The 230,686-nt window shown below is 42.6% G+C and carries 218 protein-coding genes, 1 tRNA gene, 1 other RNA gene, 2 pseudogenes and 1 riboswitch (2 of these 223 running past the window's edge); of the genes and pseudogenes, 103 read left to right on the plus strand and 119 right to left on the minus strand.

Going from position 1 to position 230,686, the window contains the following annotated elements; all coding sequences use genetic code 11:
* Together rapA and rluA are read left to right on the plus strand one after the other, a co-directional pair.
* Positions 1-476, plus strand: the 3' end of a protein-coding gene (gene rapA / locus AB6N04_RS12005) for an RNA polymerase-associated protein RapA (protein WP_369308536.1). The gene continues 2,431 nt to the left of window position 1, outside the view; 476 of the gene's 2,907 nt are visible here — the last part of the coding sequence; its start codon lies off the left edge, out of view; its stop codon occupies positions 474-476.
* Between the two features lie 232 nt (positions 477-708).
* Positions 709-1,359, plus strand: a complete 651-nt coding sequence (gene rluA, locus AB6N04_RS12010) for a bifunctional tRNA pseudouridine(32) synthase/23S rRNA pseudouridine(746) synthase RluA (RefSeq protein WP_369308537.1) — start codon at positions 709-711, stop codon at positions 1,357-1,359.
* A gap of 91 nt (positions 1,360-1,450) precedes the next feature.
* Here rluA and djlA read toward each other — a convergent pair whose 3' ends face one another.
* Positions 1,451-2,266 carry a co-chaperone DjlA gene (gene djlA / locus AB6N04_RS12015; protein ID WP_369308538.1) on the minus strand — a complete coding sequence of 272 codons (816 nt, stop codon included), beginning with the start codon at positions 2,264-2,266 and terminating at the stop codon, positions 1,451-1,453.
* 181 nt (positions 2,267-2,447) lie between these two features.
* On the opposite strand from djlA, the gene lptD reads away from it, so the two are divergent.
* The 6 genes from lptD (at position 2,448) to apaH (ending at position 9,328) form a co-directional block, all read left to right on the plus strand.
* Positions 2,448-4,814 (plus strand): LPS assembly protein LptD, encoded by a 2,367-nt coding sequence (gene lptD, locus AB6N04_RS12020; RefSeq protein WP_369312095.1) that lies wholly within the window; start codon positions 2,448-2,450, stop codon positions 4,812-4,814.
* Positions 4,815-4,998: 184 nt separating this feature from the next.
* On the plus strand, positions 4,999-6,318 hold the full coding sequence (surA, locus tag AB6N04_RS12025; protein ID WP_369308539.1) for a peptidylprolyl isomerase SurA: 1,320 nt from the start codon (positions 4,999-5,001) through the stop codon (positions 6,316-6,318).
* Positions 6,302-7,294 carry a 4-hydroxythreonine-4-phosphate dehydrogenase PdxA gene (gene pdxA, locus AB6N04_RS12030; RefSeq protein ID WP_369308540.1) on the plus strand — a complete coding sequence of 331 codons (993 nt, stop codon included), beginning with the start codon at positions 6,302-6,304 and terminating at the stop codon, positions 7,292-7,294. The genes surA and pdxA overlap by 17 nt, the downstream gene beginning before the upstream one ends.
* Positions 7,291-8,100 (plus strand): 16S rRNA (adenine(1518)-N(6)/adenine(1519)-N(6))-dimethyltransferase RsmA, encoded by an 810-nt coding sequence (rsmA, locus tag AB6N04_RS12035; RefSeq protein ID WP_369308541.1) that lies wholly within the window; start codon positions 7,291-7,293, stop codon positions 8,098-8,100. The genes pdxA and rsmA overlap by 4 nt, the downstream gene beginning before the upstream one ends.
* A gap of 17 nt (positions 8,101-8,117) precedes the next feature.
* Positions 8,118-8,495, plus strand: coding sequence for a Co2+/Mg2+ efflux protein ApaG (gene apaG / locus AB6N04_RS12040; protein ID WP_369308542.1), 378 nt, complete (start codon positions 8,118-8,120; stop codon positions 8,493-8,495).
* Between the two features lie 2 nt (positions 8,496-8,497).
* Positions 8,498-9,328, plus strand: a complete 831-nt coding sequence (apaH, locus tag AB6N04_RS12045) for a bis(5'-nucleosyl)-tetraphosphatase (symmetrical) ApaH (protein WP_369308543.1) — start codon at positions 8,498-8,500, stop codon at positions 9,326-9,328.
* A 61-nt stretch (positions 9,329-9,389) separates the two neighbouring features.
* Here the strand turns inward: apaH and folA are convergent, their stop codons facing one another.
* Positions 9,390-9,887: a type 3 dihydrofolate reductase gene (folA, locus tag AB6N04_RS12050; RefSeq protein ID WP_369308544.1), complete on the minus strand. Its 498-nt coding sequence runs from the start codon at positions 9,885-9,887 to the stop codon at positions 9,390-9,392.
* 249 nt (positions 9,888-10,136) lie between these two features.
* Between folA and AB6N04_RS12055 the strand changes: the two genes are divergently transcribed.
* Positions 10,137-10,751 carry a LysE family translocator gene (locus AB6N04_RS12055; RefSeq protein ID WP_369308545.1) on the plus strand — a complete coding sequence of 205 codons (615 nt, stop codon included), beginning with the start codon at positions 10,137-10,139 and terminating at the stop codon, positions 10,749-10,751.
* Between the two features lie 207 nt (positions 10,752-10,958).
* Here AB6N04_RS12055 and AB6N04_RS12060 read toward each other — a convergent pair whose 3' ends face one another.
* The 8 genes from AB6N04_RS12060 to nudF all read right to left on the minus strand — a co-directional run bounded on the left by AB6N04_RS12060 (position 10,959) and on the right by nudF (position 20,982).
* A complete protein-coding gene (locus tag AB6N04_RS12060) occupies positions 10,959-11,402 on the minus strand; it encodes a GNAT family N-acetyltransferase (RefSeq protein ID WP_369308546.1) in 444 nt (147 codons plus the stop codon).
* A gap of 125 nt (positions 11,403-11,527) precedes the next feature.
* Positions 11,528-12,934, minus strand: coding sequence for a cell division protein FtsP (gene ftsP / locus AB6N04_RS12065; protein WP_369308547.1), 1,407 nt, complete (start codon positions 12,932-12,934; stop codon positions 11,528-11,530).
* Between the two features lie 341 nt (positions 12,935-13,275).
* Positions 13,276-14,016, minus strand: a complete 741-nt coding sequence (locus tag AB6N04_RS12070) for a 1-acylglycerol-3-phosphate O-acyltransferase (protein ID WP_369308548.1) — start codon at positions 14,014-14,016, stop codon at positions 13,276-13,278.
* 98 nt (positions 14,017-14,114) lie between these two features.
* Positions 14,115-16,376, minus strand: coding sequence for a DNA topoisomerase IV subunit A (gene parC / locus AB6N04_RS12075; protein WP_369308549.1), 2,262 nt, complete (start codon positions 16,374-16,376; stop codon positions 14,115-14,117).
* A gap of 34 nt (positions 16,377-16,410) precedes the next feature.
* Positions 16,411-18,306 (minus strand): DNA topoisomerase IV subunit B, encoded by a 1,896-nt coding sequence (gene parE / locus AB6N04_RS12080; RefSeq protein WP_369308551.1) that lies wholly within the window; start codon positions 18,304-18,306, stop codon positions 16,411-16,413.
* Between the two features lie 87 nt (positions 18,307-18,393).
* A complete protein-coding gene (yqiA, locus tag AB6N04_RS12085) occupies positions 18,394-18,975 on the minus strand; it encodes an esterase YqiA (RefSeq protein WP_369308552.1) in 582 nt (193 codons plus the stop codon).
* A 6-nt stretch (positions 18,976-18,981) separates the two neighbouring features.
* A complete protein-coding gene (gene cpdA / locus AB6N04_RS12090; protein ID WP_369308553.1) occupies positions 18,982-19,821 on the minus strand; it encodes a 3',5'-cyclic-AMP phosphodiesterase in 840 nt (279 codons plus the stop codon).
* A gap of 522 nt (positions 19,822-20,343) precedes the next feature.
* Complete coding sequence (gene nudF / locus AB6N04_RS12095; RefSeq protein ID WP_369308554.1) at positions 20,344-20,982, minus strand: ADP-ribose diphosphatase; 639 nt, start codon at positions 20,980-20,982, stop codon at positions 20,344-20,346.
* Between the two features lie 309 nt (positions 20,983-21,291).
* On the opposite strand from nudF, the gene tolC reads away from it, so the two are divergent.
* From tolC to AB6N04_RS12110, 3 genes are all read left to right on the plus strand, one after another.
* Entirely contained in the window at positions 21,292-22,683 is a 1,392-nt protein-coding gene (tolC, locus tag AB6N04_RS12100) for an outer membrane channel protein TolC (RefSeq protein ID WP_369308555.1), read from the plus strand.
* A gap of 399 nt (positions 22,684-23,082) precedes the next feature.
* Positions 23,083-23,787, plus strand: a complete 705-nt coding sequence (locus AB6N04_RS12105) for a DUF1190 family protein (RefSeq protein ID WP_369308556.1) — start codon at positions 23,083-23,085, stop codon at positions 23,785-23,787.
* A 6-nt stretch (positions 23,788-23,793) separates the two neighbouring features.
* Positions 23,794-24,957, plus strand: coding sequence for a glutathionylspermidine synthase family protein (locus AB6N04_RS12110; RefSeq protein ID WP_369308557.1), 1,164 nt, complete (start codon positions 23,794-23,796; stop codon positions 24,955-24,957).
* 363 nt (positions 24,958-25,320) lie between these two features.
* Here the strand turns inward: AB6N04_RS12110 and ygiD are convergent, their stop codons facing one another.
* Both ygiD and ribB read right to left on the minus strand, forming a co-directional pair.
* Positions 25,321-26,151: a 4,5-DOPA dioxygenase extradiol gene (gene ygiD / locus AB6N04_RS12115; RefSeq protein ID WP_369308558.1), complete on the minus strand. Its 831-nt coding sequence runs from the start codon at positions 26,149-26,151 to the stop codon at positions 25,321-25,323.
* Between the two features lie 246 nt (positions 26,152-26,397).
* The gene (gene ribB, locus AB6N04_RS12120) at positions 26,398-27,051 is read right to left on the minus strand and encodes a 3,4-dihydroxy-2-butanone-4-phosphate synthase (protein ID WP_369308559.1); all 654 of its coding nucleotides are present in this window, start codon (positions 27,049-27,051) and stop codon (positions 26,398-26,400) included.
* A gap of 159 nt (positions 27,052-27,210) precedes the next feature.
* Positions 27,211-27,361, minus strand: a riboswitch (FMN riboswitch).
* Between the two features lie 632 nt (positions 27,362-27,993).
* On the opposite strand from ribB, the gene AB6N04_RS12125 reads away from it, so the two are divergent.
* The gene (locus tag AB6N04_RS12125; protein ID WP_369308560.1) at positions 27,994-28,260 is read left to right on the plus strand and encodes an accessory factor UbiK family protein; all 267 of its coding nucleotides are present in this window, start codon (positions 27,994-27,996) and stop codon (positions 28,258-28,260) included.
* Positions 28,261-28,334: 74 nt separating this feature from the next.
* Here AB6N04_RS12125 and AB6N04_RS12130 read toward each other — a convergent pair whose 3' ends face one another.
* The 4 genes from AB6N04_RS12130 to AB6N04_RS12145 form a co-directional block, all read right to left on the minus strand.
* The gene (locus tag AB6N04_RS12130; RefSeq protein ID WP_369308561.1) at positions 28,335-28,544 is read right to left on the minus strand and encodes a toxin-antitoxin system HicB family antitoxin; all 210 of its coding nucleotides are present in this window, start codon (positions 28,542-28,544) and stop codon (positions 28,335-28,337) included.
* Positions 28,545-28,888: 344 nt separating this feature from the next.
* Positions 28,889-30,316, minus strand: coding sequence for a bifunctional D-glycero-beta-D-manno-heptose-7-phosphate kinase/D-glycero-beta-D-manno-heptose 1-phosphate adenylyltransferase HldE (hldE, locus tag AB6N04_RS12135; RefSeq protein ID WP_369308562.1), 1,428 nt, complete (start codon positions 30,314-30,316; stop codon positions 28,889-28,891).
* A 90-nt stretch (positions 30,317-30,406) separates the two neighbouring features.
* Positions 30,407-33,253 (minus strand): bifunctional [glutamate--ammonia ligase]-adenylyl-L-tyrosine phosphorylase/[glutamate--ammonia-ligase] adenylyltransferase, encoded by a 2,847-nt coding sequence (gene glnE / locus AB6N04_RS12140; RefSeq protein WP_369308563.1) that lies wholly within the window; start codon positions 33,251-33,253, stop codon positions 30,407-30,409.
* A 272-nt stretch (positions 33,254-33,525) separates the two neighbouring features.
* Positions 33,526-34,488, minus strand: coding sequence for an inorganic triphosphatase (locus AB6N04_RS12145; protein WP_369308564.1), 963 nt, complete (start codon positions 34,486-34,488; stop codon positions 33,526-33,528).
* A gap of 280 nt (positions 34,489-34,768) precedes the next feature.
* Between AB6N04_RS12145 and AB6N04_RS12150 the strand changes: the two genes are divergently transcribed.
* Positions 34,769-35,383: a TIGR04211 family SH3 domain-containing protein gene (locus AB6N04_RS12150; RefSeq protein ID WP_369308565.1), complete on the plus strand. Its 615-nt coding sequence runs from the start codon at positions 34,769-34,771 to the stop codon at positions 35,381-35,383.
* 15 nt (positions 35,384-35,398) lie between these two features.
* Entirely contained in the window at positions 35,399-36,643 is a 1,245-nt protein-coding gene (locus AB6N04_RS12155; protein ID WP_369308566.1) for a multifunctional CCA addition/repair protein, read from the plus strand.
* A 40-nt stretch (positions 36,644-36,683) separates the two neighbouring features.
* On the opposite strand, the gene folB is transcribed toward AB6N04_RS12155, so the two are convergent.
* Positions 36,684-37,043, minus strand: a complete 360-nt coding sequence (gene folB, locus AB6N04_RS12160; RefSeq protein WP_369312097.1) for a bifunctional dihydroneopterin aldolase/7,8-dihydroneopterin epimerase — start codon at positions 37,041-37,043, stop codon at positions 36,684-36,686.
* A gap of 107 nt (positions 37,044-37,150) precedes the next feature.
* Here folB and plsY point away from each other — a divergent pair, with 107 nt between their 5' ends.
* Both plsY and AB6N04_RS12170 read left to right on the plus strand, forming a co-directional pair.
* Positions 37,151-37,807, plus strand: a complete 657-nt coding sequence (gene plsY, locus AB6N04_RS12165) for a glycerol-3-phosphate 1-O-acyltransferase PlsY (RefSeq protein ID WP_369308567.1) — start codon at positions 37,151-37,153, stop codon at positions 37,805-37,807.
* Between the two features lie 407 nt (positions 37,808-38,214).
* Positions 38,215-39,747: a methyl-accepting chemotaxis protein gene (locus AB6N04_RS12170; RefSeq protein ID WP_369308568.1), complete on the plus strand. Its 1,533-nt coding sequence runs from the start codon at positions 38,215-38,217 to the stop codon at positions 39,745-39,747.
* Between the two features lie 225 nt (positions 39,748-39,972).
* Here the strand turns inward: AB6N04_RS12170 and tsaD are convergent, their stop codons facing one another.
* Positions 39,973-40,992, minus strand: a complete 1,020-nt coding sequence (tsaD, locus tag AB6N04_RS12175) for a tRNA (adenosine(37)-N6)-threonylcarbamoyltransferase complex transferase subunit TsaD (RefSeq protein WP_369308569.1) — start codon at positions 40,990-40,992, stop codon at positions 39,973-39,975.
* Between the two features lie 454 nt (positions 40,993-41,446).
* Here tsaD and rpsU point away from each other — a divergent pair, with 454 nt between their 5' ends.
* From rpsU to rpoD, 3 genes are all read left to right on the plus strand, one after another.
* Entirely contained in the window at positions 41,447-41,662 is a 216-nt protein-coding gene (rpsU, locus tag AB6N04_RS12180) for a 30S ribosomal protein S21 (protein ID WP_001144069.1), read from the plus strand.
* A 170-nt stretch (positions 41,663-41,832) separates the two neighbouring features.
* On the plus strand, positions 41,833-43,578 hold the full coding sequence (gene dnaG / locus AB6N04_RS12185; RefSeq protein ID WP_369308573.1) for a DNA primase: 1,746 nt from the start codon (positions 41,833-41,835) through the stop codon (positions 43,576-43,578).
* 105 nt (positions 43,579-43,683) lie between these two features.
* A complete protein-coding gene (gene rpoD, locus AB6N04_RS12190) occupies positions 43,684-45,621 on the plus strand; it encodes an RNA polymerase sigma factor RpoD (protein WP_369312099.1) in 1,938 nt (645 codons plus the stop codon).
* A gap of 58 nt (positions 45,622-45,679) precedes the next feature.
* On the opposite strand, the gene AB6N04_RS12195 is transcribed toward rpoD, so the two are convergent.
* The 3 genes from AB6N04_RS12195 to AB6N04_RS12205 all read right to left on the minus strand — a co-directional run bounded on the left by AB6N04_RS12195 (position 45,680) and on the right by AB6N04_RS12205 (position 49,032).
* On the minus strand, positions 45,680-47,140 hold the full coding sequence (locus tag AB6N04_RS12195) for an MFS transporter (RefSeq protein WP_369308574.1): 1,461 nt from the start codon (positions 47,138-47,140) through the stop codon (positions 45,680-45,682).
* A 161-nt stretch (positions 47,141-47,301) separates the two neighbouring features.
* Positions 47,302-47,700, minus strand: coding sequence for a hypothetical protein (locus AB6N04_RS12200; protein ID WP_369308575.1), 399 nt, complete (start codon positions 47,698-47,700; stop codon positions 47,302-47,304).
* On the minus strand, positions 47,701-49,032 hold the full coding sequence (locus AB6N04_RS12205) for an MFS transporter (RefSeq protein WP_369308576.1): 1,332 nt from the start codon (positions 49,030-49,032) through the stop codon (positions 47,701-47,703).
* A 99-nt stretch (positions 49,033-49,131) separates the two neighbouring features.
* On the opposite strand from AB6N04_RS12205, the gene AB6N04_RS12210 reads away from it, so the two are divergent.
* Positions 49,132-50,025: a LysR family transcriptional regulator gene (locus AB6N04_RS12210; protein WP_369308577.1), complete on the plus strand. Its 894-nt coding sequence runs from the start codon at positions 49,132-49,134 to the stop codon at positions 50,023-50,025.
* A gap of 87 nt (positions 50,026-50,112) precedes the next feature.
* Here the strand turns inward: AB6N04_RS12210 and AB6N04_RS12215 are convergent, their stop codons facing one another.
* The 9 genes from AB6N04_RS12215 to AB6N04_RS12255 form a co-directional block, all read right to left on the minus strand.
* A complete protein-coding gene (locus AB6N04_RS12215; protein WP_369308578.1) occupies positions 50,113-50,412 on the minus strand; it encodes an HdeA/HdeB family chaperone in 300 nt (99 codons plus the stop codon).
* A 492-nt stretch (positions 50,413-50,904) separates the two neighbouring features.
* Positions 50,905-52,005, minus strand: a complete 1,101-nt coding sequence (locus AB6N04_RS12220; protein WP_369308579.1) for an ABC transporter substrate-binding protein — start codon at positions 52,003-52,005, stop codon at positions 50,905-50,907.
* A gap of 87 nt (positions 52,006-52,092) precedes the next feature.
* Positions 52,093-54,294, minus strand: coding sequence for a TonB-dependent siderophore receptor (locus tag AB6N04_RS12225; RefSeq protein ID WP_369308580.1), 2,202 nt, complete (start codon positions 54,292-54,294; stop codon positions 52,093-52,095).
* A gap of 840 nt (positions 54,295-55,134) precedes the next feature.
* On the minus strand, positions 55,135-55,764 hold the full coding sequence (locus AB6N04_RS12230; protein WP_369308581.1) for an ATP-binding cassette domain-containing protein: 630 nt from the start codon (positions 55,762-55,764) through the stop codon (positions 55,135-55,137).
* The gene (locus AB6N04_RS12235) at positions 55,761-56,537 is read right to left on the minus strand and encodes an ATP-binding cassette domain-containing protein (RefSeq protein ID WP_369308583.1); all 777 of its coding nucleotides are present in this window, start codon (positions 56,535-56,537) and stop codon (positions 55,761-55,763) included. The genes AB6N04_RS12230 and AB6N04_RS12235 overlap by 4 nt, the downstream gene beginning before the upstream one ends.
* On the minus strand, positions 56,531-57,343 hold the full coding sequence (locus AB6N04_RS12240) for an ABC transporter permease (protein ID WP_369308584.1): 813 nt from the start codon (positions 57,341-57,343) through the stop codon (positions 56,531-56,533). The genes AB6N04_RS12235 and AB6N04_RS12240 overlap by 7 nt, the downstream gene beginning before the upstream one ends.
* On the minus strand, positions 57,340-58,308 hold the full coding sequence (locus AB6N04_RS12245) for an ABC transporter permease (protein WP_369312101.1): 969 nt from the start codon (positions 58,306-58,308) through the stop codon (positions 57,340-57,342). The genes AB6N04_RS12240 and AB6N04_RS12245 overlap by 4 nt, the downstream gene beginning before the upstream one ends.
* Entirely contained in the window at positions 58,308-59,885 is a 1,578-nt protein-coding gene (locus AB6N04_RS12250) for an ABC transporter substrate-binding protein (protein WP_369308586.1), read from the minus strand. Before AB6N04_RS12250 ends, AB6N04_RS12245 begins: the two co-directional genes overlap by 1 nt.
* A gap of 248 nt (positions 59,886-60,133) precedes the next feature.
* Positions 60,134-61,027 carry a helix-turn-helix transcriptional regulator gene (locus AB6N04_RS12255; RefSeq protein ID WP_369308587.1) on the minus strand — a complete coding sequence of 298 codons (894 nt, stop codon included), beginning with the start codon at positions 61,025-61,027 and terminating at the stop codon, positions 60,134-60,136.
* Positions 61,028-61,466: 439 nt separating this feature from the next.
* Here AB6N04_RS12255 and AB6N04_RS12260 point away from each other — a divergent pair, with 439 nt between their 5' ends.
* Genes AB6N04_RS12260 through ureG form a run of 7 tightly spaced genes read left to right on the plus strand, consistent with a single transcriptional unit; the run spans position 61,467 to position 66,478 of the window.
* Positions 61,467-62,303 (plus strand): urease accessory protein UreD, encoded by an 837-nt coding sequence (locus tag AB6N04_RS12260; RefSeq protein ID WP_369308588.1) that lies wholly within the window; start codon positions 61,467-61,469, stop codon positions 62,301-62,303.
* Between the two features lie 22 nt (positions 62,304-62,325).
* Positions 62,326-62,628, plus strand: coding sequence for an urease subunit gamma (gene ureA / locus AB6N04_RS12265; protein WP_369308589.1), 303 nt, complete (start codon positions 62,326-62,328; stop codon positions 62,626-62,628).
* Between the two features lie 8 nt (positions 62,629-62,636).
* Positions 62,637-62,960, plus strand: coding sequence for an urease subunit beta (locus tag AB6N04_RS12270; RefSeq protein WP_219244484.1), 324 nt, complete (start codon positions 62,637-62,639; stop codon positions 62,958-62,960).
* 2 nt (positions 62,961-62,962) lie between these two features.
* Complete coding sequence (gene ureC / locus AB6N04_RS12275) at positions 62,963-64,666, plus strand: urease subunit alpha (RefSeq protein WP_369308590.1); 1,704 nt, start codon at positions 62,963-62,965, stop codon at positions 64,664-64,666.
* A gap of 19 nt (positions 64,667-64,685) precedes the next feature.
* Entirely contained in the window at positions 64,686-65,162 is a 477-nt protein-coding gene (gene ureE, locus AB6N04_RS12280) for an urease accessory protein UreE (RefSeq protein ID WP_369308591.1), read from the plus strand.
* Between the two features lie 21 nt (positions 65,163-65,183).
* The gene (locus AB6N04_RS12285) at positions 65,184-65,849 is read left to right on the plus strand and encodes an urease accessory protein UreF (RefSeq protein WP_369308592.1); all 666 of its coding nucleotides are present in this window, start codon (positions 65,184-65,186) and stop codon (positions 65,847-65,849) included.
* Positions 65,850-65,860: 11 nt separating this feature from the next.
* Positions 65,861-66,478 carry an urease accessory protein UreG gene (gene ureG, locus AB6N04_RS12290; RefSeq protein WP_125890373.1) on the plus strand — a complete coding sequence of 206 codons (618 nt, stop codon included), beginning with the start codon at positions 65,861-65,863 and terminating at the stop codon, positions 66,476-66,478.
* A 95-nt stretch (positions 66,479-66,573) separates the two neighbouring features.
* Here the strand turns inward: ureG and AB6N04_RS12295 are convergent, their stop codons facing one another.
* From AB6N04_RS12295 to hypF, 20 genes are all read right to left on the minus strand, one after another.
* Positions 66,574-67,704, minus strand: coding sequence for a hypothetical protein (locus tag AB6N04_RS12295; protein ID WP_369308594.1), 1,131 nt, complete (start codon positions 67,702-67,704; stop codon positions 66,574-66,576).
* Positions 67,701-67,964, minus strand: coding sequence for a PAAR domain-containing protein (locus AB6N04_RS12300; protein WP_369308595.1), 264 nt, complete (start codon positions 67,962-67,964; stop codon positions 67,701-67,703). The genes AB6N04_RS12295 and AB6N04_RS12300 overlap by 4 nt, the downstream gene beginning before the upstream one ends.
* Before the next feature lie 12 nt (positions 67,965-67,976).
* Entirely contained in the window at positions 67,977-68,981 is a 1,005-nt protein-coding gene (locus tag AB6N04_RS12305; protein ID WP_369308596.1) for a DUF6396 domain-containing protein, read from the minus strand.
* Between the two features lie 5 nt (positions 68,982-68,986).
* The gene (locus AB6N04_RS12310) at positions 68,987-69,988 is read right to left on the minus strand and encodes a DUF6396 domain-containing protein (protein WP_369308597.1); all 1,002 of its coding nucleotides are present in this window, start codon (positions 69,986-69,988) and stop codon (positions 68,987-68,989) included.
* Positions 69,989-69,993: 5 nt separating this feature from the next.
* On the minus strand, positions 69,994-70,959 hold the full coding sequence (locus AB6N04_RS12315; protein WP_369308598.1) for a DUF6396 domain-containing protein: 966 nt from the start codon (positions 70,957-70,959) through the stop codon (positions 69,994-69,996).
* A gap of 3 nt (positions 70,960-70,962) precedes the next feature.
* Positions 70,963-72,588 carry a phospholipase D-like domain-containing protein gene (locus AB6N04_RS12320; RefSeq protein ID WP_369308599.1) on the minus strand — a complete coding sequence of 542 codons (1,626 nt, stop codon included), beginning with the start codon at positions 72,586-72,588 and terminating at the stop codon, positions 70,963-70,965.
* The gene (locus AB6N04_RS12325; protein ID WP_369308600.1) at positions 72,569-72,874 is read right to left on the minus strand and encodes a hypothetical protein; all 306 of its coding nucleotides are present in this window, start codon (positions 72,872-72,874) and stop codon (positions 72,569-72,571) included. Before AB6N04_RS12325 ends, AB6N04_RS12320 begins: the two co-directional genes overlap by 20 nt.
* Position 72,875: 1 nt before the next feature.
* Positions 72,876-75,572 (minus strand): DUF2345 domain-containing protein, encoded by a 2,697-nt coding sequence (locus tag AB6N04_RS12330; RefSeq protein ID WP_369308601.1) that lies wholly within the window; start codon positions 75,570-75,572, stop codon positions 72,876-72,878.
* Positions 75,573-75,990: 418 nt separating this feature from the next.
* On the minus strand, positions 75,991-77,016 hold the full coding sequence (gene hypE / locus AB6N04_RS12335) for a hydrogenase expression/formation protein HypE (protein WP_369308602.1): 1,026 nt from the start codon (positions 77,014-77,016) through the stop codon (positions 75,991-75,993).
* Positions 77,017-78,129 (minus strand): hydrogenase formation protein HypD, encoded by a 1,113-nt coding sequence (gene hypD / locus AB6N04_RS12340; RefSeq protein WP_369312103.1) that lies wholly within the window; start codon positions 78,127-78,129, stop codon positions 77,017-77,019. It lies immediately after the preceding gene.
* Positions 78,113-78,409: a hydrogenase maturation factor HybG gene (hybG, locus tag AB6N04_RS12345; RefSeq protein WP_369308603.1), complete on the minus strand. Its 297-nt coding sequence runs from the start codon at positions 78,407-78,409 to the stop codon at positions 78,113-78,115. The genes hypD and hybG overlap by 17 nt, the downstream gene beginning before the upstream one ends.
* Positions 78,400-79,482, minus strand: a complete 1,083-nt coding sequence (gene hypB / locus AB6N04_RS12350; RefSeq protein ID WP_369308604.1) for a hydrogenase nickel incorporation protein HypB — start codon at positions 79,480-79,482, stop codon at positions 78,400-78,402. Before hypB ends, hybG begins: the two co-directional genes overlap by 10 nt.
* A gap of 89 nt (positions 79,483-79,571) precedes the next feature.
* Positions 79,572-79,913, minus strand: coding sequence for a hydrogenase maturation nickel metallochaperone HypA (hypA, locus tag AB6N04_RS12355; RefSeq protein ID WP_369308605.1), 342 nt, complete (start codon positions 79,911-79,913; stop codon positions 79,572-79,574).
* Positions 79,913-80,398, minus strand: coding sequence for a hydrogenase-2 assembly chaperone (gene hybE, locus AB6N04_RS12360; protein ID WP_369308606.1), 486 nt, complete (start codon positions 80,396-80,398; stop codon positions 79,913-79,915). The genes hypA and hybE overlap by 1 nt, the downstream gene beginning before the upstream one ends.
* Positions 80,391-80,885: a HyaD/HybD family hydrogenase maturation endopeptidase gene (locus AB6N04_RS12365; protein WP_369308608.1), complete on the minus strand. Its 495-nt coding sequence runs from the start codon at positions 80,883-80,885 to the stop codon at positions 80,391-80,393. Before AB6N04_RS12365 ends, hybE begins: the two co-directional genes overlap by 8 nt.
* Positions 80,885-82,588 (minus strand): hydrogenase 2 large subunit, encoded by a 1,704-nt coding sequence (gene hybC / locus AB6N04_RS12370; protein ID WP_369308609.1) that lies wholly within the window; start codon positions 82,586-82,588, stop codon positions 80,885-80,887. The genes AB6N04_RS12365 and hybC overlap by 1 nt, the downstream gene beginning before the upstream one ends.
* On the minus strand, positions 82,585-83,772 hold the full coding sequence (gene hybB, locus AB6N04_RS12375; RefSeq protein WP_369308610.1) for a Ni/Fe-hydrogenase cytochrome b subunit: 1,188 nt from the start codon (positions 83,770-83,772) through the stop codon (positions 82,585-82,587). The genes hybC and hybB overlap by 4 nt, the downstream gene beginning before the upstream one ends.
* Complete coding sequence (hybA, locus tag AB6N04_RS12380) at positions 83,756-84,742, minus strand: hydrogenase 2 operon protein HybA (RefSeq protein ID WP_369308611.1); 987 nt, start codon at positions 84,740-84,742, stop codon at positions 83,756-83,758. Before hybA ends, hybB begins: the two co-directional genes overlap by 17 nt.
* A 2-nt stretch (positions 84,743-84,744) precedes the next feature.
* Entirely contained in the window at positions 84,745-85,863 is a 1,119-nt protein-coding gene (hybO, locus tag AB6N04_RS12385; protein ID WP_369308612.1) for a hydrogenase 2 small subunit, read from the minus strand.
* 600 nt (positions 85,864-86,463) lie between these two features.
* Complete coding sequence (hypF, locus tag AB6N04_RS12390; RefSeq protein WP_369308614.1) at positions 86,464-88,740, minus strand: carbamoyltransferase HypF; 2,277 nt, start codon at positions 88,738-88,740, stop codon at positions 86,464-86,466.
* Between the two features lie 453 nt (positions 88,741-89,193).
* On the opposite strand from hypF, the gene AB6N04_RS12395 reads away from it, so the two are divergent.
* Positions 89,194-90,123 (plus strand): MBL fold metallo-hydrolase, encoded by a 930-nt coding sequence (locus tag AB6N04_RS12395; protein ID WP_369308615.1) that lies wholly within the window; start codon positions 89,194-89,196, stop codon positions 90,121-90,123.
* Between the two features lie 69 nt (positions 90,124-90,192).
* Here the strand turns inward: AB6N04_RS12395 and AB6N04_RS12400 are convergent.
* A pseudogene (locus tag AB6N04_RS12400) lies at positions 90,193-90,363 on the minus strand (transposase); the annotation flags it as partial.
* On the opposite strand from AB6N04_RS12400, the gene AB6N04_RS12405 reads away from it, so the two are divergent.
* The 3 genes and pseudogenes from AB6N04_RS12405 to AB6N04_RS12415 form a co-directional block, all read left to right on the plus strand.
* Positions 90,338-90,562 carry an inovirus-type Gp2 protein gene (locus AB6N04_RS12405; RefSeq protein WP_369308617.1) on the plus strand — a complete coding sequence of 75 codons (225 nt, stop codon included), beginning with the start codon at positions 90,338-90,340 and terminating at the stop codon, positions 90,560-90,562. The pseudogene AB6N04_RS12400 and the gene AB6N04_RS12405 overlap by 26 nt on opposite strands.
* On the plus strand, positions 90,474-90,731 hold the full coding sequence (locus AB6N04_RS12410) for an inovirus-type Gp2 protein (RefSeq protein ID WP_369308618.1): 258 nt from the start codon (positions 90,474-90,476) through the stop codon (positions 90,729-90,731). The genes AB6N04_RS12405 and AB6N04_RS12410 overlap by 89 nt, the downstream gene beginning before the upstream one ends.
* A 152-nt stretch (positions 90,732-90,883) precedes the next feature.
* Positions 90,884-90,994: pseudogene (locus tag AB6N04_RS12415) on the plus strand (inovirus Gp2 family protein); the annotation flags it as partial.
* A gap of 163 nt (positions 90,995-91,157) precedes the next feature.
* On the opposite strand, the gene AB6N04_RS12420 reads toward AB6N04_RS12415, so the two are convergent.
* Both AB6N04_RS12420 and AB6N04_RS12425 read right to left on the minus strand, forming a co-directional pair.
* Entirely contained in the window at positions 91,158-91,580 is a 423-nt protein-coding gene (locus tag AB6N04_RS12420; protein WP_369308619.1) for a hypothetical protein, read from the minus strand.
* A 145-nt stretch (positions 91,581-91,725) separates the two neighbouring features.
* Entirely contained in the window at positions 91,726-92,412 is a 687-nt protein-coding gene (locus AB6N04_RS12425) for a tetratricopeptide repeat protein (RefSeq protein WP_369308620.1), read from the minus strand.
* A gap of 101 nt (positions 92,413-92,513) precedes the next feature.
* Between AB6N04_RS12425 and AB6N04_RS12430 the strand changes: the two genes are divergently transcribed.
* Positions 92,514-92,981: an Hcp family type VI secretion system effector gene (locus AB6N04_RS12430; RefSeq protein ID WP_264635613.1), complete on the plus strand. Its 468-nt coding sequence runs from the start codon at positions 92,514-92,516 to the stop codon at positions 92,979-92,981.
* Here AB6N04_RS12430 and AB6N04_RS12435 read toward each other — a convergent pair.
* A complete protein-coding gene (locus AB6N04_RS12435) occupies positions 92,978-93,790 on the minus strand; it encodes a hypothetical protein (RefSeq protein ID WP_369308621.1) in 813 nt (270 codons plus the stop codon). The genes AB6N04_RS12430 and AB6N04_RS12435 overlap by 4 nt on opposite strands.
* Before the next feature lie 161 nt (positions 93,791-93,951).
* Between AB6N04_RS12435 and AB6N04_RS12440 the strand changes: the two genes are divergently transcribed.
* Entirely contained in the window at positions 93,952-94,347 is a 396-nt protein-coding gene (locus AB6N04_RS12440) for a hypothetical protein (RefSeq protein ID WP_369308623.1), read from the plus strand.
* A 109-nt stretch (positions 94,348-94,456) separates the two neighbouring features.
* Here the strand turns inward: AB6N04_RS12440 and AB6N04_RS12445 are convergent.
* Positions 94,457-94,533, minus strand: a tRNA-Ile gene (locus tag AB6N04_RS12445).
* Positions 94,534-94,890: 357 nt separating this feature from the next.
* Between AB6N04_RS12445 and AB6N04_RS12450 the strand changes: the two genes are divergently transcribed.
* Complete coding sequence (locus AB6N04_RS12450; protein ID WP_369308624.1) at positions 94,891-95,964, plus strand: dihydrodipicolinate reductase; 1,074 nt, start codon at positions 94,891-94,893, stop codon at positions 95,962-95,964.
* Positions 95,965-96,171: 207 nt separating this feature from the next.
* On the opposite strand, the gene AB6N04_RS12455 is transcribed toward AB6N04_RS12450, so the two are convergent.
* Positions 96,172-96,768, minus strand: a complete 597-nt coding sequence (locus AB6N04_RS12455; protein WP_369312104.1) for a GNAT family N-acetyltransferase — start codon at positions 96,766-96,768, stop codon at positions 96,172-96,174.
* 224 nt (positions 96,769-96,992) lie between these two features.
* Between AB6N04_RS12455 and AB6N04_RS12460 the strand changes: the two genes are divergently transcribed.
* The 3 genes from AB6N04_RS12460 to AB6N04_RS12470 all read left to right on the plus strand — a co-directional run bounded on the left by AB6N04_RS12460 (position 96,993) and on the right by AB6N04_RS12470 (position 100,638).
* Positions 96,993-99,014: an FAD-dependent oxidoreductase gene (locus tag AB6N04_RS12460; RefSeq protein ID WP_369308625.1), complete on the plus strand. Its 2,022-nt coding sequence runs from the start codon at positions 96,993-96,995 to the stop codon at positions 99,012-99,014.
* Between the two features lie 156 nt (positions 99,015-99,170).
* Positions 99,171-100,088 carry a GTP cyclohydrolase FolE2 gene (folE2, locus tag AB6N04_RS12465; RefSeq protein ID WP_369308626.1) on the plus strand — a complete coding sequence of 306 codons (918 nt, stop codon included), beginning with the start codon at positions 99,171-99,173 and terminating at the stop codon, positions 100,086-100,088.
* Positions 100,078-100,638: a carbonate dehydratase gene (locus AB6N04_RS12470; protein ID WP_369308627.1), complete on the plus strand. Its 561-nt coding sequence runs from the start codon at positions 100,078-100,080 to the stop codon at positions 100,636-100,638. Before folE2 ends, AB6N04_RS12470 begins: the two co-directional genes overlap by 11 nt.
* Positions 100,639-100,866: 228 nt before the next feature.
* On the opposite strand, the gene sstT is transcribed toward AB6N04_RS12470, so the two are convergent.
* The gene (gene sstT, locus AB6N04_RS12475) at positions 100,867-102,120 is read right to left on the minus strand and encodes a serine/threonine transporter SstT (RefSeq protein ID WP_369308629.1); all 1,254 of its coding nucleotides are present in this window, start codon (positions 102,118-102,120) and stop codon (positions 100,867-100,869) included.
* Between the two features lie 263 nt (positions 102,121-102,383).
* Positions 102,384-103,346 carry a TerC family protein gene (locus AB6N04_RS12480; protein WP_369308630.1) on the minus strand — a complete coding sequence of 321 codons (963 nt, stop codon included), beginning with the start codon at positions 103,344-103,346 and terminating at the stop codon, positions 102,384-102,386.
* A 615-nt stretch (positions 103,347-103,961) separates the two neighbouring features.
* Between AB6N04_RS12480 and AB6N04_RS12485 the strand changes: the two genes are divergently transcribed.
* The 5 genes from AB6N04_RS12485 (at position 103,962) to AB6N04_RS12505 (ending at position 106,530) form a co-directional block, all read left to right on the plus strand.
* Entirely contained in the window at positions 103,962-104,630 is a 669-nt protein-coding gene (locus AB6N04_RS12485; RefSeq protein WP_369308632.1) for a DedA family protein, read from the plus strand.
* A 238-nt stretch (positions 104,631-104,868) separates the two neighbouring features.
* Complete coding sequence (locus AB6N04_RS12490; RefSeq protein ID WP_369308634.1) at positions 104,869-105,174, plus strand: YqjD family protein; 306 nt, start codon at positions 104,869-104,871, stop codon at positions 105,172-105,174.
* A 6-nt stretch (positions 105,175-105,180) separates the two neighbouring features.
* The gene (locus AB6N04_RS12495) at positions 105,181-105,588 is read left to right on the plus strand and encodes a phage holin family protein (protein ID WP_369308636.1); all 408 of its coding nucleotides are present in this window, start codon (positions 105,181-105,183) and stop codon (positions 105,586-105,588) included.
* Entirely contained in the window at positions 105,572-105,874 is a 303-nt protein-coding gene (locus AB6N04_RS12500) for a YqjK-like family protein (RefSeq protein WP_369308638.1), read from the plus strand. The genes AB6N04_RS12495 and AB6N04_RS12500 overlap by 17 nt, the downstream gene beginning before the upstream one ends.
* 260 nt (positions 105,875-106,134) lie before the next feature.
* Complete coding sequence (locus AB6N04_RS12505; RefSeq protein WP_369308639.1) at positions 106,135-106,530, plus strand: DoxX family protein; 396 nt, start codon at positions 106,135-106,137, stop codon at positions 106,528-106,530.
* 307 nt (positions 106,531-106,837) lie between these two features.
* On the opposite strand, the gene AB6N04_RS12510 is transcribed toward AB6N04_RS12505, so the two are convergent.
* On the minus strand, positions 106,838-107,731 hold the full coding sequence (locus tag AB6N04_RS12510; protein WP_369308641.1) for a LysR family transcriptional regulator: 894 nt from the start codon (positions 107,729-107,731) through the stop codon (positions 106,838-106,840).
* A gap of 121 nt (positions 107,732-107,852) precedes the next feature.
* On the opposite strand from AB6N04_RS12510, the gene AB6N04_RS12515 reads away from it, so the two are divergent.
* The 10 genes from AB6N04_RS12515 (at position 107,853) to AB6N04_RS12560 (ending at position 117,122) form a co-directional block, all read left to right on the plus strand.
* Entirely contained in the window at positions 107,853-108,560 is a 708-nt protein-coding gene (locus AB6N04_RS12515; protein WP_369308643.1) for a pirin family protein, read from the plus strand.
* 445 nt (positions 108,561-109,005) lie between these two features.
* Positions 109,006-110,976 carry a transcription antiterminator gene (locus AB6N04_RS12520; RefSeq protein ID WP_369308644.1) on the plus strand — a complete coding sequence of 657 codons (1,971 nt, stop codon included), beginning with the start codon at positions 109,006-109,008 and terminating at the stop codon, positions 110,974-110,976.
* 483 nt (positions 110,977-111,459) lie between these two features.
* Positions 111,460-111,798 (plus strand): transcriptional antiterminator, encoded by a 339-nt coding sequence (locus AB6N04_RS12525; protein WP_369308645.1) that lies wholly within the window; start codon positions 111,460-111,462, stop codon positions 111,796-111,798.
* 32 nt (positions 111,799-111,830) lie between these two features.
* Entirely contained in the window at positions 111,831-112,196 is a 366-nt protein-coding gene (locus tag AB6N04_RS12530; protein WP_369308646.1) for an SFCGS family glycine-rich protein, read from the plus strand.
* Positions 112,196-112,492 carry a DUF4312 family protein gene (locus AB6N04_RS12535; RefSeq protein WP_047756106.1) on the plus strand — a complete coding sequence of 99 codons (297 nt, stop codon included), beginning with the start codon at positions 112,196-112,198 and terminating at the stop codon, positions 112,490-112,492. The genes AB6N04_RS12530 and AB6N04_RS12535 overlap by 1 nt, the downstream gene beginning before the upstream one ends.
* Positions 112,493-112,518: 26 nt before the next feature.
* Positions 112,519-113,310: a DUF4311 domain-containing protein gene (locus AB6N04_RS12540; protein WP_369308647.1), complete on the plus strand. Its 792-nt coding sequence runs from the start codon at positions 112,519-112,521 to the stop codon at positions 113,308-113,310.
* A gap of 2 nt (positions 113,311-113,312) precedes the next feature.
* Positions 113,313-113,963, plus strand: coding sequence for a DUF4310 family protein (locus tag AB6N04_RS12545; protein ID WP_369308648.1), 651 nt, complete (start codon positions 113,313-113,315; stop codon positions 113,961-113,963).
* A 181-nt stretch (positions 113,964-114,144) separates the two neighbouring features.
* Positions 114,145-115,284: an amidohydrolase/deacetylase family metallohydrolase gene (locus AB6N04_RS12550; protein ID WP_369308649.1), complete on the plus strand. Its 1,140-nt coding sequence runs from the start codon at positions 114,145-114,147 to the stop codon at positions 115,282-115,284.
* Entirely contained in the window at positions 115,268-116,380 is a 1,113-nt protein-coding gene (locus AB6N04_RS12555; protein WP_369308650.1) for a DgaE family pyridoxal phosphate-dependent ammonia lyase, read from the plus strand. Before AB6N04_RS12550 ends, AB6N04_RS12555 begins: the two co-directional genes overlap by 17 nt.
* A 1-nt stretch (position 116,381) precedes the next feature.
* Positions 116,382-117,122: a KDGP aldolase family protein gene (locus AB6N04_RS12560; protein ID WP_369308651.1), complete on the plus strand. Its 741-nt coding sequence runs from the start codon at positions 116,382-116,384 to the stop codon at positions 117,120-117,122.
* 125 nt (positions 117,123-117,247) lie between these two features.
* Here AB6N04_RS12560 and AB6N04_RS12565 read toward each other — a convergent pair whose 3' ends face one another.
* The 3 genes from AB6N04_RS12565 to rsmI all read right to left on the minus strand — a co-directional run bounded on the left by AB6N04_RS12565 (position 117,248) and on the right by rsmI (position 120,174).
* The gene (locus AB6N04_RS12565; RefSeq protein ID WP_369308652.1) at positions 117,248-118,324 is read right to left on the minus strand and encodes a 4Fe-4S binding protein; all 1,077 of its coding nucleotides are present in this window, start codon (positions 118,322-118,324) and stop codon (positions 117,248-117,250) included.
* Between the two features lie 509 nt (positions 118,325-118,833).
* An RNA gene (rnpB, locus tag AB6N04_RS12570) (RNase P RNA component class A) lies at positions 118,834-119,207 on the minus strand.
* Between the two features lie 94 nt (positions 119,208-119,301).
* Positions 119,302-120,174, minus strand: a complete 873-nt coding sequence (gene rsmI, locus AB6N04_RS12575) for a 16S rRNA (cytidine(1402)-2'-O)-methyltransferase (protein WP_369308653.1) — start codon at positions 120,172-120,174, stop codon at positions 119,302-119,304.
* Positions 120,175-120,235: 61 nt separating this feature from the next.
* Between rsmI and AB6N04_RS12580 the strand changes: the two genes are divergently transcribed.
* The 4 genes from AB6N04_RS12580 (at position 120,236) to dolP (ending at position 124,120) form a co-directional block, all read left to right on the plus strand.
* Positions 120,236-121,912, plus strand: a complete 1,677-nt coding sequence (locus AB6N04_RS12580; RefSeq protein ID WP_369308654.1) for a penicillin-binding protein activator — start codon at positions 120,236-120,238, stop codon at positions 121,910-121,912.
* A gap of 50 nt (positions 121,913-121,962) precedes the next feature.
* Positions 121,963-122,337 carry a YraN family protein gene (locus AB6N04_RS12585; RefSeq protein ID WP_369308655.1) on the plus strand — a complete coding sequence of 125 codons (375 nt, stop codon included), beginning with the start codon at positions 121,963-121,965 and terminating at the stop codon, positions 122,335-122,337.
* Positions 122,338-122,944: 607 nt separating this feature from the next.
* A complete protein-coding gene (gene diaA, locus AB6N04_RS12590; RefSeq protein ID WP_004925390.1) occupies positions 122,945-123,535 on the plus strand; it encodes a DnaA initiator-associating protein DiaA in 591 nt (196 codons plus the stop codon).
* 9 nt (positions 123,536-123,544) lie between these two features.
* Positions 123,545-124,120, plus strand: coding sequence for a division/outer membrane stress-associated lipid-binding lipoprotein (gene dolP / locus AB6N04_RS12595; protein WP_369308656.1), 576 nt, complete (start codon positions 123,545-123,547; stop codon positions 124,118-124,120).
* 63 nt (positions 124,121-124,183) lie between these two features.
* Here dolP and mtgA read toward each other — a convergent pair whose 3' ends face one another.
* The 3 genes from mtgA to arcB form a co-directional block, all read right to left on the minus strand.
* Entirely contained in the window at positions 124,184-124,906 is a 723-nt protein-coding gene (gene mtgA, locus AB6N04_RS12600; protein WP_369308657.1) for a monofunctional biosynthetic peptidoglycan transglycosylase, read from the minus strand.
* 8 nt (positions 124,907-124,914) lie between these two features.
* On the minus strand, positions 124,915-125,565 hold the full coding sequence (elbB, locus tag AB6N04_RS12605) for an isoprenoid biosynthesis glyoxalase ElbB (protein WP_369308658.1): 651 nt from the start codon (positions 125,563-125,565) through the stop codon (positions 124,915-124,917).
* A gap of 232 nt (positions 125,566-125,797) precedes the next feature.
* Complete coding sequence (arcB, locus tag AB6N04_RS12610; RefSeq protein WP_369308659.1) at positions 125,798-128,143, minus strand: aerobic respiration two-component sensor histidine kinase ArcB; 2,346 nt, start codon at positions 128,141-128,143, stop codon at positions 125,798-125,800.
* Between the two features lie 362 nt (positions 128,144-128,505).
* Here arcB and AB6N04_RS12615 point away from each other — a divergent pair, with 362 nt between their 5' ends.
* A complete protein-coding gene (locus AB6N04_RS12615; RefSeq protein ID WP_369308660.1) occupies positions 128,506-129,912 on the plus strand; it encodes an FAD-dependent oxidoreductase in 1,407 nt (468 codons plus the stop codon).
* Positions 129,913-130,142: 230 nt separating this feature from the next.
* Here AB6N04_RS12615 and sspB read toward each other — a convergent pair whose 3' ends face one another.
* The 5 genes from sspB to zapE form a co-directional block, all read right to left on the minus strand.
* Positions 130,143-130,637, minus strand: a complete 495-nt coding sequence (sspB, locus tag AB6N04_RS12620) for a ClpXP protease specificity-enhancing factor (RefSeq protein ID WP_369312105.1) — start codon at positions 130,635-130,637, stop codon at positions 130,143-130,145.
* A 7-nt stretch (positions 130,638-130,644) separates the two neighbouring features.
* The gene (gene sspA / locus AB6N04_RS12625) at positions 130,645-131,286 is read right to left on the minus strand and encodes a stringent starvation protein SspA (protein WP_206083565.1); all 642 of its coding nucleotides are present in this window, start codon (positions 131,284-131,286) and stop codon (positions 130,645-130,647) included.
* A 524-nt stretch (positions 131,287-131,810) separates the two neighbouring features.
* Complete coding sequence (gene rpsI, locus AB6N04_RS12630) at positions 131,811-132,203, minus strand: 30S ribosomal protein S9 (RefSeq protein ID WP_004258235.1); 393 nt, start codon at positions 132,201-132,203, stop codon at positions 131,811-131,813.
* A 14-nt stretch (positions 132,204-132,217) separates the two neighbouring features.
* A complete protein-coding gene (gene rplM, locus AB6N04_RS12635; RefSeq protein ID WP_006814213.1) occupies positions 132,218-132,646 on the minus strand; it encodes a 50S ribosomal protein L13 in 429 nt (142 codons plus the stop codon).
* A 305-nt stretch (positions 132,647-132,951) separates the two neighbouring features.
* Positions 132,952-134,076: a cell division protein ZapE gene (zapE, locus tag AB6N04_RS12640; protein WP_369308661.1), complete on the minus strand. Its 1,125-nt coding sequence runs from the start codon at positions 134,074-134,076 to the stop codon at positions 132,952-132,954.
* A 331-nt stretch (positions 134,077-134,407) separates the two neighbouring features.
* Between zapE and zapG the strand changes: the two genes are divergently transcribed.
* The 3 genes from zapG to degS all read left to right on the plus strand — a co-directional run bounded on the left by zapG (position 134,408) and on the right by degS (position 137,756).
* The gene (gene zapG, locus AB6N04_RS12645) at positions 134,408-134,812 is read left to right on the plus strand and encodes a Z-ring associated protein ZapG (RefSeq protein WP_286227892.1); all 405 of its coding nucleotides are present in this window, start codon (positions 134,408-134,410) and stop codon (positions 134,810-134,812) included.
* Between the two features lie 370 nt (positions 134,813-135,182).
* The gene (locus AB6N04_RS12650) at positions 135,183-136,577 is read left to right on the plus strand and encodes a Do family serine endopeptidase (protein ID WP_369308662.1); all 1,395 of its coding nucleotides are present in this window, start codon (positions 135,183-135,185) and stop codon (positions 136,575-136,577) included.
* Between the two features lie 114 nt (positions 136,578-136,691).
* Entirely contained in the window at positions 136,692-137,756 is a 1,065-nt protein-coding gene (gene degS, locus AB6N04_RS12655) for an outer membrane-stress sensor serine endopeptidase DegS (protein ID WP_369308663.1), read from the plus strand.
* A 112-nt stretch (positions 137,757-137,868) separates the two neighbouring features.
* Here the strand turns inward: degS and murA are convergent, their stop codons facing one another.
* The 7 genes from murA to mlaF all read right to left on the minus strand — a co-directional run bounded on the left by murA (position 137,869) and on the right by mlaF (position 142,702).
* The gene (gene murA / locus AB6N04_RS12660) at positions 137,869-139,131 is read right to left on the minus strand and encodes a UDP-N-acetylglucosamine 1-carboxyvinyltransferase (RefSeq protein ID WP_369308664.1); all 1,263 of its coding nucleotides are present in this window, start codon (positions 139,129-139,131) and stop codon (positions 137,869-137,871) included.
* A gap of 52 nt (positions 139,132-139,183) precedes the next feature.
* On the minus strand, positions 139,184-139,438 hold the full coding sequence (gene ibaG, locus AB6N04_RS12665; protein ID WP_369308665.1) for a BolA family iron metabolism protein IbaG: 255 nt from the start codon (positions 139,436-139,438) through the stop codon (positions 139,184-139,186).
* 212 nt (positions 139,439-139,650) lie between these two features.
* Positions 139,651-139,941, minus strand: a complete 291-nt coding sequence (gene mlaB, locus AB6N04_RS12670; RefSeq protein ID WP_369308666.1) for a lipid asymmetry maintenance protein MlaB — start codon at positions 139,939-139,941, stop codon at positions 139,651-139,653.
* A 1-nt stretch (position 139,942) separates the two neighbouring features.
* Positions 139,943-140,572 carry a phospholipid-binding protein MlaC gene (gene mlaC, locus AB6N04_RS12675; RefSeq protein WP_369308667.1) on the minus strand — a complete coding sequence of 210 codons (630 nt, stop codon included), beginning with the start codon at positions 140,570-140,572 and terminating at the stop codon, positions 139,943-139,945.
* 36 nt (positions 140,573-140,608) lie between these two features.
* The gene (gene mlaD / locus AB6N04_RS12680; RefSeq protein WP_369308668.1) at positions 140,609-141,106 is read right to left on the minus strand and encodes an outer membrane lipid asymmetry maintenance protein MlaD; all 498 of its coding nucleotides are present in this window, start codon (positions 141,104-141,106) and stop codon (positions 140,609-140,611) included.
* Between the two features lie 3 nt (positions 141,107-141,109).
* A complete protein-coding gene (gene mlaE, locus AB6N04_RS12685) occupies positions 141,110-141,892 on the minus strand; it encodes a lipid asymmetry maintenance ABC transporter permease subunit MlaE (RefSeq protein ID WP_369308669.1) in 783 nt (260 codons plus the stop codon).
* Positions 141,893-141,898: 6 nt separating this feature from the next.
* Positions 141,899-142,702, minus strand: a complete 804-nt coding sequence (gene mlaF / locus AB6N04_RS12690; RefSeq protein WP_369308670.1) for a phospholipid ABC transporter ATP-binding protein MlaF — start codon at positions 142,700-142,702, stop codon at positions 141,899-141,901.
* A 480-nt stretch (positions 142,703-143,182) separates the two neighbouring features.
* On the opposite strand from mlaF, the gene kdsD reads away from it, so the two are divergent.
* The 11 genes from kdsD (at position 143,183) to rnk (ending at position 150,845) form a co-directional block, all read left to right on the plus strand.
* Positions 143,183-144,151 carry an arabinose-5-phosphate isomerase KdsD gene (kdsD, locus tag AB6N04_RS12695; protein WP_369308671.1) on the plus strand — a complete coding sequence of 323 codons (969 nt, stop codon included), beginning with the start codon at positions 143,183-143,185 and terminating at the stop codon, positions 144,149-144,151.
* Positions 144,152-144,165: 14 nt separating this feature from the next.
* Positions 144,166-144,726 carry a 3-deoxy-manno-octulosonate-8-phosphatase KdsC gene (gene kdsC / locus AB6N04_RS12700; protein ID WP_369308672.1) on the plus strand — a complete coding sequence of 187 codons (561 nt, stop codon included), beginning with the start codon at positions 144,166-144,168 and terminating at the stop codon, positions 144,724-144,726.
* Between the two features lie 16 nt (positions 144,727-144,742).
* The gene (gene lptC / locus AB6N04_RS12705; RefSeq protein WP_369308673.1) at positions 144,743-145,336 is read left to right on the plus strand and encodes an LPS export ABC transporter periplasmic protein LptC; all 594 of its coding nucleotides are present in this window, start codon (positions 144,743-144,745) and stop codon (positions 145,334-145,336) included.
* On the plus strand, positions 145,320-145,883 hold the full coding sequence (lptA, locus tag AB6N04_RS12710) for a lipopolysaccharide ABC transporter substrate-binding protein LptA (protein ID WP_225818524.1): 564 nt from the start codon (positions 145,320-145,322) through the stop codon (positions 145,881-145,883). Before lptC ends, lptA begins: the two co-directional genes overlap by 17 nt.
* A 5-nt stretch (positions 145,884-145,888) precedes the next feature.
* Positions 145,889-146,614 (plus strand): LPS export ABC transporter ATP-binding protein, encoded by a 726-nt coding sequence (gene lptB, locus AB6N04_RS12715; protein WP_369308674.1) that lies wholly within the window; start codon positions 145,889-145,891, stop codon positions 146,612-146,614.
* Between the two features lie 43 nt (positions 146,615-146,657).
* Positions 146,658-148,100: an RNA polymerase factor sigma-54 gene (gene rpoN / locus AB6N04_RS12720; protein WP_369308675.1), complete on the plus strand. Its 1,443-nt coding sequence runs from the start codon at positions 146,658-146,660 to the stop codon at positions 148,098-148,100.
* 22 nt (positions 148,101-148,122) lie between these two features.
* Positions 148,123-148,410, plus strand: a complete 288-nt coding sequence (hpf, locus tag AB6N04_RS12725) for a ribosome hibernation promoting factor (protein WP_369308676.1) — start codon at positions 148,123-148,125, stop codon at positions 148,408-148,410.
* Positions 148,411-148,503: 93 nt separating this feature from the next.
* On the plus strand, positions 148,504-148,971 hold the full coding sequence (gene ptsN, locus AB6N04_RS12730; protein ID WP_369308677.1) for a PTS IIA-like nitrogen regulatory protein PtsN: 468 nt from the start codon (positions 148,504-148,506) through the stop codon (positions 148,969-148,971).
* A gap of 118 nt (positions 148,972-149,089) precedes the next feature.
* Complete coding sequence (gene rapZ / locus AB6N04_RS12735; protein ID WP_206083546.1) at positions 149,090-149,941, plus strand: RNase adapter RapZ; 852 nt, start codon at positions 149,090-149,092, stop codon at positions 149,939-149,941.
* A gap of 7 nt (positions 149,942-149,948) precedes the next feature.
* Positions 149,949-150,239: a PTS phosphocarrier protein NPr gene (gene npr, locus AB6N04_RS12740; protein ID WP_369308678.1), complete on the plus strand. Its 291-nt coding sequence runs from the start codon at positions 149,949-149,951 to the stop codon at positions 150,237-150,239.
* Between the two features lie 195 nt (positions 150,240-150,434).
* Positions 150,435-150,845 (plus strand): nucleoside diphosphate kinase regulator, encoded by a 411-nt coding sequence (gene rnk, locus AB6N04_RS12745; protein ID WP_369308679.1) that lies wholly within the window; start codon positions 150,435-150,437, stop codon positions 150,843-150,845.
* 288 nt (positions 150,846-151,133) lie between these two features.
* Here the strand turns inward: rnk and AB6N04_RS12750 are convergent, their stop codons facing one another.
* Together AB6N04_RS12750 and pmbA are read right to left on the minus strand one after the other, a co-directional pair.
* The gene (locus AB6N04_RS12750) at positions 151,134-151,598 is read right to left on the minus strand and encodes a helix-turn-helix domain-containing protein (protein ID WP_369308680.1); all 465 of its coding nucleotides are present in this window, start codon (positions 151,596-151,598) and stop codon (positions 151,134-151,136) included.
* 472 nt (positions 151,599-152,070) lie between these two features.
* On the minus strand, positions 152,071-153,411 hold the full coding sequence (gene pmbA, locus AB6N04_RS12755; RefSeq protein WP_369308681.1) for a metalloprotease PmbA: 1,341 nt from the start codon (positions 153,409-153,411) through the stop codon (positions 152,071-152,073).
* A 179-nt stretch (positions 153,412-153,590) separates the two neighbouring features.
* On the opposite strand from pmbA, the gene yjgA reads away from it, so the two are divergent.
* From yjgA to AB6N04_RS12775, 4 genes are all read left to right on the plus strand, one after another.
* Positions 153,591-154,136 carry a ribosome biogenesis factor YjgA gene (gene yjgA / locus AB6N04_RS12760; protein ID WP_369308682.1) on the plus strand — a complete coding sequence of 182 codons (546 nt, stop codon included), beginning with the start codon at positions 153,591-153,593 and terminating at the stop codon, positions 154,134-154,136.
* Between the two features lie 154 nt (positions 154,137-154,290).
* Entirely contained in the window at positions 154,291-154,545 is a 255-nt protein-coding gene (locus AB6N04_RS12765) for a hypothetical protein (protein WP_369308683.1), read from the plus strand.
* Positions 154,520-154,840 (plus strand): low molecular weight protein tyrosine phosphatase family protein, encoded by a 321-nt coding sequence (locus AB6N04_RS12770; RefSeq protein ID WP_369308684.1) that lies wholly within the window; start codon positions 154,520-154,522, stop codon positions 154,838-154,840. The genes AB6N04_RS12765 and AB6N04_RS12770 overlap by 26 nt, the downstream gene beginning before the upstream one ends.
* Positions 154,841-154,938: 98 nt before the next feature.
* Positions 154,939-156,525 carry a hypothetical protein gene (locus AB6N04_RS12775; protein WP_369308685.1) on the plus strand — a complete coding sequence of 529 codons (1,587 nt, stop codon included), beginning with the start codon at positions 154,939-154,941 and terminating at the stop codon, positions 156,523-156,525.
* A 41-nt stretch (positions 156,526-156,566) separates the two neighbouring features.
* On the opposite strand, the gene AB6N04_RS12780 is transcribed toward AB6N04_RS12775, so the two are convergent.
* The 11 genes from AB6N04_RS12780 to AB6N04_RS12830 form a co-directional block, all read right to left on the minus strand.
* The gene (locus AB6N04_RS12780; RefSeq protein ID WP_369308686.1) at positions 156,567-157,157 is read right to left on the minus strand and encodes an RBBP9/YdeN family alpha/beta hydrolase; all 591 of its coding nucleotides are present in this window, start codon (positions 157,155-157,157) and stop codon (positions 156,567-156,569) included.
* 78 nt (positions 157,158-157,235) lie between these two features.
* Positions 157,236-157,523 carry a barstar family protein gene (locus AB6N04_RS12785; protein WP_369312106.1) on the minus strand — a complete coding sequence of 96 codons (288 nt, stop codon included), beginning with the start codon at positions 157,521-157,523 and terminating at the stop codon, positions 157,236-157,238.
* 13 nt (positions 157,524-157,536) lie between these two features.
* On the minus strand, positions 157,537-158,025 hold the full coding sequence (locus AB6N04_RS12790; protein ID WP_369308687.1) for a ribonuclease domain-containing protein: 489 nt from the start codon (positions 158,023-158,025) through the stop codon (positions 157,537-157,539).
* An 86-nt stretch (positions 158,026-158,111) separates the two neighbouring features.
* Entirely contained in the window at positions 158,112-159,557 is a 1,446-nt protein-coding gene (gene tldD, locus AB6N04_RS12795) for a metalloprotease TldD (RefSeq protein WP_369308688.1), read from the minus strand.
* Positions 159,558-159,562: 5 nt separating this feature from the next.
* Positions 159,563-160,417, minus strand: coding sequence for a deaminated glutathione amidase (gene nit1 / locus AB6N04_RS12800; protein WP_369308689.1), 855 nt, complete (start codon positions 160,415-160,417; stop codon positions 159,563-159,565).
* Positions 160,417-164,199, minus strand: a complete 3,783-nt coding sequence (gene yhdP, locus AB6N04_RS12805) for an AsmA2 domain-containing protein YhdP (RefSeq protein ID WP_369308690.1) — start codon at positions 164,197-164,199, stop codon at positions 160,417-160,419. Before yhdP ends, nit1 begins: the two co-directional genes overlap by 1 nt.
* A 24-nt stretch (positions 164,200-164,223) precedes the next feature.
* Positions 164,224-165,693: a ribonuclease G gene (rng, locus tag AB6N04_RS12810; protein WP_369308691.1), complete on the minus strand. Its 1,470-nt coding sequence runs from the start codon at positions 165,691-165,693 to the stop codon at positions 164,224-164,226.
* Positions 165,690-166,277, minus strand: coding sequence for a nucleoside triphosphate pyrophosphatase (locus AB6N04_RS12815; RefSeq protein ID WP_369308692.1), 588 nt, complete (start codon positions 166,275-166,277; stop codon positions 165,690-165,692). Before AB6N04_RS12815 ends, rng begins: the two co-directional genes overlap by 4 nt.
* Positions 166,278-166,313: 36 nt before the next feature.
* Positions 166,314-166,802, minus strand: a complete 489-nt coding sequence (mreD, locus tag AB6N04_RS12820) for a rod shape-determining protein MreD (protein WP_369308693.1) — start codon at positions 166,800-166,802, stop codon at positions 166,314-166,316.
* A 45-nt stretch (positions 166,803-166,847) separates the two neighbouring features.
* Positions 166,848-167,810 carry a rod shape-determining protein MreC gene (mreC, locus tag AB6N04_RS12825; RefSeq protein WP_369308694.1) on the minus strand — a complete coding sequence of 321 codons (963 nt, stop codon included), beginning with the start codon at positions 167,808-167,810 and terminating at the stop codon, positions 166,848-166,850.
* 83 nt (positions 167,811-167,893) lie between these two features.
* On the minus strand, positions 167,894-168,937 hold the full coding sequence (locus tag AB6N04_RS12830; RefSeq protein ID WP_047756254.1) for a rod shape-determining protein: 1,044 nt from the start codon (positions 168,935-168,937) through the stop codon (positions 167,894-167,896).
* Between the two features lie 607 nt (positions 168,938-169,544).
* Between AB6N04_RS12830 and AB6N04_RS12835 the strand changes: the two genes are divergently transcribed.
* The 9 genes from AB6N04_RS12835 (at position 169,545) to fis (ending at position 177,445) form a co-directional block, all read left to right on the plus strand.
* On the plus strand, positions 169,545-170,528 hold the full coding sequence (locus AB6N04_RS12835) for an oxidoreductase (RefSeq protein WP_369308695.1): 984 nt from the start codon (positions 169,545-169,547) through the stop codon (positions 170,526-170,528).
* 231 nt (positions 170,529-170,759) lie between these two features.
* The gene (gene aroQ, locus AB6N04_RS12840; RefSeq protein WP_369308696.1) at positions 170,760-171,224 is read left to right on the plus strand and encodes a type II 3-dehydroquinate dehydratase; all 465 of its coding nucleotides are present in this window, start codon (positions 170,760-170,762) and stop codon (positions 171,222-171,224) included.
* An 18-nt stretch (positions 171,225-171,242) separates the two neighbouring features.
* Positions 171,243-171,713 (plus strand): acetyl-CoA carboxylase biotin carboxyl carrier protein, encoded by a 471-nt coding sequence (accB, locus tag AB6N04_RS12845; RefSeq protein WP_369308697.1) that lies wholly within the window; start codon positions 171,243-171,245, stop codon positions 171,711-171,713.
* A gap of 12 nt (positions 171,714-171,725) precedes the next feature.
* On the plus strand, positions 171,726-173,072 hold the full coding sequence (gene accC / locus AB6N04_RS12850; RefSeq protein ID WP_369308698.1) for an acetyl-CoA carboxylase biotin carboxylase subunit: 1,347 nt from the start codon (positions 171,726-171,728) through the stop codon (positions 173,070-173,072).
* A 174-nt stretch (positions 173,073-173,246) separates the two neighbouring features.
* The gene (locus AB6N04_RS12855; protein ID WP_369308699.1) at positions 173,247-173,489 is read left to right on the plus strand and encodes a YhdT family protein; all 243 of its coding nucleotides are present in this window, start codon (positions 173,247-173,249) and stop codon (positions 173,487-173,489) included.
* Positions 173,479-174,918 (plus strand): sodium/pantothenate symporter, encoded by a 1,440-nt coding sequence (panF, locus tag AB6N04_RS12860; protein ID WP_369308700.1) that lies wholly within the window; start codon positions 173,479-173,481, stop codon positions 174,916-174,918. Before AB6N04_RS12855 ends, panF begins: the two co-directional genes overlap by 11 nt.
* 38 nt (positions 174,919-174,956) lie before the next feature.
* Complete coding sequence (gene prmA / locus AB6N04_RS12865; RefSeq protein ID WP_369308701.1) at positions 174,957-175,841, plus strand: 50S ribosomal protein L11 methyltransferase; 885 nt, start codon at positions 174,957-174,959, stop codon at positions 175,839-175,841.
* A 316-nt stretch (positions 175,842-176,157) separates the two neighbouring features.
* On the plus strand, positions 176,158-177,141 hold the full coding sequence (gene dusB / locus AB6N04_RS12870; RefSeq protein ID WP_369308702.1) for a tRNA dihydrouridine synthase DusB: 984 nt from the start codon (positions 176,158-176,160) through the stop codon (positions 177,139-177,141).
* Positions 177,142-177,148: 7 nt separating this feature from the next.
* A complete protein-coding gene (gene fis / locus AB6N04_RS12875; protein ID WP_004258438.1) occupies positions 177,149-177,445 on the plus strand; it encodes a DNA-binding transcriptional regulator Fis in 297 nt (98 codons plus the stop codon).
* 81 nt (positions 177,446-177,526) lie between these two features.
* On the opposite strand, the gene AB6N04_RS12880 is transcribed toward fis, so the two are convergent.
* The gene (locus AB6N04_RS12880; RefSeq protein ID WP_369308703.1) at positions 177,527-179,083 is read right to left on the minus strand and encodes a methyl-accepting chemotaxis protein; all 1,557 of its coding nucleotides are present in this window, start codon (positions 179,081-179,083) and stop codon (positions 177,527-177,529) included.
* Positions 179,084-179,423: 340 nt separating this feature from the next.
* On the opposite strand from AB6N04_RS12880, the gene AB6N04_RS12885 reads away from it, so the two are divergent.
* Positions 179,424-179,732, plus strand: coding sequence for a hypothetical protein (locus AB6N04_RS12885; protein ID WP_369308704.1), 309 nt, complete (start codon positions 179,424-179,426; stop codon positions 179,730-179,732).
* Positions 179,733-179,884: 152 nt separating this feature from the next.
* On the opposite strand, the gene AB6N04_RS12890 is transcribed toward AB6N04_RS12885, so the two are convergent.
* The 5 genes from AB6N04_RS12890 to AB6N04_RS12910 all read right to left on the minus strand — a co-directional run bounded on the left by AB6N04_RS12890 (position 179,885) and on the right by AB6N04_RS12910 (position 186,519).
* A complete protein-coding gene (locus tag AB6N04_RS12890; protein ID WP_369308705.1) occupies positions 179,885-181,132 on the minus strand; it encodes an aromatic amino acid transporter in 1,248 nt (415 codons plus the stop codon).
* A 67-nt stretch (positions 181,133-181,199) separates the two neighbouring features.
* Positions 181,200-182,603 (minus strand): tryptophanase, encoded by a 1,404-nt coding sequence (locus tag AB6N04_RS12895; RefSeq protein ID WP_369308706.1) that lies wholly within the window; start codon positions 182,601-182,603, stop codon positions 181,200-181,202.
* Positions 182,604-183,106: 503 nt separating this feature from the next.
* On the minus strand, positions 183,107-183,763 hold the full coding sequence (locus AB6N04_RS12900) for a DUF799 domain-containing protein (protein ID WP_369308707.1): 657 nt from the start codon (positions 183,761-183,763) through the stop codon (positions 183,107-183,109).
* A 375-nt stretch (positions 183,764-184,138) separates the two neighbouring features.
* Positions 184,139-185,269 carry a hypothetical protein gene (locus tag AB6N04_RS12905; RefSeq protein WP_369308708.1) on the minus strand — a complete coding sequence of 377 codons (1,131 nt, stop codon included), beginning with the start codon at positions 185,267-185,269 and terminating at the stop codon, positions 184,139-184,141.
* Positions 185,266-186,519, minus strand: coding sequence for a hypothetical protein (locus AB6N04_RS12910; protein ID WP_369308709.1), 1,254 nt, complete (start codon positions 186,517-186,519; stop codon positions 185,266-185,268). The genes AB6N04_RS12905 and AB6N04_RS12910 overlap by 4 nt, the downstream gene beginning before the upstream one ends.
* Positions 186,520-186,796: 277 nt before the next feature.
* On the opposite strand from AB6N04_RS12910, the gene AB6N04_RS12915 reads away from it, so the two are divergent.
* The gene (locus tag AB6N04_RS12915; protein WP_369308710.1) at positions 186,797-187,510 is read left to right on the plus strand and encodes a UTRA domain-containing protein; all 714 of its coding nucleotides are present in this window, start codon (positions 186,797-186,799) and stop codon (positions 187,508-187,510) included.
* A 94-nt stretch (positions 187,511-187,604) separates the two neighbouring features.
* Here AB6N04_RS12915 and AB6N04_RS12920 read toward each other — a convergent pair whose 3' ends face one another.
* The 12 genes from AB6N04_RS12920 to AB6N04_RS12975 all read right to left on the minus strand — a co-directional run bounded on the left by AB6N04_RS12920 (position 187,605) and on the right by AB6N04_RS12975 (position 203,241).
* A complete protein-coding gene (locus AB6N04_RS12920; RefSeq protein WP_369308711.1) occupies positions 187,605-189,287 on the minus strand; it encodes a 4Fe-4S dicluster domain-containing protein in 1,683 nt (560 codons plus the stop codon).
* 9 nt (positions 189,288-189,296) lie between these two features.
* A complete protein-coding gene (locus tag AB6N04_RS12925; protein WP_369308712.1) occupies positions 189,297-190,247 on the minus strand; it encodes an electron transfer flavoprotein subunit alpha/FixB family protein in 951 nt (316 codons plus the stop codon).
* 15 nt (positions 190,248-190,262) lie between these two features.
* The gene (locus tag AB6N04_RS12930; RefSeq protein WP_369308713.1) at positions 190,263-191,018 is read right to left on the minus strand and encodes an electron transfer flavoprotein subunit beta/FixA family protein; all 756 of its coding nucleotides are present in this window, start codon (positions 191,016-191,018) and stop codon (positions 190,263-190,265) included.
* Positions 191,019-191,169: 151 nt separating this feature from the next.
* A complete protein-coding gene (locus tag AB6N04_RS12935) occupies positions 191,170-192,609 on the minus strand; it encodes a cytosine permease (protein WP_369308714.1) in 1,440 nt (479 codons plus the stop codon).
* Positions 192,610-192,892: 283 nt separating this feature from the next.
* A complete protein-coding gene (locus tag AB6N04_RS12940) occupies positions 192,893-194,032 on the minus strand; it encodes an acyl-CoA dehydrogenase family protein (protein ID WP_369308715.1) in 1,140 nt (379 codons plus the stop codon).
* A complete protein-coding gene (locus AB6N04_RS12945; protein WP_369308716.1) occupies positions 194,029-195,213 on the minus strand; it encodes a CaiB/BaiF CoA transferase family protein in 1,185 nt (394 codons plus the stop codon). The genes AB6N04_RS12940 and AB6N04_RS12945 overlap by 4 nt, the downstream gene beginning before the upstream one ends.
* Positions 195,214-195,264: 51 nt before the next feature.
* Positions 195,265-196,932, minus strand: a complete 1,668-nt coding sequence (gene hutU, locus AB6N04_RS12950) for a urocanate hydratase (RefSeq protein WP_369308717.1) — start codon at positions 196,930-196,932, stop codon at positions 195,265-195,267.
* A gap of 1,424 nt (positions 196,933-198,356) precedes the next feature.
* Positions 198,357-199,058, minus strand: coding sequence for a high-affinity branched-chain amino acid ABC transporter ATP-binding protein LivF (livF, locus tag AB6N04_RS12955; protein ID WP_369308718.1), 702 nt, complete (start codon positions 199,056-199,058; stop codon positions 198,357-198,359).
* Positions 199,058-199,837 (minus strand): high-affinity branched-chain amino acid ABC transporter ATP-binding protein LivG, encoded by a 780-nt coding sequence (gene livG, locus AB6N04_RS12960; RefSeq protein ID WP_369308719.1) that lies wholly within the window; start codon positions 199,835-199,837, stop codon positions 199,058-199,060. The genes livF and livG overlap by 1 nt, the downstream gene beginning before the upstream one ends.
* Positions 199,834-201,105, minus strand: coding sequence for a high-affinity branched-chain amino acid ABC transporter permease LivM (locus AB6N04_RS12965; protein ID WP_369308720.1), 1,272 nt, complete (start codon positions 201,103-201,105; stop codon positions 199,834-199,836). The genes livG and AB6N04_RS12965 overlap by 4 nt, the downstream gene beginning before the upstream one ends.
* On the minus strand, positions 201,102-202,028 hold the full coding sequence (livH, locus tag AB6N04_RS12970; protein WP_369308721.1) for a high-affinity branched-chain amino acid ABC transporter permease LivH: 927 nt from the start codon (positions 202,026-202,028) through the stop codon (positions 201,102-201,104). The genes AB6N04_RS12965 and livH overlap by 4 nt, the downstream gene beginning before the upstream one ends.
* 103 nt (positions 202,029-202,131) lie before the next feature.
* Positions 202,132-203,241: a branched-chain amino acid ABC transporter substrate-binding protein gene (locus AB6N04_RS12975; protein WP_369308722.1), complete on the minus strand. Its 1,110-nt coding sequence runs from the start codon at positions 203,239-203,241 to the stop codon at positions 202,132-202,134.
* Between the two features lie 379 nt (positions 203,242-203,620).
* Between AB6N04_RS12975 and panM the strand changes: the two genes are divergently transcribed.
* Complete coding sequence (gene panM / locus AB6N04_RS12980; protein ID WP_369308723.1) at positions 203,621-204,046, plus strand: aspartate 1-decarboxylase autocleavage activator PanM; 426 nt, start codon at positions 203,621-203,623, stop codon at positions 204,044-204,046.
* On the plus strand, positions 204,033-204,422 hold the full coding sequence (locus tag AB6N04_RS12985; RefSeq protein WP_369308724.1) for a VOC family protein: 390 nt from the start codon (positions 204,033-204,035) through the stop codon (positions 204,420-204,422). The genes panM and AB6N04_RS12985 overlap by 14 nt, the downstream gene beginning before the upstream one ends.
* A gap of 107 nt (positions 204,423-204,529) precedes the next feature.
* Here the strand turns inward: AB6N04_RS12985 and rpoH are convergent, their stop codons facing one another.
* The 4 genes from rpoH to ftsY form a co-directional block, all read right to left on the minus strand.
* Positions 204,530-205,405 carry an RNA polymerase sigma factor RpoH gene (gene rpoH, locus AB6N04_RS12990; protein ID WP_369308725.1) on the minus strand — a complete coding sequence of 292 codons (876 nt, stop codon included), beginning with the start codon at positions 205,403-205,405 and terminating at the stop codon, positions 204,530-204,532.
* A 271-nt stretch (positions 205,406-205,676) separates the two neighbouring features.
* Entirely contained in the window at positions 205,677-206,654 is a 978-nt protein-coding gene (ftsX, locus tag AB6N04_RS12995; protein WP_369308726.1) for a permease-like cell division protein FtsX, read from the minus strand.
* A complete protein-coding gene (gene ftsE, locus AB6N04_RS13000) occupies positions 206,647-207,312 on the minus strand; it encodes a cell division ATP-binding protein FtsE (protein WP_206083498.1) in 666 nt (221 codons plus the stop codon). The genes ftsX and ftsE overlap by 8 nt, the downstream gene beginning before the upstream one ends.
* Positions 207,313-207,318: 6 nt before the next feature.
* Entirely contained in the window at positions 207,319-209,097 is a 1,779-nt protein-coding gene (gene ftsY / locus AB6N04_RS13005; RefSeq protein ID WP_369308727.1) for a signal recognition particle-docking protein FtsY, read from the minus strand.
* A 275-nt stretch (positions 209,098-209,372) separates the two neighbouring features.
* Between ftsY and rsmD the strand changes: the two genes are divergently transcribed.
* Positions 209,373-209,954, plus strand: a complete 582-nt coding sequence (gene rsmD, locus AB6N04_RS13010) for a 16S rRNA (guanine(966)-N(2))-methyltransferase (protein ID WP_369308728.1) — start codon at positions 209,373-209,375, stop codon at positions 209,952-209,954.
* Between the two features lie 8 nt (positions 209,955-209,962).
* The gene (locus AB6N04_RS13015) at positions 209,963-210,250 is read left to right on the plus strand and encodes a DUF1145 family protein (protein ID WP_369308729.1); all 288 of its coding nucleotides are present in this window, start codon (positions 209,963-209,965) and stop codon (positions 210,248-210,250) included.
* A 10-nt stretch (positions 210,251-210,260) separates the two neighbouring features.
* On the opposite strand, the gene AB6N04_RS13020 is transcribed toward AB6N04_RS13015, so the two are convergent.
* Complete coding sequence (locus AB6N04_RS13020; RefSeq protein ID WP_369308730.1) at positions 210,261-210,611, minus strand: DUF2500 family protein; 351 nt, start codon at positions 210,609-210,611, stop codon at positions 210,261-210,263.
* A 122-nt stretch (positions 210,612-210,733) separates the two neighbouring features.
* On the opposite strand from AB6N04_RS13020, the gene AB6N04_RS13025 reads away from it, so the two are divergent.
* The 4 genes from AB6N04_RS13025 (at position 210,734) to AB6N04_RS13040 (ending at position 215,293) form a co-directional block, all read left to right on the plus strand.
* Positions 210,734-211,363, plus strand: coding sequence for a lysoplasmalogenase (locus AB6N04_RS13025; protein WP_369308731.1), 630 nt, complete (start codon positions 210,734-210,736; stop codon positions 211,361-211,363).
* Between the two features lie 160 nt (positions 211,364-211,523).
* Positions 211,524-213,896, plus strand: coding sequence for a zinc/cadmium/mercury/lead-transporting ATPase (locus tag AB6N04_RS13030; protein WP_369308732.1), 2,373 nt, complete (start codon positions 211,524-211,526; stop codon positions 213,894-213,896).
* Between the two features lie 185 nt (positions 213,897-214,081).
* Positions 214,082-215,008: an Rpn family recombination-promoting nuclease/putative transposase gene (locus AB6N04_RS13035; RefSeq protein WP_369308733.1), complete on the plus strand. Its 927-nt coding sequence runs from the start codon at positions 214,082-214,084 to the stop codon at positions 215,006-215,008.
* A 102-nt stretch (positions 215,009-215,110) separates the two neighbouring features.
* Positions 215,111-215,293, plus strand: a complete 183-nt coding sequence (locus AB6N04_RS13040; RefSeq protein WP_369308734.1) for a hypothetical protein — start codon at positions 215,111-215,113, stop codon at positions 215,291-215,293.
* A 129-nt stretch (positions 215,294-215,422) separates the two neighbouring features.
* Here the strand turns inward: AB6N04_RS13040 and tusA are convergent, their stop codons facing one another.
* Positions 215,423-215,677: a sulfurtransferase TusA gene (tusA, locus tag AB6N04_RS13045; protein ID WP_369308735.1), complete on the minus strand. Its 255-nt coding sequence runs from the start codon at positions 215,675-215,677 to the stop codon at positions 215,423-215,425.
* 166 nt (positions 215,678-215,843) lie between these two features.
* On the opposite strand from tusA, the gene AB6N04_RS13050 reads away from it, so the two are divergent.
* Positions 215,844-216,512, plus strand: coding sequence for a 7-cyano-7-deazaguanine/7-aminomethyl-7-deazaguanine transporter (locus AB6N04_RS13050; RefSeq protein WP_369308736.1), 669 nt, complete (start codon positions 215,844-215,846; stop codon positions 216,510-216,512).
* Between the two features lie 293 nt (positions 216,513-216,805).
* Here AB6N04_RS13050 and glpC read toward each other — a convergent pair whose 3' ends face one another.
* From glpC to glpA, 3 genes are read right to left on the minus strand one after another with little or no spacing between them, the layout of a single operon-like run.
* Complete coding sequence (glpC, locus tag AB6N04_RS13055) at positions 216,806-217,999, minus strand: anaerobic glycerol-3-phosphate dehydrogenase subunit GlpC (protein WP_369308737.1); 1,194 nt, start codon at positions 217,997-217,999, stop codon at positions 216,806-216,808.
* Entirely contained in the window at positions 217,996-219,291 is a 1,296-nt protein-coding gene (gene glpB / locus AB6N04_RS13060; RefSeq protein WP_369308738.1) for a glycerol-3-phosphate dehydrogenase subunit GlpB, read from the minus strand. Before glpB ends, glpC begins: the two co-directional genes overlap by 4 nt.
* Positions 219,281-220,936, minus strand: coding sequence for an anaerobic glycerol-3-phosphate dehydrogenase subunit A (glpA, locus tag AB6N04_RS13065; protein WP_369308739.1), 1,656 nt, complete (start codon positions 220,934-220,936; stop codon positions 219,281-219,283). Before glpA ends, glpB begins: the two co-directional genes overlap by 11 nt.
* A gap of 436 nt (positions 220,937-221,372) precedes the next feature.
* Here glpA and glpT point away from each other — a divergent pair, with 436 nt between their 5' ends.
* Both glpT and glpQ read left to right on the plus strand, forming a co-directional pair.
* Positions 221,373-222,722, plus strand: a complete 1,350-nt coding sequence (glpT, locus tag AB6N04_RS13070; protein ID WP_369308740.1) for a glycerol-3-phosphate transporter — start codon at positions 221,373-221,375, stop codon at positions 222,720-222,722.
* Between the two features lie 92 nt (positions 222,723-222,814).
* Positions 222,815-223,882 (plus strand): glycerophosphodiester phosphodiesterase, encoded by a 1,068-nt coding sequence (gene glpQ / locus AB6N04_RS13075; RefSeq protein ID WP_369308741.1) that lies wholly within the window; start codon positions 222,815-222,817, stop codon positions 223,880-223,882.
* A gap of 71 nt (positions 223,883-223,953) precedes the next feature.
* Here glpQ and epmA read toward each other — a convergent pair whose 3' ends face one another.
* Positions 223,954-224,931: an elongation factor P--(R)-beta-lysine ligase gene (epmA, locus tag AB6N04_RS13080; RefSeq protein WP_369308742.1), complete on the minus strand. Its 978-nt coding sequence runs from the start codon at positions 224,929-224,931 to the stop codon at positions 223,954-223,956.
* A gap of 1,110 nt (positions 224,932-226,041) precedes the next feature.
* Here epmA and frdA point away from each other — a divergent pair.
* From frdA to AB6N04_RS13105, 5 genes are all read left to right on the plus strand, one after another.
* Complete coding sequence (gene frdA, locus AB6N04_RS13085) at positions 226,042-227,838, plus strand: fumarate reductase (quinol) flavoprotein subunit (RefSeq protein WP_369308743.1); 1,797 nt, start codon at positions 226,042-226,044, stop codon at positions 227,836-227,838.
* Positions 227,831-228,565, plus strand: coding sequence for a succinate dehydrogenase/fumarate reductase iron-sulfur subunit (locus tag AB6N04_RS13090; protein WP_369308744.1), 735 nt, complete (start codon positions 227,831-227,833; stop codon positions 228,563-228,565). The genes frdA and AB6N04_RS13090 overlap by 8 nt, the downstream gene beginning before the upstream one ends.
* A gap of 14 nt (positions 228,566-228,579) precedes the next feature.
* Positions 228,580-228,975, plus strand: coding sequence for a fumarate reductase subunit FrdC (gene frdC / locus AB6N04_RS13095; protein ID WP_369308745.1), 396 nt, complete (start codon positions 228,580-228,582; stop codon positions 228,973-228,975).
* A gap of 15 nt (positions 228,976-228,990) precedes the next feature.
* The gene (gene frdD / locus AB6N04_RS13100) at positions 228,991-229,344 is read left to right on the plus strand and encodes a fumarate reductase subunit FrdD (protein ID WP_369308746.1); all 354 of its coding nucleotides are present in this window, start codon (positions 228,991-228,993) and stop codon (positions 229,342-229,344) included.
* Positions 229,345-229,832: 488 nt separating this feature from the next.
* Positions 229,833-230,231 carry a hypothetical protein gene (locus tag AB6N04_RS13105; protein WP_369308747.1) on the plus strand — a complete coding sequence of 133 codons (399 nt, stop codon included), beginning with the start codon at positions 229,833-229,835 and terminating at the stop codon, positions 230,229-230,231.
* A 323-nt stretch (positions 230,232-230,554) separates the two neighbouring features.
* Here AB6N04_RS13105 and tetR read toward each other — a convergent pair whose 3' ends face one another.
* On the minus strand, positions 230,555-230,686 hold the 3' portion of the coding sequence (tetR, locus tag AB6N04_RS13110; protein WP_369308748.1) for a tetracycline resistance transcriptional repressor TetR. The gene runs 468 nt beyond the window's last position; the window shows 132 of its 600 coding nt (coding positions 469-600); its start codon lies off the right edge, out of view; it ends in the stop codon at positions 230,555-230,557.

Here is a 230,686-nt window from a genome sequence, read left to right on the forward strand (position 1 = left end):
TCGGCACGTTATTGACTGAACTGATTTATGTGGTTGAAGCACAAGCACCGAAAAACTTGCAAATCAGCCGTTTTCTACCAGCCACGCCTGTGCGCTTATTAATTGATTTAAAAGGTAATAACCTATCTTCTCAAGTTGAGTTTGAAAGTTTTAACCGTCAGTTAAATGCCATTAACCGCCATATGGCAAGCAAACTGGTAAATGCAGTACAAAACGAAGTACATTCTGTGTTGCGTTTATCTGAACCGATGGTTGAAAAAGAAGCAAAACTACTGATTGAAAGCGCCAAAGAAGCCGCTGATAAAGCGTTAACCATGGAGCTTTCTCGTTTAGAAGCACTAAAAGCGGTTAATCCCAATATCCGTGATGAAGAGCTTGATATCATTGAAGATGAGCGCCAACAACTGATGACCAATATCGACCAAGCAACGTGGCGTCTAGATGCCATTCGCTTAGTTATCGTGACACATCAGTAAGTCATGGCAATAGAGCCATATAGCGATATATGGCTCGCCATTAATCTAAAATCTACAACTTGAGTTAGCCATTTTATTACGTCCTTTTGAGTAATAAAAACAAGGTTACCCTAAGTAATTCGAGTTGTAGGTAGGCAGTAAGCGAAGATATTTCAGGGAGTATACATAAGTATGTGACCCGAGAAGCTGAGCGAAGCCAACCCCTGCAACTTGAAGTATGACAGGTAATTTTATGGAACCTTACAATCCGCCTCTAGATCCTTGGCTACACATACTCTACCAAGACGACCATATTATTGTTGTCAATAAACCAAGCGGCTTACTCTCTGTACCGGGGAAAGCCTCGGAACATCATGACAGCATTATGAGCCGTATTCAGCGTGATTTCCCTGCGGCGCAATCCGTTCACCGCTTAGATATGGCCACCAGTGGGGTCATGGTCGTTGCCCTTCATAAAGCTGCTGAGCGCGAACTCAAACGTCAATTTAGAGAACGTGAGCCAAAAAAAGTCTATATTGCACGTGTTTGGGGGTATTTAGAAAAAGAAGAAGGTTTAGTTGATTTACCGCTGATTTGTGACTGGCCAAACCGACCAAAGCAAAAAGTGTGTTTTGAAACAGGAAAATCGGCTCAAACTGAGTATCAGGTTTTGCAATATGAAGAACAAGCGACCCGCGTTAAGCTTTCACCAATCACTGGCCGTTCACATCAACTTAGAGTCCATATGTTAGCTTTAGGTCACCCTATCCTTGGTGATCGCTTCTATGCTCACGATGAGGCCAAAGCACTAGCCCCTCGCTTACAGTTACATGCACAGGAGTTATACATCACCCATCCTGAATATGGCACACCAATGCATTTTACCTGCCAACCCGATTTTTGAATTTATTTAATCGATTGATTGCCTAATCTCCAACCCCTAAATATTCGTGTTGCAGCCAACAGCGCTACGGCGCGAAATATGGCGGGGAAATTTATTTGAAGCCGAGCTCCTTCTTGACTAAGTCGTAAGCTGCTTGGATTGATTGCGCTTTCTGCTTGGCTATTTCCATCATTTCTGGCGGTAGGCCTTTCGCCACCAATTTGTCTGGATGATGTTCACTCATTAGCTTACGGTAAGCCCGTTTAATTTTAGTCGGCTCGTCGCTAGGAGACACACCTAGCACTTTGCAGGCATCTTCTAAGGTAGGCCCTGTCGATTGTTGATAATAGCCTCCTGATTGCTGCTGAGAGTATCCTTGACCAAATTGGCGACCACTTTGGATCATCTCTAAGAACTGTTCGAACTGAATTTTCGAAATACCAAGCTCTTCTGCGATGATAAACAGCACTTTTCTTTCATTTGGGTGGAGTGAACCATCGGCAAAAGCAGCTTGTAATTGAATTTCCAGAAACATCTGAATCAAGTCGAAGCGACCGTAGCACGCCATACGTAATTGTCTTAACACATCGCGTAATGGAAAGTTAGGTGATTTCCCTTCTCGAAAGGCTTGCTGTGCCGCTTTTCGGGTTTCGCCGTGCAGTTGCATTCTATCCATCAAATTTGATGCAAGCTGAATGTCTGTCTCGGTTACACGGCCTTTGGACTTGGTTAAATGTCCTAAAATTTGGAAAGTACTCGCAAAGAAAATGATTTGGCGATCACGCTTATTCATTGACCCGGCAAATTTACGTTGTATTGATGCTTTATCAAAGCCGTGGCCAATAATTAACCCCGCTAATGCCCCCCAAAAACCCAATCCAGAGACGATTGCGAGTATTACGCCAATAATTTTACCCCAATAGTGCATATATCCCTCAATTCTTCAATGCTCAAAATGCAATTTTGCATTATCATACTATTCATTCTGCTCTATGCATAACTACCCGCGCGTAAAGTTTCTTACATTATACTGGCGCAAAGTAGTTGGCTAAGTTAGTCTTTGAGCGTTTGCTGGCTGTGCCAATGATGACGGAACCGCATATTTAATGATGAAAAAAAGCTATCCAACACTAGTTGCCACCCTTGTATGGGCGGCTATTTATAGTCAGCAAGCGCATGCTGACCTTGCGCAGCAGTGTATGCTGGGTGTCCCTGTTTATACAAAACCGATTGTAAAAGGTGACCCTAACAACCTGCCAATTAATATTACGGCTGAAGATGTTCGTGGTGAATACCCAAATTTTGTTGAATATGACGGCAATGTCGATATCCAACAAGGGAACCAAACACTGACCGCCGATAACGTTAAATTAACGCAAACTGAAACGGCGGGGCAGCCGCCTGTTCGTGAAGTTACTGCAACGGGTAATGTTCACTATGATGACCCGCAAATTATCTTAAAAGGTCCTTCCGCTTGGTCTAACTTAGATAATAAAAATACCGATGTGAACGACGGTAACTACATGATGGTCGGTCGCCAAGGTCGCGGTGACGCTACGAAAATGAAAATGCGTGGAGAAAACCGCTACTCCATCATGGAAAACGGAACATTTACCACCTGCTTACCAGGCAATAACAGTTGGAGCGTTGCAGGGTCTGAAGTGATTATCGACCGCGAGGAAGAAGTCGCCGAGATTTGGCATGCTCGCTTTAAAGTCGGTGATGTGCCAATTTTTTACAGCCCATATATGCAATTGCCGATTGGGAATAAACGTCGCTCAGGTTTCTTAATTCCAACTGGTAGCTACTCAAATAATGATGGCTTAGAGTTCTCTTTACCCTATTATTGGAATATCGCACCGAATTATGATGCGACCATCACCCCTCAATTTATGACTCACAGGGGCGTGAAGTTAAACAACGAATTCCGTTATCTTATCACGCCGGGGACGGGGACTATTGCCTTTGATTATATCAACCGAGACCGTGCTTATATCAAAGACAAAGAGCGTGAAAAACGAGCGGCCCGTGATAGTGATGACCGTTGGTTATTCTATTGGCGTCACTCTGGCACCTATGCGGGGCACTGGAATTTTGCCTCTGACTACACCAAAGTCAGCGATCCACAATACTTTACCGATTTTAGCTCTCAATACGGTAGCACAACCGATGGTTATGCCACACAAAAATTCAGCGCAGGCTACTCGGATACCAATTGGAATGCGAAAGTCACCCACAAACAATTCCAAATTTTTGCGGACAACCCGAATAAACGTGCGTATAAAGCAGAGCCTCAAGTTGACTTTAATTATTATAAAAATAATTTAGGCGCCTTTGATGTGCATACTTATGCGCAAGCGGCCCGTTTTACCAGCGTGGGTAAAAACAACCCTGATGCAACACGTTTACACTTCGAACCTGAAGTAAACCTGCCATTATCCAATGGTTGGGCAAACATGAATAACAGCATTAAGTTGTATGCCACGCATTACGACCAAGATATTCCAAAATCGAATACCAACACTAGCCTTGAGAAAAATGTTAGTCGCGTGCTTCCAATGTTTAAGAGCGATGCGAAAGTGGTTTTCGAACGAGACCTTTTCCAAGGCAGTGATTATGTGCAAACATTAGAACCGCGTGTGCAATATTTGTATATTCCGTATAAAGATCAGGACAATATCAATAACTTTGACTCATCTTTACTGCAATCAGATTACAGTGGTTTATTCCGTGATCGTATTTACAGTGGTCTTGACCGTATTGCTTCTGCCAATCAGTTCACCACTGGTTTAACGACGCGTGTTTACGATGATGCACTCGCGGAACGCTTTAATTTCTCCGTCGGGCAAATTTATTACTTCGAACGTCCACGTGCAGGGAATTCAAATCGACCTATCGATGATAAGAGCAACACAGGTTCCTTACTGTGGGCGACAGATTCGATGTGGCGCATCGATGAAAACTGGGGGATCCGCGGTGGGTTACAATATGACCGCCGTCTTGGTAACGTCACAATGGGTAATGCCGTTGCGGAATACCGTTTAGATGCCGATCGCTTAGTTCAGTTGAATTACCGTTTCGTTGACCGTGATTATATTCAAGCGACTTTCCGTGATTTAGATAAAATTGGTAAAAATCAAGAGTTACCTGAATATCAACGAGGTATTTCACAAGTAGGTACCGTTGTGAGCTGGCCATTAAATGAACAATGGGGCTTTGTCGGTTCCTACTATTACGATACAAAACAACAGCAATCTGCAAGTCAACTGGTTGGATTGCAATACAATACCTGCTGTTGGGCAGTGAACCTTGGCTATGAACGTAAGATTGTTGGTTGGCAAAAAGAGAAGTTCAGCAGCGAATATGACAATAAATGGTCAATCAATGTGGAACTTAGAGGCCTAAATAACAATCATAGTTTAGGTAGTCAGAAAATGTTAGAAGCGGGCATCATGCCTTACCAACGTGCTTTCTGATAACAAATAACATCGTTTATGGGAAATAGCATATGACTTGCGCGAGTGGTGCAGTCAACACTGGTGCTTGAAGTCGTGACTTGCCCGAGTAAACGCAGTCAACAACACTGCGCCTTGAAGTATGACGAGTAAACGTATTTAGCCCGCTTTTTGGCGGAATCAAAGACAATATTATAGGACCATTATGAAGAATTGGAGAACGCTTATTCTGGGACTGATGTTCGCAAGCTCTGCGACTTTGGCTGCGCCACAGCAAATGGATAAAGTGGCTGCGGTTGTCAATAACGGAGTTGTGCTGGAAAGTGACATCCAGAATATGATCAATACAGTTAAACTGAACGCACAGAATGCCCGTCAGCAGATCCCTGACGATCAAACCTTGCGTCATCAAATCCTTGATCGTCTGGTAATGGATAACATCATGCTGCAAATGGCAAACCAAATGCAGATTAATATCCCAGATGAAGCAGTGACTGCCACCATCGCAGATATTGCACGTCAAAATGGTTTAACACTGGAACAAATGCAACAACGTTTAAACGCTGATGGCATTAACATGAACCAGTACCGTAGTGAAATCCGTAAAGAGATGCTGATCGCCGAAGTGCGTAACAACGAAGTTCGTCGTCGTGTTACCATTTTACCGCAAGAAGTTGACGCGCTTGCTGAACAAATGAGTTCACAAGCTAACTATGAAATGGGCGTAAATCTGAGCCACATTTTAATTCCATTACCAGAAAACCCAACACCTGAACAGCTAAAAACCGCTGAAGCATTAGTCGATAAAATTTTAGCCGACCTAAAAAAAGGCGGTGACTTCGGTAAATTAGCTATCGCTTATTCAGCTGATCCACAAGCGCTAAAAGGCGGCAACATGGGATGGTCGCGTCTGCAAGAACTCCCTGTTGTATTTGCTGAACAACTGAAAAATGCGAAAAAAGGCAACATCGTTGGTCCAATCCGTTCTGGCGTCGGTTACCACATTTTGCGTGTTAACGATGTGAGCGGCGGTAGCCAGCCTATCTCTGTCACTGAAGTAAAAGCACGTCATATCTTGATTAAATCATCGCCGATTATGGATGATGCACAAGCAAGACAAAAACTGAATAAAATAGCCCAAGACATCCGTTCTGGGGCAGTTTCATTCGAAGATGCAGCGAAAGAAAACTCAGAAGACCCGGGTAGCGCATTAAAAGGTGGTGAACTTGGCTGGAATATGCCGGATGTTTACGACCCAGCATTTCGTGATGCATTAATGAAATTGAACAAAGGTGAGTTAAGTCAGCCTGTACCATCAAGCTTTGGCTGGCACTTAATTCAGTTGGAAGATACACGTAACGTTGATAAAACCGATGCTGCGCAAAAAGACCAAGCGTATCGTTTACTGTTTAACCGTAAATTTAACGAAGAAGCTCAAAGTTGGATGCAAGAACAACGTGCTTCTGCTTACGTGAAAATCATTGATGGTCGTGATAACCAATCTCAAGATGAAAAATCTAACTAAGCCTATTGTGATTACCCCCGGTGAGCCTGCCGGGGTTGGTCCAGATTTGCTTATCCAGCTCGCTCAACAGGCATGGCCCGTTGAGCTTGTTGCTTGTGCCGATCCCAACTTGTTGCTTGATCGCGCTAAAGCGCTAAATCTGCCACTCACGTTAACTGAATATGTAGCAAGTGAGGCGGGAAAAACACACACCGCAGGCCACTTATCTATTATGCCAGTACCATTAAGCGCCCCAGTGAAAGCAGGTGAACTTAACGTTAGCAATGGTAATTATGTGGTTGAAACACTTGCGAAAGCCTGCGATGGTTGTTTAACGAATGCGTTTTCTGCCATTGTCACTGGACCCGTGCATAAAGGCATCATTAACGATGCTGGTATTTCTTTTAGCGGGCATACTGAATTTTTTGCTGAGCGCAGCGGTTGTGAACGCGTGGTTATGATGCTAGCAACTGAGGAGCTACGTGTCGCACTTGCCACCACGCATCTCCCATTAAAAGACGTTTCAGCGGCGATTACGCAGCAAAGTCTGCGTGAAGTCATCACGATTTTACATCAGGATTTACACACTAAATTTGCTATCGAGAACCCCGTTATCTACGTATGTGGACTAAATCCCCATGCAGGAGAAGGCGGGCACATGGGAACAGAAGAGATAGAGACTATTGAGCCTGCTTTGGAAAGTTTGCGTACAGAAGGTATCCACCTCATCGGGCCATTGCCTGCGGATACTCTCTTCCAAGCCAAATATTTAGACCATGCAGATGCCGTTTTAGCCATGTATCACGATCAAGGTCTTCCTGTGTTAAAATATCAAGGTTTTGGTAGAGCGGTAAATATTACCCTCGGCCTACCGTTTATCCGTACTTCCGTCGACCATGGCACAGCCCTTGAGCTTGCAGGTACGGGTCATGCAGATGCGGGAAGTTTTATCACCGCATTGACATTAGCTATCCAAATGACATCTAAGAATACATGAATAATCGAGTCCATCAGGGGCATTTTGCCCGCAAACGCTTCGGGCAGAACTTTTTAACTGACCAATTTATTATCGACAGTATCGTTGATGCGATGAATCCACTTCCAGGTCAATCTATTGTCGAAATTGGCCCAGGTTTAGGCGCATTGACTGAGCCCGTCGGTAGCCGTATTGAAAAAATGACGGTCGTTGAGCTTGACCGTGATCTCGCGGCGCGTTTACACGTCCATCCGCAACTCAAGGATAAATTAACAATTATCCAACAAGATGCGATGACGGTTGATTTTGGTGAATTGGCACAACAAGCAGGTCAGCCACTGCGCGTGTTTGGTAACTTACCTTACAATATTTCGACCCCATTAATGTTTCACCTGTTCACATTTACTAACTCCATTGCAGATATGAATTTCATGCTGCAAAAAGAAGTGGTCAATCGGCTAGTTGCAGGCCCCGGTAGCAAAGCCTTTGGCCGTTTAAGTGTGATGGCACAATATTATTGTAACGTCGTGCCAGTCCTTGAAGTGCCGCCGACGGCCTTTACTCCAGCGCCAAAAGTAGACTCTGCGATTGTTAGGTTGATCCCACACCGCGAGCCGCCATATCCAGTTAAAGACATTAAATTCTTAAGCCGGATCACCACACAGGCCTTTAATCAACGCCGTAAAACCATCCGTAATAGCCTTGGGGATTTATTTAGCGCTGAAGAATTAACAGAGTTAGGTATCGATTTAAGTACACGTGCCGAAAATATTTCTGTTGAACAGTACTGCAAAATGGCAAACTATCTTTCTAACCGATCAGAATAGAATGTTGAGGAGGCACTATGCTTAATGAGCCGAATGTGAGCATCCAAGTTCAGAGTGTCTACATCGAGAGCCAGTCACAGCCCGATATTGCCAGATATGTGTTTGCATACACCATTTGCATCCGCAATTTAGGGCGTGATCCTATTCAACTCATGAGCCGTTATTGGCTCATTACTAACAGTGATGGCCACAAAACAGAAGTACAAGGCGAAGGTGTTGTCGGCGAACAGCCTATTATCCGACCAGGTACTGAATACCGCTATACCAGTGGTGCTATTCTTGAAACGCCAATGGGCACAATGGAAGGCTATTACGTGATGATAAATACACAAGGGGATAGTTTTCATGTTGATATCCCTGCTTTTCGTCTAGCAATTCCAACACTGATTAATTAATTATGTCGACATATATAGTAGGTGATATTCACGGCTGCTATCGTGAATTACGTGAATTGATGGACAGTGTCAATTTTGATCCACAACAAGACACGTTATGGCTAACTGGCGACTTAGTCGCCCGTGGTGCAGAGTCACTGCAAGTTTTACGTTACGTTAAAAGCCTTGGCAATTCAGCTCGTTTAGTACTGGGTAATCACGATCTTCATTTACTGGGTATCTATTGCAAAATTAGCCGCAATAAACCTAAGGATCATCTGGATGAATTATTGCATGCACCTGATTTAGATGAGTTGGTCAATTGGTTGCGGCGCCAGCCACTGCTGCAAATAGATGAAGAACGAAAAATGGTCATGACCCATGCAGGGATCACACCGCAATGGGATATCGAAACGGCAAAAATGTGTGCAAGAGAAGTTGAAGCAGTGCTTTCTAGCGATGCATACCCTTTATTTATTGATTCAATGTATGGTGACATGCCAAACAATTGGTCTGATAGCTTAATGGGGCTGGCTCGCTTACGCTTTAGTACCAACGCACTCACTCGTTTACGTTATTGCTTCCCGAATGGGCAATTGGATATGATCTGCAAAGAAAATCCCAAAAAAGCCCCTGCCCCGTTAAAACCTTGGTTTGATTTGCCAAGTCAAATTCCTAACGATTACGCCATCTTTTTTGGTCATTGGGCATCACTGGAAGGGAAATGCACACCCGATAATGTGTATGCCATGGACACCGGCTGTTGTTGGGGCGGCGATTTAACGCTGCTCCATTGGGAAACCAAACAATACCATCGGCAAAAATCCTATCAAAAGAGCCGCAAGGGTTCTTAGTCCAGCAAAATATCAAATGGCGCAATTAAGCGCCATTTTGGCTTTAGGAGTCGATTAAAAATCATTCTCTTTTGGTCAGGATCTCAAAGCAATAACCGTGCGTATTGTTTTCATCCGCTTCGTGATATTCCGTAAAAATAGAATCCCACTCATCAGGCTCATATGCAGGGAAATGGGTATCGCCAATCACTTCCGCATCAACATGAGTTAAATAGAGTTTATTCGCTAACGGTAAAAATTGTTGGTAAACCTTACCACCACCAATCACCATTACTTCCTCGACGCCCTCTATCGCTTGTGCAGCCGCGAGCGCTTCCTCAATAGAGGTGACCCAAATAACTGTATTATCCGCGCCAGCTGGCTGACTGCTAAGCACGATATTAACTCGCTGTGGTAATGGACGCCCTATAGACTCATAAGTCACACGTCCCATAATCACGGGTTTATTTAACGTATTTCGTTTGAACCACGCCAGATCCCCCGGTAAATTCCAAGGCATCGCTTTTTCCATGCCGATAACCTGATCGATCGCCATTGCTGCGATTAAGCTAATATTCATTTACTCACCTTAGAAGCAAAATATAAAAATTGAGCACACTATACGGAAAGAGATTTGCTTCGTCGACTAAATTTAAACTTCCTTAAACAGCTTTGAATCACTTATACTCAAATTGATAAATTTAAGGCTAAAAATAACATTAAAAATCGAAAAAGCGGCGGTTTTCTTCTCTGAAGGGGCTGACATTCAGTAGATAATGATTAGACCTTACAAATACCCAAAATAACACTAAACAAAGAGACATTTATCATGTACGAAACCAGTATTATGGTGGCGACCATTGCCGCTTTAGGGATGCTTTCACCGGGACCTGATTTCTTCCTTATTGTGAAAAATGCCGCTCGATATCAACGCTCTGCGGCGTTAATGACCGCCTTTGGTGTGATTGCCGCAATTGCCCTGCATATGTCTTATTGTGTTGCAGGGCTTGCTGTCCTCATTACCACCACACCATGGCTGTTTAATATTTTAAAATACGCAGGAGCTGCTTATTTGGTTTGGATAGGGATCAAAAGCTTATTGCCTCAATCGGGCCATTTAGTTGATTTAAATACCACTGAGCATGAGGTGGTTTCATTTAAAAAAGCCTTTATGCAAGGTTTCCTCTGCAATGTGTTAAACCCCAAAGCCACCTTATTCTTCCTTGCCGTATTTACCCAAGTACTGGACATCAATTCAACATTTGGTGAAAAACTGTGGTTTGCCTTTATTATCTGGGGGTTAGCTGTTATTTACTGGCCTATTTTGGTCTTTCTTATTCAAAGTGCTCCAGTGAGAAAAGGATTAGCAAAAGTACAAAAATATGTAGATAGGATCCTTGGCGTGATCTTAGTTGCTTTCGGCATTCGAGTGGCATTGAGCTAATAACTCCCCATCATAACCACCCGCATAGCAGGTGGTGAGGTTGTAGACAAAGTGGGATAAAAGCGTTGTTTTTCCCACTTTGTGTTATCAGGCGAAAATCAATATATTGATTTTCCTTATTTTTTCAAAACCTATCCAGCCTGCCGCCAAACATGTTATGTTTGTCAGCAGTCTAAAAGGTCGCAATTTTCATGCGACCTTTCATTTTTAAGCTAATCGGTATTGAGCTAAATGTTCTCCCCAATCTGCCAAGCCTTGAGAAATAAACCCTGCGCTTTGATAAAAATAATGCGCATTGGTATTTTCTTTATGATAGCCAACCATCAAGAAGGGAATATCCGCTGTATTTGCATGCTGAATGTCAGCTATTAATAAAGCCATTGCTTGTTTTCCATACCCTTTACCTTGATGTTTTTCATCAATCATAAAACGGTAAATCCAGTAGTTACCATCATCTGGGTCAATACCATACATTACCATTCCAATCATTTCGCCTTGATGGCAAATCCCCTTAACGACAAAGCCCGTTAAGAATTGCACCTCTGCAATCGAATAAAGGTTCGATGCAATAAAAGCGGATTGTGCTTGTGAAACCTGTAAATCAGCACAATCTTCCCAATTTTCAGTTGTTAAAACAACGAGTGTTACCATGACTTCTCCTAGGTTAGAGAAGCGAATACCTCTCTAACTCATTAATATGAAAATTTAACGTATTAGGTTTCATGTTTGGCATAGTCACCTCCTTCATGGTTTTCATTGATAACATAATCATTTAATTATTCTTGTGGCGAAACGACCAATTGTCCTGCTGAACCTAAATCTGCTTTTTCCAAATTTTGGCTATAAAAGAGGAATGGAAAATGGTTGTATGAAGGCTGCATCATTTGCACTAATAACTCAGTACGTCCATTAACCCACACTGTATCTTTCCAGCCATAGTCTTCAGGTGGTGTAGGTTGCCCATTACGATTAATAATTTTAAAGCGCACGCCTTCAATGTGAAACGCTTGGGGCTCATTACTTGTAATAGTCCAACGCTCCCAATTTCCTTGACGGCTAGTGATATCCACACGTTGAGTATCAATAGTAGCATTATTGATGCCAAAACCATCATTTAGATGAATATCTCTTTGTGTAATACTGGAAGTGACTTGCGTCTTATCTTCCGTCAGTTGTGTTGGTAATCCGTCAGTCACGAGTGACATCAAACCTGTGGCTTTAATCGTTAGTACATTTGTCGAGATCAGACTGTTTGAAGGCTCGAACAGCCCTTTTAGTCTATCCATAAACGTAGCAGACTCCCCCGCAGTGATGGTCACCTCTTGCGTTTTAGCCATATCAATGAGTACTTCACGTCTTTCACCCGGAGCAAGTGGCAACTCTTGGACATTCACAGGAACAGTTAATAAGCCTTGATCCGAGGCAATCATAGCAAATGGACGACCATCGCTAATTTTCATTACATAATTGCGTGAGTTTGAAGCATTTAATAACCTTAAACGTACCCAGCCACGGGATACTTCAATATAGGGGTTTTGCACGCCATTCACTAACAATGTATCCCCAAGAAAACCATTTTCATCGGCTTTATACTCAGGTACACCAAAGTTATCTAACCGTTTATCTTGGATGATCACCGGGAAATCATCTACACCATAATGATTAGGTAAACGGAGGTTTTTTGTGACATCATCTTCAATGATCCACATACCTAATAACCCATTATGGATTTGTTGTCCCATTTTCCCTTGTGTATTTGCATGGTACCAAAGTGTGGCAGCATTCTGGCGAATGGGGATCACAGGTGACCAATCAGCATTAGGTGAAATCAACCTTGCGGCTCCGCCAATTTGCGTCCCCGGAATTTGTAGCCCGCTGATGGTCATTGAAACCGCTTCTGGCAAGCGATTACTGTATATTAGTTTGAGGTCATCACCATTCTTGACTTTCACCGTCGGACCTGGTGAGGAGCCATTGATCCCCCATATATCCGCAGAATATTTCCCATCAAAAGACCAATGAACTTTTTGCAACGTTAAAAAAAGGGGCTGCCCAGAGCGCGACTCTAGCAATGGGGGCACCGGGAGTTCACGGGAGTTCTCAGCACTGGCACTCATTGGCAAATAGGACATACACAGAGCCAACCCTACCGCAACGAGGGTTTGGCATCGATTGAATGACATAAATTCTCCGCTAAATAAACATTCCAGCGCATTTAATTATTAGATATTCGAAATTTTTAGCCTATCAATTGGCTAATTTTAGATTGGCGCTGGTAATAATACGACTTACAGACAACAATTTAATACTTCGCTAATTTTGCGAGCCATGATATCGCGAAAAAAGGTTAAATTCTAAAAATATCTTTCTAATATATAAAAAATTAATTAATGGAAATATAAATAGCATGATGAATTAATCGGGGGGAGAAAATAAGCGAGAAAAATAGCTGTTGGGAGCACTCTAATAATAAAAAAGGAGCGATGATAATTTATTGCTCCTTTTTTATAATAATTTTAATTAGTTACGATTTTTTAACTTGTTTATTCAATTCTTCAACTTCTAAATCAAGCTCTTTGATTTTAGCTTCCATCAAGGAATGACAATACTCTGCTAGCTCCCTAACCTGATCACGGGTATAGGTTGAGGTATCGATAGGATCTAGCATCTCAATGATAGCATAGCCATTATTCCAACGGTTTAGCTTAATTTTGCCCTGGGTACTTGATACACACACAGGCACAATGGGCACACCAGCTGCAATAGCTGCATGAAAAGCCCCGGTTTTAAATGGTAATAAACCGCGACCACGGCTACGCGTGCCTTCTGGGAACATCCAGACCGAAATCTTACGTTTTTTGATTTGATCGGCAACTTGAGAAATCGTGTTATGCGCTTTTGAACGATTTCCACGATCAATCAAAATATTGCCCGTGATCCAATATAAAAAACCAAAGAAAGGGATATACACTAAGCTTTTTTTACCCACTGTTACCGTTCTAGGTAAAACGCCATTTGACATAGTCACCATGTCATAATTGTTTTGATGGTTGCCAATATAAATACTTGGACCGTAGTTTTTGGCTTCCTTAGGCACTCGATTGACGATTTTAATTCCGAAAACAACGGATAAGCGCCCAAACATATGCCCAAATGTCATCACGTGCTTCGGATTACGTGGACTAAATAAGCAGTAGATCCCCCCGCCGACACAAACAAGGATGGTATAAATAATGACAATAATCGCTCTAATAAGCGCTAACATACTAACCCCAAATTGTTGGGGCGCTACCGCCCCGCAATGAATGTTAACTTTGGGTGCCAACTGGACACGTTAATCGGGCACCCATTGCATTGATTGTTTTATTCGTTATTCTTTTCTACAGGTTCAATATCAATACGTTCAATATTGTGCATCCCACGAGGTAATGAAGTCCCTTTACGGCCACGCTCTGAACGGTATTTCTGTAGATCTTCAGCTTTAAACTTCAGTTTTCGTTTACCAAAATGCAATGTCATTGAAGCACCAACAGGCAAAATCATCAACCATGTTAGTACATCGTCGCCACTTGCTGCTTGTGCCGTTGCGATATTGATAATCTTATTTCCTTTACCTTTTGAAAGCTGAGGCAAGTCTGCCACAGGGAATATTAACATACGCCCTGCTTTGGTTATTGCCAGTAACAAGTCTTCTTGTGCATTATCTAGCTCAATTGGCGTCAATACTTTGGCATTTTCAGGTAATGAAATCAGTGCCTTACCTGTCTTATTCTTCGTTACTAAGTCATTGAATGTACAGATAAACCCATAACCTGCATCTGACGCCATCAAGTATTTTTGCTCTTCTGGTGCCATTAAGACATGCTCAATCGTCGCCCCCGGCGGTAGCGTTAGTTTACCCGTCAGAGGTTCGCCTTGGCTACGTGCTGATGGTAATTCCAATGGATCAACGGAATAACTACGCCCAGTGGTATCGAGGAATACCACCGCTTGATTCGATTTACCTCGAGCAGCCTCTTTAAAGCCATCACCCGCTTTATAGTTTAAGTTGGTTGGCTCAATATCATGACCTTTTGCACTGCGCACCCAGCCCATATCAGATAACACAACCGTAATGGGCTCTGATGGGAGGATTTCATGCTCACTCATAGCTTTTGCTTCTTCACGTTCTTGAAGTGGAGAGCGACGGTCATCACCGTAAGCTTTCGCATCAGCCTGAATTTCTTTTTTAATTAAGGTATTTAGACGGCGTTCAGAACCTAAAATCGCTTGTAATTCATCACGCTCTTTTGCTAATTCGTCTTGTTCACCACGGATTTTCATTTCTTCCAATTTGGCTAAATGACGTAATTTCAGCTCTAAAATAGCCTCTGCTTGCGTATCCGAAATATTAAAGCGGGACATTAAAACGGGTTTAGGATCATCTTCGGTACGGATGATTTCGATAACCTCATCAATGTTTAAATAAGCAATTAATAAACCGTCTAAAATATGTAAACGTCTTAATACTTTCTCTAAACGATGATTCAAGCGGTTGCGCACAGTTTGGCGGCGATAAGTTATCCACTCGGTTAGAATTTCAACCAAGCCTTTCACCGCAGGGCGGTTATCTAAGCCAATCATATTGAGGTTAACGCGGTAGCTTCTTTCTAAATCGGTTGTCGCAAATAAGTGCGTCATCACCTGTTCAAGATCAACTCGATTACTGCGGGGAACAATCACTAAACGCGTTGGATTTTCATGGTCAGATTCATCTCGTAAATCATCTACCATTGGCAGTTTCTTCGCTCGCATTTGGCTGGCGATTTGCTCGAGAACCTTAGCCCCAGAAACCTGATGAGGTAATGCCGTAATCACTGCATTACCGTCTTCTTTTTCCCATACAGCACGCATACGCACAGAACCACGACCGTTTTGATAAATTTTACGAATATCATCACGGGAAGAGATAATCTCGGCTTCCGTTGGGAAATCGGGCCCCGGAATATACCCCATGATCTCATCGAGGTTCAGGGTCGGTTTTTCCAGTAATGCGACTAACGCATCTGCCACTTCACGGGCGTTATGTGGTGGGATATCCGTTGCCATCCCAACCGCAATCCCCGTTGTCCCATTTAACAAAATATTTGGCAAACGCGCAGGTAACATTTTCGGCTCGTTCATCGTGCCATCAAAGTTCGGAACCCAATCAACGGTACCGTGGCCTAACTCACTGAGAAGAACCTCTGCGTATTTAGATAGACGTGATTCGGTATAACGCATTGCGGCGAACGATTTTGGATCATCGGGTGCCCCCCAGTTTCCTTGCCCATCCACTAATGGATAACGATAAGAAAATGGTTGAGCCATTAAGACCATGGCTTCATAACACGCACTATCACCGTGTGGGTGATATTTACCTAATACGTCACCAACCGTTCTCGCTGACTTTTTATATTTTGCGCTATTGCTTAAGCCAAGTTCTGACATTGCATACACAATACGACGCTGAACGGGTTTTAGCCCATCACCAATAAATGGTAGCGCCCTATCCATGATGACGTACATCGAATAGTTTAGATAAGCGCTTTCAGTAAAGGCATGAAGCGGTAAACGCTCCACACCATCATGAGTAATTTCACTCATTCAATTCGTTCCTTACTCTTTTTATCGCAGGATGTTAGACATCAATTTCAGCCAGATCGCCTTTTTCTTGCAGCCAATTACGGCGATCTTCTGAGCGTTTTTTCGCAAGAAGCATGTCCATTACGGCAAGAGTTTCTTGGTAGTTTTCATCATCGATGACCAACTGAACAAGGCGACGAGTATTGGGATCCAACGTGGTTTCACGCAATTGGAGTGGGTTCATCTCCCCCAGCCCTTTAAAGCGCTGAACGTTTGGTTTCCCACGTTTACGACTTAATCTGTCGAGAACCGCATTTTTCTCGCTTTCGTCTAGTGCGTAAAAGGTTTCTTTGCCTAAATCGATACGATACAACGGCGGCATTGCCATATACACATGCCCCGCTTTTACTAAGGTTGGGAAGTGGCGGACAAATAACGCACACAACAATGTGGCGATATGCAAACCATCCGAGTCCGCATCCGCAAGGATGCACACTTTACCGTAACGTAGCTGGCTTAAATCTTCACTATCGGGATCAATACCAATTGCCACAGAAATATCATGAACTTCTTGTGAAGCTAACACTTCATCAGAAGAGACTTCCCATGTATTCAGTATCTTACCTCGCAACGGCATAATCGCTTGGTATTCACGGTCACGAGCTTGCTTCGCCGAGCCACCTGCCGAGTCCCCTTCTACTAAGAATAATTCCGTCATGCTTAGATCTTGCGAGCTACAATCGGCCAACTTGCCGGGTAATGCGGGGCCGCTTGTCAGTTTCTTGCGTACCACTTTTTTCGCCGCACGCATTCGACGTTGGGCACTTGAAATCGCCATTTCCGCCAGTTGTTCCGCGATTTGCACATTTTGGTTTAACCACAAGCTAAAAGCATCTTTGACCCCCCCTGAAACAAAGGCAGCACATTGGCGTGAAGACAGACGCTCTTTGGTTTGCCCTGCAAATTGCGGATCTTGCATCTTAACCGAAAGCACATAAGTACAGCGTTCCCAAATATCATCCGCAGATAATTTGACACCTCGCGGCAAGATATTGCGGAATTCACAAAACTCACGCATCGCATCCAATAAGCCTTGGCGCAATCCATTGACGTGAGTACCGCCTTGCGCTGTCGGGATCAAGTTCACATAACTTTCAGTGAGTAATTCACCGCCCTCCGGTAGCCATAAAAGGGCCCATTGTGCTGCTTCCGTCTCACTGGAAAATTCTCCGGTAAACGGTTTTTCTGGCAAGGTCTCTAAACCATCAACAGACTCCATTAAGTAATCTGTTAACCCATCACTGTAGCACCAACTTTGCTCGGTATTATTGAGCTGATCCTTAAACGTGATTTTCACACCAGGGCATAAAACCGCTTTGGCTTTTAAGTTATGCGTTAAACGAGAAACCGAAAATTTGGGGCTATCAAAATAGCTTTCATCGGGCCAAAAATGCACGCTGGTACCTGTGTTACGCTTTCCACAAGTGCCAATAACATGTAGATCTTCGACTTTATCGCCATTTTCAAAGGCTATCTGATAAACCTGACTATCACGGCGCACAGTTACCTCAATACGCTTTGATAACGCATTGACGACAGAAATACCCACACCGTGCAAACCACCTGAAAATTGGTAGTTTTTATTGGAGAATTTTCCCCCAGCATGTAACTGACCTAAAATCAATTCAACCGCTGAGACCTTCATTTCTGGATGGATATCGACAGGCATTCCACGCCCATCATCAATTACCTCAAGGGATTGATCAGCGTATAAAATAACCTCAATGTGCCCCGCGTGCCCAGCAAGCGCCTCATCGACACTATTATCAATTACTTCTTGAGCCAAATGGTTCGGTCGCGTGGTGTCGGTATACATCCCCGGACGACGGCGAACAGGCTCCAAACCACTGAGGACTTCAATAGCCTCTGCGTTATAACTAGATTGAGTCATGTTGTCATTCTGCGGTAATAGGTGATTAATTGAACTATTCAATCAGTGAGTTACTGGTGATAATAACAGTGTTCATGCGTTTTAGCACTATTTCTCTACCAATTGAAGAAAATGGACAATTTGAGAAAAGTAAGCGTCAAAACCGATAAAGGCATGATTACCGTCAGGTTCCACAGTCTGTTTACACTTTGAAAGATAGGTAACAGCTTCGCGATAATCAAGTACTTCATCGCCCATTTGTTGTAACAGCCAAATTCGATGCGGTGCTGAAAGTTGCTCGATATACAGTGATTTCAACTCATCAATATGTTTTGGCTCCAGAACATAGTGTTCATGGGTATAGGGATTAGTATTGTCACCCAAATAATCTTTCAGCAAATCAAACGGGCGTACAGCAGGGTTTACCACCACTGCCGGGAGTTGATAACGCTCAGAAAACCAAATCGAAAAATAACCGCCTAGAGATGAGCCTACCAAACCAATATGATCATGTCGATGTTGTTGAATAAGGTCATCCAACATCGCTTCGGCTTGTGCTGGGAAATTAGGCAGTTGCGGCACAATCATATTGATATGTGGATGATTGGCTTCAATCCATTGCTTTAAGCTATTAGCCTTAGCCGATAACGGCGAGCTATTAAAACCATGAATGTAGAGTAACGTGGCCATCGTGAATTAATAACCGTCTGAGTCTAGATCAGGGCTAAATTCACGTGTATCTAAGCGATGTACCGTGGTTGTGACATGCCTTTGCCCTTTTTCATTGACGCTTAATTCGAGATATCGCCAACCTGGCGCCACCGTATCTAAAGCAAAATTCGTACAATGGGGCTTAAATTGCACACAAGTTGATGGTGTCGCCAGTAAACGAATGCCGTGCCAATTTTCATCCATTTCCTGATGAATGTGCCCACAGAGCATCGCTTTCACATTCGGATAGTCTTTCAAATAGTCGGCTAGGATATGCGAATTTCTTAAACTGTGTTGATCGAGCCATGTACAACCTGACGGTAGGGGATGATGGTGAAGCATCACTAATGTTGTGCGTTGCGGCTCAGCATCTAAACAGGCTTTCATCCATTCTAACTGTTGCTCAGAAAGCTCCCCATGAGGCACGTCTTGCAATTGGCTATCAAGCATAAGAATTTGCCACTCTTTGCCGATTAAAATTTGTTTCGCACTCGAAATTCCAGCCACTCGCAGACTTTCGACCATTGCGGGTGGATAATCATGATTTCCGGGGAGCCAAACACAAGGGGCAGGAATACGTTCAATGCCTTTTGCAAAATGTTGATAAGCCTGCGGTGATTGGTCTTGAACCAAATCCCCTGTTGCAACAATCAGGTCAATCGGGAGATTTTGCGCTGCAATCGCGTCAAGTACAGCCTGATAGCTTCGATAGGTATTCACACCTAATAAGGTGTTTTCTGTATCAGCAAACAGATGCGTATCAGTAACCTGTAAAATTCTCACAACATTAGAGTGCTTTGCAGTCACTTCAAGCTGGCTATCCAAAAGTCTTCCTTTTCCGTAAAATTGTTTATGCTCTAATCTATTCTATTCGTTAAAACTATACAAAATCTCAACAGGATTTGCAGCTTGTTGTAAAATTTTGTTTGATGACTTTCTAAGTCATTCTCTGAATTACGCTAAATAATTCAAGTTGCAAGCAGGCGGCAATCGAAGCCATCCCAAGGAGCATACATAAGTATGTGACTTGGGTGGCGAAGTGAAGCCAACACACTTGCGCTGACTTTATCGCGCTATGTCTTCACCCCTAACTCGCTCTTTTCCATTCTCTGAATTACTCTTCTATTCACTGAATTACTCTTCTATTCACTGAATTACTCTAAATAATTCAAGTTGCAAGCAGGCGGCAATCGAAGCCATCCCAAGGAGCATACATAAGTATGTGACTTGGGTGGCGAAGTGAAGCCAACACACTTGCAGCTTGAAGTATGACGAGTAATTGGAGTATGACGAATAATTAATTCAATATCTGCTAATCAGCACACACTTCACTAGATTAATTGTTATTTAAAACAGTTTCATCCATTTTTCATTAAGTTTTTGATAATTGAGCTGTAAATATTGGATAGCAATCACTGTTGCTGCGTTATCAATGGTGCCGTTTTCTACCCATTGATAAGCCTGTTCTCGGCTGACAACGTGCACTTTGATATCTTCATTTTCTGAGGCTAAACCGTGAATACCTTTTGCTTGGCTGCTATCTACCTCACCGATAAACACGTGCATGCGTTCGGTCGTACCGCCGGGACTTGAAAGGTAGCTAATGGCTTTTTCTACATGGCGGATCTCAAGACCAGCTTCTTCCATTGCTTCACGGCGAATAACCTCTTCAGGGGATTCATTTTGTTCAATCATTCCTGCTACCGCTTCGAGTAACCATGGGGTTTCGCTGGTTTCAATCGCTGGAAAACGAATTTGTTCTATTAGCACGATATTATCGGTTTGCGGATCATAGGGTAAAACGACCCCTGCGTGACCACGTTCAAACACCTCACGACGAATTTCATTACTCCATCCACCTGCAAACAGTCGGTGGCGAAATCGGTACTCAATCATTTGAAAAAAACCGTTAAATAATTTACGCTTGGATATAATTTCAACATCGTTTTTGCCAAATGTAATTGGTTGTTCTATTTTATTTGTCATTGCATTCTCCAAACCCATTAATTTCCATCTTAAGGAAATAATTGTGGATTAAAACTGTTTTTAAGGTTTTTTAATCTTAGATGAAGTAATGTTTAGTAAAATTGAGACAAAATGGCACAAAAGGCTACCGTTAATCCAAACGAACCTCTGCTACAATAAGCGCCATTATTCACATTTAAGGACACAATAGGGTCTGTTTTTTACTGATTGTCTCTAAAGCGCCTATTTTTATATCGATCGCCTAAATTAGGCATGGTACGTTTTAGGCAACAGGCTCAACATAATTTGCTGTTTAATCAAGGAATCAAAATGAAGAAACTGCTTCCCCTTTTAATTACGATGAGTTTTGTGGGTCTCAGTACCAATAGCTATGCAGACGATTTACTGCAGGTTTACCAAAAATCGAAAGAAAGTAACCCTGAGTTAAGAAAATCACTAGCTGAACGTAATCAAGCTTTTGAAAAGATTAATGAAGCTCGCAGCCCTCTCTTACCTCAACTGGGTTTAGGCGCGGGAGCTAGCTATGGTAGTGGTTACCGTGATGCAAATAATACTGAAAGTACGGGGTTGAATGCATCACTGAAATTAACTCAAACTGTTTTTGATATGTCGAAATGGCGTCAACTGACGATCCAAGAGAAAACAGCGGGTATTTCTGATGTGACTTATCAAACCAGCCAGCAGCAATTAATTTTAGATACGGCAACCGCTTATTTTAACGTTTTAAAAGCCATTGATGCCTTATCTTATATTGAAGCGAATAAAGAAGCAGTTTATCGTCAATTAGACCAAGTTACTCAACGCTTTAACGTTGGTCTTGTTGCGATTACTGATGTTCAAAACGCCCGTGCAAACTATGATAGTGTTATCGCTCAAGAAGTTGCAGGTCGTAACGATTTAGAAAATGCGATTGAAAAACTGCGTCAAGTTAGCGGTGTGTACTATAGCCAACTGGCGTCTTTAAATATTGACCGCTTCAAAACCAATGAGCTGGGCGATATCAACGCTATCTTAAAAGAAGCGGAACAACGTAACCTTAGTCTGTTAAGTGCACGTTTAGCCCAAGATGTTTCTCGGGAAAATATCCGTTTAGCCGAAACGGGTCATATGCCAACCGTAAACCTTGATGCATCAACTACGGTAACCAATACCTATAACCATGGTAGTGGCTACAACAACCGATTAACAGGTTCAGGTGCAAGTAATAGCTATAACGGGCAGAACAGCATTGGCTTAAACTTAAGCATTCCGTTATACACGGGTGGTGCAACTAGCTCTCAAGTTGAACAAGCACAATATGGCTTCCAAAGTGCAAGTGAGCAATTGGAAAGCGTATACCGTAACGTGGTTCAGTTAGTTCGTTCATCATTTAACAACGTTTCTTCGTCAATCAGTAGCATCAATGCATACAAACAAGTGGTTGTATCTGCACAGAGTTCATTAGATGCAATGGAAGCGGGTTACCAAGTCGGTACTCGTACAATTGTTGACGTCTTAACCGCTACTACAGCGTTGTACCAAGCGAAACAAAATCTGTCTAACGCGCGTTATGATTATATGATTAACCAGTTGAATATTGAATTTGCTCGCGGCACGTTAAACGAAGACGACATCGCACGTTTAAATGCGAACTTAGGTAAAGAAATTTCAACTCAGCCAAGCAGCATTATTCGTAATACAGATGCCCCTAAAATTAAATAATTTGTTCCTTTAGTTTTAGGTAATTCAATGACCCGCTGCTTTGGCGGGTTATTTTTTGTTACGACACCAAGAAAATCGCTTAAATCACTCATTTTGATCGAATTGGCTCAGTTACACCCGTTTTAGCGCGCCTCATCCATAAAATTCAGTCAATTCTCACTTTAGTTGTTATCCGCTAGATTAAAAAACAAACTATAATTAATTAATTGATATTCAATGAAAATATTCACTTTTTATTCTCATTTTATTCAGACATATCTTTAAAAAGAGAAGAAAGTTACAAAAATGATAATTTCAATCTATTTCCGCTATATTTCTGCTTTAATTTTCAGCGTTTATCCCCTATCCTAGAGATAACCTATCAAACATCTTACTTAAATTTTATTCAGGGTAATTACCATGACCATGAAGCGTACCAAAGATATTAATCAAAACGCCTTCCGCAAGTCTTGGCGCTCATACCGTTTAGCGCCAGTCGCTGTTGCAGTCAGTGCAGTATTTATGCTTTCTGCCTGTGAAGAAAGCGATGAAACGGTATCTCTGTATACCAATGCACAAGATTGTAGCCAAGCAAACCCATCTCAAGCGGAACAATGTACACTTGCTTACAACAATGCATTACAAGAAGCGGCAAAAACTGCGCCTAAATATGCAACACAAGCAGACTGTGTTGCTGAATTTGGTGAGTCTATGTGTACTCAAGCCCCTGCTCAAGCGGGTCTGGCTGGGACTAGCTCAACCAACGGCGAGCAAACTGCACAAGCGCAAAACAGCGGCGGTAGCATGTGGATGCCATTAATGATGGGCTACATGATGGGACGAATGATGGGGGGCAGCGCAGCTTCTCAACCACTGTTTAGTTCAAAAAACCCAGCTAGCCCTGCAAACGGTAAGTTTGTCGATGCATCAGGTAAAAGCTATGGTCCTGCGGTTGCTGGCGGTCGTTCAATGAGCGTACCAAAAACCGCAATGGCACCTAAGCCACCGACTACATCAACGGTGACTCGTGGTGGTTTTGGTGACACCGTAAATAAACAAGCGATGGCACAGCGTTCGTCTTCATCTGCAAAATCAACCTCTTCTTCCCGTTCTATGGGTGGTTGATAAGTAATGAAACGAGTTCCGATTGTTGAGCGCCCAAATTGGCGCGAAAAAGCTGCTGAGTTTGGTTTCGAATTTCATACCATGTACGGCGAGCCGTACTGGTCTGAAGATGCCTATTATCAATTCACAATGGCACAGATCGAAGAGATTGAAGATGCAACCGCTGAATTGCATCAAATGTGCCTAAAAGTGGTTGAACGTGTTATTGAAAGTGACGAATTATTGGCCCGCTTTCAAATCCCTAAGCACTGCTGGGAATTTGTTCGCAGTTCATGGAAAAGTGAGCAACCTTCATTGTATTCAAGGCTCGACCTTGCCTACGATGGTGTCAATCCGCCAAAGTTACTGGAAAACAATGCTGACACACCAACCTCTTTATATGAATCAGCCTTCTTCCAATGGATCTGGTTAGAAGATCAAATTGAGGCGGGTAAACTACCGGAAAATGCCGATCAATTTAATAGCATTCAAGAACAATTGATTGAGCGCTTTACCCAGCTTAAAGATCAATACGGTTTCCGTCTGCTACACATGTCTTGTTGCCGTGACACAGAAGAAGACCGTGGCACAGTGCAATATTTACAAGACTGTGCCAATGAAGCAGGCGTTGCCACTGAGTTTTTATATATTGATGAAATCGGTTTAGGTGAAAGAGGTGAATTCACAGATACACAAGATCAGGTTATCAGTAATCTGTTTAAGCTGTATCCATGGGAATTTATGCTGCGTGAAATTTTCTCCACCAAGTTACAAGATGCTGGCGTTCGCTGGTTAGAGCCTGCATGGAAGAGCATTATTTCAAACAAAGCATTGCTACCGATGTTATGGGAAATGTTCCCTGACCATCCAAACCTACTGCCAGCCTATTTTGCCGATGGTAAAACGCAGCCAGAACTCGATAAATACGTAATCAAACCGCTGTTTTCCCGAGAGGGCGCGAACATCCGTATTATTGAAAATGGCAAAGAAATTGCCGCTGCGGATGGTCCATACGGTGAAGAAGGTATGATTATTCAACAATTCCATCCACTTCCTCAATTCGACGGTAACTATACCTTAGTCGGAAGTTGGTTGGTGAATGATCAACCTGCGGGGATTTGTATTCGTGAAGATAAAGAACTGATCACTCAAGATCTGTCTCGTTTTTATCCACACACCATCATTGACTGATCCCATACAGTCAATCGCCAAAGCCCAATCAATTGATTTTGTTTGGGCTTTTTTATCTATTAAAAAATATAGCAACCTGAATTCCCCCCTGCGATTTACTCGAAATATGATAAAAACGCTCCTCTAAATCGTTCAGGTTGTAACTAGGCAGCAAGCGAGGCAATTCTAAGGAGCAGACATCAGTATATGACTTAGATGGCAGAGTGAAACTAACAAAGTTACAGCCTGAAATATGACAAAGACGCTCCTCTATGACAAAGACGCTCCTCTAAATAGTTCAGGTTGTAACTAGGCAGCAAGCGAGGCAATTCTAAGGAGCATACATCAGTATGTGACTTAGATTGCAGAGTGAAGCTAACAACGTTACAGCCTGAAATATGACGAGGAGATTTCGCCGACAACGACTGACATCATACTCAATGACGCAGAAACAATCCCTTCAATTGGCGTATTGACCCCTTCTTCACCATCCCAAGTGCCTAATATGGGTAAAAGCGGTAAATAATGCTCTGGCGATGGGTTTGATAATTTGCCATCTTCCCGTTCTAGCCCTTTGGTCAACGGGTGAGGGATTTCATGGCTTTGCAAGTTGTCATACACAAATTGCTCAAAAGATGCAGCCCACGGATAAGGCTCAGCTTGTGAGTTTTGCCAGTTCATCGCTCGTAAATTGTGTACCACATTACCGCTTCCCATAATCAGTATCCCTTGTTCCCTTAAAATAGACAGTTTTTTGCCTAGTTCATGGTGCCAAGTCGCAGGTTTTGTGCCATCAATACTTAGCTGGATCACCGGAATATTGGCTTCTGGGTACATACGCACTAAAATTTCCCATGTTCCATGATCAAGCCCCCACTCTTCTTTATCAAGATAAACTGGTTCTGGCGCTAATAAATCAGCAACCTGCCGGGCTAGTTCAGGTGAGCCCGGTGCTGGATATTCAATTTGGTATAGTGCTTCTGGGAATCCGCCAAAATCGTGAATGGTTTTCGGTTTTAACATGGAGGTTACCGCAGTCCCGCGAGTATACCAGTGTGCTGAAATCACCAATATCGCTTTTGGCCTAGGTAAGGTTTTGCCGAGTTGTTCCCACGCTTTTGTATAAGGATTGTCCTCAATAGCATTCATTGGGCTACCATGACCTATAAAAATTGCTGGGATCTTGTTATTTACGACTGAAGTATTTACCGACATGATGATTTCAACTCCAACTCAATTAGCTACGACTTATAGCATACGCTTTTAAATAAAAATCACAGTAAGCTAATTATGAGTATGATCATCAAATAAATTGAAAAGGCCACGAGGTGTGCAACTCAGTGGCCTTAATGCAATTCTATATGCTTAACGTACTATCAATAACTTAAATAATTTAGCTGAAGTTAGCCTACCAATATTTAAGTTTAAAAAAACAAACTTTTCCTCGAAAGAGGACTAAGGTTAGCTGGCTTTCTTTTCCTGCTGCAAACGATACTGTACTAAATCCTCGATAGTCACAACCGTCAACCCGTGCTGCTTACCAAAAGCAGCCACTTCTGGTGTACGTGCCATTGAGCCATCATCGTTAGTCAATTCACAGAGCACACCAGCTGGCTTAAACCCTGCTAATAAGGCTAAATCGATAGTCGCTTCAGTATGACCACGACGTGCTAAGACACCGCCCTCACGAGCACGTAATGGGAAGACGTGACCAGGGTGATTAAGGTCTGCTGGCACTGCGTCATCCGCAATCGCTGCGCGAATAGTCGTGATGCGATCTGCGGCAGAAACCCCTGTGGTTACGCCATTTGCCGCTTCAATTGTCACAGTAAAACCGGTTTGATTTTGGCTGGTATTATTTTCCACCATCATTGGCAATTCCAGTTTTTTGCGACGCTCTTCTGTGATACACAAACACACAATGCCACTGCTGTAGCGAATGGTAAATGCCATTTGCTCTACAGTCATGGTTTCAGCAGCAAAAACTAAGTCACCTTCATTCTCACGATCTTCATCGTCCAGAACAAGGACACCTTTACCTTGGCGCAAGGCCTCGATAGCTTTTTCAACACGTTCGATTGGATTACCGAATTCGGAAAGTAGCGTATGATCCATGGTAAAAAACCTCTTAAATAGTTATTAACTAGTTACCAGAATCAAGGCAGTCTTAGGAGTACGAGAAATGATGAATAAATAAATTACCTATAAGTGGCAACCTACCTACTCAGGTATGCAGAACATCTCTGTGCAATACCGCACAAGCATGCAGATACAGTTAATTCTCTCCCATCCGGACTATAACCGTCGGCTCCAGATTCACACTGGATCTGCTGACCTTTACCACCGAAATGATAAAGCGCTCGCGGGCTTCATGCGCGTTGCATGTTACCGCCGGTGGGGACTTTCACCCCGCCCTGAGATAAACGCGATCAATATAACGCCAATAATTCAACTACGCAACGATGATATTCAAAACTGGCGAGCCACTCACACTTTTAGACAAAAAATATGAATAAAAACTTAGTGTTACCAACACTCTTTTTTCACCTTTTAATTTCTCTAAATAATTCCCGTTGTCGCTAGGCGGCGAAATTGAGTCAGCCTTAGGAGCATACAAAAGCAGGTGACTAAGGTGGCGAAATAAAGCCAACAACGCGACAGCGTGAAGTATGACGGCTAGATGGTACTTTTCCCTAAATAGGTGCTTTTCTCTAAATAATTCCCGTTGTCGCTAGGTGGCGAAATTGAGTCAGCCTTAGGAGCATACAAAAGCAGGTGACTAAGGTGACGAAATAAAGCCAACAACGCGACAGCGGGAAGTATGACGTCTAGATGGTACTTTTCTCTAAATAGGTACTTTTCTCTAAATAATTCCCGTTGTCGCTAGGCGGCGAAATTGAGTCAGCCTTAGGAGCATACAAAAGCAGGTGACTAAGGTGACGAAATAAAGCCAACAACGCGACAGCGTGAAGTATGACGAGAAAAGGGGTTTATTACCGCAACAAGAGCTATTACACTACCCCTAACTCATTTCTTTGAAAATTTAAGGACCCGTGAATGCTCGATCCGAAAAAACTTGAACAGGTTGCTCGCCAAATTCAAGGCGCATTACCGCAAGGCGTACGTGATTTAGGTGAAGATTTTGATAAAAAGCTGCGTTCACTATTACAATCACAGCTGGGTAAATTAGACTTAGTCAGTCGTGAAGAGTTTGATATTCAAACTCAAGTCTTATTACGTACCCGTGAAAAATTAGCCAAAATGGAACAACGCATCAGTGCGCTTGAAGCCAAACTAAATACCGAAGAAAAAGCAGCAGAGTAACCGAATAGTGACGCCCTAATTGGCGTCACATTTTTATTGATTAGACACTCACTCTGGTTCCAATAACTGGATGATTACTGGTTTTTAGAGATATTATGTGCGGCTGTCGCTGTAGTTAAATAAGCGTCTAAGCGACTAGGATAACGTAACGTAAATGGCTTCACCGTATCTTCTTCTTTAACTGCCGGTACACCTTCCTCATTACAACTTGCAATATACTCATCGAGTGATGATTTTGCCTTCTTTTTCCCTTCAATACTATCGGAAAAAAAATCCCCCCCCACTTACATCCAAAAGCTGGTCACGAAAGGCTTTAATGTCTACTTTATAGGTAACAGAAGCAGGATGCTCATTAATCGCGCCTTTATCCATTACCATTTTTAATTTTGTCGTCGAGATGATTGATTAAACTAGCCACATTATCCCATCTGATGGTCGATTTAGGTGGAATAATCAGTATATCAACCATCGTTTTACCGTGCTTTGCCCCCTACGCCCTGATTTTGATGCTTGTCTATTCCATGACATCAGTTGCTATTCAAATTATCTGGATATTAAAAAACCCAGCTTCGGCAGATCAGCAAAGCTGGGTTATCGACAATTAATAAGCTAATCAGTGATTAGTTAATCAACTGGTTTTCATAATATTTTTAATGATATTTGTCGTTGAAATACCATCTTCAAAATTTAGCACTTTCACTTCACCGCCCGCAGCCCAAACCTCTGCGCTGCCTGCAATCTCTTCGGGACGATAATCACCACCTTTGACAAGTATATCTGGCAAGATCTCAGCAATTAAACGTTGCGGTGTATCTTCTTCAAAAGCGACGACCCAATCCACTGCACCTAATGCACCTAAAACGGTCATGCGCTGTTCTAATGGGTTGACTGGACGTGTTTCACCTTTAAGGCGGCGAGTCGATGCATCACTATTTACGGCGACAATCAGTCTATCACCCAGTTTACGCGCATTGGCTAAATATGAAACATGCCCTGCATGTAGAATATCAAAGCAGCCGTTGGTCATCACCACACGCTCACCACGTTGCCTTGCATCGGCAACAGCCTGTTTGAGTTCACTCTCTGTCATCACCCCAAAGCCCGTATCCGCACGACCACGAATAGCATTTTCCAATTCGATAGGGGAAACGGTGGATGTTCCTAGTTTACCGACAACAACCCCCGCCGCTGCATTCGCTAATGCACAGGCTTCATGTAATGGGCGACCGGAAGCTATTGATGCCGCTAATACACCAATCACGGTATCACCTGCACCGGTGACATCAAACACCTCTTGTGCTTGCGTAGGTAAATGCAATGGGGCTTCATCACGACGGATCAGACTCATGCCTTGCTCTGAACGCGTAATCAATAGGGCCTTTAACTCCAAGGAATTGAGTAACGCCATGCCCTTTTCTTCAACCTCTTGATTGTTCTTGCAAGGTCCAACAATGGCTTCAAATTCAGACATATTTGGCGTCAATAATGTTGCACCACGGTAGCGATCGAAATTATTCCCTTTCGGATCAATCAGCACAGGTACACCCGCTTTATTGGCTAACGCAATCATTTTTTCAACATGTGTTAATGCGCCTTTTGCATAGTCAGATAACACTAACGCTCCAATATGCGGCAAAGCTTGCTCAATACGCTCTAGAACCGGAGCCACATCAACATTGTCGAAACCTTCTTCAAAATCAAGGCGGATCAGTTGCTGGTTACGAGATAACACACGTAATTTTGTAATGGTTGGGTGTGTCGGGATCGCCACAAAATCACAACGAACCTGTACCGCATTTAAATTTTTCGTTAAGGCTTTCGCAGCATCGTCAATCCCCGTTAACCCCACAAGGCGGGAGTTTGCACCCAATGATGCAATATTCATCGCAACGTTAGCGGCACCACCAGGGCGCTCTTCTACCATCGTTACTTTCACAACAGGCACTGGGGCTTCAGGGGAAATACGGTTTGCAGGGCCATGCCAATAACGGTCTAACATCACGTCACCAACCACCAGCACACCGGCTTTTTTGTAATCCGGAAGAGTTACTTTCATCCTGCACTCCAGTTTTAAAAAGGAAATTTGATCATAATTAGCGAAATATTAGCATATTGCGCTACTTAGCTAAATAAAATACGTTTGAGCTTATTTGCCTAACCATTTTTGCCAACTGGCTAACACTTGCTCTCGTTGCATAGCAAACTGGTTGATATCCACACGGCTCGGTAATGACTGCAAAGCAAGATGATGCAATTCATTGCGCATGGTGACATAAGCTTGGGTTAATACGTTAGCTTCTTCTTCAGACATAAAATCATACTGAGCCATGAGCTCAAAAATACGCACATTGTCTGACCAACGCGTTAACGCCTCGTTTTGTGAGGCAAAACGCAATACCAAATATTGTGCAATAAACTCAATATCAGTGATCCCTCCAGGATCCGCCTTTAAATCGAACTCATTGGCTTGATGGCTACCTAAATGCTGGTGCATTTTCACTCGCATATCCCGCACTTGCTGTTGCAATGTATGCGCCTCTCTCGGCAAACAGAGTGTTTCATGGCGAATTCGGGTAAATTGCTGCTGTAATTCAGCACCACCAAACACCATCCGCGCACGAATAAGCGCTTGGTGCTCCCATGTCCAAGCATCGTTTTTTTGGTAGTCATCAAAGGATTGGATCGTACTGACTAACATCCCTGATTCCCCTGATGGCCTTAAACGCGCATCCACTTCGTACAAAACCCCTGATGCTGTACGGGTACTAAATATGTGAATAATGCGCTGCGCAACACGCAAATAAAACTGCCTTGCATCAATTGAACGCTCACCATTGGTGACCACATTTAATGGGCAATCAAACAGAAAAACCAAATCTAAATCAGAGCTATAGCCTAACTCCCATCCCCCTAACTTACCGTAGCCTATCACGGCAAAACCATATTGTTTGCTATCGCTTTGCGCTAAGTGGGTAGGTTCACCGTAGCGTTTCACCATTTTTTGCCATGCTTGATGAACAACCGCATCAATAATTGCTTCTGCAAGATAGGTTAAGTGGTCGCTAACTTTCATTACTGGCAACACACCAGAAATATCTTCCGCCGCAATGCGTAATAATTGTGCTTGTTTAAATTGGCGTAACGCTTCCAGTTGTTGTTCTTCATCCTCTTCAGGCACACGCAGCAAATATTGGCGCAATTCGTCGCGGTAAGCCGTTAATGGAAGTGGTTGATAGAGAGATTGCGGGTCAAGAAGTTCATCGAGAAGTAAAGGGTGGCGAGATAACTGCTCAGCAATCATGGGTGAAGCTGCGCACAAGCGTATAACGTGGGTGAGCACATCATCAAATTCAAGCATTAACTCAAGGTAGGTGGTTCTACTGACAATGCTAAGCAATAGGGGTGTTATACGATCAAGCACTTGCCCTGCATCGTCACGCTCACCAATTTTTGCCAGTAATTTAGGCATTAATTCATCAAGAACATCGCGCCCTCGCGGCCCAATCGTCCGTTTATTTAAGTCATGACGGAACATTAAAATGCCATGAATGATCCGCTGCGCAATCTCTTCGTTTTTTGAGGGTAAATAAACGGCAAGTTCTTCTTTGGACAGATCGCTTTGCCACAATGTGATGTAAATTTCATCAAAAGCATCAGCATCTTCACTATCATCATCCTGTCCGATTTGCTCGGTAAAGATTTGGTGAACCGCCGCCATTTTTTGGCTTAGAACGGGGTAAAAATCCGCCCAATCTGTAAAATTCATTCCCCAAGCTAAGCGCGCTCGGTTAAGTGCATCATCCGGTAACGTTTGAGTTTGTTGATCATCAATGCTTTGCAGTAAATTTTCCACTCTGCGTAAGAAAATATAGCTATCTTGCAAGATATCGACCTGTTCATTTGGCAATAACGCTAATTCGCGGATCCCTTGAAACGTAGTCAACAAGGATTGTGATTGTAAAACCGGCTCGCGCCCACCACGGATCAGTTGAAAAACTTGGGAAATAAACTCGATTTCACGGATCCCCCCGGCACCCAGTTTGATATTATCGACCAGACCACGACGGCGAACCTCACGCTCTATCATATTTTTCATATTGCGCAGCGATTGGATCACACTGAAATCAATATAGCGGCGATAGACAAATGGACGCAGCAATTTCCGTAAGCTTTCTGCGTAATGTAGGCTATCAGGCCCCATAATCCGTGCTTTAACCATTGCATAGCGTTCCCAATCGCGCCCTTGCTCTTGGTAATAATCTTCTAGCGCCGAAAAGCTGAAGACCAGTGGACCACTATCGCCAAAAGGACGCAAACGCATATCGACACGGTAAACAAAACCGTGAACAGTGACCTGATCGAGCATACGAATAAGCTTTTGCCCTAAACGGGTAAAAAATTGGGCGTTATCCAGTTCTTTGCGACCACCTTGCGTCGCCCCGTTTTCAGGATAAGCAAAAATGAGGTCAATATCTGAGGAGAAATTCAGCTCTCGCCCCCCAAGTTTCCCCATTCCTAGCACCAATAATGGCTGTGGCTTTCCTTCATAATTACAAGGAGTTCCCCACTGCTGGCTATATTCCCGATACAGCCAATCCCTTGCCGCCACAATTAAGGTTTCCGCTAACACACTCAACTGGTAAATAGTGTCTTGTTGCGAACAGACCGCCAAAACTTGCATCCACGTACAGCGCACCAATATTTGATGGCGAAAAATACGAAGCACCCGCATTAAATCATCTTCGCTGGAAACAGGTGAAATCCTTTCCGCTAGCCAAGTTGCATAGTGTTGCCACTCATCAGCCTTAGGAGGGTTGACACGGATATCTAATAGAAATTGCGAATGTGCCAGAACCTGTTTAAGGGCAAAATCACTAAAAGAGAGCACTTGAACTTCATCTTCACTCAATGGCAATAAATCTGGTGCTTGCCCAGCTAACTGATTTAAAACACGTTCTTTTTGGGCTTGCAGTAAATCGGGCAGTGGATGCATGTTATTCGTATCCTAGGGGCTGTTGACCTTTGTGGATTTTTATCGCTAAAAAAGGTCAAAAAGCAACCCAAAAATTGATAAATATGTAAATCAAACTAACTGACGATTATTTGAATGAAATCCGCTGTTTAAACGCAGCCCTATGGGCTTGATTAAAGCGCGTTTCACCCATTTGGCACTACATTGAGGTTCGCCAAGTGCACTAGGCGAACCTCCCCTTGCCTAACATAGCGCTAATTCGAATAAGAACCGCTATTAAAGATAAACAGCCTCTAGTGGTCTTCTTGGTAAGTTAACGCACTTAACCACTGAATAAAGGCCAGCTTACATTTTAGCCATTGGCTGCTATAACAAAACTCATCCGCACTAATCGCTTCATTAGCAATATCTAAACGTAATTGGTCTAATGGCGTGTCATGAATAAAATGTGGTGCTGAGTTTTGATAATGCACTAAAAATGCTTGAACAAAACGCAGAAATTCCACAAAGCCTTGGCGAGCGTCCTTTTCCCCAGCCAGCCAATATATTTCATGTTGCTGACACAAGAGTTGCATATGCGTCAGTGATTTTTCAATTGGCTGCTGCTCATAATCAAACAGTGTATCAGGGCGGGTCAATAGCGAGTTAGCGGGTGAAAGCAGTGAATATCCTCGAGCTGCTTTACTGAGGGATGAGAGAGACAGCCCATCAATATCTGCAAATTTTTTCGCTAAGTTAAGCACATCAGCAATAAAGCCTTTTTTGAGTTCTAATTCAAACTCTTGGATCGGCAAATCCTTTGCTCCTGCGGATATTTCACCTTGATCAAGTACCACTTCAATCTCACTATCTTCAAAAGCCACTAACCATTTTTCACGGGTAAAATTAGTGCTAAACAGCACACTGAGATCTGATTGTAATGCAGCAATATCTGTACCTTCAGGCCAGATTTCCGCAGGAAACGCCGCGAGGTTAAGCTCTGGAGAGTCAATATCCACATTGTATTCCGGACGCTGATGCAAACCACTAATTGCCTGACCCGCCGTTTTCATCGTCATTTCATAGTGCCCATCGCAACCACGAATGCGCAGCCCCATGTCCCATTGACGTAGTTGCTTTTGTGGCGTGTCAAAATAAATATTGGTTAACTTCGTTGGCGCACTATACTGGTGGGGCAATGTCGATATACTCTGACGAACAGCCTCTATGGCATCACTTTTAGCGGCTAATTTGAGTTCAACCTCGACGTGGCTCATACATATCCTTATTTAATAATTTCACTGCCCTCATCTTACCCCAAACCAGCGATGCTGAGAAAAGAAACTGTATTGAAATCAAAAATTCTCTCGACCTGATTTCTTTTAGAGAGTTATCTTGAAAAAAGAGTAAAAATAAGCGTAATTTAGACAGTTAGGATAGTTCTCATTATCCTTTAGAGTACCAAAACATCCGTGTTTAGGGTTTGCACCCTGCCACTTTACTTATTAGTATTCAATGCATATCACATTCATTCACCACCAAAAGACTGAAAATACCATGCGAAAAATTCCATTATTATTAATTTCAATCATGGGGCTGGGCCTTTCCTTAAACACACAAGCAGCAGAAAAACGTTATGTTTCAGATGATTTATCGACATATGTCCATAGCGGTCCTAGCATAAAATATCGTATCGTAGGCACTCTCAACGCAGGGGAGGAAGTTGAACTGATTTCGACTGACAATAAATTCGCCCAAGTGCGTGATGACAAAGGTAGAACGGTTTGGCTCCCCGTTGATCAAATCAGCGATAAGCCAAGCATGAAAACACGCATTCCAGAACTGGAAGCAGAAAACCAAAAACTCCGCCAACAGTTAGATAATATCGACAGCACATGGAACACGCGAACCGCTGATATGCAGCAGAAAGTCGCTGATAACGACAATATCGTTCGTCAGCTGAAAGCGGAAAATGAAAAATTAAAAAATGAATTAATCAAGTCTGGCAAAAAGCTCGAAATTGCAGAAGTAAACCTTGACGACCGTCGTCGTGAATTGATTTTACAATGGTTTATGTACGGTGGTGGCGTTGCTGGAGCAGGCTTAATTCTCGGTTTAATTTTACCGCACCTTATTCCTCGTCGTAAAAAACGTAACGATGGTTGGATGTAATTTAAGGTTATTACGATGAAAGTATACCTCGTCGGTGGTGCTGTCCGTGATCAACTTCTTGGACTCCCTATCTCTGATAGGGATTTTGTGGTGGTTGGTGCAACACCTGAAGCCATGCTTGCAGAAGGTTTTCAACAGGTTGGGAAAGATTTTCCCGTTTTTTTGCACCCGAAAACCCATGAAGAATATGCTTTAGCCCGAACTGAACGGAAAATTGGGGCTGGCTATACTGGTTTTAGTTGCTACAGTGCACCAGATGTCACTATCGAAGATGACTTATTGCGTCGGGATCTCACCATTAATGCCATCGCACAAAGTGATTCAGGGGAAATTGTCGACCCGTTCAACGGGGTAGATGACCTCGAAAAACGGGTTTTGCGCCATGTTTCTGATGCGTTCACTGAAGATCCTTTACGCGTTTTACGGGTCGCACGTTTTGCCGCCCGCTATTTCGCACTCGGTTTCACTATCGCCCCTGAAACTCTAAAGCTAATGCAGTCGATGGCGACGACGGGGGAGTTGTCGCACTTAACGGCAGAGCGCGTTTGGGTTGAAACCGAAAAAGCCCTCAAATCGAATGCGCCACACATTTATTTCGATGTTTTGCGACAATGTGGTGCACTTGCGGTGTTATTTCCTGAAATTGATAATTTATTTGGTATTCCAGCCCCTGAAAAATGGCACCCCGAAATCGATACAGGGATCCATACTTTAATGGTAATGAAAGTCATTGCCACCTTGTCTGATGATGTAAACATTCGCTTTGCAGCCCTTTGCCATGATCTCGGAAAAGCCCTTACACCTCGTGATATTTGGCCAAGTCACCCTCAACATGGGGAAGCGGGCATTGCGCTCATTGAACAGCTTTGTGCTCGCCTTAGAGTACCAACCGATGCGCGAGATTTAGCCCGCTTAGCCGCGCGATATCACGATAAGATCCACATTATCAACAGATTATCAGCACATGATTTAGTGGCTATTTTTGATGGTTTAGATAGCTGGCGCAAGCCCGAGCGTATTGTACAACTCAGTTTGATCAGCGAAGCGGATGCTAGAGGACGACTAGGCCTCGAACAGCAAGCCTATCCTCAAGGAGAATTCCTCCGCGAAGCATTTACTATTGCACAAGAGGTAAAGGTAAAACCGATTGTTGAGCAAGGGTTTAAAGGACCTGAAATTCGCCAAGAACTGACGCGCCAACGCATTGCGCACATTGCCAATTGGCAGCAACAACAGCAAATTCTTAAGATGAACCTATAAAGATAAATGATACTGGCGGTAAAACGCCGCCAGTAGCTTTTTACGCGGTTTTTGTGCCTCTTTCGATCACAACACCGACTTGATGAGCTCGCGCGACTGCGCCAGGCTTAGCGACTTTAATACGCACCCATGGGCTATTGAATTTTGTCATTAAAAGTTGAGCGACTTCTTCAGCCACGCGCTCAACTAAACCAAATTTATTGGTTTCTAAATGGGTTATAAGGGTTTGGCTGACTTGCGCATAATCTAAACAGTGTTCTACATTATCGCTCAAAGACGCGCGTTTGTTATCCCATCCCATTTCGATATCGAGCACTAATTTCTGCTCAATAGTTTGTTCCCAGTCATATACACCAATCGTGGTGATGACTGATAATTGTTCAATAAATACGATATCCATCACGTCATTTTCTCGTTTATGTACTGAATTAATACCACTTCAGCAAAAATATGCGTATTATCCAAGACTGAAGTGAATATATGGCCTCAACCGTTTTGGAGTTAGCTATGAGTGCAACCGCGCTTGGCATGATAATCTTCGCTTACCTTTGTGGATCAGTTTCCAGTGCGATACTGATCTGCCGTATAGCGAGACTACCCGATCCCCGTCAACACGGCTCTGGTAATCCCGGTGCAACTAACGTCTTACGTGTCGGAGGTAAAGCTGCCGCTGCCGCCGTTCTCATTTGCGACGTTTTAAAGGGGATGATCCCTGTTTGGCTGGCTTACTATCTCAATGTGCCACCATTCTATCTTGGCTTTGTCGCAATTGCAGCCTGCCTTGGGCATATTTATCCTGTTTTCTTTCACTTTAAAGGCGGAAAAGGGGTAGCAACTGCATTTGGTTCTATTGCGGCTATTGGTTGGGATCTCTCGGGATTGGTTGCAGGAACTTGGTTACTCACTGTCCTACTTAGTGGTTATTCGTCGTTAGGGGCGATTGTGAGTGCATTATTAGCACCATTTTATGTCTGGTGGTTTAAACCTGAGTTTACCTTCCCTGTCGCCATGCTGTCTTGCTTAGTATTAGTTCGCCATCACGGCAATATTCAACGCCTATGGCGCGGGCAAGAAAGCCGCATCTGGCAAAAATTGAAAAATAAAAAGCAAAAAACCAATAAAGAAATCGCCCAAGAAGCCAAAGAGCAAGAACTAGACGACTAGGCATTAGTTTCCCTTTGCCTAAGGGCTGTTTATCTTTCAGCCAACTGATTTTTACCGCTAAAAAAGGTCAAGAAACAACCAAAAAAATGGATAAATGACTCCGTCGTGCTAACGGACTATTTGAATCAACATTCACCATTAAAGATCCCAAAAAGAGCTGACCTTCAGCTCTTTTTTATGCCCTAATACTTGCTAAAAGTTTCCTAAAAAACACGCTAAAAATAACAGCAGCGTAAAATCCCTTCTTAAAACTGTACTAATAGTAATTTGTGCTGTTGTTACATTTTCGCTACGACCAGCGCACACTTTTAAAAAAAAGTTAATTTATTGCAAATCCATTACTAAGGAATATTTAAAACCTGTCGACTATATAAAAGGAAAATTAAACAATAATAATGGTATTTATCATGAGCAGAACTCCTTATATCACTCAAAATGAACATATCTTAGACGAAGATATCACACTAATGACCACAAGCGACCTACAAGGAAACATTGTTCATGCTAATGATTTCTTTGTACAAGTGAGTGGTTATGAATTAGATGAATTATTAACACGTCCACATAATATTATTCGTCATCCTGATATGCCCAAACAAGCATTCGCTGATATGTGGGCAACCCTGAAAAAAGGAGAGCCGTGGACAGGAATTGTCAAAAATAGACGTAAAAATGGCGACCATTATTGGGTTAGAGCCAATATTATCCCCATGGAGCGCAAAGGTGTTATTACGGGCTATATGTCGATTAGGACTCGTGCTACTCGCCAAGAAATCGCCGCTGTCGAACCCCTATATGCCGCTATGAATGAAAATAGGAGCAAACAAAAAATATTCAAAGGGATTGTGCTTTCCAAAAAATGGCCTTTTCATCTATCAACCCTCTCAACACGTTGGCGAATTCGTCTTATCACAAGCCTGCTATTTATCTTCTGGATGGTGATGGCAAGTTTGACTGGATTACAAACCCTTCCTTTACTTATCATGTGCTTATGTACATTTATCACACTGTTGCTAGGGAACGTTGTCCTTGAACGAATTTTGGCAACACCTCTTGAAAACATTATGGCTCAAGCACTTAGTATCGCCCGTGGTAATCGCCATAGTGTCAATCACCTGAATCGTACTGACGAAATTGGCCAGCTATTGCGTTCCGTCGGACAACTCGGCTTAGTTTGTCGTTGGTTGATAAAAGATGTGTCAGAACAAGTAGATAACGTCCGTAAAGGTAGTTTGTCGTTGGTCGCTGATTGCAACGAACTGGATACACACACATTGCGCACTGTAGGGTATATGCAACAAACCGTAGCGACAATGAATCAAATGGCTGTTTCGGTGAAAATGAACGCCGACAACACCATTCAAGTTGACCAACTCTCGAATGCAACCAGTGAAACCGCAGTGAGTGGTGGTGCGATGATGGAGGCGGTCGTCGGCACCATGGATGAAATTGTTCACAGTACCAGTAAGATCAATTCAATCACCGATGTTATTAAAGATATTGCTTTTCAAACCAATATATTAGCATTAAATGCCGCAGTAGAAGCCGCCCGAGCAGGGGAGCAAGGTAAAGGATTTGCGGTGGTGGCGAATGAGGTTCGCAGTCTAGCAAGCCGAAGTGCCAGTGCCGTCAATGATATTCGTGAACTGATTAATGATTGCGAAAAAAAGGTAAATTCAGGGAAAAATCAGGTACATACTGCGGGGGACACAATGAAAAATATCGTCGACCAAGTGCAAAATGTCACCCAACTAATAACCCATATCAGCCAAGCAACCTCCGAACAAGCTGCGGGTATCTCTGATATCACTCAAGCGGTAAGTGAATTAGAAACCATCACACAACAAAGCACACTGTTAGTTGAACAGAGTACAGAAACATCCAATATGGTGAAAGACCGGGCTATGCGACTGGAAGATGCCGTGCTTATTTTACATTGATTTTTGACGCAATGTTAAAGGGCTGATATTAAAACAGCCCTGAGGTTGTTGACAAAGTGGGATAAAAGCGTGGTTTTTCCCACTTTGTGTTATCAGCCGAAAATCAATATATTGATTTTCCTTGTTTATTTTCAAAACCAATCCAACCTGCCGCCAAACATGTTATGTTTGTCAGCAGTCTGAGGGCTGATATTAAAACAGCCCTTTATTTTCATGATGATAACGCTATTTTTTTAATGGCGGTAACTCTGCTAATGGCCAACGTGGGCGCACTGTCACACCTAAACCCGTGGTTGTACCACCTTTCAAGCGAATGAGCCCGGCAAGGGCAATCATCGCGCCATTATCCGTGCAAAATTCAGGTCGTGCGTAAAACACGTCTCCGCCCCGCTGCTTCAGTACCTCATCCATTTTGGCGCGAAGAGCGCGGTTAGCACTCACGCCGCCTGCCATAACAAGGCGTTTAAAGCCGGTTTGCTCAAGTGCACGTTTACATTTGATCGCCAATGTATCAACAACAGCATCTTCAAACGCACGGGCAATATCAGCACGAGTTTGTTCATCATTTGCATTTTCACGAATAGTATTCGCAGCAAAGGTTTTTAGCCCTGAAAAACTGAAATCTAAACCCGGTCTATCTGTCATTGGTCTTGGAAAAACAAAACGCCCTGGGGTGCCCTGTTGCGCCATGCGAGATAAAACTGGGCCACCGGGGTAGTCCAATCCTAACAATTTTGCTGTTTTGTCAAACGCTTCCCCTGCGGCATCATCAATGGATTCCCCTAATAATTGGTATTCGCCAATCCCTGTCACACTGATCAATTGCGTATGACCACCAGAAACCAGCAATGCAACGAATGGAAATTCGGGACTTTTTTCTTCCAACATAGGCGCCAATAAATGCCCTTCCATGTGATGAACTGCCACCGCGGGCACATTCCAAGCGAATGCCAACGAACGCCCAACGGTTGCACCAACCATCAATGCACCCACTAGGCCAGGGCCCGCGGTATAAGCGACCGCATCAATATCTTCACTGGTTAAATTCGCTTCTTTTAGTGCCGCTTGAATCAATGGCACCGTTTTACGAATATGGTCACGAGACGCCAATTCAGGCACCACACCGCCGTAATCAGCATGGACTTTAATTTGGCTATATAATTGATTAGCTAACAAGCCAAGCTCGTCGTCATAAATTGCGATACCCGTTTCATCGCAAGAAGTTTCGATACCTAAAACACGCATTGCACTACCCTTGTTTATTTCATAGACGCAAGTCTATCACTATTTTCAATCTATACCCCAAATAATTCGAGTGCTAGGTAAGCGACAAGGGAAAATATCCCGATGAGCGTACAAAAGTAAGTGATTCGAGTCACTAAGCGCGGTCAACACCTCTGCAACTTGAAAAATTGCGCGCGTATCGCGTAATTTATGTTGCCAAAAGGCTGACTTTCCTTGCTGTATAGTCTATAATCAGTCCCCTGTAATAAAAATTTCGTGTGGCTAATTCTCATTATCGTCTGGATTTGTTTGCTTTTTCATCGTATGAGCAAAAAATCAGGTGATCTTGTGTGATTCAATTTTATACGGCACTTTACAAACCCGTACTCATTGAAGTAAAATTCCGCACCATTTTAAATGAAGGCTGGTGAATCCATACCAGCGACAAACCGATTTCTATCGAGGTGAGAGGCACATGCCGGTAATTAAAGTACGTGAAAACGAGCCATTCGACGTTGCACTGCGTCGTTTCAAACGTTCCTGTGAAAAAGCGGGTGTTTTAGCTGAAGTTCGTCGTCGTGAGTTCTATGAAAAACCAACGACTGAACGTAAACGCGCTAAAGCATCAGCAGTTAAGCGTCACGCTAAGAAACTGGCTCGCGAAAACGCACGCCGTACTCGTCTGTACTAATTGATTGCGGTATTTAGCCGCATTCATGACAGACGATAGCTAATACAAGAATTAAGTGACTTTTATTGTGATTTTGTTCTTGTAGTAGTCGTAGCTAAGCAGTTAAAGGCCGTGCTTTCCCAAAGGAAGCGCGGCTTATTATCGTTCATCAACAGGCGAAAAAGAGGCTTATGGCTGGACGAATTCCGCGTTCATTTATCAATGACTTGTTAGCGAGAACCGACATCATTGATTTAGTCGATGCAAAAGTCCCGTTAAAAAAACAGGGTAAAAACCATCACGCTTGCTGTCCGTTCCATAATGAAAAAACCCCTTCTTTTACTGTTAACGGTGAAAGGCAGTTTTATTATTGTTTTGGTTGTGGTGCCCACGGTAACGCTATCGACTTTTTGATGAATTACGACAAACTCGATTTTGTCGAAGCTATTGAAGAGCTTGCTGCATTACATGGCCTTGATGTCCCTTATGAAAAAGGAACAGGTGCAAGCCAAATAGAATTACATCAACGGCAAAACTTGTATCAGTTGATGGAGAAGATTAACCAGTTTTACTGCGCTGCCTTAAATCATCCTTCGGCAAATAAAGCCAAAGATTATTTAAGCCAACGTGGTTTGAGCGCAGAAATTATTGAGCATTTTTCCATTGGTTTCGCCCCTGCGGGTTGGGATAATTTGCTCAAGAAATTCGCAGTAAACCCCGAAAGTCGCAAACAGCTTGATGATGCAGGCATGTTAGTGACCAATGATAATGGCCGTGTCTATGACCGCTTTAGAGAGCGAGTTATGTTTCCCATTCGGGATAGACGAGGTCGCGTTATTGCCTTCGGTGGGCGTGTATTGGGTGATGCTTTACCCAAATATTTGAACTCACCAGAAACAGATATTTTCCATAAAGGCCGCCAATTGTTTGGTCTTTATGAAGCAACACAAAACAGTAGTGAATTAGCAAAGCTATTAGTTGTCGAAGGCTATATGGATGTGGTGGCATTGGCTCAGTTTGGCATCCGCTATGCGGTAGCTTCACTGGGTACTTCAACCACCTCAGAACATATTCAGTTACTTTACCGTTCTACGGATACCGTTATTTGTTGCTACGACGGAGACCGAGCTGGTCGAGAAGCGGCATGGCGAGCATTAGAAACCGCCCTGCCTTATTTAACTGATGGTCGCCAACTGCGCTTTATGTTTTTACCTGATGGGGAAGACCCTGACTCACTGGTACGTAAAGAAGGTAAAGACGCCTTTGAGCAGCGCATGCAAACGGCACAAACCTTGTCAGGTTTTTTATTTGATTCACTCGTACCACAAGTTGATTTAACCACCCAAGAAGGGAAAGCAAAATTTAGCAAACTTGCTATCCCTTTGATTAAGCAGATACCGGGTGAAACTCTGCGCCTTTATATGGCGCAAGAGCTAGGAAATTTTATTGGTATACCGGATATTTCTCAGGTTCTTGCTATTATTGATAGAGAGAATACCGAGCAAGTTAGTTATCAGGCACCAAAACTAAAACCCACAACAATGCGAATTCTTATCGCACTGTTAGTGCAAAATCCGAACTTTTCGGAACTTGTTCCCTCATTAGAGGGAATTGCCCATATCCAAATGCCGGGGCTTTCTCTATTTCAGGAATTGGTCGATGTATGCCGTTCCACCCCCGGAATGACGACTGGGCAGTTGCTAGAGCGTTATCGAGATAATAATTTTTCGAAACAGCTTGAAAAACTGGCAACGTGGAACGATATAGAAATAGAGGAGATAGCGGAAAATACTTTTATAGATGCCTTAAATCATCTATTTAATAGTGCACTCAGCGAACGTTTCGACTACTTAATGGCGAAAGCTCGCACACAAAGTCTGACCCCGCAGGAGCGCGAAGAGGTGCACTTAATTACGCTATCACGAGTAAAAACCTAATACAAAACCAAAACAGAATTAGTATATAAAACGGCTTAAGTGCCGCTAAACACAAGGCAGATGCCTGTAAAATGCTGCGAAAATAAAGGGCGTAGCAAATAATAAATATATCCCTTTGTATGTTCTTGTTGGCCGAATGTTTCGCCGACCGACACCAATCTAAATACTCAGAAGTGTGGATACCGTCTTATGGAGCAAAACCCGCAGTCGCAGCTTAAGCTACTCGTCACCAAGGGTAAAGAGCAAGGTTACTTAACCTATGCTGAGGTCAACGACCATCTGCCGGAAGATATCGTCGATTCAGATCAGATTGAAGATATCATACAGATGATTAATGACATGGGCATCCAGGTCATGGAAGAAGCACCTGATGCCGATGATTTAATTTTGGCTGAGAATACTTCCGATACGGATGAAGATGCAGCAGAAGCTGCTGCACAAGTTTTATCCAGTGTTGAAAGTGAAATTGGCCGTACCACTGATCCCGTTCGCATGTATATGCGTGAAATGGGTACTGTTGAGCTTCTCACCCGTGAAGGTGAAATCGACATCGCAAAACGTATTGAGGATGGTATTAATCAGGTTCAGTGCTCTGTTGCTGAATACCCTGAGGCTATCACGTATCTTCTTGAGCAATATGACCGTGTTGAAGCAGGTGAAAGCCGTTTATCAGACTTGATTACTGGCTTTGTTGATCCTAACGCGGAAGAAGATCTTGCCCCTACTGCCACCCACGTCGGCTCTGAATTACCTCAAGAAGAGCTCGATAAAGACGATGATGAAGATGAAGACGATGAAGACGTCGATGACAGCGATAGCGATGACGATAACAGCATCGATCCTGAATTAGCACGCCAAAAATTCGCTGATCTTCGTGAGCAGTATGAAAGCACGCGTCAACATATCAAACAATATGGACGTAGCGATGCGAAAACCACCGCTGCAATTGAACAGCTTTCCGAAGTGTTCAAAGAGTTCCGTTTAGTACCAAAACAATTTGACTATCTGGTCAACAATATGCGTGAAATGATGGATCGCGTTCGCTTGCAAGAACGTACTATCATGAAACTGTGTGTTGAGCAGTGCAAAATGCCGAAGAAAAACTTCATCACCTTATTCAGCGGTAATGAAACCAGTGAGACTTGGTTAACTGCGGCAAAAGCAATGAACAAGCCTTGGTCTGAAAAGCTGCTTGAAGTTGAAGAAGAAATTCTGCGTTGCCTGCAAAGACTGCGTCAAATTGAAGAGGAAACTGGCCTGACAATTGAACAGGTTAAAGATATCAACCGTCGTATGTCTATCGGTGAAGCGAAAGCTCGTCGTGCGAAAAAAGAGATGGTTGAAGCGAACTTACGTCTGGTTATTTCTATCGCGAAGAAATACACCAACCGTGGTCTGCAATTCCTTGACCTGATCCAAGAAGGTAACATCGGGCTGATGAAAGCGGTTGATAAGTTTGAATATCGCCGTGGTTATAAGTTCTCAACTTATGCAACATGGTGGATCCGTCAGGCTATCACGCGTTCAATCGCCGACCAAGCTCGTACTATTCGTATTCCGGTTCATATGATTGAGACTATCAATAAATTGAACCGTATCTCTCGTCAAATGCTGCAAGAAATGGGTCGTGAACCATCGCCAGAAGAGCTGGCAGAACGCATGCTGATGCCGGAAGATAAAATACGTAAGGTCCTGAAGATTGCGAAAGAGCCAATCTCAATGGAAACCCCTATCGGTGATGATGAAGATTCACATTTAGGCGATTTTATTGAAGATACAACTTTAGAGCTGCCTTTAGACTCAGCAACGTCAGAAAGCTTACGTTCTGCAACTCACGAAGTGTTAGCCGGCTTGACGGCACGTGAAGCGAAAGTACTGCGTATGCGTTTTGGTATCGACATGAATACTGACCATACTCTTGAAGAGGTTGGTAAGCAGTTTGATGTTACCCGTGAACGTATTCGTCAGATTGAAGCGAAAGCACTGCGTAAACTGCGTCACCCAAGTCGTTCTGAAGTGCTGCGCAGTTTCCTTGACGAATAATCATTCATTATTCAAATAAACAAAAACACCTGCCTTGGCAGGTGTTTTTTTATGTATGCTATTTCGCTATTTTATATTTTAGCATTAAGCATAACGTAGCCATAATCGCGATTGCCCCGCCAAACATCGCCACATTAAACCCAGAAGCGAAAGCTGAACGCGTTAGCTGTTCAATTAGCAGCGATGGCATCGGTGCCGAGCGATGAATAAAATGTTCGATTTCTTGTGGAGAAAACAGACTATTCAGCCTGTCATCATGAAGTAATTGGCTCACTGCACGGTGTGTCATTAATGTTCCAAGCAATGCGATCCCCAATGTCATTCCCGTCTGCCGTAACGCATTCATCATCGCAGAGGCGATACCTGAATAGGCTCGCTCAACACTGGCCATCACCAAAGCACCAATGGCAGGTGTCGAAATCCCCATTCCAGCGCCTAGAACAAATAATATGATGGCAATTGGTAAATAATGGGTTTCAGAATTTACCAGCGTAAACAGCAATGAAGCGCACGCGATTAAAATAAACCCAACAATCATGAGATTGCGCACACTTAATAAGCGAGATAATTGACCAAATGAAAATGAGAATATCGCCATCGCGATAAACTCTGGCGCCATACGGAGACCTGCATCAAAAGCCCCCCATCCTTGACCCTTTTGTAAAAATAGGGCAATAAAAAATACATTGCTGTAGGTCGCAAAGCCGAGCGCAAAAGATGCCATATTATATTGAAAGAAAAAAGGATTCTTTTTAAATAGAAATAAAGGTAATAACGGTTTTTCAACCCGTGTTTCTAGCCATATAAAGGCTAAAGCCGTTATTAGAAAAATAATTAGAGCCCCCTGCGTTAAATAATTTCCCCATCCTTTATCCCCTGCTTCAATTAAAGCAAAAGTCACACTCCCTAATGCCACAATACTCAATAATTGCCCTAATGGGTCAAAAGCGGCCTTATCAGCATCAGCACTTTCATCTATGCCAATCCATCCTAATAATAAGGTCAGTAAACCAATTGGAATATTCATTAAAAATATGGTCGTCCAATCGAAAGTGTCAACCAAAAATCCCCCTAATATTGGGCCAATGATCAGCGAAAGTGCACTCACGGCCGACCAAATTCCAATGATCCTGATCCGCTCAATATCATTGCTGAACGCTTGTGTAATGATTGAAAGTGCACCAGGGATCAATGCCGCGGCAGCTATACCTTGAATAATGCGCCCAATGATTAATAACTGTGACGAGGTCGAAAATGCACAAATTACAGAACCTAACGTGAAAATAACTATCCCTATTAACCACACTTTTTTGCGCCCATATCGATCACTGAATGGACCAACAGAGAGGATCAATGCCGATAGGCACAATGCGTAAGCGTCAATAATCCACTGTAGCATTGAGAGACTCGCCCCCAGAGATCCACCAATGGCAGGGAGCGCTACATTCACGATGCTGATATCCAATGTCGCCATAAAGGTGCCTAAACACACGGCAAGGATCAAAAATAACCGTCTCATTTCATCTACCTCATCTTTGATTATTGGCAACATGATAGTATGCGACCGACCGACGGTCAATTAGAAATGAGAATGAATATCATTAAAAATAGTCAGTGAGTTTCGTATTCCCCATATAAAAAACGGCTTCATCAGCCGTCGTAAATTAATAAAAAGGAAAACTAATTATGTGAAACGGGAGTTTCATGCAAATATTCCCAGTAGCATTGACCATCAACGACTTGAATACAAACTGTTGATATCCTCACCGTTATTTTCCCTTCATTTTCCTGTCGTTCCTGGTATTGGAGCCAACATCGGTCGCCAGCTTCAAATAATGGAATAACCTCATCTGTCTTCGTTAGGAATGTAGGTTTTGCACCTACATTTTGGCTAAATAGCCCTGTGACTTCAGCTAAACCAATCCGCTGCCCACCGATTGTGACCATTTTAAAGTTTTGAGAAAAATAGGCTAATAATGGGGCGACACTTTTATCCCCATTGCGACCGGTAAAAACATCTTCAATTAATACATGTATATCGATAACACTTTGCAGTGCCTTTTGCATTAAATCACGCATTTATTTTTCCTTATTTACTGAAATTAATGAAAATAATCCAAGGATCGCAGCCACTAAAAACGTATATTGATAACTGAATAATTCATTCGAAAATGGCATTAAGCTAAAAATAGAAATTAAGACAACTGCACCAACGCTAAAAGCCACTTGGCGGTTGATATTCCACAGCACGCTACCTTGAAGTAAATCTTTATCTTTAAAATCCATCAATGCGCTGATTTGTGCTATGTTTGCACTTAGCCCTCCTCCCATGCCCATTAATAAATATGCCATGACCAATAAACTTAATTGCGTTGAACTTGACACCCAATAAAGTAAAAATATCCCCAAGCTATGCAGCAAAATACCAAGAGTAAATAAGTATTTTTTCCCTATACGGAAATAGAGCCGCCCACCGGAAACCATCGAGATAACAGCACCCGCGGCATATAACATCATAAATAAGCCCGTTTGCCCCGCATTAAAGCCTAAATTAGTTTGTAAGTTAAAAATATTCAGCAAATTTACCCCAGTAAAAATACCGGGCACCGCGTAATAAACAATAAAGGCATTACGTAGATTGCTATTTTTTAATAACTGAAAATTTAAAATAGGTTCACGGCATTTTTTGGCATAGTTTAGGTAAAAAACAAACACCACAACCGCACTCAAAAAACAGATAAGCGCCAATACAATATTGTGATAATCGTTATAAAGCGAAAACGAGAATAATAAGCAAAGTAAACTTATACTCACCATAATTAACCCTAAAATATCAGGTTTTTCCCGTGAGATTTTCCCATCATTCTGTATCCAGACCCAAGCAAGTACCGCCGTTAATAAAGAAAACGGTAAATTAGCATAAAAAACCCAATGCCAAGACCATGAATCAATAATTAAGCCGCCAAGCGCTGGTGAAAAGGCAGGTGCAATAAGCGCTACGGTCATAATTAATGTTGATATACGCTGACGATCATTATTAGGGAATAATGCAAAAACGAGCGCTTGTCCCACAGGAATTAATAATCCCCCCGCCATCCCTTGAATAAAGCGCCAAAAAATTAAGCTATAAATAGATTGGCTTGAACCGCTTAACCACACAGCGAGAGTAAAGAGCAGCATTGAATAACACAGTAATTTTTGGTTACCGAGTCGCCCAGCGCTCCACTGACTCATTGGCATGGCCAACACGAGTCCTAAAATATACGCATTGGCGACCCAAGCCACCTGCGATTGACTCGCCGAAAATGACGAGGCGATATCGGGCAGCGCAATGGCAGACATAAAAATATTAATACAATCAATGAAAAAACCGAGTAAGAACACGGTCGCAATTTTGTAGCGATAAGACATAAAACCCCTCCGGCGACAAAGAGTAAGGATTAGTGCTTTCTTTGTCGATGCAAGAGAAGTAAACTTATTGTTTAATAAAACAGAACAATAAATTTCATTATGCAAAGAAATCTCAAAAAAATTATTAGCTTTCTTCAAGTCGTAGATTCAGGCTCTTTTACCAAGGCTGCCGATATTCTAGGACTTAGCCGTTCAATGGTCAGTGTGGATATCAAACAATTAGAAACTGAGTTGAATGTGAGTTTATTAACGAGAAATACCCGCAATATCGCCCTCACCGAGGTTGGGAAACACTTTTACGAAGACTTTAAACATATTCAAAGACAAATTGATGAGGCCTTTGAAAAAAGCCAAAATTTAGGCACTAATCTTTCCGGCTTATTGCGTTTTTCATCAACCAGTGAATTTGGTCAACGTTTTATTCTCCCATTACTTCCTGAATTTTGTCGCCTTTATCCTAAGTTAAAATTACAGTACTCTGTTAATTCCTCTCTCGATGATTTAATTACTGAAAAATTGGATGTGTCCATTCGCCTTGGTAATTTAAAAAGTTCATCACTTAAAATGAAAAAACTGGGTGAATATAATATTTACTTGGTTGCCAGCCCTGAGTTTATTCAAAAAAAACCAATTAATCAGGTCGCTGATCTTGCACACGTACCTTGGGTCTGTCATTCACTGCTAAATTGGCAAGATACACAATATTTTATGCAAAATAGCCAAGGTGAAAAATTCAGCATCCCCTCAGTGACAAGCCAATATGAGTCCAATTCAGCGGCAGTGATCCAGCAAATGGTGTTGGCATCTTTAGGTGTCGCTATTTGCCCAGCTTGGTTAGTCGATGAAGATATAAAAGAAAAACGTTTAGTTCGCGTGCTTCCTGACTACCATTTACCCAAGCAAAATATTCAATTACTTTACCCAAACACCTCTGTTTTACCCGCCAAAACACGTACTTTTATTGATTACTTGGTTGATAAATTGATTGTTTAAATAATCTATTACAACAAATAATTGACTCATTGGATAATCAAAAAATGACGCATAATCTGTATGCCATCCATGGCATAATCACCGACATTATTTCTTCGATGCTAAATAATCCTGTAACGTTCCTTCTGGTTTTTTCTTGCAAAACTCAACAATTTGAGGAACTTCTGTAATACTCTTTTCGGTCAAAGCAACATAATCGCCACCTTTAAATTGCGTATCTTGATTTGTTACCCATAATGCAACGGGAGCCCAACTTTGAGGATCTAAGTTAATAAATTGCTGGCATGTCATATTTTCAGGTGTGACAGTACTTTTCACCTCAGCCATTGAATTAAATGAAATAGCAGAGATTGCAAATAATACACTAGACATAATAATTTTTTTCATTATAAACCTCGTCGAAAAAATAAAATTATATAATTATACCGCAAGATATTATTATCATAATATTTATATGGAGCATACAATCTAATTTTGATAGTTTAATTAGTACGATATAAAAAAGATTTAAAAAATAAATAAAAAATAGAAGTTAACAGAGTACACTTTATTCAATCATCATATTATGAATAAATAACTTTATTAAAACCCTACCAATAATGAGTAATTATCAATATATCATAATAACTTAACTTGCATTTGCACATGGATTTCCATGAGTTAATTAACAAAAAAATGAATAAATCAAAGAGACCAAGATTACAACGATAAAGTAAATAAACGTCTTTTACCAATCAGAATATTTTCAAAGTTTATAACTGAATAACAAAGGCTGGTGTATTAGACGTAGAAGCTCATTACTTTTATTAACAAGATAAAAAAGAAACTAAATTTTGTGCTAGCGATGCTGGCTAACACAAAATTAAACGTGACAATAGCTTATAGTGTCACCCAAAACACACCATCTGATTGCAATTGGGTAAACTGCTTTTGGAAGTCAACTAAGTTTTGCTCAGGATTTAACGTACTAAATGTCTCGGGGTGCATAAATTTTGCCATCGCTTCAATGGCAAATATGTTCATCGGGCTATTATAAAAGTTATGGTAAATGGCCATTACCCGCTTTTCCTTAACCGACGTTAATGAAGAGATCCCCTGCCTATCCACTAATACAGCCAGTTGCTTCTTAGCATCTGACTTATTTGCACGATATCCTAGGCTGACCGCAATGGAGCGGCGATTGAAGTTGTGCCAATCTGCTCCTGTTAAGAAATAAAACTCAGGATTTAATGTAATAATATTCTCAATAGAACTTTCAGCCCCCTTTGCCGGGAAACTATCTCCAACAAGGTTATTTCCTCCAGCTAATGACGCTAAAACACCATAACCTGATCGCCCATAAAGCTGGCAGCAGTTGTCGGCAAATAGACCTGCGTTGGCTTCAATTAACACGGAAGGGAATGGCGGGATCAGTTGGGCGCTTATTGCGTTAAGTTTTTCTTGGTAAAGTGTGGCAAACTGAGTGGCTCTTTCTTGCGTACCTAATAGTTTCCCTAATAATAAAATACTTTTTGGGGTATTTTTCACAATATCCATGCGAAAATCGATAAATACCACTTGGATCCCCGCGGCTTCAAGCTGCGGCAACATTTGACTATCACGCATCGCACCATAGTTGGCTTTATGCATGATGATCACTTCAGGAGCCAACTCAATCAGTTTTTCCACTGGCAACCCTGCTTCACGGGTTTTCTTTAGCGTTGGAATTTTGGCGAGTTCTGGCAATACTGTAAAATATGCCTCTTTTAGGTCAGGCGCATACTGGGTTAACGAATCACTCCACCCTGTAATGCGAGAAATCCCCGTTTTACCCGCAGCAATATCTATCGGCAAAATATCACGGCTATCCACTAAAAAAAGTTTTTCGACAGGAAGATTAACCGTCACCTCACGACCTTGTAAATCGGTGATCACTGTTGGTGTTTTCGCCTGCCCCCAAAAGCTTAGTAAGCATAGTAATCCTGTGAGAAATAATTTCATGGGATATCATCTACCTTAATTTTAAACGAATTCGGTATGAATAAAGCCACTATTACGTGGCTTTGTCTCATCGGCTAATACAACAAATTAGAATGTCACGCTGTAATTAAGCGCAAAGGTTCTGCCACGACCTTTGTAGTCATACAGGTCTGCCGCACCGTATTTGGGGCTGTATAAATTCTGTGCTCGCTGTCCCCAAATGGTGGAGTAGTTTTTATCCAGTAAGTTTTCAACAGCAAAGCTCACTTTACCCACTGGAAGCATGTAACTACCTAATAAATCAACGGTATTATAACCATCCAGTTTTTTACCCGCAGCATCTGTTAGGTCAAATGTTTGCTGGCTCTGTAAACGCAGTGACCAATCATTCGGCTCCCACCCCACATAAACGTTAACTTTCGATGGGCTTGCAAAGTCAACACTCCATTTTTCCCAGTGTCCATCGACTTTGGTTTCTGACTTTTGCAGGTTAAAGTTACTCCCTACGTTCCAGTCTGAATCGTCAAAGAAGTAATCAATGGCCCCTTCTACCCCATAAATGCGGCGTTTGTCGGTCTTCATATAGATGGTCATGTCATCTTTATTAATACCGTAGCTTCTATCAGATAAGGAATAGTAAGTGGCAACTTGGGTACGCAAGTTCTCACCAGTGTAACGCCAACCTAATTCAAAGGAGTTAACCTTAATCCCTTTAACTTTAGTATCGTTAATATTAACGCTTTTTTTCAGGTGATAATGACCATTAGCATCTGGGGTCTTTGCATAATCACCTGTGCCATAATATTTAGCAATGTCAGGAATTTCAAAGCCTTGAGAGAAATTAAACCAGGTTTGTTGCTCTTCCGTTAGGTTAACTAATAGCCCTGCATTAAACAGTAAATTGTTATAATCTGTTTTCCCACCAGGCACCGCATCTGCAGATTTTCCCTTGCCGTTCGCAATGGCTTCTTGCTGTGCATAGCCAACAAAATCATCCACTTTATTTTCCGTATATTGGTACCGTACACCACCGCTTAAGGTGAACATCGGCGTGATGTCATAGCTGCTTTGTAAGAATGTCGCCATGTTCGTGGTGGTATAACTTGGATAACGGCCTATTTGGAACGCTTTGGTAAGATCCATTCCCCCTGATTGTTTCGCGCGCTCCAAATCAAAAAACATTTGGTTTGCACGAAATTGTTCATGCTCCGCATCCACACCATAAGTTAACGTCAGTTCATCAAGGGGTTGGCTATTAAATGTCAGCTTAGTGCCATAGAAATTGGTTTTTTGATCTGATGAACTGATACTCGTCACATCGTTGTCTGTGAGAGTTGGGAATGGGTAATATTTTTGTGATTCATCACGGTAGTAAGCCTGCGCAACAAAATCTTGCCCAAACATATCGGCATTTGAATATTGCAAATTAAGCAGGTTACGCTCTGTTCCCGGTAAACGATCTGAACTTAATTTACCACTGTTATAAGCCTTCCCCTCCCCCTTCACCGCAGAAAAATCTTTTCCTAAATACAGGCCGTGCTTACCGTCGGATTCACTTTTATAGTGCTGATAAGTTGCTTGAACCTGCTGTGTTTCATTAACTTTGATTGTCCCTGATGCCATCACATCAAGACGATCGGAAAATTGTAACCCTGTTTGGGTATTATCAATATTAATCGCATCACCTTTGCCATCATACCAACCACCATAACGTTGGTACGCTACAGCAACACGACCATGTGCATTTTCATTGCCTCCACTTACCGCCGCAGCGACATTTTCATCGTGATCTTTACCGTTATTAAAACCTGTTTTTCCACCTAATTGCAGGGAAACTTGTTTTTCTTCTTGGCCTTTTTTCGTCACAATATTAATTAAACCACCGCTACTGCCCCCACCGTACATCGCCGTTGCGCCCGAAATAACTTCAATGTGGTTAATATTAAACGGATCAATAGAATCTAATTGGCGACTATCACTACGAGAGGAATTGAGGCGTACTCCATCGACCATCACTATCATTGAGCGTCCACGCATATTCATGCCATAGTTTGTACGCCCTTGGCCACTCACGCTCATACCGGGAATTAACTGAGATAAAATATCTTTTAACTCTTTTCCACCTTCTGCCTGTTGCTCAATTTCAGCGTTGTCAATCACCCAGGTGGTTTGCGCCATTTCTGAAACCGTTTTATAACCGCGAGTTGCAGAAACAGTGATTTTTTCTTCTTTGTTATCGGTGGCAAACACCGAGGGAGAAATAAAAGGCAACAAGCAAGGGGAAAGCATAAAAAGATGTTTTATTTTCATTCGGTCAAAACCTTTAAATATCATTATTAATACTATTGTTATCAGCGCCAAAACCAATAACGAGACATGACTAAATCATCGCGAACTATATCGATGAAAAATTATTCGCAATAGTAACTGATAATCATGTTAGATATAAGAATTATTATCATTATATTGTAAAATAAAAGAATATTTGTGTTAGGTCTGATTTATGCGTATTAATACGTAGAATTGAAGACAATTATTTATTTTCATGCTTTGTCGTTAAGGTTGTGGCGGATCAATAGGGCTGTGCCCCACGTTATTAAACTAATACGCCGCAGGCCTTGCCCTTTCTGTAACCTCAGTAATAGCACGACTAATAAGATGGTTTCCCTGCCCTTTGCCAAAAACAAGAAATAAGTTGGATTTGACCAATATTATTGGAATTAAATTTCGGATAGTTATTCTATTGTAAAAAAGGATGTCTATTTGGAATAGCATTTCAGATTTAAATGTTTTATTAATTATAAAAACTTTGCTTTAGAAACTCGTGCGATGAAAAGAGAAAGTTGCATATTGAAATTTTAAATGGGTTAGCAACACACCAATAAGATTTTTAGTGAATTAAACAATAAACAAAATACGTTATTTCCAGTTCGTTTATTTTTAATATAATAAATTAATCAATATAATTTCTTTCAATAAAAACGGTAACTTCTTTTTTATTGAAAAATCAGCAAGATAAGTTGCCCCTCAAAATATACGATACTGGTTATCGTCCAAATATGAATGACTTGTTTGATATCGTTGTCTGCATCATCCGAGCCTTAAATTTGCCAGAAAGCGTCTCATCATGCTTACTTGTTTAACCGCTGTCTATAATGTGGCGGTAATTGTACTGTCTAAAGTCATAACTGATGTACATACCTTTTCAAGTAACGCCTTGTTATGGCTAAAAATAATCATCCCTAACGGGCGTTCTTCAGACAGTTGAATAAGCTGTTGCCAGATATTCTTTTGTAAGTGTGCATCCAATTGGGCGGTAATTTCATCGGCGATTAAAATTTGTGTTCGTGGGTCAAGGGCTCGTAATAAGGCGATCCGCGCCAATTCTCCCCCAGATAACTCGTTTGGCCGCCGCGCTAACCATTGCGGTTGAATGGAAAACCGTTCTAACCAATCTGCATCGGGTTGCCATGCATCGCGTAAGCTCGCGCCTACGGAGCGGTAAGGGTTAAAGCTTTTTTCAGGGTGCTGAGGAACAAGCTGGATTGGGCAATAACCTTGTTTCGGGAGGTGTTTTCCTGCAAATAAAATAGTGCCACCTGTGGGGACTTGCCACTGGGCTAAAACCCGGCCAAGGGTTGTTTTACCAAAACCACTGGGGGCAGAGATACCAAGGCGCTCATTAGGTGCCAGGGAAAAATCAAAGTCTTGCCACAGGACTTTTCCCCCTTGCTCAATGCGTAGGTTTTTAACCACTAAAATCGGTTCGATATTACTCATTTCATTGCCATAAATTGATGTTCTGGCAATGCATTCCATAAGGATTGCAGCCATGTTCCCCCGCCACCTTGCTTTAAAGTTTGGCTACTCAATACCTCTTCTAGCGCACCATTACGCAGTAACGCGATGCGGTCAGCAAAGCGTACCGCCATCGATAAATCGTGAGTAACCCATAAAATTCCGCGTCCATCACGGCAAAGGGATTTCATATTCTCAAGCAATTGCAACGCATGTTCATCATCCAACCAAGACGAAATTTCATCCGCTAGGATATATTCTGCTCGTGATAACGTGGCACTGCTGGCTAATACCCGCTTTGCCATGCCGCCTGACAGTTGGCTAGGATAGCGACTCACCAAACTTTCTTGCAAATTATATTGTTGAAGATGGCGCGCCACATCATGCATTTTAATGTGCTGACCACTCAGTACTGCCGCCCGCTCAAGCTGAGGGCCTATTTGAATTAAGGGATTTAGCGCACTAACGCCTTGAGGGATATAGCATAAAGCGTTACCACGGTGCTGTGGTTTGTTTTTCTCCGTCAGCGCATTACCATTTAGCCGGATGTCCCCTTGGCAACGCATATTATCCGGTAGCAAGCCAAGAACACTTTGTAATAACAAGCTTTTTCCTTCTCCGCTTCCTCCCACCAGCGCCACCATTTCCCCCGGCTGAACATCAAGGGTAATATCTTGCAGTAACGGTGACCATTGTTTGCGACCTAACCAACGAAATTTCGCTACATCAATCGTGAGGTTCTCTAAACTCAACATGTTGCCCCCTTCAGCCACAGTTGAGCGGCGGCTTTTGCAAACTGGTCAAATAATAATACCAACCCCATCAGGGCAACACCGGGGAAAACCACTAACCACCATGCCCCAGTACTGAGATAGCGTAATGCATCAGACAATAAAATGCCTAAAGATGGTTCATGTGGCGATAAGCCAAATCCGAGAAAACTCAGTGCCGCACTATGGAGTACCGCATGCGGAAACATCAATAAAGTGCCTACCATCCACTGCGGTAGGATCATCGGTAAATAATGGTAACGCCAGCGGTAAATTGCACTATTGCCAATTCGTTGGGACAACATAATGTAATCTGCTTGCTTCAATCTCAGTAGCTCGGCACGCAAAATAAGGGTCAGTTTAGGCCAATGGGTAAGGGCGACGGCCCAGATCACCCCCATTTTTCCACCGCCTAACGTAAAGCAAATCAATACCAGCAGCAAAAGATGCGGCAATGCCAATAGCGCATCGATCACACCGCGCACAGCGTAATCCATTACTTTACTCACGGAAGATAACCCCGCCATCACCAAGGCAATAAAGCCACTGGATATCGCAGCAATCAAGCCAATTTGTAAGCTGGTCGCCACCCCCTGAAACGTTCTGTCGAAAAGGTCACGGCCTAAATTATCTGTGCCAAATAAGTGTGCCCAAGAGGGGGCAAGCCGCCTATCTAACAGGTTCATCTCAATATCCATTGATGACAACCACACGGCATAACCCGCTAAAATAACCAATAAGGTGAGCGAGATGATTAATTTAATTAAGGCGCGATTCGGGTTGTAAGTCATGCGTCTCTCATCACTCCCTTGTTCACCTTTTTCAGTAAGGTATCAGCGATAGTGTTACTGAAAAAAATCAAGGTGGCACACAGCATCACAATGCCCATCAACAATGGTATATCTCCCCGCAACCCTGCATCAATCGTCGCTTGCCCCAGCCCTGGATACGCAAACACTTTTTCCGCAAGTAGCGCCCCACTAAGCAACTCCCCGACAGACGCAAATTGCAAACAAATGGCCGGGGTAATGGCATGTTTAAGCACATGAAAACCTATCATCGACCAACCTTTATCCCCCTGCGCTTGGGCGTAATGAATAAATTCGCTATTCATGACTTCCATCACTTTTGCACGAGTGTGCAGGGCAATATTCCCCACCCCCAGCATTCCTAATGCGATCACTGGTAATATAAGATGGTGGAGTTTTTGGGACAATGTGGCTGTATCTTCATCTAAACCAATCGGCCATGCGCAGCAAATCGGCGCCCATTGCAATGATACAGCAAATAATGAAAGCAGCAGTAATCCAACCCAGAAAACCGGGATAGATGCTAAAAGATAACTGAGGGTTGAAATAAGTTTATCTGGCCAGCGGTTGAGATAACGCCCCGCCACTAAGCCTAGCGCAAAACCCACTATCCCCGAAAAAAGCCAAGAACAGATAAGCAGCGCTAACGAGGGAACAAGACGATCCGCTATCACTTGTACAACAGGGGTGTTGTACAACATGGAATAGCCCATATCCCCTTGTAATATTTGTGAAAACCAGCGCCAAAATTGCACCCATAGAGGCTGGTCAAGCCCCCACCGAGCCGCAATCAATGCATACTGTTCAGGGGGGACATGCAATAAATCATTACCAATATAGGCTTTTATTGGGTCGATGGGTGAGTAGCTTAACAGGATAAAGATCCCCGCTGCCGTCACGGTCAACAAACAGATAAAACGCAATAAAAGCCCGAGTGCGGTTCGCATTACTGGCAGGTCCATGCCCATTCATCAACATTATTTAATACTGACCAAGAGCCGTGAATTTCTGGCGCGCTGGTGCCTAAATCCACACAGTTATTCAATAAATAAATATGCTGCAAATTCATTAACCAAGCCCAAGCTGCATCCCCTTTAATGCCTACCCCTGTTGTGCCATTCCAATCCACTTTTTGCCATAATGGGATAGCTGCATCTTGGTCTGGTTGGCGTAATGCTTCCTCAATTAATTCATCTACCGCCGCATTCTGATAATAACCAGGGTTATAGAAACCCACTCCTGCGGCTTTGCTACTGTAATTATGGACAATTTCCATTGGGTCTAAGCTGCCCCAGCCAAACAAAGTAGGATTGGCATGCATATGGCGCTCAACAGTTTCCCAACTGCCTGACTTTAAATCCATTTCAATACCAATAGGTTTTAAGCTTGAGCGTATAGCTTGGGCTAAATCACGGCGCGTGGTATCGCCACTGGCATACCATAGCGTCAATTTTGCCACTTTACCGTCTTTTTCACGCAAGCCATCTTTATTCAGTTTCCAGCCGGCCTCTTCTAAAATAGCTTTCGCTTTTTCAATATCGCCATCTTTAAAGGCTGAATCAGGGTTATTCCACGGTAACCCAGCTACGCCGGTATAAGCGGGGACAGCAAAACCTTCAAGCACAGATGCCGCTAATAATTTACGGTCAAAAGCGTAGTTAATTGCCTTACGTACCGCAATATCAGAGGTAATATCATTCCCCACAGGGTTACCCTGCGCATCTTTTCCTCCCGCAGGTGGGATAGGGAAAGAGATACCGCGATTTTCTACGCTATAACGCTCCACTAATTTCATATTGTTGACATTATTAGCATTGGCAGCCACGGCTGCCGGAATACGGACAATTTCCAATTGGTTACTTTGCGCCGCAGCAAATGCTGCATCTTCATCAAGGAAGACGAAAACCATTTTATTGAAGTCATTTTTCGGTCCGGCATAGTATGGGTTTTGCTCAACAATTAATTGTTGCCCCGGCTGAAAAGCCACTAAGCGATATGGTCCCGCGCCAATGGGGTTATGTGCATAGGTTTTTGCATCGTATTTATCCGCACAAACAATCCCTAAAGAGCCCAACACATTAATAAAGGTACTTTGCGGGGAAGATAAGGTCATTTTGACGGTTAATGGGTCGATTTCCTCTGCTTTTGCAAAGTTCCCCATATCCACTTTTCCCCCGCTTGCAGCGGCATTATTGTAGGTAAACACCACATCTTTTGCGGTTAACGGTGAACCATCTGAAAATTTTAAGCCTTTTTTTAGTGTTAATGTCCACTCCTTCCCATCGGCATTATGTTGGTAGTTTTCCAGCATGTAGCTGTGCCATGAAAGGTCGGCTTTTTGTTTGAGTAATGGGCTGTGTAACAGAAGATAACTGCCATGGCTCCACCCGAGCATCGGGTCAAAACCTTCGGTAGGTTCGGCACCAATGGCTAGACGTAATGTTTGTGAGTGAGCCGGTTCTGCGGCTTGTGATGATAATGTCAGTCCCATTAAACACATGGCCGCGATCATTTTTTTAATCATACATCCCTCGATAGTGTGGTTTTATTTTTATCACTGAATAAAAATGAAACATCATCAGGCAGTTAATAGTTTTGATGACGATTAATTGCCGCTATTGGTGAGATATTCACTGTGCGTAGAGTAGCAAGGTTTAGTTATATTAAATTTTAAACTACTCTTTCTAGGTGCTATATCAATAGAACTTCAAATTTAATGAATAATTGGTAAAAACTCAGCCTCTCTTTGATTTGTCTTAATAAATCAAAAAGTCAATTCTGCTCTTTCGCTTTTTTATCAAATTCAGTGGGCATTGCATTTGAGGATAAATCGGTAATAAAAGACGGGTCATTAGAGCGTCTTGATTGCAGCCGAAATTGCGATGGCGTCATGGCGTATTTTTTCTTAAATACATCGCAGAAATAGGCATTACTACCAAACCCACAACGGTGGCTAATTTGAAACACAGAATAATTTGAAAACGTTAAATAATTCAGTGCCATGCCCATTCTCACATCCAATAATAATTGGCGGAACGATACCCCTTCTCGGCTAAGGTGCCTACGCAAAGTGGATGGCGTAGTAAATAATGCCTTCGCCACATCCTCTAAATGCCATTTTTTCTGGGGTTCTTGGGTAATTAAATGGGTAATGGCTTGGTTTTTCGGCTCATCATAGTTAAAACGAAAAATATTGAGAATATCCACGCCCGCTTGGTATATCGCCATTAAAATAAAGTACAGGCTTTGCTTCATTAACAATGCTTCTTGGGACTGGCTTTGTTTTTTTAATGGCAAGCATTGTTGAAGTAAACTGAAATTATCGCTAACTGTTTCAGGGGTTATCACATGAAACGCGGGAATATGACTTGTCAGTGGCGCCCCTGACTTCATCAGTGTTTTTAATAATAAGAAAACGGATTCTAATTCGGGATCCGTAATCGATAATGTATGCAACTCAATCGATTGATTATGTGCGCATTCAATATTGCATGAAATTTGGCTGTATTTTGGCATAATTAATGTCAAACCAGACTGAATATCAATGGATTGGCCATTAATCACTATATTCCCTTTCGCCCCTTGTAGCATGGCTATCATTGCGCTTTCAATGTAAAACGCTTTTAACACCATTTGGCTTGATGAAAGAAAATATTTATATTCCATAATCTCAATAAACTTTGGTCAAAGTCAGAAATCATCCGCTAGAAAAAGCGGGCTGATAGGCAAACAGAAATACAGCTATTCAGATAAATAGCAACTAATCATGCCAGTTGATAGCTTCTGCAAGCTCGCTTGAATGCGGCTCAGAATATAGTCCTGTTAAGCTAAAATCGCAATATAGAGATCCGTTCATTTTTTACTGTTATTTTATGCATTGTGCGTTTTTCTAAATAAAATGCTATTTAATTGAAAGGTAATTTTCGATACAAGGTGTAAAATCGCGCGGCAGAAGAATACAAAGCTAAACCCGTTATCGTAGATAATTATTTTTTTGTGTTCATTCACACCCTACCCTACTTGCATAGCTTATACTGGCTAAAACCTAAACCGTTTGGTAAAGGATTAGCGCGTATTATTCATTGCCTGATTTGCAGGAGAAAGTATGTCTGAGTTTTCAGGATCAGGTTGGTTAGCTGAAATCTTTTTACGCTATGAACTCAAACGGGGTGTCACGCGCCTAACCGATAAGCACCATATCGGTCCTTTAATGGTGCAAAGGCCATTTTACCCTGAGCAAGGAGTTGCTCACACCTATTTACTTCACCCCCCAGGTGGTGTGGTGGGTGGAGATAAGCTACTGATTAATATTGACGTGCAGCCAAACGCGCATTCACTGATCACCACCCCTGGTGCCAGCAAATTTTATCGAAGTGCAGGCGGCGTCGCACATCAAATACAGAATTTAACCGTCGCCGCCGATGGTTTTTTAGAATGGCTACCCCAAGAAAATATTTTTTTCCCTGATGCGCAGGTTCGCCTCGAAACTCATATCCGAGTCGCCGCGTCGTCAAAATTTATCGGTTGGGAAATACAGTGCTTAGGTCGTCCTGTTTTAGGAGAGTGGTTTGACAATGGCGATATACGTGGGCGCTTTAATTTTTATATTGATAATACACTCACGCTCACTGAATCCCTATTTATCGATGGCACACAGAAACAATCAGCCGTCATGGGAGAGTTTCCAATGATGGGATCGATGTATATTTACCCGGCTAATGATGAATTAAAAGCGCAAATTCAACAGTATTTCAATACGTTTTTACCCCCAACAGAGAGCCCTATTGAGTATGGGGTAACGGATGTGGATGGCATTTTAGTATTGCGATTATTAGGGACTCAAACTGAGCCGATGATGGCTTGCTTTGCCCATATTTGGCAAACCACTCGGCAGTATTGGCTAGGTTATTGCCCTGAACTTCCCCGCATTTGGGCAACATAAATTTTTCGTTTTAGGAGCAAAAATGGAACTCACCCCAAGAGAAAAAGACAAGTTATTGCTTTTTACCGCAGGCCTTGTTGCTGAAAGGCGCTTAGCTCGTGGATTAAAACTGAATTATCCTGAAGCTGTTGCCCTGATAAGCTGCGCCATTATGGAAGGAGCACGCGATGGGAAAACTGTCGCCCAATTAATGAACGAAGGCAGAACGGTGCTCAGTGCAGATCAAGTCATGGAAGGCGTGCCTGAAATGATCAAAGACATTCAAGTGGAATGCACATTCCCTGATGGTACAAAACTGGTATCCATTCACGACCCAATTGTATAGGTGGCAATATGATCCCCGGTGAAATTAAAGTCAATCAGGCGTTAGGTGACATCGAGCTGAACGCGGGTCGTGAAACCAAAACCATTCAAGTGGCGAATCATGGTGATAGACCGATCCAAGTCGGTTCCCATTACCATTTTTATGAAGTGAATGACTTCCTGAAATTTGAACGCGACGGCACGCTCGGTTTTCGTTTAAACATCCCTGCGGGCATGGCGGTACGTTTTGAACCCGGTCAAAGCCGCACTGTTGAGTTGGTGGCATTTAGTGGTAAACGGGAAATTTACGGTTTCCATGGCAAAGTCATGGGTAAATTAGAGAGTGAGAAATAACCATGAAGACAATCTCACGGCAAGCGTATGCTGATATGTTTGGTCCAACTCAAGGGGATCGCGTACGTTTAGCGGATACAGAACTGTTTTTGGAAATAGAAAAAGACTTCACCACTTATGGGGAAGAAGTCAAATTTGGCGGCGGCAAAGTGATTCGCGACGGTATGGGTCAAAGCCAAGTGACCAGCGACCAATGCGTCGATGTGCTGATCACCAATGCCATTATTTTAGACCATTGGGGGATCGTCAAAGCAGATATTGGCATCAAAAATGGCCGTATCGCGGGGATTGGTAAAGCGGGTAACCCTGACGTACAACCGAATGTCGATATCGTGATTGGTCCCGGAACGGAAGTGGTCGCGGGTGAAGGAAAAATTGTCACCGCTGGAGGTGTCGATACCCACATCCACTTTATTTGCCCACAACAAGCCGAAGAAGGGTTAGTTTCTGGGATCACCACCTTTATTGGCGGTGGAACAGGTCCAGTTGCTGGTACTAACGCCACCACGGTCACTCCCGGTATTTGGAATATGTACCGCATGTTAGAGGCCGTGGATGAACTGCCCATTAACGTGGGGCTATTTGGTAAAGGGTGTGTTAGCCAGCCCGAAGCCATTCGTGAACAAATTACCGCAGGGGCGATTGGCCTAAAAATTCACGAAGACTGGGGGGCAACCCCGATGGCGATCCACAACTGCTTGAATGTCGCCGATGAAATGGACGTGCAAGTAGCCATCCACTCCGACACGCTAAACGAAGGCGGCTTCTACGAAGAAACAGTAAAAGCCATCGCGGGACGTGTGATCCACGTGTTCCACACAGAAGGTGCAGGTGGTGGCCATGCCCCTGACGTGATCAAATCCGTTGGGGAGCCCAATATTTTACCGGCCTCGACTAACCCAACAATGCCATACACCATCAATACAGTGGACGAACATCTGGATATGTTGATGGTGTGCCATCACCTTGACCCATCAATTCCTGAAGATGTGGCTTTTGCTGAATCGCGCATTCGTCGTGAGACCATTGCCGCAGAAGATATTCTGCATGACATGGGCGCAATTTCCGTTATGTCCTCAGATTCCCAAGCCATGGGACGCGTGGGCGAAGTGATTATGCGCACATGGCAATGTGCCCATAAAATGAAATTGCAGCGCGGTACGATGGCTGGTGATACCCCAGACAGTGACAATAACCGCATTAAACGTTATGTCGCGAAATATACCATCAACCCAGCCTTAGCCCATGGTATTGCTCATGAAGTTGGGTCGATAGAGAAAGGTAAATTAGCGGATATTGTCCTATGGGATCCGGCCTTTTTTGGTATCAAACCAGCACTTATCATAAAAGGTGGCCTTGTGGCCTATGCGCCAATGGGGGATATCAACGCGGCAATTCCAACACCTCAGCCTGTACACTACCGCCCTATGTTTGGCGCACTAGGTAAAGCTAAATACCAGACGTCGATGATTTTTATGTCAAAAGCAGGAATCGATGCTGGCGTCCCCGAAAAGCTTGGCTTACAAAGCTTAATTGGTCGTGTTGAAGGTTGCCGTAATATTAGCAAGGCATCCATGATCCACAATAGCTATGTGCCACATATTGAGCTCGACCCTCAAACCTATATTGTGAAGGCCGATGGCGTTCCATTGGTATGTGAGCCAGCCACTGAGTTGCCAATGGCACAACGTTACTTTTTATTCTGACCCCATTAAGAACCAGAAAATGAAAAAATTTATTAAAGTTGTTTCACCAGAACAGCCGGTAGAAACTGCATTATCTTTGTGCTTAACCATGGATGAGCGCACTAAAAGCCGTTTAAAAGTCACCTTAAGTGATGGGCAAGACGCAGGGTTATTTTTACCCCGTGGTACCATTTTAAAAGAAGGGGATCTTTTAGCGACAGAAGACGGTGAACTGGTCACGGTGATCGCCGCAAAAGAGCAAGTTTCCACCGTTTACAGCGACGATCCTCTATTACTGGCACGGGTTTGCTACCACTTAGGTAACCGCCATGTGCCTTTGCAAATTGAAGCAGGCTGGTGCCGTTATTTTCACGATCATGTTTTAGATGATATGGCGCGTGGATTAGGCGCAACCGTCTGCGTGGGTTTGGAAAAATATCAACCTGAACCGGGGGCATACGGCGGATCATCGGGGGGACATCACCATCATCATCACCACGATGATCACCATCACTAATCAGATCTTGGGAGTGTATCGATGTTAGCGGATTTGCGTTTATACCAATTAGTCAGCCCATCCTTACCAGTGGGGTCATTTACTTATTCCCAAGGGTTGGAATGGGCAATAGAAAAAGGCTGGGTGACGACACCCGAAACCCTTGCTAGCTGGCTAACGGCACAAATGACTCACGCAATCGCAACATTGGAACTCCCTGTTCTACGCCAAATTCACGCCAATCTTTCACGTTCCGATTGGCAGCAAGTGGCTTATTGGTGTGACTTTATGATTGCCAGCCGTGAAACCAAGGAACTTCGCCAAGAGGAGCGCCAGCGAGGCATTGCATTTGCCCGCTTACTACCCCAACTGTCAATTGAGCTTGATGCCACGACATTAGCGTGCGTAAAAAAAACACAATTAATGGCTTTTGCCCTTGCCGCCACTCATTGGGATATTGACCTTGAAAAGCTGTGCACGGCTTACACTTGGGGCTGGCTAGAAAACACCGTGATGTCTGGCGTGAAACTTATCCCACTGGGTCAAAGTGCGGGGCAGCATATTTTGTTTACCCTTGCCGAATACGTTCCTGAAATTGTGGCGCAATCAGCCACGCGCTCAGTGGAGGATATCGGTAGTTTTACACCTGCACAAATCATTGCCAGCAGTCGGCATGAAACCCAATACACTCGACTTTTTCGTTCATGAGAAAATAGACAATGCAAGAATATAACCAACCCCTGCGAATTGGTGTCGGTGGCCCTGTTGGTTCAGGAAAAACCGCCCTATTAGAAGTGTTATGTAAAGCGATGCGTGATACCTACCAAATTGCCGTCGTAACCAATGATATTTACACCCAAGAAGATGCCAAAATCCTCACTCGTGCCGAGGCATTAGACGCCGACCGCATTATCGGGGTTGAAACGGGCGGCTGCCCACACACAGCTATTCGTGAAGATGCATCCATGAATCTTGCGGCTGTTGAAGAGCTGGCGATGCGCCACAAAAATCTGGATATCGTGTTTGTGGAAAGTGGCGGCGATAACCTGAGCGCCACATTCAGCCCAGAGCTGGCGGACTTAACCATTTATGTGATTGACGTGGCGGAAGGGGAAAAAATCCCCCGTAAAGGCGGCCCGGGTATTACCCATTCCGATTTACTGGTGATCAATAAAATCGACCTCGCGCCGTATGTAGGAGCATCACTGGAGGTGATGGAAGCCGATACCGCCAGAATGCGCCCAGTAAAACCCTATGTTTTTACTAACTTAAAGAAACAAGTGGGTTTGGAAACTATTATCGAGTTTATTATCGATAAAGGCATGTTGAGGCGTTAGCCCCCCTCCCTGCCGTGTAGGTTTTCAAATAGGTGTGTGCTCTTCCCACAAATAGGATGCCTCCATGATGAAAACCTACACTGCTGCTGTAAAAACTATGCAATATTCTGCAATTGCTGTAATAAGTACCTATTTTTATCACCATATACAATGAGCTGATGATGAGGAGACTCACAAACCAGCGACAGCGCCACTACATGACGCGCTATGCCTCCTTGGCCTAATAATGCGTCAATGTCATAAAAATGTTCAGATAACTGTGTTATCCCCTGCCTCGCATAGTTTTCGACAAATTTTCCTTTCTCATTATCCCTCACGCCACAGTGCCAAACCCCGACTAGCTGCTCACCAGAAGATTGAAAGTCACACTGTGCAGCCAATGCTTCAGAGAAAGTGTCTCTATCCGTAGAAATTGGCCTCAATAATTTGGCTTTAACCGGAGTTCCTAGGGGGTGATAAATGCATTGTGGCGCTAATAATAAACTGCCAGCTTCTTCACTCGCTGATGGCGCTAACTGAAAAGCTAAGACAGCGTACAATTCTGAGTTAAAGGTATTATCGTATAATGTTAAAAACCATTCACTGAATGAGTCATAAGGCAATTTTTCAATTGATTTAATCGGTAGTAATAGGCGAGAAGCAGCTTGTTGGATGTACTCCTGCCAATCCTCATTATCATTTTCAGCTTGCCAATATAAGGTGATATCCTGATTGAGACGGTATTGATGGTAATACGCAGCGATGGGCTCTAATAATTGTTGAACTACCTTTTCTTGTTTTTCCCAGACAGAAAGTGATTTCAATGAATTAAGTGCTAACCGGTTATCTTTATTCGGGAGGTGTGGGGTTAACTTCAGTCTGCTTTGCTGGCTTTCATCAAGTTGTGTTAATCGAAAATGCGTTAATACCCCAACATGTTTTCCCGCCCAACTACGCCATTTACGCTTTGTCTGCTCCAATATTTCACTAGAATACTTACATTTATAATAGGTTACTGTCTCAATGAAATAACAGACTAAGAAAATTAACAATACAGGGCTGCCAGTGAATAAGATCATGGTCACTGTGTTATCTGCGGTATCAGGCAGTAGTTCACTCGATAATAAATAAATACCAATGCTAAAGCCGATCCCCCCCGCGATAATCATGCAAAATAGCCAGAGGCTCCATCGTGGTGTTTGATACTCTAGAGGGTTTTCTAGGGAAGGCATTTTCCAACTCATCATGATTGTTCACCTGATGATGATAAGCTGGCAATTAACCTACAGCCACATTCGGTGTAAAAACCATTAAGTGCCACTTGACGCCCTGAGATCATAATACGTGTTGAGCCGGGTAAAATGGCATTGGTACCATGCCCTTTTTTTGGACAATTGACCTTATCCCCCACTAATGCAATGGGCTTACCATACATCACAGACCCCGATGCAGAAATCACTTCTCCACCATGTGTTGTTTTGTCTCCTAAGCGAACAAGCGCTCTCATTTTAAATTCCTCTTATTGGTTATCACATTGTTTTTTATATTCAAAAGTACCATCCCATTTAGGAAGCTCGGCGGGCGGGAGAGGAACAATTTTATCGATATCGGGGAATTTGGCTGTTTCGTCAGTGGCATCCATTTCTTTGATAATAGCAGCATAACGGACTGAGCGCTCGGAATCTGGCTTAACTTTAAGATAGTCAAAATCTTTTGGTGTGGTCATAGGGTTGAATGCTTCACTTAGAGTCGAAGCTGCATGTCGATACCCATTTTTTGTTGATAATTGATAATATGTTAAAGCACGATTAAAATCCTCTTCTACATTTCTTAAATAACTTGCTAATCGATATGCGGCCTCTCCATTCCCTTGTTGAGCGGCACAATCTAACATTTTTTTGCCTATTTCGGGTCGATAGGCAGGGTTATCGTTATCTGATAAGCGTTGAGCAATAAAAATCTTCCCAATAACATACTGCCCCTCAGGGCTGCCTAAATCGGCCGCTTGGCGAAAATACGCTAACGCTTTGGTGCGATCCGCAATTACCCCATAGCCAGTATCTAAGTAATGCCCCATCTGGTAATAACCGTAACTGATGTTCAATTGTGCCATTTTTTGCAGAATATCCCAGACCTCTTGGGCAGGGCCTTTCCCCTCGATTGGCGGCACTTTACCATAACTGATTAAGTTGCTGAGGTTCAGCATCGCTTTAGGATGATTTCGCTCGGCAGCTTGACGATAAAGTTCACCTATTTTGGCGTAATCCCGCTGGTATTTATTCACTTTTTCTAGCTCTCGAGCTTGCTTAAACCAAATATCCGCTTGCGGATCAACAGCGGGCAAGGTGTCCTTTTCATACACACAGGTAAAGGTTAAATCGGGCGCTGTTTTTGGGAGCGGTAGCGCTGCCTTTTTATCTGTCGGGTTGCAAGCACTTAGCATCAGCGTACTAAGAACCAACATACCACACGTTAAGATATTACGAGCAACGGATTGAGGATGAGATAAAAAGGGCAAAGTCATTATCGTTATTGCTCCGCAGCCTGTTGTTTATATTCAAAGGTGCCATCCCATTCAGGCAACTCAGCGGGGGGAAGCGGAACGATTTTGTCAATATCGGGGAAGCGAGCATCGGGATTATTTCTAATTTCCAGTCTAATAGCATTATAACGCGCAGAACGTTCTGGATCTGCTTTTACTGGTAGGTAGAAAGGAGAACTTTCCTTTACACCAGGCTTGAAAGCATTTTCTAATGTTGATGCGGCAGGTCTATAGCCGTTTTTAGCGGCCAGTTGATAATATGCTAGCATAATATCAACTTTTTTTTCGACGTTAAATGAATAGCTCGCTAACCGGTTGGCAGCCTCCCCATGACCTTGTTGGGCGGCGCAATCTAACATTTTTTTGCCAATCTCAGGGCGATAGGCAGGGTTATCATTATCTGATAAGCGTTGAGCAATAAAAATCCTCCCGATGACATATTGGGCTTCAGGGCTGCCTAAATCTGCAGCTTGGCGAAAATACGCTAACGCTTTGGTGCGATCCGCTATCACCCCATAGCCAGTATCTAAATAATGCCCCATCTGGTAATAACCGTAACTGATATTCAATTGTGCCATTTTTTGCAGAATATCCCATACCTCTTGGGCAGGGCCTTTCCCCTCGATTGGCGGCACTTTACCATAACTGATTAAGTTGCTGAGGTTCAGCATCGCTTTAGGATGGTTTCGCTCGGCAGCTTGACGATAAAGCTCACCTATTTTGGCGTAATCTCGTTGATACTTATTCACTTTTTCCAGCTCACGGGCTTGCTTAAACCAAATATCCGCTTCGGGGTCAACGGGGGGCAAGGTGTCCTTTTCATACACACAGGTAAAGGTTAAATCGGGGACTGTTTTTGGGAGCGGTAGCGCTGCCTTTTTATCTGTCGGGTTGCAAGCACTTAGCATCAGCGTACTAAGAACCAACATACCGCACGTTAAGATATTACGAGCAACGGATTGAGGATGAGATAAAAAGGGCAAAGTCATTATCGTTATTGCTCCGCAGCCTGTTGTTTATATTCAAAAGTACCATCCCATTCAGGAAGCTCGGCGGGCGGGAGAGGAACAATTTTATCGATATCGGGGAATTTGGCTGTTTCGTCAGTGGCATCCATTTCTTTGATAATAGCAGCATAACGGACTGAGCGCTCGGAATCTGGCTTAACTTTAAGATAGTCAAAATCTTTTGGTGTGGTCATAGGGTTGAATGCTTCACTTAGAGTCGAAGCTGCATGTCGATACCCATTTTTTGTTGATAATTGATAATATGTTAAAGCACGATTAAAATCCTCTTCTACATTTCTTAAATAACTTGCTAATCGATATGCGGCCTCTCCATTCCCTTGTTGAGCGGCACAATCTAACATTTTTTTGCCTATTTCGGGTCGATAGGCAGGGTTATCGTTATCTGATAAACGTTGAGAAACAAAAATATCCCCAATAACATATTGCGCTTCTGGGCTGCCTAAATCGGCCGCTTGGCGAAAATATGCTAACGCTTTGGTGCGATCCGCAATCACCCCATATCCGATATCAAAATAGTGCCCCATTTGGTAATAACCGTAACTGATATTCAGTTGTGCCATGTGTTGTAGAATATCCCATACCTCTTGGGCGGGGCCTTTCCCCTCGATTGGCGGCACTTTGCCATAGCTAATTAAGTTACTTAAGTTCAGCATCGCTTTAGGATGATTTCGCTCGGCAGCTTGACGATAAAGTTCACCTATTTTGGCGTAATCTCTTTGATATTTATTCACTTTTTCTAGCTCTCGAGCTTGCTTAAACCAAACGTCTGCTTCGGGGTCAATAGGGGGCAAGGTGTCTTTTTCATACACACAGGTAAAGGTTAAATCGGGGACTGTTTTTTGAGTCATCATGGTCTCTTTTTCTTCTATAGGCTTGCAGCTAACCACTAGGACTAAGCTACAAATCATTAAGCCGTATTTAATTAGTGTCATAAGTTAATCCGAATTTTGTAACCCGATGGTTTTATCCTCAAAAGGGATCAGTGCGCCTTGGGGCAATTTTTTATCTTTTTTAAAACCGAAATTGTCATCTATTCTTTTTTTCCAATCTTTAAATTCCGTTGTTAAATCACTAAAAACACTCCCCGTCCCCTTATGCAACCCCCACAGTTTTTCTCTCAGCGGTTTGACAATGGGGGCACTATCTGTATCTTGCAGGATCACCGCTATCTCGCTATCAAATGCCATACTGCGTAAGTTAATATTGGCGGAGCCTTGAATTAAAAAGGTGTCATCCACCAAGGTTAATTTACTGTGCACATACACAGATTGCCACTGGTTCGAATCTGGGGAAACTAGCGTACAGATGATACGTTTAAACCCCTCAATGTTTTCTTCTTGAATATCGTTAGGCTCCACCACATCGACAGGAGCAAATACTCTGCCATTTTGCGTCGCCGCCATCACATTATCCACCGTGTCTCGATAGGATGCGTATTCTCGCATCAAATCACGGCGCCCTAAGGTTTCCAGCATTTTGTAGGTTTGATAACCGCCCACATGATTAGAGTCACCAATCTCAGCCTTGGCGGTTGAATTCGTCACCACAAATAAATAAAACGGTGGGAGTTCCTGCCCTTGCAGTTTAGGGTCCGTTGCTGCGGCTTGTGCAAACGCTTTATTCCGCGCTTCGACCATGTCACGCAAACTCGTCCCTATGGATGAAAGGCGAAAATACTGGTTTTCAAAATAGATATAATTACGTGCATGTTTAATCCCATGGTCATAAGACGTCAAAATATCGTATTCATCATATTCGGGTTGGGTGCGACAAATTTTGCCCGCAGTGGGTACTAGCGGGTTTTCGGCTAAAAAACGATAACGTTCATTGAGGGTATTCCGATGTTCAGGTGTTGGCGTATAGTGACACCGTAGAAGCGCTTTACGTTGTTCCGTAAGCTGAATACCCTCGCTATGGCGAGTAAAAAAACCTTCTGTTCCTTTCCAAGCCGTCACAAAATTATCATTCAGATCGCACAGAACCTCACCATAAATGCAGTTAGATGTATCTTGCCACGCTGTCGGCCCATCACGGCCTAACCATGATTGATTTTCATATCGTGTTATGCTGTGTTTATTGTCATCCCAATATTGGGAATGCATGTTATGCCCCATGACAAACCCTATTGCTAACTCAGGAGCTTCATAGTCAATTAACACCGCTTTTTGGTGATGTGTTGGCACCAAGGCAAGGGCTACCGCACGTAAACTCGCCTCAATATCATCACTGCCAAATTGGTGTTTGGTTAACTCGGCAACTTTCGTTAAGCGAGAGGTGGGGTTATTGATCGCCATTGAACGGGGACGTACTGACAAATTGTCAATAAGGTGATTTTCAGCGCGGTGCAACCAGTCTTTATCAAATTGATATTGCTTTTCGGACTCGTAACCTAATTTAGCACCTGCCGCGATAGCCTTTTCTCTTGGGAGTTCAACTTTTTGCCTTGGCGTAAAATGGGGGGATGAGCGCCAACCGGGTAAACTGGTTTCCCCTAAATTGCCGAGCTCATCAAACCACACAAGCACGCGAACTTTAACGCCTTCATTGGCCTTTTCGGGCATCAAGGTTACGTTCAAAATACATGGAGGGCTGAAAACCCCAAGTAATAATCTCAATGCTTTTTTTCGCTTTTCGAATCGCTTCCGCCACGGCGGCAAAGGTTTGTTGCCCATTCACCAAAGGTGCATATACAAACAAGCTCATCGGGTATTTTGTTTTCTCAGGTATCCAACTCGGTGTCGCATAAGCCCCCATGCAACTAGATACAGGGATATCAATCATCGGCGGCGTCGCGGAGACTGGCGGTTCAATACCAAAGGGAAAACGTGCCCAATTGCCAATTGACATATTAGTTATCCTTTCTAAATGCAGTTAAAAATTGCGCGAGATTTTCACCCCATGCATTGCCTATCCGTGTGCTCTCTCGGTCTTGGCTTGGTGCACTGGTTCTAAACCCCAGATTGGCAGGTGGGATATCTTTTTCTTCTTCATCAACTGGAGATGGGATTGTGATGTCATAGCGATCGCCACTGAGCAAATATAATTGATAACGCTCTGTGGAGATTTTATGGTCAAGTTCAATATTCCCCGCCGCATCACTGACGCCTTTCAAAATCAGCGCGCCATCGGCATACAATTCGTATGGCTCAAATGCCCGTACTTTCATTGGGCTTTGTGGGGAGGCACTTAATTGAAAACGTAAGGTTTGTTTTGGTAGCGATTGCGGAAATTGTGGGTGTGTGACATCCATCGATTGTGGGCCATCCACTACCCAATTCGTCGCTTTAACCGTTTGATTGCCCGGACTGCCGTATTCGATTTGGCCGTCTTTTAAACGGATATATGCGCCGCCGCAGGTCAGTAATAGTTCATCTTTAGCAGCGATAATGGTTTTCCCACCCGTGCTGGTGACGGTCAAATCTTTTAGGGACGTTAAGTGCATTTCATCACTTTGTGCTTGCACTTCAACCTTGCCTTTGGCTGCAAACGCTTTAATTCCCTTGCTTTGAGCAAAGACACTCACCCCTTGCCCAGCGGCTAAGGTGATATTTTTACCCACTGAAATATCCCCCTGCTTTTGGGCGGTGAATGTGAGGTTTTCACCGCTGTTCGCTTGCACCGTCTTCGGGGATGTCAGCGCGATGCCTGCGGGGGCACTGAGCAATATCGCTGCATGTTGTAATTCATTGATAGACTGCGTTAATAAGGCTTGCTGAGCGGTTAAATCTGCAAGTTCTGCTTTAGCCACTTCAGCGGCTTCTCGCAATGATCCCACTAAATTCAGGGCATCCTCTAATTGCTGTTTAGCTTCGCGCATATCAAGCTGCTCAGACGCCGCTTTTGTCCGTAAATCCGTACTAATAAACAACCCTTTACCTGCGCGAATAGCCCCCCAACTGTCAGTACGCAACTCAAAGCCGTCACCGCGTTTTTCTCGCCCTTGATTGACTAAGTGCCCCAAGTTAAGTTGTGATTTGCCGCCATATTCTGTGCTGAGCTTGATGTGTTCTTGCCCGCGCAGATCTTCCATGCGCAGCTTATTATTCGTCGGCGTACGAATAACGTTGCGGGTACGATTACGCTGAGTGATAAGGTCAGGGCGAAGAGAGTCATGCAACGCATGGGCGATATACGGGCGGTCTGGGTCGCCGCCATGAAAGGCTATCGCCACTTCCGTCCCTTGAATTAACGGGAAATGCATCCCATAGGTGTCCCCCGCATACGGTTTAGCAAGGCGCACCGGCATGCTTTCGTAGCCTGTCTCTTTTTTATCAAGGTCAGCATCAAACTTCACCCAATAAAAACCGTGTTCGTCTTGGTTGGCATAAATATCATTATCCACCACGCTGGTGACCCGCGCCATCAAGGTACCCGCCATCACGGGGCGCGGCTTGAGCGCTGGCCGCCAACACAGGGCTTCGGTGTATGGTACCGCCTCAAACTTGATGACTAATGCGCTACTACGACTCGCCGAAAAGTGTAAGTGACTAAGGACAATTTGCGATTGAAAATCTGTTGGCAACGTGGATGTTGCGCTCTCTTCGGTGATTGTCAGTACGCTTAATGGTACGAGTGTGGGGGAATTACTTTTGCCCTTTAATTGGATTTGGCGCACCAAAAATCGTTCATGATCTAAGCGTGACCAAAAATGGGCTGTTTCAGTTTCTGGGTGGTATTTATCACCACGTTCAACATGGCGGGGACGGTAATGGTACACATCCCCATAATTAATTTTATCGTCATCACCACGACTGACATCCGATTCAATAGATTTTAAGGTTAACATCGCTTGGCGATGGTCATAGTCTTTGGCGGTAACGCTTTTTTCGACAATTTGCTGATGGGCTGATAGCCCCCAAACGCTTTCTACGCCTCCATCGAACATCCCTGAAGGGCTATTGAAGGGTAACTTGGCACCATAAATATAAGCACGCTGACTATCGCCAAAGTGCACAACTTCCGTTTTGGTGTCTGGCTGCAAAGCAAATGAATAAAAAATCCCGACTTCACTGAGAATGCGTTCAATAAATTGCCAGTCACTTTCATTGATTTGGTTGAGTTGTTCCCGCTTGGGGTACTTACGCTGTAAATGAAACTCAAACTGCCAACCGTACAATTGATGCTCACGTAAAATGCTTTCAACCACTTGTGGTACCGATTTATTGAGAAAAAAGCGGTGGGAACGCATTTGATTGCGCAACAGCGCGACAAAAGGCTCAATAACAATTTGGTATAGCGCTTCGTCCCGCGAGCCTGAAAGTCGCTCAAAGTGAGTGATCACGCCATGCACGCGTTTATGTGGCTCAGTGATAGTGGCAAGTCGCATAAGTGGGATCGTTGGTGATGAAAAAGACAACGTTGCTGTACGACGCAAAAACTGCCCAGCTTGCAAGTTCAATTGAGGGGAAGTAAAGGTAACTTGATAACGATAGGTTTCACTGATGGCTTCACTGCCAGTAAAAGACTCTACATCAAGCTCCGTAGTGCAGTCAGCCACGGCAAGTTGGTAACGGTTATGGATGACTTTCCCTTTCATCAAACTCATAGTGTTTCCCTCAGCAAAACACAATATATATCCAATATTACAAATATATAAGGATAAAAAACCAATTGATTTGCGTTAGGTTAACATTTATTTTTTATTGGAAAAATACAGAATCATCCTCAATGTGACTGTGAGCAAAAAAATAAGGGCAAAGGCCCTTATTGAGGTTGTTGACAAAGCGGGGAAAAGCGTGGTTTTTCCCACTTTGTGTTATCAGGTGAAAATCAATATATTGATTTTCCTTGTTTATTTTCAAAACCTATCCAACCTGCCGCCAAACATGTTATGTTTGTCAGCAGTCTGAAAATAAGGGCAAAGGCCCTTATTTATCAATAATTGAATTAAAAATGGTGTTTCGTCGATAACGTCTATTGCAACGCGCAGTTGCCCTTCTTATTTGTCAAACCAATAAACAACATCAACAAATTCGCGGTAATGGTTCGCTGTGCGGTAGATCCAACAGCCTTGAAGTGCCAAAAATCCCCACCAGTTTTACCTGCTTATTGTCTGTCACGCAGCCAATGGTTGCGGCATTTTTACCGAGTGGATGGCTACGCAATGCGGCAAGCACTGCGCTTTCTGCTTCAGGTTTTACCACGATAACCAATTTGCCCTCGTTGGCAAAATTTAATGGTTCAAGACCGAGTAATTCGCATACGCCCCTAACCGCAGACGCAACGGGTAAATCCGCCTCGTTGATAGCCATTCCGCAGCCGCTCGCCTGTGCGAATTCATGCAAAATCGCCGTCACTCCGCCACGTGTGGCATCCCGTAATGCACGCACGCCGTCAATATTACGCAGTGGTTCAATCAACGGTGCCAATACTGCGCAATCGCTGCTGAGCTGCGCTTCTAAACCAAGTTGCTCACGTAAGTTTAGGATAGTCGCCCCGTGATCACCCAAGGTGCCGCTAACGATCACCTTATCACCCGCTTGGATTTGCTGAGCGCCCCAACTGATCTCACTTGGGATCACGCCGATTCCCGCTGTGTTGATAAACACTTTGTCTGCGGCCCCACGCTGCACCACTTTGGTGTCACCTGTGACAATCTCTACCCCAGCAGCAGCTGCGGTTGTGGCCATCGATTCGACAATGGTAGCAAGTTCGGCTAACGAAAAGCCTTCTTCTAAAATAAACCCGCAAGACAAATATTTCGGTACTGCACCACTGACGGCAACGTCATTTACTGTGCCACAAACCGCTAATTTGCCAATATTTCCACCTGGGAAAAAAATCGGGTCTATCACATAACTGTCGGTACTGAATGCAAGGCGATCCCCTAAAGAGGTGAGTTCCGCCAGCGAAAGACGCGCTTGGTCTTCCCGCTCGTTAAGCGCTTGGTTGGCAAATGCCTTTAAAAATAGCTGTTCGATTAACTGTTGCATGGCTTGCCCACCACTGCCGTGAGCCATCAATACCACATTGTTCGCATCATTGCTCATCTATGCCTCCCGACGATATTGATAATAAGCCGCACACGCCCCCTCCGATGATACCATCAAGGCACCAAAGGCGGTTTGCGGTGTACAGCGAGTACCAAATAATGGGCATTCATTTGGTTTGCAGCGCCCGGTTAGCACATCACCACATCTTGCTTGTGGATCATCCGCCACTTGGTGAGGTTGCACGTGAAACCGGCGTTCGGCATCAAAGGAGTGGTAAGCGGCGCTGAGTTGTACACCTGAGCCTGCTATTTCCCCTAAACCGCGCCATTCGCTGGTTGCTTTTAACTCAAACACTTCCGCTAATGCCTTGAGTGCCAAGCTGTTACCTTGGTCAGCCACAATGCGCTTATATTGGTTTTCTACCTCACAACGCCCTTGCGCTATTTGGCTAACGAGCATGGATAAAGACTGTAAAATATCTAACGGCTCAAAACCTGTCACTACCAACGGTTTGTGGAAGTCTTCGGTAATAAATTGGTAAGGCTGTGCCCCTATTACCATACTGACATGTCCTGGTGCTAAAAACCCGTCGATACGCACATCCGGCTGTTCTAATAGGCTTTTTAACGTTGGGATGATGGTAATGTGTTGGCAAAATACCGTGAAATTGTTCAGTTGGCGGTGCTTGGCTTGTTGCAAGGTAATAGCCGTACTCGGCATGGTGGTTTCAAACCCCAAACCAAAGAAAACGATTTGTTTATCCGGTTGTTGCTCTGCTATCGCGAGAGCATCTAAGGGGGAATAGACAATCCGCACATCAGCCCCACGGCGTTTTGCATCAAGCAAGGAGCCCTTTTTGCCAGGAACACGCATTGCATCGCCGTAAGTACAAAAAATCACATTGGGTTGCTCGGCAATTTCAATGCAACCATCAATACGCCCCATTGGCAACACACAAACAGGGCAACCTGGTCCATGGACAAATTCGATTTCTGGCGGTAAAAGCTGGTCAATACCAAATTTAAAAATAGCGTGGGTGTGCCCGCCACACACTTCCATTAACTGTAATGGGCGCTGCTTAGCCCGTGGAATTTCATTCACACGTTGGCGAATATTCGCCAATAAGACGTTAGCTAAAGCAGGGTCGCGAAACTCATCGACATACTGCATCTGTTGTCCCCGCATTTAACCCGCTGAAATCACCGACCTCATGGTCAAGTTGGCTCATTGCCGCCAAGGCATCTAATGTCAACCGCGCTTCTTCTTCATTGATAATGCTCATGGCAAAACCGACATGAACAAGCACCCATTGGCCTAATAATTCCGAGGTTTCCCCTTCACAAATCAGACCAATGTTGACGTCCCGTTTGACACCACAAACATCCACTTGTGCCAGTTGGTGAATATCCTCACCTACTGCAACAATTTTTCCTGGAATGCCTAGGCACATAGCTGAGTCTCCAGCCATGCTAGCCATGCGTCCATACCATCGCCTTGCGTTGCAGAAACTTTGATCACTTGGATGTTTGGATTGACTTGTTTGGCATTGGCAATACAAGCGTCTACATCAAAATGCAGGTATGGCAATAAGTCGATTTTATTCAGTAACATAATGTCTGCCGCTGCAAACATATGCGGGTATTTTAACGGTTTGTCTTCCCCTTCGGTCACTGACAACACCGCAACTTTGTGGCGCTCACCTAAATCGAAGCTCGCAGGACAAACTAGGTTTCCCACATTTTCAATAAATAACAAGCTGTTATCATCTAAACCTAAGCGGGAAACCGCATCGTGCACCATCTGTGCATCCAAATGGCAACCTTTCCCCGTATTCACTTGGATAGCGGGTACGCCCGTTTCACGAATGCGCTGGGCATCGTTGGTGGTTTGCTGATCCCCTTCTACCACTGCGCAATTAATTTTATCGCGCAGACGCAGCAAGGTTTCCGTCAATAAGGTGGTTTTCCCAGAGCCAGGACTGGAAACAAGGTTTAACGCTAAAATGTTCTTTTCTGTAAATGCTTGGCGATTATGTTCCGCTAGATGGTTGTTTTTATCTAACACATCCATCTCAATTTGCAGCATGCGTTTTTGGCTGATCCCCGGTGCATGCGTGCCCGCCTCTCCATGACCGTAGTCTAGATCATGGTGCTCCCCCGCGGGTTTGAAGCTATTTTCAGCCATTGCATACACGTGTTTATGCTTATGTTTGTGTTTGTGTTTTTTGGATTTACCGTCAACAGGCGCGGGCTCATATTGGTGATAATGGTTATGCACATCACCTTGATGGTAATAATGATGATGGATAATGACGGTTTGGCCTTGGTTTTCATGATCATGATGGTCGTGATCGTGGTGATGATCGTGCCCATGATGATGGTCATGTGCATTGTCATGATCGTGGTGGTGGTGCTCATGGCCGTGGTGATGGTCATGGTCGTGATGATGGTCATGGTGATGATGGCTGTGCTCATCGCCTTCGATTCTGCGCTCTCCCGATGCGCATCCACACGTACTACACATAAATTTCACTCCCAACCGCTAAATAGTTAAATCAGATTAATACATAATCAAAATCACAAGGTTGATACACCTCAAAGTCACTTTGAAAACTATTCGACTTCTAATTCTTTGATGCGCAAGCTATCGCCACTTTCCACTTTTAGGTTAGCGCTTTGGCATTGTGGACAAACCGATTGATGGCTATCAATTTCCACCGTTTCACAGCAATCCCAGCACCACGCTTGTGCTGGGCGATGCACCATATGCAATTGGCAACCTTGTGCGACAGTGCCGCGACAAGCAATATCAAAACAGAAACGAAACGCACTTTCCTCCACACAGGAAAGTGCCCCCATTTCTAACCAAACTGCCGTGACTTTTTTCACGGCGTTTTGTTTCGCCTGTTCCTCAATAATATCGAGTGTGCTTTGGCACAATGAAACTTCATGCATTATGCCTCCTTCAAGTGACGCGCAAATAACGCACGGCGCGCTGGCGACTGAGGGACATTCGGATCGCTAACAGGTAAGGACAACACAATACGGCGACAATCATCCGCAAGGTGAATACCTTGCTCAGGGCTTAAACTTTTGTCTAATGGTGACATCAAAGAACAAGCAAAATATTGCGTCAGGCCTGCCAATTCTCCTACCGTAAAGGTCATTTCCCCATACGGTAAAATCAAACCAACTTTGTCACCAACGGTACGGTGCTGCCAATATTGATCCGGTCCCGGTAAAATCAACGCACTGAGCATCCACGGGGTAATAACAGTACCAACCCATTGATTTTCAAATAAAGCAAACTCACTGGCATAAACCGGCATCGCAGGGTGGAGGAAAGATAAATCATGCATCGATTGCTCCGCCACCCGCTGGAATGCGGCCTCGACTAGAGACCGTGGGTTGCTTTGATAACCTTTAATGTCATCAGGCATGTGAACACTCTTCTTTCGCTATAATTTCCAAACCTTCACTACGCAGCACCTCTACCACTTTTTGCAAAGCAGGCTCTAATGCCGCTTGCCCCGTTGCCGTTAAACCGATGTGCGGCTCTAGGGACTCAGGCACCACTCCCACTAAGGTCAAACGCTGAGGAAACTCATCCGTTAAATGCAACGCAGATAGCACATCAGATAAACCTAGTTGATGAGGGGAAATTTTACGGGTGAACAGCGCAGGCACTTCGTCATCACGCAGTACTAATAACGAACCGGGTTGTTGGCTCGATAGCACCACATCCGCAATGATCAAGTGGTCACGATCGGCCATCGGGCCGATCAGTTCCATCCCTGCGGTACCTCCATCCAGTACCTCCACACAGTCAGGCAGGTGGTAACGTTCTTCCAACGCTTCGACAATGCGTACGCCAATTCCTTCGTCGCTCAGCAAAATATTGCCAACGCCTAAGACTAATATCCGCATTACAACACCTTAACCTTAGTGACTTCCCCGCCTTCAGGATCCACAATGTGCACGGCACAAGACATGCAAGGGTCAAATGAGTGAATGGTTCTGACCACTTCCAGCGGTTTGGTTGGGTCAGCAATTGGCGTTCCCACCAACGCTTGCTCATAAGGACCCGGTTCGTCATTGAAATTACGTGGTCCAGAGTTCCATGTCGATGGCACAACAGCTTGGTAGTTTTCAATTTTACCATCTTTGATAACCACCCAGTGTGAAAGCAAGCCTCGTGGCACTTCCCCAAATCCAACCCCTTTGATGGTGGCGTTTTCTGGAAAATTTGGTTTTACAAAAGTGGTAAAGTCGCCTTTACCGATGTTATCCACCAATGCTTGCCACTGAATTGACAATGTCTCATTCAGCACACAACAACGCACACTACGCCCGATAATCCGACCTAATGTGGAATGGAGCTGATCGATACCAATGCTGTTGCCAGTCAATGTTTGGTACAAATTCACCACATCGTTAAAGTGTTTTTCTGTTGGCTCGTGTTTCGCCGCCAGTTTGCACAGTAAGTCAGCTAACGGCCCCACTTCAACGGTTTTATCGTAGAAGGTCGGTGCTTTTACCCAAGAGTATTTACCGTCATCGTCCCACCCCGTGTAGTCAGGGTTGGTGGTGCCTTCCCACGGAGCTTGCGGTTCATTTTCTTTGTACCAAGCGTGCTTACTACTTTCTTTGATACCATTAATCAAATACTCATCCATATGGCTGGTAATTGGGCGGTAGGTACTGAAATCACTGTTTTCGAGGTAGCCTCCCGGTAATAAGAAACTGCCATTTTTACCATCCATCGGCATTTCTGGCATACACATATAGTGTTTCGCCCCTTGTCCGACTTCTAACCATTCTGGATAACCCGCTGCAATCACCGCTGCATCAATTTTGTACACTTGCTCAATAAAATCCCCTAAGCGGTCGATAAAGGATTTTACATACATCAAGCGCTCAAGGTTTAGTACCCCGATGCCATCAAGGTTGATTGGGTTCGCTACACCACCTACTGCTAGGTTTTGAATATGCGGGGTTTTCCCCCCTAATAGTGCAACAATACGATTTGCATCTCGTTGGCATTCAAGAGCTTGTAGATAGTGCGCCACGGCAATCAGGTTCACTTCTGGCGACAGTTTCATCGCTGGATGTCCCCAGTAACCATTGGCAAAAATCCCGAGTTGCCCACTCGCGACCAATTTTTTAATTTTATCTTGTACGCGGGTAAACTCTTCCGCGCTATTAAGTGGCCACGTTGAAATGCCTTTGAGGATTTCCGCAGCTTTGTTGGGATCTGCATTTAAAGCAGACGTGATATCTACCCAGTCTAGTGCTGATAGTTGATAAAAATGAACGATATGATCTTGAATGGTATGCGCTGCTAAAATCATATTACGGATATATTGCGCATTAACTGGCACATCAATATTCAACGCACTTTCAATGGTACGCACAGACACAATACCGTGTACCGTGGTACAGACACCACAAATACGCTGCATGATCATCCAAGCATCCCGAGGATCTTTTCCTTTGACGATCTCTTCCATACCGCGCCACATGGTGCCTGAAGCCCAAGCCTTGGTGACTTTCCCATCTTCAATTTCACAATCAATGCGTAAGTGACCTTCGATACGAGTGACTGGATCTATTGTTATACGTTGGCTCATGCTTTACCTCGGGCCTCTGAATGGCTCATGTTTGTTTTTTTCAATGCTGGAATAACGGGTAATAGGCGGATCAACAAGATATATGCGCAGACCTCAAGTGCCACAAAACCCATTGAAATTAAAAGCTCTTCTGATGTTGGGAAGTAGTCATAACCGCCCCCCGGATTGAATGCGACAAGGGAGTAACTCATCCGCCACATTGCCGCGCCGATTAACATACTTAGGCCGCTGGCATATAACCACCGTGAATCATTCCTCAGTGAAGAGATACGGAAAATAATCAGTGGGATCACCATTAATACGGTTTCTATCCAGAACATCATGGCGTAGAAGTCGCCATTAAAGATGTAGTGCAGCTTGTCGCGATAAATCAACTCGCCAAATCGGCAGGCTAAGAACAACACTAAGAGTACTTGCAGAATGTGTGTTAGCCGTACAAATAGCGGTCGTTCATCTGCCCCTTGCCCTTTTAAGGCGGCTTGCAGTAGTGACCCCTCGAAAATAACTATCGAGAAGCCCATAATAAAGGCGGTCAACAATGAAAGTAGAGGCAGCATTTCATAACTTTGCCAAATAGGATGAACTTTATACCCTGCTGAAATCATTAATGATCCCATTGATGATTGGTGCATCATTGGCAGTAACGCACCAAGAGCGATGATAAAGAACATCACTTTATTTAAGCGTTTTAACGAAACCTTCCAACCAAATCGTTCACACAGTGCAGGGGCAAATTCCAATGCCATGACACCAATGTAAATCGTCATACACACGGCGGTTTCGAATAGCACCGAGTTGGTGTTAAAGAACCCCGGAATGTAGAAGTAGGGTAAGTTCCAGTAACGCCCCACGTCGATAGTGATGGATAGACCACCGAGCGAGTAACCGAATAAACTGGCAAGTAATGCAGGGCGAACCAATGGGTGATATTCTCCACGGTTAAAGACATACACTGCCCAAGCCAACGCCCAACCGCCACAGGCAAATCCTGTGCCTATCAGCAAATCAAAGGCGATCCAGATCCCCCATGGGTATCCACCATTAAGATCGGATACGGAACCTAAGCCAAAAACCAGACGTTTGATAATCAGAATGACGCAAATCAACACCAATGGCCCAAAGACCATAATTGGCCAACTGACTAAACGCCCGCCTAGCGGCTTTTCTTTATGATGCGTCGTCATTTGAGTCATCTCCTTCGTGTTTGTCATTCTTGGTATTGCGATAGACCAAGAAACTCAGCCCTGCTAGCGCCGCTAACGGTAACACCATGCCTTTGTACAGCGTGTGCTGTACATATTCTGAACGAGCCCCTGTTGAAAGTTGCTCTAATTCAGGCAATCCAAGGTGTTGATAAGGCACACCAGAGAGAACAATGACCTGTGTTCCGCCCCCTTCAAGCTCGCCATATACATGATTTTCATATTTCGGCACTTTGGTCACATTTGGATCATTCGCATGTAGAGTTTGACGTGGGTAGCCATATTCATCCCCCACTTTGAGTGTTAAACGTTTTTTCGCCTCTGCAAGCAGCTCTTCCCGCGTCCCGAAAATCACTGCCCCCGTTGGACACACTTCCACACAGCCCGGTAAGCCGCCTTTATCTAAACGTTCAACACCTTTTTGGTTACATAACTCACACTTATGAATAGCACCAAACTTATCATCGTAAGCATATTTTGGAATATTGAACGGGCAGGCAACCATGCAGTAACGGCATCCCGTACACACGCTGGCATCGTAGTGAACGATGCCCGTTTTCGGGTCTTTTTTTAGCGCTTGAACAGGGCAAACGGAGACACAGTTTGGATCAACACAATGCATACATTGCTTTTTGATATAGGCGTAACCGTCTTTTTCCTGATCTTTATTCACGCCAGTGCCACTGCTCCAGACCTGAATAATATTATTGGTGTAAGGTGTAAGCTTGTCGTTGTTTGACCATGTTTGCTCACCAACAGGATTTCGCTCTGGATGGTTAATATCTTGGCATTTTGTTACGCAGGCCTGACACCCGACACATAAAGTTGAGTCATACAGCATACCAAGGGAGTTCGGAATTGGCGGTCGGTTTTCCGCTCCCGCCAAACTCGGTGAGCTGCTCGCAAGGAGCGCTCCCCCTGCGGAGAGTTTAAGGAAATTTCGTCTATTCACGGTTATTCTCCCCGTGAGTCAGTGTCTTGTTGGCGTTTTTGGCGACCTAATTCACGTACCGCCATCACACTTACCCCAGCCACTAATCCCACAACCCCCCCAATTAATCCAACTGCTGTTGATGATATTTGGCCACCTTCACGGTTATTTAAATCGGGCTTATTCACACGTGGTGTCGGGTTTTCCACACTGGCGAGTTGGTGAATGCCTTTGTGAAAACCAATATTTTCTTCATTACAGCCATAACAAGGATGACCAATCGCCACCGGCCATACGCCCCCAACATCACAGAACTGCAATGTTGAACAATTACCGTATGTTTCAGGCCCTTTACAACCAAGGTGGTATAAGCACCAGCCTTGACGATGCCCATCATCGCCAAACTCTTTAGCAAAGCGCCCCGCGTCAAAGTGTGGGCGACGCTCACAGTGCTCGTGAATTAATCGACCATAGGCAAACATTGGTCGGTTTTTACTGTCCAGCTTTGGTGGACGATTAAAGGTAATTAAGTGTGAGACAGTCGCAAGGAAGTTATGCGGATTGGGTGGACAACCTGGGATATTAATAACGGGTTTATCTTTGACAACTTGGTTTAATCCGACAGCACCAGTTGGATTATCCCCCGCAGCGGCAACTCCCCCCCAAGATGCACAAGAACCGATCGCAATCACTGCCGCAGCGTGTTCAGCTACCTCACGGATATGCTCAACAATCGGTTTTCCGGCAACCATGCAATAAATTCCGTTGTCTTTCAAAGGGATAGAACCATCGACGACAAGAACATATTTTCCTTTATATTTCTCAATTGCATTGTGTTTATTCTGTTCAACTTGCTCACCAAAAGCGGCAGATAACACCTCATGGTATTCCAGTGAAATTGTATCCAGAATTAAGTTTTCGAGAGTTGGGTGAGTGGAACACAGCAAGGACTCAGTACAACCCGTACACTCTTGAGCGCCAATCCAGATGACAGGCGGACGAGCTGGGTCGCTAATAGATTCAGCAATTTGGGCCGCTGCTTTCCCGCTTAGCCCCATCGTTGCTGCCAACGCTGTACATAACTTCATAAAATCACGGCGATTAATGCCGTGAGGAGAATTAATAGCGTTATCTCCTATCATTCTTTCTTCCTATTATTATGGGTGGCTTAGAACCTATTCATTAAACAAATTTTGTTGATTATCTTCGAGTTAGAGATACTACAAGCCCCGGCGTGCTGAATATTTCTACGCCTTATGCTTGTACCATTGCTATTCGAATTGGTAACAAAACTGAGCCTAATGAAATAAATTCTTATTTAATTAACCTGGTGCATAAATATAAAGTAGGATCCTATTCCTACCGATTTTTAATCATTTGATCTTCATCAAGAGGAAATAAGAAATTTTATCTTTTTTCTATAATTGCTAGAAAAATCGATTCAGTTAGTAGATGATAAAAATGAAATTTATATAAAACCAAACTATTTATTATTCAATAATGCGCTATATATCACATTAATTTAAATATAAATTCCCTTTTCTATCATTGAGATAGAAAAACCCATTAACTCATATTATTTTAATTAAGCGAATTTAGGGTATTATTAATAACTAATTTCTTTATATAAAAACAAATTAGTTAAATAAGAATCAATATCAAAAAAATATTGAATTATAATTTTAAATATTGGCAAGTCAGCTTGCTCTACATTCTAACGCCTTAACAAGTTCTATTGTTAGCTAATGCTTTAATTTTGCTGAGGCAATTGCGACCTGTCCTAATGCTAATCCACCATCCCCCATGGGAAATTGCCTTGCCGTTAATACCTCAAATTCATTTAACTTATTAATTAATAAATTTCGTAATAATTTATTGTGCATTACGCCCCCCGATAACACAATTTGCCCTATACCATAGTGTTGAGCACAGTTTCTAGCGAGTGCTGCAAACCCATCGGCTAATGCAACATGAAACGCATGGGCCCGTTGCGCTTTCGGTGCTTGATATGCAAGCCATTCACGCCAAAATGTTGATAAATCAAGGTGTTGTCCGACTAACGGCATGGTTACTGGGTGAGCCAAAACCTCAGAGCTCATCGCTAATGCTTCCAGCTGGCACGCCGCTTCGCCCTCCCAACTGGTTTGTGCCGTACAAATGCCAAGGGCAGCCGCGACTGCATCAAATAAGCGCCCAGTGGAGGATGCCATTGGGCAATTAATCCTTCGCTCGATAGCCTTTTCTAACCCCTGCCAAGGAAGTTCAAGGAGTTGTGCTGCCTCTGTGTGTTGTTGCCAATCGGGAACAAACTGTAACCAGTGGGCAAGCAAGTTACGCCAAGGCTGTCTCGCAGCCATTTCACCACCAGGCAAGGCAACTGCGGGTAACCCTCCCAAATATTGACTGGATGCATAGTCCACCAGCAAACATTCTCCTCCCCAAAGACGTTGAGCATCCCCATAACCTAATCCATCAAGGGCTAAGCCAATCACTTTATTGGTCGCTTGGGGTAATCCATGTTCTACCATTACTGCGGCAATATGAGCATGATGGTGCTGGACTTGTATAAATGGAATATTCAACTGAGCAGATAGCTGCTTAGCAAAACGATGACTGACATAGTTTGGGTGCATATCCCCAACCAACGCTGTTGGCGTAAAGCGATAAATTGATCCAAACAAATCGATGGCACTTTGGTATTGCTCAAAAATATCTAAGTCATCCAAATCACCAAGGTGCTGGCTTAATACCGCGCTTTTATCACGCAGTAAGCAGAAGGTGTTTTTTAGATCTGCGCCCACCCCTAATATCGATGGTGAATTATCAAAACCCGCTGGCAAATCGACAGAATCCGGTACATATCCACGAGCACGGCGCAACATTTCAGCTGCACCTTGGTGGTAGCGAACTAAAGAATCATCGGCACGTTGCACAATATCGCGATTATGGGTTAGATAAAAATCGGCAATATTCGCTAAGTCTGCGAAAGCATTTTGCTCCGTGAGAACTGGCGGTTTCCCCGAGGCATTCCCTGATGTCATGATTAACGGCCTTTTCACTTCCGCCATCAGTAAATGCTGTAAGGGATTTGAAGGCAGCATAATACCCAACTCAGTCAAATGAGGGGCGATAAGCGGACTCAATCCACTGTTTTGCCACTGTTTAATTAATACAATTGGTGCTGCGGGGCTTTTTAATAGTGACGCTAACCCATCACTAATATGAACGCCTTGATTTTTTAACCAATCTAAAGAGGGGAGCATCACGGCAAAAGGTTTTGTTGGACGATGTTTACGTATCCGTAACGCTTGCACCGCAAGATCATCCGTCGCATCACAGGCAAGATGAAAACCGCCTAATCCTTTGATAGCGATAATTTTACCTGTTAATAAAGATTGCGATGCGCAAATTAATGCCTGCGCCTTTATCGCAACTCTCTGCCCTGTAGCATCACAAAACTTGATTTCTGGCCCACACACGGCGCACGCATTAGGCTGCGCATGGAAACGCCTATCTGCTGGGGATTGATATTCAGCCAAACACTCAGGACATAATGGAAAATCAGCCATCGCCGTATTTGGTCGGTCATAAGGCATATGGCGAATAATCGTAAACCGCGGACCACAATGCGTGCAATTGGCAAATGGATAGTGGAAACGACGGTTTGTCGGGTCAAAAAGTTCCTGCTGGCAAGCTTCACAGGTCGCTGCATCAGGGATCACTTGCGTATCCATCTTCCCTTCACCGCTACGGCGAATAGTAAATTCATTCGGCAAAATATCCCATTGGCATGGTTGTGATTGAATACTGTCAATGTGGGCTAATGGAGGGCAATGTTGCTGTAATAATTGACTAAATTCCGCAACATTGGCATCGGCGAGTAAGCGGATCAGCACCCCTTCACCATCATTACACACATCGCCATTCAGTTGCTGTTGATGTGCCAATTGCCAAACATAGGGACGAAAGCCAACCCCTTGCACTTTACCTTTAACCCGAAGCTGTATTCCGTTGCTCACTTGCACACCCTCTTATTTCAATAGACGGTATTTTCCCGCTATCAAATAAAAAAAACTTCACTTGAGATCAAAAAAAGGTGGGATATACATAAGAAAATATGGGGAATTAAACCACCAAATTGGCTTATTAATTTTATTTTAAATAAATACAGTTAATAGAAGTAATTATAGTAAATTTTATATTCAATTTAAATTATACTTTTAATCAACATCGCTGTTTTAATTAAAAAAAACAAAAGAGCCTATTATCATTTACTTTTCAAAAAAAATAATAACCAATTGTTATTATTAAATAAAATTTAAAAGTAATAAAATTAACCCTAAAGAACGATAGCCACCTTATGCAAACAAAAGTAAACTCATTCATATATTAATTATTTAGCAACATATCAAATTAGATAACCATTCTTTAATACCAGTGTAAGATCATTAATAATAAAAAGAGGTGCTATTTTGAAAATTAAATTACTGTCAGTCTCCCTATCTTTCGCGTTGGCATTATTCGGTTTAAACTCGTTAGCAAATGCCGATGAAATAATTACCCTTGGAACGAAAGGAGGCCCATCGATACTTAATGAAGCGCGATTACCCCAATCGACCGCATTGATTAAAGGGAACAAAACCTATCTTTTTGACGCAGGGTACGGTGCAACTTTGCGTCTCGTGCAATCTAAAACTCCACTCAAAAATATTGATTCCATCTTTATAACCCACCTTCATAGTGACCATGTTGCGGATTATCCGGCGTTACTACTCAATGCATGGAATAGCGGGCTTAATCACAATATTACGGTGTACGGTCCTGTAGGCACAGAAAGTATGACGAAAGGTGTCTGGGATACTTTTAAGCGAGATATTGATTTACGCGTTAAAGATGAAGGCAAGCCTGATTTACGCCATATGGTGACAGCAAAAGATATTTCTGAAGGTGTTGTTGTCGATAAAGACGGTGTTAAAATCAGCGCGTTATTTGTTCCTCATCCTCCCTTTAATTCCGATGAAGCCCTCGCCTATAAAATTCAGTCATCAGGCAAAACCGTCGTGATTACGGGTGATATGATTGATAATAAACAAATTATTGAATTTTCGAAAAATGCTGATTATTTAATCAGTGAAGTGGTGCTCGTTTCTGGCGTTGAAAAGTTAGCGAAGCGAATTGGTAATGGCTCAACCCTCGCTAAAGCCATTATTTCTCATCACACGACTGCTGAAGAGGTGGGGAAAATTGCCAAAGAGGCTAATGTAAAACACCTGGTACTTACCCACCTTGTCCCTGCTGATGATCCGTCGATTACCGATGAGGTTTGGATCAAGGAAGTCAGAAAACAATATGCCGGTCCTGTCACTGTGAGTAAGGACTTGCAACGTTTTGAATTAAAGTAACTTCAGTAAAATACCACTCTAAAAGAGGTGGCTTTAAATTGCCCCCCTATAAGGGGGCTATATTCTTTATTACTCCTCCAACAATTCTATTTGTTGGTCGAGCTCTTGATCAACTTTATCCTGATGCCTTACATTACGCCTAATGATGGCTTCATTACCCCCCACCGTATCAGCAAAATATCCCCTAACCCAAAAATGATTACCCCAAATTTTATTGACCACTTCAGGGAAACGAACCCACCTTAACCGGTTACGTTATGCCTGGGCAAAAGAGCAAGTTAGTTCGGAACATCATCATTACCACTGTGTGTTAATCTTCAATAAAGACGCCCACTATGAACTAGGCGATTATGACCTCAATAAACCTACCCTTGCGTACAATGATAACATCCGCGTGGTACAGTGCGTTACAGCTCGAATTAGACCCTATCATAGATAAAGGAACCTTAGTTGAATATCCTGACAACTGTGCGTATTGGTTAAACCAAAAATCCCCCACATTTGAAGCTGATTACGCTACATTAGTACAACGGATGAACTACTTAGCAAAAGACTACTCGAAGCACTATAGCGCTAATTCACGGAGTATAGGTTATAGCCAGAAATGACTGTGAGTAGGGCTAGCTGTTTGTAAAAACCCATTTATCTATTTGATTTTACAATTACCGTTTAACTAGAGTGATTTAGACCCTACTAACGATACAGAGCATTAGTTAACTACCCTGAAAACTGTCGCTACTGCTTAAATCGAGATGTCTTATCCTTTACCGATGATTATAACGTGGTGATGGGACGACTAAATTATCTAGCCAATGACTATTATGAACATTACAGTTCCGATTATAGTACGATAGGTCATAGTCAATACTAAAAATAATTATAATGAATGGCATTCCCACAGTGCATTAAATCATCGTTCTTCACAGAAATATCATCAACGATAAATAGATAAATAAGTCATGTAGCACACTGTAAAAGATAAGAGTTATCTTAATAGATAACTCTTATCTTGAAGATCTAAAATAATTTGCTTTTTAGGCGAACAACCCGATCATTCCAAAGAAATTTTCTTGGTTAAATTCAATGCGTTGGGTTGAGTTTTTATCGACCTCATATGCGATCGTCCAACCATTAAACTTACTAACTCCATCTTTCCAATGTAATGAAAACTTTGAAGATTTCAGAGAACTATCTGGATTAAATATGGATACATTTAAGCATCCTTTAATCCCAAAATAATAAAGTCCTTCAGGAATAATCTCTAAAGTTTTCTTAATATTTGAAAGATGTAAGGATGATACTTCAATACCTACCCCATCAGTATAAATTCTCGTTGATTTTAATTTAACTATTATAGATGAGCCATCAAACCAACTTTTAATTTCGTGAAGCAATAGTTCAGTATCTCTTTGAAACTCAAAAACATCCTTCTTGAAAGCATCTTCACTAGCTTGCATAGCTTTAGCATTTTCATCTACTTTTTTAAAAAATCATCTTTTACTTACATATATATCCTTTTAAATAATCATGTAAATAGTGCGTTTACGCTACCAATCAATTCAACTTAGATAAACACAAAAAAATAATCTATTTGAATTCACTCTAATATTTTCTCTCTAGCAAATTTAATCTAAACTTAGCAATTTCTAGCCCTAGTTTACTTGCTTTATTATACCATTCTTTAGCTTTATTAATATCCATAGGAACTCCTAATCCTTTTTCGTATAAATATCCGATATTATACATAGCTCCCGCATTATTTTTCGCTGCTGACTTCAAATACCATTCCATTGCTTTTCTATAATTAATGTCAACACCTAGTCCATTCTGATATAAATACCCAATATTATTGGATGCCTTTTCGTATCCATTCTTATCAGACTTTTTATACCATTCCATTGCTTTTTTGTAATCTTGCTTTACTCCAAAACCATAGTCATACAATGAGCCAATATTATTTTGAGCTAAACCATTAGATTGCTTTGATGCTTTTAAGTACCAACTCATAGCTTCATCATAACTTTTTTCTACTCCCAGGCCTTCTTCATAAAGAAATCCAATATATGCAGTGGCATCTGAATTATCATTTTCAGATGAATATAAATAATACCTTTTAGCGTCAAAATAATTTTTATCATTAAAAAAAATATTTGCCATGCTAAATTGAAAGCTGGCAATAGAGTGTTTTAATATTTTAAAATTCATACTCTCATTTGAAGAGTAGGCTCTGAAATTAAAACCTAGCACTGACATTAAGGTCATGGCTAAAAATATTTTTTTATGAAACATAACACCACCCAGCCTAGTAATAAAATTTGATTTATCTTATATATTCACGCTAAGATACTCAACAATATTTTTAACATGCCAACAAAAAAATATAGGAAAATATGAGCAACTTAATATATTTATCAATTGAAGGTGAAAAACAAGGTTTAATATCAAAAGGATGCGGAACTATTGACTCGATAGGAAACAGATACCAACAAGGAAAAGAAGACCAAATTTTTGTGATTGAATATAATAGTTCAATTACAAGAGGACAAAATTTATCCCATCAACCCATCGAATTTATTAAATGTATCGATAAATCATCACCACTATTATTGAGCTCCATATCTAATAATGAAGTTCTTAAGTTAACATTCGATTTTTACCGAACATCACAGCATGGAAAACTTGAGCAATATTATTCTATTATGTTAAATAAAGCATCTATTGTTGACTATTCGACTCGCTACCCTCATTGTATAAACAACAATGAATCTCAACCAGAAGAATCTATACTCGTTCAATATAGAGATATAACTTGTAGTCACCATACGGCAGGGACATCTGGTTATAGCATAGCAAATTAATTATTTTTTAGGTACTTAAAGGCCTGTAATAGTTCATAACTATCATGCAAGCCTTTACTTCCTAGAATAGTTAGTATTGGGCTTACTTCCTTCTCAAAAAAGAAATAAGTTAAAGATAATTTTTCCTTATCTAACCGGCTATATAAATCTGGGCTGATAACTTTTAGTCTTTTCGATGCTCCATCTAACTTCTCTATTATCCCATAAGAGCTTGTTAATATTAAAAACAAATCAACATACCCTTTTGACAAAGATGGCTTTGTTTTTAACTTTTCTTTTCGTTTGAAAATATTCAAATTAAAAAATGCTCTTCTAGCAATTAAATATATCAAAGCTGATATTATCATTTTTTTAACTATAGAATTTTCAACCATAGAGGGAATTTCATTTGCTAATTTAAAATATGCGAATTCATTAAACCGCTCTCTTCCTATATCGTTATTTACTATATTTTCATTTTTTACCAAAAATTTATTTAAAGATTCAATTTGACTTTTATCCAAGTTTTCATAGATATATTCTGAAATTATGCTTGCTGCAACTTCAATTATTTCAAATGGATTTTTAGCATAAAACAAAAGATGTATAGCCTCAGCATCTCTATCAAAAATAGGGTTATACCTTGTTGTTGTTGATAATTTACTATGCAACCATGCTTTAGATAATCGCTCCAAACCCAACCCAACATTTTCGACTAACCCAGTCACACCATCAATAGCTTGATCCCTCACTGATAACGCCATCTCTTCAATTGATTTATTCTTTACGTTTTCATACCCTCGACGTAAGGATCTAGACAGAGCACGCATTTCTAATTGAAATGGTCGCTCTCCATCTTTTAAGAACTCGCCTTCAGGTGAACATCACTGCTTTCCTAACGATAAGCGTAAAAATTGATATTTAAAATGTAAAAATAAAATATTCACAACAAATTAAGTTGTGAGTTAACACGAAAAATATTGAGGTTAAAATGAAAAAAATCATGTTACTGATAATCAGTGTACTAGTGTCTTTTAATGTCTTCGCGAATACCGTGATATATCTAGACCCATTAAATATCGACGCATTGGGCATCCACACTAAACCCGTTCCCCATAACGCACGCTTGATCGATAAACTGAATGATCACACTCTACTGATTACTGACGATAATGTACTAACTGATCCACAGTATGGCGTAGAATTTATCAATGACTATCGGGTCGTCAATACAAAAACGAATAAAAGCCAATACATTTATTTGGATTACAATACGGGCATTGTCAATCTATCCAAAAATGATGCAGGTGTACTGGTAATTTCTAGGGAAGACGAAACGGATCGGATTATGTCTACTGAAGAAGTCAGCGTGGATGTATTGAATTAGATAACTTGAGCCATTCTGACCCAAAACCTTACCTGACCCATTACCTGACCCAAAATCAAGCAAAAACAAAAAGGCGTTAGATGAAAATCACCTAACGCCTTGATAAATTTGGTGGCCCCTACTGGACTTGAACCAGTGACCAATCGATTATGAGTCGACTGCTCTAACCAACTGAGCTAAGGGGCCGAAGTGGGATGGATTATACGTGCAGTTTTATCGTAGGTCTAGTGTTTCAAAACCGTATGGTGAAATTGTGTGCAAAGTCGTTATCGAACTTATATTTCAATGCAATAGAATTCACTCAGCTTATTAATCAACTCTTGATATTGCCTTTTTGCCAGTGATTGCCAAATTTGCTTATTTTGATTTTTATCTATTTTATTTGTATTTTTTCTGCCCTATAGCAAATTTTCCCTATAAACCCTCACATAACAGCAATCCATTTTATTAAACATCCTTTATCCAAATAATTGATATAGAACAATAATTTTATAATCTAGATCTCACAATATGACCTATAGATAATTCGCATATAGGACAAAGATGATGAAAAAAGTACGTGCAGTTCAATATGGTTGCGGAAAAATGGGCAAATTTTTAATCCGTTACTTGCAAGAGCATGGCGCTGAAGTTGTGGCGGCTTTTGATATCAACGATGCAGTCATTGGTAAAGATATCGGCGAGATCGCGGGTACCACGCTGACTGGGGTGAAAGTGCAGCCTCTTCACGAAGCAGATACCACCCTTGAAACCTTAAAACCCGATGTCGGAATTATTGCAACACTCAGTACCATGGCTGATTTAGAAGAGGCATTCTCACTGTTTGCACGCCATGGCGTTAATGCCATCTCTACCGGTGAAGAAGCCCTTTACCCATGGAATTCATCCCCCGAAATTACGCAAAAACTTGATACATTAGCTAAAGCAAACAATTGTACCTTAGCAGGAAGCGGCTACCCCGATATGTATTGGGGTGTGCTCATCGATACCTTAGCGGGGTCAATGCACAAATTGGTGAAAATCAAAGGTTCAAGCTGCTATAACGTAGAGGATTATGGGATAGCGTTAGCCATCGGGCACGGCGCAGGGCTCACAGTCGACGAGTTTAACCAGCAAATCGGTAATTACAATGACTTGCCCTATGAAGTCATTTCCCAAAAAATTGAAAGTGGCGAATATGCACCACCTTATATGTGGACACAAAATGGCTGGCTATGCAGCCGTCTTGGCTTAACAATCACTAACCAAACTCAGCGCTGTGTTCCACAAATTGCACAAGCGGATATTTATTCTGACACACTGAAAATGACAGTGAAAAAAGGCGATGTTCTCGGTTTATCCGCAGTCGTTATCACAGAGACTGCCGAAGGTGTGACGCTCGAAACAGAGTGCATCGGTAAAATCTTAACCGCTGATGAATGCGATAAAAACAGTTGGCAGTTAATTGGTGAACCTGATACTTCCATTGAAGTTAATAACCCTGCTACCGTTGAGTTAACTTGTGCAAACTTGGTTAACCGTATTCCAGCACTGATTAATAGCCCTGCGGGTTATACCACTACAGAAAAAATGCCAAATAATGTCTATATGACCAAACCTATGCATGAATATCTATAATTGACCCTAAAGCCCACCGTTAAGTGGGCTTTGGGGCTGTTGACAAAGTGGGATAAAAACGTGGTTTTTCCCACTTTGTGTTATTAGGCGAAAATCAACATGTTGACTTTTCTTGTTTATGTTCAAAAACTATCCAACCTGCCGCCAAACATGTTATGTTTGTCAGCAGTCTGAAAGCCCACCGTTCAAGTGATCTCCAATTATTGGCTAGCGTGGTTTTACCATTTGCCACTCTAAGTGGTGTTTGATGGCAGGCCATTCAGGCGCAATAATGCTATAAACGCAGCTATCACGCAGCTCACCCGTTTTGGCTTTCATATGATTGCGTAATATGCCATCGAGTTTTGCCCCTAAACGCTCAATCGCTTTACGGCTCTGATGGTTTAAAAAGTGCGTTCTAAACTCCACCGCCACACATCCTAACGTTTCAAAGGCATGTTTTAACAACAAATATTTGGCTTCTGTATTAATCGCCGTGCGCTGAACTTCAATACCATACCAAGTTGCTCCCACCTCAACACGCTGAACGGCATTATCCACTTTATTATACGAAGTGATCCCAACGGGCTTACCCGTGCGCTTATCGATCACCACAAATGGCAAGCACTCTTTTTGCGCAAAACGCACTAGGCGACTTTCAACGTCTTGGGAAAAATCATCAGGATCGGGGACTAAGGCATACCATAAGTTATGTAACCCATCACGACGGATAATCGCCGCAAGCTCTGCATCATATTGGTGAGATAAAGGTTCAAGGCGAACGCATTCACCTTCTAAAGTAATAGCTTGGCATATCTCTTTCATCATGGTTTCCCCTGTGTCGCTCTTTTGCGATGTGTCTCTACTTTTTTAATCTGTTTTTATGACATAAAAATAAAAAGGCTGTATTTAACTGTATTAACTTAGCAATTTAACCGAAAACATATGATAAAAATCACAAAATTTTAACATCTTTACCAATTTACAGCGCCATTACGTTACAGTTAACTCATCAGACCTGTTAAATAAATCCCGAATGGGAGCATCATATGCGCAATTTTCCACACCTTTTTACCCCCCTTGATTTGGGGCATACAGTACTCAAAAACCGGATATTAATGGGCTCAATGCATACTGGGCTCGAAGAACACCCTGAAGGGAGCGAGCGACTTGCCCATTTTTACCGTTTGCGCGCTGAAAACGGTGTTAGCCTGATTATTACTGGGGGGATAGCCCCTAGTCCTGAAGGTGCCCTAACCGCCAATGGTGCGGTATTGAATCACGCTAGCCAACTGCCATTTCATCAAACGATTACAGATGCCGTGCACCAAGCTGAGGGGAAAATTGCCCTTCAAATATTGCATGCTGGACGATATGGATTACATCCATTATTAGTGGCGCCAAGTGCTATTCAGGCCGAAATTATTCCATTTGCTCCAAAAGCGCTCTGCGCAGATGATGTTCATAAAACCATTGATGATTTTGTGAATACGGCAAAATTAGCTCAACAAGCTGGTTACGATGGCGTCGAAGTAATGGGCTCTGAAGGTTATTTAATTAATCAATTTATTGCTAAACGCACTAATCATAGAAACGATGAATGGGGTGGTAGCTACACAAACCGCATTCGTTTTCCCATTGAAATTGTGCGGCGGATTCGTGAAGCTGTTGGCGCTAACTTTATTATTGTGTATCGGCTGTCGATGTTAGATTTGGTGGAAGACGGCTCAACTTGGGAAGAAATTGAATACCTTGCGAAAGAAATCGAAAAAGCGGGTGCTTGTATGATCAACACAGGCATTGGCTGGCATGAAGCCCGAGTCCCCACCATTGCAACACAAGTGCCCCGTCATGCGTTTAGTTGGGTTACTCAAAAATTAATGGGCAAAGTAAATATTCCGTTAATTACCACAAATCGTATCAATGACCCATTTGTTGCCGAACAAATTCTAGCCAATAGGCAAGCAGATATGGTGTCAATGGCACGACCATTCCTTGCGGATGAAGCTTTTGTTCGAAAAGCAGCCGAAAACCGTGCTGATGAAATAAATACCTGTATTGGCTGTAACCAAGCTTGCCTTGATTTAATTTTTAGTGGGAAACTTGCCAGTTGCCTAGTTAATCCGCAGGCAGTCAGGGAAATGGACTACCCCAATGAAAAAGCCCCTAAGAGTAAATCGGTTGCCATCGTCGGTGCTGGTCCGGCAGGGCTTTCCTGTGCGATTTATGCGGCAAAACGTGGTCATAAAGTCACCTTATTCGAAAAATCGAATCAAATTGGTGGGCAATTTAATTTAGCGAAACAAATTCCGGGCAAAGAAGAGTTCCATGAAACGATCCGTTATTTTTGTCGTCAGTTACAACTGCTGAATGTAGATGTTCGCCTTGAACAACAAGCGGATGTACAAGGCCTTTCAGGTTTTGATGAAGTTATTATTGCCACTGGCGTCACTCCACGCAAAATTCAGCTTGAGGGAGCGGACCACCACAAAGTGGTTTCCTATATTGATGTGATTACTCAGCAACAAGTAGTAGGTAAAAATGTGGCCATTATTGGCGCAGGAGGCATTGGTTTTGACGTGGCTGAGCTATTAACACAAGAAGGCAAAAGCAGCAGTTTAGACACTTCGCTATTTAATAAAGAGTGGAATATTGACCCGACAATTCGTTCAAAAGGGGGCATTTACCCTGAGAAGAAAAATGGTGTTGGATCGGCTCGCCAGCTCTACTTATTGCAACGAAAAAACAGCAAAGTTGGTGCAGGTCTTGGGAAAACAACCGGTTGGATTCATCGCCTGTCACTGATGAAGCGTGGTGTGAAAATGCTTAATGGCGTGGAATATATGCGTGTCGATGATGATGGCTTGCATATTCGTTACCAAGATAAAATGCAATGTTTGCCTGTCGATAACGTGGTGTTATGTGCAGGGCAAGAACCTTATCGACCGTTAAAAATTCAACTTGCTGAATATGGAATTGATGCTCATGTCATCGGTGGTGCCGATGTAGCGGCTGAATTAGATGCTCGTAGGGCTATTGAGCAAGGCATGAAAATCGCTTATCAGCTTTAATCTTTCTGTTTCCCTCTTGATCAAATTCATTCATCGAGAGGGGAAAAGCAATTTCCAATTCAACAACCCCCATACTCTTTATTTATCGGCCTCACTTTAAGAATATAAAATGTTATGTTATAACATATCTTTTATTATTTGATTTATCGAGGCTCTATGTCAACAACCACCGAAACATTCACCACACCACTCGCTGACGCGCAAGTACAAAGTGATACACATAGCCAAATTGGGCTTGATTGGGTAGGTATGACGGGGATCGCTTTACCTGTGGAATTAGCAGGTCGCCCAGTCAATGCAAGCGTCGATATTGGTATTGATCTCCAAGGGCAAAAAGGCATTCATATGTCTCGCCTTTATCTATCACTAGATGGGCTCACACAAAGGGAATTAACGGCGGATTTACTAAAGCAAACATTGGAGCAGATTTTATCCTCCCACGCTCAAACTTCATCAAAAGCTCATTTACGTATTTATGGTGACATTTTGATCTCCCGGCGCTCTTTAATTTCTAATCAGTTTGGTTGGAAAGCCTACCCTTTTGAAGTAGAAGCGAATTTACAAAACTCATTCAAGATAAAATTAAAGGTTGGCGTGCCTTACTCCTCAACCTGCCCTAGCTCTGCTGCCCTTTGTGCCCAAGTCATGCAGCAGCAATTTGCACTCGATTTTGATAACCAAGCACCGTTATTACCACAAAGCCAAGTCCTTGATTGGCTGATAAAACACGGGTTACCCGCCACACCACATAGCCAAAGAAGTTGGGCGTGGGTCACTGCAATGTTAAAAATTGCAGAGAAAAAACTCCCGATTATTGAACTGATTAACCGAATAGAAAATATTCTTTGCACCTCAGTTCAAACCGTGGTGAAACGCAGTGATGAGCAAGCTTTTGCTATTGCTAATGGGCAAAATTTAATGTTCTGTGAGGATGCAGCAAGAAGATTGATCGAGGCGTTTAGCCATCAATGCCAGTTTAACGAAATCACCGTTGAGATAGACCACCAAGAAAGCTTACATGCGCACAATGCGGTTGTGCGCACACACTGGAAGCGAGATCATCATGCTGCGTAAAAACCCATCAGGCCATGTGCCTATCGTGTCTGAAAAGGCCTACATAGATCCAACCGCCATTATCTGTGGCAAAGTGATAATTGAAGATTACGTGTATGTGGGACCTTATGCCGTGATCCGCGCCGATGAGCTTAATGAAGAAGGGGATATGTCTCCAATATTGATAGGATCGCACTCAAATATTCAAGATGGTGTGGTCATTCACTCTAAAAGTGGTGCTGGTGTCCGTATTGGGTCACACACCTCTATCGCTCATCGTGCTATTGTCCACGGCCCTTGTGAAATTGCACAGCGGGTGTTTATTGGTTTTAATAGTGTGTTATTCAACTGCGTGATTGGTGAAAACTGTGTGATCCGCTACAATGCGGTGGTTGATGGGCTAACGCTTCCCCCTGCTTTATATATTCCTTCTTGCATGCATGTTAACTTGCACAGCGACTTATCCACATTCCAACAAGTTGACCACGCATCATTACAATTTTCAGAGGACGTCGCAGCAACCAATATTCAGCTAGTTGAAGGCTATCGCCGCTTACGTAATGAGTTTTAGTCAAACCAATAACAACAAAAAAGGCAGAATGTTTTTCTGCCCTCAGACTGCTGACAAACATAACATGTTTGGCGGCAGGTTGGATAGGTTTTGAAAATAAACAAGGAAAATCAATACATTGATTTTCGCCTGATAACACAAAGTGGGAAAAACCACGCTTTTTCCCGCTTTGTCAACAACCTCAAGGCAGAATGTTTTTCTGCCCTTTTTGTTTATTTCACTAACATATTAGTCATGATGGGATAACTGAGCGTCTGAATTCGCCAGTTTCTCATCTTCAGCTAAACAGACCGCAGCGGTAAATAAAACATCAGTGGAAGAGTTCACGGCAGTTTCCGCTGAATCTTGCAGTACGCCAATCATAACACCGACTGCCACCACTTGCATTGCAACATCATTCGGAATACCAAACATGTTACACGCTAATGGAATTAATAATAATGAACCACCCGCTACCCCTGATGCGCCACATGCACACACTGAAGCCACGACACTTAGCAATAATGCTGTCGGGATATCTACCGGAATACCTTTTGTGTGAACTGCGGCTAGCGTTAAGACAGTAATCGTGACTGCTGCACCTGCCATGTTAATTGCTGCACCTAATGGAATAGAAACTGAGTATGTGTCTTCATGGAGGTTCATGCGACGACACATCGCCATATTGACTGGGATATTCGCAGCAGAACTACGGGTAAAGAATGCCGTAACACCACTCTCACGTAAACACGCAAACACCAATGGGTAGGGGTTACGTTTTAATTTCCAATATACAATCAGCGGGTTAACAACCAGAGCAACAATAATCATACAACCTAATAAAACGGCTAATACGTGGATATAACCTTTTAACGCGTCAAAGCCTGTTGTTGCAATCGTTGATGAAACTAAGCCAAAAATACCTAAAGGTGCTAATCGGATAATAACTTTAACTAATTGAGTCACACCATTAGAAAAATCAAGTAACAGCGTTTTTGTCGTATCACTCCCATGACGAAATGCAATACCTAACCCGATAGCCCACGCTAATATACCAATATAATTACCGTTGATCAGCGCATCAACTGGATTTGTAAAGACATTATTTAATAAGCCACTCAGTACTTCTGCAATGTTACCGGGTGGGTTCATTTCTGTTTCACTACCCGCTAAAGCAAGTGTTGATGGGAATATAAATGAGGCGATAACCGCCACTAATGCCGCGAAGAATGTCCCTAAAATATACAGAACCAAAATCGGTTTAATACTGGTTTTTTGCCCTTGGCGATGGTTAGCAATGGACGACATTACCAATACCCACACCAACACTGGCGCAACCGCTTTTAATGCACTGACGAATAAGTGACCTAACAAGCCCACATTCTTTGCTGCCGATGGCCATAACCATGCCAATAAAATACCAGCAACTAAGCCAATCAGTATCTGCTTGACCAAACTACCGTGAGTGATCACTCGCCATAACCCTGTTTTATTTGTATCCATAGTAGACCTATATTATTTATCTTTATTAGGAATTAAATGTGTTTGCAGAGCCAGTATAAGGAATAAATACCTTGTGAAAAGGCTATTATTCAAAATATACACAATGATTGTTTTTTCTTAACAAATATTTTACATAACTGTGATCGCAATAGAATTTTGTTTCTTATAGTAGAATGGAATAGAGGAGAATGATTGAGCCTTTTCAGAGGGTTAAAATAAAAATCCCCTACTTCATCAGTAAGGGATTTAAGTTTCACAGGAGGCTATTTGCTTTTTACTTCGTTGCGCTTGTTAACAATTGAATTAATGATTAATGTCACCACTAATATTGTTGCAATCGTCCCTAATGAGATCGCTGTTGGGATATGGTAAATATCGATAAGTAACATTTTTATACCAATAAAGCTTAAAATGACGGCTAAGCCATATTTTAACATTGAGAACTTCTCTGCGACATCGGACAGCAAGAAATACATGGCACGTAACCCTAAAATAGCAAATAAATTAGACGTTAAGACAATAAACGGGTCCGTGGTTACTGCGAAAATAGCTGGAATACTATCCACCGCAAAGATGACATCACTGATTTCAACTAAGATCAGCACTAAGATTAATGGTGTTGCAAACAACACTCCGTTGCGCTTAATAAAGAATTTTTCACCATGCAGTTCATCCGTCATGGGAAGGTGTGAACGCACCCACTTCACTAAGGGTTTATCATTAATCGGTGAATCATCTTCTTTAGCAAAAGCCATTTTAAGACCAGTAAACAGTAAAAATAAGCCAAAGACATATAAAATCCAACTAAACTGCGTGACCAACCAACTACCAGCGAAAATCATGATGGTTCTTAATACGATAGCACCTAGCACGCCATAAACTAACACGCGACGTTGTAAACTAGCCGGGATCGCAAAATAATTAAATAGCATCAACCACACAAAGACGTTATCGACTGCCAACGCTTTTTCCAATAGGTAGCCAGTCAAAAATGCCATTGTTTGGCTATCAGCAAACTCACGACCTACGTTGTTATTGAGATACCACCAAAAACCAGCAGCAAAAATCAGTGAAAGCGTCACCCACACAATACTCCAAGCCGCAGCTTGCTTCATCGACATGGCTTGGCCTTTGTGTTTCCCCTGCCAAAACAAATCGATAAGTAACATGAGTAAAATAATAGTTGCAAAACTACCCCATAAAACAGGGTTACCGACTGAGTGCATTTTCCTATCCCTTAAAAAACAAAAAACGGCTGATATCCAGAAGACATCAGCCGCTTAAAATTCTTTAACCTCAAGGAGTTATCTATTGGTTGTAAATTATGAGCAAACCTCGCCTTCTGGCAAGGTCTCACTTACAACACAATTAACCCGAAAACAGGTACTGTGGTGCTCGGCTACCGGGTGTAATGTGTACACCGTAATGACGATAAACCGACAAAAAGAAGTTACTCCCCTTTGCTATGGGGATAACATACGGTAAATAATCTTAAAATGCAATAATTAGCGTTATTAGATTTAACGCTGTTTTTTTTCGTGAAAAGATAAATTAACAGCAAACTTTTACAGTTTCTAGCTAAAAGCCCCTCCTAAAGTGCGTTTTTAGCTATTTTACCTTGTTACAATTAGGGGGATTAATTGTAAAAATAGCGCTCAACTTAAATGAATTCTAAAAATATGCTTAAAATTTGCTGTTTAGTTATTTTCGGTTTTGTTAAAGTGAGCGTGCTTTACACTAACAGCCTGAGGAAACAACACTTTCACTTAGGTATTCACTTAATCCATTTCTCCCTGCCCAACAACAAGTTTGTTGCTGTTATTGCCGTTTAGGAAACATTAATGGAATTAGTTAAAGAACTTTTTTTTGCCCTTTGGCACCAAGATTATGTCACACTCTCTAACCCATCTTTGATGTGGGCTATCTACCTTATGCTGTTTGCTATTCTGTTTCTTGAAAATGGGGTATTACCGGCCGCATTTCTACCTGGTGATAGTTTATTGATTTTAGTGGGCGTCCTGATTGCAAAAGGCACCTTGAGCTATCCACTCACCATCGTGATTTTAACGGCTGGCGCAAGCTTAGGCTGCTGGGTGGGGTATATACAAGGGCGCTGGTTAGGTAATACAACGATAGTCAAGGGCTGGCTCGCACATCTTCCAGAACATTACCACCAACGGGCGCATGGCTTATTCCACCGCCATGGTCTTGCTGCATTGTTAATTGGTCGTTTTCTCGCTTTCGTAAGAACACTGTTGCCGACTATCGCAGGTTTAGCTGGCTTGAAAAATGGTCGTTTTCAAGTTTTTAACTGGTTAAGCGGCTTGCTTTGGGTACTAATTTTAACCGCTATTGGTTACGGTTTTGGTAAGAGTCCCATTTTCCAGCAATATGAACATCATATTATGAATGTACTGATGCTGATCCCTGTCTGTCTGTTAGTTATCGGTTTGGTCGGCAGCATCGCTGTCGTGGTAAAGAAAAAACTGTCAGGCAAGAAAGCAAACTAATTCAATTTGCGGGAGCACCTTGTTCCCGCACTTTCACTTTTACCCATTTTTACCTTTTCATTTATTTTACCGAACAAATATCCTTAACCAATTAATTATACGGTAATTTTATATCGATTTTTATTTGTCATTTTTTGTTTATTTCGCACAATCACACTGAATATTTGATTGCACTTAATGTAAAAGTCGCTATTGTTAATACTACGAATGCGCTTTTTCTATTGATAGGAGGTTGTATATGTCATCGAATCATTCATCAGACGAACTACGTGCAGAGCTACGCGCTTTGGCTGATTCTCTGGAAGCGATGCTTAGTGATACCAGCGAAAAATCGAAAGAAGAGATTGAAAGTTTAAAATCGAAAGCACAAGAAGCATTGTGCTCATCGCGCGCAAAACTCGGTCAAACAACCGAAAGGCTCACCGAGCAAACTAAAGAAATTGCTGGGCGTGCAGATAACTACGTAAAAGAAAACCCATGGACAGGCGTTGGTATTGGTGCCGCAGTGGGTGTTGTTCTTGGCGTGTTGCTCGCTAAACGTTAATTGCTTATGGAACCAAACCAGCAACGTCAGGGCCCCGGTAAAGGGGTCCTTGAAACTTTACGGCGCATTGCCAATATTTCTGTCGGCATTGTGCAAACTCGCCTTGAGTTAATTGCCGTTGAGTTAGAAGAAGAAAAACTCAATCTTATCCAGCTTCTATTATTAGCTGGCTTAGCCTTATTGTTCACCGCATTTGGGTTGATGTGTTTAATTGGTTTGATCTTTTGGTCTGTTGACCCAGTCTACCGCTACCAAGCACTGGCGATAACAACAGGGGCGTTAATCCTGCTTGCTATTATTTTTGCTGTTTGGGCGCTAAAAAAAGCAAAACAATCAACCTTATTAGGCGCAACCCGAGAGCAGTTGGCTCAAGATGCCAACGCCTTAGGGAGAAAGGATGATGAAGCCAAATAAGCAACAATTACTGACAGCCAGAAAGCAGCGGTTAATCAAAAAAATTGAGCGCCAGCGCCAAGCGCTTGCTGAAACCTCAACTGATTGGCTAAACACTACCGCACCTTATGACCGGGCTTGGCAAACAGTGATGGCCTTTCGCCCCTTCGTAATTGCCGCAACAGGCTTACTGTCAATTTATTCCCTTCGTAAACCACGAAAAATTCTACTATTGGGCCAAAAAGCCATCACGATTTGGGGCATAGTTCGTTCAATTCAAAGCGCAATTCAACCCAGTAAGAAATAGCCACCACACTTAAAAATCGCATAATATTTTATTATTCAATAAGATAAATAATTTATTCTGCGATTTTTTACTCCCCTAATAAGTTCATTCAATTTTTTTGTCTATGTTTGTGAATAACCTTTGCTTTTTATTGAATGAGTGAGTCGTTACTATAAGCCCATCAAATGTTTTCTAGCCAATTTGTGCTGAAAAACACCTTATAAAGCGACATATATCGCAATTAACTTACATTTAATGACTTATTAATCTGGAGTATTTCGATGAAAAATTTAGAAAGTGGTGCGATATTATTGGCTCGTATCATGATGCCAGTCCTGTTTATTGTCGCTGGATATGGAAAACTCGGTGATGCCTATGCAGGTACTCAACAATATATGCAAGCCATGGGGGTTCCTGGTTTCTTATTGCCTTTAACCATTTTATTGGAATTAGGTGGCGGATTAGCAGTTCTGTTTGGTTTTTTAACCCGTACAGTTGCCTTGTTCACCGCAGGCTTTACCGTATTAACCGCATTACTGTTCCACACTGACTTTAGTGTGGCACCAAACAGCTTAATGTTTATGAAGAACTTTACTATCGCTGGCGGTTTCTTACTGTTAGCAGTCACAGGCCCAGGTAAATTCAGTATTGATCATTTACTCGGCAAAAAATGGTAATACACGTTTCATGTCACCCTTATTGATTTTTGATTCATATTCATTTGGTTATTCAATTTAATACCTCCCTCGGGAGGTATTTTTTTTGTCCAAAATAAAGGCTTGAATCTCAGCCACTAAACTCTACACGTAAACGCTAAATAGTTTGAGTTGTAGGCAACAATGCTGGCCCAGAACTTATATTAACTTCTAAATAATTCGTGCTGTAGCAAGGCGGCAAGCTTGCTAATCCCTAGGAGCATACATGAGTATGTGACTAGGGTTAGGGAGCGATGCCAACAAAGCTACAGTGCGAAGTATGACGAAGTTATGAACGAAATAGTTTGGGGATCTCACGCAGACACCACGACTTCGCCTCCCCCATACTATCTCTGCGCCACGCCATAATAATTGTCGTCTCATGGCTAAACTCCGCTCCCACGACCTTCAGACGCCCTTCACGAATATCTTGTTCCACCAGCGGGTATGGCATTGTCGCCACACCGAGCCCTGCTAACAGTGCATTACGCTTATCTTCAATACTTGATACCGTCAAACGCTGCTGCTTATCCAACAGTTGTACGGTGATCACAGGGCGTTCACGCGCGGTATCTGCTACCGCAATTCCACGATATTTCACCCTAGTTGCATCAGAAAGCGGTTCAGGCTCTTGATGGATTGGGTGATCGGGACTTGCCACATAAATATGATTAACCGTGTATAACGGTTTCGAGTTAATTTCGGAAGATGAACGAAAGTGCATATCTGGGGCAATCACAATATCCGCTTTACCACTTTCAAGGCGCTCCCACGCCCCGGCTAACACTTCCGTTATCAAAGATAACTGAGTTTCTGATTTTTCCGCTAATCGCTCCACTAACGGAAATAATGATTGAACAGGAACCAACGCCTCACAGACAATCGTTAAATGCGTTTCCCAGCCTTTTGCTAGCGCTTCAGCATCAGATGTAAGCTTATCTGCCGCTTCAAGTAAAATACGGCCTCTATCAAGCAACATTCTGCCGACATTGGTAAATTTAGTTCTATGTCCTGAACGGTCAAACAAAATGACATCGAGCTCTTCTTCTAACTTTTGCATAGTATAGCTTAGCGCAGATGGTACCCGACCTAACTCTTCTGCTGCCGCTGCAAAACTGCCACGTCGGTCGATTGCATCCATCACCCTTAATGATTCAAGCGTTAATGCTCTCTCTTTACTCATGATGTATCTCTTTCAGGAAATTTGAATAAGGAAAACAGATTAACTGGCTAACAATTCAACGTCCAGCTATTTATTATAACAATAGATTATTAATTTATTATTTGAATGAGGGTTAACCATTATGATGACCTTAAGACCCGTTAACCATTGCGGAAAAGCAGACTATGGTTGGCTACAAGCTCGCTATGCTTTTTCTTTCGGCCACTATTTTGATCCTGATTTTATGGGTTTCAAAACATTAAGAGTGCTGAATCAAGAGGTTATAGCGCCGCATAACTCATTACAGCCAAGAATGTATCCCCATGTCGATATCTTAAATATCATCCTAAAAGGTCATGCGCAATACCGTGATAGTTTAGGGAATACCGTTGATGCAAATGAAGGCGATTGCGTGCGTTTTTCACCCCGCCCAGACCTGAGTTATAGCGAGCAGAATATCTGCCCTCATACGCCATTAACGCGTTTACAACTCTGGTTAAATGCATGCCCACAACAAGAATCATTACCTTTGCAAAAAGTGACGATTTCTAAAGATGAAAACTGCCTTGTGGCATCTCCAGATGGTGAAAAAAACAGCATCCAGTTACGTCAACAAATTTGGATAAACCATATTCACTTAGCACCCAAAACATCATCAATGATGTCCATAAAAGGTCCAAATGCCTTTTTACAATCAATACATGGCGGAGCTACTTTACGTAATAAACACGGTGAAAGTTTAGCCATGAGTTGTAATGACGGGGTGTTTTTACAAGATGAAGATGTCGTTGAAATCACCGCTGATAAAGATTTTCGCGGTTTGCTAATTGATCTCGGAGAACAGCACTAAGTTTATCGCTTTTTTATAATCGTTAATCAAAACTCCGCGTATTTTGCCAAAGGGCTGTTTACCTTTGTTGCTGATTTTTAGCGCTAAAAAAGTTCAAAAAACAATCCAAATAATAGATAAATATATCTGTCGTGCTAACTGACGACGATTGGAATCAACTATTGTCCCTAAAGGCTGCCCTACGGGTTCGATTAAAGCACGTTTCACCCATTTAATGCTGCGTTGAGAGGCTCCTGCCCGGTTCACTCGGCGGCGAACCTCTCTCCTTGCCTAAAGTGACTTTAATTCGAATAAAAATTGACCATAAAAGATAAACAGCCCCAAGTCGGAGGGAAAATTTGCGAACTTATTCGCAAATTTAATCATTTACATATCCTACGTATTGACAAGCCTGTGATAGAGTCCAGCCATTAGTGAGTGAGAAAAACAGTTGTTTTTCTGCTTAATGGCTTTTCGTTTTGATTTTAAAGGTGTTTTCGTGGCGCTATTCACTCAACAACGGCATAATCAAATTTTCGCCCAGATACTCAATGAGGTCGTTCCTCAAGATGAGCTTGCTAAGCGTTTTTCTGTTTCAACGCGGACAATCCGTTCTGATATCAATGAAATCAATGAGTTGATTCAAGAATACCATGCACATATTGTGTATGAACGAGGGCGTGGTTACCGTTTAAAAGTTGAAGATGAAGCGCTATTTGCCACGTTCACACAACACAGCGAAGAAGAGAGCGCCATCCCCCGCACCAGCAAAGAACGCATCGATGCTTTACTATTGAAATTATTGATGTTATCGCTTCCTGTTAAGTTGGACGACATCGCAGAAGAGTGGTTTGTGAGCCGTGGCACCCTCCAACAAGATATGGGGACAGTCAGAGAACAACTGCAAAAATACCAAATTACACTGGAAAGTATTCCCCATCAAGGTATCCGCCTAAATGGCAGCGAATGGGCGATCCGAGCCTGTATGACAGAAACCTTATGGCGTCGTTATTCAGAGCAAATCACCCCTGATTTAACCACGTTTCGCCCAGATAGCCTCGATAATTTAGATTTAACCTATATCGATAAAGTACTGCATAACAGTATGAATCGCTTTGATATTCGCATTAGCAATGAAGGTCATCTTTACCTTGTTTTTAATTGCGCTGTCACTATTTTACGCATTACCCGAGGCCATGAACTCACCACTTCCGTGAAAAGTGATGAAGCAGAAGAAGTGATCCGCAAAGCCTGTGATGAAATTTCAAAAGGGCTCATTTATTTCCTGGGTAATGACCTCTCTCATGCAGAACTCAGCTATTTGCATGATCAAATTATTGCTCAACGCATTAGCCACCAAGACACTGCCACGCAAAAAAGTGGCAGTCATAACGAACTATCAGAGCATATATTGAATTATATTAATGAGTTATATAACTATGACTTACGAAATGATGAAAAGCTCAAAAAAGATCTCAACACCCATCTGGCAGCGTTGATCACTCGTTTGCAGTATCATATTTCGACCCCAAATCCGTTATTGTCTGATATTAAACAATATTATCCGTTCGCCTATGATGTCACGCTCAGCGCACTAACCAGTGCAAGTAAGCAATTACTTCCTCACCCCATCAGCGAGGATGAACTGGGTTATCTTGCTGTACACATTGGTGTTAGCCTCGAACGTAATTATGGCGCAGGTTCTATTCGCCAAACTGAGGTGTTGGTTGTCACAGACGCGGGGAACTCAACATTTCGTGTGGTCGAGTCTAAAATCATGCGAGAATTTCCTCAATTAAAATTTAGCCGAGGGCTCACTTTACAAGAGTATGAATCACTCAGTGAAGTCAGTGAAGATTTTGTGATCACAACGGTGCGAATTTCTGAGAAAAATAAGCCTGTTATCAAAATCGCACCGTTTCCAACCCCTTACCAATTAGAGCAAGTTGGGCGACTTGCCATGGTAGATCAAACGCGCCCTTACATTATCGAGCGTTTTTTTGACGAGCGATTTTTTATGGTGATTAATGAAAAAGTAAGCCAAGAAGCACTGTTCCAAACGGTTTGCCATAAATTACAACAAGAAGGTTACGTCACTGCCGAATTTTATCCATCGTTGCAGGAGCGTGAATCCATCGTTTCAACCCTGCTAGGTGAAGGCATCGCCTTACCTCACTCATTAGGCTTATTAGCCAACAAAACGGTTGTCGCAACGATTATTGCCCCCAAAGGTATTGAATGGAATAAAGAGAGTAAAGAAAATGCCTATGTGATTTTTCTGCTTGCCATCAGCAAGGCAGACTATGAAGAAGCGATGGCGATTTACGATCTGTTTGTCACCTTTGTGAAGGAAAAAACGACACGCCGCCTTGTTAGCGTCAAAAACTTCAATGAATTCCAAGTGATCGCTAAAGACAGCTTAGCAAGGGTACTTTAGTACTCGTGCAACTTCCACTTTAAGGTGGAAAAGTGGCAGTTGCACGTTTTTACGTGATCCTAACCACAACTCTACGAAATCTTTTACCTATTTTATTCGTGCGTTTTACACACTAAATGGCTAAGTGGAAACCATAATCCACAAAGTTAGTCACCTCTAACTTGTTATTTCCACTTATATTTCCAAGTGCATTTTCCATTTCCAGTTATCAACAAAAATTTATATTCCATTGATTTAAATACGTTTAATCTCCAGCACCCGTTTATTTAATCGTTTATCGATGATTGACTCATGTCAATTTTTCCACTTGTTTTCCAAATAGTGCAAAAAACAACCTATCTTAACCTATATTTATTTCCATATTATTTCCACTTCGAAGTGGAAATTCACTGCCTGCAAAAATACCCCATAAGCGTCTAATGTATAAGACATGAAGGAACAGAGTAGTCTAACTAGCAATATTACTTTGGATTTTAAATAGTTATGAGTGAATCAGTTGTCGTTTTTAAAATGTTAGAGCACGACCTTGATATCGATGAGGTCACACAAAAACTGCTGGCAGTGATTACTGACTGGCTCAAGCAAGAGGACTGCTATACCACAGATGTACAACAACAAATGCTGGCGTCTCATCTACGTGCCATGGTAGCGAGAGCGAAAACAGGCGAAGCATTACCGGAGGTTGATATCAGTCTATTTGATGAAATATCTCAACACTCGATTGAATTAGCTCAGCGTGTTGTCGATACGCTCCCAGGGCTAGCACCAGAAGAGACGTATTTGCTCTCTGTTCACTTTGAAGTCGCTCGTTCAAATAATTAATTTATTACGTTGTAGGATTGGAGAATATTTATATGAAACAGATGGTTGTTGTGATCGGGGATCGTTTAGGTAAAGGGCAAAAAGTGGCGGCAGGTGTTGAAGCGGCTGGCGGTAAAGCCATTGTTGTACCGGGGGTCGCAGCAGATATGAAACTCGGTGATGTGATGAACGCAGAGCAAGCTGACCTTGGAATTTCCTTTTGTGGCAGTGGTGGTGCTGGTGCTATCACCGCTCAAACCAAATATGGTTATAAAGCTCGTTATGGGATGCGCTCTATTGAAGAGGGGGAAACCGCCATTGCAGAGGGTTGCAATGTATTAGGTTTCGGTTTTATGGACAAGGAAGAGTTAGGCGAGCGCTTAGTTAAAGCATTTAATAAAAAATACGGCAACGCTTAATGAAAAAATCGATCGAAACGACAGTACGGGTGACAGGGCAAGGCGATACCAAGCAAAAAGCCATTGCGGACGCCTTAAATTCGATTCAAAAAACCGTACTGAAAAACAGCACAGACATCATCCTACGTATAGAGCCAAAGGATGTTGAAGTTGTTAGTGCTCACTCGCACTCGCGGACAGAAAAATTTCTTTTCATCTTTTTGCCACGCAAACGTGAACATTTCCGTGTTGTACTCGACGTTTCGCTGGATGTCACCTTACTTTCTGTCAACGAAATACCATTTACAGAACAATAATAGCAATCAGGTCTGGAGTTAATTCCATGAGTGAAACTGCATCTTTTTTAGAAATATTGGGCATGTCCCTCATTATCGGTGGACTCTGCGGCTTCGGTTTAGGCGCAGGCGCGGCACGTATGTTCCACGCACCGACGGTACAAGGCATGGGGGCATTTCGTACATTAGGCGAACTTAACGCTTGTGAAGGTGATCCCGCATCTCACTTCTCATTCGGCTTAGGTTTCTTCTTTAACGCATGGGCATCATCGGTTGCTGCGGGTGCGTTCACGCAAGACGTTGACCATCGAATCATTCCTAACTGGGGTGCCGCGGCACTTCTAACCAAAAACCGTAATGTGGCAGAAACCCTGCACAACCCGAAAAAAATGGCCATTGCTTGTGCCATCATCGGGGCTATCGTGGTGGCATTCTTAAATACCACGGCATCAGCGGTACCTGCGGCACTGCAAACTACCGCAATTAATGTTCTCGTTCCTGCCGCAAACTTACTGGTAAATACCGTGATGCCTGTCATTTTCTGGTTAGCCGCGATGGATGCAGGGCGTCGTTCAGGTTTCTGGGCAACACTGTTCGGCGGTTGTGCTCAACTAATTATGGGCAATGCTATCCCAGGTTTAGTATTAGGCATCTTGATTGGTAAAGGCGTTGATGACAACGGCTGGAACCGCATCACACGCACCATGATGATCACTGTCGTTCTGTTATTCGTTCTAAGTGGCTTCTTCCGCGAATTTGACCTGAAGATGATCACCTCCTTCAACTTAGACAAACCATTGTGGCTTGAATACGTCCACGGACTGCTGAGCGGGAAATAATCATGACAACTGAAATTAATAAAAACGATTTTTGGTACGCAGAATGGTCATTCCCCATCTTTGTTGGGCTGCTCTCCGCAGGGATCTTTGCGGGTACCCATATGTATGTGGTCTATGGGTTCGGGGCATTTAACGAAGTCGCGTTCGTCGCTATGTTACGTGCAGGGCTCGACACAGGGGTTTACGGCGCAGTAGCTGCATTTGGGGCGAGCTTCTTATTTGCTCGGATTATCGAAGGTTCCTTGGTGGGGATTTTGGATATTGGTGGCGCACTGCAAACGGGTATTGGTCTTGGCGTTCCTGCCCTATTCCTCGCGGCAGGTTGGGATATTTTAGTCACTAACTTCTGGATCTCGTTACTGACGGGCTTATTCCTTGGGGCATTAATCGGCTTACTAATTGTTTTTGCACGTAAATTCACGATTGCTCAAGCCAACTCAACTTTTGGCGCTGACGTCATGATGGGGGCGGGTAATACATCAGGTCGATTCTTAGGCCCGCTCATTATCTTAGCCGCAATGGCCGCATCCATTCCAATCGGGATCGGTTCACTGATTGGAGCTCTGATCTTTTACGTATGGCAAAAACCCGTTGCTGGCGGGGCAATTTTAGGCGCAATGTTACTCGGTTATTTCTTCCCAATTGTCGCTTAATCCTATGATCCCGGGGCATATGCTCCGGGTCACTGGCTCGCATAAACTAAAATCAGACTCGAAATAATTCAAAGTGCAGTTAAACGGTAAGTCAGTGGGCTCCTAGGAACATCGATCAGCCAACAACGCTGCGGTTTGAAGTATGACGAGCATGGTATGACAAATATGAAAGGAGGTGACTATGTATTCCTTAATCATAAAACAAGCCAAACTTATCGATGGAAAACTCATTGATATTCTTATCAAAGATGGAAAAATCGAAGCCTCTGGCTCAGATGTATCACACAACCAGCAAGCTGAAAAAATTATTGATCTCGGCGGAAAAGTTTACGTTAGCGCTGGATGGATAGATTCTCACGCCCATTGTTTCGCCGAGTCCCCCATTTACTTCGATGAACCGGATCTCGCAGGTGCCGCTGGTGGTGTTACCTCACTGGTTGATGCGGGCAGTGTTGGCGCTGATGATATTGACAGATTTTATCAATTAACGAAAAAATCTAAAACCAACGTCTTTTCTTTATTGAATATTTCACGCATTGGCATCATCGCACAAAATGAATTGTCTGATATGAGCAACATCAACGAAGCATGTTTCCAAGAGGCCATTGAACGCCATCAAGGCTTTGTCGTTGGGATGAAAGCGCGTATGAGTAAAAGCGTTGTCGGTGAAAATGGCATCGCACCGCTAATTAAAGCCAAAGAAATGCAGAAAAAACACCATCTGCCATTAATGGTACATATCGGTAATAACCCACCTGATATTGATGAAGTGGCCAATTTGCTAACCCGCGGTGACATCATCACCCACTGTTTTAATGGTAAACCAAACAAAATATTAGGCGATGATGGTTATCTTAAGCCGTCTATTGCTCGTGCACTGGCCCGTGGCGTGATTTTAGATGTTGGTCATGGTGGTGAAAGCTTTAGTTTTAAAGTCGCTGAGCAAGCGATGCGGATAGGGACTTACCCTGACATTATCAGCTCCGATATTTACCATCGTAATCGGGTAAATGGTCCCGTTTACAGTCTAGCATTTGTGATGACCAAATTTCTGTGCATGGGCTTTAGCGCAGAGCAAATTTTACGTTGCGTCACGGAAAAAGCCGCCAACTTTTTATCACTGCCAGCGAAAGGGTATTTAAGACCCGGTTTCGATGCAGACATTACACTGTTTGATCTTAAAGAAGAACACACTGAGCTCACTGACGCAGAAGGCGAACATCGCGTAGGCACACACCGCTTTGTTCCTATTGCCGCCATCGTGGGTGGTAAACACATTATTCATGCACAAGGCGGATCTGAATATGCAATCAATTTATGAGAAATACCAATTAAAACACGTTATTAATGCATCTGGCCGCATGACTATATTGGGCGTATCAACACCGACGCCTGAAGTTATCGAACGTGTCGCTTATGGGCTCAATAATTATTTTGAAATTAAAGACTTAGTCAACAAAACAGGTGAGTATATCGCCAATTTGCTGAATGTCGAAGCTGCTGTCGTGGTATCTTGCGCATCGGCAGGTATCGCCCAAGCGGTTGCAGGTGTGATTGTGCAGGACGATGATGATTTATTACTTAACTTACACTCATCGGAAAAAATCGTTCCCCGCGAAATTATTTTACCGAAAGGCCATAACGTCAACTTTGGTGCTCCTGTCGACACCATGGTCTCTTTAGGTGGCGGAAAAGTGATTGAAGCAGGCTTTGCAAATGAGTGCAGCGCAGCCCAACTTGCCGCCAAAATCACCCCAAATACCGCTGCAATTTTGTATATAAAATCACATCATACCGTGCAAAAAAGCATGTTAACGGTTGAGCAAGCTGCCAACGTGGCTCATGACCACCAATTACCATTGATTGTCGATGCCGCCGCTGAGGAAGAGTTAACCACCTATTACCAAGCGGGTGGCGATATCGTGATCTACAGCGGAGCAAAAGCGATTGAAGGGCCGACCAGTGGCTTAGTTGTGGGGAAAAAACAGTACGTTGAATGGGTTAAACGTCAGAGCCAAGGTATTGGTCGTGCCATGAAAGTGGGTAAAGAAGGTATTTTGGGCTTAACCCTTGCCATCGAACAATATTTGACGGCACAAAAGGAAACTGGCGCACAGATGGTCACTCGAATGGCAAAATTTATCAGCGAGTTAAATGCTATTAAGGGGATTTCAGCGCAAGTCGTCTGGGACGCAGCTGGACGTGATATTGCCCGTACAGAAATCAGCTTTGATGAAAAAGTGATTGGTAAAACAACCTATCAGATTATGGCTGACTTAAAACAAGGCGATACCGCTATCTACTTCCGTGAATATAAAGCCAATGAAGGAAAAGTTGAGGCAGACATTCGCAGCGTTAGCACTGAGCAGCTTGATATCATTTCACAGAATATTCGTTTGTTAGTAGAAGGAATTTAAAATGAAATTGTCACCGAATTTTTATCGTGACCGTGTTTGTTTAAATGTATTGGCAGGCAGCCACCAAAATGCCAAAGATATCTATGCCGCCGCAGAAACCTTTGTTGTTGTCGGTGTGTTATCAAAAAACTACCCTGATTTAGACAGTGCTATCGCCGATATGCGCATTTATGCCAAAGAAACTGACAATGCGTTATCTGTGGGTCTTGGTGCGGGCGATCCGAATCAATCTACGATGGTTTCGTTGATTTCAAGGGAAATTCAACCACAGCACGTTAACCAAGTGTTTACGGGCGCACCAATCAGTCGTGCTTTACTTGGTCAAAATGAAACGTTTGTGAATGCGCTAATTTCGCCAACGGGCACGGTTGGGATGGTAAAAATATCTACAGGTCCATTAAGCTCCCAAGCCCCTGACGGTATTGTCCCTATCGAAACCGCAATTATGATGTTGAAAGATATGGGGGCGGATTCTGTCAAATTCTTTAATATGAAAGGATTAACCTATATTGAAGAATATAAAGCCATTGCTAACGCCTGTGCGAAATTCGACTTTTCTTTAGAACCGACAGGCGGCATTGATTTAGACAATTTTGCTGAGATTTTACAAATTGCCCTTGATGCAGGTGTAAAGAAAATCATTCCTCACATTTATAGTTCGATCATTGATAAAGATACGGGAAATACACGCCCAGAAGATGTGCGTCAATTATTGCAGATGGTTAAGCAAGCGGTTAATTGATGCGGTAGTAAGCAATATACAAGAAAATAAATATAAGCGAGCGTTATAATATAAGTCATTGTGAAAATGACAAAACAACAAATACCCCACTCATCCAGTATGCAGTGGGGCTTTTTTACTGGGTATTAATGACCTATTGTTGCTGCATTCGGTATGATATGAAACCAATAATAATCCGGTACAGGGGTATCCCATACCCCGAAAAGCGCAGCTATCCCAATCATGATAAATAAAATCGCCAAGGTCAAAATAGCCATGACCCAGCCCGATAACGGAAATTGGCGTTTTTGGGTTGGCACTTGCAGTGAAAAATCCAGTGTTGACGAAACAGGGCAAGACTCCACGCATGTCATGCACCCCGTACACTCTACCGTTCTAACCTTGATAAGTTTATCGACTGGAATACGGGATGGGCAGTTTTTTGCACATTTTCCACAATCAATGCAACTGTCTACATTTCGGCGGATTTTAACGGGTGAAAGTAGTGAAAAAAGCCCCAACAATGCGCCATAAGGGCACAGATAACGGCACCAAGCATGGCGAATAAATAGGCTAGTAACCACCAAAATAGCCACGCTGAACAGCGTAAACTGGCTGATATAACGAAAGAAATCCAGCATTTTAACATCAATGATGATCCCATAAGGTGACATCATAAAGTATTGGATCATCTGCGCTGACATAGAGAAAGCAATATAAAGGAAGAAGCTTAGCAGCAAATATTTTAAGCCTCGCAAAGGGATATCCAACCATTTAGGTAAATTAATGGGGTTTTGATAACGAAACAGTTTTTGTCCTACCTTTCCCGTAAACTCCGATATGGTCCCTATTGGGCACATCCATGAACAAAAAGACTTTTTCAGCAGTAAGCTAATCAGAATAAAAGCCACTAACAAAAACATTGATGCCGCATGAATGGGCGGAAAACTGCTCGTTTCGATGGTGTACTTTAGATTCATTAACCCAGCAATAGGCAGCCAACCTTCAATACCGCCTGGACGTGGAAGATATAGCGTTTCCCCTCCCGTTTCGTAATAACGAACCCATAAATAGAAAGTGACACCAATGTACAGGTTAATCACCAGCAGAATTATTTGGACAACTTTGCGCCAAGTTGATGCATTTCGCCAATCATTCCAAGGCAGCTTACCCCCAACCGTACCAGGACGGCGTTGGTACCTTATACGAGGTTTCTTTATCATGTACACACATCCCTTTAACATGCATTATAAATACCACTATTGTATTTACATATTTAGAGCGCGTATTGATTTGCATCAGAGGGTTGTTACGTTATTGAGTTGAGTAAAACTCGTTCTACTCGTATGTTGACAAGAAGTTAGAAGTTAGAAGTTAGAAAAGCATTTTCTATTACTCTACAATTTTTTCAAAATAGTTCGTGTTGTACCGAGGCGGCAAAGTGAAGGCATCACGGGGAGCATACACAAGTATGTGACCCGTGTGGCTGAACGCAGCCAACAAAGGTACGGCGCGAAATATGAAGAAAAAAGGGAGCATACACAAGTATGTAACCCGCATGGCTGAACGCAGCCAACAAAGGTACGGCGCGAAATATGAAGAAAAAATTTTTTCTAAATAATTCGAGTTGTGCCAAGGCGGCAAAATGAGGAAATCCCTAGGAGCATACACAAGTATGTGACTAGGGTTGACGAATGACGCCAACACAGGCACAGCTCGAAGTATGACGAAAAAAGGGAGTTGGCCGATAAGCCGGGTTCTGTCTTGGACAACCATTCATCTAGGCCAGCACTTGCGCACTGGCTCCAGCAACCTACCCGAGTTCAATGCGGGCCGCACCATATGAACCCCTATTTGGTCTTGCTCCGGGTGGAGTTTACCGTGCCACGAACTGTTGCCAGTCGCGCGGTGCGCTCTTACCGCACCCTTTCACCCTTACCTGATCCTGTAAACAGGCCATCGGCGGTTTGCTCTCTGTTGCACTAGTCGTAGGCTCGCGCCTCCCAGACGTTATCTGGCACCCTGCCCTATGGAGCCCGGACTTTCCTCCCCTTTACCCGTCTCCCGAAGGGACTACGATAAAGCAGCGGTTGTCTGGCCAACTCCGCGGCGAATTATAGGGACTTTGCCACTGCTTGTACAGACTTTCTGGACAGGCAATTCACTGCTAACACCTTTGGTGACGCTATTTGCCTAATAATCATTCATCATCTTGATTATCTAACATCAGTTTATACAGCATATTTTTCTTTAAGCCGTAAATTTCCGCGGTGATCGCCGCCGCTTTTTTAGGCGGTAATTCTTTTTGCAGTAAATTGAGCGTACGAATAACATCCGGTGAAATCGCAGAATCGTCTTCAGGCTTTTTATAACCTTCAACAATCAACACCATCTCACCGCGATGGCGGTTTTCATCTTCTTTCACCCAAGCCAACAACTCCCCCACCGGACGCCCCTCAATAGACTCCCAGGTTTTAGTCAGTTCACGGGCTAAAACAACATGACGTTCCGGTCCCCAGACTTCCACCATATCTGCTAAACTGTCTAACAGGCGGTGGGTTGATTCATAGAAAATCAACGTGCGTGTTTCTTGTTCGAGTGATTGTAAAACATCTTTCCGACCTTTTGTTTTTGCAGGTAAAAAACCTTCATAACAAAAACGGTCTGATGGTAAACCAGCGGCTGACAATGCCGTAATTGCTGCGCAAGCCCCCGGTAAAGGAACAACACGAATGCCTGCTTCACGGCAACGATTAACCAAATGGTAGCCGGGATCGTTAATTAAAGGTGTACCTGCATCTGAGACTAATGCGATACTATCACCTTGGTGAAGTCTGCTAATTAATTGATCTGCCTTTTGCTGTTCATTATGATCATGCAGAGCAAACAGTCGTGCATTTATCGCGAAATGTTGTAATAAGATCCCCGAATGCCGAGTGTCCTCTGCCGCAATAAGGTCAACATGTTTAAGAACATCCAGAGCGCGTTGTGTGATGTCGCCCATATTCCCAATCGGTGTTGGGACGATATACAGCGTGGATGCCATAACCACAGCTTGATTAGGTTGGTTCATTGTTTCATCCGAATAGCCGGTTTAAAATTAAGCAATTGAAAAATACACCATTGGATACAGTATGCGTCCTTCAATTTTTTTGCATTTGAAAAAAGGGTTAATCTGCACAGCAATGCTGTCAACATTTGCACTCTCAGGGTGCCAAATTGTCTCAGATTATTTTCCTTCCACCCAAAAAACACCTGAGCAAAGTACGTCCGACGCCAGCAGCTACCAAGCTATCATTGATGCGGCGCAAGGCAAACCATCTTTGGAAGCGCTTCGTGCCTACATTAGCCAAGAGCCCTTATTAACCACTTCGGCTGAACGTCAAGCTAACATCGATGGATTATGGAAGATGTTAACACAATTGACGCCAGAACAGATTCACGGAGTTGGCGCAGAGGAAAATATTCTCCAAGGCTGGGTTGATCTTCTCGATATTTATCAAAATAACCAAGATGACCCAGATGCCCTACGTGCTGGCTTTAATGATTGGAAAATGCGCTACAGTAACAACCCGGGCGCTGCATTAGCGCCAACTCAGCTTATTCAAGCGATGTTACCTCGTGTCGGTGGTAGTCCGAAGATTGCCTTATTCCTCCCAATGAGCGGACAAGGTCAAGTATTTGGTCAAGCCATCATGCAAGGGTTTATGGATGCACAAAAAGGTATCCCTCAAAGTACCGCAACTTCCGCAAGACCCACACCGCCGACAAATAGCGGCAACGATATACTAGACCAAATTTACGCAGAGGTTGCTAAAACGGCAGGTGGCTCTCCTGCTGACACCGAACTCGTCACTTCCAGTTTACGTATTGATGCCACACCTGTTAATACACAAACCATAAAAGTGTTTGATACAACTGGCAAGCAAATGCCCCAATTGCTGGAACAAGCGAAAAGTGAAGGCTTTAACCTTGTCGTTGGTCCATTGTTGAAAAATGATGTTCAAGCTATTGCGCAAATGGGAGCACCTATTAGTGTGCTAGCGTTGAATGAATTGGACGCCAATCAGTTACAACCGCGCCCAAATCTTTGCTATTTTTCCCTTTCCCCTGAAGATGAGGCTCAAAATGCCGCTGCTTATATAAGGGCGCAAGGCAAACAAATGCCATTAGTCTTAGTGCCTGCTAACGCATTTGGGGACAGGATCGCTAAAGCCTTCGCACAAGGGTGGGAGTCCAAAGGTGGCTCAACCGTTTTAATGCAAACGTTCGGTTCAGTGCCCGCTTTAAAAGAGTCCATTAACCGTGGTGTAGGTATTCAAATGACCGGGACGCCTGTTAATACAGGGAACCCGTTAGGCAATGTAACGGGTTCAATTGACTCGGTTTATATTGTTGCGACTCGCGATGAGCTTACCCTGATTAAACCGATGATCGAAATGGCTATTAGCTCTCGCTCTCGCCCCGCACTTTACACTAGCTCTCGTAGCAACCAAGCCGGTTCTGGCGCAGACTATCGTTTTGAAATGGATGGTGTAAAATTTAGCGAGATCCCGTTGCTTGCAGGTGCAAATAACAGTCTACGTAAACAAGCACAACAAAAACTCAGTCATGATTATTCATTATTCCGTTTGTATGCAATGGGTATTGATGCATGGTCGTTAGCTAATAACTACGACAAACTGCAACAGGCTGGACAGCTAAGAATTAATGGTGCATCAGGAACGCTAAGTACCCAAGCAAACTGTGTGGTGTATCGTGAATTACCATGGTTACAGTTTAAACAAGGGCAAGTTGTACCTGCTGAGTAAAACACAGAATAAGCCATCAGGGATGATGGTTTTTTTCAGACAAGGACGTCATGAAAACGGTTCAAAAATCCTTAAAATGGTTAACAGGTCGATATTACGAAAATCAAGCCCTCCGGTTCCTGAAAAAGCAGGGGCTGACCCTTATTGAGCGCAATGCCAAAAATCGAGGTGGAGAAATCGACCTCATTATGCGTGACCAAATAAATTGGGTATTTGTTGAGGTACGATTTCGCAAAAATTGTGATTACGGTGATGCACTTTTATCAGTAAACTGGCACAAGCGTAGGAAATTATTAGCTGCTGCCAAAATTTGGCTTGCACAACGGCAAGAAAGTTTCGAAACCAGTGCCTGTCGATTTGATATTTGTGCCGTTACAGGGAACCGCTTCGAATGGATACAAAATGCCTTTAATAATGAAGGCTAACATTCGTCCAGACGCTATTGTGCTTTTCTAAACAAACAAAAGCCTACAATTAGAATGAGCGATTGCAGTCAACACAGCGACGGCGCGAACAGACGGGTTTACCCTAAATTATTCGTGTTGTCGCAAGGCGACAAATGAGCTAATCCCTATGAGCATACAAAAGTATGTGATTAGGGTTAGCGATTGCAGTCAACACAGCGACGGCGCGAACAGACGGGTTTACCCTAAATTATTCGTGTTGTCGCAAGGCGACAAATGAGCTAATCCCTATGAGCATACAAAAGTATGTGATTAGGGTTAGCGATTGCAGTCAACACAGCGACGGCGCGAACAGATGGGTTTACCCTAAATTATTCGTGTTGTCGCAAGGCGACAAATGAGCTAATCCCTATGAGCATACAAAAGTATGTGATTAGGGTTAGCGATTGCAGTCAACACAGCGACGGCGCGAACATGACGGGTTTACCCTAAATTATTCGTGTTGTCGCAAGGCGACAAATGAGCTAATCCCTATGAGCATACAAAAGTATGTGATTAGGGTTAGCGATTGCAGTCAACACAGCGACGGCGCGAAGAATGACGGGTAAATTTTTACAGGAAAAAACCAGTGCTTGATAGAATAAAAGTTTGTTTTACCGAAAGTATTCAAACTCAAATTGCAGCTGCTGAAGCGCTGCCCGATGCGATTTCTAGAGCTGCCATGATGATGGTTCAGTCTTTACTTAATGGCAACAAAATTTTATGTTGTGGCAATGGAGCATCTGCTGCTACTGCACAACGTTTTGCTGCTAGCATGATCCACCGATTTGAAACTGAGCGCCCGAGCCTTCCTGCGCTTGCACTTAATACCGATAACGCGGTCCTTACCGCTATCTCAGGCAGTAAGCAACCTACTGAAATTTACGCGAAACAGGTTAGAGCGTTGGGGCAGCATGGTGATGTTTTAATGGCTATTTCGACTCATGGTAATAGCAGCGACATTATTAAGGCTGTTGAAGCTGCGGTCACCCGTGATATGACCATTGTTGCACTGACTGGCTATGATGGTGGTGAGCTCGCGGGATTACTCGGCCCGCAAGATGTTGAAATTCGTATTCCTTCACAGCGCAGTGTTCGAATTCAAGAAGTCCATCTTCTTACTGTAAATTGTCTATGTGATCTTATAGATAATACTCTTTTCCCACATCAGGATGATTAAGGAGACAAAATGCGATTAATACCCATTTTTGCCATAGTAATCAGTACGATTCTTTTACAAGGCTGTATTGGTGCCGCTGTTGTTGGTTCTGCAGCAGTTGCCACAAAAAGTGCATCTGATCCACGAACTGTTGGCCAACAGGTTGATGATGGTACATTAGAAGCTCGTGTTAGTGGTCAGCTAAATAAAGATAAAGAAATTACGGGTAAAGCGCGCATTATTGCCACTGCCTATAAAGGTAATGTGCTATTAACTGGTCAAAGTCCTGATATGTCATGGGCTGAACGAGCAAAACAAATCGCCTCTAAGGTTGATGGCACTGTGTCAGTTTATAATGAAGTGCGTAGTGGTGAGCCCGTAGATTTAGGTACTGCCTCAAAGGACACATGGTTGACGACTAAAGTAAAATCGAAAATTTTAGCGAGTGACAGTGTTAAATCCGGTAGTGTAAAAGTGATCACTGAAAATGGCGAAGTTTTTTTACTTGGCATATTAACAAGGCAAGAAGGTGACGCTGCGGCTAAAATCGCCAGTGAAACTGACGGCGTCCGTCGAGTTACGACGGCTTTCACTTATCTCAATTAATCATAAACAATAATATATCCGAATAAGAATAAGAGCCATCAGTGAGAAACTATGGCTTTTTTCTTATTCCGACAAAATATCATTCACTTTCAGAAAATTCTTACCCCCCAAAAGATGCATTTGGTTCAATATCCACGCTTGTCGCTTCAAAACATAAGAAGATGGTGATTTTACACTGTAGCGATGTGGATTTGGAAGAACCGCCGCTAAAAGTGCAGCTTCACTCATAGAAAGCTTGCTAGCAGGCTTATTAAAAAATTTATTTGCAGCCTCTTCCACCCCAAAAACCCCATCACCAAACTCTGCAATATTAAGATAAATAGTCAATATTCTCTGTTTTGACCACATTAACTCCATTATAGGAGTCATTACTGTCTCAAGCCCTTTTCTGATCCAGCTTCGTCCATCCCATAACCAAAGGTTTTTAACTGTCTGCTGAGAGATTGTAGATGCTCCTCTGATTGATTGTTTATTGTTCGCATTATGTTTATAAGCACGCTCAATTGCATCAAGATCAAACCCCCAGTGATGAGGAAAATTTTGATCTTCAGATGCGATAACCGCTAAATAAATATACGGAGAGATCTGTTTTTCATTAACCCAATCAGAACGTGAAACATAAGAAAAATTTAATGTTGCCCATGCACTTATTTGACGCTCAGCCATCACAGCAGAGAATGGCACGGGGATATATTTAAAGATGATCACAGTACAAAACCACACCACAAGTAATGAAACTGTGATCTTCTTTAACCCATGCCACAATTTAGAAACAATAGTTAGCATTCAAATAATCACGCCATTTCCAATACTTTCTTAACGAGTTTATTAATCCCTATATTTGCTTCAGAAATTGATTGTGCCAGCATATAAGCAGGGGTTGTTACAACTCGGTTAACTTCATCAACAACGATCTCATCAACGGAACATTTAATGTGCTCTCCCCCCATATTTTCTATTTCAGCAATCGTTTTACTATCATCGCCAATAGTTAATTTCACTGATGTATTTAACATTTTTGGCAGCATGACAGGTGCAATACACATAAGCCCTAGCGGCTTTTTTTGCTGGTGCATTTGACGAACTAAACTTAATAGTTCTTTATTAATTTTGCACTCACTACCTTTGACTGCAAAATCACATAAATTTTTTGCAGCCCCAAAACCGCCAGGAATAATGAGTGCATCCAGCTTAGAGGCATCTGCTGAGGATAAAGGGGATATTTTACCACGTGTAATACGTGCAGATTCCTCTAATTGATTTCTCTTTTCTGATTTTTCATCTCCATTTAGATGATTTATAACAGTAGGTTGAAACTCATCAGGAGCGAAAAAGTGAACTTCAGCATTATTTTGACTCAAAGCTAGCATAGTTAACACTGACTCATGGATCTCGCTTCCATCAAAAACACCACAGCCACTTAAAATAACCGCAATTGATTTCATATCTTCCTCCATTTGTAGTAAATTATCTCTCAGGCGATAAGGCTGACAAACATCAATCTTCATCACAGATTTTAATGAATCTTGTAACAGATTCGCTAAATTTTGGTATCTTGATGTTATACCTTACCACGATATACCTAATTTAGTGATTTGCTTAGAATGAAAACTACATGCAAATCAACGATTTCCCTGGTGTTGGCGCAGTATTCGCGCACCCCAACTTCGGTTGGGGTTATTTTTTTGTGCGCTCATCAACCCAGTTTCTTAAAGTTTCTATATCACCTTTCCAATCCTGCTTTAATTCATCGACCCATTCTTGAACATTGTCCCACCAAGCTGGTAAATCAGGAGATTGGATTTGCTGGGCTATTTTCTGTAAATTCTTTAAACCTACAGAGCCAGCTGCACCTTTAATCTTGTGAGCCTCTTCCACAATCCCCTTTTGATCCTTTGCCACCATATTAGAATCGAGAATAGCGAGATAACCCGGTAGCATTTTTTCAAATACCTCTAGCCCGTCATAAATTAATTTAGGGCCTACCAGTTCAATATATTGCTCTAACATTTCACAGTCTAACCTTGACTCATCAACAGTAGACGCTTGGCTATCATTTTTCTGTTCTTCGCTAGATGAAGCCTGCTCCCCCCAGAATTGTTCAATAACTTGAGTCAATGCTGGAACAGATAATGGTTTACTTAACACACCGTCCATCCCCGCATCAAAGTACGCTTTTTTATCTTTAAGGACATTTGCCGTCAGTGCGATAAGCGGCGGTAAATCCTCTTTGTCATATTGTTGTTTCAACTGTTTTGAAATATCCAAGCCGGTCATATCTGGTAACTGAATATCCAATAACACTAAATCGTATTCACCAGGGGCAAACATGGATAATGCATCCTTACCTGTCATGGCGACATCCACTGTGTTACCTAATTTTTCTAAGACTGAGCAAGCAACAACAACGTTTAACTCAATATCTTCCACTAATAAAATATGCAGAGCAGGTAAGGGTAAATCATCATCACTTTCTTCAAGTTCAACAATATCGTCTTCAACAACAGGCGCAGAGATTGATAATGTAAATGAAGAGCCTTCGCCTATTTGGCTTTCAACATGGATGTCCCCACCCATATTTTGTGCTAACCGACGGGATACAGAAAGCCCAATCCCCGTTCCCGTTGCAGGTTTACCCCCAGCAGAATCTGTTACTTGATAGTACATAGCAAAAATTTTATCTAACTCATCTTTAGGAATGCCGATCCCACTGTCTTGAACCCTAAAAAACAGTTTATTTTCAGGCTCTTGCCAGATACTTAGTTTCACTTCACCTTTTTGTGTAAACTTAACGGCATTACCAATTAAATTCCACAATATTTGGCGTAAGCGCGTTCCATCAGTTAGGACTTTTTTCGGTAATGCTGGCGAGACATCCATAACAAATTTAAGCCCTTTTGGCTGGACTAATAAGCCACTTAAATTTTCAAGATCATTCACAAATTCAGATAATGTGACTGGCTGGTTATCTAGCTGGACTTTACGACGTTCGATTTTATCCATCTCAATGACATCATTGAAAATATTACCTAATGTCACCGCACTGACATGAATTGTTTTTAAATAGCTAGATTGTTCCGAAGTAAGATCGGTGTCTAACAAGATACGGCTTAAGCCGACAATCCCGTTAAGGGGCGTACGAAGCTCGTGGCTGATGGTTGAAATAAACGTGGTCTTCTCCCTACTCGCGTTCTCTAACGCCTCCTGATAGCGTTTACGCTCTGTTATATCGCGACCAAAACCCATTAGCCCGTGACGTTTACCCACTCGATCGTAGAATGGGACTTTTCGTAGCTCAAAACAGGCTTTTCTACCATCGGGGTAAACCAGCCATTGTTCATAAGTCAAAGAAACATTATGACGGAACACTTTTTCATCGGTTTCCATCACTTTAGACGCAATTTCCACATCATAAATATCTAGTGGTGTCAGACCAACTAAGTGTTTTTCACTTTTACCCGTCAGAAGTTCCATTGCCCTATTACACCCTGAAAATTCGTTATTTTCGTTGCGGTAATAAACTAAGTCGGGGGAGGCATCAAGAAACGAACGCAACAGCACCGATTGCTGTTCAAGTTCAATTTGGGTTAATTCACGATATTTCATTTCTTGCTTAAGTTGTTCAAGCAATTCTAAATGTGCGTGCTCTGCTTTTTCACGTTCCAATATTTCGAGGTTGAGTTGCTCAATATTACCTTGTAATTGTGTGTTTAATTCAGCATCACGCTTGCGCATTACCTCGAGTTTATCGACCATACGTGATAACCGCTGACGCGACTCTTCAAGTTGCTCCACGACAACGGAAAGAAAGTAAACGGCAAGCGGGGTGATGATAAGTCCAAAGAAAATAGACCCGACCATATCTAAACTATCTACGTGTCCACGTAAGAAGATCGTGACTGCCATTTGCATTATCATGGCCAGTACAACAAGTGCTGATGCTAATAATAGGGAAAACCGCACCAACCCAAGTTTCATCATCAAATCGACATAGTATTGCGCAAGGCCGCGAAGTACTTTCATAACCACCCCTTAGTAAAATTCTCTTTGAATCATATATCAAACAAGGCAGATTCGGGTGTTTATTAATACAAAATGTCGATCCTGCTCATTCAATAGCCATTTTTTATCATTAATGATAAATAACAATCAGGTATTTTCTTTGTTTTCGCTCGGGTAAAAATGTATCTTGAGTAGTAATTCATCATAATCAATTGAAAAACAAATCAATAATGTAAGTTATACTTATTTTCTAGGGGCTGCTACTTTTCATTCGAATTAAAGCCATTTTAGGCAAGGCGAGAGGTTCGCCGCCTAGCGTTAAATCTCAATGTTGAGATTTCACTACATGATATAAATTCAGACTCAGTTCAGTAAGGAATACCATGAGTGCCAAAATTATCGGTCTCCCACGACATGAACCGCCCAAAAAAGCGATCGATATTCGAAAAATACATTTTGTCGAGATTTATGAGCCCGATGATGTTGAAAAGACTCAACAACAAGCCAGTCGATGTCTTTCCTGTGGGAGTCCATTTTGTGAATGGAAATGCCCTTTGCATAACGCCATCCCCAAATGGCTAAAATTAGCAGAGGAAGGTCGTATTATTGAAGCAGCCGAATTATCCCATCATACCAATAGCCTACCCGAGGTCTGTGGTCGTATTTGTCCACAGGATAAATTGTGTGAAATGGCCTGCGTATTAAACGATACCTTTGGCGCTGTCACGATTGGCCAAATAGAGCGTTATATCAATGACACGGCACTCTCTCTGGGTTGGCGACCCGATCTCTCTCGAGTCACCCCTGTTAATTTCCGTGTTGCAATTGTGGGTGCAGGTCCCGCGGGTCTTGCCTGTGCCGATGTTTTAACGCGCAACGGGGTGCAAGTGACTGTATTTGATAAACACCCTGAAATTGGTGGCTTATTAACCTTTGGAATACCTGCATTCAAATTAGAGAAACAGGTAATGGTTCAGCGACGCGAGATTTTTACTGAAATGGGGATCCAATTTCAACTTAATGTTGATATCGGTAAGGATATCCCGCTAAATACGCTTGAAAACGCTTATGACGCAATTTTTCTCGGAACAGGGGCGTATGGTGCGATTAAAGGTGAATTGCGAAGAAATGGCGCTCATGGCTGCTATGAAGCCCTACCTTACTTAATTGCGAATACACGCCATTTAATGAAGCTCCCGCCTTTACCTTTTGAACCTTATATCAATTTACAAGGGAAAAACGTGGTGGTTTTAGGGGGAGGAGATACCGCAATGGATTGTGTGCGAACGGCAATTAGACAAGGTGCGGCACGAGTAGCCTGTATTTATAGACGCGATCAACTCAGTATGCCAGGCTCCGATAAAGAAGTTCGTCATGCTCAAGAAGAAGGTGCTGAGTTTTATTTTAACCTTCAAGCAACTGAGATTCTTTTGGATGAATTTCAACATGTCAACGGCATTTCCGTTATTCGAACGCAAAATGGGCGATTTAATGCCGGACGTTATGAAATTGAGCCAATCGCGTATTCTGACTTTATCATTGAAGCCGATGCCGTAATCATAGCTTTTGGTTTTCACCCACATAAACAACCTTGGATAGAAGAGAGTCTGGTACAACTCGATTCACAAGGGCGTATTTGTGCCAGTCGCAGCAGCACGTTTCCTTTCCAAACCTCCCGTGAAAAAATATTTGCCGGAGGTGATGCCGTTCGAGGCTCCGATCTTGTCGTCAATGCAATTGCCGATGGTCGCAATGCCGCTGAAGGTATTTTGCTTTTTTTAGGTGTTTAAAGGAGTTAAAGAAGATAAAAAACAGAAGGAAGCCCCTCTGTTCAGACTGCTGACAAACCGAATAGGTTTACTGGCAGGTTAGATAGGTTTGAAAAATAGACTAGGAAAATCAATATATTGATATTCGCCTGATAACACAAAGTGGGAAAAAGCACGCTTTTATCCCACTTTGCCAATTACTTCAACAGAGGGGAACACCTCTGTTTATCCATCAACATGACGTTGATCTGCTACTTAACGACTCTTAACGCTGGTCTACCTTTCGGTGGCCTTGGTGGTTCATCATCAGAAGGGTCTTCTGCATTACGCTCTTCTATTGGGCTATCTTGAACTAATGTGATCCCCTCTTCATGTGAGTCATCCACATCGTTAAAATCGGAAGAGAGCTCCGCATCATATGCTGCCTCAGGTTCAAACATCATTCCTGCGCCATTCTCACGTGCATACACAGCCATAATTGCAGCCATTGGGACATACACTTGACGAGGAACGCCACCAAAACGTGCATTAAAACGGACTTCGTCATTAGTAATCTCAAAGTTACCCACAGCACGTGGCGCAACATTCAACACAATTTGTCCATCCCGAGCAAATTCCATTGGAACGTTAACGGCAGGAACAGTGACATCAACCACCAAATGCGGTGTCATATCGTTATCAAGTAACCACTCATAGTGGGCACGTAACAGATAAGGGCGACGTGGTGACATTGCTGCCATTTCCATCATACTGTTAGCCTCTTGCTGACAGACGCATTTCGCGCTCTAATTCCGTCAAGGATGCTAAGAATGCATCACGTTCAAACACACGTTGCATATACATTTGCAAATGTTTGCTATTAGCCGGTTTTAGCTCGATACCCAATACAGGTAAACGCCATAATAGCGGTGCTAAGTAGCAATCAACTAAGCTAAATTCATCACTCATAAAGAATGGCATTTCAGCGAAAACAGGTGAAACGGCAATTAATTCTTCTGTTAATTGACGACGAGCGCTATCTGCTTCCTGAGCGCTACCTTTCTCTACTTTGTGCATCAGAGAATACCAATCTTTTTCAATGCGATGCATTAATTGGCGGCTCGTTCCACGTGCAACAGGGTAAACAGGCATCAGTGGCGGATGAGGGAAACGCTCATCAAGGTATTCCATGATAATTAGCGGATCATATAAAGTCAGTTCACGGTCAACCAATGTCGGAACGCTTTGGTAAGGGTTGAGATCAATGAGATCTTGAGGCGGATGACCGGGTTCAACATGTTCAATTTCAACGCTAACCCCTTTTTCTGCCAAGACGATACGCACCTGATGGCTAAAAATGTCAGTTGGGCCTGAGAACAATGTCATTACCGAACGTTTGTTAGGAGCGACAGCCATTAAAACCTCCAAATTACAAAAATGGACGAAATGTAATTAATTTTTAATTACCCGGTTACCCATTTTAAAATCCCCTGTGTTGCTCTTTCATTTATCCATACTGAAAGTCAACACAACCCTCCCGCACAGAAAGGCGAGAAATGATGAAATAAAAAAACAGGGGCATATTCTAACAGATTTTGTACAGCTTAGGGGGGCTTAGTAGAAAAAATCATAGATTTATTTCATTAGAAGAGATTAATCAAAAGAAAAACAAGAATAAAAACCAAACTAACTGAAATTACAGGAAAATAAACCTTAAAGTTAACTCCATGGTTATCTAAATAATAAGACAAAGATAGACAATTTATATAACAATAAGTGATTATTTTAAATTTTAGACTAATTCATTATCTTTTTCTGCTAATTATATTTAATTCTTTTTTTAATTATCGTTAGGCGTCAGCTTTCTGATTTTTGGGCAATAAAAAACCCGCCATAAAAGACGGGTTTTTTCATCAATTTTATGCCTAATAGGCAACAAATTAACGTTTGGAGAACTGTGGACGACGACGTGCTTTACGCAGACCCACTTTCTTACGTTCAACAGAACGCGCATCACGAGTAACGAAACCAGCTTTACGCAGATCAGAACGAAGAGTCTCATCATAAGCCATCAGTGCACGAGTAATACCGTGACGGATTGCGCCTGCTTGACCTGAAATACCACCACCTTTAACAGTGATGTACAGATCCAGTTTTTCCAACATTTCAACCAATTCTAACGGCTGACGAACGACCATGCGCGCAGTTTCGCGACCAAAGTACTGTTCCAGTGTACGCTGATTGATTGTGATGTTACCGCTACCCGGCTTAATAAAGACACGAGCAGATGAGCTTTTGCGGCGACCAGTGCCGTAGTATTGATTTTCAGCCATTGCTATAATCCCGATTAAATGTCAAGAACTTGCGGTTGTTGAGCCGCGTGGTTGTGCTCATTACCTGCGTAAACTTTCAGTTTACGGTACATTGCACGACCCAGAGGTCCTTTTGGCAACATGCCTTTAACCGCGATTTCAAGCACACGCTCAGGACTGCGAGCAATCATTTCTTCGAAAGTTGCTTGCTTGATTCCACCTACATGGCCAGTGTGGCGATAGTAGATTTTGTCTTCGCGTTTTTTGCCGGTAACAGCAATTTTTTCTGCATTCAGAACGATGATGTAATCACCAGTATCCACGTGCGGAGTGTATTCCGCTTTATGCTTACCGCGCAGACGGCTAGCAATTTCTGTTGCAAGACGGCCTAAAGTTTTGCCATCTGCATCAACAACGTACCAGTCGCGTTTTACGGTTTCTGGTTTAGCTGTAAAAGTTTTCATTAAAACTTACCCAATATTGAAGTTACACGTTGGTGAACACTCATGTTCATAAGCTTTCTGAGGTTCACACGACTCTTTGTCCAGTAAACCTACCCCTTCGAGCAGCCTAACTGGCATTATGCGTTATTTTTTGGGAAATAAAAAATAGCGCTGTAACGTGGGGTCGCAAGATTATAGAGAAGTCAGAAACAAAAATCGACCCCAAATGCATTTTTTTTACGTTTGTGTGAATATCAAACACAACTTGTTCTTAATTTAAACATTTTCGCTTAGTCAGTCGGTAAAACCTGTAGTCACCATAAAGCTTAAGCCAAATGTGGAATTTTTAAGTATTCCTCACTTTGCATTTCTTGGAGTCGTGATAAGCAGCGTTGATATTCAAAAGCTAAAAGCTCCCCTTGATATAGTGATCCCATCGGGACTTCTGCATTGATCACTAATTTCACTTTACGTTCATAAAACTCATCCACCAGCGCAAGAAAACGCCGCGCAGGGTTTTCATCTTTCGTGCCCATCACTGGGACATCGTATAACAAAACCGTGTGGTAACAATTTGATAAGTAAATATAGTCATTTTGGCTACGCGGCTCTTCACACAGCACTTTAAACTCAACGGCTAAAACGCCTTCAGCCGAACGGAGAACCTGCATTTTACGGTGATTAACCTCTAAAACCGGATTTATCTCCCCCGGCTTACCCGCCAATTTGACGAAAATGTCATCCAGATGCTGGCGATTTTGTGCATTAATTGGGGATAAAAAAAGGTGAGCTTGCGTCAACGTACGTAAGCGATAGTCAATCCCGGCATCAACATTCATCACATCACAATATTTTTTAATTTGTTCGATGGCAGGTAAAAAACGCGCTCGCTGTAACCCATTGCGATATAAGTTATCGGGAATAATATTTGATGTCGCAACCAATGTGATCCCTCGGGCAAACAACCCCTCTAACAGTGTTCCAAGGATCATTGCATCCGTAATATCAGAGACAAAAAATTCATCAAAACATAATACATCTGTTTGTTTTTTAAATTCATCTGCAATGATATCTAGAGGGTTTTCCTGCCCCTGCAAGGACATCAAATCTTCCTGCACTTTTTTCATAAAGCGATGGAAATGCAGCCTAAGTTTACGATCACCAGGCAAGCTTTCATAAAACATGTCCATTAACCATGTTTTACCTCTCCCCACGCCCCCCCACATATACAAACCTTGAACGGGAGTCAGGGTTTTATTTGATGCGCTTTTCCCGAGTAATCGGCTAAAAAAACCGTTATTTTTTCCATTTGGCGCAACTGAAGCAGCACTCGTCAGTTGGTGATAGATGTTATCTAAACGTTCTACGGCAAGCTTTTGTACGTCATCAGGCTGATAATTGCCATCCGCTAGCGCTTGTTGATAACGCATTTTTGGGGTCATCGGTGACATTAACTGAATAATCCTTAAAAAATTTTCGGTTTTTTTACCGTTATTTGATATACACTGCCTTTATTATAACCAGATTCAGTTATCATTTAACTTTCGGTTAACGAATCGTCATAGAGTAAGGAAATTCACCTTAAGATTCCACTCTTAAAGTTGTTAACTGTTTTTACAATTACTCGATTCAAGCGTTGTGGGTTTTACCATCATTTAACCGCCAAACTAGACTATGTTGCGACACTTTACTTGACGCCTACATGCAACTTGAATTATTTAAGGTATAGTAACGGTAACGACGCTTAATTTCTGCGAACATTGAAGTAATGAAGGAGTCAGCATGACCTGGGAGTATGCATTAATCGGATTGATTGTGGGTTTTATCATCGGTGCATTAGTTGTCCGCTATGGTAATCCAAAACTTCGCCAACAAAAAACAGCGCAAGCTGAGCTAGACAAAAAAAGTACTGAGCTTGAAGAGTACCGTAAAGAATTAGTCAGCCATTTTGCGCGTAGCGCAGAATTATTGGATAAAATGGCACGTGATTACCGTCAGCTATACCAACATATGGCACAAAGTTCATCTGAATTAATGCCAGATATGCCAGCACAAGATAACCCGTTTAATTATCGTCTAACGGAGTCTGAAGCCGATAACGATCAAGTCCCCGTAAAAATGCCACCAAGAGATTACTCAGATGGCGCATCGGGCTTATTCCGCCCTATCGAAGAGAAAGAAAAGTAATTTCTAATTGTGTATCACCAGTAAGTGTTACTTACTGGTGATTTCTGACTATATTCACTCAAATTCCCCGTCAAATTCGCATCATATACTGCAAAATATTCGTTTAATAATCTTGAACAACATTTCTGTCTAAATTAAATTTAATGATTTATTTAACAAGCGTATAGAAGTTAAAGTTTTACTTAAGTTACGTGTAAATAGATGTAAAAGAGTGATTAATTACTATCTGTAGATGGAACTTTTGCGCATAATCTGTAGTCATAGTCTTCAGTAAAATTGAATCTTATACCAACCAAATAGAAGCTCATTGCGTTAGCTTAAAAGGCACACAGTGAGTTGAACTTATATTCTTGAGAGAATTGACTGAATTATGAAGAGAAAAAACTTTTTTCTTACCGCTATCGCAATGAGCTTAGGCTTATCATTGGCCACTATCCCAACAGTTAGTAGCGCTGCATTACCAGCGACATTACCAGCAACGGAACAAAGCCAAAATATGCCAAGCCTTGCACCAATGCTTGAAAAAGTGCTGCCTGCGGTTGTGAATATTCACGTATCGGGAACCCGTGTACAGAATCAACAAATCCCAGAAGAGCTAAAATTCTTCTTTGGTCCAAATATACCTTCTCAACAACAAAATGTGCGTCCATTTGAAGGTCTTGGCTCAGGCGTGATTATTGATGCGCAACAAGGCTATATTTTAACCAACAATCATGTCATTGATGGTGCGGATAAAATTCAAATTCAATTAAATGATGGTCGTGAAATTACCGTAAAACTGATTGGTAAAGATCCGCAAACCGATATTGCGTTACTGAAAATCTCGAATGAGAAAGATATCAAAAATTTAACTGCGGTTAATATGGCCGACTCTGACAAGTTACGTGTTGGTGATTTTGCGGTTGCGGTTGGTAATCCATTTGGATTAGGTCAAACCGCGACATCCGGCATTATTTCGGCTTTGGGTCGTAGCGGTTTAAACCTTGAAGGGTTAGAAAACTTTATTCAAACCGATGCATCTATCAACCGTGGTAACTCTGGTGGCGCGTTAGTGAACTTAAATGGTGAACTGATCGGTATCAATACCGCGATTTTAGCGCCTGGTGGTGGCAATATCGGTATCGGCTTTGCTATCCCAAGTAATATGGCAAAAAACCTGAGCGAGCAGCTAATTAAGCACGGCGAAGTTAAGCGTGGCATTTTAGGTATTAAAGGAACAGAGATGAGCTCTGATATCGCAAAAGCCTTTAATATTGATGCACAGCGTGGCGCGTTCGTCAGTGAAGTTCTGCCAAAATCTTCAGCGGCGAAAGCCGGTATTAAATCCGGTGATGTTTTAGTCTCTGTTGATGGCAAACGTATTAATAGCTTCGCGGAACTAAGAGCAAAAATCGGCACCAGCCAAATCGGCAAAGAAATCACAATTGGTCTCATCCGTTCAGGTAAGCCAATGGATGTGAAAGTGGTGCTTGAAAATGATGAAGGCTCAGCGACACGAGCAGAAAAATTAAGTGAGTCATTGTTAGGGGCAACCATCTCCAATGCTACTGTTAGTAATACACGAGGTGTTCAAGTCGATAGCGTCACCCCTAAATCCCCAGCGGCAGCTATTGGCTTAGTCAAAGGTGACTTAATTTTTGGTGTGAACGACCAACGTGTTGAAACTATTGAACAATTCCGTAAAATTATCGATGCTAAGCCCCCAGTGTTAGCAATGAAAGTATTACGTGGTGGCGAGACCTTATATTTATTAATGCGCAATTAATTCATAAAATTGAGTCTTAAAATCAATAAAACAGGTACAGTATCACTCTGCTGTACCTGTTTTTTTATGTTATGCTCAGTACATGTTTAAAAATAACTGCATCTCCAATATGTTATGGTAAAGAAGCTAACTGTTTCTGTCATGCTAGGCCTATTAACTGCGTTGATTATCATCATTGCGGTACCTTCATTGCGCCCTCAAGGTTTAGCGGATTTACTGTATGGCAAAACGAATAGTGAACCAGTCAGTTATAACAAAGCAGTACGCCGTGCTGCCCCTGCCGTCGTTTATGTTTACAGTAGTTCAAAAGGGAGTTTTTCCCAGTCTGGTCGTGAACTTAAATCACTCGGCTCAGGCGTGATCATGAGTCCAAATGGTTATATCATTACTAATAAACATGTGGTTGATAATCCAGATCAAATCTTAGTTGCGCTACAGGACGGCGCGATTTTTGATGCATTACTGGTAGGCTCTGATGCACTAACTGACCTTGCGGTATTGAAAATTGATGCCGATAACCTCCCCGTGATCCCTATTAATACTCAACGTATTACCCATGTGGGGGATGTCGTCCTCGCTATAGGGAACCCATACAACATAGGGCAAACCGTCACTCAAGGCATTATCAGTGCGACTGGTCGTGTTGGCTTAAGCTCCACTCGTAGACAAAATTTCTTACAAACCGATGCCTCCATCAACTCAGGTAACTCAGGCGGAGCTCTAATAAATACCGAAGGCGAGTTAGTAGGCATTAACACCCTTTCCTTCACTGCCGGGCAAGGTATTACCTCAGAAGGTCTCAGCTTTGCCATTCCAACAGCCCTCGCAACCAAAATCATGGATAAACTGATCCGTGATGGACGAGTGATCCGCGGTTACATTGGTATTACGGCTCGGGAATTGCCACAAATCAGGTCTAACAACAATAATATCAATCAAATACAAGGGCTTCGTGTTTTCCAAGTTGCACCAAACGGTCCAGCAGCTAAAGCGGGTATTGTGCAAGGGGACATTATTTTATCTGTCGATGGTAAACCGGCGATTTCCGCCGCTGAGACGATGGATTTAGTCGCCGAAATTCGTCCGGGTAGTAAAGTCCCTGTACAGATTTTACATGAAGGCGAAATGAAAACGGTTGATGTGATTATTGAAGAGAACCCCGAAGGGCAATCTGGCTAAATAGCTGCCAACCAATATTGAGATAAAAAATGTGCTCAACTTGAAGTGACCTCCAATAGTTGGACAACCAATTAATGGAGGTCGTTTTATATCAATTCAACAAAAGAGAAACTTAGTCGTTCGAATGAACACGCTGAATGTCGGCCCCTAAACCACGCAGTTTATCTTCAATATGCTCATAACCACGGTCAATATGGTAAATACGGTCAACGGTTGTCGTGCCTTCAGCAATGCAGCCAGCGATAACAAGGCTTGCCGATGCACGTAAATCTGTCGCCATAACTTGCGCCCCTGTTAACTTCTCAACGCCGTGGCACAGTACCGTATTACTTTCGATTTCAGCATGAGCTCCCATACGGATCAGTTCAGGGATATGCATAAAACGGTTTTCGAAAATCGTTTCAGTGATAAGCCCTGCGCCTTCAGCCACTAAGTTAAGTAAACTAAACTGTGCTTGCATATCTGTTGGGAAGCCTGGATGTGGCGCAGTACGGATAGTCACCGCTTTTGGGCGCTTACCTTGCATATCGAGGCTAATCCAATCATCACCGATTTCAATTGTTGCGCCAGCTTCACGCAATTTTGCTAATACCGCATCCAAAGTGTCTGGACGGGCATTACGGCAAATAACTTTACCGCGAGAAACTGCCGCGGCAATTAAAAATGTGCCAGTTTCAATACGGTCTGGTAGCACTTTGTATGTCCCACCGCCTAAGCGTTCAACCCCTTCAATCACAATGCGATCAGTCCCTGCACCTGTGATTTTGGCACCAAGGGTATTTAAGAAATTGGCAGTATCTTCAATTTCTGGCTCACGCGCTGCGTTTTCGATGATGGTGGTGCCTTCAGCTAATGTCGCCGCAGTCATAATAGAAACGGTAGCCCCGACACTGACTTTATCCATCACGATACAAGCCCCTTTCAGGCGACCATCAACGGTCGCTTTTACATAACCATCTTCCAGAACAATATTTGCCCCTAACTGTTCTAACCCTGAAATATGTAAATCCACAGGGCGAGCACCAATAGCACATCCCCCGGGTAAAGAAACTTCACCATGACCAAAACGTGCCACTAGTGGTGCCAGTGCCCAGATAGAAGCGCGCATTGTTTTCACGAGATCATATGGGGCGCAGTAAGTCGTTACGGTGCTTGCATCCACAAAGACTGAGCCATTGCGTTTTACTTTCGTACCAAGCTGGTTCAGCAATTTTATGGTGGTATCAATATCCCTCAAATGCGGGACATTCTGTATTTCTACTGGCTCTTCAGCCAATAGAGCAGCGAACAGGATTGGCAGCGCAGCGTTTTTCGCGCCAGAAATAGTAACCTCACCCGATAAGCGGGTTGGTCCTTTAACTAAAAACTTATCCATTCAAGTATTCTCGTATGTCGAATTGTACAGGCTGTTCGCTTAGGCTTTGAAATCAAAGGCCACTAAGTTTACGGTCGCGCTCCCATTGCGCAGGGGTGTACGCTTTAATTGATAGAGCATGGATGCGGTTATCCGCAATATATTCCATCAATGGCGCGTAAATTGCTTGCTGTTGCTTAACACGGCTCATACCGTCAAACATGTCACCGACAGCGATAACCTGAAAGTGGCTACCATCGCCCGTAACAATAGCCTCATCCAGAGGCAACTTTTCCATCAATACTTGTTTTATTTCGTTGGTTTCCATAGTTACTCTATTATGATTATTTGTGATTAATTTTACTCTCACTTATTCTAGTTGAATGTGCCCAATTAGTCACAACGCGAATTGTTAGAGCATAAATGTCTATCCTAAAGGATTAAGCCTAACACTTAAACCAAAGAAAACGCCTCTTACGCACAAATGCACGTAGAGGCGCTTATTTTTACATAACTTGACTGAATTTAAGACTCTTCACCTTAGTCCAGAATGATGGTTTTCACCCCATATAACTCAATAAGTGTATTCAAGTTATCACTGGCACCAATAATATTTAGAGACTGCTTTTTAGTTTTAAACTCGCCTTTTAAGCGAACTAACATTGCAAGCCCTGCCGAGTCAACATGGGTTAAAGCAGAAACATCTATTTTTTCAATGTGTTCCAACAATGGGGATTTTTTATCCCAAAACGACATTAATGAATCACGATCTAACGAACCCGTTAGATGCAAAGTGGAACCCGTTTTTTCCCATGCCAATACGTGGCTCATACTATTTTTTCTCTTCTAAGGTAATTGGCGCTTTGGCACTAATTTCTAACTGTTTTGTTAAACCATCAATGCCTTGCTTGCGTAGAATATCCCCCCACTCATTTTGTTTAGTGGTGATCATGCTTACGCCTTCAGCGATCATGTCATACGCTTGCCAGTAACCTGTTTTACTATTTTTACGCCATTGGAAATCTAAGCGCACTGGTGGACGACCATTGGTATCGATAATTGTTACGCGAATTGCAACAATGTTTTTATCGCCAATAGGTTGCTCAGGTGCAATTTGGTAAGTTTGACCATGGTACATCGCAAGAGCTTGACCATAAACCTGCTCAAGGTAATCTTCGAATGCTGTAAAATAAGCCTCACGCTGTGCAGGTGTTGCTCCTTTATAGTAAGTTCCTAAAACTAACGCCCCTGCGTATTTAATTTGCACATAAGGCAGCAGTTCTTCACGAACGATAGTTCTTAAGTATTCAGGATCTTGCTTGATTTTTGGCTGTTCAGATTTTAACCGATTAAAAGTTTTTGCTGCCGCCTCATCCATTAATTTATACGGATTAGTTTGGTCTACAGCCATCGCAAACGGCGCAATAACCAACATGGCAACCATCATTAAACGTTTAAACATAATTCATTCCTTTAACTGTTTTGAGGAAGCTTCAGATTACTTAGATGCAGGCTCAGTGCCTTGGCTATCGCCACTCTTATATAAGAACTGCCCGATTAAATCCTCCAACACCATTGCTGGCTTAGTATCCTCAAGGCGTCCACCATTTTTCAAGATAGAAATACCTAATTCTTCATCATCTGGGCCGATATTCATGGCAATATATTGTTCGCCGAGTAACCCTGAGGTACGAATGGATAATGAACTTGAATCTGGAATATTGTCATATTCACTCAATAAATCAATTTTCACTTCAGGCACATAGTTCTTTTTATCGAGTGTAATACTGGCAACACGACCGACCACCACACCGCCAACTTTGATTGGAGACCCCTCTTTCAAGCCACCAATATTTTCAAAAGACGCTGAAATTTGATAGGTGGATTGGCTACCAATCGATTTCAAATCGGCGACTTTTAAACACAAAAAAATAATTGCGGCTATCGCCAACAACATAAAACAGCCAACCCATATTTCACTTTTTTTACTTTGCATGACTTAGTTCCCAAACATCAGTGCGGTAAGTACGAAATCCAGTCCTAAAACAGACAATGACGCATGAACAACAGTTCGTGTTGTTGCTTGGCTGATCCCTTCCGAGGTTGGAATTGCATCATAGCCATTAAACAGTGCGATCCACGTGACGGTGAAAGCAAATACTAAGCTTTTGATAACACAGTTAACCAGATCGAGTCGCCAGTCGATAGAAGATTGCATTGATGCCCAGAAAAAGCCTTCATCAATCCCCTTCCAATCCACACCAACCAATGCGCCACCTAAAATACCAACAGCCACAAAAATCAGTGATAACAGCGGCATACTAATAAAGCCGGCCCAGAAACGCGGAGCAATTACCCGTCTTAATGGGTCAACCGCCATCATTTCTAGGCTCGAAATTTGTTCGGTCGCTTTCATTAAGCCAATTTCAGCGGTCAATGCAGAACCTGCTCGCCCGGCAAATAACAAAGCAGTCACAACAGGCCCTAGCTCTCTTAATAATGAAAGCGCCACCATCATTCCGAGACTTGCTTCTGCGCTGAATGTGGTTAGGACAAGGTAACCCTGTAGCCCCAACACCATACCTATAAACAAACCCGATACTGCTACAATCAATAACGATTGTACGCCCACAGAATACAACTGCTTCATCAGAAGCGGCCACTGTTTAGCAAATTCAGGTTTTCCTAATAAGGCACGAAACAGCATGTAACCTGCTCGTCCAAAGGCAGAAAAAATATCAATCCATCGACGTCCGAAGGCTGCTATCGCCTTTATTATCATCTTATTTTACCCTAATAAATCAGCCAGATAATCATTGGCGGGAAAACGGAATGGTACGGGTCCATCAGCGATACCGTCAAGGAATTGACGCACTCGCGGATCTTGATTATCTCGTAAGTCTTCCCCCGTTCCCTGAGCAATAACATGCTGCTGGGCAACAATATACGCATTATCAGCAATGCTCAAGACTTCAGGCACATCATGAGAGACCACCACACATGTTACGCCAAGTGATTGATTCAGTTCATCAATCAGTTTAACTAAAACCCCCATTGTAATTGGGTCTTGCCCCACAAAGGGCTCGTCAAACATGATCAAGTCGGGATCAAGGGCGATTGCACGTGCTAATGCAGCACGACGAGCCATCCCACCTGAAAGCTCAGATGGCATCAGTTTTGCCGCACCACGTAGTCCAACTGCCTCTAATTTCATCATTACCGTTGTGTGAATTAAAGACTCAGGTAAATTTGTGTGCTCACGCAGTGGAAACGCCACGTTATTAAACACATCCATGTCAGTGAACAGCGCCCCAGATTGGAACAGCATGCTCATTTTTTTACGTGATTGATATAACTTTGACCGTGATAATGACGGAATATTATCGCCATCAAACCAAATTTCACCTTCATTTGGACGTAATTGCCCCCCAATCAAGCGCAGCAATGTCGTTTTACCAATTCCAGATGGCCCCATAATTGCTGTAATTTTACCGCGAGGTACTGTCAGGTTAATATTTTCAAATATTTTCCGATTGCCTCGAGTAAAGGACATGTTCCGTACTTCGATTAAGTTGTCTGTCTGTGCTTGCATTGTTAAATAACTCGTTATACATCATGTCGGTGTATCATTTTTACCCGTTCAGATATTACCGAAAGGTAAACTGAAAAATCGTCAAATATCACAATGAAATAGAATTTATAGTATTATAGCGCCGAAAATGTGACTTTTAATGTTACAACTGTGTATATCTATAAACAATTCGGATAAAAAGCCATTAAATTAATTTATAGTCAGTAAAAATTGTCTGTAATAACAGCAGATAGCTCTTAGAATATATTTTTATTTAAGGTGAGGATACGCGAATTTATCCGCCTATTTTTGGTTCTAGATGCTAAAAAGAGCCGATTTTGACTTTCCAATTGTACTTTAGTTCACAGTAAAATAACAATTAGGCGCAAAACTATCATTAAAGATAGCTTAACAGACAAAATACTTACTGATACTAAGTATTCGTTATACAATTTATTTTTACTTATCCGATTCACTTAAAAGCTACGCATGGAACGAGAAATGTCAAACTTCGATTTTCAGAAAGTAGGTAAAGAAGTTCTCCATATCGAACACGAAGGCTTAAAAAACCTAGAACAATATATTAATGCTGACTTTGACCGTGCTTGCCAATTGATTTTTGGCTGTGAAGGCAAAGTTGTCGTGATGGGAATGGGAAAATCTGGGCACATCGGCCGTAAAATTGCTGCAACATTAGCGAGTACAGGTACCCCCTCCTTTTTTGTTCACCCTGGCGAAGCCAGCCATGGGGATTTGGGAATGATCACCCATAAAGATGTGGTACTCGCCATTTCAAACTCTGGGGAATCAGGGGAAATTTTAGCACTACTACCTGTATTGAAACGAATTAAGGTTCCCTTAATCTGTATGACTAACAACCCTGACAGTAATATGGGAAAATATGCAGATGTACACTTATGCATTAAAGTGCCAAAGGAAGCCTGTCCATTAGGGCTCGCACCAACCTCAAGTACTACTGCAACCTTAGTGATGGGAGATGCCTTAGCTATCGCATTATTGACTGCTCGTGGGTTTACAGCGGACGATTTCGCCCTTTCTCACCCAGGCGGCGCACTTGGGCGCAAACTTCTCCTTTTAGTTCGTGATTTAATGAATACGGGTGACGATATTCCCCATATTCCTAAAAGCGCGTCTTTGCGGGAAGCCTTAGTCGAAATTACGCGTAAAAAATTAGGGATGACGGTGATTTGTGACGATGACATGAATATTGAGGGTATTTTTACGGATGGTGACTTGCGCCGTATCTTTGATATGGGTATTGACCTAAATAATGCCAAAATTGCGGATCTTATGACCCCAGGTGGCATTCGCGTTTCGCCAAGTATGCTCGCCGTTGAGGCCCTCAATTTAATGCAATCAAAACACGTGACTTCATTATTAGTCGCACAAGGCAATAAATTAGTGGGTGTTTTACACATGCACGACCTGCTGCAAGCAGGTGTTGTATAATATAAGGAACGACCATGGATCCTCAAAGCTTGGATACCTGCTATGGGCCAGTTGTGACATCTGTTATTGAAAAAGCGGCCAAAATTAAGTTATTGATTTGTGATGTTGATGGCGTGATGTCTGATGGTTTGGTGTATATGGGGAATAATGGCGAAGAGCTCAAAGCCTTTAATGTACGTGATGGGTATGGCATTCGCTGCCTATTAACTTCCGGTATTGAAGTCGCCATTATTACAGGCAGAAAAGCCAAACTCCTTGAAGATAGAGCACAAACCTTAGGCATTACATATCTTTACCAAGGCCAAAGCGATAAGCTTTTGGCGTATCGTGAACTGTTAGATACACTACAGCTAGCAGAAAACGAAGTCGCTTATATTGGTGACGACCTTATTGACTGGCCAGTTATGGCGCGAGTTGGGTTATCTGTCGCGGTTGCGGATGCCCATCCTCTGCTGTTACCGAAAGCCAACTATGTAACGCGCATCGGTGGTGGTAAAGGTGCAGTACGTGAACTTTGTGACCTGATCCTTCTTTCTCAAGGTAAATTGGAAGAAGCGAAAGGCTTATCGATATAACGAATAGATTGAATTCATGAGCAATGCGAAAAAGTGGTTAATCATTATTTTATCCTTGATTGTATTAGGACTTATCGGCTGGAATTTAGCGGGTAATGACGATACCAACGCACAGGAGAAAGTAATCAATGATGGGCAACCTAATTATCAAACTGATGATTCAGTGACTTACGTCTATAACCCAACAGGAAATCTAGCGTATAAACTTGTTTCAGATAAAATTGATAATTATACCGAAGGGAAAATTACGTGGTTTTCGAACCCCGTATTAACCACTTATAACGAGGCAGGTGTGCCAACATGGACAGTCAAAGCCTTCAAAGCAAGACTCACAAACGACAGAGTACTTTATCTGTACAGTGATGTGGAAGTCGATAGCTTAACAAAAGAATCACAGATCCAACGAATTACAACTGAAAGTGCAGTTGTCAATTTGACAACACAAGACGTTTCATCAGACGATAAAGTGACCATTATTGGACATGGACTTAATTCTACTGGATTGAAAATGAAGGGAAACCTTCGTACAAGAACCGCAGAATTAATCGAAGATGTAAAAACTCATTATGTGTTACAACCAGAAGAGCATCAAAATGAATCAAGTAACTAAGAAGCGTTTTATTCAAGGAGCGGTTGCCAGTGCAATTTTGGCTCTTAGCCTCCCTGCGATGGCATTAAAAAGTGACACCCAACAACCCATGACGATTAACTCGGTTAAGCAATCACTTGATTTAGAAAAGAACGTCACCACATTTACTGATGATGTCATCATTAAACAAGGCTCAATTGACATTCGTGCTAACAAAGTGGTTGTAACACGCCCAAGCAGCGACTCCGATAAAATCGTGATCGAGGCATTTGGCAACCCAGTGACATTTTATCAATTACAAGATGACGGCAAGCCAATCAAAGGTCATGCCAATAAAGCACGCTATGAAGTTGATAAACAACTGGTTACTTTAACGGGCGGTGCGTATTTAGAGCAGCTCGACAGTAATATTAAAGGCGATAAAATCACTTATGTGGTTCCAACACAACAAATGGAAGCCTTTAGTGATAAAGGCAAGCGAGTGACCACCGTGATTTTGCCGGCGCAATTGCAAGAAAAAGGCCCTGCAGCAACCAATTCATCAGCAACTACGGGTAAGAGTAAATAATCGTTATGGCGACACTAACCGCAGAGAATCTGGCTAAATCCTATAAAAAACGCAAGGTCGTTGAAGATGTCAGCCTTGAGGTTAAATCAGGCGAAATTGTTGGCCTACTAGGACCGAATGGTGCCGGGAAAACCACCACCTTTTATATGGTTGTGGGTATTGTTCAGCGGGATGCGGGCAAAATTTTAATTGATGGTGAAGATATTAGCTTACTGCCACTGCATGAACGTGCACGCCGTGGTATTGGTTATCTTCCCCAAGAGGCCTCTATTTTCCGTCGCCTTAGCGTTTATGATAACCTGATGGCAGTGTTAGAAATCCGCGAAGACTTAACATCACAGCAACGCAAAGAACGTGCTGAAGAGCTAATGGAAGAGTTTAGCATTACGCATCTTCGCGACAGTATGGGGCAATCCCTTTCCGGTGGTGAACGTCGCCGCGTTGAGATTGCAAGAGCGCTCGCCGCTAATCCTAAATTTATTTTGTTAGATGAGCCTTTCGCAGGTGTTGACCCCATTTCCGTATTGGATATTAAAAAAATTATCCAACATTTACGTGATTATGGGCTAGGTGTTTTGATTACTGACCATAATGTCCGTGAAACGTTAGATGTGTGCGAAAGAGCCTATATAGTGAGCCAAGGCCACTTGATTGCCCACGGCACACCAGCGATGATCTTGGAAAATGAACAAGTAAAACGTGTATATTTAGGTGAAGGTTTCCGGTTATAAGCCGTCGTGTCCTGTTTGGTTGTTAGGGAGATAAAACACGTTCATGAAGCAAAGTTTGCAGCTCAGAGTCAGTCAACAACTTGCAATGACCCCTCAATTGCAGCAGGCAATCCGTCTGTTGCAGCTTTCTACACTTGAGCTTCAACAAGAAATCCAACTTGCATTGGAAACTAACCCGCTTCTTGAACAAGAAGAGTTAAGTTCTGAAACTGACTCGATTGACTCTCTTGAATCTACTGACAGCAGTGAATTTGACACTAAAGATGCCTTAGAAAACAATGAAATGCCTGAAGAGCTCCCCTTAGATGCTGATTGGGACGAAATCTATACAGCAGGGACACCGTCAGGCACCAGCAACGATTATAGCTTCGATGAACTGCCTGTTTATCAAGGTGAAACGACGCAAACACTGCAAGATTACCTGACATGGCAATCCGATTTAACGCCATTTACGGATACTGACCGTGCGATTGCTACCGCAATTATTGATTCCATAGATGATTCCGGCTATCTCACCACATCAATCTCTGATATACATGAAGGAATTGATAATCCTGACATTAGTTTAGAAGAAGTTATTGCAGTACTAAAACGCATTCAACACTTTGATCCGCTTGGTGTTGCTGCGCAGGATTTAAAAGAGTGTTTATTAATTCAGCTTTCACTCTACCCAAAAGAAACTGACGGACTAAAGGAAGCAAAGTTAATCATTAGCGACCATATTGATTTACTTGCTAATCGTGATTTTAGGCAACTCAGCAAATTGACGCGTTTAAAAGAAGATGCACTGAAAACAGCTATCGATTTGATTTTAACTTTAAATCCTAAACCGGGTCAGTCTATCAACACAAGCGAATCGGAATATGTTATTCCCGATGTTTTGGTGAAAAAGATAGCGGGGCACTGGCAAGTTGAGCTAAATACAGATAGCATTCCTAAACTAAGTATTAACAATCATTATGCTTCAATGGCAAATAGTTCAGCTAGCGATGATGATACGCAATACATTCGCAGCCATCTGCAAGATGCAAAGTGGTTGATTAAAAGCTTAGAAAGCCGCCATGAAACGCTATTAAAAGTGGCGACCTGTATTGTTGAACAGCAACAAGAGTTCTTTGAGCTGGGAGAGGAACACATGAAACCGATGATATTGGCGGATATCGCCTATCAAGTGGACATGCATGAATCCACCATCTCACGAGTGACAACTCAAAAGTTTCTCCATAGCCCTAGAGGCATTTTTGAGTTGAAGTATTTTTTCTCCAGCCATGTAAGCACGGACACAGGTGGTGAAGCCTCCTCTACCGCAATTCGGGCCTTGGTGAAAAAACTGGTTGCTGCGGAAAACCCCGCAAAACCATTGAGTGACAGTAAATTGACGAGTATGCTGGCAGAACAAGGCATTCAAGTGGCTCGTCGTACTGTTGCTAAGTATCGTGAATCGTTATCTATTCCGCCCTCAAACCAGCGCAAAAAACTGGTTTAATTGATAAAATAAGGAAGGTTGTATGGAATTTCAGATTACTGGACACAATATTGAAGTTACTCCAGCACTACGTGAAACTGTTGAGAAAAAGCTCAGTAAATTAGAGCAACTGTTTGATCGTATTAACAGTATTCAAGTCGTCCTGAAAGTTGAAAAAGTTCAGCAAATTGCTGAAGCAACCGTGCAAGTTAATGGAGCGGATCTCCATGCATCAGCGGAAGAAAACGACATGTATGCTGCTATCGACATACTGGTAGACAAACTGTCGCGCCAATTAACCAAGCATAAAGAAAAACTGAGACAACACTAATACATTGATGTGGCTTATTCGTTAGCCAATAAATGTTTCAAACCAGATGGTGGCATACATCATCTGGTTTTGTAGTCCTAAGTGAACAATAAAATGAATAGTGATATAGAAATCCAATTAAACGACGTTTTATCATTAGCCTGTACACGTAATAATATTGTGTGCACCAGTAAAAAAAGAGCCCTAGAAATTATTAGTGAGCTGGCTGCCGTTGAATTGGAATTACCTGAAAATACAGTATTTGAAGCGTTATTAACCAGAGAAAAAGTGGGCACCACGGGTATTGGTGGTGGGATTGCAATCCCTCATGGCAAACTGAATGAAGGCGAAAGTTCCCGCGCTGTCGGTGTATTTTTGCATTTAGAAGAGCCAATCGCGTTTGATGCCATTGATAATCAACCAGTTGACCTGCTTTTCGCATTACTTGTGCCATCTGACCAATGTAAAACGCACTTACACACGCTATCGCTTATCGCCAAAAAGCTAGCCGATAAAACATTCTGTAAGCGTCTGCGCTGCGCACAAAGTGATGATGAGCTATATAGTATTATTACTGAGTAAGTGATAATTTATGTGTTTTGCTACAGACTGATGATATTGTTATAGTTTCTATCATTAGAAATAACAAAATACAGCTTATTAAGAAATACATCATTAGGAAACGAAAGGGAGTAAGCTCATGGTGCTGATGATTGTCAGCGGCCGTTCCGGTTCGGGGAAATCCGTTGCCTTACGTGCGCTGGAAGATATGGGTTTCTATTGCGTGGATAACCTGCCAGTTGTGTTACTGCCAGAGTTAGCCAATTCATTGGCTGATCGTAATATTTCAGCAGCGGTGAGCATCGACGTGCGTAATATGCCCGATAATCCAGAAGTGTTTGAAGAAGCGATTGATAAATTACCCGCTAGCTTCTCTCCGCAGTTGTTGTTTCTGGATGCAGATCGCAACACCTTGATCCGTCGTTACAGTGATACTCGCAGGTTACACCCACTTTCAAGCAAGAATCTTTCTCTTGAAAGCGCGATTGACGAAGAAAATGAGCTTCTTGAGCCGCTGCGCTCACGGGCAGACTTGGTCATTGATACGTCAGAAATGTCTGTCCATGAATTAGCGGAAATGCTTAGAACACGTTTAATGGGTAAACGTGAACGCGAACTCACCATGGTATTTGAATCTTTCGGTTTTAAGCATGGTATCCCTATTGATGCTGACTATGTTTTTGATGTGCGTTTTTTACCTAACCCACACTGGGATCCAAAATTACGCCCGATGACGGGGCTTGATCGCCCTGTTGCAGCATTCTTGGATAGGCACACTGAGGTTCATAACTTTATCTACCAAACGCGTAGCTATTTAGAGTTATGGCTACCGATGTTAGAAACCAACAACCGCAGTTATTTGACAGTGGCGATTGGCTGTACGGGGGGGAAACACCGTTCCGTCTATGTTGCCGAACAACTTGCGGATTACTTTCGTTCCCGTGGCAAAAACGTGCAATCACGCCATAGAACGCTAGAAAAACGCAAGTAGCCAGTAAATGACCGTCAAAGCAACCATAACGCTCAAGAATCGCCTCGGTATGCATGCAAGACCGGCAATGTTACTTTATGATTTAGTTCAACAATTTAACTCTAAGGTTATTTTGCGGAATAATAGCCAAATTGAGGCAGAGGCCGATAGCGTTATTGCAATGTTGATGTTAGACTCGGAACAAGGCAGTAAAATTGATATTGAGGTTAGTGGCACTGATGAAAATCAGGCATTAGCCGCCATTGTTAACCTATTCGACAGTGGATTTGACGAGCTAGATGAGCTTAGCGAAGATTAAATAAGCTTGTTTCAGCCTAACAACAAAAATATCAATATGCGTATTTTTACAAAGGTAGGCTTGGAGATCGTGATCCTGATCTCTTCCCTTTAAAGCGCATAGCGCCTAATATTTTAATCAAAATTTATTTATAGCGACACCCCCTACCTTCTGGGGGGGGGGTGTTTGCTTTGTACGTCTCTATTGGAGTGTGGTATGACAAAGCCAACAATTATTATCAATGATTTAGATGCTGAACGCTTAGATGCACTGATGGAACAGCCGGCTTACGCAGGTACCCCTGTTGCTGAAGCGCTCAATGATGAACTTGACCGTGCAGACATTCTTAGTCCACAAGAAATTCCTGCTGACGTGGTCACCATGAACAGTACAGTTCGCTTTTTAGATTTGATCAGCAACGAAGAGCGTACACGTACACTCGTTTATCCTGCTTCGCTAAAAGATAGTGCAGAACAGTTATCTGTTATGGCGCCTATCGGTGCTGCACTATTAGGTCTGCATATCGGCGATGAAATTAGCTGGGAATTGCCAAACGGTGTGCAAACACGAGTTCGCGTCCTTGAAATCATCTATCAGCCAGAAGCGGCTGGCGAATTTCACCGTTAATATCGACTTGCTGAATTAAGGATGGCTTAGCGAAAAAAGTTTTCTTAAGAAACTCAGTCAAGTCCTCTGGCATATTCAGGCACTCAATGAGTGCCTGAGGTTGTTGACAAAGCGGGATAAAAGCGTGGTTTTTCCCACTTTGTGTTATCAGGCGAAAATCAATAAATTGATTTTCCTTGTTTATTTTCAAAACCTATCCAACCTGCCGCCAAACATGTTATGTTTGTCAGCAGTCTGAGGCACTCAATGAGTGCCTTTTTCTATTTTAATTGCTTATAATGATATAAGTTAACGTTTTTTCGTCATATTAATCAACCTATTGTGTTCCCATTGGTGAAAAAGTTTATCCAATAAAAACAGTTTGATTACCTTTATGGTTAACACTCCTCCCCAAATAGCGCTAACCCAAATAGGCCAATGGCGTTCCGGTGTATAAAAATAATTAGCAGTATAAAGTATTGCGCATACAATAATCGCTATTATTATATTTTTCAGTAGCTTTGTTTCATCCTTTACCCGCTTTTTAACCTCTTTTATCCGATTATCCAGCTCAACGCTTTCAGGTAAAGGCGTAGATGTCAGCTCAGACACACTCACATTAAACACCGATGCTAATGCACTCAGTGTTTCTAAACTGGGTATCTCATTGTTCTCAATGCGTTGGATGGTCCTTGTACTGAGCGATGATAGCTGAGCAAGTTGCTCCTGAGACCAAGCTCTTTCTAGCCTCAACTGCTTAATCTTATTTTCCATAATAACCTACCTTAAAAATTAAATAAGTCGTAGGGGCTGTTTATCTTTGATGGTCAATTTTTATTCGGATTAAAGCCATTTAGGTAAGGCGAGAGGTTCGCCGCCGAATGAACCGGGCAGGAGCCTCTCAACGCAGCATTAAATGAGTGAAGCGTGCTTTAATCAAACCCGTAGGGCAGCGTTTAAGGACAATAGTTGATTAAAATCGTCTTCAGTTAGCACGACGGATATATTTAGCTATTTTGGGGGTGTTTCTTAACCTTTATTAGCGGTAAAAATCAGCAGCAAAGATAAACAGCCCCTAGGGTATGGCTACACTATCAACCTAGCACAATGATGACCACGACAGCATGACGTCATAATGACGACACCGCAGTGACAATGATAAAACCTATTTTATAGAATAAGAAAAAACACCCAATAACCAATGTATTAGGCGCTTTATTTCACACAATGACGAAGAATAAAAGGGCTACTCTCCCGCAATACTCATTTCAGGGATCAACACTGAGCCACACTGAATGTTACTGCGAGTTTCGATATCATCTGCAATTGTCACCATATTTGCCCACATATCTTTTAAGTTACCAGCGATGGTTATTTCGCTCACTGGGTATTGGATTTCGCCATTTTCAACCCAAAAACCGGAAGCACCACGCGAATAGTCGCCAGTAATACCACTCACGCCTTGGCCCATTAATTCAGTAACCACTAGACCAGTTCCCATTTGTTTGAGTAATGCATCGAAAGAAAGACCTTGCCCTGCAATACGCCAGTTATGAATGCCCCCTGCGTGCCCAGTGCTTTGTAAGCCCAGTTTTCTTGCGGAATAGCTGGTCATTAACCATGTTTGCAAAACGCCATTTTCGACGATATTTCGCTCACAAGTGCGTACACCTTCGCTATCAAATGGTGAAGACGCTAAGCCTCCGATTAAGTGGGGCTGCTCATTAATCGTTAACCAGCTAGGCAAAATTTGTTTACCGAGACTGTCTAATAAGAATGATGATTTACGGTAAATACTGCTGCCGCTGATCGCCCCAACAAGGTGACCAAATAACCCTGTCGCCACTTCTGAGGCAAAAATCACTGGCGCTTTCATGGTTGGTAGTTTTCTTGGCGATAAACGCGCTAACGTGCGACGTGCACATTCTTGACCAACCCACTCTGGGGATTGCAACGCAGCCACACTGCGACCAATGGTGTAAGCATAATCACGTTCCATATCGCCATTATGTTCTGCAATGACGCAACTCGACATAGAATAGCGGCTTGAACAGTAGCTTTGCAGCATGCCGTGGGAATTACCAAACACACGCACGCCATAATGACCATTAAAACTACCGCCTTCGGTATTCACGATGCGTGGATCTGCGTTTAGCGCTGACATTTCAGCTGTAGACGCAAAGCGGATCGCTTCTTCAGGGGAGAGCTCCGTCCCTTGGAATAAATTAAGATCAGGCGCCTCAAAAGCCAATAGCGATTTATCCGCAGGCCCGGCACACGGATCTTCAGAGGTGTAATTGGCAATATCGATAGCGGCTTGAACCGTGCGCTCAATGGCTTCAGGGCTCAAATCCGTTGATGATGCACTCCCTTTACGCTGTTGATGGTACACCGTGATCCCAAGTGCGCCGTCACTATTAAACTCCACATTTTCAACTTCGCCTTGGCGAGTGCTAACGCTGATCCCTGTACTTTTATTCACCGCAACTTCAGCGGCATCACAACGTGATTTTGCAAATTCTAGTGCGTGCGCAACGGCATCTTCGAGTTTTTGACGTTGTTCTGTGACTTGTTCGATTACACTCATGCATTCAATCCAATAATGTGGGGAAATGTTTTTCTGCCCTAACATGCAAATGCTAGGTAGTCATCAAGGGCTTTTCCCAGTTACAATAGATAATAATCAAATGGTAACACTCACAACGCAGTAAATCATATTAATTACGCGTAATTTCACTACTGTGTTAAGTAAAAAGGAAAATCGATATGGCCAAACAGCCTGATGACTGGCTGGATGACATCCCAGCGCCGCAAGATGAAGACGATGAGGAGATCATTTGGGTCAGCAAAAGCGAAATTAAACGCGATGCTGAGATCCTCAAAAAACTGGGGGCTGAACTCGTTGATTTAAGTAAAAGCGAGCTAGAACGTATTCCATTAGACACTCAATTACTGGAGGCTATTGAGCTTGCTCAGAAAATCAAGCGTGAAGGTCGCCGTCGGCAGTTACAGCTTATCGGTAAATTATTGCGTTCACGTGAAGTGGAACCGATTACCGAAGCCCTTGATAAACTAAAAAATCGTCATAACCAACAAGTCGTGATCCTGCATAAATTAGAAGATTTACGCACCCGCTTACTTGAAGGGGGTGATGACGTGATTGAAGAAGTGGTTGCCTTGTTCCCAACCACAGACAGGCAACAGCTACGCGCCCTTGTGCGCAATGCGAAAAAAGAGCGTGAAAGTAATAAACCACCAAAAGCCTATCGTCAAATATTCCAATATTTGAAAGACCAATCTGAAATTGCCTAATCTTTTCCCCTACGCCTATTTTTCGGCTAGGGGAAAATCCTAAAAAGTATCCCCGCCATTGATAGCCTGCTTAAAGGGGCGTACTATTCCTCTGTTAGTCATACTCTGACCCGTATTATCGCGGCTGCTGACCACGATAAATCATGAGGAAGATATGAATAATACTCGAAATAGAGCATGGCGTAGAGCCCAAGCTCGTACCAATAAATCACGTGATCAGCTGAATGCTCGTTTTGTCGACCACTATACACCAGAAAAAAACTGGAAACAGATGTATGGACGCAGTAAAAAGATGATCCGCGCAGCCCAACTCGGCATGGCCTACCCGCAAGTGAGCAGTGCCAAACTGGTGCGTAACAGCTTGGATGAGATACAAGAAACAGGTGAATATTTTATTCATTTGCAGTAAAAATCAATGGCGTAGCCCAACCGCTGAACAGATCTGGCGCAATCATGAAAGCTGGGTCACCCGTTCAGCGGGAACAAGCCGTCATGCCAAACGCCCCATCAATGCCGAGTTAATCCGTTGGGCTGATGTTATTTTTGTGATGGAACAAAAACACAAAAACCGTCTTAAGGCTGATTACTCTCGGCTACTTGAGCACAAACCTCTGCACGTTCTCGATATTCCCGATAATTTTCAATATATGGATCCCGATTTAATTAAAATCTTACAAGATACCGTACCCAGCTATCTGTGTTAATCGGGTGAGTTTTTACTATGATTGCCAAATATTGCAGCGCGCTACCAATATCAAATCAATTAAAATAGTAAATTAAACCAATAGGATAGTAGCTAAAAATGAAGAAATGGTTATCCTCACTTTTTGGTCAGAAACAATCTGCGTATCCATGTGTATGGGATATCAACAAGACCTCGGTTTATCAACATCTGCTTCCATGGCAAGAGCAACTTTCGCCATTACCCGAGTCTCTGTCAGAACTTCCTGACGCCCCAAATGCTGATGATAACCAAATTCGCTGGGCAAATGGAGCGGAAGATGGTGTATTAGGGCATCACGGCGTTGGTAACAGCGAAACCGATGTCCATCAACTCTATTCGCTATTAAAAACCGCGGTTGAAAAAGGCGATAAACCCTCAGTCACTCAATTTTATCAATATGCACTTCAAAATACGCCGATTTGTTATATTGATGAACTCATTGAGCTTATCGTCAAAAGACAAGATTTGCCTGCTACTAAATTAGCAGAATTTACTGACTGGCTATTACACAATAGCCCGGATAAAAATATCGTAAAACTGGCTATTGCCTTTAGTGTTTTTTTCCCTAGCCACGAACGGCTAAATACGCTGTATTGCCTTGCTGCACACGATGAATTTACGCTTTATGCCATCTTTCCTATACATGCCATGATTGAATCTCCTGAGGAATATGAAGCAATGTGGCTAAAAATGGCCAAACGTGTTGAAGGCTGGGGGCGAGTGCAACTTATCGAACGTCTACCCGAACAACTAAGTAAAGAAACGCAGCAATGGATACTCTCTGACGGTTATATGAATCAAGTTATGATTGAATATACTGCTTGGCAATGTGCAACTTATTGTCATCTTGCAGATGAACTTGACTCATTGAGTAATATAAAATTGCTAACAGCAGCGACGCATATCCTTCAAGCGCTGATCAATGGTGGTCCTGCCCGCGATATCCATGACTATGAAGATGCGCCCCGCTGTTGTTTAACTTATTTACGACAAATAGAAAAACAGGGTTATTCATTAGAGTATTATTTTGCTGTTCAAGGGATCCTTGAATTTTTCCAAGAAAATAATGATGGGTATGAGGAGAGTGCTGACATTATTTCATTAGCACAACAGATTTTAGATAACCCAACTTGGGATAGCTTAATCAGCGATGGCCTAAACAGCGATGATAATTCAATTTTTCGCCAAGCAACTTATGTCGCAACGTCGCGTAAGCAAGACGTTTTTTCATACCTCTATGAAAAACAATGTGCTCACCCAGAAAGCAATCTGTGGTATGAGTTAATGCAAACCGATGATGTTGAAAACGTTAAACAGGTGGTCGCACTAGCGGAAGAACAATTTACTTTAGCTGAAATTGCCACGGGCCCTCGTGATGACTTAGGCATTGGCCCTAACTATCAACCACACGGTCAACTGGATTTGATTCTGCAAGAACTGCATCGCTTTCCAGGTACTGGCTTCTCGCTTATTCAATGTGCATTACAAAGCCCCGTTGTACGTAACCGTAATATGGCATTAAACGCACTATTCAGTTGGGAACGTGCCACATGGCCTACTCATTTAGAAGCATTTCTAATTAATTGCTACGATGTTGAGCCAAATAAAGAGATTAAACAACGATTTGATTCATTATTAAAAGGCTTACCCGTTGATAACAACTAATGAGATAAGTAGGGCAGACACTGACCGCTCCGCCCTGCTTTTTATTCGCTAAATTGGTGTTTAATAACATCCAATAACGTGGGAAATGTGGTATAGCCTTCTCTGTCAAGAAAATGGCCTGCATTTTCCTCAACCATAACCTGAGTTTTTAGTGCTTCCGCCAACGCTTTTGATGATTGTGGTGAGACAATCTCATCATTACTCGATATGATTGAAATACGCTTGTCAGCAATCTTAATCAATGAGGTATAGTTGATCGGGGTCAGGGTATGACTACGCAGTTCAGGCAATGTCTGTTGTTCTTCATCAAAGCCAGAAACTAAAATATACCCGTTAACGACTTGCGCTTTATTTTGCAAAAAGCGCAGTGCAGTGACACAACCAAGGCTATGACCAATCAGAATGGTCGCTTCATCAATGTCAAACGGAAGGTTTTGCAAGCGCTGCTGCCATTTTTCTGGATCCGGGGATAAAGCGTCTGGCATTTCTGGCACATTCACTTGTGCGCCGAGGGCTTCAAGTTGACTTTGTAACCAAGGGAACCAATTTTTTGCAGGAGATGCTGTATAGCCATGAATAATAACAAATTTTTTATTTTGCAGTGGCAGTGACGCCGAAATGGAGTTGCTCATTTTAGAATTCCTATCAACTCAGTTGTTATGCTTAGACTTTACCATGAGTGCTAGGGGCTGTTTATCTTTGATGGTAAATTAGTTAGAGCTTTTTGTTATATCTAACGCAAAAATAAACTCTTCTTCCCACATGTCTTGAGCATCGTTCATCACATCAATGACATCGGCAAATTCGATGCGTTGTTCTGCATTCATATGAGCAAAAATAATCGTGACAGGAAGTTCAATGCCTGCGGAAACCATATCCCACAAGGCATCAAGGTTATGACCGAACCAATCTGGAAGCGAAAATTGCGCCGCAAACTGATGATAAAAATCATCCAATGTATGTATTTGCCGAAAATCAAAGATCACTCGTTGGCTCATCACTATAGGTCCTTTAATTAACTTGTTTAAAGCTCTTATAATGGTCGTGGGTGACAAATATCATCCCATCCGATGAGTATAGCAAACGATCGGCCCCACGGTGCCCACAACGATAGTTGATATCCGCTTCAAACCATTGGCGATTTTCAGCGATAGGCAGTGATTTTTCACGATTAGAAAAACGATCGCCACCAATTGCACGCCCCGGTAAGACATCACAAAGATTGCCTTTTTTAGCATCCCAACCAGCTTGTCTCGCCTCTTTTTTGGTCAGATAAAACGCGGGAAGCTTTTGATATTTTTGTATATAGCTGACAACATTTTGCTGTTCAGTTAGTTGATCAATGGGTTTTGGCTGATTATTTTCTCGGGAAGTGACTTGCTCAGATGTTGTCACTGATTTATCTGTCTGTGATGTGTTTTGAACATCACCACCACGAAAATACAGGCTCAACACGATCAAAATAGCCATCAACACCAGTGATATGACTCTTTTATTCATTTAGTACCTTCATCATGACAATAACGGCAACCTTTACTTACATAAACGTTGCCGTTTGACTTGCTAGAGTGTGGCATATTACGAAGTTATGCCGTACCGCCCACCGTCATTTTGTCCAATTTCAACGTTGGCTGACCGACACCCACAGGCACGCTTTGGCCTTCTTTGCCGCATACTCCGACACCTTTGTCTAACGCAAGGTCATTACCCACCATGGAAATTTGCTGCATCGCCTCAACACCAGAACCAATCAGTGTAGCTCCTTTCACTGGTGATGTAATTTTTCCATTTTCAATTAAATAGGCTTCAGAGGTTGAAAATACAAATTTACCTGAGGTGATATCAACCTGGCCACCACCAAAGTTCGGTGCATAAATCCCTTTGTCGACACTCGCAATGATTTCTTCTGGTGTTGAAGAGCCCGCCAGCATATAAGTGTTGGTCATGCGCGGCATTGGCAAATGCGCATAGGACTCACGACGTGCATTACCTGTAGGCGAAACCCCCATCAGGCGTGCATTCAGTTTATCTTGAATATAATTGCGCAAAATACCATTTTCTATTAGGACGTTATATTGCCCCGGTACACCTTCATCATCAATCGCCAGGGAGCCTCGACGCCCCACAATCGTGCCATCATCCACGACAGTACACAATGGAGAAGCCACCTGCTCCCCCACTTGCCCTGAGAATACGGATGTGCCACGGCGGTTAAAGTCACCTTCAAGGCCATGCCCCACTGCTTCGTGTAACAACACTCCCGGCCAGCCGGCACCTAATACAACAGGCATCATTCCTGCGGGTGCGGCAATGGCAGATAAATTGACTAATGCCATACGCACAGCTTCGCGGGCATATTGCTCAGCGACGATTTGGCCTTGATGAATTTCTAAGAAATATTCATAGCCATAACGCCCCCCACCCCCACTAGCACCGCGTTCGCGTTTGCCATCATGTTCCACTAATACGCTAACCGAAAGCCGTACTAATGGGCGAATATCTGCCGCCAATGTGCCATCTGTAGCAGCAACCAGCACCTGCTCATAGACGCCCGTTAAACTGGCATTGACCTCAATGACTCGCGGATCTTCGGCGCGCGCTACTTGGTCGACACGATGCAATAAGTCAATTTTCTGTTCGCGAGACAGACTCTGTAATGGATCTACCACGGAATACAATTTTTTGTATTCAACATTACTTAAAACTTGTGATTGACCAGAACCTTGCTCATTCACAATGCTTCGCGCTGCGGTTGCGCTTTGTATCAGCGCTTGCAGTGAAATTTGATCCGCATAGGCGAAACCGGTTTTTTCACCACTTACCGCTCTTACACCAACACCTTGGTCAATATTGTAAGAACCATCTTTAATGATCCTATCTTCAAGCACCCAAGATTCATGGAAACTTGATTGAAAAAATAGATCCGCATAATCCAGACGACGCTCAGATAATAACCCCAGAATGTCATACAGATTTTCTTGCTCAAGGCGATTGGCGGCCAGCAAATGTTCGCTGACAGAAGCTAAACTCATATTCGTTACTCTTTGGTTGTGTCTTTTTTGATCAGAGAGGTCAATTGCGGCCTGAAGCGGTTGTGTTTTACCACCCGGATTTGCTCACGCATGACACTCAAGCTGTCTGTTTTGATATTCAATACGGTTGATGCCACAGCATCTACGTTCTTTTTCATCACTTTACCCCAACCATCAACGGCAAGGCTATGACCCCATGTGCGGCGGGTTCCGTGTACACCAACCTGAGCAGGTGCCAAAATATAGCATTGGTTTTCAATGGCACGGGCACGCAATAAAGGTTCCCAATGCGCCTGACCGGTATATCGGGTAAATGCAGCAGGTACAGAGATAATTTCTGCGCCTTGTTCCCGTAGCGCTTGGAATAAGCCCGGGAAACGTAAATCATAACAAATCGTCATACCTAAGCGACCCACAGGCGTATCCACCACGGTGATATGCTCACCACGTTGATAAATCACCGATTCGTTATAATTCCCTTGTTCGTCTTCGATATTCACATCAAACATATGAATTTTATCGTAACGAGCTTTGATATTTCCTTCGGAATCAAATAATAAGCTACTGCTTGTGATACGTTCAGGATCTTCACGGCTGATCATCGGCATCGACCCTACTAGGATCCACACATTATAACGTTTTGCCATGGCGCGAATAGCGTCCTGTAATGGGCCTTTCCCTTGGACTTCCGCTTGTTTACGGTAAGTCGCCGCGTCTGCAAAGAGCAATGCATTTTCAGGTGTCAAAACTAACTGAACAGTCTCTGGCAACTGTTTGATTTGTTGCTCGATTTGCGCCAAATTGTGCTTAGTATTATTTCCGCTACATAACTGCAAAAGTGCAACGTTACCATTTTTCATTACTCTTGAGTCTCCTTTAGTTGGCGTAATACTTCATCAATTTTTGGCTCGTCCAAGCTACCTGTTACACGATAACGAATAACAGAAACTTTACTCCATAATGGACCAAGCACTTTGGTCGCTGCGAATACCGCAGCGCCAGCAAATGGGTTAACCACAAACGCGGTTGCTACCCCTACTGTAGCAGAAATTTCAGGGGTGATGACCGCTTCTAAATTAATTTGACGCTTAACAAGGTCAACGTCACCATTTAAAGCTATATCCGCAACCAAACCGTCTACAACCGTGTTTTTTGATGTCATCACACCATGGTGAATGGTTGCGTCTCCTTTAATAGAATCAAAGTCGAAATCGTTGTTAAATGTATCGCGAAAATCAAACTGTAACTTACGCAATAAAGCATCGAAACTAACTAATCGCAGGATCTGCCCCGCACGTCCACCGCCCATTTTTGCAATCGCCCCTTTGCCGAGTTTCGCCGAAAGTTTACCGTTTAATGTGGCAATGTCTGGTGACCATGGGAGATTGGCCCAGTCTAAATTAAACTCAATCGTATAGGGTGACTCAATAATTGGCACTAACATGCCGAAATACGCCGCGCTTTCATCGAAAGCTTCACCTGTTAAGGAACCTGCGATTTCAGTTTTATTGCTATTACCACTGTGCCAAATAGCATCCAATTTTAACTGCATAGCGCTATTATTTAATGTGCCATTTGTCAGTTGCAACGCATTCCCCTGTGGAATGATATTAGCGGTAATTTCACCTAACTTTTGCCCTGCGACCCAACACTCTTTGCAGGTGACATTCAATTGTGGCCATTGGCTAAAGTCGACATTCTCAGAACTTGTTGCGCTTTCTTCTATTGAGCTTGGGTTGTAATACAGGTAATCAATCACGACTTTCCAAGGCTGCTTAGCCAAAATTTGCAGTGATCCGGTTAAGTTTTCACTATCAACACTCACTACTTGGTCATCATGTTGTAAATCATACGAAAAGTTTAAATTCTTCCAATACTGCCCAGCGAGGTAAATGGAGGCCAGTTTGACTTCAAGTGTGTCAGGAAGGCGAATGTTGACGCCCCCTTGGCGACTATTTGATGAAACCAGTAACCCAGCTAATTTATCCCAACCAGTTGTTTTAATTGCAGGGAGATCGACGACGATCGCTGCATTTTTCGGTAATTCAGGAGCTTTATTTTTCCATGGTGCAACATGCGCTTTGATTAACCTTAACGGTTTATTGCTTAAGTTCCACTGCGTATTAAAGCCAAACTGTTTACCGATATCACCAGCAATAATCAGTTGCTCAGTATCACCTTTCGCTTGAACGTTAATTTGCCCTAATTCCGTCAACAATTGGCTATTTAGCGCTGGTAGCTGGCTTTTTAGCTGTTTAAGACCTGCGGTAACATCAATTTGCAAACCAACTTTGTCTTTTGCTAGCTCCGGTAAATTAATCGTGATATGACTTTGCCAATCACTGGTACCCGAAATTTTCTGTTTAATGCTTTCAGGGAGCATTGCCAATTTATTCAGCGCCCAATTTCCAGCAATATTCACATCAACCTGATAATCTTTAGGGCGAGTTAATGTTGTGAAATCCACCGAAATTGGCTGACCAAACCACTGTCCTTGTAGCTTATCACCTGTTAAATCGCCATTATTAAAGTTAAAACTGCCCGTTAATGACGAAATTGTGCTATCAATTGGTCGAATAAATAAATCATTTTTATTCAGGTTAACCTTGCCTTTTGCAACAACATCTTTCACTTCACTCAGTGGGATAGACAAACTGAGCTGGCCATTTACTGTGCCGCCAATTTGTAACTCTTCCAACGTATCACCAATAGAGTGTTTCATCGGTGTGTGTACAAAATATTGCTGAATTTGCTTTCCTGTACCATGAATATCCGCATCGATATACAGCATTTCATCATTGTAATCACGGATAATCGCATCAAGGTTGGTTGCCGTTGCATCTGCTAATTTGACTGTTGGCGCATGCATGTACAGACCTGCTCGCCTAAAATCTAAATCCATATCTAAATTGAGCAAAGCGGGCCATTCGCTGTCATATTCGAAAGTTGCCTCTCGCAGCGGCACATACACTTGGAATTGGCCATCATTATGGTCATATGGGAAATTGGCTGGATCACCTTTGTATACCAACGTAGCATTGTCCACTTTCCCAGCAATAATCGCTTTTGTTAGGTAATCAGCAACATCTTGCCCCATTAACTTTTGTGGGAAATAGCGCCATGCATCCCCCGCATTATCCAGCCGGATCCCAGATAAAATAGCCAGATCCGCATAGCCGCCTTTTTTAGCTTTGGCATAACGAAATTCACCGTTCGCCCATAGTGATGTGGCCTGCACATCTAGGGATGGGCTCCAAAGCTTAAATTCACTGTCATTATCCACCCAATACAGTTGCCCTTTTGCACTGGAGATATTAAAAGGCGCTTTAAATTCATCACGATAATCGACTTCACTGTCTTGCAGGTTAAACGATATTCCACCACTTTGCATTCCCCCTGCCAAAACACCAGAAAAATGATCTACCGAAGGAAGCTCCTTCCATTTTTTCCAACTAACATCTTGCCAATCTAGGCTAATTTGCAGAGATTCCGGTCTATTTTGTGTGACATCCAGTGCAAACTCACTTACCACTCCTGTCGGTTGGCGATGCTGCCAATCTTGCACCATGTCCGGCGTTAAAAATGAAAACGTCGGTAGAACCTCACTTAAGCGCTCAAGTTCGATATTTTTTGCTCGCACCCGCCAATGGTCATTATCTTGATATTTTTTTGAAGCGGGTAAATAGAGCACCGACACGCTACCTTGCGGCCAAATAAATTCATTGGTTTTTAATGTATCAAGCTCAGGGATATTAAATAGCCAACCATTTCCCTGCCTTTTCATTCGTAGCAATAAATCATTCACTTGCAAGTTCTGGGCTAACTCCCCCGAACCCCAGTTCGCCTCCCCCTGACGTAGCTGAATCAACCCACTATCAATACGCTTGTCTTTTAGACTGATCCATGAGGACAGGCTAAAATTCGCATCTCGCAATGATGTGTTATCTCGCAACCAACGGCTTAACCATGGTTGCATATCGATATTGTCAGCTTGAAGGTAGAAAATACCGTCACTCAGTACGCCTTTTTTATCTGACACATCTAGCTTAACTTGCAAATAACCATGTTGTTTATTGATGGTTTCAAGACTAACAAAGCCTTGTGCACGATGACGATCGTTTTCATTGAGCCAAGAAAGCTCAGGCAGGATCAGTGTGGTTTTTTGCTCTGAGGGCGTTAAGAAAGTCAGTTGACTATCTTTTAAGGTAAAGTGGTCAAACTGGCGCAAAAACAAATCTTCAATACCATCTAATGACTCACCTTCACCGGAGCCTTCAAATGAAAATGGGATTTTGTAATCGACATTGAGCTGGTAGAAAGTCAGGTCGCGAAAGCGCCAGCGCAGGGAAAGAAGTGAGTTCCAGATATCCAGTTCAAGGTGAATTTGCTTGGCAGTTACGTCCGTTGTTTCACTTTGCAAAGTGACATCGGATAATGTCAGAACTGGGCCAAAATAGCGCCATGCCCCTTCCATTTCGCTGAACTGAAGCGAAACATCGGCCTTTTTTTCAATATAAGCTATAAGATCAGGACGATAGCTATCAATATTTGGTAAAAGGAAACGCAGCCCTGTCAGCACCAGCGCGCACAGCAATAAAATAACCGCAGTGGTCACCAGTACTACACGTGGCAGTCGTTTCACTCACTTCTCCTTCAAGCAAATAGGCTACATCATGACGACGTCAAAACGTTCTTGACTGTATAATGGCTCAGTCTGAACTTTCACTTGCTTCCCAACAAAGATTTCCACTTCAGCCAGTGCGTGTGACTCATCCCCTTTAAGCACATCGACTACCGCTTGTGATGCATAGACTAAGAACCGATCGGCGTCGATTGTGCGGTGAACTCTCACAATTTCCCGTAAAATCTCATAGCAAACGGTCTCTACTGATTTTACCGTCCCACGCCCTTGGCAAGTTGGGCAGTCATCACATAATACGTGTTCAAGGCTTTCCCTTGTTCGTTTACGGGTCATTTCCACTAAGCCAAGTTGTGAAAAACCGTTAATGGTGGTTTTCACTTTATCTTTACTTAGCGCTTGTTCCAGTGATGCGAGTACGCGGCGGCGATGCTCTGTATCTGTCATATCAATAAAATCAATGATAATGATCCCACCTAAATTGCGTAACCGTAACTGCCGTGCTATGGCTTGAGTCGCTTCAATATTAGTGTTGAAAATAGTTTCTTCGAGATTACGATGACCAACAAACGCCCCCGTATTGATGTCAATAGTCGTCATCGCTTCGGTTTGATCGATAATCAAGTAACCACCTGATTTTAAATCAACTTTTCTATCCATCGCCCGTTGAATTTCATTTTCAACATCATATAAATCGAAAATTGGCTGGTTGCCTTGGTATAACTCCAGTTTTGCCGTCATTTCCGGCACATACTCTTCAATAAATTCTTGTAATTGAGTATAGGTCAAACGGGAGTCAACGCGAATTCTATCAAGATGAGCGCCTGCAAAATCACGGATAATGCGAAAAGCGAGCGCTAATTCACCATAAATCTTAGTGCGGGTGACATTACGTTTTTTGCGTTCAATCACTTTCGCCCAAAGACGTTTTAAGAAAGCCGCATCTTGTTTGACTTCATCTTCACCCACGCCTTCCGCTGCGGTACGAATAATAAAACCGCCATTTTCGTCACAATATTGGGCTACACACTGTTTTAAGCGCTCTCTTTCTTCTTCACTTTCAATACGTTGAGAGACCCCAACATGAGAAGCACCCGGCATGAAAACTAAATAGCGCGAAGGCAAAGTAATATCTGTCGTCAGCCTTGCGCCTTTAGTGCCTAGCGGATCTTTCACGACTTGCACAATCAGATCTTGCCCCTGTTTAACTAACTCGGCAATATCCCTAACGTGAAAGTTTTTTTGCTCGTCACCCGCAATGCATTCGGTGTGTGGCATGATATCTGATGCATGCAAAAAGGCCGCTTTATCCAGACCAATATCAACAAAGGCCGCCTGCATTCCGGGTAGAACACGGCTCACGCGGCCTTTGTAAATATTCCCTACAAGTCCTCTTTTTGCTTCTCGCTCAACATGTATTTCTTGTAAGATCCCACCATCTATATAAGCTACGCGCGTTTCAGATGGTGTAATATTCACTAATAGTTCCGCTGTCATGACTTCCCCTTACCATCACCTAACGCTAAAAATCGTTGAATTAATTCATTTGTTTCGACCAAAGGTAAACCGACCACACCGTGGTAACTGCCATTAATTTTACGAATAAAACGACCACCAAGACCTTGAATTGCATAGGCCCCCGCTTTATCCATTGGTTCACCTGACTGTATATAATCCTGTATTTCTAGTAAAGATAACCCGCTAAATGTCACATCTGTCACAATTAATGCGTGTAATGTCTGCTGGCGATTGGAAAGTGCAATAGCGGTCATCACTTGGTGAGTTTTACCCGCTAGCGCGCAGAGCATCTCTTGTGCATGCTGGCTATCTCTTGGTTTTTCAAGGATTTTTCCTTCGAGAACCACGATGGTATCCGCACCTAAAACGGGTTTATCTTCTGGCGCAATGGCAACACCTGCTAAGGATTTATCACGAGCGAGACGCTGCACATAATCTTCTGGCGTCTCCCCCTGTTGCCATTTTTCTTCTACCTCTGGCCGTAAAATTTCAAAATGATAGTCAAGATATTGCACCAATTCGCGCCGACGAGGTGAACCCGATGCCAGATAAATTAAATTCATAAAACGTATTTCCCGCCAGAAGCGACAGCTAAAATCCTAACACACTGAAAACTGTCGACGAATTTTTCGTAAAAGCAAAAATAACCATGGCCACAGGATACCATTGACGAGACTATTCCAGAATACTTGAGGGTGGAATAATACCTGAGAAGATAAAAATTCTGCCCAGAATACGGTCAGATCTTGGATAACTGTGAGTAGCACAATCACAAGCGCTTGCTGCCATAACGCCATATTGCGTAATAATTGATGTTTATAAGCAACAAGATAACAAATAATACTGAAAGAGAGTGCGTGAACGCCCAGTGCTGAGCCTTGAATGGAGTCAACAATAATGCCTAAAATAAAACTTGTGCCGACACTAACGCGGTGGGGCAGTGCCATCACCCAGTAAGTTAAAATCAATAGCAACCATGATGGCCGGTAAAAATTAAGCTGTTCCGGCCACGGCATGACTTGCAAAATCAGTGCAATAATAAAAGAGAGCCAGATAATGGCACGACCATTACCACGGTATTCATCCATTTAATTCATTCCTCCTACCCATAACCATAATAACGTTTCCTTTACCTATGGTTGCGGTGCCATTGAGGGTGGCAGTGGTGGCCCTTGAATTTCACTTGGATTCGGCAAAACTTGCGGAAGCACTTTCATTAAGCGTTCATTGGCTGCACGGTAGACTTCTGAAGGCTGTAACGGTGTTTTCGGATCGCTGTCATTACCCCATAAAAGCAGAAGATAGCGTAAACGCTGTAATTCTGCGCTTGGTCTCGCATTAATAATGGTATATGCGCGCTGAGTATCATGTTTAACCGATGAGACGACCGCAACGGGGTAACCTTCTGGGAAACGCCCCCCTAAACCAGAGGTGACTAACACATCACCAACCCGAATATCGGTATTTTCTGGTAATGGTTCAAGCTGTATATCATCAGCACACCCAGAACCCGCCGCAATAACGCGGACATCATTACGCAGAACTTGCACAGGTAAAGCATGAGTGGTGTCGCAGATTAATAACACACGGCTATTGAAGTTGCTTACCCCCACAACTTGACCAACAACACCTTTGTCACTAATAACTGGCTGCCCTTCATAAACGCCTTCATTACTGCCTTTATCGATCACCACTTGGTCACGGTAAGGCGTATTGGCACCTGAAATGACTTGCGTCACCATCATGTGTTCATCTTGGCGTAACGGAGAGCCAAGAAGCTCCCTTAAACGCGCATTTTCTTGCTTAAGTTGTTCCAGCAACAAGTTATCCGCTTTTTTCAGTAACAGCTCTTGGCGCAACGCTTTGTTTTCAAATTGCAGCTGTTCCCGAGAAGAGAAACTTTCAGAGATATTGTCCAGAAATTGACGTGGACCATTGGCTAAAAAATAGAATGGGCTGACCGCCGTGTCTAGGTAGTTACGGATTTTATTGAAAGGCTCGAATCGATGGTCAATCACCACCAGCACAAGTGCAATGATTACCGCAAAAAAAATGCGTAACTGTAGGGATGGACCTCGCCTAAAAATGGGCTTCATGTGTGGCTATGTTTCGCTAATGTCAGAGGATCAAAAATAGTCAAAGCAGCTAGGCATCGACCTAACTGCTTTTAGTTGGCCATTTAGTCTTCGCTAAACAGGTCACCACCATGCATATCGATCATTTCTAGCGCTTTACCACCACCACGAGCGACGCAGGTCAACGGATCTTCCGCAACGATGACTGGGATCCCCGTCTCTTCCATTAATAAGCGATCTAAATTACGAAGCAGTGCGCCACCACCTGTTAACACCATTCCGCGTTCTGAGATATCAGACGCTAATTCAGGTGGACATTGTTCCAGAGCCAGCATGACCGCACTGACAATGCCTGTTAGCGGTTCCTGTAATGCTTCCAAGATTTCATTAGAGTTCATTTTGAATCCACGTGGAACCCCTTCAGCAAGGTTACGGCCGCGAACTTCAATTTCAAACACTTCATCTGTTGGGAATGCGGAACCAATGCCGTGTTTAATACGCTCAGCCGTCGCTTCACCAATCAGTGAGCCATAGTTACGGCGAACATAGTTAATGATGGATTCATCAAAACGGTCACCCCCGATACGAACTGAAGATGAATACACCACACCGTTTAGCGAAATAACTGCCACTTCTGTGGTACCACCACCGATATCAACCACCATCGAACCTGTTGCTTCAGAAACAGGGAGACCCGCACCGATAGCGGCAGCCATAGGTTCTTCAATTAAGAATACTTCACGCGCACCTGCACTTAAAGCGGACTCACGAATCGCTTTGCGTTCAACTTGAGTCGCACCGACAGGCACACAGACCAGCACACGAGGGCTTGGACGTAAGAAACTGTTGCTATGAACTTGTTTAATGAAGTGTTGTAACATTTTTTCAGTCAAGAAAAAGTCAGCGATAACACCGTCTTTCATTGGTCTGATTGCAGAAATATTACCTGGTGTACGCCCCAGCATCTGTTTAGCTTCACCACCCACTGCTGCTACGCTTTTTGGCGAGCCCGCACGGTCTTGACGAATAGCAACTACAGAGGGTTCATTTAATTTTACGCCTTGTCCTTTGACATAAATGAGGGTATTGGCCGTACCCAAGTCAATCGACAGGTCATTAGAAAACATGCCACGAAATTTTTTAAACATAACGAAAGAGTTATCCTGCAAGCTGGGGACGAATATAAACCCGTCTACTCTACCAACCACTTGAAGCGGTCTCAAGGCGTTAATGAGCTGCTTCTAAAATATGGTCAATTCATCTATTTTTCACGTACTGTACTGTACATGCTTCTTATCGAAACGAAGCAGATAAAAACCTCAAAAATAAATATTAATTTTACTTTTTCCATCACTAGATGGAATTACGTAAAAACAACCTCTATTCTTTGGCTGTTATATACTCCATTGTTTGTCTTCCCAGTGTGACAAGTAATGATGACTACAAGTTCAAATAATATTTATATCTTTTTATTATTGCTACCCGCTAGTTATTTTCACCACAAATTAGATGAACTTCACGAGTGTTAGCTCTATTATCTACCAAAAATAAAGCAAGTTTGTATCAGTACGCAAAATGAATTCGTCGCGATGCGTTATTTTGCATGATAAAAGCCTATTTATGCCAGAAAAAAATAAATTTTTACAAAATAATTACATTATTAATAGCTTAAGAACCGTCACTACGTCAATGAAATACCGTTAAATTTTCGGCATTTTTAAATGACATAATTACTCATTTCACTAGGAGTGAACGATGAAAGCTCTCGTCCTAAATCAATCAGATGAAAAAATCGTTGCAAATATCCAACATCTGACAACCGAAATGCTACCTGCCGGGGATATTATAGTCGATATTCACTGGTCTACACTCAATTATAAAGATGCACTAGCCATTAATGGTAAAGCCGGCGTTGTCAGGCAATATCCGATGGTGCCGGGAATCGATTTTTCCGGAGTGATCCACCACAGTGAAGACCCACGATTTCAAGTTGGACAACATGTTTTATTGACAGGCTGGGGAGTGGGTGAAACCCATTGGGGTGGTTTAGCATCCCAAGCTCGTGTTCCTGCGAATTACTTAACGCCCCTGCCAGAGCAACTCTCTTTAAAACAAGCCATGATTATTGGTACAGCCGGTTTCACCGCCATGCTGTGTGTGAATGCACTGGAAGAGGCAGGGATTACGCCAGATAAAGGCGAAGTTGTCGTCAGTGGCGCAAGTGGCGGTGTCGGTAGCACTGCGGTTCAACTACTCTCTTTATTAGGTTATGACGTAGTCGCGATTTCAGGGCGTGAAGAAAATAACGCATATTTGCAAAAGTTAGGCGCTAAGCGTGTGCTACCACGCAGTGATTTCACTCATCCTGCCAAACCGCTTGATAAACAGCTTTGGGCGGGCGCTATTGATACCGTTGGTGGAGAGATATTAGCGAACCTGCTAGCACAAACCCATTACAATGGAGCCGTTGCCGCCTGTGGCTTAGCCGGTGGATTTAACTTACCAACCAGTGTGATGCCATTTATTTTACGTAATGTCCGCTTGCAAGGTGTCGATTCTGTTTATTTCCCTGCGGCTAAGCGTGCGAAAGTCTGGGAGCGTCTTGCTCAATTGCTGCCCGCCTCTTTTTATGAGCAAGTTTGCTCTGAAATCAAATTAGAAGATGCCGCAGAATATGCCAAAAAACTGTTAAAAAATGAAATCACTGGACGCACCCTCGTCAATCTTTGCGAAAAATAACGGAATACGTGCGGCTCTCTGGCAAAAATAGGGATTACCGCACATTTCACAAAATAAATTCGGGTAATTTCTCTGATAAGACCAGTATTTTGCTGCTATATGCCACGAAATAATTATAATAGCGTCCTTTGTCAGTAGAAATTCCATTTATTTTTATGATAAAAGATGACAAACGCTCAACATCGCGTTATGTTGTCGGACTATTGATTTATCGTCGGAGTTAGCAGCATAATGGCAGAAGATATTCACATTTTACTCTTGAACGGGCCAAACCTGAACCTGCTAGGTACACGGGAGCCAGACAAGTACGGTAACCAAACACTTGCAGATATCGTCGCCAAATTAGACGTCGAAGCGGGCCAGTTAGGTGTAAAATTGAGTCATTTTCAATCAAATGCAGAACATGAACTCATTGATAGGATTCATGCTGCGCGCCATGATGTTGATTTTATTCTTATTAACCCGGCAGCATTCACACATACCAGTGTAGCGCTACGTGATGCATTACTGGCGGTGTGCCTCCCGTTTATCGAGATCCACCTGTCTAATGTTCACGCGAGAGAACCATTTCGCCAACATTCTTATTTCTCCGATATGGCAGTCGGTGTAATTTGTGGTCTAGGTGCAGACGGTTATCGTTTTGCTTTACAAGCAGCGGTTAACCGCGTGCGCCTAATTAATTCAATCCAAATATAAGAGTACGGAATCATATCCATGGATATTCGTAAAATTAAAAAGCTGATCGAGCTGGTCGAAGAGTCTGGCATTTCTGAACTGGAAATTTCTGAAGGTGAAGAGTCAGTACGCATTAGCCGAGTTTCCCCAGCTTCTCAGGTTATGGCTGCACCTCAACAATTTTACTCAGCGCCAGTTGCACAACAACCGGCACTAGCAAGTGCAGTAGCGCCATCAGAAGCAATGGCAACACCTGCAGCGCCGGCAGCGGTTGCAGGGCACCAAGTTCGTTCACCTATGGTAGGAACGTTCTACCGTGCGCCAAGCCCAGAAGCGAAACCATTCGTTGAAATTGGTCAAACTGTTAGCGTTGGTGACCCACTTTGCATCGTTGAAGCGATGAAAATGATGAACCAAATTGAAGCAGACAAAGCTGGCGTTGTTAAAGCCATTCTGTTGCAAAACGGTGATGCAGTAGAATTTGACGAGCCATTAGTTGTCATCGAATAACGAGGCGTCTCCATGCTGGAAAAAATTGTCATCGCAAACCGCGGTGAAATCGCACTACGTATTTTGCGTGCCTGTAAAGAGTTAGGCATCAAAGCGGTCGCGGTTCACTCCACGGCTGATAGCGATCTAAAACATGTGTTGCTGGCTGATGAAACAATTTGTATCGGCCCAGCAGCCTCTGCAAAAAGTTACTTGAATATCCCTGCGATTATCTCCGCAGCAGAAATTTCAGGCGCACAAGCGATCCATCCCGGATACGGTTTCTTGGCTGAAAACGCAGATTTTGCAGAACAAGTTGAAAACTCAGGCTTTACTTTTATTGGCCCTAAAGCTGAAACCATCCGCCTAATGGGTGACAAAGTTTCTGCGATTAACGCAATGAAAAAAGCCGGAGTTCCGTGCGTTCCAGGATCTGATGGTCCATTAGGTAACGACACAGAAAAAAATAAAACCATTGCAAAACGCATCGGTTACCCTGTGATCATTAAAGCTTCTGGTGGCGGTGGTGGTCGTGGTATGCGTGTAGTTCGTAACGAAAAAGATTTGGAATCTTCCATCAATCTGACACGTGCAGAGGCAAAAGCGGCTTTTAATAACGACATGGTTTACATGGAAAAATACCTTGAAAACCCACGTCATATTGAAATCCAAGTCATGGCCGATGGTCAAGGCAATGCGGTTTATTTAGCTGAACGTGACTGTTCAATGCAACGTCGCCACCAAAAAGTGGTTGAAGAAGCGCCAGCACCGGGTATCACGCCTGAAATTCGCCGTAATATCGGTGAACGTTGTGCAAACGCGTGTATTGAAATCGGTTATCGTGGTGCGGGTACCTTTGAATTCCTGTTTGAAAACGGTGAATTCTACTTTATCGAAATGAATACTCGTATTCAGGTTGAGCACCCAGTAACTGAGATGATCACCGGTGTTGACTTAATCAAAGAGCAATTACGTATTGCCTCAGGTTTACCGTTATCGGTGAAACAGGAAGATATCGTAGTTCACGGCCATGCTGTTGAGTGCCGTATCAACGCTGAAGACCCGAAAACCTTTATTCCTAGCCCCGGTAAAATTACACGTTTCCACTCTCCAGGTGGTTTTGGTGTACGTTGGGAATCTCATATTTACGCTGGCTATACCGTGCCGCCGTACTATGACTCAATGATCGGTAAACTGATCACCTACGGTGAAACTCGTGAAATCGCAATTTCTCGCATGAAAAATGCATTAAACGAGCTGATCGTTGATGGTATTAAAACCAACATCGAACTGCACCAAATGATCATGAACGATGAAAACTTCCAAAAAGGTGGAACTAACATCCACTACTTAGAGAAAAAACTGGGCATTTCTGAGTGATCTTGAAATTGTCTGTTTGACTCATCGTTAATAAATGCCGCGAAGCTCTGCTCTGCGGCATTTTTTTACGTTAAACCCCTTTTCTCATACTTTTCTTCTGCTTTTTTTACACTCTACCTGCGGATTATCGTACAATCCCTGATTATTTTTTATGTGAGTAAGGAGGAATAACGGATGGACAAACGTTTTCTTCAATCCAATAAGGAAGCGCGTTGGTCTCTTTATTTGACCATCGCATACATGATAGGTTGGATAATTAGCGCCTACCTACCTGATAATACGCGTGGTGTCACTGGTCTACCGTTATGGTTTGAATGGTCATGCCTTATTGTACCCGTCATCTTTATTTTGCTCTGTATCATGATGGTCAAAATCATTTTTAAAGATATCTCTCTGGAGGAGAAGGATGCAGATTGAAGTGCTTCTCCCTCTTATTGGTTACCTAACACTGGTTTTCCTGTTATCTGTCTATGCCTATAAAAAACGGACGAAAGGGGAATTCCTTAATGAGTATTTTTTAGGTAACCGTTCCATGGGGGGATTTGTCCTTGCCATGACCATTACAGCAACCTATATTAGCGCCAGCTCATTTATCGGTGGCCCGGGGGCCGCTTATAAATACGGTCTAGGTTGGGTGCTGCTTGCGATGATCCAACTGCCGGCTATTTGGTTGTCTCTCGGAGTATTAGGGAAAAAGTTCGCGATCTTAGCTCGTCGCTATAATGCGGTGACCCTTAACGATATGTTATATGCTCGTTACCAAAGCCGCTTTTTAGTCTGGTTCGCCAGTATTAGCCTATTAATCGCTTTCTTTGGCGCGATGACGGTACAATTTATTGGTGGGGCAAGGCTACTCGAAACCGCAGCAGGTATCCCCTACACTTATGGGCTAATCATCTTTGGCGTCTCTATCGCGCTGTACACTGCGATTGGTGGGTTTAGGGCAAGTGTGCTAAATGACGCCTTACAAGGGCTTGTCATGCTGCTCGGTACAGTGATTTTACTTGTTGCCATTATTTATCATGCAGGTGGTCTCCCTGCTGCCATTGAAAAAATGCAATCCATTGACCCGAAGCTGGTCTCTCCAGAAGGTGCTGATAACATACTAAGTACGCCATTCTTAGCCTCATTTTGGATCCTCGTTTGCTTTGGTGTTATCGGTTTACCGCATACAGCGGTGCGTTGTATTTCCTACAAAGACAGTAAGGCTGTTCATCGTGGTATTATTCTAGGCACCATCGTGATGGCGGTATTAATGTTTGGTATGCATTTTGCGGGCGCATTAGGCAGAGCAATACTCCCTGATCTAACCATCCCTGACCAAGTGATCCCGACCTTGATGGTACAAGTGCTGCCGCCTTTCGCTGCGGGAATTTTCTTGGCAGCGCCGATGGCAGCAATTATGTCGACCATCAACGCACAATTATTACAATCTTCAGCAACCATTGTGAAAGACATCTATTTAAATAGCGTGCCTACACAAATGACAAATGAGAAACGACTCGCTCGGATTTCCAGTCTTTCAACCCTAGTCTTAGGTGCATTACTTTTAATTGCGGCTTGGAACCCACCGCAAATGATTATCTGGCTAAATTTATTGGCCTTTGGTGGTCTAGAAGCTGTTTTCTTATGGCCATTAATACTCGGCCTGTATTGGGAAAAAGCCAATGGGACAGGGGCAATTAGTGGCATGGTGGTGGGTGGCGTGAGTTACGCCGTACTAGCAAGCTTTAAAATTGAGATTATGGATTTCCATGCCATCGTTCCATCATTGATTTTCAGCCTTGTTGCTTTTTTAGTCGGTAACCTTTTTGGCAAAAAAAACGTACAATTAGCAACACATTAACTGTTTAACGAATACCTATTTTGAAATAAGAGACGAATATGCCTTGGATACAAATTAGAATTAACTCAACAGGTCAGCAAGCGGAAGCGCTCGGTGATGAGCTGATAGAAGCAGGGGCGGTATCCGTCACGTTTCAAGACAGCCACGACACGCCTGTTTTTGAACCTCTACCGGGGGAAACTCGTCTGTGGGGTGACACTGATGTTATAGGTCTATTTGACGCAGAGACGGAGATGAAATTCGTTGTTGCTCAATTAGAAAATAGCCCTCTGCTTGGTGCAGGCTTTACCCATAAAATCGAACAGTTAGAAGATAAAGATTGGGAAAGAGAGTGGATGGATAACTTCCACCCAATGCGCTTTGGTGAACGTTTGTGGATCTGCCCTAGCTGGCGAGAGGTTCCCGATCCAACCGCTGTTAACGTGATGCTTGATCCCGGCTTAGCATTCGGTACAGGGACACATCCAACAACTTCGTTGTGCTTACAATGGCTTGATAGCCTTGATTTAAAAGGTAAAACTGTAATCGACTTTGGTTGTGGTTCGGGTATTTTAGCGATTGCCGCTCTCAAACTCGGCGCTGCTCATGCGATAGGGATCGATATTGATCCTCAGGCTATTACCGCAAGCCGTGATAATGCGCAGCGTAACGGCGTTTCAGAACGTTTATCTCTCTACTTACCCAAAGACCAACCCCAAGACCTACAAGCCGATGTCGTCGTGGCTAACATCCTTGCAGGCCCATTACGTGAATTAGCACCAATGATTAGCGTGTTACCACGTGCAGGTGGGTTACTTGGTCTTTCTGGCGTTCTCGCAACACAAGCGGAAGGGGTCGCTGATGCTTATCGCCCATCCTTTGAAATCGACCCTGTTGCAGAGAAAGAAGAATGGTGCCGAATCACCGGTGTCAAGCATTTTTAGCAGAAATATTCTAAAAATCAGAGAATAATTTCTTTGAAAATAACGGCAGAATAGATTATCTTATAGCTCAAATATTGCTCAGTTGCTGGCGATAATCTGTTCTGCACGAGATTTGAACAGTACAACAGTTATTTTAATAAATGGTTATAGAAATATCTTAACTAACTGTTAAATATAACTAATTTTAAAATTGCAAAAATGCAAGATAAAAAAATTAGTGATAAATAACCGTTTGCTCAAAGTTTGTCCTTTCATATCTCGTAAAAAATGCGTAATATACGCGCCCTTGCAGTCACAGTATGGCCCCCATTTAGATATGCGAATCGGACAATATCAGTTGAGAAACTGTCTTATTGCTGCCCCCATGGCAGGCATTACAGATAAACCGTTTAGGTCACTCTGTTATGACATGGGCGCAGGGATGACGGTATCGGAGATGCTTTCTTCTAATCCACAAGTTTGGAAGACTGACAAATCTAGGCTCAGAATGGTTCATCGTGATGAACTTGGGGTTCGTTCTGTACAAATAGCTGGCAATGATCCCGATGAAATGGCTGCTGCGGCTCAAATCAACGTTGAGAGTGGCGCTCAGATCATCGATATCAATATGGGCTGTCCGGCTAAGAAAGTGAATCGTAAGCTTGCGGGCTCAGCACTGTTACGTTATCCAGATATCGTTAAATCGATTCTAGAAGGCGTTGTTAAGGCAGTGGATGTGCCTGTCACCCTTAAGATCCGCACAGGCTGGTCACCTGAAGAACGAAACTGCATAGAGATTGCCAAATTGGCCGAAGATTGTGGCATTCAAGCTCTCACTATTCACGGCAGAACTAGAGCCTGTCTGTTTAATGGAGAAGCTGAATATGACAACATTCGGGCAGTTAAGCAGACTGTTACCATTCCGGTTATTGCCAATGGCGACATTACTGACCCGCTTAAAGCCAGAGCAGTTCTAGACTACACAGGGGCAGATGCCTTGATGGTAGGAAGAGCCGCTCAGGGAAGACCCTGGATCTTTCGGGAAATCCAGCATTATCTGGACACAGGTGAGCTATTGCCACCAATGCCTATGGCAGAGGTACAACGCATTATGCTCGCGCACGTACAGGAATTGCACGACTTTTATGGTCAAGGCAAAGGAGCCCGTATCGCGCGCAAACATGTTTCTTGGTACTTAAAAGAACATGCACCTGATGACCAGTTTCGGCGCTCATTCAACGCCATTGAGGATGCCAGCGAACAGCTGGAGGTGTTGGAAGCATTTTTTGAAAATTTTTGCGTAAATAAAGATAAGAGCTGACAGAACTATGTTCGAACAACGCGTAAATTCTGACGTACTAACCGTTGCTACTGTAAATTCACAAGATCAAGTAACTCAAAAACCGTTACGTGATTCAGTTAAGCAAGCACTGAAGAACTATTTTGCTCAATTAAACAATCAAGATGTTAATGATTTATATGAGCTGGTATTGGCTGAAGTAGAACAGCCTTTGTTGGACATGGTTATGCAATATACCCGTGGAAACCAGACCCGTGCAGCCCTGATGATGGGTATCAACCGTGGCACTCTGCGTAAGAAACTGAAAAAATACGGCATGAACTAATCCTAGTCGGTTAATGCAGTGTTTTTGTGAGCCCTCCCTGTGATGCAGTGAGGGCTTTTTGCTACCTTAGGATTAATGAAATTAAGCTATCTGTGCATGCAAATTAAACTGCTGAACCGCCTGCTGTAGCTCTTGTGTTTGCTGCTCAAGTGAGCTGGCAGCAGTTGCGACTTGTTCAACTAAAGAGGCATTTTGTTGTGTGACACTGTCCATTTGTGTGATCGCTACGCCCACTTGTGCAATTCCTTTACTTTGCTCTTCAGAAGCTACCGTTATCTGTTTCATGATGGCTGTCACGTCATTGATACCTTGCAAAATAGTTTCCATGGTTTTACCCATTTCATTGACAAGCCCTGTTCCTTTTTCAACACAAGCTCCAGAATCGGCAATCAAACGTTCAATTTCCATTGCCGCATCGGCACTGTGACTCGCTAACTTGCGCACCTCGGCTGCCACAACCATAAAACCACGACCATGTATCCCTGCTCTTGCGGCTTCAATAGAAGCATTTAACGCTAATATATTAGTTTGAAAACTAATATCGTTAATCATATTGATAATATCCGCAATTTTTTGCGAACTTTGTGAAATTTCCGCCATAGTCATCACCACTGACCCCACAATTTCACTTCCTTTGTTAGCCACCACAAACGCCTCACTCGCTAATTGGTTAGCTTGGTGGGTATTTTCCATATTGAGCTGAACAGCAGCGGTGATCTGCTCCATACTTGCCGCCGTTTCTTCGAGTGCGGCGGCTTGCTCTTCTGTTCTCGATGAAAGGTCACTATTGCCATTTGAGATCTCACTGGCACCTAGATAAATATTTTCACTGCCTTGTCTGATCAAACTAACAGACTCTCTTAAATCATTACGCATTTCCTCCAGTAAAGGAAAGAGCCGGCCAACACAATTATGACCAAAAGGTTTAATGGGATGACTTAAATCCCCTTTCGCAATGTGTGAAAAATATTGTCTCAGTAAATCTAATGGCTTTTGCATCATCGCTGCCAAATAACGGTCGGTAAATATTAGCGTGATCACCCCTAAAACTGTCGCCATGATCATCACAATACGTGTGATGTTCATAACCTTATCAACGTGCTGCCGCGCACTATCAATCAATCCTTCAGCCGATTGATTGAACTGGTTGATTGATGCACCAAATGTACGACTTAAAGCTGGTGTGACATTATGTGCATGAGCTAAATACTTTTGAGGATCATTCTCTATCGCTAAAGCTAATTGAGGAGTCACACCGTTATCAAATAATGACTGCCAGCTATTAATTACCTGCTGTGATATTTCAGGATCCATTGGACCGGGGGAAATCGACTTCATTTGTTCTAAGTAGCCGCCCATTTTTTCCATGGCATCTTTCACTGGTGCATAATCTACGTCTTTTCCTTCATTTTTGCTTTCCATTACGCGAGTTAATCGTGTCACAAAACGAAAGTATTGATCATTCCCCTGACTGAGTACTGTCATCTGTTTCACCAATTGCCTATCGATATCATTACCATCAGCAATCCGAGACAATGACCAACCACTATAAAGGCTGGTTCCCCCCAAGATCAGGCATAGAAGCCCTAATAAAACGAGCATAACAGCGCGAATTGAGTAGTTTCGAAGTTTCTGCATAGAATTTCTCTTTTGGTGGGATAAAATGACGATATTTAACTTTATCGGCGATAAACAGAAAAAAATTAGGCTGTTGTGTAGGTTAATTATTGTTCAAAAGAGACAAGATAAGTATAAATACCTATATTTCCAATAGGTTATTACTTTTTTTTAGAACAAATTAAGCTCATTCAATATTTCGAGTTAATTTCAAAAATTTGACATGAGTCTCGAAATAATACCAATGATTGAAAAATTTCAAGCTCGTGTTTAGCGTTCACCATATTTGGTATACGTCTGCATTGATATAATAATTAATAGCTTTAAATTAATTCCAATGCATTATTAGTTTGCAGATTAAATGAAAAGCCATATTTCATTAATAGAAATAAATCCTCATGTTGCAGGAGGTATGATTGATACTCTTTGCTTATTATCTACAGGCTTTGATCTTGTTCACTGCGACTTATCACACGTTGTTAAAAATATAGAGTACAAGCCCCAAGAAAAATTGAAACAGCTATTTTCTGCAATACGCTTGTTAATTACAGATAGGCAAGGCACCATTACAAAGCTACAAACACATTTTAATCTAATTAAACCGATAATATATCAGCTTGTTCCCCCTCTTATTACAATTGCTAAACTAAAAGATAGCGATGATGGATGAGATTATGTAATTGCAACGGCTGATACCTTAGAGCTTGCTACTAAAGTAGCTGAAGATTCAATTAATAATATCGAAATGATATGCCGCTAGGTAAAAAAGGCACAGCAAACCCCGCTGTACCTTTACAGTTAGCTTAAAACAAAGTTGAAACATTAACGGTATATCGGTAACAAATTAAATTGCGCCAGTAATTGGCAAATTATACCAAAGACGCCAAAAGCAATAACAGCATAAATGAGTCCTTTTCCGCCCCATACTTTAAATTTTGAATCAGGGAAACGTTCCCTAACTTTCAATGCCATAATGGCAGGACAAATGATAGCCCAAATACATGCCGCCATACCTGCGTATGCAATAGCAATTAAAAATCCATTTGGGAATAATATGCAAAGAATTAATGGAGGTAAAAAACAAAGTAATGCTGATTTCATTCGACCAGATGGATTATCTTGAAAGTTTAGGGAAGCAAGTATGTAATCAAATAACCCAATAGCGACACCTAAAAATGAGCAGAATACGGCACTAATAGAAAACCAAAGTAAAAATGTCGCAATGTGTTTACTGTTCAGCACGGCATAAAGTGATTCAATAAACGCATCTAAGTTCCCCCCCTTATTTATAATCGTTAAAAACTCAGCTCTTGGTAAATTCCCCATTGTTCCCATGACCCAAAGGAAATAAAGGACAAGTGCTAACACGCAACCAATCACACAGCTCTTAACTACTTTTCTCTCATTTTCATGGTATAACTTGTATAAACTACACACATTGCCATGATAGCCAAACGAGGTGATCGCATAGGGAATAATAATAAAGACGAAGGGTAATAACGTGATTTGCCCACCTTCTACAGGTGATGATAACAATAAATCCGTTTTGACAATTAAGAATAAACCGGAGAATGCGAGTATAAATAAAATAATTTTGATAAATAAAAATAATGATGTTAGTCGACTCGCACCAACACCGCTCCACCAAATACTTGCACCTAATATTAATGTGAAGACAATAAATATAAGTCTTAAATTAATATCATAACCATAAATAGCTGCGGCTTCTTTAATAACCGATCCAGCAGCAGATATATAGGCATAAATTAAGATATACAGTACGAATATTAACGCCATATTCGCAATATAACAGGCCCATTTTGGTAAGAGTTCTTTTGATATAAAAAAGTAATTCGTCCCTGCCCCATATTTTGAGATACATTCTAAAATATAAATCCCTGAGTGAAACATAAAAAAGCAAACAACTAACAAGATAACTACAGAGTTAATAAACCAAGCACCTGCCATAATAGTTGGCAAGCTAAACATTCCTGCCCCTATCATTGCACCGCCTAGCACAAAACCCCCTACCATTATGGAGGGTTCTTTCTTGGCTACCGAATTATTCATGGTGTTCACCTTAAGAATAAGGATAAGGTTCCCGCATTGCACGGGAACCATAAGATATACCTAATTATTATTTAATTGGTTTTAATCTTGCTGTGAAGTGTCTTAATACTGGTGGCTCATATTCAAAATCTAAACCTTTTAAGGTTGCAAATTTATCTTTTAAGCCAATCAGAGCATCTGCAATGTAGTCCATATGATCATTGGTATAAACACGTCTTGCAATAGTTAACCGCATAAATTCCATATCTGCGTGTTTTTGCTTCCCTGTTTCAGGATCACGTCCTAATAAGAATGAACCAATTTCAACAGCACGAACACCTGATTCTAAATATAATGCGTTAATCACTGCCTGTGCAGGGAATTGATCGCCTGGGATGTGTGGAACCAATTTTTTACAGTCAACAAATACCGCATGTCCACCTGTAGGATATTGAATGGATATTCCACCTTCACGTAAGCGATCGCCTAAATATTTTACTTGGCCAATACGATAATGTAAGTAATCTTCGTTAGCCCCCTCTTCAAGACCTTGAACCATCGCAGCCATATCGCGACCAGCTAATCCACCATAAGTGACGAAACCTTCCATTGGCACACAGCGTTGTCTTGCCAATGTAAAGATTTTTTCGTCATTTTTAATACAGACTAACCCACCGATATTTAATAACGGGTCTTTTTTCGCTGACATTGTTAATGCATCAGCATATTTGTACATATCAAGAATAATTTCTTTAATTGTTGCGTTTTTATATTTTGGATCACGCTCTTTAATAAAATACGCATTTTCACAAAAACGCGCTGAGTCCATAACAACAAAAATATTATGTTGTTTTGCAATTTCATAAACTTCTTTCAAATTCGCCATTGAAACAGGCTGACCACCTGCACTATTACAAGTGACTGTCGAAACAATGGCAACAACGTTTTCCGCTCCATATTCTGCGATATTATCTTTTAATTTTTGAATATCAAAGTTACCTTTCCAATCATCGTAGGTATCTGAGTCATAAGCTTTTTCAGTAACAATATTAATCGCTTTACAACCATTTAATTCGACGTGAGCTGCTGTGGTATCAAAATGGAAGTTTGAAATAAATACTGGTTTTTTAGCGCCACCTTGTTCCTGTTTAACCTTTAGAAGCACTGGAAATAACATGTTTTCAGCACCACGGCCTTGGTGAGCTGGGATCACATAATCGTAATCAAACATCTCTTTAACTTTATTTTTTAAATCATAGTAGTTACGAGATCCTGCATACGCTTCATCACCCGTGATCATCGCAGCCCACTGGTGGTCACTCATGGCATTGGTGCCTGAGTCGGTTAATAAATCGATATAAACGGCGCTACTTGGTAATAAAAATGGATTATATCCCGCCTCTTTTAATGCTGCTTCACGCTCTTCTCTTGATGGGATACGGATGTTTTCTACCATTTTAATACGGAACGGTTCTACGATTCTTTTAGCCATGATAATACCTTTAATTTTCCATTAAATAATAAATATAAGAATTCGAACTTATAAAAAATAAGCTAACGAAGTTTTTAATTAATTAAAAATTGAAAGGTTATTTATTTGGGAAAAAGAAGGCTAAGGAAATGTCAATATTGAACCATTTCTTCATATAGAAGAAATACCTTGATATGAGCAATTCATTTAACAAGCACATACTATGACTCCTATCAACAAGGAATTAGTACAACCATCTACATTATATATATAACAGTTACATTTTTAAATTAACCCCAATTGTCTTGTTATTATACTTATATCACAGAATTTTAGATAAATAGTATAAACCGTTTGAGCGAAGTCACAATGTTTATTTTATGCAATTTAAGTGTTAAAAATATTTAAATAGGAAGAGATAATTCAATAATTAAAAAGAGTAATTTAACTTAATATAAAGAAGCCTTAAATTAAATAAAATGGATAAAGCTAGATAATAGCCTTATCCACCAATTAGCTAACCATTACTGGGCATCTTTACCGTACTTTGGTGATCTTGGACCATATAAAATCCCATTGGGTCCGCCTGCTGATAACAAGCGAACACTTGTTATACCCGCTATTGAGTAACTTTTATCTGTCATCGTATCGGCTATTTGACTCACAACGGCAGATACCAGTGTCCCTAAAATACCATTTGAAGAAGAATTATTCTCCAGACTTGATGCACTTGCAGAACCACTCCATAACAATGTGCCAGTTTGCGCATCAACCAATTTTGCGCTAGCAGTTACACGAGTATCACTTGCGATAACTTGGTAGCTCGTCCCGTATTCTGTAATATCCAAATAAAGTACGGCATCAGCACCAAAAATCTCGCGCAACTTAGCCCGTGGGACAGCGTGTATATCACCTGCATTCATTATGCCATTTTGTTTAAATGTTTCCTCAACAACAGCAACTGGAAAAACATAATAGCCCGCTTCTGCTAATGGTAATGCTGTTTGTGATAAGAACCCGTGGCTTGCTTGAACTTCAGGCGAACTATTTTGCGGTAATAGTACTAAAATGCTTTTTGGCTTACTTTGATGGAATGCAGTGTAATCGACTTTTGTTGGCTGTGCGCACCCTGTTAATAACCAAGCAACCATTAAACTGCCGAGTATGAATAAACGTCTCATTTTATTTTCCCTTTATTCTTCATTAGAAAATCCATGTAAGCGGCTGATTCTGGATACAATGATTTTTTTATTGCTTTGCTAGATGAGCATTTTATTTGAAGGAGATGATATCGATATAATAGGCACAGTACTCCCCACCTTGACCAAATATAAATCATGAAATTTACCCCTTTTTAAGTTAAGAGGGCTAAATAGCAATGCGTTCGTCAGTATGTTCTTTAGAGTCTATATTGCTAGGGGCTGTTTATTGAATTTTTTATCTTTGCTATCGCCGCCATTACTGCCACCGCAGTGACTTAATGACTAAACAAAACGCGTAGAATAATCAGTGAGAAGGATAGGAAATCTCCCTATCCTTTTATACTCTAGACATAGTTAATGCATTAATTGATACGAAACAGCTGTACCTTCAGTAAGGTCAACGTCCCCAGAGTAAACGCTATCTAATTCAATAAATGCGTTATCAACGCCATGAAAGATGATTTTATACATGGGCAGTTCAGGGCGATGTGAAATTTCATTTGTCTGTAAATCCACCGTTAGAAATTGCTGCGATCCTCTCACCGATTCTGAAACCACTACCCCTTGTTTACCCACTTTTAAGCTTGATAAATAATTATAACCCGTTTCTGTAATTAATTTAAAACTACCATTAGTTTGATATTGCATTAAAGAAAACAATTTACGAGATGGTTCTTGAGCGATCACAAAAATATCCCCATTCAGATTTTGCGACGCTTCATTGATACGTACTGGTAGCCATTTAGTACTAATCACTTGTTTGGTCGGAATATCCATAACCACCTCTAATGATCCCATTTGATGACCATAGCTATACCACATAACCACTTTATCTCTATACATGGCATATACAAATTCAGAACGGCTATCAATTTCTTCTGGGTACAGCGACTGGACCAAATTCCGAACATCCATAAAGTGTTCCCATGTCATCCCCTTATCCTGGCTAACAAAAATCTTTTCATTGTTCGCGACAATATATGCTGGGTAATTTTTGGTTTGATAAATTTTACCTGTTATTAATCCAGAGAATTGAACGCCTGATTTGTCCTTCCATGGCATTACATTGCTTGCTGATAACGTCGCTAAATCGATAGTTTGATAACCATCACTGAGAAATAGTAAGCATTGTTTTTTTTCACATACTGCATTATAAAAACTGGAATCACCGCGGGTGATAAAACGCACGCCTTGATTATCTGCAAATAATACTTGGTAGTCGTATTCTCTAGCGTATGAATATGAGTTATATGTTGAGTAGTAATAGTTTGAACTCAGGCTTTTTTGCGTAACTATTAATGTGCCATTTTCGGCTTGGAAGGTATTAGCCCAATCATAATCGCTAATTGCTGTACCTTTTTTTTGATGATTTTGTACCTGCCAAGCAGCAGTGCCGTCTTGCACAAAGATAAAAAATGTCGTTAACAAACTCAATGAAAAAAGCGCAGTTAATAGCATAAAGCGCTTGCTGAGAAAGGGATTCATGAACGCACCTCCGTCACATAATCTGTTTGACCATGTTGGCGACGCAGGTGTTTTAAAACATATTGTGATTGATAATAAGCGTTTCCACGTCGGGAAACTTGGTAATATATTGCGACGCCCAATCCTATCAAAAAGCTAATTCCCAATAGAATTGTAATAACAAAGCTAATATACATCCCCCATGTATCCAAGATATTAATCCAGTCCCAATAGTCCCAATATCCCCCTTTCTCTACGATTTCTGAAATAGATAATCCACCTGCAACGAGGACAAAGAAAATTAAAATAAAACAGGTAATCCCCCATAAACCAAAGTAGAAACTACGTTCTTGAGGAGCCCCCCTACCTATTAAACTATAAGCGAGCCCGTCTTGGTGATTATAGATACCAAATATCGCTTGTTGACTTGAGTGGTCTTGGATATTTTTATGGAAAACTTCAAGGTCATCGCCTTGAGCAATAAATAAACTATGGTTATTAAACAGCGGCTCATTTGCTGAAACTAAAACGTCCATATGACTTTTATTAATTTGTAATTTGATAAGGTTCAGCGCTTCCTCAGTATCCCCTGTCCTTACAGTTAAACTGTGGTTATCCTTAATACTTACCTTACCACGAGTAACAGATAATGATGTTTTATCAATGGGAACATCTACTGCGTTGTGTAATTTACTGGCTTTAATTTTTGCATTTTTAATACCTTCAATCTCAATTAATGAGCTATGCTCATTAATTTTGAATCGCCCTTCTATAACAAGATCTAACGCTTTTAAAATCTGTTTTCGTTTAGGACTAATAATCCGTTTCGTTTCAGCAAGTGCCAAACCAAACAGCACGATGCCACAAAAAGCGGCACAGCCTAAAATTGCCACCAGTGCTATCATTAAAAAGCTATCTTCTGCAAGTATGAAGCAATAATATACAGCTGGGATTAAAGCCATTAATACCAGTGAAATGATATACTGTTTACCAAGAGATCGCGTAAAGCAAACGTTTCTATCGGGTTCTAATCGCCCATGTTTTTCGTGATAAACCCACTCAAGCCAATAACTGCCATCATTCAGTTCTTCTGCACAAATAACCAAAGAGTCACCTTCTTCTAAACGCTCTAAAAAGACCTGACTATTTTTGAAGTCATCTTGATTAAAGAAAAACACTTTTCCTGACGCTATCAACCTTGCCATACCAATTGGACTAACATTTTGATAGTCACACTGAGTAAGATTGACATGGAAATACTGAACTCGCATGAATAATGCCTATTTTGTTAAGTAAATTTAACATTATGATAATAAATAAAGGCATATAGCCCTAGCGAAACTTATCTTATAATAAAATAATTCAGATAATGACGAACGCCATTATCCACCCATTTTTTAAGGTGTTATCTTTGGAAATACGCGCTATCTACTAGTAAAGCGAACAAATACTGATAGACTTGCAATCACAAAAAAGTTTATACATAAAATATGGCAATAAAACCGTTTTGCTCTGATCTTCCTCTAACGACAATTTTGAATAAAAGCCATGACATCACAACCTGCTTATAAGCAAATTCAGTCTTACATTTTACGCAGCATTGATTTGGGTATTTTTAAACCCGAAACACAAATCCCCACAGAACTTGAACTCTGTGCGCAATTTAATGTTAGTCGTATGACCGTGAACAAAGCCATTTCAGAATTAAGTCAAAGAGGAATTTTGAATCGAATTGCAGGGAAAGGCACATTTGTCGCAACGCAAAAGCATGAGCTTCCGGTAACTAAAGCATTTGATATATTTGATGAAATATCCATAAGTGGCAACAAATATAGTGGGCATCAATTACAATTAAAAATCATTCCAGCTTCAGCTGAAATTGCACTGCAACTCGGAATTAGTGAAGGAAGCGACGTCGGTTATTGTAAAGTTCTGCATTTTGAAAATGATATTCCACTCATGTTAGAAGAGCGCTACGTTAACCACACTATCGCTCCTGACTTTGTGAAGCAAAAATATGGGGATACGGAAACACCAAGTGGCTATTTACAGCGCCATTTTCCTGTTAGCGAAATGGAACACACGATAGAAGCAGCATTAGCGACCAAGTCCATCGCACAATTATTATCAATTAAAGAAAACTCCCCCTGTTTGCAACTTAGCCGTCGTACATGGACAGGAAATACGTTAATTAGCTACGTCAATATGGTCACGGCAGGTTCTCGTTACAAATTAAAATTACATTCGCGTATTGAGAATTAGTGCAAAGATAAAAAAAATGGGGCAAAGTTGCCCCAAAGCGACTGATAAATATCAACAAATATCAAGCACATCTACATCACAACAAATTTGTTTTTTACATCCCTTGGTAAATTGGTCCTTCTCCCCCTTGAGGTGCGGTCCACGTGATATTTTGCATTGGGTCTTTAATGTCGCAAGCCTTACAATGCAAGCAATTTTGCGCATTAATTTGTAATTTCTCTTGATGCTGCCCCCCAATAATTTCATATACTCCCGCAGGGCAATAACGTGTTTCTGGCGCAGCATATTTGGTTAAATTTATTTGAATCGGTATATTTGTATCCGCTAATTTAAGATGGCAAGGTTGCGCTTCTTCATGGTGAGTATTGGATAAAAATACAGAGGAAGCTCGATCAAAGGTCAATTTACCATCAGGCTTGGGGTAAATTATTGGCTTAAAATTTTTAGCTTCTTTTAGCCCCTCGTGATCCGCCTGTTTGATCTTTAATGTCCAGGGACTACGACCTTTTAACAATAGCTGCTCAGCACCAAATAACATAGACCCCATTACTAATCCTTTTTTCATATAGGGTTTGAAGTTACGGGTCTGGTAAAGCTCTTGATATAACCAACTTTGCTCAAAATTTTGGCGATATTGAATGTTAAATTCAACATCACCAACCGATTGGTCATTAAAGCAAGCCCAAAAAGCCTCCGCGGCTAATGCTCCACTTTTCACAGCACAGTGGGAGCCTTTGATCCGCGCGCCATTTAGAAATCCGGCGTCATCACCAATTAATGCACCACCAGGGAAACTCAATTTAGGAAGCGCTGATAATCCCCCCGCGACCATGGTTCTTGCGCCATAACTGAGCCGTTCACCCTTAGACAAAAACTGACTAAATGCAGGGTGTGTTTTTAAGCGTTGAAACTCTTCAAATGGAGATAAATACGGGTTTTCATAATTCAGACCAACGACTAAACCCACCGCAACTAAATTCTCACCATAGTGATAGGCAAAGCCACCACCGTATGTGTGATTATCTAACGGCCAGCCAACCGAGTGGATAACTAATCCAGGCTGATGCTGCTCTTTAGGGATCTGCCATATTTCTTTGATCCCCAGCCCATAGGTTTGTTTGCTACTATTCGCTGCCAAATCAAAATGAGAGATCAATTGCTTACCGAGTTGACCACGGCACCCTTCGGCAAAAAAAGTCATTTTCGCGACTAAATTCATACCTGCTTGGTACATGACAGTTGGGTTTCCTGCTTTATCTACCCCCATGTCCCCTGTAGTCACGCCAATCACTTTTCCCTCATCATCAAATATCACTTGTGTGGCAGCAAACCCAGCAAACACATCAACACCAAGCGCCTCGGCCTCAGCAGCTAGCGCTGCACAAATTTGGCCTAAACTACCAATAAGATTACCTTTATTTTTCAAACAAGTGGGTAATAACGCTAAAGGTAAGTGGCTAGCTTTATTTTCCTTCAACCATAAAAACTGGTCACTACTGACCGGCGTTAAAGGAACGGACACCTTTTGCTGCCAATCTGGCAATAATTCATCAAGCGCCCGAGGGTCGATCACTGCGCCTGATAAAATATGCGCCCCTATTTCGGCACCTTTATCAATCAAACACACAGACAATTCAGTGCCTTGCTCAGCAGCAAGCTGCTTTAAGCGGATCGCCGCTGATAACCCCGCAGGCCCGCCACCGACAATCAGGACATCAAATTCCATCGATTCCCGCTCGGGAGCCCCATTTATATTTTCAATATTGTCGATAGCCATATCCCCCCCTTACGCAAGTGCCTTATTAAATTCAGGTAAGATCTCAAACAGGTCACCCACAATGCCATAATCAGCCACTTGGAAGATCGGCGCTTCAGGATCGCTATTAATAGCCACGATCACTTTGCTCTCTTTCATACCAGCAATATGTTGAATCGCGCCAGAAATCCCAACTGCAATATATAAATCTGGTGCGACAATTTTCCCTGTCTGCCCCACTTGATAATCATTGGGAACATAGCCCGCATCCACCGCTGCACGGGATGCCCCAACCGCTGCCCCCAGTTTGTCTGCTATCGTTTCTAATAGCGCAAAGTTTTCACCTGAACTTAGCCCTCTACCACCGGAAATAACCACTTTCGCTGAGCTCAACTCAGCGCGGCTAACTTGTGTGAGTGACTGGCTTTTCAATTGAGTACGCTGCGTTAACTCACTCGGTGTTATATGGTCAATTTCAGCGCTATTTTTTGCCTCATGCGTACGACTAAATGCCGAACTGCGAACAGTGATCACCACTTGCTGCCCGTTATTCTGTACAGTTGCCAATGCATTTCCGGCATAAATAGGACGGATAAAGTTTTGAGCATCAAGCACTTGTGTGATATCAGAAATTTGTGCAATACCCAGCTTTGCCGCAACTCGGGGAGCAATATTTTTGCCGAATGTGGTCGCTGGAAATAATAAATGACTATAATGTTGTGCAACTGAAACAATGGCGCTAGTCATAGGCTCAGCCAACTGTTCTTTTAAAGCATCCGCTTGAATAGCAAGGACTTTATTCACACCATTTAAACTCGCAGCTTGTTCCACCACTTTTTCTAAGTCATTACCCGCCACAAGCAAATGCAGTTGCCCCCCCGCAGACAGAATATCCAGTGCTGCCGTAATGCTATGAAAAGTTGATGATTTTATCGTTTGATTATCATGTTCAACAATAACTAAAACTGATGGTTGGCTCATGATCATTCCCCTAGATTAAATAACTTCTTTTGCTTGTAATGTGCTTACCAGTTCGGCGGCATTATTAAGTAAGGTACATTGGCCCATCCGCTTTTTCGGTTCAGACACCTTGATGATTTTGGTTTGCCCCAACGGAGAAAAGTTCATGTCCGAAATATCGATAATATCTAACGGTTTCTTCTTAGCTTTCATGATATTAGGTAAAGTTGCATAACGAGGTTCATTGAGTCGCAAATCGGTTGTCACAACCGCAGGTAGCGCCATCGAAAGGGTTTCCAAACCGCCATCGATCTCACGGGTGACTTGTAATGAATCTCCCTCAAGGACAATTTGCGAAGCAAACGTCGCTTGTCCACAATCGATTAGCGCCGATAACATTTGCCCGGTTTGGTTACAATCATCATCAATTGCTTGTTTGCCTAATAAAATTAAATTCGGTTGCTCATTTATCACCACTTGCTGCAATAAACGGGCGATATCTAATGGTTCAAGAACCAATTCGGTGGGACGTTGGATTAAGATGGCCCGATCTGCACCAATGGCCATCGCACTGCGCAAGGTTTCTTGGTAACTCATATCACCAATAGAAACAGCGACAACCTCAGTCGCTTTACCGGCTTCTTTTAAACGAACGGCTTCTTCAACGGCAATCTCATCAAAGGGATTTAGTGCCATCTTAACGTTAGCTAACTCAACCCCCGAGCCATCGGCTTTTACGCGTATTTTGACGTTATGGTCAATCACTCGCTTCACTGCGACTAAAATTTTCATAGCAACTCCTATCCCAATTCTATTAACGATTGGCTTTAATAAAGGTGGTTTAAATCGTTTTTAGGTTGAGAGAAGCCTTAGCAGTGAAAACGTCACTGCTATTGGCTAGCTCAAATGTTCTTTTATGAATTACATTAAATGATGCTTCTGGTTATTTCGTGGTTGGTAATATCAGCCTATCAGCAACAGACATTGGCCATTTTTTAATCGCAATATAATAAATAATACTGGTCGCGACTAAGCCAACAATCCATGAAATATCCACACCGCCGAGTTTTTCGACTAATGGGCCCGTGTAGAAACCTGTTGAGATAAATGGTAATTGGATCAGTACACCAATGATGTAAGTGAGGATACCGACTTTGTTCCAGCGCCCATAACGACCATTCGGGTTCGCCAATTCAGGCACATCGTAGCGCCCCTTTGTTACCCAGTAATAATCAACAAGATTGATCGCACTCCATGGAGTAAAAAAGGCAAGTAAAAACAGTAAGAAAGCAGAGAACAATTTTAAGAATGAGTGCTGACCGGCTAACCCTAATAACGTTGAAAAACTCACCATCAGAATAATAAAGAACAGCCGTTGCCCTCTTGTAATGGTATTTTTTCCTCTAAACCCACAAACAATCGCCGCCATTGACATAAAGCTGCCGTAAGCGTTTAACGCTGTAATAGTCACTTTCCCAAAGAAAATAGTGATATATAGCAGTGCAGCAATGAGCCCTGTACTCCCCAACCCCACAATGTAGGAAACTTCATTACCCGCAAATTTATTGCCTGCTAGGGCCGCAGCAAATACGCCTAAAATCATTGATGCTTGCGTTCCGATAACAGTTCCTGAGCCTACCGCCATAAAAGCTTTAATGGTTGGTGTTTTGGTTGGTAAATAACGGGAGTAGTCAGCAACGTAAGGCCCAAAAGCGATTTGCCACGATGCCGATAATGACATCGCTAATAAGAAATGTGTCCAATCAAAATGGCGATTTTCTAATAAAATAGACACATCGTTCATATAAAACAGGCGGAAAAATAGATAAAAGAATGCAATGATCCCAACAATACTCGCGACCTTACCTAAAATATGAATGATCCGATAACCACAAATCGTGATCCCGATAATCACCACACCAAAAATTAAGATCCCAACCCAATCCGTCACATGGAGTAATTGCCCTACCGCTTGACCCGCTAAGACAGTTCCACTCGCAGAAAACCCAACGTACATCATGCAAACTAACAAGATAGGAATAACCGCACCATATACCCCAAACTGCACACGGCTTGAAATCATTTGCGGTAACCCCAGTTTAGGCCCTTGTACCGCGTGCAAAGCCATTACGGCCCCACCTAATATTTGCCCAATAAATAATCCAATTAATGACCAAAATACATCCCCCCCTAACACAACGGCGAGAGCCCCAGTAACGATTGCGGTAATTTGCAAGTTAGCACCAAACCAAAGCGTAAACTGGCTAGATAAAGTGCCATGGCGCTCAGATTCAGGGATATAATCGATAGAACGAGCTTCGATAAGCGGGACATTATCCTGCCGACCTTTTTGCCCTGTTGCGATGTCGTTTGAAACTGTCATGGTAACTCCTCTTTAAGCAGGCTGGCTTAAAGAATGAACCAATTAGCTGTAATGAATTCGTAAAAACCGTGACGTGAAGTACAGTGATTACACATTACATTGGGTGCTGTTTTCTCTATTGTCCACCCATAATCAATAATTGAAATACATTCTTAAACCTGATTGTTGTTGTGTTTTTAATTCCATGATCCTGTTGTCAGGTAGTGCTTCCTAGATTACTTTACTCGCGAGTAGCCGCCTGTCCCGTCTACTCGCTTCTGGTAAAAATAACGATTTCAATAAACTACACTGCATCCAATACAGCACGTGAGATAATTATTTTTTGGATTTCTGACGTACCTTCAAAGATACGTAAAATACGTGCATCGCGAACATAGCGCTCAAGAGGCAAATCGCGAATATAACCATAGCCCCCATGAAGTTGTAGCGCAGCATCAGTAACAAAACCGGCACACTCCGCAGCAAATAGTTTTGCAGTCGCAGATTGCAAACTAAAGCGCTCCCCTGAATCACGCAGTTCAGCGGCTCGCCAAGTCAACATACGCGCGGCCTCAAGCTGTGTGTGCATATCCGCAAGACGCCATTGAGTCCCTTGGTAAGCGGCTAATGGTTTTTTACCAATTTGGCGCTCTTTCACCCAACCTAACGTACTTTCCATCGCTGCGCGGGCTATGCCAAGTGACGTTGCAGCAACTTCAACACGACCTTTATCTAATACTTCCATTGCAGTATGGAAGCCTTTATTTTCTTCGCCGAGTAACGCTGATTCAGGTAGCCAGCAGTTCAGTGCTAACTCGTAAATGGTACTGCCGCGCAATCCCATCGTTTTTTCAGGTTGAGAAAATGCTATCCCTTCAGTCCCTTTTGGGATGATAAATGCACTGATGCCTCTCGCCCCTGCCTCAACATCCGTTTTGGCATATAACACAATAAAATCCGCTTCTTTGGCGTTAGTGATATAGTGTTTATTCCCCCGAATACGCCAGCCTGCATTTTCCCGTGTCGCTACAGTACGCATATCCGCAGGGTTCGACCCCGCAGCGGGCTCTGTGAGACCAAAAGCGCCCAGTAATTCACCTGAAGCGGCTTTCGGTAACCAATACGCTTTTTGCTCTTCGGTTCCACCAATCAAAATAGAATCCGTGGCTAAGAAATGCGCTGTTAACGAGGACGATGTGGAGGCACAAGCTGCTGCAACCGCCTCAACGATCATGCTCATTGCGATACTGCCAAGACCAAACCCACCATATTGTTCTGGTAAGTTAATTCCCCAAGCCCCCATCTCACCTAATGCAGTTAAACTTTCTGCACAAAATGTTTCGGTTTCATCATAATGCTGTGCATTGGGTTGCAAAATATCGTGACATACCTTTTCAATTGCATCGACAATGGCTTGTTCGGTTTCATTAATTTCAAAACTCATTGTACGGCCTCCCTATTTTTGCTTGTTGTTATTGCCGATTTATACTGTGCATTTGCTTCACCCAATACAGGGGCTCTTAACGTTGAATGTGGTTTTTTGCCGTTAAAGAAAACAGGCTGAGAAATCAATGGAGTACCACCATCATTGAGATACGTGAGTACTTGACGGACTTTGGCATGTTCACTCTGCGTGGCTTGTTGTAGATTATGAATTGGCGAAGCTGGAACACCTGCGTTTAGCAGTAAGTCACAGACTTCATTCACAGTTTTTTGTGCTGTCCAGCCTTCAATTTCACTCCTTAACTCCCCATGATGGCAGGTACGGCTTGGGTCATCTTGAAAACGCGGATCTTGGCACAAATGCGCTTTATCCATACATTCACAAAAACGCTGGAACAATTTTTCACTGGCAATTGCGATAACAACTAACCCATCTTTAGCATGGTAAGTATCAAACGGTGTAGATACAGGATGGCGATTACCGACTAAGCTTGGGGCTTTACCTTGTGCAAATAAGTTAGAAAGCCCTGTTAATTGCATACTAAGAAGAACATCCACCATCGCAACATCAATGTATTGCGCCGCTTCGTTATGACGTTCTCTAGCGAATAGCGCACTGCTGATCGCCCAAGATGCAAACATCCCCGCACACACATCACCGATAGACTCCCCACTACGCGTTGGCCCCGTTTCAGGGAACCCCGTTACACTCATAAGACCCGACATAGCTTGTGCGACGATGTCATAAGCGGGATAGCTGGCTAACGGGCTATTTTGCCCAAAGCCTGAAATACTTGCATAAATAAGTTTTGGATTGTGTTTTTTTAAGCTGTCAAAATCGATACCGAGACGTTGAGTGACCCCTGGACGAAAGTTTTCCACCACGACATCACTTTCTTTGACGAGTTGGAATAAAATGGCCCGATCTTCCTGCTCTTTCAGGTCCAACTCGATACTGCGTTTTCCTCGATTGATTAAACCGTAATAAACACTTTCACCATTAATAAAAGGCCCTAGATGCCGGCTATCATCACCATGATTTGGTACTTCAATCTTGATCACTTCTGCGCCGAGGTCAGCCATCATCCCCGTGCAATAAGGCCCGGCTAAAACACGGCTTAAATCAATCACTTTGATCCCAGCCAGTGGCCCTTGTCTTTTCTGAGTTGACGCAGCATTCATAATGAATTCCTTATTTTTCAGAAAGTTGCCAACCTAAATTGGCAATCGACACTACTTCACCATTGGCAAATTCAAACCTTGCTGTTTCGCACAGTTAATGGCGATATCATATCCCGCATCCGCGTGACGCATGACACCTGTGGCAGGATCGTTGTGCAGAACACGCGCCAAACGTTTATCTGCCGCATCCGTGCCGTCACAAACAATCACAACACCTGAGTGCTGGGAGAAGCCCATACCAACACCACCGCCATGGTGTAAGCTGACCCATGTTGCGCCACCTGCCGTATTTAATAGTGCATTCAATAATGGCCAATCGGAAACTGCGTCAGAGCCATCTTTCATCGATTCCGTTTCACGATGTGGGCTAGCAACAGAGCCTGAATCTAAGTGGTCACGACCAATCACGATAGGACCTTTTAGCTCACCACTTTTCACCATTTCATTGAAGGCACGCCCTAATCTTTCTCTGTCTTTTAAACCCACCCAGCAAATGCGTGCGGGTAAACCTTGGAAAGCGATCCGCTCACGTGCCATATCGAGCCAATTATGTAAGTGTTTGTCATCAGGCAGTAATTCTTTCACTTTTTGGTCTGTTTTGTAGATATCTTCGGGGTCGCCAGACAAAGCGACCCAGCGGAACGGACCGATACCTTCACAAAATAGAGGGCGAATATAAGCAGGAACAAAACCCGGAAAATCAAAGGCATTTGTCACACCTTCATCTTTTGCCATTTGGCGAATATTGTTACCGTAATCAAAAGCTGCCGAACCACGTTTTTGCATGGTTAACATTGCATCTACTTGAACTGCCATGCTTTTTTTTGCTGCGCGAGTGACTTCGGCTGGCGCTGTTTCTTGCTTTTCTCGCCACTGGTTTAATGTCCAGCCTTGTGGTAAATAACCATGCACTGGGTCATGAGCGCTGGTTTGGTCAGTAACAGAATCTGGTGTGATATTGCGTTTCACTAATTCGCTATACACATCCGCAGCATTTCCTAGCAGACCAACAGACACGGGCTTACCAGAAACTTTTGCTTCTTCAATGTATTGCAATGCTTCATCAAGGGAAGTGGCTTTTTTATCAACATAGCGAGTTCTTAAGCGGAAATCGATACGGCTTTCATCACATTCGACAGCAATCATGCTAAATCCAGCCATTGTGGCCGCTAATGGCTGCGCACCGCCCATTCCACCTAAACCCCCCGTTAAGATCCAACGCCCTGCGGCATTACCGTTAAAATGTTGTTTTGCCAGTGAGACAAAGGTTTCGTAAGTGCCTTGAACGATCCCTTGTGAACCAATGTAAATCCACGATCCCGCCGTCATTTGACCGTACATCATCAGACCTTTACGATCTAACTCATTAAAATGCTCCCAATTCGCCCAATGCGGTACGATATTCGAATTTGCAATCAGAACACGAGGGGCATCTGCGTGAGTTGGGAATACGCCAACAGGTTTACCTGACTGGACTAACAACGTTTGATCATCTTCCAGTGTTTTCAGCACCTCTAAAATTTTGTCGTAACATTCCCAGTTACGAGCTGCGCGACCAATACCGCCGTACACAACAAGACTTTGCGGATGCTCAGCCACATCAGGATCGAGGTTATTTTGGATCATGCGGTAGACAGCTTCAGTCAGCCAACTTTTACAGGTCTTTTCGCTGCCACGGGGTGCGCGGATCACGCGTGTTGAGTCAGTACGGTTTAACATGGTTATATCCCCTATCATCCATTTTTTATTTAACACCAATTTAACAACTTTTTGTTGGTAATACTCTGTGAGGTACTTTGTCAGTGACTGTCTACTTTTATTAAAAATAAATTAATTCATTAAAAATCAACAAACTAATAATTAACTAACATGTTAAAAGCGACTTATACAGTGGAACCATTTCACTTGCTTTTAAATATATATACATTTGATTCACAAAGTATATACATTTAATTTTGAAATTTTATACGAAGAGTGGAGATCTAGAGGAAAGGGAGGTTATACAACAATAAGTAGCTCTCTGTTTCTATAGGAAAAGTTGTATATACATTTAATTTTATGTATAGAAACAAGTAAATAATAGATTTGCGAGTCGCTTCACAGAAGCTTGTTACTGTGTACAACGGGCAGACTCATATAAATGACATATGCCAGAAACAAAAACGGGTCACCTATATTAATAGATGACCCGATAACCAAAGAAGAAGATGGTAATTTAGTGATTTTCTCACTCACTGTAATGAACTGTCATTTTCTAAATAATTCGCGCTGTAGCTAGGCGGCAAGCGGAGCTAAGCCTTAGGAGCATACATAAGTATGTGACTCGGGTTAGCAAGCGCAGCCAACACCGCTACAACGCTAAGCGTACGAAAATGTCATTTTCTAAATAATTCGCGCTGTAGCTAGGCGGCAAGCGGAGCTAAGCCTTAGGAGCATACATAAGTATGTGACTCGGGTTAGCAAGCGTAGCCAACACCGCTACAACGCTAAGCGTACGAAAATGTCATTTTCTAAATCATTCGCGCTGTAGCTAGGCGCAAGCGGAGCTAAGCCCTAGGAGCATACATGAGTATGTGACTCGGGTTAGCAAGCGTAGCCAACACCGCTACAACGCTAAGCGTACGAAAATGTCATTTTCTAAATAATTCGCGCTGTAGCTAGGCGGCAAGCGGAGCTAAGCCCTAGGAGCATACATGAGTATGTGACTAGGGTTAGCGAGCGCAGCCAACACCGCTACAACGCTAAGCGTACGAAAATGTCATTTTCTAAATAATTCGCGCTGTAGCTAGGCGGCAAGCGGAGCTAAGCCTTAGGAGCATACATAAGTATGTGACTCGGGTTAGCAAGCGTAGCCAACACCGCTACAACGCTAAGCGTACGAAAATGTCATTTTCTAAATAATTCGCGCTGTAGCTAGGCGGCAAGCGGAGCTAAGCCCTAGGAGCATACATGAGTATGTGACTCGGGTTAGCAAGCGTAGCCAACACCGCTACAACGCTAAGCGTACGAAAATGTCATTTTCTAAATAATTCGCGCTGTAGCTAGGCGGCAAGCGGAGCTAAGCCCTAGGAGCATACATGAGTATGTGACTAGGGTTAGCGAGCGCAGCCAACACCGCTACAGCGAGAAGTATGACGAAAATTTTAGCCACCGAGGTAGGCGTTCCGTACAGCCTCATTGGCTAATAACGCTTTTCCGGTGTCTTCCAGTACAATATGCCCATTTTCTAATACATATCCACGGTCAGCGAGTTTTAAGGCTTGGTTAGCATTTTGCTCCACAAGGAAAATTGTCATTCCTTCTTCACGCAGTTGCTGGATCGTATCAAATATTTGCATAATGATGATTGGTGCTAGCCCTAATGAAGGCTCATCCAGTAGCAGCAATTCAGGCTGGCTCATGAGTGCCCGACCAATTGCGAGCATCTGCTGCTCCCCGCCAGACATCGTCCCTGAACGCTGATTGCGGCGTTCAAATAGCCTTGGGAATAACTTATATACTCGTTCAATGCGTTCAAGATATTGCTGACGTGTGGCGAAGAAGCCGCCCATGGCAAGATTTTCTTCTACCGTCATACGGGAAAAGACCCGGCGACCTTCTGGCACTAGCGCAATATCTTCACGCATTATTTTTGATGTCGGAAGCTGAGTAATATCCACATCGCGGTACAATACTTGCCCTTCGGATGCTCTTGGATCACCACAAAGCGTGCTGAGAAGCGTCGTTTTACCCGCCCCGTTTGCCCCAATCAGAGTGACTATCTCACCTTTTTGGATATTCAGGCTAATTTCATGTAAGGCTTGAATTTTTCCATAATGAGCAGAAACTTTTCTAAACTCTAACATCAGTAAGCTTCCCCCAAATAGGCTTTAATGACATCAGGATGTTGGCGGATTTCACTCGGCGTACCGTTCGCCAATGGCGTGCCCTGATTAACGACGTAAATACGATCTGAAATTCCCATTACCAATTTCATATCATGCTCAATTAATAAGATGGAAACATGATAATGAGTACGCAGCTCAGCAATTAACTCATCTAAGTCGTTGGTTTCTTTTGGGTTAAGCCCAGCTGCGGGTTCATCTAGCATCAAAATTTCAGGACGTGTAACCATGCAACGCGCAATCTCTAATCGACGTTGCTGCCCATAGGCTAAGTTACCTGCTTGTCGATTGGCAAATGGCAGTAAATCTACTCGCTCTAACCATTTTATTGCATTGTCTAAAGCTTCAGACTCTGCGCGGCGAAAAGCAGGAGTCTTTAATAATCCTGAAAAAATACCATTTTTTAAATGTTGATGCTGTGCGACCAACAGGTTTTCGAGAACGGTCATTTCTTTAAATAACCGCACATGTTGGAATGTTCGAATTACACCAAGGCGTGCAATGGCTTGACCTGTCAGACCTTCAAGGTGTTTCTCACGGTACAGAATCGTCCCGCTAGTTGGTTTATAAAAACCTGTTAAACAGTTGAAAATAGTGGTTTTTCCAGCACCATTTGGCCCAATCAGAGAAACAATTTCACCTTGATGAATAGTGAGTTCAACATTGTTCACCGCAAGTAAACCACCGAAACGCATAGTTAAACCGCTGACTTGTAATAAAGGCGTGGTTAATTGGCTCATACGCCCTCTCCCTCAGGTATTTTTTTCACCTGAACTTGGCGACGTTTCATCGGCAATAAACCTTGTGGTCGCCAAATCATCATTAATACCATCAATGCACCAAGCAGTAACATGCTGTATTGGTTGAGATCTCGCATCATTTCCCTTGATACAACTAAGATAATTGCCGCTAAAATCACCGAGGTTTGTGAACCCATTCCCCCCAGAACCACGATGGCTAAAACAAATGCTGATTCAACAAATGTGAATGATTCAGGGCTAATAAACCCTTGCCTTGCAGCAAACAATGTCCCCGCAAAACCAGCAAATGCCGCACTGATAGTAAAGGCAGTGAGCTTGATCCGTGTAGGGCTTAAACCTAGCGAGCGACAAGCAATTTCATCTTCACGCAACGCTTCCCAAGCACGACCGAGTGGCATCCTCAGTAATCGATTGATCACAAATAGTGTTAAAACCACCAGTAATAAGGCGACAAAATAAAGGAAAATGATCCGATCACCCGGGTTGTAATCTAAGCCAAAGAAATTATGAAAGGTATCCCACCCCTCTTTTGCTGTTCGGCTAAATTCGAGGCCAAAAAACGTCGGTTTTGGCAGTTGGCTGATCCCATTAGGTCCCCCTGTAATTTCCGTATTATTCAGTAATAAGATACGAACAATTTCACCAAAACCAAGTGTGACGATGGCTAAGTAATCCCCTCTTAACCTCAGAACCGGAAACCCCAGTAAAAAGCCTGCCAGTGCTGCTGTTAATCCTGCAATAGGTAAACTTTCCCAAAAACCAAAGCCATAACAATGGTTAAGTAAACCAAAGGTATAAGCACCAATAGCATAAAAACCCGCATAGCCTAAAACCAATAAGCCAGATAAGCCCACGACCACGTTTAACCCTAAACCAAGCATCACATAAATGAGGGTCAAGGTGGCGATATCAACGCTTCCTCGTGAAACAATAAATGGCCAAATGATGGCTGCAATAATGATAAGGACGGCAAGAATTTTTTGCTTGGTTGTCGAACCGTCAAAATCAGGAATTGACCATGCTTTTTTTGGTACACCTTGCCAAACTTTGCTTAATGTTGGGCGCACCAATTGATAAACAAAAATAATCGCAATCCCTGCGATGATCCAATTCCATCGAACCGAATCCCCCACTGTCACAACTAATTTTGTGCCATCCAACGCGAGTTGTAACCCCATCATAAACAAGGCTAAAATAAAAAATGTTGCCGATGCCACAATGGCATTAAGCCAATTTTCTTTTCTCATACTTTTTCGACCTCCGGGCGTCCCAGAATGCCGGTAGGCATGATTAACAACACACCAATCAATAAACCAAATGACACTACATCTTTATATTCGGTACTTAAATAAGCCGAAGTCATCGCTTCAGCAACCCCCAGGATCAAGCCACCCAGCATAGCACCAGGAATACTGCCGATCCCCCCTAATACCGCGGCAGTAAAGGCTTTCATACCAGCCATAAAACCAATATATGGATTGATCACACCATAAAATTGCCCCAATAAAACCCCTGCCACCGCAGCCATCGCTGCGCCTATCACAAAGGTTAACGAGATAACGCGATCAGTATTTATCCCTAATAAACTTGCCATTTTGAGGTCTTCTGCGCACGCACGACATGCACGCCCCATTTTCGAATAACGGATAAATAAGGTTAATGCTAACATAGCTAGGAGTGTAACCCCCCAGATAGTCAGTTGCATTTTGGTCACTGTCGCTTCAAAACCATCACTTCCCCCTAATACCCACTGACCTGTAATTAAACTAGGCAATGCGAGGTCGCGGGAACCTTGAGATAAACTGACGTAGTTTTGTAAGAAAATGGACATCCCGATCGCTGAGATTAACGCGATCAGTCGCTTAGAGTGACGTACCGGCCGATACGCTACGCGCTCAATGCTCCAGCCATAAGCACTGGAAACGATGATCGCTGCAATAAAGGCTGCGGCAACAAGGATCCAACCGACATCGATCCCTAACATCATCAAGCCCGCGATCACAATAAAAGAGACATAGCTTCCGATCATATACACTTCACCATGGGCGAAGTTAATCATCCCGATGATGCCATATACCATCGTATAGCCGATAGCAATTAGCGCATAGGTGCTACCAAGGGTTAACCCATTAAGAAATTGCTGAATAAAATAAAGAATTTGATCTGACATAAGACTTTCCTTTCGAACTGCTTGTCCTGTATAGAGAACAGAAGCCGGAAGCGAGTCAGCTCACTTCCGGTTATTGTTCACTATGTTGGAACACTACTGAGTACTATTTTACAGAGGTGGAAGTCCCATCTTTGTGCCATTCAAACACACCAAATTCGAAACCTTTCAGGTCGCCATTTGGCTGCCAGCTAAGTGTCCCCATCACAGTATCCACTGGATTTGCTTTCAGATCTTTGACTAAATCTTCGGGTTCAATGCTACCTGTGCGCTCCATTGCTGTGGTTAAACTCTGAATGGCTGCGTAAGTTGTCCACACAAATGGCCCCGTTGGATCTTCTTTTTTCGCTTTGATAGCATCAACAATCGGCTGGTTGGTCGCAACTTGGTCATAACGTTTTGGCAACGTCACTAACATCCCTTCAGATGCATCACCGGCAATATTCGACAGTGAGGAATTACCCACACCTTCAGGTCCCATAAAACGAATATTCAGACCAGCTTGTTTTGCTTGGCGTAAAATTTGCCCCATTTCAGGGTAATACCCCCCGAAATACACAAAGTCCACATTCTCTTTTTTCAGTTTTGCCACTAATGCAGAGAAGTCTTTATCCCCAGCAGTGACGCCCTCAAACATCACTTCTTTTGTACCTGCTTTATTGAGGCTTTCACGGACTGAACGTGCTAAACCTTCACCATATTGCTGTTTATCGTGAACAACAGCGATACGTGATGGCTTAATTTCTTCAAGAATATATTTCGCTGCGGTTGGGCCTTGGTCAGAGTCCAATCCCGTTGTGCGTAATACCATTTGGTAACCACGCGTAGTTAAATCCGCATTCGTTGCCGCAGGTGTGATCATGATAACGCCTTCATCTTCATAAATATCCGATGCAGGCTGGGTAGACGAGGAGCATAAATGACCAATAACATGACGAATTCCATCGTTGATGACTTTGTTTGCAACCGCAACCGCTTGTTTCGGATCACATGCATCATCATATTCAACTGCAACTAACGTGTTACCATTAATCCCACCCTTTGCATTAATATCTGCAATTGCCTGTCGAGCGCCCGTAAATTCCATATCGCCATATTGCGCTACAGGGCCAGACATCGCGCCTACAACCGCTATTTTTATTTCTTTCGCCCATCCTGCTGAGCTGAATGCCATTGCGATACAGCCCGCTAATAATGCTTTATTCATATTCTTCATTATATCGTCCCCGTCTTCATGGTTCTGAGTGTTTGTGTTTGATTTATAATCGTTTATTATGGCTGACAGGTACAATGCCTGATATTTCAAAATATAGCGAATAAGGCTATATATTTCATGGTATTAAACAAGATAATTATGCTAAATAGCAAATGGATATGATAGGTTATTACGTTAGGTGCAGAATAAAAAACTGATGTGTTTAAGTAGGTTTTTTGTAAATACTAGTGTTATATTCTAGTTAAATTTAAATTAATCCGAGTGAAACTCGGAAAATGCACTCAGGCAAAATTTTTCTCTCTAAAATCAAAAAATCGGTTACAGATCACTCTGGCAGGACGAGTATCTGCAAGCCTTACAGGGAAACAGATAAAACATTATGAGACTCACTATTATTCATTTGGTCAATCCTACTGAGCAGCAACAACAAGACTTAGATAAAATCTGGCCAGACCAGAAAGCCGATAAATGGCCGCAACCGCTTGATGAAACACAGTTAATTTATGCAGCCCGCTTTAATGACAGATTACTCGCCGCAGCAAAAGTGTCCATCGCCGAAACACAAGGCATTATTAGCGATTTTTGTGTGCGGGAAGTGACCCGTCGGCGGGGAGTGGGGCTCTATTTATTACAAGAAATTCGCCGGGCACACCCACAAGTGACAGTGTGGCAATTTCAGTTTGCTCCGCTAGATGAAAAACCAAGGCAGATCATGCATGCATTTTTAACCGCTTGCGACTTTCATCCCACTTTACAGGCAGAGGTATGGGACTTTAAGGTAGGCCAATTAAATGAAATTAAATAAAATTCATCATGTTGCAATTATTGCTTCTAACTATGAAGTCAGTAAGGCGTTTTACTGCCGCATTTTAGGTTTGAACTTGCTCAGTGAACATTACCGTCCACATAATAACTCATGGAAAGCCGATTTAGCGTTTGGTGAAGATTATCAAATTGAATTGTTCAGCTTTGCCAACCCACCAGCAAGGCTAAGCTATCCAGAAGCGGCTGGACTTCGGCATTTAGCCTTTAGTGTCGATGACTTAGATACGTGGATTGATTATTTAGCACAGCAAGGTGTCCCATGTGAAGCCGTAAGAACGGATCCCTATACTGAAAAGCGGTTTACATTTTTTACTGACCCTGATGGCCTGCCTTTAGAGTTGTATAGCGAAGAATAGATATAAAGTATGATTCAATCTGTAGCCTAAACAATTGAATCTGATTATCTGCATCTATCCCCCTTTGATTAAAGGCAATAAATGCAGATCATCTACGGGGAAATAAACTACATTTCGTCGTCGCTTTCTTCCATGGCCAGACGCAGTTTTTTCATCGCATTTTTTTCTAGTTGGCGAACACGCTCAGCAGAAACACCATATTTATCAGCCAGTTCCTGCAATGTAGTTTTGTTATCATCATCTAACCAACGAGCACGAATAATATCTTGGCTACGCTCATCTAATGAGGCAAGTGCATCCGCCAAACGATCAGTTGCATGGTTTTCCCAGTTATCATCTTCGATTGAACCTGCAAAATCTGATGATTTATCTTGTAGATATAATACTGGCGCTACAGGACCACCAAAGTCTGCGCTATCATCATCATCTGACATATCAAATGCCATATCTTGCGCCGCCATACGTGATTCCATTTCACGGACATCTTTGGTGCTTACCCCAAGTTCTTGAGCGACCATATCCACTTCATCTTGATTAAACCAACCAAGACGCTTCTTATTTTTTCTTAAATTAAAGAATAGCTTACGCTGTGATTTTGTAGTAGCGACTTTAACAATTCGCCAGTTACGCAGTACATATTCATGAATTTCTGCTTTGATCCAATGCACAGCAAAGGAAACAAGACGCACACCCACTTCAGGATTAAAACGACGCACGGCTTTCATCAGGCCAATATTTCCTTCCTGAATTAAATCCGCTTGCGGTAATCCATAACCTGCATAACTACGAGCAATGTGAATAACAAAGCGTAAATGCGATAAGATCAGTTGCTTCGCAGCGTCCAGATCGCCGTTATAATGCAGCCGTTCAGCAAGTTCCTTTTCTTCCTCAGCGGTCAGCATTGGGTAAGCATTAGCCGCCCTAACATAGGCTTCTATACTTCCTTGCGGAACAAGCGTTAATGATTGCATGTCTTTGGTCATTCAGATCCTCTATAAATATTAGGAGTGAAATTTATTCGATGTTGATAACCGCATAGGTTAACAATGAAGAAACAATATGCAGCAAACCAGTAAATAGTTTACCATTTTTACCGCATTAAATAAATTATATACGAGAATTGTTAACGGTAGGTCAATATAAGACAAAACAATTCAGACTAAGTTCAGTTCTAAAACGATTTTCGAATAAAATCAAGGGCCACGGCGATACTACTGCCAATAGCCCTCACTAAAAATATCAGAAAATAAGCTGTTACTCAGGCGTAAAATGGCGTAAATGCTGAAGGGTGGCTAACCAAGCCGCTATCCAACCAACCATAGTTGATAGCAACAGGATTAATAGGGACTCCTCCCAAAGTAGCCCTTCAATGTGAAACTGTGTGCCAAATACATTAGCCACTTGTGCCACACCACTACTAAGCTGCCAAACTAATAAGAAGGTCATGATCAGCGAAATAATCGCCCCCACACCACCGAGCACGATGCCGCCATTTAAAAATGGCCGCATGATAAAGCCATCTGTTGCACCGATCAGTTTCATGACATTAATGGTATCTCGACGAGCAAAAATGTTGAGCCGAACACTGTTACCTATCACTAAGAACAACGACACAATCATTAAAATACCAATAACTGAAGCCACTTTCCCTACTAAGCTGGTCAACGCAGCAAGTCGAGCAAACCAGCTATCGTCCATACGTACTTCTTCAATACCATCGACTTGACTGACCCGGTCTCTTAATGTGGTTAATACATCCGTCCCTTCAAAATCAATTTTTGGCGTAATAATAGCCACCGCAGGTAATGGATTTTCTTCTAACATATCCAATGCAGTACTAAAACCTGACCAACTGCGAAACTCGCTCATGGCTTGATCCCGTGATAAATAGTTCACATGATCCACACCTTCAAGAGATTGCAGTTGCGTCACGACATTCTGCCCGCCTTGTTCATCAAGGGATTTATCTAAATAAACAGTTAGCTGTGGTGTCGGATACCACTGTGCCGCCGCTTGGGAGACGTTCTTCCAAACCACATAACATAAGCTAGGTAATGTTAATGAAATCGCAATCACCATGATAGTCAAAAAGGTTGCTAAGGGCTGTCTCAGCATATCTGCCAGCGCATTCAACCAAGAATAACGCCATTGTTCGCGCCATCCCCCTTTGAGCGCCTTACTTTTTGACTGTATCGTACGTTCAGGCTTGGCTTTACGGGCATTTTTAGCCATGTTGACCTCCAAGCATCCGACCTTCGCTTAATGTCAAAACGCGGTAGTTACGACGTTCAATCAATGCAACATCGTGCGTTGCCATCAAAACAGTCACCCCCACACGGTTAAACTCTTCGAATAGGCGCATAATGCCTTCCGATAATTCGCCATCAAGGTTCCCTGTTGGCTCATCGGCTAATAACATCGTCGGCTTATTGACGACCGCGCGGGCAATTCCCACACGTTGCTGCTCCCCCCCCGATAGTTGGATCGGAAAGTTTTTAGCTTTGTCTAACAAGCCCACTTTATCCAATGCCGCAGAAACACGTCGGCGAATATCTTCTGTGCTCGCACCCGAGATAATCAACGGCATCGCTACGTTGTCATACACCGTTCGGTCAAACAGTAGATGATGATCTTGAAAAATCATGCCAATCTGCCGACGCAGAAAAGGGATCTCCCGATTTTTCAACCGACTAATATCATGACCATTAAACAAAATATGACCCGCACTTGGGCGTTCTATGCCACAAATGAGTTTGAGTAACGTACTTTTACCTGCACCTGAGTGGCCCGTTAAAAATGCCATCTCCCCGGGTTGTAAATGAAAATCAACCCCTTGGAGAGCTTGGCGGCCACCGCGATAAGCTTTACTAACGTGTTCAAAGCGAATCATCGAAAATTATTCCTCTCGGGCAAATAGGGCCTCGATAAAGTCATCGGCTTTAAATGGACGTAAATCTTCAATCCCTTCACCAATCCCAATATAACGAATTGGGATACCAAATTGATCGGCAATAGAGAATATTACGCCACCTTTTGCTGTACCATCGAGCTTAGTCAATGTTATACCAGTCAGACCTACTGCTTCATCAAAAAGTTTCGCCTGACTAACCGCATTTTGTCCTGTGCTCGCATCCAGCGTTAACATAATTTCATGTGGTGCATTTTCATCCAGCTTTTTCATCACGCGGACGATTTTTTTCAATTCTTCCATCAAGTGCGATTTATTTTGTAAGCGACCCGCAGTATCCGCTATCAACACATCGATACCTTTCGCTTGAGCTGATTGTATCGCATCAAAAATAACGGATGCCGGGTCTGCCCCTGTGTGCTGTGCAACAACAGGAATTTTATTACGTTCGCCCCACACTTGTAATTGTTCAACCGCGGCGGCACGGAATGTATCCCCCGCCGCTAACATCACGCTTTTTCCTTCTGATTGATATTGGCGAGCTAATTTACCAATCGTCGTGGTTTTACCGACCCCATTAACCCCAACCATAAGAATAACATAGGGTTTTTTATCTTCGATCACGAGAGGTTTATCGACTTTTGCTAAAATATCAGACATTTCCTCACGCAATTTACTATACAAAGCTTCAGCATCTTTCAGATCTTTACGACTTGCGTGAGCGGTGAGGTTGCCAATAATCTTACGTGTTGTCTCGACACCGACATCCGCGATTAACAATTGTTCTTCTAATTCCTCGAATAGGTCATCGTCAATTTTTTTGCCTGTAAATAGGCTAAGAAAACCTGAGCCCAGATTTTGACGAGTTTTTAATAACCCTTTCTTCAGCCTAGCAAAGAAACCTTCTTTTTTCGGTTTTTCTTGCTCTTTCGATGAATTATTTTTTTCTTCTTCCGTTAAACGTGCAGCTTCGGCTACTTGGCGCTCTTGCTCTGCTTGCTCTTCGGCTAAACGCGCGGCTTCGGCTGCTTGGCGTTCTTGTTCTGCTTGCTCCTCGGCTAAACGTGCAGCTTCGGCGGCTTGGCGTTCTTGCTCTGCTTGCTCTTCGGCTAAACGTGCAGCTTCGGCGGCTTGGCGTTCTTGTTCTGCTTGCTCTTCGGCTAAGCGTGCAGCTTCGGCGGCTTGGCGCTCTTGCTCTGCTTGCTCTTCGGCTAAACGTGCGGCTTCTTGCAGTTCACGCTCTGCCTTGTCCTCTGCTTCTTTAATAGCGGCTAAATCCGCTTGGCGCTGTTGCTCTGCGGCCTCTTCCGCAGCCTTGATGGCTGCTAATTCCGCTTGGCGCTGACGTTCTAATGCCTCTTCGGCAAGTCGTTGAGCGACTTCCTCTTGGCGAATACGCTCTGCCTTTTCTTCAGCTAGACGAGCTTCTTCAACTTCAAAACGCTCACGTTCAGCTTGCTCTTGAGCAGCTTTAATCGCATCTAGCTGAGCCTGACGTTCAAGTTCCACCTGTTCCGTTGCCGCTTCTATTGCGGCTTGCTGCGCTTCATACTGACGCTTAGCTTCCTCTTCCGCAGCATTAATCGCAGCTTGCTCTGCTTGATACTGACGCTCCGCTTCTGCGGCAACAACATCTTCTACTGGTTGTTGATTTTCAACTTCTTTTGCAGTTTCTACCTGCTGAGCTTGTTGTTTTTGAGTCTCTTCTTCATCTTTACGACCAAAACCTAGCCATGAAAAAAAGCCTTTTTTCTTGTCTTTAGCCATCTGCCACTACACTCCTCGCGGTAAAAATATGGCACTCGATAATCAAATCGCAATCAAATTACATGCAGTCTATCATTTCATTGCCCCGCAACACATATCTGAAAGAAAAATCCTAGTAATTTAATCGGCGTTTTTGTGTTAAACCTGTGAAAATGACGCGCTATAATTGAAATTCAATCAATTGGAGATAACAACACTGCAACTTATCGCCTGACAGGTATACAATGGTAACAATCATTTTTAAGTACACAATTAGCTAAATAGCAATACACATTATGGCAAAAAAAACACAATCAGCACCTTTAGGGCAAATTCGGATCATTGGCGGGAAATGGCGCGGGAGAAAGCTACCTGTTCGTGATAGTGAGGGCTTACGTCCAACTACAGATCGCATCAAAGAAACGTTATTTAATTGGTTAATGCCTGTGATCCGTGACGCTCGCTGCCTTGATTGTTTTGCAGGAAGTGGCTCACTCGGTTTTGAGGCGCTTTCCCGTTTCGCACAGAATGTGACATTTATTGAGCTAGATAAGCAAAACTCACAGCTACTCATTGAAAATAAGGCCCGCTTACAAGCCGATGACGCAACTGTCATCACCAACAGTAGCCTAACCGTTTTAAGCCAACTTGGAACCCCTTTTGACGTGGTTTTTATTGATCCACCATTTCGTAAAGGCTTACTCAATGAAACAATTCAGTTGCTCGAAAAAAACCAATGGCTAGCAGATGAAAGCTGGATATATGTTGAATCAGAGGCGGAGTCATCACTTACTGACATTCCCGCAAACTGGCAACTTCACCGTGAAAAAATTGCAGGCCAAGTTGCCTATCGCCTTTTTATTCGAACCTCACTTTAGGAAAAAACATGTTAATTAACGTTGGTCGCCTGCTTATGATTTGTGTTTGGGGTTTTATGATCTTCAATCTGATCCACCCATTCCCTAAGCCATTGAAATACTTTATGGATATTGCAATGGTTTTTATGATTTTCATGCACGCATTACAAACTATTTTTCTAAAAGCCACATTACCTAAAGGGGAAAAAATTTCAGGTTTAGTGCAAACCCGTCTGTTTTTTTTCGGTGTATTCGAAATGTTAGCGATGCAGAAAAAAACCAAAACCGCCTTAGAAGAGAAAAAGAAAGAACAGTAATATCAATACGTTAATTCGATTCAAAACGGATAAAACGCGTTCCTTGTAGGGTAAGTTTGCCTTCGTGACCCAATTCAACATCACGGTATTGTTCTTCTGTAACAATGGTTTTAATGACTTCGCCACTGGATAACGTTTTAAAATAAATTTCATAGCGAAAAGTTTCAGGTGAAACCACATCCCGTTCCCGGGAACGCATATTCGGATAAGGGTAATCTTTTTTGTTATCTACTTTTACTAAGTAACTAACGGGTAAAGAATTATCGTTGATTTCATTTTGCTTACGCTGGTCGAAAAAACGTTTAGTAGCGAGTACCGCGATAATTGCAATAACGACGATTAATAGTATTGGCTTATTCATATTTTGTGCGTTTCACTTAAAAAGAACCTAACTATAGTTTATCTTATTTGTAGAAACAGAACACGTTATCTCAGCGAGCGGCTTTTTGTCGTTCCCTTCATTGAACCTATAAGGATATGTGTATGATTAGTTGGCCATTTCTCGCAGTGCTTTTCTCCGGCTGGTTATATGTCGACGCCGCCTATCGCGGTCCAGGATGGCAACGCTGGTTATTCCGCCCTATTACGCTGTTATTATTACTCTTTTGGGGCTGGAGTTCTGATGATTTAAACCTACAGAACTACCTTATTCTAGGTGGATTATTCGTTTCTCTGGTTGCAGACCTTTCTAGGATGCTTTCAAGTGAACACTTACTAACTTCTATCGCTTTAATGTTCCTCAGTTATTTGATTTATACTATTAGTTTTGGCATGCAATTAAACTTCGGTCTATTTTTACCTTGGCTGGTTGCCCCACTGGTTATTGCTGCCATCACACTTGTCCTTATTTGGGGTAAGTTGGAAAATCTGCAAACAATTGTTTTTGCATCTTTAATCATGTGTATGATTATGGCTTGGGTTGCTGGCGATCAATATTTTGGTCTTGGGCGTGAATACAACTTCTCAATCATGGTGGGCGCAACATTACTCTTTTTATCTAATTGTGTGTGGTTAATTGCCCATTTCCGCTTTCCATTTAAAGCGTCAAAAGCCATTGTTGCTGCGCTCTATTTTCTAGGACAGTTCTTTATTGTTCGTGCAATTTATTTATAGTCCCCTTGTAAAGTGAAAAATGCCAATTGATAAAAAATGCTATTTGAGAATTTTATCAGTTGGCACTCCCTTTTTTTATTTGACTCTAGAGTGGACTCCAAAGTGTAAACTTATCAGTAATCAATAATGGAACTCATTATAGTTAGATAAGGGGGCGCTTATGCACTCACATTCTCATAAAGAAAATCATACACATACAAGCTCTTGCTGTTCAAGTACCAGCGCGTGTTCATCTACCGTGACACAAAATAGCACACACGTAAGTAATGACTCACATACTCATGAACATAGCCACCTAAATAAACAATCTGATGAAGACGAGGAGTCTCATCGACACAGTTGTGATAGCCATTCAGATCATGATCATCAACATGGCGGAAGCTGTGGGTTAACGGCGAGCACAATCAATGACGTTGAGCCTCTGCAAGCGGCAGGGAGACGTTTTAGCTGGGTTATCCGTGGAATGGACTGCCCAAGCTGTGCCAATAAAATTGAAACCGCTGTAAGCCAAATCGGTGATGTTAAACAAGCTAAAGTTTTGTTCGCAACTGAAAAGTTAGTTGTTGATGCCAATACGGATATCAGTGCCGCGGTACGCTCCACCGTAGAAGCTGCTGGCTATGAATTACTTGAGGTCGGTGGTAATAGTGCTGCGTCCATCGCACCACCACAAAGCTTACTCAGTGAAGCTAAACCTGTCATTATCTTAGCAATATTGATGGCAATCAGTTGGGGAATTGAGGTATTTAGTCCAAAAATCGGCAATATCGCCTTTATTTTAACCACGTTATACGGGTTATACCCAATAGCCAGCAAATCATTACGCTTAATTCGTACTGGTTCCCCATTTGCTATCGAAACATTAATGACCGTTGCCGCTGTGGGCGCAATTTTTATTCAAGCCACAGAAGAAGCAGCCATGGTTATCTTACTGTTTATGTTAGGAGAAATGCTAGAATCCTACTCGGCTGGTCGTGCTCGCCGAGGAGTCAGTGCATTAATGGCATTAGTCCCAGAAGATGCAGTTCTGATTAAAGATGGGCAAAAAACCACGGTTCCTGTGGCACAGTTACGTCCCGGAGACATTATCGAAGTTGCACCAGGTGGGCGTTTGCCAACGGATGCCGTATTAGTGTCAGGTTTTGCCAGCTTTGATGAAAGTGCTCTAACAGGGGAATCCGTTCCTGTTGAACGCAACGCTGGCGAAAAAGTAGCCGCAGGCTGTCTATCGGTTGACCGTGCTGTGCAAATGAAGGTGGTTTCTGAACAAGGGCAAAATGCCATCGACCGTATTTTGCAGTTGATCGAGGAAGCCGAAGAACGCCGGGCGCCAATTGAGCGCTTTATCGACCGATTCAGTCGAGTATATACACCGATTATCATGTTGATTTCAGCGTTAGTGATTATTATCCCACCTATTTTCTTTGCTGCATCTTGGGAAACATGGATCTACCGCGGTTTAACATTACTGTTGATTGGTTGCCCGTGTGCACTTGTCATATCAACCCCTGCGGCGATAACTTCAGCCCTTGCAACAGCAACCCGTCGTGGTGCATTGATTAAAGGTGGTGCAGCACTTGAGCAGCTAGGCACCATTACGACTATCGCATTAGATAAAACAGGTACGCTGACGGAAGGGAAACCCCACGTCACTGACTTAGTCCCTGTTGATGGAATGACCGAAAGTGAACTAATTCAAATTACAGCGTCTGTTGAGGTCGGTTCCCATCACCCGTTAGCAAAAGCGGTCGTGAACAAGGCGCAAGAACTCTCTCTCACGGTAACCGAAGCACTGGATCGTAAGGCGCTTGCAGGGAAAGGGGTTGAAGGGTTCCTTAATAACAAGCACATACTGGTTAGTGCACCGAGTCGTTTAGACACGCCATTAGAACAGGGATGGCAAAGCAAAGTTGAAACACTAGAGGCTGAAGGAAAAACCGTAGTTGTCACACTAGAAGACAACCGTGTCATCGGCTTAACCGCGCTGCAAGATACACTACGCAGTGACGCAACGGACGCGATGAGTATGCTCAAAGCCCTTAAAGTCAATGCAGTCATGTTAACGGGGGATAACCCTCGCGCTGCGGGGGCAATTGCCGGTCAATTAGGTATGGAATTCCGTGCAGGCTTATTACCGGAAGACAAAGTGACTGCTGTGATGGCGCTCAATCGCAACCATAGCACCATGATGGTGGGAGACGGTATTAACGATGCCCCAGCAATGAAAGCGTCGAGTATCGGTGTAGCTATGGGCAGTGGGACTGATGTCGCGTTAGAAACAGCAGATGCAGCCCTAACCCATAACCGCTTAACAGGCTTACCTGAAATTATAGCGCTATCCCGTGCTACTCGAAAAATTATCCGTGAAAACATAGCGATAGCCCTTGGGCTAAAAGGCGTGTTTTTAGTCACCAGTTTACTCGGGATCACTGGGCTTTGGGTTGCCGTGCTTGCAGATTCGGGTGCAACGGCACTTGTGACTGCAAATGCGGTACGGTTACTTCGAGTAAAATTACCTCAAGTGAAAAAGTAGTATTTCATCACCTAAGCAAAGCGCCGCATGCGGCGCTTTTTTTGAAACCGAAGGCAATAAAACAAGTTATTACAAAAGGTTATTTGTTTTTAAAAGCAATTTTAGGACTAACTTTTTATCCACACGCACGAAATCTGAGTAAAATTACCCACGTCAGCGAGCTATCTGTTTGGTGGGAAGACAACATGGTAAAACAAACCAATTCAACACCCCATGACGCGGCCTTTAAAGGTTTTATGTCTAAAGTTGACAATGCGCGTGACTTTTTTGATATTCACCTTCCTACCAGCATTAAGCAATTATGTCATTTCGATACATTATCAATAACAAACACATCCTTTATTGATAAACAGCTACGTTCTCGTTTTTCAGATATATTGTATACAGTCGAAACGCAGCAAGGTGATGGTTATATTTATATGTTAGTTGAACACCAATCAACTCCAGATAAATTGATGGGATGGCGGTTGATGCACTACGCATTTTTAGCCATGAATCAGCACTTACAACAAGGAAATAAAGACTTACCGCTGGTCGTGCCCATTTTATTTTACCATGGGAAAATGAGCCCTTATCCTTATGCTCAACCTTGGACACATTGCTTTCATTGGCCTGATATTGCGTCAGATTTATATAACAAACCCTTTCCAATTGTTGATGTCACGGTCATTGATGACAACGAGCTAGTCAATCATCGCAAAGTCGCCATTATGGAGCTTGCAATGAAACATAAAGACTTACGTGATGAGTTTCAACAGGTTGTCCCCTTGTTGGCTCAAGCGCTAAATCAGCACTATAATAGTGACGATGATATCATCACTATTCTTAATTATCTCTTTATCACAGTGGACTCAATCCATTTTGAATATATTGTTCAGCAACTGGGTGAAGCAACAGAAAAACATCAGGGGGTTATTATGAATATTGCTCTACGTTTACAAGAAAAAGGGCGTTTGGAAGGACGGTTGGAAGGTCATAAAGAAGCTCGTCAGCAAGCTTATCAACAACAACTTGCAACTGCTCAGTACCTATTAAAAAACGGCATCGACATAGAGTTAGTAATTAAAAGCACAAACTTAAGCCGTGAAGAAGTTATGTCCTTACAATCATAAAGCAGCATACTTCATTGTAAGTTTATTACTCTGAACTCGATTCAGTTTGAATATATTGTTCAGCAACTGGGTGAAGCAACAGAAAAACATCAGGGGGTTATTATGAATATTGCTCTACGTTTACAAGAAAAAGGGCGTTTGGAAGGTCATAAAGAAGCTCGTCAGCAAGCTTATCAACAACAACTTGCAACTGCTCTGTACCTATTAAAAAACGGCATCGGCTTAGAATTAGTAATTAAAAGCACAGGTATAAGCCACGAAGCACTGAGCTCATTGCCCAAATAGCTTGACTCCCAGTAAAAATGACCAATTTGTATCTCGTTGAAAAGAACGTAACTTTTCGTCATTCATTATATGCATAAAACAGCACATTTTCCTTATTGGCAATCATAGCGCTGTTTTACACAAAATCGCTTATAACCCGCTGGCCTTTTTACGCAACAAATAACGGTAAGGGGCACTTTCAGCGTCAACTGCGAGCAAGTCATGTTCCATAAAACGACAAAAGCCGGGAATATCACGTGTCGTCGCTGGGTCATCCGCAATAACCAGTAACGTCTCGCCTTCTGCCATATTACGAACAGTCTTACGAACTAACATCACTGGCTCAGGGCAGCGTAAGCCTAGTGTATCAAGGGTTTTAGTTGCGTTAGCAAATAAATCAGACATATAAACAACTTCTAAAAGTGATCAATAATTTGATTATATAATAAAACGTGCCTTGATGAATGAACAGTTTTGCTTTTGTTGCGCAACAGGCGTATGATGCGCTACTCCCAAGTTAGGGATGTATTTCATGGGTTCCCTCACCCCATTGTGACTAAAAAGGTACAATATGTTTGATTTTACTCCGCAGCAAAAAGCCACTGCGTTAATTTGGCTATCCTTATTTCATATTTTAATTATTACCTCCAGTAACTACCTTGTGCAGTTGCCGATCACTGTTTTCGGTTTCCACACCACATGGGGGGCATTTACTTTTCCTTTTATATTTCTGGCAACTGACTTAACTGTTCGTATTTATGGTGCCCCACTTGCTCGGCGAATTATCACCGCAGTCATGTTACCTGCACTGCTAATTTCTTATGTTATTTCCGCGCTATTTTTCCAAGGTGAGTGGCAAGGGTTTATTGCTCTGTCTGGGTTTAACGTATTTGTTGCTCGTATCGCCGCCGCAAGTTTTATGGCTTATGTCCTTGGGCAAATTTTAGATGTCAGCGTCTTCAATAAGTTACGTCAGAACGCACGTTGGTATGTTGCTCCCGCTTGTGCGATGTTTATTGGTAATTTAATTGATACCATTGCCTTCTTTTTTATTGCATTTTTCCGTAGCAGTGACCCATTTATGGCTGCAAACTGGGTGGAAATTGCGTTAGTTGATTACGCCTTTAAGCTACTTATTTGCATGTTATTCTTCTTGCCTGCTTACGGCGTTTTACTGAACTTGATTTTAAAATATTTCTTTGCAAATTCAGGCAAAAAGCAATTTGCGAATCAACATTAAGGGAAGGGAAGAGATATAGCGAATGACACTGGCATGCATATAGAGATAAAAAAAGAAATCTCTATCACTGAACTGTAAGGCACGTAGTTGGATATTGTTTTTCACATTATTGCTATTGTCTTGAAGTTTAATTCGCTAATTTACAAATTTCACTTTGAAAATACAGAAGTACTTCCTTTTATAGCACGGCAATCCACATAACCAAAAAAAGGAGATAGCGAAATGCTATCTCCAAACGGGTTAAACTGAACTAAAATAATCAATAACAACCCTACAATTCAATGAATAATAAATTATAACGCCCTTGCTAAAAGGGAAATTGGGTGCTCACATTTTTTACTCGTGGACATCTCAATTTGCCATTTACAGGTTTCACAGTCTGTAATCACCATATCCGCCCCACTTTCTTCTATTTGACGGAATAAGCCTGCACCAATACCTTGCGAAACCTCATAATTTTCTTTCTTAAACCCATAGGTTCCTGCAATGCCACAGCACTGTGAATCAAGCACTATCAACTCAACACCGGGTACGCGCTTGATGAGTTCTAGCGTATAGGATGTCCAGCCCATTTTTTCCATATGGCATGGTGTATGGTATGCCACTTTTAATGGGGTATGTTTCAGTTTAAGTTCACGCCCCTGCTCTAATAAACGATAAATATAACGTGTTGCCAGTTCAATGCTATCGCGCATTTCTGAAGTATCTACATCTAGCACATGGGGATATTCATCGCGGATTGTAAACGTACAGGTTGATGAAGTGGCGACAACGGGAACATGTTTTTCTAAGATCGTTTCTTGAAGTGACTCTAAGTTAGCATTCGCTTGGCGTTTTGCTTGTTTCATAAAACCGTTAGCAATCAATGCAACACCGCAGCATTTTTCGCGTTTAAGTAATTGAACACCAATATTCATCCCATTAAAGACTTTGATTAAGTCTTTCCCTAACTGAGGGTGGTTATAATTGACATAGCAACCATGGAAAAATGCAACTTGTTCTTCAAATTTAGCTTGTTCCGCTGCTTGTTTAGAGTACCAGCGACGGAATGTGCCGAATGAATATTTAGGCAACTCACGACGATGGTCAATTTTTAATGCCTTATCAAGAATTTGGCGGACAGGTTTTAATCCAGTAATAGTATTCACCACTGGCGCAAAAGGCGTAGAGAGTGAGCCCATCAAGTCCGTATGGCTTAAGATAGCATCACGAATTTTGGGTTTTTGCTGGCTATACGTATTCCTTGCACGCGCAATAATATCGCCGATTTTTACATCTGATGGGCAAGCGACTTCACAACGTTTACAGTTAGTACAATATTTCAGTGCCTCATCATAGAGCATCGGATCTTTTAAGCGCAAACGCTCACCATCTGGACCTGCTTGTTTGGGTCCAGGATATAATGGATTAACTTTCGCGACGGGGCAATATGTTGTACACACAGTGCATTTAATACAACTTTCAAAGCTTGCATCTTGAATACTCATTGTGCCACCTCCGCCTGCATTGCTTTGTTTTTATTCACTTCATTAATGATTTCATTCGCTGCAAATAGTGCGCTAATCATCGAAACTCCGGCACCACAACCTTGAGTAAGTGGATCAAAACCACCAAGAACAGCACCGGCGACATACAGGTTTTCAATCGCCTTTCCTGCTTTTTGAGCGCGCAGTTTTTCATCCGTTTTCACGCCAAATGCCATATAAGGCTGGGAAGCAAAAAATGCTTGATTGGTCCACTTCGCTCGTTCTGAAATCTCACACAAATCTAAATTCATCAGCGGTTCGTATACTCGGTCAAACGCTGCTACTAATCCATTATTAAAAAAGCTGCCTGTTGCCAAAACAAAGTGTTTGGCTTTGAGTGAAATATCCCCATGATTACGTGTCTGCACGGATGCAATGCGACCTTCAGTGTAGTTTACCGACGTCACTTTATCTCCTGGCATCACAATTCCACCTTGTCGACGAAACTGGCGTAACAGCATCTCATGCAAGCGAATACCTAATAATGAAGGGGGTAACGTTGGTAGCAAATACAGCTGTTTTCCTAAGCGCTTTTGTAGCTCTAACATGGGCTGCTCGCTGTCCAACCCTATGCAAGCCGGCATAAAAACAGCTTCTGCGTCCGAGACTAATGGCAAAATCTCCTCGGCGATTTGCTCCATATTTTCAAGTCTGTCTAGCCAACGTGCGACATTAATTGCTCTAAATTCGCTTGGATTTTCACGGAGGCGGTCAAGTAGTGGCAAATGTACATAATGGGCACTTGCTTGTACGCCTTCACGCTGCAGCTCATCAGCAACCATTTGGGGCTGAAAATCCAAAAACCCTTCAATGCCCACTACGGCAATTTTACTCACATCCATTTTTTGATGTAAGCCAACGGTAGGGACTGATTCAGGGCTTAGCCACGTCATGCGTTTATGGCCTAACGGCGTGATACGATAATGATTTTCTTCGCAAGAACCTTTTAAACGAATGCCTATTTGCTGCAAAATTGACTCTGCCATTCGGGCTAATTCTGCAACATTATTTTCCCCGATCAAACTATAAGGATGAGCAGGTGCTTGAGATTTCAACTCACCAAGCATAGTCAGCGGTTTTTCTGCTATTTTCCCATCAGGTAAATGGGTTAATAAATCTAACGAACCTGATGAAAAATGGAGTGCATTTTGCCCTGCACTCACTATTGCGCAAGACAAACCAGATTGTGTCAGGCGAATACCGCAAAGTAGCCCTGCAAGGCCGCCTCCCATTACAACAACATCATATTTCATTATCCGCCTCCTTCTGAGATGCACTACCCAGTGTGGCTTCATTCATCCCACACAACCCATGATAAACCCAGCTAGTAAATTCACTTTCACGCAATGCATCCCCCCAAGCAATTGGACGAACGCCTTTCCAACGTTCATTTAGGAAATGACTCAATTGCTGTTCAGTTTCATGTGGTGTGGCGACAATAAATCGATTAAGTAGCCCCGCAGCACGACAAGCACAAAGCTCTCCTTGGCAAGTCCCCATGCCTACACGGGTACGACGACGTAAATCCAATAGATTGTTCACTGTGAGCGAATTGACGGCGTAACGCACCTCTCCCGCAGTGACAGCTTCACATTCGCAGACTAAACTTTTATCCAAGCGGTCGGCGCTTAAAATTGCAGAAGCGCGGTCACCGTGGCGATAGACCGCAGAACCACGAATTGGCGCAGGGATGGAGACGACGTTGCGCAACGCTTCTTCAGCGCTGTGTTGTGACCCAGGAAGAGGAGCTTCCGCGGTAGTACATTTCGCTGAGTGACCGAGTTTTTCACAGACTTTATCCGTTGCCCATTCAGCCATCAGTCGATATGTCATTAATTTACCACCCGTAATAGTGATAAAGCCTTCCATTCCATCACGTTTTGCATGGTCTAAAAGGACAATGCCACGGCTGACATTTCGCCCTGACGGGTCATCATCACTGGCGACTAAAGGGCGAACTCCTGCGTAAGCGCGTAAAATACGCGTTGTCGCCAATGCCGGTGATAACATCGAACCTTCACGAATGAGAATATCCACCTCTTGCGGTGTGACATACATATTATCAATTTGGTCATATTCAATATGCGTAGAGGTGGTACCGATCAGGGAAATGGTATCACCAGGCACTAAAATGTCAGCATCCGCAGGCTTACGACAACGATTGATCACCATGTTGTTTAAGCGATGACCTAAAATCAATAGTGCCCCTTTAGCCGGAAACATTTTGATTTTTAAGTCACCATATTCTGCAATTTTTTGTCCCCAAATACCGCCTGCATTGACGACAATTTCAGCATAAATATCGTACTGCTTTTTCGCCTGATGATCGTAGACCGTCACACCACGCACCGTATCACCGTCACGAATAAGGCCGATAACCTCATGGTAAGTCAGCACTTTTGCGCCATGTTCTCGCGCATCTAACATGTTTGCTGCTGTTAAGCGGAATGGATCAACTGTGCCGTCAGGTACTCGAACCGCACCAATTAAATGAGGGTTGACTGACGGCTCAAGGCGGATCGCCTCTGCGGGATCAATCGCATTCGCATCAATACCTGCACTTTGGCAAGCTGTAATAAATTTTTGCTGATATTCGAGGCTATCTTCAGGCAAAGTAATAAATAAGCCATCTGTTCGCTCGATACAATGGTGAGCAATCCGCTTTAGGATCTTGTTCTCTTCAATACATTCCCTTGCAGATTCGCTATCGGTTACTGCGTAGCGAGCCCCACTATGGAGCAAACCGTGATTTCGCCCTGTTGCCCCGGTCGCAATATCGTGCCTTTCAAGTAAAACAGTTCTTAGACCTCGGCGAGCGCAGTCACGAGCGACCCCTGCGCCTGTTGCGCCACCACCAATAATGATGACATCCGTTTCAGTCACAGATGAGCCATTCATGTTGCATTCCTCACATTAATAAACATTTCTATAATCGATAAGTACAGGTTCTATTTTTATAATCTATTATTAAATATAGACCAGAAACGTGCTCAATGTTTGATAAGGAACAAAAACGAAAGCGATTAGTACATTTTTAGTAGTGAAAAGAACAATATCGTGACGAAAGTCACAAAATAATTAACATTTCTAGTTCCATTCCATTCACAAATGTCATTTACTATGCAACCTTATAAACAAAATCAATAATTGTGCGTTAGATTACAGATAAAATGTTTTCTAATAGATACAATTTAGAGCAATTAAGAAAATAAAAGATCTTAAATTACTCGATTGCTTTCGTTTTTGTTACTTCACCAATAATAAACACTCAATCCTTCTCTATTTCGAGGACGATGAAGTGTAAATAAATATTAGCATGCCATCGGAGGCGTATATGTTAAGCATTTTTAAACCAGCACCTCATATACAGAGGCTGCCAGCAGATAAGATAGATCCTGTCTATCGCAAGCTTCGCTGGCAGATCTTCATGGGAATTTTCTTTGGTTACGCAGCGTATTACCTAGTTCGGAAGAACTTTGCCTTAGCAATGCCATACCTTGTTGAACAAGGGTTTTCTAAAGGTGACTTAGGTTTCGCCTTATCAGGAATTTCAATTGCTTACGGCTTTTCTAAATTTATCATGGGGTCATTCTCTGACCGCGCGAACCCTCGCTATTTCTTACCTGCTGGTTTGATACTAGCTTCTGCTGTGATGTTAATCATGGGCTTCGTACCGTGGGCAACATCAAGCATCATGATCATGTTCATATTACTGTTCCTTTGTGGTTGGTTCCAAGGTATGGGTTGGCCGCCTTGTGGACGTACCATGGTGCACTGGTGGTCACAAAAAGAACGTGGTGGTATCGTTTCGGTTTGGAACTGTGCCCACAACGTTGGTGGTGGTATCCCGCCATTGCTATTCCTGCTCGGTATGGCATGGTTTAATGACTGGAAAGCAGCTCTGTATATGCCAGCATTCGCCGCTATCCTTGTTGCCCTTATCGCATTTGCGTTAATGCGCGATACGCCACAATCTTGTGGTCTTCCACCTATCGAAGAATACAAAAACGACTATCCGACAGACTATAAAGCGTCTGATGAAGAAGAGTTAACAGCAAAAGAAATCTTCATGAAGTACGTTTTCCCTAACAAACTGTTATGGATGATTGCGATTGCGAACGTATTCGTATACTTACTGCGCTACGGTGTTCTTGACTGGTCACCAACTTACCTGCGTGAAGTGAAACACTTCGCAATGGATAAATCATCATGGGCTTATTTCTTATATGAATACGCTGGTATCCCAGGCACATTATTATGTGGTTGGATGTCGGATAAAGTCTTCCGCGGTAACCGTGGTGCTACAGGCGTATTCTTCATGGTTCTTGTTACTATTGCGACTATCGTATTCTGGATGAACCCAGCGGGTAATCCGAACGTTGACATGGCATGTATGCTGATCATTGGTTTCTTAATCTATGGTCCAGTGATGCTGATTGGTTTACACGCCCTTGAGCTCGCACCGAAAAAAGCCGCTGGTACTGCCGCTGGCTTTACGGGTCTGTTCGGCTACCTCGGAGGTTCAGTCGCGGCAAGTGCTATCGTGGGTTATACCGTTGACTTCTTCGGATGGGACGGTGGCTTCGCGGTCATGATTGGCGGTTCAGCTCTTGCGGTTGCTTTACTGTTCATCGTGATGGTTAGCGAAAACAAACACAAACGTGAATTAGCGAACTCTCAATAAACATTTTGTTTATGAATAAGCGCTAACCTCAAGGGCTATATCACTACGATATAGCCCTTTTTTTATCAAAAAAGTGCCAAGGAGATATAATCATGAACTTCCCATTAAAAACATTGGTGGCAAGTATGGTTTTAGTGATGTCAGTGTCTGCTGCCGCGCAAGCGACAAATAAAGTGGTCATTGCCCATCGTGGTGCAAGTGGTTACTTACCTGAACACACCTTACCAGCTAAAGCGATGGCTTATGCACAAGGTGCCGATTTTCTAGAGCAAGACCTCGTGATGACGAAAGATAATGAGCTGGTTGTGTTACACGACCATTATCTTGACCGTGTGACGGATGTGGCTGAGCGTTTTCCTGACCGCGCTCGTAAAGATGGTCGTTATTACGCGATTGATTTCACTTTACCTGAGATAAAGTCTCTAAAATTCACGGAAGGATTCGATATTGTTGATGGCAAGCGAGTGCAAAGCTACCCAAATCGTTTCCCGATGGGTAAATCAGATTTTCGCATCCATACCTTCCAAGAAGAAATTGAATTTGTTCAAGGATTAAACAAATCAACTGGTAAAAATATTGGTATCTACCCAGAAATTAAAGCCCCTTGGTTCCACCTGCAAGAAGGCAAAGATATCACCAAGAAAACACTCGAAGTTCTTAAAGAATATGGCTACACCACCAAGGATTCCAACGTTTATCTACAGTCATTTGATCCAAATGACCTAAAACGTATCAAAAATACCTTGATGCCAGAAATGGGAATGGATATTAAATTAATTCAATTGATTGCTTATACCGATTGGAACGAGACTCAAGAGCAAAAACCTGACGGAACGTGGGTTAATTACAATTATGATTGGATGATGAAGCCCGGTGCCATGAAAGAAATTGCCACCTATGCAGATGGTATTGGTCCTGATTATCATATGTTAATTAGTGAAGAGTCCACCCCAAACAATATCAAAGTGAATGGTATGGTAAAAGAAGCCCACGAAAACAAGATGGCGGTTCACCCATTTACCATCCGTGTCGACAAACTGCCGAAATACGCGAAAGATGGGCAGCAGCTTTACGATATCATTTACAACCAAGCCGATGTTGATGGAGCCTTTACTGACTTCCCTGATTTAGGTGTGCAGTTCTTACAGAAACAAAAATAGTTTTCTGTAAAAATAACCAATAATGCAGCCATTTGGCTGCATTATATAAAGGGAAATAAGCTTGATATGCGTTATGCAATTGTCACTGGAAAAGCAATCACATCACTGATTTTTTCTGCATTTAGCGCAATCATAATCAAACGATCAACCCCCACTGCGACGCCTGAGCAATCTGGCAGTCCATGTTCTAATGCCGCCAATAAATGTTCATCAATCGGTTGAACAGGTAATCCCATCGCTGCACGTTTACGGTTATCTTGCTCGAAACGTTGGCGTTGTTCGCTAGCATCGGTCAATTCATGGAAACCATTTGCCAGCTCCATACCTTTATAGTAAACCTCAAAGCGTTCTGCGACACGGTGATCTTCAGTGCTAATTACCGCTAAAGAAGCCTGAGTTGCCGGAAAGTGATACACTACAACCGGTTTTTCTTTACCAATATGCGGCTCAACCCCCATAGTAAAAAGCAACTGTAACAGCGTATCTTTATCCTCTTCCTGCTCAGCAATATTACTCAAATCAAGACGTGCCGCCACTTCACGCAGCTCACTTTTCTCTGCGGATAATGGGTCAATATTTAAATGACGTAAAAAGGCTTGTTGATAAGAAAGTAACTCTGCACTTTCACATTCCAGTACCTGTTGTAACAAGTCATCCACTTCATTAATTAAGCGGTACATATCGAAATGCGGGCGATACCATTCAAGCATGGTAAACTCAGGATTGTGATGTCTCCCCGCTTCTTCGTTACGAAAACTACGACCGAGCTGATAAATCGGTCCACTACCTGCGGCTAGCAAGCGCTTCATGTGGTATTCAGGGCTGGTCATCAGATAAAGATTAATGCCTTGCGCAGCACCAGGGCCAACAAAACGTGTTTCAAATGGCACAAGATGGAAGTCAGTCACAGTAGCCTGACTCATTGCCGGGGTTTCGACCTCTAGTACACAGCGATCAGTAAAAAAACGTCTGATTTCCGCAATAATTTTTGCGCGCTGCAACAGGTTAGCGATGGGGGCAGTTGGCAGCCAGTTCGCTATATCACTCATTAAGATGACTCCAAAATAAACTTAGTCGTGCAGTGTACTCACCTCTCAAACAACGCACAATGCATTTTCAACGCTTCTACGCACATTTATCTGGCATAAAAAGGTCGTGAGAAAATAATCCGGGTTCTTCGCACTAGAAGTGAGTATAGATGGCATGATTATCCTCGGCTTTACTCGATTAAGCAAACCCTGGCAAATAACGGGGTCTTGCCGTTTAAGCTCAGCGAGGGGCTGTTTATCTTTGCTGCTGATTTTTACCGCTAAAAAAGGTTAAAAAACAGTCCAAAAAGTGAAAAATGTATCCGTCGTGGCTGACTGATGACGATTTAAATCAACTATTGTCCCTAAACGCTGCCCTACGGGTTCGATTAAAGCACATTTCACTCATTTAATGCTGCGTTGAGAGGCTCCTGCCCGGTTCACTCGGCGGCGAACCTCTCGCCTTTCCTAAAATGGCTTTAATTCGAATAAAAATTGACCATCAAAGATAAACAGCCCCTAGTAAAATCGCACTAGCCGCCTTTGTTTAACACAAGGGGAAATATGATTATTTCTTATATTATGTGACGAAACTGTTAATAAAAAAGTGAAACGATTCGCTTTCTCAGCAAATAGAAAAGGAGAAATTAAAAAATACAAAAAGCATTTAAATAAATAGTGAAGCAAATCCCAATTTAATATTCGGTATCAATTAAAATCTTCACGGCAAATAACCCTATTATTCACTTATCACAAACCAATCCCGACCAATTTACTCGGTTTTTAATACTAGTTTTTAATGTAAAAATAATGATAATCATTTGAAATTTCTTTTTATTCACCCTTAACACACTAAAAATAACTTAATTGTAAAAACAATTTATAAAAAATCGACATAGCTCACACTTTACAGGTAAATTCACCCAAAACACCCCTCTATATCAAATTTATCGCTGGGACTATTCGTTATAATTCACAGCAAGATAAGTCATTATTAGCTATTATATTATTTACTATTAAAAAAGAGAGATTTGACAATTTAACATTAGATTGAATTGAAAATGACCTAGCTAATTATCAAAAGTATTTAAAAGAATTTATCAATTTACACTTGAACAATGGAGAAGCGCAGTGCAAACCTTCAATGCCGATTTAGCGATTATCGGGGCCGGGGGCGCAGGCTTACGTGCAGCAATTGCTGCCGCTGAAGCAAATCCCAATATCAAGATTGCTCTGGTCTCAAAAGTATACCCAATGCGTAGTCACACCGTGGCCGCAGAGGGAGGATCAGCTGCAGTTACTCAGGCTCATGACTCCTATGACTATCATTTTAATGATACTGTCGCAGGTGGGGACTGGCTGTGTGAGCAAGATGTCGTCGATTATTTCGTTGAACATTGCCCTACAGAAATGACCCAACTTGAATTATGGGGCTGCCCGTGGAGCCGTAAACCAGATGGTTCAGTTAACGTTCGCCGCTTTGGTGGAATGAAAATTGAGCGTACATGGTTTGCTGCCGATAAAACTGGCTTCCACATGCTCCATACTCTCTTCCAAACATCATTAAAATACCCTCAAATTCAACGTTTTGATGAGCACTTTGTTCTCGACATTATTGTTGATGAAGGTCAAGCTCGTGGGCTGGTTGCCATCAACATGATGGAAGGCACGAAAGTACAAATTCGTGCTAATGCTATCGTGATGGCAACTGGTGGTGCAGGTCGTGTTTATCGTTACAATACCAATGGGGGTATTGTTACAGGTGACGGTATGGGTATGGCATTCCGCCACGGTGTACCACTGCGCGATATGGAATTCGTTCAATATCACCCAACAGGGTTACCAGGCTCTGGTATCTTAATGACCGAAGGTTGTCGCGGTGAAGGTGGTATACTGGTTAATAAAGATGGCTACCGTTATTTGCAAGACTATGGAATGGGGCCTGAAACACCACTCGGTAAACCAGAAAACAAATATATGGAACTTGGTCCTCGAGACAAAGTTTCACAAGCTTTCTGGCATGAATGGCGTGCAGGTCGCACTATCAGCACTCACCGCGGTGATGTTGTACATCTCGATCTTCGCCACCTCGGCGCAGAAAAACTCCATGAGCGTTTACCGTTTATTTGCGAACTTGCAAAAGCCTATGTTGGTGTTGACCCTGTAACAGACCCAATTCCTGTTCGCCCTACCGCTCACTACACTATGGGTGGTATCGAAACAGATCAGCGTACTGAAACACGCATTAAAGGTCTGTTTGCTGTGGGTGAATGTTCTTCTGTAGGCTTACATGGTGCAAACCGTTTAGGTTCTAACTCACTGGCAGAGCTGGTGGTATTTGGTCGTTTAGCGGGTGAAGAAGCCGCACGCCATGCCGCTGAAGCAACACCTGCAAATGCGAGCGCCATTGAAGCACGTACCCGTGATATCGAAGATAACCTGAAAAAACTCATGAACCAAAAAGGGAAAGAGAGCTGGTCGAAAATTCGTGATGAAATGGGGATGTCAATGGAAGAAGGCTGCGGTATCTACCGCACACCTGAATTAATGCAAAAAACCGTTGATAAGATTGCTGAACTGAAAGAGCGCTTCAAACACGTCGAAATTACTGACCATAGTAGCGTCTTTAACACTGACCTACTGTACACCATTGAATTAGGCTTTGGTCTTGATGTGGCAGAATGTATGGCTCACTCTGCAATCAATCGTAAAGAATCACGCGGTGCGCACCAACGTCTCGACGAAGGCTGTACAGAACGTGATGATGTGAATTTCCTTAAACATACTTTGGCATTCTATAACCCTGAGGGCTCCCCTCGTTTAGAATACAGTGATGTGAAAATCACGAAATCTCAGCCAGCTAAACGTGTTTACGGTGCCGAAGCTGAAGCTCAAGATAAGGCGAAGAAGGAGCAAGCTAATGGATGATATGAAACACCTAAAAATGGAGATCATGCGTTACAATCCGGAAACGGATAGTGAGCCCCATTTGGTGACGTATGATGTCCCTTACGATGAGCAAACTTCTTTGTTAGATGCGTTAGGCTACATCAAAGATAACCTCGCTCCTGACCTATCTTATCGTTGGTCTTGTCGTATGGCGATTTGTGGTTCTTGCGGCATGATGGTCGATAAAGTACCTAAACTGGCTTGTAAAACATTCCTGCGTGAATATCCGCAAGGCATGAGGGTTGAGCCATTAGGTAATTTCCCAATCGAGCGCGACCTTATTGTTGATATGACACACTTTATTGAACGTTTAGAAGCAATCAAACCGTACATTATCGGTAATGATCGTAAACCTTCTGAAGGTCCAAATAAACAAACGCCTGCACAGATGGCTAAATACCATCAGTTCTCAGGCTGTATCAACTGTGGTCTGTGCTATGCAGCATGCCCACAATTTGGGCTAAACCCTGAGTTTATCGGCCCAGCGGCAATTACATTGGCAGAGCGCTACAATCAAGATAGCCGTGACCATGGTGCGAAAGAGCGTATGCCTCTGTTAAATGGGGATAACGGTGTCTGGAGCTGTACATTTGTGGGCTACTGCTCTGAAGTCTGTCCTAAGCATGTCGACCCTGCGGCCGCTATCCAACAAGGTAAAGCAGCCAGCGCGCAAGACTTTGTTATCGCCATGCTGAAGCCACGATAAGGAGAATTGAAGTCATGACAACAAAACGTAAACCCTATATCAGGGAAATGAAGGGCGATTGGTGGCAAAAGCTGGGTTTTTATCGCTTTTATATCATGCGTGAAAGTACCTCGGTTCTTCAGGTTTGGTTTAGCCTTTTAGTATTATATGGCGTATTTGCACTAAAAAGCGGACCAGAATCATGGGCCGGCTTTGTTGGCTTTCTCAGCAACCCTATCGTGCTTATCATTAATATCATTACTTTGGCTGCAACGCTGTTACATACCACAACGTGGTTTAAACTGGCACCGAAAGCAGTCAATATTGTTGTTAAAGATAAAAAAATGTCGGAAGAACCTATTGTTAAAGGTTTTTGGGCATTAACGATCTTGGTAACTGCCGCTATCTTAGCTATCGCACTGTTATTTTAATCAACGGAGGATCTGATGAATCTAACGCCTAAACGTTCCGATGAACCAGTTTTCTGGGGATTATTTGGTGCCGGCGGTATGTGGAGTGCTATTGTTGGCCCGGCCATCATCATTCTACTTGGGATTTTAATCCCACTGGGGATCGCACCTGAAATGTTGAGCTACGAACGTATTCTCACATTTTGCCAAAGCTTTATCGGTCGTATTTTCTTGTTACTGATGATTATTCTGCCAGTTTGGTGTGGGATGCACCGTATCCACCACACGCTGCACGATTTTAAAATCCATGTTCCAGCAACAAAATGGGTTTTCTACGGCGGTTCTGCAATCATTAGTGTTATTGCTCTGATTGGTGTATTTACACTGTAATCACGCAATAATTTGTATACTCATCAATACCCCATACTTATTCAAGTATGGGGTATTGATGTTGTTGACAAAGTGGGATAAAAGCGTGGTTTTCCCACTTTGTGTTATCAGGCGAAAATCAATATATTGATTTTCCTTGTTTATTTTCAAAACCTATCCAACCTGCTGCCAAACATGTTATGTTTGGCAGCAGTCTGAATATCCCATACTTATTCAAGTATGGGATATTTTTTATCGCTGAAAATGAACGTCATTGCGAAATTAAACCAAAAGCACTAAAGACACGTCCAAACAGATATGGAGCATTATTAAATAGTATTTATTTACAATGAGCCATATTCAGATTAACCCCAGTTACCATAAAAAATTGGCTTGCTATGATAAATTTAAGATAAAAATAAATTCTTTATCTAAATTAAATCAATGCATTAGTTAAAATTACGTAATTTTCTACTCTTTTTATATCACTCATGGTAAGGGAAAATAAAATGAAATTTAAAGGATTATTCGTTTCACTGCTTCTTTCTGGAATAATGACATTACCAGCTCACGCTAAGTCGTTTTCTGTTGAAGATAAAAACGCAAATGAGATGCCAACTGAAACTGATTTCTATAATGAATGCGTCAGCACAAACACCTATAATTATCTACCCATGGCAGGGGAAGCCCAATCTTCAGTAGATAAAAAACGTGCAAAGCAAAAAGCGGCGGTTGAGAAAAAATGCAAATGCTCTGCTCCACTTGAATATAAATTATTCAATGAGTTAATTGGCAATAACCCTCAGGCATTCACAGAAAGGATGCAATCAGACCAACAATTAGCGATGCAAACGGCGCAACAAGCGCTTGAAAGAAAACGGCAAATTGATACGCAATGCGCCAAATAGTTTCCCACCGTTTAAGGTATGACTGCGTGCTAATTGTCGTACCTTAAAACCTAGGACTGTTTATCTTTGATGGTCAACTTTTATTCGAGTTAAAGCCATTTTAGGCAAGGCGAGAGGTTCGCCGCCGAGTGAACCGGGCCGGAGCCTCCCAACGCAACATTAAATACGTGAAACGTGCTTTAATCGAACCCATAGGGCAGGTGTTTAGGGACAATTGTTGATTCAAATCGTCGTCAGTCAGCACGACAGATACATTTATTCATTTTTTGGTCGTTTATTTACCCTTTTTAGCGGTAAAAATCAGTAGCAAAGATCAACAGCCCCTAAGGTTTAACGCCTTGAATTAACGTTTCTAAACCAAACAAAAAAGCCTCAGTTCCATCATCGTTATCCATAATTTGCAGAGCCGATTTTAACAGTGGAGGTATTGCATTTTCATCCACAGTTTCTCTCTC

It is taken from the genome of Providencia rettgeri, from assembly GCF_041075285.1.
Lineage (GTDB): Bacteria > Pseudomonadota > Gammaproteobacteria > Enterobacterales > Enterobacteriaceae > Providencia > Providencia rettgeri_G.

Coding starts and splice junctions, on each gene's coding strand:
- rluA (WP_369308537.1), top strand. CDS start 709: ATGGAACCTTACAATCCGCCTCTAGATCCTTGGCTACACATACTCTAC.
- djlA (WP_369308538.1), bottom strand. CDS start 2,266: ATGCACTATTGGGGTAAAATTATTGGCGTAATACTCGCAATCGTCTCT.
- lptD (WP_369312095.1), top strand. CDS start 2,448: ATGAAAAAAAGCTATCCAACACTAGTTGCCACCCTTGTATGGGCGGCT.
- surA (WP_369308539.1), top strand. CDS start 4,999: ATGAAGAATTGGAGAACGCTTATTCTGGGACTGATGTTCGCAAGCTCT.
- pdxA (WP_369308540.1), top strand. CDS start 6,302: ATGAAAAATCTAACTAAGCCTATTGTGATTACCCCCGGTGAGCCTGCC.
- rsmA (WP_369308541.1), top strand. CDS start 7,291: ATGAATAATCGAGTCCATCAGGGGCATTTTGCCCGCAAACGCTTCGGG.
- apaG (WP_369308542.1), top strand. CDS start 8,118: ATGCTTAATGAGCCGAATGTGAGCATCCAAGTTCAGAGTGTCTACATC.
- apaH (WP_369308543.1), top strand. CDS start 8,498: ATGTCGACATATATAGTAGGTGATATTCACGGCTGCTATCGTGAATTA.
- folA (WP_369308544.1), bottom strand. CDS start 9,887: ATGAATATTAGCTTAATCGCAGCAATGGCGATCGATCAGGTTATCGGC.
- AB6N04_RS12055 (WP_369308545.1), top strand. CDS start 10,137: ATGTACGAAACCAGTATTATGGTGGCGACCATTGCCGCTTTAGGGATG.
- AB6N04_RS12060 (WP_369308546.1), bottom strand. CDS start 11,402: ATGGTAACACTCGTTGTTTTAACAACTGAAAATTGGGAAGATTGTGCT.
- ftsP (WP_369308547.1), bottom strand. CDS start 12,934: ATGTCATTCAATCGATGCCAAACCCTCGTTGCGGTAGGGTTGGCTCTG.
- AB6N04_RS12070 (WP_369308548.1), bottom strand. CDS start 14,016: ATGTTAGCGCTTATTAGAGCGATTATTGTCATTATTTATACCATCCTT.
- parC (WP_369308549.1), bottom strand. CDS start 16,376: ATGAGTGAAATTACTCATGATGGTGTGGAGCGTTTACCGCTTCATGCC.
- parE (WP_369308551.1), bottom strand. CDS start 18,306: ATGACTCAATCTAGTTATAACGCAGAGGCTATTGAAGTCCTCAGTGGT.
- yqiA (WP_369308552.1), bottom strand. CDS start 18,975: ATGGCCACGTTACTCTACATTCATGGTTTTAATAGCTCGCCGTTATCG.
- nudF (WP_369308554.1), bottom strand. CDS start 20,982: ATGACAAATAAAATAGAACAACCAATTACATTTGGCAAAAACGATGTT.
- tolC (WP_369308555.1), top strand. CDS start 21,292: ATGAAGAAACTGCTTCCCCTTTTAATTACGATGAGTTTTGTGGGTCTC.
- AB6N04_RS12105 (WP_369308556.1), top strand. CDS start 23,083: ATGACCATGAAGCGTACCAAAGATATTAATCAAAACGCCTTCCGCAAG.
- AB6N04_RS12110 (WP_369308557.1), top strand. CDS start 23,794: ATGAAACGAGTTCCGATTGTTGAGCGCCCAAATTGGCGCGAAAAAGCT.
- ygiD (WP_369308558.1), bottom strand. CDS start 26,151: ATGTCGGTAAATACTTCAGTCGTAAATAACAAGATCCCAGCAATTTTT.
- ribB (WP_369308559.1), bottom strand. CDS start 27,051: ATGGATCATACGCTACTTTCCGAATTCGGTAATCCAATCGAACGTGTT.
- AB6N04_RS12125 (WP_369308560.1), top strand. CDS start 27,994: ATGCTCGATCCGAAAAAACTTGAACAGGTTGCTCGCCAAATTCAAGGC.
- hldE (WP_369308562.1), bottom strand. CDS start 30,316: ATGAAAGTAACTCTTCCGGATTACAAAAAAGCCGGTGTGCTGGTGGTT.
- glnE (WP_369308563.1), bottom strand. CDS start 33,253: ATGCATCCACTGCCCGATTTACTGCAAGCCCAAAAAGAACGTGTTTTA.
- AB6N04_RS12145 (WP_369308564.1), bottom strand. CDS start 34,488: ATGAGCCACGTCGAGGTTGAACTCAAATTAGCCGCTAAAAGTGATGCC.
- AB6N04_RS12150 (WP_369308565.1), top strand. CDS start 34,769: ATGCGAAAAATTCCATTATTATTAATTTCAATCATGGGGCTGGGCCTT.
- AB6N04_RS12155 (WP_369308566.1), top strand. CDS start 35,399: ATGAAAGTATACCTCGTCGGTGGTGCTGTCCGTGATCAACTTCTTGGA.
- folB (WP_369312097.1), bottom strand. CDS start 37,043: ATGGATATCGTATTTATTGAACAATTATCAGTCATCACCACGATTGGT.
- plsY (WP_369308567.1), top strand. CDS start 37,151: ATGAGTGCAACCGCGCTTGGCATGATAATCTTCGCTTACCTTTGTGGA.
- AB6N04_RS12170 (WP_369308568.1), top strand. CDS start 38,215: ATGAGCAGAACTCCTTATATCACTCAAAATGAACATATCTTAGACGAA.
- tsaD (WP_369308569.1), bottom strand. CDS start 40,992: ATGCGTGTTTTAGGTATCGAAACTTCTTGCGATGAAACGGGTATCGCA.
- rpsU (WP_001144069.1), top strand. CDS start 41,447: ATGCCGGTAATTAAAGTACGTGAAAACGAGCCATTCGACGTTGCACTG.
- dnaG (WP_369308573.1), top strand. CDS start 41,833: ATGGCTGGACGAATTCCGCGTTCATTTATCAATGACTTGTTAGCGAGA.
- AB6N04_RS12195 (WP_369308574.1), bottom strand. CDS start 47,140: ATGAGACGGTTATTTTTGATCCTTGCCGTGTGTTTAGGCACCTTTATG.
- AB6N04_RS12200 (WP_369308575.1), bottom strand. CDS start 47,700: ATGCGTGATTTAATGCAAAAGGCACTGCAAAGTGTTATCGATATACAT.
- AB6N04_RS12205 (WP_369308576.1), bottom strand. CDS start 49,032: ATGTCTTATCGCTACAAAATTGCGACCGTGTTCTTACTCGGTTTTTTC.
- AB6N04_RS12210 (WP_369308577.1), top strand. CDS start 49,132: ATGCAAAGAAATCTCAAAAAAATTATTAGCTTTCTTCAAGTCGTAGAT.
- AB6N04_RS12215 (WP_369308578.1), bottom strand. CDS start 50,412: ATGAAAAAAATTATTATGTCTAGTGTATTATTTGCAATCTCTGCTATT.
- AB6N04_RS12220 (WP_369308579.1), bottom strand. CDS start 52,005: ATGAAATTATTTCTCACAGGATTACTATGCTTACTAAGCTTTTGGGGG.
- AB6N04_RS12225 (WP_369308580.1), bottom strand. CDS start 54,294: ATGAAAATAAAACATCTTTTTATGCTTTCCCCTTGCTTGTTGCCTTTT.
- AB6N04_RS12230 (WP_369308581.1), bottom strand. CDS start 55,764: ATGAGTAATATCGAACCGATTTTAGTGGTTAAAAACCTACGCATTGAG.
- AB6N04_RS12235 (WP_369308583.1), bottom strand. CDS start 56,537: ATGTTGAGTTTAGAGAACCTCACGATTGATGTAGCGAAATTTCGTTGG.
- AB6N04_RS12240 (WP_369308584.1), bottom strand. CDS start 57,343: ATGACTTACAACCCGAATCGCGCCTTAATTAAATTAATCATCTCGCTC.
- AB6N04_RS12245 (WP_369312101.1), bottom strand. CDS start 58,308: ATGCGAACCGCACTCGGGCTTTTATTGCGTTTTATCTGTTTGTTGACC.
- AB6N04_RS12250 (WP_369308586.1), bottom strand. CDS start 59,885: ATGATTAAAAAAATGATCGCGGCCATGTGTTTAATGGGACTGACATTA.
- AB6N04_RS12255 (WP_369308587.1), bottom strand. CDS start 61,027: ATGGAATATAAATATTTTCTTTCATCAAGCCAAATGGTGTTAAAAGCG.
- AB6N04_RS12260 (WP_369308588.1), top strand. CDS start 61,467: ATGTCTGAGTTTTCAGGATCAGGTTGGTTAGCTGAAATCTTTTTACGC.
- ureA (WP_369308589.1), top strand. CDS start 62,326: ATGGAACTCACCCCAAGAGAAAAAGACAAGTTATTGCTTTTTACCGCA.
- AB6N04_RS12270 (WP_219244484.1), top strand. CDS start 62,637: ATGATCCCCGGTGAAATTAAAGTCAATCAGGCGTTAGGTGACATCGAG.
- ureC (WP_369308590.1), top strand. CDS start 62,963: ATGAAGACAATCTCACGGCAAGCGTATGCTGATATGTTTGGTCCAACT.
- ureE (WP_369308591.1), top strand. CDS start 64,686: ATGAAAAAATTTATTAAAGTTGTTTCACCAGAACAGCCGGTAGAAACT.
- AB6N04_RS12285 (WP_369308592.1), top strand. CDS start 65,184: ATGTTAGCGGATTTGCGTTTATACCAATTAGTCAGCCCATCCTTACCA.
- ureG (WP_125890373.1), top strand. CDS start 65,861: ATGCAAGAATATAACCAACCCCTGCGAATTGGTGTCGGTGGCCCTGTT.
- AB6N04_RS12295 (WP_369308594.1), bottom strand. CDS start 67,704: ATGATGAGTTGGAAAATGCCTTCCCTAGAAAACCCTCTAGAGTATCAA.
- AB6N04_RS12300 (WP_369308595.1), bottom strand. CDS start 67,964: ATGAGAGCGCTTGTTCGCTTAGGAGACAAAACAACACATGGTGGAGAA.
- AB6N04_RS12305 (WP_369308596.1), bottom strand. CDS start 68,981: ATGACTTTGCCCTTTTTATCTCATCCTCAATCCGTTGCTCGTAATATC.
- AB6N04_RS12310 (WP_369308597.1), bottom strand. CDS start 69,988: ATGACTTTGCCCTTTTTATCTCATCCTCAATCCGTTGCTCGTAATATC.
- AB6N04_RS12315 (WP_369308598.1), bottom strand. CDS start 70,959: ATGACACTAATTAAATACGGCTTAATGATTTGTAGCTTAGTCCTAGTG.
- AB6N04_RS12320 (WP_369308599.1), bottom strand. CDS start 72,588: ATGCCCGAAAAGGCCAATGAAGGCGTTAAAGTTCGCGTGCTTGTGTGG.
- AB6N04_RS12325 (WP_369308600.1), bottom strand. CDS start 72,874: ATGTCAATTGGCAATTGGGCACGTTTTCCCTTTGGTATTGAACCGCCA.
- AB6N04_RS12330 (WP_369308601.1), bottom strand. CDS start 75,572: ATGAGTTTGATGAAAGGGAAAGTCATCCATAACCGTTACCAACTTGCC.
- hypE (WP_369308602.1), bottom strand. CDS start 77,016: ATGAGCAATGATGCGAACAATGTGGTATTGATGGCTCACGGCAGTGGT.
- hypD (WP_369312103.1), bottom strand. CDS start 78,129: ATGCAGTATGTCGATGAGTTTCGCGACCCTGCTTTAGCTAACGTCTTA.
- hybG (WP_369308603.1), bottom strand. CDS start 78,409: ATGTGCCTAGGCATTCCAGGAAAAATTGTTGCAGTAGGTGAGGATATT.
- hypB (WP_369308604.1), bottom strand. CDS start 79,482: ATGTGTAGTACGTGTGGATGCGCATCGGGAGAGCGCAGAATCGAAGGC.
- hypA (WP_369308605.1), bottom strand. CDS start 79,913: ATGCATGAAGTTTCATTGTGCCAAAGCACACTCGATATTATTGAGGAA.
- hybE (WP_369308606.1), bottom strand. CDS start 80,398: ATGCCTGATGACATTAAAGGTTATCAAAGCAACCCACGGTCTCTAGTC.
- AB6N04_RS12365 (WP_369308608.1), bottom strand. CDS start 80,885: ATGCGGATATTAGTCTTAGGCGTTGGCAATATTTTGCTGAGCGACGAA.
- hybC (WP_369308609.1), bottom strand. CDS start 82,588: ATGAGCCAACGTATAACAATAGATCCAGTCACTCGTATCGAAGGTCAC.
- hybB (WP_369308610.1), bottom strand. CDS start 83,772: ATGACGACGCATCATAAAGAAAAGCCGCTAGGCGGGCGTTTAGTCAGT.
- hybO (WP_369308612.1), bottom strand. CDS start 85,863: ATGATAGGAGATAACGCTATTAATTCTCCTCACGGCATTAATCGCCGT.
- AB6N04_RS12410 (WP_369308618.1), top strand. CDS start 90,474: ATGACCTCAATAAACCTACCCTTGCGTACAATGATAACATCCGCGTGG.
- AB6N04_RS12420 (WP_369308619.1), bottom strand. CDS start 91,580: ATGCAAGCTAGTGAAGATGCTTTCAAGAAGGATGTTTTTGAGTTTCAA.
- AB6N04_RS12425 (WP_369308620.1), bottom strand. CDS start 92,412: ATGTTTCATAAAAAAATATTTTTAGCCATGACCTTAATGTCAGTGCTA.
- AB6N04_RS12430 (WP_264635613.1), top strand. CDS start 92,514: ATGAGCAACTTAATATATTTATCAATTGAAGGTGAAAAACAAGGTTTA.
- AB6N04_RS12435 (WP_369308621.1), bottom strand. CDS start 93,790: ATGCGTGCTCTGTCTAGATCCTTACGTCGAGGGTATGAAAACGTAAAG.
- AB6N04_RS12440 (WP_369308623.1), top strand. CDS start 93,952: ATGAAAAAAATCATGTTACTGATAATCAGTGTACTAGTGTCTTTTAAT.
- AB6N04_RS12450 (WP_369308624.1), top strand. CDS start 94,891: ATGATGAAAAAAGTACGTGCAGTTCAATATGGTTGCGGAAAAATGGGC.
- AB6N04_RS12455 (WP_369312104.1), bottom strand. CDS start 96,768: ATGAAAGAGATATGCCAAGCTATTACTTTAGAAGGTGAATGCGTTCGC.
- AB6N04_RS12460 (WP_369308625.1), top strand. CDS start 96,993: ATGCGCAATTTTCCACACCTTTTTACCCCCCTTGATTTGGGGCATACA.
- folE2 (WP_369308626.1), top strand. CDS start 99,171: ATGTCAACAACCACCGAAACATTCACCACACCACTCGCTGACGCGCAA.
- AB6N04_RS12470 (WP_369308627.1), top strand. CDS start 100,078: ATGCTGCGTAAAAACCCATCAGGCCATGTGCCTATCGTGTCTGAAAAG.
- sstT (WP_369308629.1), bottom strand. CDS start 102,120: ATGGATACAAATAAAACAGGGTTATGGCGAGTGATCACTCACGGTAGT.
- AB6N04_RS12480 (WP_369308630.1), bottom strand. CDS start 103,346: ATGCACTCAGTCGGTAACCCTGTTTTATGGGGTAGTTTTGCAACTATT.
- AB6N04_RS12485 (WP_369308632.1), top strand. CDS start 103,962: ATGGAATTAGTTAAAGAACTTTTTTTTGCCCTTTGGCACCAAGATTAT.
- AB6N04_RS12490 (WP_369308634.1), top strand. CDS start 104,869: ATGTCATCGAATCATTCATCAGACGAACTACGTGCAGAGCTACGCGCT.
- AB6N04_RS12495 (WP_369308636.1), top strand. CDS start 105,181: ATGGAACCAAACCAGCAACGTCAGGGCCCCGGTAAAGGGGTCCTTGAA.
- AB6N04_RS12500 (WP_369308638.1), top strand. CDS start 105,572: ATGATGAAGCCAAATAAGCAACAATTACTGACAGCCAGAAAGCAGCGG.
- AB6N04_RS12505 (WP_369308639.1), top strand. CDS start 106,135: ATGAAAAATTTAGAAAGTGGTGCGATATTATTGGCTCGTATCATGATG.
- AB6N04_RS12510 (WP_369308641.1), bottom strand. CDS start 107,731: ATGAGTAAAGAGAGAGCATTAACGCTTGAATCATTAAGGGTGATGGAT.
- AB6N04_RS12515 (WP_369308643.1), top strand. CDS start 107,853: ATGATGACCTTAAGACCCGTTAACCATTGCGGAAAAGCAGACTATGGT.
- AB6N04_RS12520 (WP_369308644.1), top strand. CDS start 109,006: ATGGCTTTTCGTTTTGATTTTAAAGGTGTTTTCGTGGCGCTATTCACT.
- AB6N04_RS12525 (WP_369308645.1), top strand. CDS start 111,460: ATGAGTGAATCAGTTGTCGTTTTTAAAATGTTAGAGCACGACCTTGAT.
- AB6N04_RS12530 (WP_369308646.1), top strand. CDS start 111,831: ATGAAACAGATGGTTGTTGTGATCGGGGATCGTTTAGGTAAAGGGCAA.
- AB6N04_RS12535 (WP_047756106.1), top strand. CDS start 112,196: ATGAAAAAATCGATCGAAACGACAGTACGGGTGACAGGGCAAGGCGAT.
- AB6N04_RS12540 (WP_369308647.1), top strand. CDS start 112,519: ATGAGTGAAACTGCATCTTTTTTAGAAATATTGGGCATGTCCCTCATT.
- AB6N04_RS12545 (WP_369308648.1), top strand. CDS start 113,313: ATGACAACTGAAATTAATAAAAACGATTTTTGGTACGCAGAATGGTCA.
- AB6N04_RS12550 (WP_369308649.1), top strand. CDS start 114,145: ATGTATTCCTTAATCATAAAACAAGCCAAACTTATCGATGGAAAACTC.
- AB6N04_RS12555 (WP_369308650.1), top strand. CDS start 115,268: ATGCAATCAATTTATGAGAAATACCAATTAAAACACGTTATTAATGCA.
- AB6N04_RS12560 (WP_369308651.1), top strand. CDS start 116,382: ATGAAATTGTCACCGAATTTTTATCGTGACCGTGTTTGTTTAAATGTA.
- AB6N04_RS12565 (WP_369308652.1), bottom strand. CDS start 118,324: ATGATAAAGAAACCTCGTATAAGGTACCAACGCCGTCCTGGTACGGTT.
- rsmI (WP_369308653.1), bottom strand. CDS start 120,174: ATGAACCAACCTAATCAAGCTGTGGTTATGGCATCCACGCTGTATATC.
- AB6N04_RS12580 (WP_369308654.1), top strand. CDS start 120,236: ATGCGTCCTTCAATTTTTTTGCATTTGAAAAAAGGGTTAATCTGCACA.
- AB6N04_RS12585 (WP_369308655.1), top strand. CDS start 121,963: ATGAAAACGGTTCAAAAATCCTTAAAATGGTTAACAGGTCGATATTAC.
- dolP (WP_369308656.1), top strand. CDS start 123,545: ATGCGATTAATACCCATTTTTGCCATAGTAATCAGTACGATTCTTTTA.
- mtgA (WP_369308657.1), bottom strand. CDS start 124,906: ATGCTAACTATTGTTTCTAAATTGTGGCATGGGTTAAAGAAGATCACA.
- elbB (WP_369308658.1), bottom strand. CDS start 125,565: ATGAAATCAATTGCGGTTATTTTAAGTGGCTGTGGTGTTTTTGATGGA.
- arcB (WP_369308659.1), bottom strand. CDS start 128,143: ATGAAAGTACTTCGCGGCCTTGCGCAATACTATGTCGATTTGATGATG.
- AB6N04_RS12615 (WP_369308660.1), top strand. CDS start 128,506: ATGAGTGCCAAAATTATCGGTCTCCCACGACATGAACCGCCCAAAAAA.
- sspB (WP_369312105.1), bottom strand. CDS start 130,637: ATGGAAATGGCAGCAATGTCACCACGTCGCCCTTATCTGTTACGTGCC.
- sspA (WP_206083565.1), bottom strand. CDS start 131,286: ATGGCTGTCGCTCCTAACAAACGTTCGGTAATGACATTGTTCTCAGGC.
- rpsI (WP_004258235.1), bottom strand. CDS start 132,203: ATGGCTGAAAATCAATACTACGGCACTGGTCGCCGCAAAAGCTCATCT.
- rplM (WP_006814213.1), bottom strand. CDS start 132,646: ATGAAAACTTTTACAGCTAAACCAGAAACCGTAAAACGCGACTGGTAC.
- zapE (WP_369308661.1), bottom strand. CDS start 134,076: ATGTCACCGATGACCCCAAAAATGCGTTATCAACAAGCGCTAGCGGAT.
- zapG (WP_286227892.1), top strand. CDS start 134,408: ATGACCTGGGAGTATGCATTAATCGGATTGATTGTGGGTTTTATCATC.
- AB6N04_RS12650 (WP_369308662.1), top strand. CDS start 135,183: ATGAAGAGAAAAAACTTTTTTCTTACCGCTATCGCAATGAGCTTAGGC.
- degS (WP_369308663.1), top strand. CDS start 136,692: ATGGTAAAGAAGCTAACTGTTTCTGTCATGCTAGGCCTATTAACTGCG.
- murA (WP_369308664.1), bottom strand. CDS start 139,131: ATGGATAAGTTTTTAGTTAAAGGACCAACCCGCTTATCGGGTGAGGTT.
- ibaG (WP_369308665.1), bottom strand. CDS start 139,438: ATGGAAACCAACGAAATAAAACAAGTATTGATGGAAAAGTTGCCTCTG.
- mlaB (WP_369308666.1), bottom strand. CDS start 139,941: ATGAGCCACGTATTGGCATGGGAAAAAACGGGTTCCACTTTGCATCTA.
- mlaC (WP_369308667.1), bottom strand. CDS start 140,572: ATGTTTAAACGTTTAATGATGGTTGCCATGTTGGTTATTGCGCCGTTT.
- mlaD (WP_369308668.1), bottom strand. CDS start 141,106: ATGCAAAGTAAAAAAAGTGAAATATGGGTTGGCTGTTTTATGTTGTTG.
- mlaE (WP_369308669.1), bottom strand. CDS start 141,892: ATGATAATAAAGGCGATAGCAGCCTTCGGACGTCGATGGATTGATATT.
- mlaF (WP_369308670.1), bottom strand. CDS start 142,702: ATGCAAGCACAGACAGACAACTTAATCGAAGTACGGAACATGTCCTTT.
- kdsD (WP_369308671.1), top strand. CDS start 143,183: ATGTCAAACTTCGATTTTCAGAAAGTAGGTAAAGAAGTTCTCCATATC.
- kdsC (WP_369308672.1), top strand. CDS start 144,166: ATGGATCCTCAAAGCTTGGATACCTGCTATGGGCCAGTTGTGACATCT.
- lptC (WP_369308673.1), top strand. CDS start 144,743: ATGAGCAATGCGAAAAAGTGGTTAATCATTATTTTATCCTTGATTGTA.
- lptA (WP_225818524.1), top strand. CDS start 145,320: ATGAATCAAGTAACTAAGAAGCGTTTTATTCAAGGAGCGGTTGCCAGT.
- lptB (WP_369308674.1), top strand. CDS start 145,889: ATGGCGACACTAACCGCAGAGAATCTGGCTAAATCCTATAAAAAACGC.
- rpoN (WP_369308675.1), top strand. CDS start 146,658: ATGAAGCAAAGTTTGCAGCTCAGAGTCAGTCAACAACTTGCAATGACC.
- hpf (WP_369308676.1), top strand. CDS start 148,123: ATGGAATTTCAGATTACTGGACACAATATTGAAGTTACTCCAGCACTA.
- ptsN (WP_369308677.1), top strand. CDS start 148,504: ATGAATAGTGATATAGAAATCCAATTAAACGACGTTTTATCATTAGCC.
- rapZ (WP_206083546.1), top strand. CDS start 149,090: ATGGTGCTGATGATTGTCAGCGGCCGTTCCGGTTCGGGGAAATCCGTT.
- npr (WP_369308678.1), top strand. CDS start 149,949: ATGACCGTCAAAGCAACCATAACGCTCAAGAATCGCCTCGGTATGCAT.
- rnk (WP_369308679.1), top strand. CDS start 150,435: ATGACAAAGCCAACAATTATTATCAATGATTTAGATGCTGAACGCTTA.
- AB6N04_RS12750 (WP_369308680.1), bottom strand. CDS start 151,598: ATGGAAAATAAGATTAAGCAGTTGAGGCTAGAAAGAGCTTGGTCTCAG.
- pmbA (WP_369308681.1), bottom strand. CDS start 153,411: ATGAGTGTAATCGAACAAGTCACAGAACAACGTCAAAAACTCGAAGAT.
- yjgA (WP_369308682.1), top strand. CDS start 153,591: ATGGCCAAACAGCCTGATGACTGGCTGGATGACATCCCAGCGCCGCAA.
- AB6N04_RS12765 (WP_369308683.1), top strand. CDS start 154,291: ATGAATAATACTCGAAATAGAGCATGGCGTAGAGCCCAAGCTCGTACC.
- AB6N04_RS12775 (WP_369308685.1), top strand. CDS start 154,939: ATGAAGAAATGGTTATCCTCACTTTTTGGTCAGAAACAATCTGCGTAT.
- AB6N04_RS12780 (WP_369308686.1), bottom strand. CDS start 157,157: ATGAGCAACTCCATTTCGGCGTCACTGCCACTGCAAAATAAAAAATTT.
- AB6N04_RS12785 (WP_369312106.1), bottom strand. CDS start 157,523: ATGAGCCAACGAGTGATCTTTGATTTTCGGCAAATACATACATTGGAT.
- AB6N04_RS12790 (WP_369308687.1), bottom strand. CDS start 158,025: ATGAATAAAAGAGTCATATCACTGGTGTTGATGGCTATTTTGATCGTG.
- tldD (WP_369308688.1), bottom strand. CDS start 159,557: ATGAGTTTAGCTTCTGTCAGCGAACATTTGCTGGCCGCCAATCGCCTT.
- nit1 (WP_369308689.1), bottom strand. CDS start 160,417: ATGAAAAATGGTAACGTTGCACTTTTGCAGTTATGTAGCGGAAATAAT.
- rng (WP_369308691.1), bottom strand. CDS start 165,693: ATGACAGCGGAACTATTAGTGAATATTACACCATCTGAAACGCGCGTA.
- AB6N04_RS12815 (WP_369308692.1), bottom strand. CDS start 166,277: ATGAATTTAATTTATCTGGCATCGGGTTCACCTCGTCGGCGCGAATTG.
- mreD (WP_369308693.1), bottom strand. CDS start 166,802: ATGGATGAATACCGTGGTAATGGTCGTGCCATTATCTGGCTCTCTTTT.
- mreC (WP_369308694.1), bottom strand. CDS start 167,810: ATGAAGCCCATTTTTAGGCGAGGTCCATCCCTACAGTTACGCATTTTT.
- AB6N04_RS12830 (WP_047756254.1), bottom strand. CDS start 168,937: ATGTTTAAAAAATTTCGTGGCATGTTTTCTAATGACCTGTCGATTGAC.
- AB6N04_RS12835 (WP_369308695.1), top strand. CDS start 169,545: ATGAAAGCTCTCGTCCTAAATCAATCAGATGAAAAAATCGTTGCAAAT.
- aroQ (WP_369308696.1), top strand. CDS start 170,760: ATGGCAGAAGATATTCACATTTTACTCTTGAACGGGCCAAACCTGAAC.
- accB (WP_369308697.1), top strand. CDS start 171,243: ATGGATATTCGTAAAATTAAAAAGCTGATCGAGCTGGTCGAAGAGTCT.
- accC (WP_369308698.1), top strand. CDS start 171,726: ATGCTGGAAAAAATTGTCATCGCAAACCGCGGTGAAATCGCACTACGT.
- AB6N04_RS12855 (WP_369308699.1), top strand. CDS start 173,247: ATGGACAAACGTTTTCTTCAATCCAATAAGGAAGCGCGTTGGTCTCTT.
- panF (WP_369308700.1), top strand. CDS start 173,479: ATGCAGATTGAAGTGCTTCTCCCTCTTATTGGTTACCTAACACTGGTT.
- prmA (WP_369308701.1), top strand. CDS start 174,957: ATGCCTTGGATACAAATTAGAATTAACTCAACAGGTCAGCAAGCGGAA.
- dusB (WP_369308702.1), top strand. CDS start 176,158: ATGCGAATCGGACAATATCAGTTGAGAAACTGTCTTATTGCTGCCCCC.
- fis (WP_004258438.1), top strand. CDS start 177,149: ATGTTCGAACAACGCGTAAATTCTGACGTACTAACCGTTGCTACTGTA.
- AB6N04_RS12880 (WP_369308703.1), bottom strand. CDS start 179,083: ATGCAGAAACTTCGAAACTACTCAATTCGCGCTGTTATGCTCGTTTTA.
- AB6N04_RS12885 (WP_369308704.1), top strand. CDS start 179,424: ATGAAAAGCCATATTTCATTAATAGAAATAAATCCTCATGTTGCAGGA.
- AB6N04_RS12890 (WP_369308705.1), bottom strand. CDS start 181,132: ATGAATAATTCGGTAGCCAAGAAAGAACCCTCCATAATGGTAGGGGGT.
- AB6N04_RS12895 (WP_369308706.1), bottom strand. CDS start 182,603: ATGGCTAAAAGAATCGTAGAACCGTTCCGTATTAAAATGGTAGAAAAC.
- AB6N04_RS12900 (WP_369308707.1), bottom strand. CDS start 183,763: ATGAGACGTTTATTCATACTCGGCAGTTTAATGGTTGCTTGGTTATTA.
- AB6N04_RS12905 (WP_369308708.1), bottom strand. CDS start 185,269: ATGAATCCCTTTCTCAGCAAGCGCTTTATGCTATTAACTGCGCTTTTT.
- AB6N04_RS12910 (WP_369308709.1), bottom strand. CDS start 186,519: ATGCGAGTTCAGTATTTCCATGTCAATCTTACTCAGTGTGACTATCAA.
- AB6N04_RS12915 (WP_369308710.1), top strand. CDS start 186,797: ATGACATCACAACCTGCTTATAAGCAAATTCAGTCTTACATTTTACGC.
- AB6N04_RS12920 (WP_369308711.1), bottom strand. CDS start 189,287: ATGGCTATCGACAATATTGAAAATATAAATGGGGCTCCCGAGCGGGAA.
- AB6N04_RS12925 (WP_369308712.1), bottom strand. CDS start 190,247: ATGAGCCAACCATCAGTTTTAGTTATTGTTGAACATGATAATCAAACG.
- AB6N04_RS12930 (WP_369308713.1), bottom strand. CDS start 191,018: ATGAAAATTTTAGTCGCAGTGAAGCGAGTGATTGACCATAACGTCAAA.
- AB6N04_RS12935 (WP_369308714.1), bottom strand. CDS start 192,609: ATGACAGTTTCAAACGACATCGCAACAGGGCAAAAAGGTCGGCAGGAT.
- AB6N04_RS12940 (WP_369308715.1), bottom strand. CDS start 194,032: ATGAGTTTTGAAATTAATGAAACCGAACAAGCCATTGTCGATGCAATT.
- AB6N04_RS12945 (WP_369308716.1), bottom strand. CDS start 195,213: ATGAATGCTGCGTCAACTCAGAAAAGACAAGGGCCACTGGCTGGGATC.
- hutU (WP_369308717.1), bottom strand. CDS start 196,932: ATGTTAAACCGTACTGACTCAACACGCGTGATCCGCGCACCCCGTGGC.
- livF (WP_369308718.1), bottom strand. CDS start 199,058: ATGTTAGAGTTTAGAAAAGTTTCTGCTCATTATGGAAAAATTCAAGCC.
- livG (WP_369308719.1), bottom strand. CDS start 199,837: ATGAGCCAATTAACCACGCCTTTATTACAAGTCAGCGGTTTAACTATG.
- AB6N04_RS12965 (WP_369308720.1), bottom strand. CDS start 201,105: ATGAGAAAAGAAAATTGGCTTAATGCCATTGTGGCATCGGCAACATTT.
- livH (WP_369308721.1), bottom strand. CDS start 202,028: ATGTCAGATCAAATTCTTTATTTTATTCAGCAATTTCTTAATGGGTTA.
- AB6N04_RS12975 (WP_369308722.1), bottom strand. CDS start 203,241: ATGAAGAATATGAATAAAGCATTATTAGCGGGCTGTATCGCAATGGCA.
- panM (WP_369308723.1), top strand. CDS start 203,621: ATGAGACTCACTATTATTCATTTGGTCAATCCTACTGAGCAGCAACAA.
- AB6N04_RS12985 (WP_369308724.1), top strand. CDS start 204,033: ATGAAATTAAATAAAATTCATCATGTTGCAATTATTGCTTCTAACTAT.
- rpoH (WP_369308725.1), bottom strand. CDS start 205,405: ATGACCAAAGACATGCAATCATTAACGCTTGTTCCGCAAGGAAGTATA.
- ftsX (WP_369308726.1), bottom strand. CDS start 206,654: ATGGCTAAAAATGCCCGTAAAGCCAAGCCTGAACGTACGATACAGTCA.
- ftsE (WP_206083498.1), bottom strand. CDS start 207,312: ATGATTCGCTTTGAACACGTTAGTAAAGCTTATCGCGGTGGCCGCCAA.
- ftsY (WP_369308727.1), bottom strand. CDS start 209,097: ATGGCTAAAGACAAGAAAAAAGGCTTTTTTTCATGGCTAGGTTTTGGT.
- rsmD (WP_369308728.1), top strand. CDS start 209,373: ATGGCAAAAAAAACACAATCAGCACCTTTAGGGCAAATTCGGATCATT.
- AB6N04_RS13015 (WP_369308729.1), top strand. CDS start 209,963: ATGTTAATTAACGTTGGTCGCCTGCTTATGATTTGTGTTTGGGGTTTT.
- AB6N04_RS13020 (WP_369308730.1), bottom strand. CDS start 210,611: ATGAATAAGCCAATACTATTAATCGTCGTTATTGCAATTATCGCGGTA.
- AB6N04_RS13025 (WP_369308731.1), top strand. CDS start 210,734: ATGATTAGTTGGCCATTTCTCGCAGTGCTTTTCTCCGGCTGGTTATAT.
- AB6N04_RS13030 (WP_369308732.1), top strand. CDS start 211,524: ATGCACTCACATTCTCATAAAGAAAATCATACACATACAAGCTCTTGC.
- AB6N04_RS13035 (WP_369308733.1), top strand. CDS start 214,082: ATGGTAAAACAAACCAATTCAACACCCCATGACGCGGCCTTTAAAGGT.
- AB6N04_RS13040 (WP_369308734.1), top strand. CDS start 215,111: ATGAATATTGCTCTACGTTTACAAGAAAAAGGGCGTTTGGAAGGTCAT.
- tusA (WP_369308735.1), bottom strand. CDS start 215,677: ATGTCTGATTTATTTGCTAACGCAACTAAAACCCTTGATACACTAGGC.
- AB6N04_RS13050 (WP_369308736.1), top strand. CDS start 215,844: ATGTTTGATTTTACTCCGCAGCAAAAAGCCACTGCGTTAATTTGGCTA.
- glpC (WP_369308737.1), bottom strand. CDS start 217,999: ATGAGTATTCAAGATGCAAGCTTTGAAAGTTGTATTAAATGCACTGTG.
- glpB (WP_369308738.1), bottom strand. CDS start 219,291: ATGAAATATGATGTTGTTGTAATGGGAGGCGGCCTTGCAGGGCTACTT.
- glpA (WP_369308739.1), bottom strand. CDS start 220,936: ATGAATGGCTCATCTGTGACTGAAACGGATGTCATCATTATTGGTGGT.
- glpT (WP_369308740.1), top strand. CDS start 221,373: ATGTTAAGCATTTTTAAACCAGCACCTCATATACAGAGGCTGCCAGCA.
- glpQ (WP_369308741.1), top strand. CDS start 222,815: ATGAACTTCCCATTAAAAACATTGGTGGCAAGTATGGTTTTAGTGATG.
- epmA (WP_369308742.1), bottom strand. CDS start 224,931: ATGAGTGATATAGCGAACTGGCTGCCAACTGCCCCCATCGCTAACCTG.
- AB6N04_RS13090 (WP_369308744.1), top strand. CDS start 227,831: ATGGATGATATGAAACACCTAAAAATGGAGATCATGCGTTACAATCCG.
- frdC (WP_369308745.1), top strand. CDS start 228,580: ATGACAACAAAACGTAAACCCTATATCAGGGAAATGAAGGGCGATTGG.
- frdD (WP_369308746.1), top strand. CDS start 228,991: ATGAATCTAACGCCTAAACGTTCCGATGAACCAGTTTTCTGGGGATTA.
- AB6N04_RS13105 (WP_369308747.1), top strand. CDS start 229,833: ATGAAATTTAAAGGATTATTCGTTTCACTGCTTCTTTCTGGAATAATG.